The sequence below is a fragment of the Pseudomonas sp. LS2P72 genome, from assembly GCF_054897865.1.
In genome coordinates this window covers 1,707,540-1,934,981 of the sequence record NZ_CM142708.1, presented here as the reverse complement: position 1 = coordinate 1,934,981, position 227,442 = coordinate 1,707,540, and the positions used below count along the sequence as shown (strand labels likewise).

214 protein-coding genes, 3 tRNA genes and 1 pseudogene (2 of these 218 running past the window's edge) are annotated in these 227,442 nt (G+C 59.2%); 81 read left to right on the top strand and 137 right to left on the bottom strand.

Annotated features, from left to right (window positions below):
• Window positions 1-285 carry the 5' portion of an outer membrane lipoprotein gene (locus tag ACYZUA_RS08985; RefSeq protein WP_017336812.1) on the bottom strand. 180 nt of this gene lie to the left of the window's left edge, so 285 of the gene's 465 nt are visible here — the first part of the coding sequence; the start codon lies at window positions 283-285; the stop codon falls past the left edge of the window.
• 167 nt (window positions 286-452) lie between these two features.
• On the opposite strand from ACYZUA_RS08985, the gene ACYZUA_RS08980 reads away from it, so the two are divergent.
• Complete coding sequence (locus ACYZUA_RS08980) at window positions 453-689, top strand: hypothetical protein (protein ID WP_461962794.1); 237 nt, start codon at window positions 453-455, stop codon at window positions 687-689.
• Between the two features lie 5 nt (window positions 690-694).
• Here ACYZUA_RS08980 and pdxH read toward each other — a convergent pair whose 3' ends face one another.
• The 5 genes from pdxH to dinG all read right to left on the bottom strand — a co-directional run bounded on the left by pdxH (window position 695) and on the right by dinG (window position 8,651).
• Window positions 695-1,342 (bottom strand): pyridoxamine 5'-phosphate oxidase, encoded by a 648-nt coding sequence (pdxH, locus tag ACYZUA_RS08975; protein WP_461962793.1) that lies wholly within the window; start codon window positions 1,340-1,342, stop codon window positions 695-697.
• Between the two features lie 24 nt (window positions 1,343-1,366).
• A complete protein-coding gene (locus tag ACYZUA_RS08970) occupies window positions 1,367-2,479 on the bottom strand; it encodes an OmpA family protein (RefSeq protein ID WP_461962792.1) in 1,113 nt (370 codons plus the stop codon).
• Window positions 2,480-2,592: 113 nt separating this feature from the next.
• Window positions 2,593-3,738 carry a serine hydrolase domain-containing protein gene (locus tag ACYZUA_RS08965; RefSeq protein ID WP_461962791.1) on the bottom strand — a complete coding sequence of 382 codons (1,146 nt, stop codon included), beginning with the start codon at window positions 3,736-3,738 and terminating at the stop codon, window positions 2,593-2,595.
• 228 nt (window positions 3,739-3,966) lie between these two features.
• Window positions 3,967-6,411, bottom strand: coding sequence for a beta-agarase (locus ACYZUA_RS08960; protein WP_461962790.1), 2,445 nt, complete (start codon window positions 6,409-6,411; stop codon window positions 3,967-3,969).
• A 95-nt stretch (window positions 6,412-6,506) separates the two neighbouring features.
• Window positions 6,507-8,651, bottom strand: a complete 2,145-nt coding sequence (gene dinG, locus ACYZUA_RS08955) for an ATP-dependent DNA helicase DinG (protein ID WP_008153901.1) — start codon at window positions 8,649-8,651, stop codon at window positions 6,507-6,509.
• Between the two features lie 99 nt (window positions 8,652-8,750).
• On the opposite strand from dinG, the gene ACYZUA_RS08950 reads away from it, so the two are divergent.
• Window positions 8,751-9,215: a CopD family protein gene (locus ACYZUA_RS08950; protein ID WP_461962789.1), complete on the top strand. Its 465-nt coding sequence runs from the start codon at window positions 8,751-8,753 to the stop codon at window positions 9,213-9,215.
• Between the two features lie 175 nt (window positions 9,216-9,390).
• Here ACYZUA_RS08950 and ACYZUA_RS08945 read toward each other — a convergent pair whose 3' ends face one another.
• From ACYZUA_RS08945 to ACYZUA_RS08930, 4 genes are all read right to left on the bottom strand, one after another.
• Window positions 9,391-10,149, bottom strand: a complete 759-nt coding sequence (locus ACYZUA_RS08945) for a collagen-like triple helix repeat-containing protein (protein ID WP_461962788.1) — start codon at window positions 10,147-10,149, stop codon at window positions 9,391-9,393.
• Window positions 10,142-10,420, bottom strand: a complete 279-nt coding sequence (locus tag ACYZUA_RS08940; protein ID WP_461962787.1) for a DUF1145 domain-containing protein — start codon at window positions 10,418-10,420, stop codon at window positions 10,142-10,144. The genes ACYZUA_RS08945 and ACYZUA_RS08940 overlap by 8 nt, the downstream gene beginning before the upstream one ends.
• A gap of 147 nt (window positions 10,421-10,567) precedes the next feature.
• Window positions 10,568-11,281 (bottom strand): OmpA family protein, encoded by a 714-nt coding sequence (locus ACYZUA_RS08935; protein WP_461962786.1) that lies wholly within the window; start codon window positions 11,279-11,281, stop codon window positions 10,568-10,570.
• A gap of 90 nt (window positions 11,282-11,371) precedes the next feature.
• Window positions 11,372-12,067, bottom strand: coding sequence for an OmpA family protein (locus ACYZUA_RS08930; RefSeq protein WP_461962785.1), 696 nt, complete (start codon window positions 12,065-12,067; stop codon window positions 11,372-11,374).
• A gap of 190 nt (window positions 12,068-12,257) precedes the next feature.
• Here ACYZUA_RS08930 and ACYZUA_RS08925 point away from each other — a divergent pair, with 190 nt between their 5' ends.
• The 4 genes from ACYZUA_RS08925 (at window position 12,258) to ACYZUA_RS08910 (ending at window position 14,082) form a co-directional block, all read left to right on the top strand.
• Entirely contained in the window at window positions 12,258-12,755 is a 498-nt protein-coding gene (locus tag ACYZUA_RS08925; protein ID WP_461962784.1) for a DUF6231 family protein, read from the top strand.
• A 4-nt stretch (window positions 12,756-12,759) separates the two neighbouring features.
• Window positions 12,760-13,236 (top strand): YchJ family protein, encoded by a 477-nt coding sequence (locus tag ACYZUA_RS08920; protein ID WP_348127446.1) that lies wholly within the window; start codon window positions 12,760-12,762, stop codon window positions 13,234-13,236.
• A 133-nt stretch (window positions 13,237-13,369) separates the two neighbouring features.
• Window positions 13,370-13,864 carry an LEA/WHy family protein gene (locus ACYZUA_RS08915; protein ID WP_461962783.1) on the top strand — a complete coding sequence of 165 codons (495 nt, stop codon included), beginning with the start codon at window positions 13,370-13,372 and terminating at the stop codon, window positions 13,862-13,864.
• The gene (locus ACYZUA_RS08910) at window positions 13,861-14,082 is read left to right on the top strand and encodes an SEC-C metal-binding domain-containing protein (protein WP_461962782.1); all 222 of its coding nucleotides are present in this window, start codon (window positions 13,861-13,863) and stop codon (window positions 14,080-14,082) included. The genes ACYZUA_RS08915 and ACYZUA_RS08910 overlap by 4 nt, the downstream gene beginning before the upstream one ends.
• A gap of 150 nt (window positions 14,083-14,232) precedes the next feature.
• Here ACYZUA_RS08910 and ACYZUA_RS08905 read toward each other — a convergent pair whose 3' ends face one another.
• Window positions 14,233-14,781, bottom strand: coding sequence for a cysteine hydrolase family protein (locus ACYZUA_RS08905; protein WP_461963922.1), 549 nt, complete (start codon window positions 14,779-14,781; stop codon window positions 14,233-14,235).
• A gap of 146 nt (window positions 14,782-14,927) precedes the next feature.
• Here ACYZUA_RS08905 and ACYZUA_RS08900 point away from each other — a divergent pair.
• The 9 genes and pseudogenes from ACYZUA_RS08900 (at window position 14,928) to ACYZUA_RS08860 (ending at window position 25,839) form a co-directional block, all read left to right on the top strand.
• A pseudogene (locus ACYZUA_RS08900) lies at window positions 14,928-15,571 on the top strand (glutathione S-transferase N-terminal domain-containing protein).
• Window positions 15,572-15,867: 296 nt separating this feature from the next.
• Entirely contained in the window at window positions 15,868-18,318 is a 2,451-nt protein-coding gene (locus tag ACYZUA_RS08895; RefSeq protein ID WP_461962781.1) for a penicillin acylase family protein, read from the top strand.
• 295 nt (window positions 18,319-18,613) lie between these two features.
• On the top strand, window positions 18,614-19,648 hold the full coding sequence (locus ACYZUA_RS08890) for a ligase-associated DNA damage response exonuclease (protein WP_461962780.1): 1,035 nt from the start codon (window positions 18,614-18,616) through the stop codon (window positions 19,646-19,648).
• Window positions 19,645-21,333 (top strand): ATP-dependent DNA ligase, encoded by a 1,689-nt coding sequence (locus ACYZUA_RS08885; RefSeq protein ID WP_461962779.1) that lies wholly within the window; start codon window positions 19,645-19,647, stop codon window positions 21,331-21,333. Before ACYZUA_RS08890 ends, ACYZUA_RS08885 begins: the two co-directional genes overlap by 4 nt.
• Window positions 21,334-21,643: 310 nt before the next feature.
• Window positions 21,644-22,426, top strand: coding sequence for a transporter substrate-binding domain-containing protein (locus ACYZUA_RS08880; protein ID WP_095128052.1), 783 nt, complete (start codon window positions 21,644-21,646; stop codon window positions 22,424-22,426).
• 56 nt (window positions 22,427-22,482) lie between these two features.
• Entirely contained in the window at window positions 22,483-23,211 is a 729-nt protein-coding gene (locus tag ACYZUA_RS08875; RefSeq protein ID WP_461962778.1) for an ABC transporter permease, read from the top strand.
• On the top strand, window positions 23,208-23,918 hold the full coding sequence (locus ACYZUA_RS08870) for an ABC transporter permease (RefSeq protein ID WP_461962777.1): 711 nt from the start codon (window positions 23,208-23,210) through the stop codon (window positions 23,916-23,918). The genes ACYZUA_RS08875 and ACYZUA_RS08870 overlap by 4 nt, the downstream gene beginning before the upstream one ends.
• Before the next feature lie 24 nt (window positions 23,919-23,942).
• Window positions 23,943-25,061 (top strand): succinylglutamate desuccinylase/aspartoacylase family protein, encoded by a 1,119-nt coding sequence (locus ACYZUA_RS08865; RefSeq protein ID WP_461962776.1) that lies wholly within the window; start codon window positions 23,943-23,945, stop codon window positions 25,059-25,061.
• 13 nt (window positions 25,062-25,074) lie between these two features.
• Window positions 25,075-25,839 carry an ABC transporter ATP-binding protein gene (locus ACYZUA_RS08860; RefSeq protein WP_461962775.1) on the top strand — a complete coding sequence of 255 codons (765 nt, stop codon included), beginning with the start codon at window positions 25,075-25,077 and terminating at the stop codon, window positions 25,837-25,839.
• A gap of 110 nt (window positions 25,840-25,949) precedes the next feature.
• Here ACYZUA_RS08860 and ACYZUA_RS08855 read toward each other — a convergent pair whose 3' ends face one another.
• On the bottom strand, window positions 25,950-26,159 hold the full coding sequence (locus ACYZUA_RS08855; RefSeq protein WP_017336784.1) for a hypothetical protein: 210 nt from the start codon (window positions 26,157-26,159) through the stop codon (window positions 25,950-25,952).
• A gap of 105 nt (window positions 26,160-26,264) precedes the next feature.
• Window positions 26,265-26,831, bottom strand: a complete 567-nt coding sequence (gene dcd, locus ACYZUA_RS08850; RefSeq protein ID WP_007904652.1) for a dCTP deaminase — start codon at window positions 26,829-26,831, stop codon at window positions 26,265-26,267.
• A 355-nt stretch (window positions 26,832-27,186) separates the two neighbouring features.
• Between dcd and ACYZUA_RS08845 the strand changes: the two genes are divergently transcribed.
• On the top strand, window positions 27,187-27,396 hold the full coding sequence (locus tag ACYZUA_RS08845) for a cold-shock protein (protein ID WP_002554837.1): 210 nt from the start codon (window positions 27,187-27,189) through the stop codon (window positions 27,394-27,396).
• 109 nt (window positions 27,397-27,505) lie between these two features.
• Here the strand turns inward: ACYZUA_RS08845 and ACYZUA_RS08840 are convergent, their stop codons facing one another.
• Window positions 27,506-28,513: a DUF481 domain-containing protein gene (locus ACYZUA_RS08840; protein WP_461962774.1), complete on the bottom strand. Its 1,008-nt coding sequence runs from the start codon at window positions 28,511-28,513 to the stop codon at window positions 27,506-27,508.
• A gap of 163 nt (window positions 28,514-28,676) precedes the next feature.
• Between ACYZUA_RS08840 and ACYZUA_RS08835 the strand changes: the two genes are divergently transcribed.
• The 4 genes from ACYZUA_RS08835 to ACYZUA_RS08820 all read left to right on the top strand — a co-directional run bounded on the left by ACYZUA_RS08835 (window position 28,677) and on the right by ACYZUA_RS08820 (window position 33,457).
• Complete coding sequence (locus tag ACYZUA_RS08835; protein WP_461962773.1) at window positions 28,677-29,030, top strand: MGMT family protein; 354 nt, start codon at window positions 28,677-28,679, stop codon at window positions 29,028-29,030.
• Window positions 29,031-29,074: 44 nt separating this feature from the next.
• On the top strand, window positions 29,075-30,640 hold the full coding sequence (locus tag ACYZUA_RS08830) for an AmpG family muropeptide MFS transporter (protein ID WP_461962772.1): 1,566 nt from the start codon (window positions 29,075-29,077) through the stop codon (window positions 30,638-30,640).
• Between the two features lie 130 nt (window positions 30,641-30,770).
• A complete protein-coding gene (locus ACYZUA_RS08825; RefSeq protein WP_461962771.1) occupies window positions 30,771-32,486 on the top strand; it encodes a proline--tRNA ligase in 1,716 nt (571 codons plus the stop codon).
• A gap of 17 nt (window positions 32,487-32,503) precedes the next feature.
• A complete protein-coding gene (locus ACYZUA_RS08820; RefSeq protein WP_461962770.1) occupies window positions 32,504-33,457 on the top strand; it encodes a hypothetical protein in 954 nt (317 codons plus the stop codon).
• A 156-nt stretch (window positions 33,458-33,613) separates the two neighbouring features.
• On the opposite strand, the gene dinB is transcribed toward ACYZUA_RS08820, so the two are convergent.
• The gene (gene dinB / locus ACYZUA_RS08815) at window positions 33,614-34,675 is read right to left on the bottom strand and encodes a DNA polymerase IV (protein ID WP_056739239.1); all 1,062 of its coding nucleotides are present in this window, start codon (window positions 34,673-34,675) and stop codon (window positions 33,614-33,616) included.
• Window positions 34,676-34,976: 301 nt separating this feature from the next.
• Here dinB and ACYZUA_RS08810 point away from each other — a divergent pair.
• From ACYZUA_RS08810 to ACYZUA_RS08790, 5 genes are all read left to right on the top strand, one after another.
• Window positions 34,977-35,053, top strand: a tRNA-Met gene (locus ACYZUA_RS08810).
• A gap of 214 nt (window positions 35,054-35,267) precedes the next feature.
• Window positions 35,268-35,344 (top strand) — tRNA-Met (locus ACYZUA_RS08805).
• A gap of 208 nt (window positions 35,345-35,552) precedes the next feature.
• Window positions 35,553-35,629: transfer RNA gene (locus tag ACYZUA_RS08800), tRNA-Met, on the top strand.
• Window positions 35,630-35,837: 208 nt separating this feature from the next.
• Window positions 35,838-38,480 carry a bifunctional lysylphosphatidylglycerol flippase/synthetase MprF gene (gene mprF / locus ACYZUA_RS08795; protein WP_461962769.1) on the top strand — a complete coding sequence of 881 codons (2,643 nt, stop codon included), beginning with the start codon at window positions 35,838-35,840 and terminating at the stop codon, window positions 38,478-38,480.
• Complete coding sequence (locus ACYZUA_RS08790) at window positions 38,480-39,775, top strand: virulence factor family protein (RefSeq protein WP_461962768.1); 1,296 nt, start codon at window positions 38,480-38,482, stop codon at window positions 39,773-39,775. Before mprF ends, ACYZUA_RS08790 begins: the two co-directional genes overlap by 1 nt.
• A 479-nt stretch (window positions 39,776-40,254) precedes the next feature.
• On the opposite strand, the gene ACYZUA_RS08785 is transcribed toward ACYZUA_RS08790, so the two are convergent.
• Together ACYZUA_RS08785 and ACYZUA_RS08780 are read right to left on the bottom strand one after the other, a co-directional pair.
• On the bottom strand, window positions 40,255-40,542 hold the full coding sequence (locus ACYZUA_RS08785; RefSeq protein WP_461962767.1) for a type II toxin-antitoxin system RelE family toxin: 288 nt from the start codon (window positions 40,540-40,542) through the stop codon (window positions 40,255-40,257).
• Between the two features lie 11 nt (window positions 40,543-40,553).
• Window positions 40,554-40,844, bottom strand: a complete 291-nt coding sequence (locus ACYZUA_RS08780) for a Phd-YefM (RefSeq protein WP_007904631.1) — start codon at window positions 40,842-40,844, stop codon at window positions 40,554-40,556.
• Between the two features lie 484 nt (window positions 40,845-41,328).
• On the opposite strand from ACYZUA_RS08780, the gene ACYZUA_RS08775 reads away from it, so the two are divergent.
• Window positions 41,329-41,637: a DUF3077 domain-containing protein gene (locus ACYZUA_RS08775; RefSeq protein WP_461962766.1), complete on the top strand. Its 309-nt coding sequence runs from the start codon at window positions 41,329-41,331 to the stop codon at window positions 41,635-41,637.
• A gap of 201 nt (window positions 41,638-41,838) precedes the next feature.
• Here the strand turns inward: ACYZUA_RS08775 and ACYZUA_RS08770 are convergent, their stop codons facing one another.
• On the bottom strand, window positions 41,839-43,740 hold the full coding sequence (locus ACYZUA_RS08770) for a potassium transporter Kup (RefSeq protein WP_461962765.1): 1,902 nt from the start codon (window positions 43,738-43,740) through the stop codon (window positions 41,839-41,841).
• 289 nt (window positions 43,741-44,029) lie between these two features.
• Between ACYZUA_RS08770 and rimO the strand changes: the two genes are divergently transcribed.
• From rimO to tsaA, 6 genes are all read left to right on the top strand, one after another.
• Complete coding sequence (gene rimO / locus ACYZUA_RS08765) at window positions 44,030-45,367, top strand: 30S ribosomal protein S12 methylthiotransferase RimO (protein ID WP_010462684.1); 1,338 nt, start codon at window positions 44,030-44,032, stop codon at window positions 45,365-45,367.
• Between the two features lie 112 nt (window positions 45,368-45,479).
• Complete coding sequence (locus tag ACYZUA_RS08760) at window positions 45,480-45,953, top strand: GNAT family N-acetyltransferase (protein WP_461962764.1); 474 nt, start codon at window positions 45,480-45,482, stop codon at window positions 45,951-45,953.
• A 189-nt stretch (window positions 45,954-46,142) separates the two neighbouring features.
• Entirely contained in the window at window positions 46,143-46,853 is a 711-nt protein-coding gene (locus tag ACYZUA_RS08755) for an rRNA pseudouridine synthase (protein ID WP_283183246.1), read from the top strand.
• A 75-nt stretch (window positions 46,854-46,928) separates the two neighbouring features.
• Window positions 46,929-47,399, top strand: a complete 471-nt coding sequence (locus ACYZUA_RS08750) for a YehS family protein (protein ID WP_056739223.1) — start codon at window positions 46,929-46,931, stop codon at window positions 47,397-47,399.
• Between the two features lie 180 nt (window positions 47,400-47,579).
• Window positions 47,580-48,350, top strand: coding sequence for an SDR family oxidoreductase (locus ACYZUA_RS08745; RefSeq protein ID WP_461962763.1), 771 nt, complete (start codon window positions 47,580-47,582; stop codon window positions 48,348-48,350).
• 159 nt (window positions 48,351-48,509) lie between these two features.
• The gene (tsaA, locus tag ACYZUA_RS08740; RefSeq protein ID WP_461963920.1) at window positions 48,510-49,211 is read left to right on the top strand and encodes a tRNA (N6-threonylcarbamoyladenosine(37)-N6)-methyltransferase TrmO; all 702 of its coding nucleotides are present in this window, start codon (window positions 48,510-48,512) and stop codon (window positions 49,209-49,211) included.
• Between the two features lie 141 nt (window positions 49,212-49,352).
• On the opposite strand, the gene fpr is transcribed toward tsaA, so the two are convergent.
• Window positions 49,353-50,132 (bottom strand): ferredoxin-NADP reductase, encoded by a 780-nt coding sequence (fpr, locus tag ACYZUA_RS08735; RefSeq protein WP_030127957.1) that lies wholly within the window; start codon window positions 50,130-50,132, stop codon window positions 49,353-49,355.
• A 150-nt stretch (window positions 50,133-50,282) separates the two neighbouring features.
• Between fpr and ACYZUA_RS08730 the strand changes: the two genes are divergently transcribed.
• Window positions 50,283-51,209, top strand: coding sequence for a LysR family transcriptional regulator (locus tag ACYZUA_RS08730; RefSeq protein WP_461962762.1), 927 nt, complete (start codon window positions 50,283-50,285; stop codon window positions 51,207-51,209).
• Here the strand turns inward: ACYZUA_RS08730 and ACYZUA_RS08725 are convergent.
• From ACYZUA_RS08725 to ACYZUA_RS08715, 3 genes are all read right to left on the bottom strand, one after another.
• Window positions 51,206-51,568: a diacylglycerol kinase gene (locus ACYZUA_RS08725; protein ID WP_008060649.1), complete on the bottom strand. Its 363-nt coding sequence runs from the start codon at window positions 51,566-51,568 to the stop codon at window positions 51,206-51,208. The two genes, ACYZUA_RS08730 and ACYZUA_RS08725, sit on opposite strands and share 4 nt — an antisense overlap.
• Before the next feature lie 79 nt (window positions 51,569-51,647).
• A complete protein-coding gene (gene erdR / locus ACYZUA_RS08720; protein WP_046046272.1) occupies window positions 51,648-52,295 on the bottom strand; it encodes a response regulator transcription factor ErdR in 648 nt (215 codons plus the stop codon).
• Between the two features lie 262 nt (window positions 52,296-52,557).
• Window positions 52,558-53,292 (bottom strand): tRNA-uridine aminocarboxypropyltransferase, encoded by a 735-nt coding sequence (locus ACYZUA_RS08715; RefSeq protein WP_223433017.1) that lies wholly within the window; start codon window positions 53,290-53,292, stop codon window positions 52,558-52,560.
• A 189-nt stretch (window positions 53,293-53,481) separates the two neighbouring features.
• Here ACYZUA_RS08715 and ACYZUA_RS08710 point away from each other — a divergent pair, with 189 nt between their 5' ends.
• Window positions 53,482-53,907, top strand: coding sequence for a PA3611 family quorum-sensing-regulated virulence factor (locus tag ACYZUA_RS08710; protein WP_033053929.1), 426 nt, complete (start codon window positions 53,482-53,484; stop codon window positions 53,905-53,907).
• Here ACYZUA_RS08710 and ACYZUA_RS08705 read toward each other — a convergent pair whose 3' ends face one another.
• Entirely contained in the window at window positions 53,908-54,102 is a 195-nt protein-coding gene (locus ACYZUA_RS08705; RefSeq protein WP_150654845.1) for a hypothetical protein, read from the bottom strand.
• A 347-nt stretch (window positions 54,103-54,449) separates the two neighbouring features.
• Between ACYZUA_RS08705 and ACYZUA_RS08700 the strand changes: the two genes are divergently transcribed.
• Window positions 54,450-55,568, top strand: a complete 1,119-nt coding sequence (locus ACYZUA_RS08700; RefSeq protein WP_461962761.1) for an LOG family protein — start codon at window positions 54,450-54,452, stop codon at window positions 55,566-55,568.
• A 43-nt stretch (window positions 55,569-55,611) separates the two neighbouring features.
• On the opposite strand, the gene recX is transcribed toward ACYZUA_RS08700, so the two are convergent.
• From recX to ACYZUA_RS08575, 25 genes are all read right to left on the bottom strand, one after another.
• On the bottom strand, window positions 55,612-56,079 hold the full coding sequence (gene recX, locus ACYZUA_RS08695) for a recombination regulator RecX (protein ID WP_461962760.1): 468 nt from the start codon (window positions 56,077-56,079) through the stop codon (window positions 55,612-55,614).
• An 8-nt stretch (window positions 56,080-56,087) separates the two neighbouring features.
• The gene (gene recA, locus ACYZUA_RS08690) at window positions 56,088-57,140 is read right to left on the bottom strand and encodes a recombinase RecA (protein WP_282376924.1); all 1,053 of its coding nucleotides are present in this window, start codon (window positions 57,138-57,140) and stop codon (window positions 56,088-56,090) included.
• Window positions 57,141-57,223: 83 nt separating this feature from the next.
• Entirely contained in the window at window positions 57,224-57,724 is a 501-nt protein-coding gene (locus tag ACYZUA_RS08685) for a CinA family protein (protein WP_461962759.1), read from the bottom strand.
• Window positions 57,725-57,804: 80 nt separating this feature from the next.
• On the bottom strand, window positions 57,805-58,341 hold the full coding sequence (locus tag ACYZUA_RS08680; RefSeq protein ID WP_461962758.1) for a lysis protein: 537 nt from the start codon (window positions 58,339-58,341) through the stop codon (window positions 57,805-57,807).
• Window positions 58,323-58,886 (bottom strand): glycoside hydrolase family 19 protein, encoded by a 564-nt coding sequence (locus ACYZUA_RS08675; protein WP_461962757.1) that lies wholly within the window; start codon window positions 58,884-58,886, stop codon window positions 58,323-58,325. The genes ACYZUA_RS08680 and ACYZUA_RS08675 overlap by 19 nt, the downstream gene beginning before the upstream one ends.
• Before the next feature lie 3 nt (window positions 58,887-58,889).
• A complete protein-coding gene (locus ACYZUA_RS08670) occupies window positions 58,890-59,276 on the bottom strand; it encodes a phage tail assembly chaperone (RefSeq protein WP_461962756.1) in 387 nt (128 codons plus the stop codon).
• Window positions 59,277-59,289: 13 nt separating this feature from the next.
• Window positions 59,290-60,501 carry a carbohydrate binding domain-containing protein gene (locus ACYZUA_RS08665; RefSeq protein WP_461962755.1) on the bottom strand — a complete coding sequence of 404 codons (1,212 nt, stop codon included), beginning with the start codon at window positions 60,499-60,501 and terminating at the stop codon, window positions 59,290-59,292.
• A gap of 126 nt (window positions 60,502-60,627) precedes the next feature.
• Window positions 60,628-61,143: a phage tail protein gene (locus ACYZUA_RS08660; RefSeq protein ID WP_461962754.1), complete on the bottom strand. Its 516-nt coding sequence runs from the start codon at window positions 61,141-61,143 to the stop codon at window positions 60,628-60,630.
• Entirely contained in the window at window positions 61,140-62,288 is a 1,149-nt protein-coding gene (locus ACYZUA_RS08655) for a phage tail protein (RefSeq protein ID WP_461962753.1), read from the bottom strand. The genes ACYZUA_RS08660 and ACYZUA_RS08655 overlap by 4 nt, the downstream gene beginning before the upstream one ends.
• An 11-nt stretch (window positions 62,289-62,299) precedes the next feature.
• A complete protein-coding gene (locus ACYZUA_RS08650; RefSeq protein ID WP_461962752.1) occupies window positions 62,300-62,899 on the bottom strand; it encodes a YmfQ family protein in 600 nt (199 codons plus the stop codon).
• Window positions 62,890-63,930 carry a baseplate J/gp47 family protein gene (locus ACYZUA_RS08645; protein WP_461962751.1) on the bottom strand — a complete coding sequence of 347 codons (1,041 nt, stop codon included), beginning with the start codon at window positions 63,928-63,930 and terminating at the stop codon, window positions 62,890-62,892. The genes ACYZUA_RS08650 and ACYZUA_RS08645 overlap by 10 nt, the downstream gene beginning before the upstream one ends.
• Window positions 63,920-64,318 carry a phage GP46 family protein gene (locus ACYZUA_RS08640; RefSeq protein ID WP_038979177.1) on the bottom strand — a complete coding sequence of 133 codons (399 nt, stop codon included), beginning with the start codon at window positions 64,316-64,318 and terminating at the stop codon, window positions 63,920-63,922. The genes ACYZUA_RS08645 and ACYZUA_RS08640 overlap by 11 nt, the downstream gene beginning before the upstream one ends.
• Entirely contained in the window at window positions 64,318-64,827 is a 510-nt protein-coding gene (locus tag ACYZUA_RS08635) for a phage baseplate assembly protein V (protein WP_461962750.1), read from the bottom strand. The genes ACYZUA_RS08640 and ACYZUA_RS08635 overlap by 1 nt, the downstream gene beginning before the upstream one ends.
• 36 nt (window positions 64,828-64,863) lie before the next feature.
• Complete coding sequence (locus tag ACYZUA_RS08630; protein WP_461962749.1) at window positions 64,864-65,904, bottom strand: phage baseplate assembly protein; 1,041 nt, start codon at window positions 65,902-65,904, stop codon at window positions 64,864-64,866.
• A gap of 3 nt (window positions 65,905-65,907) precedes the next feature.
• A complete protein-coding gene (locus ACYZUA_RS08625) occupies window positions 65,908-67,146 on the bottom strand; it encodes a DNA circularization protein (RefSeq protein WP_461962748.1) in 1,239 nt (412 codons plus the stop codon).
• A complete protein-coding gene (locus ACYZUA_RS08620; protein ID WP_461962747.1) occupies window positions 67,133-68,695 on the bottom strand; it encodes a phage tail protein in 1,563 nt (520 codons plus the stop codon). The genes ACYZUA_RS08625 and ACYZUA_RS08620 overlap by 14 nt, the downstream gene beginning before the upstream one ends.
• A 130-nt stretch (window positions 68,696-68,825) precedes the next feature.
• The gene (locus tag ACYZUA_RS08615) at window positions 68,826-69,122 is read right to left on the bottom strand and encodes a phage tail assembly protein (protein WP_046054588.1); all 297 of its coding nucleotides are present in this window, start codon (window positions 69,120-69,122) and stop codon (window positions 68,826-68,828) included.
• Window positions 69,119-69,466, bottom strand: a complete 348-nt coding sequence (locus ACYZUA_RS08610; RefSeq protein ID WP_056739184.1) for a phage tail tube protein — start codon at window positions 69,464-69,466, stop codon at window positions 69,119-69,121. The genes ACYZUA_RS08615 and ACYZUA_RS08610 overlap by 4 nt, the downstream gene beginning before the upstream one ends.
• A gap of 67 nt (window positions 69,467-69,533) precedes the next feature.
• Window positions 69,534-71,030, bottom strand: coding sequence for a phage tail sheath subtilisin-like domain-containing protein (locus tag ACYZUA_RS08605; RefSeq protein WP_461962746.1), 1,497 nt, complete (start codon window positions 71,028-71,030; stop codon window positions 69,534-69,536).
• Window positions 71,030-71,212 (bottom strand): DUF2635 domain-containing protein, encoded by a 183-nt coding sequence (locus ACYZUA_RS08600; protein ID WP_092165893.1) that lies wholly within the window; start codon window positions 71,210-71,212, stop codon window positions 71,030-71,032. The genes ACYZUA_RS08605 and ACYZUA_RS08600 overlap by 1 nt, the downstream gene beginning before the upstream one ends.
• Window positions 71,209-71,793 (bottom strand): phage tail terminator protein, encoded by a 585-nt coding sequence (locus ACYZUA_RS08595; RefSeq protein WP_461962745.1) that lies wholly within the window; start codon window positions 71,791-71,793, stop codon window positions 71,209-71,211. The genes ACYZUA_RS08600 and ACYZUA_RS08595 overlap by 4 nt, the downstream gene beginning before the upstream one ends.
• Window positions 71,794-71,927: 134 nt before the next feature.
• Window positions 71,928-72,275, bottom strand: coding sequence for a phage holin family protein (locus tag ACYZUA_RS08590; RefSeq protein ID WP_056739181.1), 348 nt, complete (start codon window positions 72,273-72,275; stop codon window positions 71,928-71,930).
• 123 nt (window positions 72,276-72,398) lie between these two features.
• Window positions 72,399-72,959, bottom strand: a complete 561-nt coding sequence (locus ACYZUA_RS08585; protein ID WP_461962744.1) for a DUF642 domain-containing protein — start codon at window positions 72,957-72,959, stop codon at window positions 72,399-72,401.
• A 15-nt stretch (window positions 72,960-72,974) separates the two neighbouring features.
• Window positions 72,975-73,154: a Com family DNA-binding transcriptional regulator gene (locus tag ACYZUA_RS08580; protein ID WP_461963918.1), complete on the bottom strand. Its 180-nt coding sequence runs from the start codon at window positions 73,152-73,154 to the stop codon at window positions 72,975-72,977.
• Window positions 73,155-73,693: 539 nt separating this feature from the next.
• Window positions 73,694-74,428: a LexA family transcriptional regulator gene (locus ACYZUA_RS08575; protein ID WP_033053549.1), complete on the bottom strand. Its 735-nt coding sequence runs from the start codon at window positions 74,426-74,428 to the stop codon at window positions 73,694-73,696.
• A gap of 211 nt (window positions 74,429-74,639) precedes the next feature.
• On the opposite strand from ACYZUA_RS08575, the gene mutS reads away from it, so the two are divergent.
• Both mutS and fdxA read left to right on the top strand, forming a co-directional pair.
• A complete protein-coding gene (gene mutS, locus ACYZUA_RS08570) occupies window positions 74,640-77,219 on the top strand; it encodes a DNA mismatch repair protein MutS (RefSeq protein WP_461962743.1) in 2,580 nt (859 codons plus the stop codon).
• Window positions 77,220-77,361: 142 nt separating this feature from the next.
• Window positions 77,362-77,685: a ferredoxin FdxA gene (gene fdxA / locus ACYZUA_RS08565; protein WP_093412508.1), complete on the top strand. Its 324-nt coding sequence runs from the start codon at window positions 77,362-77,364 to the stop codon at window positions 77,683-77,685.
• Window positions 77,686-78,169: 484 nt separating this feature from the next.
• Here the strand turns inward: fdxA and rpoS are convergent, their stop codons facing one another.
• From rpoS to ACYZUA_RS08525, 8 genes are all read right to left on the bottom strand, one after another.
• Window positions 78,170-79,177: an RNA polymerase sigma factor RpoS gene (gene rpoS / locus ACYZUA_RS08560; protein ID WP_054047143.1), complete on the bottom strand. Its 1,008-nt coding sequence runs from the start codon at window positions 79,175-79,177 to the stop codon at window positions 78,170-78,172.
• Between the two features lie 105 nt (window positions 79,178-79,282).
• Window positions 79,283-80,140, bottom strand: a complete 858-nt coding sequence (locus tag ACYZUA_RS08555) for a peptidoglycan DD-metalloendopeptidase family protein (RefSeq protein ID WP_461962742.1) — start codon at window positions 80,138-80,140, stop codon at window positions 79,283-79,285.
• Window positions 80,141-80,351: 211 nt separating this feature from the next.
• Window positions 80,352-80,987 (bottom strand): protein-L-isoaspartate(D-aspartate) O-methyltransferase, encoded by a 636-nt coding sequence (locus ACYZUA_RS08550; protein ID WP_177327881.1) that lies wholly within the window; start codon window positions 80,985-80,987, stop codon window positions 80,352-80,354.
• 41 nt (window positions 80,988-81,028) lie between these two features.
• Entirely contained in the window at window positions 81,029-81,778 is a 750-nt protein-coding gene (surE, locus tag ACYZUA_RS08545; protein ID WP_461962741.1) for a 5'/3'-nucleotidase SurE, read from the bottom strand.
• Entirely contained in the window at window positions 81,766-82,824 is a 1,059-nt protein-coding gene (truD, locus tag ACYZUA_RS08540) for a tRNA pseudouridine(13) synthase TruD (protein WP_461962740.1), read from the bottom strand. Before truD ends, surE begins: the two co-directional genes overlap by 13 nt.
• A complete protein-coding gene (ispF, locus tag ACYZUA_RS08535) occupies window positions 82,821-83,294 on the bottom strand; it encodes a 2-C-methyl-D-erythritol 2,4-cyclodiphosphate synthase (protein WP_461962739.1) in 474 nt (157 codons plus the stop codon). The genes truD and ispF overlap by 4 nt, the downstream gene beginning before the upstream one ends.
• A 53-nt stretch (window positions 83,295-83,347) precedes the next feature.
• Window positions 83,348-84,193 carry an S-formylglutathione hydrolase gene (gene fghA, locus ACYZUA_RS08530; protein ID WP_461962738.1) on the bottom strand — a complete coding sequence of 282 codons (846 nt, stop codon included), beginning with the start codon at window positions 84,191-84,193 and terminating at the stop codon, window positions 83,348-83,350.
• A gap of 8 nt (window positions 84,194-84,201) precedes the next feature.
• Complete coding sequence (locus ACYZUA_RS08525; protein ID WP_033059912.1) at window positions 84,202-85,314, bottom strand: S-(hydroxymethyl)glutathione dehydrogenase/class III alcohol dehydrogenase; 1,113 nt, start codon at window positions 85,312-85,314, stop codon at window positions 84,202-84,204.
• A gap of 107 nt (window positions 85,315-85,421) precedes the next feature.
• Between ACYZUA_RS08525 and ACYZUA_RS08520 the strand changes: the two genes are divergently transcribed.
• Window positions 85,422-86,318, top strand: coding sequence for a LysR family transcriptional regulator (locus ACYZUA_RS08520; protein WP_309676886.1), 897 nt, complete (start codon window positions 85,422-85,424; stop codon window positions 86,316-86,318).
• Window positions 86,319-86,454: 136 nt separating this feature from the next.
• Here the strand turns inward: ACYZUA_RS08520 and ispD are convergent, their stop codons facing one another.
• The 23 genes from ispD to rpsB form a co-directional block, all read right to left on the bottom strand.
• Window positions 86,455-87,162, bottom strand: coding sequence for a 2-C-methyl-D-erythritol 4-phosphate cytidylyltransferase (gene ispD / locus ACYZUA_RS08515; protein ID WP_461962737.1), 708 nt, complete (start codon window positions 87,160-87,162; stop codon window positions 86,455-86,457).
• Window positions 87,159-87,437: a cell division protein FtsB gene (gene ftsB / locus ACYZUA_RS08510; protein WP_008028992.1), complete on the bottom strand. Its 279-nt coding sequence runs from the start codon at window positions 87,435-87,437 to the stop codon at window positions 87,159-87,161. Before ftsB ends, ispD begins: the two co-directional genes overlap by 4 nt.
• 172 nt (window positions 87,438-87,609) lie before the next feature.
• Window positions 87,610-88,899, bottom strand: a complete 1,290-nt coding sequence (gene eno, locus ACYZUA_RS08505) for a phosphopyruvate hydratase (protein ID WP_056739170.1) — start codon at window positions 88,897-88,899, stop codon at window positions 87,610-87,612.
• 163 nt (window positions 88,900-89,062) lie between these two features.
• On the bottom strand, window positions 89,063-89,908 hold the full coding sequence (gene kdsA, locus ACYZUA_RS08500; RefSeq protein ID WP_461962736.1) for a 3-deoxy-8-phosphooctulonate synthase: 846 nt from the start codon (window positions 89,906-89,908) through the stop codon (window positions 89,063-89,065).
• A 5-nt stretch (window positions 89,909-89,913) separates the two neighbouring features.
• Window positions 89,914-91,545, bottom strand: coding sequence for a CTP synthase (locus ACYZUA_RS08495; protein ID WP_461962735.1), 1,632 nt, complete (start codon window positions 91,543-91,545; stop codon window positions 89,914-89,916).
• 274 nt (window positions 91,546-91,819) lie between these two features.
• Window positions 91,820-93,133 carry a tRNA lysidine(34) synthetase TilS gene (gene tilS, locus ACYZUA_RS08490; RefSeq protein ID WP_461962734.1) on the bottom strand — a complete coding sequence of 438 codons (1,314 nt, stop codon included), beginning with the start codon at window positions 93,131-93,133 and terminating at the stop codon, window positions 91,820-91,822.
• A gap of 123 nt (window positions 93,134-93,256) precedes the next feature.
• Entirely contained in the window at window positions 93,257-94,204 is a 948-nt protein-coding gene (locus ACYZUA_RS08485; RefSeq protein ID WP_461962733.1) for an acetyl-CoA carboxylase carboxyltransferase subunit alpha, read from the bottom strand.
• Between the two features lie 139 nt (window positions 94,205-94,343).
• Window positions 94,344-97,865: a DNA polymerase III subunit alpha gene (gene dnaE / locus ACYZUA_RS08480; RefSeq protein ID WP_461962732.1), complete on the bottom strand. Its 3,522-nt coding sequence runs from the start codon at window positions 97,863-97,865 to the stop codon at window positions 94,344-94,346.
• 216 nt (window positions 97,866-98,081) lie between these two features.
• Entirely contained in the window at window positions 98,082-98,708 is a 627-nt protein-coding gene (gene rnhB / locus ACYZUA_RS08475; RefSeq protein WP_161990825.1) for a ribonuclease HII, read from the bottom strand.
• A gap of 11 nt (window positions 98,709-98,719) precedes the next feature.
• Window positions 98,720-99,850: a lipid-A-disaccharide synthase gene (gene lpxB / locus ACYZUA_RS08470; RefSeq protein ID WP_140677641.1), complete on the bottom strand. Its 1,131-nt coding sequence runs from the start codon at window positions 99,848-99,850 to the stop codon at window positions 98,720-98,722.
• 2 nt (window positions 99,851-99,852) lie between these two features.
• The gene (lpxA, locus tag ACYZUA_RS08465) at window positions 99,853-100,629 is read right to left on the bottom strand and encodes an acyl-ACP--UDP-N-acetylglucosamine O-acyltransferase (RefSeq protein ID WP_095128093.1); all 777 of its coding nucleotides are present in this window, start codon (window positions 100,627-100,629) and stop codon (window positions 99,853-99,855) included.
• Window positions 100,626-101,066, bottom strand: coding sequence for a 3-hydroxyacyl-ACP dehydratase FabZ (gene fabZ / locus ACYZUA_RS08460; protein ID WP_008154051.1), 441 nt, complete (start codon window positions 101,064-101,066; stop codon window positions 100,626-100,628). The genes lpxA and fabZ overlap by 4 nt, the downstream gene beginning before the upstream one ends.
• A 107-nt stretch (window positions 101,067-101,173) precedes the next feature.
• Window positions 101,174-102,229: a UDP-3-O-(3-hydroxymyristoyl)glucosamine N-acyltransferase gene (gene lpxD / locus ACYZUA_RS08455; RefSeq protein WP_461962731.1), complete on the bottom strand. Its 1,056-nt coding sequence runs from the start codon at window positions 102,227-102,229 to the stop codon at window positions 101,174-101,176.
• A 2-nt stretch (window positions 102,230-102,231) separates the two neighbouring features.
• Window positions 102,232-102,735, bottom strand: a complete 504-nt coding sequence (locus tag ACYZUA_RS08450; RefSeq protein WP_010462812.1) for an OmpH/Skp family outer membrane protein — start codon at window positions 102,733-102,735, stop codon at window positions 102,232-102,234.
• Between the two features lie 45 nt (window positions 102,736-102,780).
• Window positions 102,781-105,156, bottom strand: coding sequence for an outer membrane protein assembly factor BamA (gene bamA / locus ACYZUA_RS08445; RefSeq protein ID WP_461962730.1), 2,376 nt, complete (start codon window positions 105,154-105,156; stop codon window positions 102,781-102,783).
• Window positions 105,157-105,230: 74 nt separating this feature from the next.
• Window positions 105,231-106,583 (bottom strand): sigma E protease regulator RseP, encoded by a 1,353-nt coding sequence (gene rseP / locus ACYZUA_RS08440; protein WP_461962729.1) that lies wholly within the window; start codon window positions 106,581-106,583, stop codon window positions 105,231-105,233.
• 53 nt (window positions 106,584-106,636) lie between these two features.
• Window positions 106,637-107,827 (bottom strand): 1-deoxy-D-xylulose-5-phosphate reductoisomerase, encoded by a 1,191-nt coding sequence (gene ispC / locus ACYZUA_RS08435; protein ID WP_461962728.1) that lies wholly within the window; start codon window positions 107,825-107,827, stop codon window positions 106,637-106,639.
• Window positions 107,824-108,630 carry a phosphatidate cytidylyltransferase gene (locus ACYZUA_RS08430; RefSeq protein WP_461962727.1) on the bottom strand — a complete coding sequence of 269 codons (807 nt, stop codon included), beginning with the start codon at window positions 108,628-108,630 and terminating at the stop codon, window positions 107,824-107,826. Before ACYZUA_RS08430 ends, ispC begins: the two co-directional genes overlap by 4 nt.
• Window positions 108,630-109,385, bottom strand: coding sequence for a polyprenyl diphosphate synthase (gene uppS / locus ACYZUA_RS08425; protein ID WP_429511987.1), 756 nt, complete (start codon window positions 109,383-109,385; stop codon window positions 108,630-108,632). The genes ACYZUA_RS08430 and uppS overlap by 1 nt, the downstream gene beginning before the upstream one ends.
• 13 nt (window positions 109,386-109,398) lie before the next feature.
• Window positions 109,399-109,956, bottom strand: coding sequence for a ribosome recycling factor (gene frr, locus ACYZUA_RS08420; protein ID WP_007907979.1), 558 nt, complete (start codon window positions 109,954-109,956; stop codon window positions 109,399-109,401).
• Window positions 109,953-110,696: a UMP kinase gene (pyrH, locus tag ACYZUA_RS08415; protein ID WP_003172271.1), complete on the bottom strand. Its 744-nt coding sequence runs from the start codon at window positions 110,694-110,696 to the stop codon at window positions 109,953-109,955. Before pyrH ends, frr begins: the two co-directional genes overlap by 4 nt.
• 209 nt (window positions 110,697-110,905) lie before the next feature.
• Entirely contained in the window at window positions 110,906-111,769 is an 864-nt protein-coding gene (tsf, locus tag ACYZUA_RS08410; protein ID WP_033056302.1) for a translation elongation factor Ts, read from the bottom strand.
• A gap of 192 nt (window positions 111,770-111,961) precedes the next feature.
• Entirely contained in the window at window positions 111,962-112,699 is a 738-nt protein-coding gene (gene rpsB / locus ACYZUA_RS08405; RefSeq protein ID WP_003219330.1) for a 30S ribosomal protein S2, read from the bottom strand.
• A gap of 373 nt (window positions 112,700-113,072) precedes the next feature.
• Here rpsB and map point away from each other — a divergent pair, with 373 nt between their 5' ends.
• From map to ACYZUA_RS08360, 9 genes are all read left to right on the top strand, one after another.
• Entirely contained in the window at window positions 113,073-113,855 is a 783-nt protein-coding gene (gene map / locus ACYZUA_RS08400; RefSeq protein ID WP_461962726.1) for a type I methionyl aminopeptidase, read from the top strand.
• Between the two features lie 45 nt (window positions 113,856-113,900).
• The gene (locus tag ACYZUA_RS08395; protein WP_461962725.1) at window positions 113,901-116,603 is read left to right on the top strand and encodes a [protein-PII] uridylyltransferase; all 2,703 of its coding nucleotides are present in this window, start codon (window positions 113,901-113,903) and stop codon (window positions 116,601-116,603) included.
• A gap of 174 nt (window positions 116,604-116,777) precedes the next feature.
• The gene (gene dapC, locus ACYZUA_RS08390; protein WP_461962724.1) at window positions 116,778-117,977 is read left to right on the top strand and encodes a succinyldiaminopimelate transaminase; all 1,200 of its coding nucleotides are present in this window, start codon (window positions 116,778-116,780) and stop codon (window positions 117,975-117,977) included.
• A 165-nt stretch (window positions 117,978-118,142) separates the two neighbouring features.
• Entirely contained in the window at window positions 118,143-118,871 is a 729-nt protein-coding gene (locus ACYZUA_RS08385) for a M12 family metallopeptidase (protein WP_461962723.1), read from the top strand.
• Between the two features lie 194 nt (window positions 118,872-119,065).
• Window positions 119,066-119,797, top strand: coding sequence for a M12 family metallopeptidase (locus ACYZUA_RS08380; RefSeq protein WP_461962722.1), 732 nt, complete (start codon window positions 119,066-119,068; stop codon window positions 119,795-119,797).
• Between the two features lie 410 nt (window positions 119,798-120,207).
• Window positions 120,208-120,516, top strand: coding sequence for an arsenate reductase (locus ACYZUA_RS08375; protein WP_461963914.1), 309 nt, complete (start codon window positions 120,208-120,210; stop codon window positions 120,514-120,516).
• A gap of 33 nt (window positions 120,517-120,549) precedes the next feature.
• A complete protein-coding gene (gene dapD / locus ACYZUA_RS08370) occupies window positions 120,550-121,584 on the top strand; it encodes a 2,3,4,5-tetrahydropyridine-2,6-dicarboxylate N-succinyltransferase (protein WP_461962721.1) in 1,035 nt (344 codons plus the stop codon).
• A gap of 168 nt (window positions 121,585-121,752) precedes the next feature.
• Entirely contained in the window at window positions 121,753-122,958 is a 1,206-nt protein-coding gene (locus ACYZUA_RS08365) for an aminotransferase class V-fold PLP-dependent enzyme (RefSeq protein WP_461962720.1), read from the top strand.
• Window positions 122,955-123,356, top strand: a complete 402-nt coding sequence (locus tag ACYZUA_RS08360) for a SufE family protein (protein ID WP_461962719.1) — start codon at window positions 122,955-122,957, stop codon at window positions 123,354-123,356. Before ACYZUA_RS08365 ends, ACYZUA_RS08360 begins: the two co-directional genes overlap by 4 nt.
• A gap of 23 nt (window positions 123,357-123,379) precedes the next feature.
• On the opposite strand, the gene ACYZUA_RS08355 is transcribed toward ACYZUA_RS08360, so the two are convergent.
• Together ACYZUA_RS08355 and tcdA are read right to left on the bottom strand one after the other, a co-directional pair.
• On the bottom strand, window positions 123,380-124,636 hold the full coding sequence (locus ACYZUA_RS08355; RefSeq protein WP_240890573.1) for an IS256 family transposase: 1,257 nt from the start codon (window positions 124,634-124,636) through the stop codon (window positions 123,380-123,382).
• Between the two features lie 185 nt (window positions 124,637-124,821).
• Window positions 124,822-125,640: a tRNA cyclic N6-threonylcarbamoyladenosine(37) synthase TcdA gene (gene tcdA / locus ACYZUA_RS08350; protein WP_461962718.1), complete on the bottom strand. Its 819-nt coding sequence runs from the start codon at window positions 125,638-125,640 to the stop codon at window positions 124,822-124,824.
• 282 nt (window positions 125,641-125,922) lie between these two features.
• Between tcdA and ACYZUA_RS08345 the strand changes: the two genes are divergently transcribed.
• From ACYZUA_RS08345 to ACYZUA_RS08330, 4 genes are all read left to right on the top strand, one after another.
• A complete protein-coding gene (locus ACYZUA_RS08345) occupies window positions 125,923-128,514 on the top strand; it encodes a glycosyltransferase (protein ID WP_461962717.1) in 2,592 nt (863 codons plus the stop codon).
• A 197-nt stretch (window positions 128,515-128,711) separates the two neighbouring features.
• Window positions 128,712-129,863 (top strand): succinyl-diaminopimelate desuccinylase, encoded by a 1,152-nt coding sequence (gene dapE / locus ACYZUA_RS08340; protein WP_461962716.1) that lies wholly within the window; start codon window positions 128,712-128,714, stop codon window positions 129,861-129,863.
• Window positions 129,863-130,672: a putative RNA methyltransferase gene (locus tag ACYZUA_RS08335; protein ID WP_461962715.1), complete on the top strand. Its 810-nt coding sequence runs from the start codon at window positions 129,863-129,865 to the stop codon at window positions 130,670-130,672. Before dapE ends, ACYZUA_RS08335 begins: the two co-directional genes overlap by 1 nt.
• Window positions 130,673-130,756: 84 nt before the next feature.
• Entirely contained in the window at window positions 130,757-131,134 is a 378-nt protein-coding gene (locus tag ACYZUA_RS08330; RefSeq protein WP_309677113.1) for a hypothetical protein, read from the top strand.
• Between the two features lie 135 nt (window positions 131,135-131,269).
• Here the strand turns inward: ACYZUA_RS08330 and ACYZUA_RS08325 are convergent, their stop codons facing one another.
• On the bottom strand, window positions 131,270-131,479 hold the full coding sequence (locus ACYZUA_RS08325; RefSeq protein WP_008146705.1) for a cold-shock protein: 210 nt from the start codon (window positions 131,477-131,479) through the stop codon (window positions 131,270-131,272).
• 434 nt (window positions 131,480-131,913) lie between these two features.
• Between ACYZUA_RS08325 and plsB the strand changes: the two genes are divergently transcribed.
• The 3 genes from plsB (at window position 131,914) to ACYZUA_RS08310 (ending at window position 135,647) form a co-directional block, all read left to right on the top strand.
• The gene (plsB, locus tag ACYZUA_RS08320; protein WP_461962714.1) at window positions 131,914-134,415 is read left to right on the top strand and encodes a glycerol-3-phosphate 1-O-acyltransferase PlsB; all 2,502 of its coding nucleotides are present in this window, start codon (window positions 131,914-131,916) and stop codon (window positions 134,413-134,415) included.
• Window positions 134,416-134,531: 116 nt separating this feature from the next.
• Window positions 134,532-134,930, top strand: a complete 399-nt coding sequence (locus ACYZUA_RS08315; protein ID WP_461962713.1) for a YbaY family lipoprotein — start codon at window positions 134,532-134,534, stop codon at window positions 134,928-134,930.
• Between the two features lie 27 nt (window positions 134,931-134,957).
• Entirely contained in the window at window positions 134,958-135,647 is a 690-nt protein-coding gene (locus ACYZUA_RS08310) for a DUF4197 domain-containing protein (protein WP_461962712.1), read from the top strand.
• A 29-nt stretch (window positions 135,648-135,676) separates the two neighbouring features.
• Here the strand turns inward: ACYZUA_RS08310 and ACYZUA_RS08305 are convergent, their stop codons facing one another.
• The 3 genes from ACYZUA_RS08305 to ACYZUA_RS08295 all read right to left on the bottom strand — a co-directional run bounded on the left by ACYZUA_RS08305 (window position 135,677) and on the right by ACYZUA_RS08295 (window position 141,385).
• On the bottom strand, window positions 135,677-137,026 hold the full coding sequence (locus ACYZUA_RS08305; RefSeq protein WP_461962711.1) for a Fic family protein: 1,350 nt from the start codon (window positions 137,024-137,026) through the stop codon (window positions 135,677-135,679).
• Between the two features lie 180 nt (window positions 137,027-137,206).
• Entirely contained in the window at window positions 137,207-140,278 is a 3,072-nt protein-coding gene (locus tag ACYZUA_RS08300; RefSeq protein ID WP_461962710.1) for an efflux RND transporter permease subunit, read from the bottom strand.
• A 6-nt stretch (window positions 140,279-140,284) separates the two neighbouring features.
• Window positions 140,285-141,385: an efflux RND transporter periplasmic adaptor subunit gene (locus ACYZUA_RS08295; RefSeq protein WP_461962709.1), complete on the bottom strand. Its 1,101-nt coding sequence runs from the start codon at window positions 141,383-141,385 to the stop codon at window positions 140,285-140,287.
• A 94-nt stretch (window positions 141,386-141,479) separates the two neighbouring features.
• Here ACYZUA_RS08295 and ACYZUA_RS08290 point away from each other — a divergent pair, with 94 nt between their 5' ends.
• On the top strand, window positions 141,480-142,124 hold the full coding sequence (locus tag ACYZUA_RS08290; protein WP_461962708.1) for a TetR/AcrR family transcriptional regulator: 645 nt from the start codon (window positions 141,480-141,482) through the stop codon (window positions 142,122-142,124).
• Window positions 142,125-142,255: 131 nt separating this feature from the next.
• On the opposite strand, the gene ACYZUA_RS08285 is transcribed toward ACYZUA_RS08290, so the two are convergent.
• Window positions 142,256-143,038: a class I SAM-dependent methyltransferase gene (locus ACYZUA_RS08285; RefSeq protein ID WP_008146717.1), complete on the bottom strand. Its 783-nt coding sequence runs from the start codon at window positions 143,036-143,038 to the stop codon at window positions 142,256-142,258.
• 93 nt (window positions 143,039-143,131) lie between these two features.
• Here ACYZUA_RS08285 and ACYZUA_RS08280 point away from each other — a divergent pair, with 93 nt between their 5' ends.
• Window positions 143,132-143,752 (top strand): energy transducer TonB, encoded by a 621-nt coding sequence (locus ACYZUA_RS08280; RefSeq protein WP_461962707.1) that lies wholly within the window; start codon window positions 143,132-143,134, stop codon window positions 143,750-143,752.
• Between the two features lie 17 nt (window positions 143,753-143,769).
• Here ACYZUA_RS08280 and ACYZUA_RS08275 read toward each other — a convergent pair whose 3' ends face one another.
• From ACYZUA_RS08275 to ppc, 7 genes are all read right to left on the bottom strand, one after another.
• Window positions 143,770-144,465 (bottom strand): extensin-like domain-containing protein, encoded by a 696-nt coding sequence (locus tag ACYZUA_RS08275; protein WP_461962706.1) that lies wholly within the window; start codon window positions 144,463-144,465, stop codon window positions 143,770-143,772.
• A 2-nt stretch (window positions 144,466-144,467) separates the two neighbouring features.
• Entirely contained in the window at window positions 144,468-145,289 is an 822-nt protein-coding gene (locus ACYZUA_RS08270) for an isocitrate lyase/PEP mutase family protein (protein WP_134101798.1), read from the bottom strand.
• A 33-nt stretch (window positions 145,290-145,322) separates the two neighbouring features.
• Window positions 145,323-146,183, bottom strand: a complete 861-nt coding sequence (locus tag ACYZUA_RS08265) for a DUF72 domain-containing protein (RefSeq protein ID WP_461963912.1) — start codon at window positions 146,181-146,183, stop codon at window positions 145,323-145,325.
• Entirely contained in the window at window positions 146,180-146,485 is a 306-nt protein-coding gene (locus tag ACYZUA_RS08260) for a hypothetical protein (RefSeq protein WP_095128122.1), read from the bottom strand. Before ACYZUA_RS08260 ends, ACYZUA_RS08265 begins: the two co-directional genes overlap by 4 nt.
• Window positions 146,486-146,718: 233 nt before the next feature.
• Window positions 146,719-147,393 carry a tRNA (adenosine(37)-N6)-threonylcarbamoyltransferase complex dimerization subunit type 1 TsaB gene (gene tsaB / locus ACYZUA_RS08255; RefSeq protein WP_461962705.1) on the bottom strand — a complete coding sequence of 225 codons (675 nt, stop codon included), beginning with the start codon at window positions 147,391-147,393 and terminating at the stop codon, window positions 146,719-146,721.
• 86 nt (window positions 147,394-147,479) lie between these two features.
• Window positions 147,480-148,127, bottom strand: coding sequence for an adenylate kinase (adk, locus tag ACYZUA_RS08250; RefSeq protein WP_008156862.1), 648 nt, complete (start codon window positions 148,125-148,127; stop codon window positions 147,480-147,482).
• A gap of 288 nt (window positions 148,128-148,415) precedes the next feature.
• The gene (gene ppc, locus ACYZUA_RS08245; RefSeq protein WP_461962704.1) at window positions 148,416-151,046 is read right to left on the bottom strand and encodes a phosphoenolpyruvate carboxylase; all 2,631 of its coding nucleotides are present in this window, start codon (window positions 151,044-151,046) and stop codon (window positions 148,416-148,418) included.
• Window positions 151,047-152,013: 967 nt separating this feature from the next.
• On the opposite strand from ppc, the gene ACYZUA_RS08240 reads away from it, so the two are divergent.
• The 3 genes from ACYZUA_RS08240 (at window position 152,014) to ACYZUA_RS08230 (ending at window position 153,883) form a co-directional block, all read left to right on the top strand.
• Entirely contained in the window at window positions 152,014-152,358 is a 345-nt protein-coding gene (locus tag ACYZUA_RS08240; RefSeq protein ID WP_461963910.1) for a pilin assembly protein, read from the top strand.
• A 273-nt stretch (window positions 152,359-152,631) separates the two neighbouring features.
• The gene (locus ACYZUA_RS08235) at window positions 152,632-153,045 is read left to right on the top strand and encodes a DUF4398 domain-containing protein (RefSeq protein ID WP_461962703.1); all 414 of its coding nucleotides are present in this window, start codon (window positions 152,632-152,634) and stop codon (window positions 153,043-153,045) included.
• A 49-nt stretch (window positions 153,046-153,094) separates the two neighbouring features.
• Window positions 153,095-153,883 (top strand): OmpA family protein, encoded by a 789-nt coding sequence (locus ACYZUA_RS08230; RefSeq protein ID WP_461963908.1) that lies wholly within the window; start codon window positions 153,095-153,097, stop codon window positions 153,881-153,883.
• Between the two features lie 76 nt (window positions 153,884-153,959).
• Here ACYZUA_RS08230 and ACYZUA_RS08225 read toward each other — a convergent pair whose 3' ends face one another.
• The 15 genes from ACYZUA_RS08225 to ACYZUA_RS08155 form a co-directional block, all read right to left on the bottom strand.
• A complete protein-coding gene (locus tag ACYZUA_RS08225) occupies window positions 153,960-154,289 on the bottom strand; it encodes a hypothetical protein (RefSeq protein WP_461962702.1) in 330 nt (109 codons plus the stop codon).
• Window positions 154,286-155,200 carry an alpha/beta hydrolase gene (locus tag ACYZUA_RS08220; protein WP_461962701.1) on the bottom strand — a complete coding sequence of 305 codons (915 nt, stop codon included), beginning with the start codon at window positions 155,198-155,200 and terminating at the stop codon, window positions 154,286-154,288. Before ACYZUA_RS08220 ends, ACYZUA_RS08225 begins: the two co-directional genes overlap by 4 nt.
• 148 nt (window positions 155,201-155,348) lie before the next feature.
• Window positions 155,349-156,626 (bottom strand): flavohemoglobin expression-modulating QEGLA motif protein, encoded by a 1,278-nt coding sequence (locus ACYZUA_RS08215; RefSeq protein ID WP_309674589.1) that lies wholly within the window; start codon window positions 156,624-156,626, stop codon window positions 155,349-155,351.
• Window positions 156,627-156,663: 37 nt separating this feature from the next.
• Window positions 156,664-157,218, bottom strand: a complete 555-nt coding sequence (locus tag ACYZUA_RS08210; protein ID WP_461962700.1) for a hypothetical protein — start codon at window positions 157,216-157,218, stop codon at window positions 156,664-156,666.
• Between the two features lie 163 nt (window positions 157,219-157,381).
• Window positions 157,382-158,098 carry a TetR/AcrR family transcriptional regulator gene (locus tag ACYZUA_RS08205; protein WP_076029896.1) on the bottom strand — a complete coding sequence of 239 codons (717 nt, stop codon included), beginning with the start codon at window positions 158,096-158,098 and terminating at the stop codon, window positions 157,382-157,384.
• A gap of 101 nt (window positions 158,099-158,199) precedes the next feature.
• A complete protein-coding gene (lysS, locus tag ACYZUA_RS08200; protein WP_282482734.1) occupies window positions 158,200-159,702 on the bottom strand; it encodes a lysine--tRNA ligase in 1,503 nt (500 codons plus the stop codon).
• A 71-nt stretch (window positions 159,703-159,773) separates the two neighbouring features.
• Window positions 159,774-160,869, bottom strand: a protein-coding gene (gene prfB, locus ACYZUA_RS08195; protein ID WP_461962699.1) for a peptide chain release factor 2 whose coding sequence is annotated in 2 segments (ribosomal slippage) — window positions 159,774-160,796 and window positions 160,798-160,869 — 1,095 coding nt in all. Because the reading frame shifts where the segments join, the coding sequence is not laid out codon by codon here.
• 310 nt (window positions 160,870-161,179) lie between these two features.
• Window positions 161,180-162,181: a diguanylate cyclase domain-containing protein gene (locus ACYZUA_RS08190; protein ID WP_309675854.1), complete on the bottom strand. Its 1,002-nt coding sequence runs from the start codon at window positions 162,179-162,181 to the stop codon at window positions 161,180-161,182.
• Window positions 162,182-162,228: 47 nt separating this feature from the next.
• The gene (gene cheB, locus ACYZUA_RS08185; RefSeq protein WP_461962698.1) at window positions 162,229-163,239 is read right to left on the bottom strand and encodes a chemotaxis-specific protein-glutamate methyltransferase CheB; all 1,011 of its coding nucleotides are present in this window, start codon (window positions 163,237-163,239) and stop codon (window positions 162,229-162,231) included.
• On the bottom strand, window positions 163,236-165,524 hold the full coding sequence (locus tag ACYZUA_RS08180) for a response regulator (protein ID WP_461962697.1): 2,289 nt from the start codon (window positions 165,522-165,524) through the stop codon (window positions 163,236-163,238). Before ACYZUA_RS08180 ends, cheB begins: the two co-directional genes overlap by 4 nt.
• A complete protein-coding gene (locus ACYZUA_RS08175; RefSeq protein ID WP_461962696.1) occupies window positions 165,521-166,204 on the bottom strand; it encodes a chemotaxis protein CheW in 684 nt (227 codons plus the stop codon). The genes ACYZUA_RS08180 and ACYZUA_RS08175 overlap by 4 nt, the downstream gene beginning before the upstream one ends.
• The gene (locus ACYZUA_RS08170; protein WP_461962695.1) at window positions 166,201-167,475 is read right to left on the bottom strand and encodes a CheR family methyltransferase; all 1,275 of its coding nucleotides are present in this window, start codon (window positions 167,473-167,475) and stop codon (window positions 166,201-166,203) included. Before ACYZUA_RS08170 ends, ACYZUA_RS08175 begins: the two co-directional genes overlap by 4 nt.
• On the bottom strand, window positions 167,472-168,008 hold the full coding sequence (locus tag ACYZUA_RS08165; protein ID WP_461962694.1) for a chemotaxis protein CheW: 537 nt from the start codon (window positions 168,006-168,008) through the stop codon (window positions 167,472-167,474). Before ACYZUA_RS08165 ends, ACYZUA_RS08170 begins: the two co-directional genes overlap by 4 nt.
• Window positions 168,008-169,630, bottom strand: a complete 1,623-nt coding sequence (locus ACYZUA_RS08160) for a methyl-accepting chemotaxis protein (RefSeq protein WP_461962693.1) — start codon at window positions 169,628-169,630, stop codon at window positions 168,008-168,010. Before ACYZUA_RS08160 ends, ACYZUA_RS08165 begins: the two co-directional genes overlap by 1 nt.
• A gap of 234 nt (window positions 169,631-169,864) precedes the next feature.
• Entirely contained in the window at window positions 169,865-170,587 is a 723-nt protein-coding gene (locus ACYZUA_RS08155; RefSeq protein WP_283183162.1) for a tellurite resistance TerB family protein, read from the bottom strand.
• A 187-nt stretch (window positions 170,588-170,774) separates the two neighbouring features.
• Between ACYZUA_RS08155 and ACYZUA_RS08150 the strand changes: the two genes are divergently transcribed.
• The 7 genes from ACYZUA_RS08150 (at window position 170,775) to ACYZUA_RS08120 (ending at window position 179,188) form a co-directional block, all read left to right on the top strand.
• The gene (locus tag ACYZUA_RS08150; RefSeq protein ID WP_461962692.1) at window positions 170,775-171,689 is read left to right on the top strand and encodes a LysR family transcriptional regulator; all 915 of its coding nucleotides are present in this window, start codon (window positions 170,775-170,777) and stop codon (window positions 171,687-171,689) included.
• A 130-nt stretch (window positions 171,690-171,819) separates the two neighbouring features.
• Window positions 171,820-173,277, top strand: a complete 1,458-nt coding sequence (locus tag ACYZUA_RS08145) for a gamma-aminobutyraldehyde dehydrogenase (protein WP_150655387.1) — start codon at window positions 171,820-171,822, stop codon at window positions 173,275-173,277.
• A 90-nt stretch (window positions 173,278-173,367) separates the two neighbouring features.
• Entirely contained in the window at window positions 173,368-174,519 is a 1,152-nt protein-coding gene (gene ydcS, locus ACYZUA_RS08140) for a putative ABC transporter substrate-binding protein YdcS (RefSeq protein WP_461962691.1), read from the top strand.
• Between the two features lie 299 nt (window positions 174,520-174,818).
• A complete protein-coding gene (locus tag ACYZUA_RS08135) occupies window positions 174,819-175,856 on the top strand; it encodes an ABC transporter ATP-binding protein (RefSeq protein WP_461962690.1) in 1,038 nt (345 codons plus the stop codon).
• A 1-nt stretch (window position 175,857) separates the two neighbouring features.
• Window positions 175,858-176,805 carry an ABC transporter permease gene (locus ACYZUA_RS08130; protein ID WP_223429733.1) on the top strand — a complete coding sequence of 316 codons (948 nt, stop codon included), beginning with the start codon at window positions 175,858-175,860 and terminating at the stop codon, window positions 176,803-176,805.
• On the top strand, window positions 176,795-177,637 hold the full coding sequence (locus tag ACYZUA_RS08125) for an ABC transporter permease (protein WP_461962689.1): 843 nt from the start codon (window positions 176,795-176,797) through the stop codon (window positions 177,635-177,637). Before ACYZUA_RS08130 ends, ACYZUA_RS08125 begins: the two co-directional genes overlap by 11 nt.
• 126 nt (window positions 177,638-177,763) lie before the next feature.
• Window positions 177,764-179,188 carry a gamma-aminobutyraldehyde dehydrogenase gene (locus tag ACYZUA_RS08120; protein ID WP_461962688.1) on the top strand — a complete coding sequence of 475 codons (1,425 nt, stop codon included), beginning with the start codon at window positions 177,764-177,766 and terminating at the stop codon, window positions 179,186-179,188.
• 239 nt (window positions 179,189-179,427) lie between these two features.
• Here the strand turns inward: ACYZUA_RS08120 and ACYZUA_RS08115 are convergent, their stop codons facing one another.
• Together ACYZUA_RS08115 and ACYZUA_RS08110 are read right to left on the bottom strand one after the other, a co-directional pair.
• Window positions 179,428-180,054: an RloB family protein gene (locus tag ACYZUA_RS08115; protein ID WP_461962687.1), complete on the bottom strand. Its 627-nt coding sequence runs from the start codon at window positions 180,052-180,054 to the stop codon at window positions 179,428-179,430.
• Between the two features lie 2 nt (window positions 180,055-180,056).
• Window positions 180,057-181,310 carry an AAA family ATPase gene (locus tag ACYZUA_RS08110; protein WP_095132341.1) on the bottom strand — a complete coding sequence of 418 codons (1,254 nt, stop codon included), beginning with the start codon at window positions 181,308-181,310 and terminating at the stop codon, window positions 180,057-180,059.
• A 438-nt stretch (window positions 181,311-181,748) separates the two neighbouring features.
• Between ACYZUA_RS08110 and ACYZUA_RS08105 the strand changes: the two genes are divergently transcribed.
• Window positions 181,749-182,261, top strand: coding sequence for a BRO-N domain-containing protein (locus tag ACYZUA_RS08105; protein ID WP_461962686.1), 513 nt, complete (start codon window positions 181,749-181,751; stop codon window positions 182,259-182,261).
• Window positions 182,262-182,381: 120 nt separating this feature from the next.
• Here ACYZUA_RS08105 and ACYZUA_RS08100 read toward each other — a convergent pair whose 3' ends face one another.
• The 3 genes from ACYZUA_RS08100 to ACYZUA_RS08090 form a co-directional block, all read right to left on the bottom strand.
• The gene (locus tag ACYZUA_RS08100; RefSeq protein WP_140677731.1) at window positions 182,382-182,783 is read right to left on the bottom strand and encodes a type II toxin-antitoxin system VapC family toxin; all 402 of its coding nucleotides are present in this window, start codon (window positions 182,781-182,783) and stop codon (window positions 182,382-182,384) included.
• Entirely contained in the window at window positions 182,783-183,028 is a 246-nt protein-coding gene (locus ACYZUA_RS08095) for an AbrB/MazE/SpoVT family DNA-binding domain-containing protein (protein ID WP_461962685.1), read from the bottom strand. Before ACYZUA_RS08095 ends, ACYZUA_RS08100 begins: the two co-directional genes overlap by 1 nt.
• Window positions 183,029-183,170: 142 nt before the next feature.
• Window positions 183,171-183,356, bottom strand: a complete 186-nt coding sequence (locus tag ACYZUA_RS08090) for a hypothetical protein (RefSeq protein WP_309675727.1) — start codon at window positions 183,354-183,356, stop codon at window positions 183,171-183,173.
• Window positions 183,357-183,749: 393 nt separating this feature from the next.
• Here ACYZUA_RS08090 and ACYZUA_RS08085 point away from each other — a divergent pair, with 393 nt between their 5' ends.
• Window positions 183,750-185,375: a glucan biosynthesis protein D gene (locus tag ACYZUA_RS08085; protein ID WP_461962684.1), complete on the top strand. Its 1,626-nt coding sequence runs from the start codon at window positions 183,750-183,752 to the stop codon at window positions 185,373-185,375.
• 210 nt (window positions 185,376-185,585) lie between these two features.
• Here the strand turns inward: ACYZUA_RS08085 and ACYZUA_RS08080 are convergent, their stop codons facing one another.
• From ACYZUA_RS08080 to ACYZUA_RS08070, 3 genes are all read right to left on the bottom strand, one after another.
• Window positions 185,586-186,692, bottom strand: coding sequence for an NADH:flavin oxidoreductase/NADH oxidase (locus ACYZUA_RS08080; RefSeq protein WP_461962683.1), 1,107 nt, complete (start codon window positions 186,690-186,692; stop codon window positions 185,586-185,588).
• Window positions 186,693-186,959: 267 nt separating this feature from the next.
• Window positions 186,960-188,669, bottom strand: coding sequence for a single-stranded-DNA-specific exonuclease RecJ (gene recJ / locus ACYZUA_RS08075; RefSeq protein WP_461962682.1), 1,710 nt, complete (start codon window positions 188,667-188,669; stop codon window positions 186,960-186,962).
• A gap of 66 nt (window positions 188,670-188,735) precedes the next feature.
• Entirely contained in the window at window positions 188,736-189,278 is a 543-nt protein-coding gene (locus tag ACYZUA_RS08070) for a YaeQ family protein (protein WP_007897614.1), read from the bottom strand.
• A 147-nt stretch (window positions 189,279-189,425) separates the two neighbouring features.
• Here ACYZUA_RS08070 and ACYZUA_RS08065 point away from each other — a divergent pair, with 147 nt between their 5' ends.
• Window positions 189,426-190,625, top strand: coding sequence for a CaiB/BaiF CoA transferase family protein (locus ACYZUA_RS08065; RefSeq protein ID WP_461962681.1), 1,200 nt, complete (start codon window positions 189,426-189,428; stop codon window positions 190,623-190,625).
• Window positions 190,626-190,683: 58 nt separating this feature from the next.
• Window positions 190,684-191,547, top strand: coding sequence for a TIGR02285 family protein (locus ACYZUA_RS08060; protein ID WP_461962680.1), 864 nt, complete (start codon window positions 190,684-190,686; stop codon window positions 191,545-191,547).
• Between the two features lie 170 nt (window positions 191,548-191,717).
• On the opposite strand, the gene ACYZUA_RS08055 is transcribed toward ACYZUA_RS08060, so the two are convergent.
• The 11 genes from ACYZUA_RS08055 to ffh all read right to left on the bottom strand — a co-directional run bounded on the left by ACYZUA_RS08055 (window position 191,718) and on the right by ffh (window position 202,134).
• Window positions 191,718-192,005 carry a DUF3509 domain-containing protein gene (locus ACYZUA_RS08055; RefSeq protein WP_461962679.1) on the bottom strand — a complete coding sequence of 96 codons (288 nt, stop codon included), beginning with the start codon at window positions 192,003-192,005 and terminating at the stop codon, window positions 191,718-191,720.
• 162 nt (window positions 192,006-192,167) lie between these two features.
• Window positions 192,168-193,526, bottom strand: a complete 1,359-nt coding sequence (locus tag ACYZUA_RS08050; protein ID WP_461962678.1) for a transporter substrate-binding domain-containing protein — start codon at window positions 193,524-193,526, stop codon at window positions 192,168-192,170.
• Between the two features lie 120 nt (window positions 193,527-193,646).
• Window positions 193,647-195,056, bottom strand: a complete 1,410-nt coding sequence (gene thrC / locus ACYZUA_RS08045; protein ID WP_461962677.1) for a threonine synthase — start codon at window positions 195,054-195,056, stop codon at window positions 193,647-193,649.
• A gap of 66 nt (window positions 195,057-195,122) precedes the next feature.
• Window positions 195,123-196,427, bottom strand: a complete 1,305-nt coding sequence (locus ACYZUA_RS08040; RefSeq protein ID WP_046053481.1) for a homoserine dehydrogenase — start codon at window positions 196,425-196,427, stop codon at window positions 195,123-195,125.
• A 134-nt stretch (window positions 196,428-196,561) separates the two neighbouring features.
• Entirely contained in the window at window positions 196,562-197,293 is a 732-nt protein-coding gene (gene dsbC, locus ACYZUA_RS08035) for a bifunctional protein-disulfide isomerase/oxidoreductase DsbC (RefSeq protein WP_461962676.1), read from the bottom strand.
• Window positions 197,294-197,566: 273 nt separating this feature from the next.
• Window positions 197,567-198,463, bottom strand: coding sequence for a site-specific tyrosine recombinase XerD (xerD, locus tag ACYZUA_RS08030; RefSeq protein ID WP_461962675.1), 897 nt, complete (start codon window positions 198,461-198,463; stop codon window positions 197,567-197,569).
• A gap of 99 nt (window positions 198,464-198,562) precedes the next feature.
• Window positions 198,563-198,913 carry a 50S ribosomal protein L19 gene (gene rplS / locus ACYZUA_RS08025; protein WP_003175895.1) on the bottom strand — a complete coding sequence of 117 codons (351 nt, stop codon included), beginning with the start codon at window positions 198,911-198,913 and terminating at the stop codon, window positions 198,563-198,565.
• Between the two features lie 45 nt (window positions 198,914-198,958).
• Window positions 198,959-199,732 (bottom strand): tRNA (guanosine(37)-N1)-methyltransferase TrmD, encoded by a 774-nt coding sequence (trmD, locus tag ACYZUA_RS08020; protein ID WP_154503229.1) that lies wholly within the window; start codon window positions 199,730-199,732, stop codon window positions 198,959-198,961.
• On the bottom strand, window positions 199,714-200,250 hold the full coding sequence (gene rimM / locus ACYZUA_RS08015) for a ribosome maturation factor RimM (RefSeq protein WP_461962674.1): 537 nt from the start codon (window positions 200,248-200,250) through the stop codon (window positions 199,714-199,716). Before rimM ends, trmD begins: the two co-directional genes overlap by 19 nt.
• 5 nt (window positions 200,251-200,255) lie before the next feature.
• The gene (gene rpsP / locus ACYZUA_RS08010) at window positions 200,256-200,507 is read right to left on the bottom strand and encodes a 30S ribosomal protein S16 (RefSeq protein WP_007944872.1); all 252 of its coding nucleotides are present in this window, start codon (window positions 200,505-200,507) and stop codon (window positions 200,256-200,258) included.
• 250 nt (window positions 200,508-200,757) lie between these two features.
• A complete protein-coding gene (gene ffh, locus ACYZUA_RS08005; protein ID WP_033056394.1) occupies window positions 200,758-202,134 on the bottom strand; it encodes a signal recognition particle protein in 1,377 nt (458 codons plus the stop codon).
• A gap of 210 nt (window positions 202,135-202,344) precedes the next feature.
• Here ffh and ACYZUA_RS08000 point away from each other — a divergent pair, with 210 nt between their 5' ends.
• The 3 genes from ACYZUA_RS08000 (at window position 202,345) to ACYZUA_RS07990 (ending at window position 206,114) form a co-directional block, all read left to right on the top strand.
• The gene (locus ACYZUA_RS08000; RefSeq protein ID WP_461962673.1) at window positions 202,345-203,157 is read left to right on the top strand and encodes a cytochrome C assembly family protein; all 813 of its coding nucleotides are present in this window, start codon (window positions 202,345-202,347) and stop codon (window positions 203,155-203,157) included.
• A gap of 12 nt (window positions 203,158-203,169) precedes the next feature.
• Window positions 203,170-204,405: a transporter associated domain-containing protein gene (locus ACYZUA_RS07995; RefSeq protein ID WP_461962672.1), complete on the top strand. Its 1,236-nt coding sequence runs from the start codon at window positions 203,170-203,172 to the stop codon at window positions 204,403-204,405.
• A 392-nt stretch (window positions 204,406-204,797) separates the two neighbouring features.
• A complete protein-coding gene (locus ACYZUA_RS07990) occupies window positions 204,798-206,114 on the top strand; it encodes an MFS transporter (RefSeq protein WP_461962671.1) in 1,317 nt (438 codons plus the stop codon).
• Window positions 206,115-206,227: 113 nt separating this feature from the next.
• On the opposite strand, the gene purT is transcribed toward ACYZUA_RS07990, so the two are convergent.
• From purT to ACYZUA_RS07965, 5 genes are all read right to left on the bottom strand, one after another.
• The gene (purT, locus tag ACYZUA_RS07985; protein WP_461962670.1) at window positions 206,228-207,409 is read right to left on the bottom strand and encodes a formate-dependent phosphoribosylglycinamide formyltransferase; all 1,182 of its coding nucleotides are present in this window, start codon (window positions 207,407-207,409) and stop codon (window positions 206,228-206,230) included.
• Window positions 207,410-207,508: 99 nt separating this feature from the next.
• Window positions 207,509-207,976, bottom strand: a complete 468-nt coding sequence (locus tag ACYZUA_RS07980) for a preQ0 transporter (protein ID WP_461962669.1) — start codon at window positions 207,974-207,976, stop codon at window positions 207,509-207,511.
• 252 nt (window positions 207,977-208,228) lie between these two features.
• Entirely contained in the window at window positions 208,229-208,456 is a 228-nt protein-coding gene (locus ACYZUA_RS07975; RefSeq protein ID WP_461962668.1) for a DUF1289 domain-containing protein, read from the bottom strand.
• A complete protein-coding gene (locus tag ACYZUA_RS07970; protein ID WP_461962667.1) occupies window positions 208,453-208,977 on the bottom strand; it encodes a gamma carbonic anhydrase family protein in 525 nt (174 codons plus the stop codon). Before ACYZUA_RS07970 ends, ACYZUA_RS07975 begins: the two co-directional genes overlap by 4 nt.
• A 66-nt stretch (window positions 208,978-209,043) precedes the next feature.
• On the bottom strand, window positions 209,044-209,643 hold the full coding sequence (locus ACYZUA_RS07965; protein ID WP_461962666.1) for a CoA pyrophosphatase: 600 nt from the start codon (window positions 209,641-209,643) through the stop codon (window positions 209,044-209,046).
• A gap of 146 nt (window positions 209,644-209,789) precedes the next feature.
• Here ACYZUA_RS07965 and ACYZUA_RS07960 point away from each other — a divergent pair, with 146 nt between their 5' ends.
• The 7 genes from ACYZUA_RS07960 (at window position 209,790) to nagE (ending at window position 218,511) form a co-directional block, all read left to right on the top strand.
• The gene (locus ACYZUA_RS07960; RefSeq protein ID WP_461962665.1) at window positions 209,790-210,341 is read left to right on the top strand and encodes an NUDIX hydrolase; all 552 of its coding nucleotides are present in this window, start codon (window positions 209,790-209,792) and stop codon (window positions 210,339-210,341) included.
• A gap of 64 nt (window positions 210,342-210,405) precedes the next feature.
• Window positions 210,406-210,909 carry a L,D-transpeptidase family protein gene (locus tag ACYZUA_RS07955; protein ID WP_461962664.1) on the top strand — a complete coding sequence of 168 codons (504 nt, stop codon included), beginning with the start codon at window positions 210,406-210,408 and terminating at the stop codon, window positions 210,907-210,909.
• A 308-nt stretch (window positions 210,910-211,217) separates the two neighbouring features.
• Entirely contained in the window at window positions 211,218-211,949 is a 732-nt protein-coding gene (locus ACYZUA_RS07950) for a GntR family transcriptional regulator (RefSeq protein WP_008151596.1), read from the top strand.
• Between the two features lie 50 nt (window positions 211,950-211,999).
• On the top strand, window positions 212,000-213,106 hold the full coding sequence (gene nagA, locus ACYZUA_RS07945) for an N-acetylglucosamine-6-phosphate deacetylase (RefSeq protein WP_461962663.1): 1,107 nt from the start codon (window positions 212,000-212,002) through the stop codon (window positions 213,104-213,106).
• Window positions 213,087-214,109 carry an SIS domain-containing protein gene (locus ACYZUA_RS07940; protein WP_461962662.1) on the top strand — a complete coding sequence of 341 codons (1,023 nt, stop codon included), beginning with the start codon at window positions 213,087-213,089 and terminating at the stop codon, window positions 214,107-214,109. Before nagA ends, ACYZUA_RS07940 begins: the two co-directional genes overlap by 20 nt.
• 137 nt (window positions 214,110-214,246) lie before the next feature.
• Window positions 214,247-216,763 carry a phosphoenolpyruvate--protein phosphotransferase gene (gene ptsP, locus ACYZUA_RS07935; protein ID WP_461962661.1) on the top strand — a complete coding sequence of 839 codons (2,517 nt, stop codon included), beginning with the start codon at window positions 214,247-214,249 and terminating at the stop codon, window positions 216,761-216,763.
• Window positions 216,764-216,795: 32 nt separating this feature from the next.
• Window positions 216,796-218,511 (top strand): N-acetylglucosamine-specific PTS transporter subunit IIBC, encoded by a 1,716-nt coding sequence (gene nagE / locus ACYZUA_RS07930; RefSeq protein WP_461962660.1) that lies wholly within the window; start codon window positions 216,796-216,798, stop codon window positions 218,509-218,511.
• A 166-nt stretch (window positions 218,512-218,677) separates the two neighbouring features.
• Here nagE and ACYZUA_RS07925 read toward each other — a convergent pair whose 3' ends face one another.
• Window positions 218,678-218,989, bottom strand: coding sequence for an NGG1p interacting factor NIF3 (locus tag ACYZUA_RS07925; RefSeq protein ID WP_461962659.1), 312 nt, complete (start codon window positions 218,987-218,989; stop codon window positions 218,678-218,680).
• A 5-nt stretch (window positions 218,990-218,994) separates the two neighbouring features.
• Complete coding sequence (gene purL, locus ACYZUA_RS07920; RefSeq protein ID WP_461962658.1) at window positions 218,995-222,891, bottom strand: phosphoribosylformylglycinamidine synthase; 3,897 nt, start codon at window positions 222,889-222,891, stop codon at window positions 218,995-218,997.
• Window positions 222,892-223,165: 274 nt separating this feature from the next.
• On the opposite strand from purL, the gene mltF reads away from it, so the two are divergent.
• On the top strand, window positions 223,166-224,626 hold the full coding sequence (mltF, locus tag ACYZUA_RS07915; RefSeq protein WP_461962657.1) for a membrane-bound lytic murein transglycosylase MltF: 1,461 nt from the start codon (window positions 223,166-223,168) through the stop codon (window positions 224,624-224,626).
• A 128-nt stretch (window positions 224,627-224,754) separates the two neighbouring features.
• Here mltF and pdxJ read toward each other — a convergent pair whose 3' ends face one another.
• The 3 genes from pdxJ to era form a co-directional block, all read right to left on the bottom strand.
• The gene (pdxJ, locus tag ACYZUA_RS07910) at window positions 224,755-225,498 is read right to left on the bottom strand and encodes a pyridoxine 5'-phosphate synthase (protein WP_309675039.1); all 744 of its coding nucleotides are present in this window, start codon (window positions 225,496-225,498) and stop codon (window positions 224,755-224,757) included.
• Between the two features lie 210 nt (window positions 225,499-225,708).
• Window positions 225,709-226,398, bottom strand: coding sequence for a DNA repair protein RecO (gene recO, locus ACYZUA_RS07905; protein WP_461962656.1), 690 nt, complete (start codon window positions 226,396-226,398; stop codon window positions 225,709-225,711).
• A gap of 171 nt (window positions 226,399-226,569) precedes the next feature.
• Window positions 226,570-227,442, bottom strand: partial view of a GTPase Era gene (gene era / locus ACYZUA_RS07900; RefSeq protein WP_008151577.1) — the 3' portion only. Its footprint extends 30 nt past the window's final position; 873 of the gene's 903 nt are visible here — the last part of the coding sequence; the start codon falls outside the window, past its right edge; it ends in the stop codon at window positions 226,570-226,572.

The window sequence follows — 227,442 nt, the reverse complement described above, 5'->3', positions numbered from 1 at the left end:
GCCGCCAGCAACGGCGCCGATAACTGCAGCAACGATGCTGCCGCGACCGCCACCGATAGCGCTGCCGCCAACACCACCCACCGCCGCACCGGCGAGGCCGCCGATTGGGGTTTTAGTGCCTTCGATTTTGACCGGTCGCAGGGATTCGATGGTGCCCATGCGAACGGTCTGCACGCGACGCGCTTCGTCACGGGAGTAGGAGTCACCGGTCAGGCTGGACTGGCAACCAGTGAGCAACATCGCCATCGTGGAAAAGGAAGCAACCAGCAGAACAGACTTACGCATAGCATCAACTCCAAAGGACAGGTATTCATTAAACTCCGCAACTTGACGCCTGTCACGGCCTCGCCCGGATAAAATTGGTTTGATTCAGGCCCGGTACAGGCACCTCCACGAACTCACCACACAGTAGCGGCAAGTCCGGAATCTGCGTCGCTGCCCCAAGGATTGTCATGGATTACTTCATCATTGTCGTCACTACCGTTGCCGGATTGTATTTCCACTGGTGGCTATACGTGCGGATCAAACGCTGGATGGACCGCGATCTGGCGTTGGCACTGGCGGGTAAAGACGAGCAGAAAAAGGCGTTCATGCTCCAGCAACTGGCGAACGCTCAAGCGCAGAAGATCAAGCGCCGAGACCTGCCGCGCTGGCTTGAAGCCGCTGCGGCAGGCTGTCCCGATCGGTAGACGGCTTAAGGTGCGAGACGCTCAAGAATCCAGTCGGTGCCCTGAAAGCGGTAGTTGAGGCGATCGTGCAGGCGGCTCGAACGGCCCTGCCAGAACTCGATGCGCTCCGGTAACAAACGATAACCGCCCCAGTGCTCCGGGCAATGAGGTTGCGTGTCGCTGAAACGTTGCTCGGTGTTCTTGAGCAGCGCTTCCAGCTCGGCACGATCGGCGATCACGCGGCTTTGCGGTGAAGCCCAGGCACCGAGGCGGCTGCCCAGGGGACGGACCTGAAAGTAGGCGTCGGACTCTTCAGGCTTAACCTTCACCACCCGCCCTTCGATGCGCACCTGGCGCTCCAGGGCCGGCCAGAAAAAGGTCATGGCCGCGAACGGGTTCGCGGCCAGATGCTGGCCCTTGGCGCTGTCATAGTTGGTGAAGAAGGTGAAGCCCTGCTCGTCCAGTCCCTTGAGCAGCAGAATGCGGCAATGCGGCCGACCGTCCTGATCGACGGTGGCCAGGGTCATGGCATTAGCCTCCACCGGCGGTTGCTCGGTTTTCACCGCGTCGGCAAACCACTGATGGAACAGCCCGAATGGCTCGGCCGGGGCTTGCGCCTCGGTCAGGCCATCACGGGTGTAGTCGCGACGCATATCAGCCAGGCCCTGGGTCATGGCGCATTCCTTTTGGTTAACGAATCACTTTTTTACAGTATCGGCGGTGGCGGCGACTTTTTTCGTGTCGGCAGCGGCTTTGGCCGGCGCAGTCTTTTTCGCCGGGGTCGCGGTTTTAGCCGGTGCCTTCTTGGCGGCGGCTTTCTTGGCCGGGGCTTTTTTCGCAGCAGGCACAGCCGCTTTCTTCGCGGCTGGCGCCGGGGTGACCGGTTTGACCACTGGCTTGACGTCCTGGGCAGCGACCAATTTCACTGGCGCAGGGGCCGGCATGTTGTACTTGCTCAGCAACGCGACCATGGTGTTTTGCGGGGTCACCAGCAGTTCGACGCGACGGTTCAAAGCACGGCCTTCATTGCTGTCGTTGGCAGCACGCGGGGCTTCGCCGCCCATGCCGCGCAACATCAGGCGATCACGCTGCAGACCGCTGAGGCGGAAGATCGACGCCACGGCCTGGGCACGCTCCTGGCTCAGTTTCACGTTGGCCGGTGCGGCGCCCGACGTATCACTGTGGCCGAGAACCAGCACGGCAGTTTTCGGATCGACTTCAAGAATTTTCGCGACGCGAGTGAACGGGCCGAGGGTCACCGGCAGCAGCATGGCCGGACGGTCAGGGTTGAACGAGCCTTCTACCGGTGCGGTCACCACTAATACGTTTTCACGGCGCTCGAGTTGCAGGTTGCTGCCCTTGATCGCTTCGCGCAGGCGCGGTTCGTAGTCGTCGAGCCAGGCCTGGGTGACTTTAGGATCCGGCATTGGCACGGCTTTAGCGGTGCTTTGCTCTTTACCACCGAACGGCCACCACCATTTGCCACCTGCATCGGCCTCAGCCTTGGCCACCTCGACCGGTTTGGCTTCAGGCTTGGCTTCAGCTTTCACTTCAGGCTTGGCAGGCGTCTTGTCGGCGCCGTCATCGGAACCGAACGGCCAGTACCAAGGGCTGGAGCTTTCTGTCTTGGCCACCGGAGCGGTCGCGGCAGGCTTGAGGGGTGCTGGGGCCGGAGCCGGGCCTTTAGCGGCGACTTTGTCGGAAGAACCGAACGGCCACCAGCTGCTGCCATCGGAGTCATTTTGTGGAGTTTGTGCGCAACCGGTAATAGCGAAGCACAGGGCCAAAGCGAGTGTTTTATTGGATGACATTGGATATCCACAAAATGAAGTAATGAAAAATCAGGCCGGGTTGTCCCGGATAAACAGACGCTTGGAAACCATAAAGGCCTTGGGGTTCCGGCCCTGGAACCCCTGAGCGCGTTTTACAGACAAGTGGCCAGTGCGCGCACAAGCTTTTGTGCGCGCGGATCCATCAAGACGTACGGCCCCAGGGTATTTGTCACAAAACCGAAGGCCACATCGTGTTCCGGGTCCGCAAAACCGGTGGAGCCGCCGGCACCCGGATGACCGAACGCACGAGGGCCGAGGCCGTAGGTAGCGTTGGCGACGTCCGGTTGATCGAGCATGCAACCTAGACCAAAACGCGTCCGGGTCAGTAAAGTCTTGTCCTCGCCGAGGCTGTGCTCGCGCGTCAGTTCCTCGAGCATTTCGCTTTCCAGCAAGCTGCCATCGAGCAGACCGGCATAGAACCCGGCGAGACTGCGGGCATTGCCGTGGCCATTGGCGGCCGGCTGCTGCATGCGTCGCCACTCGGGTTTGTTGGTGCTGGTCATGATCGACGGCGGGTTGGTGAACGCCCTCGTGGTCATGGCTGTCGGTTCGCGCATAGTCACTTGCAGCAAGCGCTGGGCGGCGGCATCGCCGACATTGCCCTTGCCACGGGCGATGTGCGCCACACGATGGAACTCCTGGTCCGCCAGACCGACGTGAAAATCCAGGCCCAAAGGCTTCGCGACTCGCGCCACGATGGACTCACCCGGCCCACGACCATCGGCACGACGCAGCAACTCACCGACCAGCCAGCCATAGGTGATAGCCGCATAACCGTGACCAACTCCCGGCGTCCACCACGGTTCTTCGGCGGCCAGGGCGTCAACCATGGTTTGCCAGTCATAAAGGGCTTCCGGTGCCAGCAACTCGCGCAACGCAGGCAAACCCGCCTGATGGCAGAGCAATTGACGCAGGGTCACGGACTCTTTGCCGGCGGCGGCGAACTCTGGCCAGTAGCGGGCAACCGGGGCATCCAGTTGCAGTTTGCCTTCGGCCACCAGTTGCAGGGCGGTCACCGCGGTAAAGGTCTTGGTGCAGGAAAACAGGTTGGCGATGGTATCGCTGTGCCAGGCTTCGGTGCCGTCCTTGTCTGCGCTGCCGGCCCAAAGGTCGACCACGGTTTCACCGCCAATCTTGATGCACAACGCTGCGCCACGTTCCTGAGGATCATCGAACAGCGCCGCGAAAGCCTCACGCACCGCTTCGAACTTCAGCTCGTAAAAACCCTGAATCTGCACCCGTAACTCCCCGGATATAAAGCTCTACAAAGTGGCCCGCATTGTTCCAGCCCTAGAGGGTTTTGGGAACTGTGGCGGGCTGGGCGGCGTAGCCGCCCATAGATTTGTTCAGAAAACCTGTGGTGAATCCGAGGGCGCTATCGCGGGCAAGCCTTGCTCCTACAGGATCTCCACAACCCCTGTAGGAGCATGGCTTGCCCGCGATGAACGATCACTCGGTCTCAATGCTTAATCAGCTTCGTGGCCGGCTTTATCCGCCTCAGCCTTGGCCTTCTCGGCTTCTTTACCGAGCTGATCGACGGTCTGCAAATTGCTCTTGCGTACGCTGTCGACGAAACCCTGAAATGGCAGATCGGTAATGCCCACCAGACCAAAGTGCCCATTCTCGCCATCCAGCAGACGACCGGTCACCGGTTGATCAAGGTATTGAAACCAGTGCACGCCGACGATCGACGGTTCGCTCATCGCTTGTTTCAGGAAATTGGCGTAAGCCGGCCCACGGTCCTCTTCCTTCGCCAACTGCGTAACGCCGCCCCAGAACGGGCCACGATCGGCCGAGCCGAAGTTGAATTCGGTGATCAGCACCGGTTTGTCCAGGCTGCGCAGCCTGGCGAAGTCGTAACCGTCCTGCGGTTGCAGGGTGTACATGTTGAAGCTCAGCACATCGCAATACTTGGCGCAGGACTCAACTGCTTCCGGGGTGCTGATGGCAAACCGGCCGCCCAGCAACAGCTGATTCGGCGCGTGCCAATTGAGCGAATCGGAGAGGGTCTTGAAGTACGTGTCGGCGAAGACCTTCTGGAAGTATTTGAAGTCGGCTTCGATTTCCGGGAATTCGGCGCTTGGCAGCGGTGGCACGAAGCCCGGGTCTTCCATCAATTCCCAGGCCGGCAGATCAATACCCCAGGCTTTGGAAAGGCCCGCCTGATTGCGGTATTTGTCCCGCAATTGCTTGAGGAACGCGCGTTTGGCCGGCACATCGGTGGTCATTTTCAAGGTGCCGTAGGCCAACGCATAGCGGGCTTTCGGGTCGTCGCCGGGACCGGCCCAGGCCAGTTCGTTATCGGCGAAGTAACCGATCAGCCATGGATCGTCGCGATGGTCGCGCGCGGCGATGGCCACGGCACGTTCGGTGGCCATGGCGAATCGTGGGTCGAACGGATCGGGCATGCCGCCCCACCAGTCGGTGCCGGTGCTGATGCTGGCGTAATCGCCGACGATCGACAGCGGCAAGGTGTACGGCACGCGATCAGCACTGGCCAGCGCCGACGCGCTCCAGTTGCCGATGGTGTTGAAGCCCCAGGCTTGCAGGCGATCAAGGGTATGGCTGGCCCAGCGCTGTTCATCAACCACCGCTTTGCAGGGTTCGGCAGGTGTTTGCTCAGTTGCTTTCGCGGCGGTCGCTTCAACGGCGCCGGTCTTGGCGGCTTCGGCGACACCGGATTCGGCCGTCGAAGGAACGACAGGTTGCTCAGCAGCCTTCTCGGCCGTTGCCGCAACCGCGTCAGCCTTGGCCGCTTCGGCGACACCGGCCTTGGTTTCGCTGCCCGGTGCGCAAGGCTCGCCATACAAGCGCTGCAGGTTGGCACCATAGAAGTCGTACCAGCGACCGGCATTGTAGCCACGGCCCTGATCGACGCCATTGCCCCCACGGTTATCGCCTTCGCCATAATGGCTGGCCAGCGGTTCGTCGGGTTTGGGCAGGGATTCAAACATCCACTCGCGGCCGGCGACGTAGGTCTGGTCGACGTCCGGGGTGACGGTGTTGACCCCGAGCGAATAGAACGGATGGCCTTCCGGCGTCACCAGGTACCAGCGACCGTCGCGCTTCTCAGTGCGGAAAAAGCCGCTGGCCTTGAAGGCCGGGCCTTTGTTCCAGCCACCGAACTTGTCCAGAGACAACTTCTCGCGCTCGGCCAGCCAGGTTTTCAGTTGTTGCTGTTCCTTGGCGGCGGCGCTTTTCAGTTGCTCGTCGCTGCTGACTTTCTCTGGCCACTTGGCCCGGGTCGACTGGCCGTAAGCGTCTACAATGCCGCCAAAAGCCGCTTGGGTAACCGCATCGCCGTCCTGCACGCCAAAGCGTTCCAGCAGAATGCTTTGCGCGACTTTCGGTTGATCCATCGACAAGGTCACCGACACCACCTGGCTGCGCTCCAGCTCACCGGCGCTGCTGGCCAGCAATACACGCTGCCCCTCATACGTCATTGGCATCGGCGGGCCCGCTTTCAGGCCCAGGCTCAATGGCGTAAAGGGCTGCAGCGGCACCAACAAGGTTTGCGCAGGGCCGGCCGGCAAGTCGACGCGGCTGACCAGCGTCTTGCCGTCGTTGCTCTGGATTTTCACGTACAGGGTGACAGCCCAGTTCATTGCGCTCTGAATCCGCAAACTCATGAAGCCTGACTGCGACCAGTCCCAGGCCCCAGTTTGCGGGGTCAGACGCAAGGTCGGTTGTGCCACCGGGTTGAACGTCACCCGACGCAGCACCTCGCCTTCGGCCGTTTGCTCGGCATTGGATTGCGGCAGGCTGGCGTCCTGAGTCGCCACCTGAACCACATCGGCGGGGCGCACAAAGTTGAACAGCGTCTGTTGGCCGGCAGGAGCCGCCAGCAAAGGGGCTGCGAACATCAGAGCGAAAGCGGCAGGTAACGAACGGCGCAGCGAACGGCGAATCATGAGAACGAAATTCTCCCTAACGACCTTAATGGGCCAGTGGAAAAGCGATGGCAGAGAGATAGACAACACGGTGGGCAAATTTGCCCACCGGTGTATCAGGAAATTTCACGACGAAAAGGTGGCAACGCATTGAGGATCGCTTTGCCATAACGCTGGGTGACCAGGCGTCGATCGAGCAAGGTGATGGTGCCGCGGTCTTCTTCGGTGCGCAGCAAGCGACCGCAGGCCTGGACCAGCTTCAGCGAAGCATCCGGCACGGAGATTTCCATGAACGGATTGCCACCTCGAGCCTCGATCCACTCGGCCAGGGCCGCTTCGACCGGATCATCGGGCACCGAAAATGGAATCTTCGCGATCACCACGTGTTCGCAGTACGCCCCGGGCAAGTCGACCCCTTCGGCAAAACTGGCCAGGCCGAACAACACGCTGGAATCGCCGCCATCGACCCGCGCCTTGTGCTTGTTCAGGGTTTCCTGTTTCGAGAGATTGCCTTGAATAAACACCTGCTTGCGCCAGTCGCGGTCGAGGCCGTCGAAAACGTCCTGCATCTGTTTGCGCGAGGAGAACAGCACCAAGGTGCCGCGCGAACCTTCCACCAAGGCTGGCAAGTCACGGATGATCGCTGCGGTGTGGGCCGGCGCATCACGCGGATCGGCCTTCAGGTCCGGCACCCGCAGCACGCCAGCGTCAGCATGGTGAAACGGGCTCGGGACCACTGCGGTCACAGCTTTTTTCGGCAGACCGGCGCGCATGCGGAAGCGATCGAAGGTGCCGAGCGCGGTCAGGGTCGCGGAGGTCACCAGAGCGCCGTAGGCCACGTTCCACAAATTGCGACGGAGCATTTCCGCCGCGAGGATCGGGCTGGCGTTGACCTCGATGTCGAACAGCGAGCCGCTTTCGGCCAGGGTCAGCCAGCGGGCCATCGGCGGGTTGTCTTCCGGGTCTTCGGCGGTGAACGCCACCCACAATTCCCAGTTGCCCGAAGAACGCGACAACAGGCTGCCGAACAGCGGGTACCACTCTTCGGCCTGGTTGCTGGCGATGCCGATGTTGACCTCGCCGTCCATGCCTTCCTTGAGCAGTTCGGTGAGCCGGGTGAACAGGTCGGTCAGACGGGCAAAGCCCTTCTTCAACTCGACGCCCATTTCGCGCATATGCTCGGGAATCACCCCGCCGACGAAGCGATGACGTGGCCGCTCGCGGCCTTCGACGTCTTCGCCGGGTTTGAAATCGGCGACCTGCTCACAGGCGCTGAACATGAATTGTTGCTGGGTCTTGATCTCCCGCGCCAGTTCCGGCACCTGCTCGATCAACTTGCCCAGGTCGCCCGGCAGCGGATGCTGGGCCAGCAATTTGGTGAGGTTCTTGGCGGTGGTTTCCAACCAGTCGGCGGTGGAACGCAGACGCGTGTAATGGGCGAAATGGCCGATGGCCTTGTCCGGCAGGTGGTGGCCTTCGTCGAACACGTAGATGGTGTCGCGCGGGTCCGGCAGCACGGCGCCGCCGCCCAGCGCCAGGTCGGCCAGGACCATGTCGTGGTTGGTGACGATCACGTCGACCTTGCCCATGCCTTCGCGCGCCTTGTAGAAGGCGCACTGGCCGAAGTTCGGGCAATGGCGGTTGGTGCATTGGCTGTGATCGGTGGTCAGGCGTGCCCAGTCGGCGTCTTCCAGGGCGGTGGACCAACTGTCGCGGTCGCCGTCCCACTTATTGCCGGCGAGTTTCTCGATCATGCTGGTGAACAGCTTCTGACTGGCCTCGTCGACCTCGATCTTGAAGCCTTCTTCTTCAAACAGCTGCGCCGTGGCGGTTTGCGCGTGACCTTCCTGGAGCAACATATCGAGCTTGGACAGGCACATGTAGCGCCCGCGCCCCTTGGCCAGGGCGAAGCTGAAATTCAGCCCGCTGTTGCGCATCAGGTCGGGCAAATCCTTATAGACGATCTGCTCTTGCAGGGCCACGGTGGCCGTGGCAATCACCAGGCGCTTGCCGGCGGCCTTGGCCGTGGGGATGGCAGCCAGGCTGTAGGCCACGGTTTTGCCGGTACCGGTTCCGGCTTCCACCGCGACAATCGCGGGGTCGCCACTGCGCCGGCCTTCGTCGTCGGTGTCGATGTCACCGAGGACCTTGGCAATTTCGGCGATCATCAGGCGTTGGCCGTAGCGCGGCTTGAGGCTCTTGGCTTCGAGAAAACGCGAGTAGGCGCCCTGGATCGTGGTTTTGAGTTCAGTGCTGATCATGGATTGTCGGGCGCAAAAAACGCTGGATAAATTTTCAGTGGTTCGGTTCGGCGGCTATCATACCGCGCTAATTAATCCCGCGCAGAACGGAGTACCCCAATGACACCTTTTGGCATCCTTTACACCCTGCATGTCCTGTCCGCCCTGGTCTGGGTTGGCGGCATGTTTTTCGCGTGGATGGTCTTGCGGCCCGCGGCGATGAAGGCTCTGGAGGGCCCTGCCCGGTTGAAGCTGTGGGTGGAAGTGTTTCAAGGTTTTTTTCGCTGGGTCTGGATCGCGGTGGTGCTGTTGCCGGTCAGTGGTGTGGGCATGATTCATATGCAGTACAGCGGTTTTGAAGCGGCGCCGCGGTATGTGCAGGTGATGATGGGGCTGTACGTGGTGATGACGGCGCTGTTTATCCGGATTCAGGCGTTGTTGTTGCCGGAGTTACGCACGTCGGTGGCGGCGCAGGACTGGCCGACCGGGGCTGCTACGCTTGGGAAAATTCGCAAGTTGGTGGGGATCAATCTGATGGTCGGGTTGGTGTTGGTGGCGGTTGCTGCGGCCCGGCCGATGTTCTAAAGCTTTGCAGACTTTTGTGGCGAGGGAGCTTTGTGGCGAGGGGATTTATCCCCGTCGGGCTGCGAAGCGGCCCCAATCCAGACTCCGCGCAGCCTGATTTTACGACTGCTTCGCAGCCGAACGGGGATAAATCCCCTCGCCACAAAGCTTCCTCGCCACAAGGGGTCGGTCGTTCTTACAACCTTTGTACGGTCACCGCCCCCGCCGCACCCGCAGACCCCGGCTGACCATCAACACCCGGTCTGCCGTTCTTGCCGCCATCGGCCTTGTAAACGAAACAACCCTTGGCCTTGCCACCCGCGCCCGGTTTACCGCCAGGCCCCGCCACACCACCGTCGCCGCCGGCCACTTGAACCTTGATCAGTTCCACCGGGTAATCGCGCGGCACTTCCAGACGAACCTGTGCACCCGGTGCGCCCGGCTGACCGTCGCTGCCATCACTGCCATCGGCACCGCGACCGGCCTGGCCCCAGGTACAACCCGGTGCCTGACCGTTGGCCCCATCGAGACCGACGAAACCCGGTGCGCCCGCGCCGCCGCGAGCGTCCACCCACAACAGCGGCGCACTCAGTGCCTTGATCTGCAAGTTCAGGTTACGCCCGGAGCGGGCTGCTTTCAGGTAAGTCCCCGGCGCGCCGCGAGCCGTGATCTGGCTGCCTTCCGACAACTGCGCACGAATGATCTTCAGCTCAAGCGGCTGTTCGCCGGGAACGATGGCGATCCGCGCTTCACGACCCAGACGCAATTCCCCGACGGCTACCTCGGTCACATTCGAGGGAATCAATAACGTGCCGTAGTCGGCCACTTCCAGGCGTTCCAGTTGCAAAGTGCTGGCGGTGTTGGGCAAGCGCATCAAGGAGTTGGTTTCGACGCTCACCACCTGGGCGCAGGCCAACGGGCTGATGAGTGCTGCGAGCAGACAGAGTTTACGCATGGGAAGCCTTAGACGCGGTCAGAGCCGGGATGGTTTGCAGGTGGAAAACGCCGAAAAAAAGGATTTTCAGGCGATCAAGCCAAGGATGAGCGCGACCTCTGAGGCTGCGGAAACAGAACACCGCCTCAAGAAGATGAAGACATGCCAGCAGGCCGCCGGCCAGATCGACCAACAGATGCAGAGGATTGACAAACGGCATGAGCTGATTGGCAAGAACCACCAGCCAGAACAGCAGGGTCAACAACTTCCCCAGCCCCCAAAACACGTTCATACGCTCCCCCGTTGAGAATTATTCTTTCGCGCACAGTACCGGCTTCCACGCGGGATAAGCCAGAGGGCAACGGAAAATTCTTCATGAAGGCCGCCGAATGGCCGCCGGACCGACTTCAATAGTTGTCCGACGGCTCTATCTCGGGGCTCAGCGATTGATGTGCAACTCCACCCGACGGTTTTTCGCCCGTCCTTCTTCCGTTTCGTTATCGGCCACCGGCTGACTTTGGCCCTTGCCCTCGCTGGTGAGCTTGTTCGGCGCCAGGCCGTGGCTCAACAGGTAAGCCGCCACACTACTGGCGCGACGTTCCGAGAGTGTCTGGTTATAGGTGTCCAAACCTACGCTATCGGTGTGTCCGATCACCTTGATGCTCACCACATCGGCGCTTTGCAGTTTGGGCATCAGCGCATCCAGCTGACTCTGCGCGGCAGGGGTCAGGTCGGATTGGTTGAAGGCAAACAGTACATCGCCCGCGTCGCTCAGGGTGATGACCTCCGATTGCGCAGGTTCGGGCACGCTGGCCGGGTACTGCGGCAATGGACAACCATGATGTTCAACGGAAGTGTTGGCGGGCGTATCAGGGCAGCGATCACGTCGATCGAAGACTCCATCATCGTCTTCGTCGCCATCCTGGGCGTAACAGATCAAGCCACCGGTCAAAATACCAAGCGCCGCCCCACCGGCCGCCCAACCGCTACTTTGGAGAGCGCCCAGACCGCCACCGACCAGGCCGCCGATAACGCTGCAGATTGGCCAGGTTCGTTGATTGAGAGGGGCGGTGCCATCGCTGTGAGTCGCGCAACCGGTCAACAGGCTGCCAAAAAGTACAACCGGCAAGACGGTCCGTGTGAGAACACTCATGGTGAAAGCTCCTGTGTTACCGGCCAATGCCGGTCACACAGGAGTAAAGACCCGCATCCGCGACTGCACAAGCCACGGAGTACGAGGGGTTTAGCGGTTGATTTTGATTTCCGTGCGACGGTTCATCGAGCGGCCGTCAGCGGTGGAGTTATCGGCAACCGGCTGGCTTTCACCGGCACCGGTGACAGAGACGAAGCTGCTGCGTGGTACACCTTGGGAAATCAGGTATTCAACTACCGAGTGAGCACGACGATCCGACAGTTTCTGGTTATAGGTATCGCTGCCCACGCTGTCGGTGTGACCGGTTACAGTCAGTTGGGCGTTAGGCGCTTCCCCTTTCAAGCGAGTGGCGATTTTATCGAGTACCAGTTTGTCGGCAGGAGTAAGCGTGGCCTTGTCGAACTGGAAGTGAACATCGCGAATGACGATGACTTCTTCTCTAACCACCGCTGCTTCTTCGACCACTGGTGCAGGCACCGGTGGAGGGCAACCGTCGGCATCGACACGCACGCCTTTAGGTGTTCCCGGGCACTTGTCGCGGCTATCCGGCACGCCATCACCGTCTTCGTCGCCATCACCGTGAACCCAGCAATAGGCCGCAGCCGTGCCGCCGACGAGCAGCGCGCCATACCCCGCCCATGCCGAGCTCTCGGTCGCGCCGAGACCTGCACCCACGACACCACCGACCGCCGCACAGGTCGGCCAGTCGGTTTTCTGCAAACCTGCGCAACCAGTCAACACACTGGTTAGCAGAACCAAAGGTAATGCTGTGCGAACTATGCTCATCTAGTTTTCTCCTGAGGGATCGGCTTAGAACCGATTCAGGTAGTAAAGACCCGAGTTTTAATCTCCGCCAGCAATAGGCCATTGCAGTTTTAACCCGTGTTCACAGCAGATCGGCGCTTTTAGGACGAACCAGCTCTAGGCCCGGCCATTTGAGCAGGCTAGTCTTGGCAGCTCTGATTGAGGATCTTCGATGATTGCAGGTATTTCTTTGCGCACGCCCCAACAGGCGTTGGCCGCTTTGCTTGATCGTTACGCCCCCGCGCGCCTGTTGCTGATTGGCGCCAGCGAGTTCCCCGCGCTTGAGGCCTTCAAGCTGGCGCACCCGGAAACTTGTGTGGCCCACGCGGCACCCGGGGCGTTGCCAGCCGAATTGGCGGCGCGCCGGTTTGACCTGGCGCTGGTGGTCGATTGCCTCGAACATTTGCCCAAACGCGACGGCCTGAACCTGCTGGGCGGGATCCGCAACCTCAACGCCAGTCGCATCGCGGTGCTGGCGGACTTGTCGGCCAGCGGCTGGCAGGAAACCGACTTTTTCTCCCTGGCCCTGCAAGCCAGCGAACGCTTCCAGCGCGACGATCAAGTGCTGACCCTGTTCACCTATGATCTGCTTGACTATAAACAAGTCCCCGACTGGCTCAATTCACGGTTCTGGGCCAATCCGGAAAACTTCGGGAAATATTGGTGGTAACGCAATGAGTACATCCATTTGCCCCTGCGGCAGCGGCACCCTGCTGGATGCCTGCTGCGGCCATTACCATGCCGGCCATCCGGCGCCGTGTGCCGAAGCCTTGATGCGTTCGCGCTACAGCGCCTACGTACTGGGGCTGATCGATTATCTGGTGGCGACAACCCTGCCCGCGCAACAGGCAGGCCTTGATCGGCAGTCCATCAGCGACTGGAGCGCCCAAAGCACCTGGCTGGGCCTTGAAGTGGAAAGCTCCGAAGTCTTGGGCGGTCAGCCGGAACACGCCTTCGTGACCTTTACCGCGCGCTGGCACGACGGCAGCGGTGAACACAGCCATCGCGAGCGCTCGTCGTTCGTGCAGAACGCCGGCCACTGGTACTTCATCGATCCCACCGTACAGCTCAAGGCCGGGCGCAATGATGCGTGCCCTTGCGCCAGCGGGCAGAAGTTCAAGAAGTGTTGTGCGGGTTATTTCAGCAGTTGAGGTGACGTCAAAAGATCGTCCGAACGCGGCCCGAGCCTTCGGCAGCTCCACACGTCGTATGCCGATCCCGTGTGAGCTGCCGAAGGCTGCGATCTTTTAGGGCTAGACTGGTGATCAAGGGAGAAACCCGACCATGACCACCCGACGGCTCGCACTACATCTGCTCACCCTGTTCCTGTTTCTAGGGCTTGGCGGCTGCGCGTCCTGGTTCGGCGAGGATCTGCGGGAGCCGCAGGTGCACCTGGCCAAGGTCGAAGTGGTCCAGGCCAAACTGATGCAGCAAAAATTCCTGCTGCACTTTCGCGTCGACAACCCCAACGACAGTGACCTGACGGTGCGGGGCATCGAGTACCGCATCCACTTGGGCGACATGCTGCTGACTGAAGGTGAGCACGAACACTGGTTCACCGTCGGGCCCAAGCGCAGTGCCTACTTCAAAGTGCCGATCCGCACCAACCTGTGGCCCAAGGTGCGGGATCTGGTGAAACTGCTGAAAAAACCCGAGCAGCCCATTCCCTATCGTCTGGAAGGTGAACTGGAAACCGGTTTATTCATCGCGCACTACGTGCACCTGGCGCGCAATGGCGTGATAATCCCCGCCGATTTAATTCCGGAGCAAAACCGATGACCCAGCAACCCCATGTCCATGGCCCTGACTGCAACCACGATCATGACCATCACGACCACCATGATCACGACCACGACCACGACCACGGCCATGTCCACGGCCCGAACTGCGGCCACGCCCACCAGGAACCGGTGCGCAACGCCCTGAAAGACGTCGGCCGCAACGACCCTTGCCCCTGCGGCAACGGCAAGAAATTCAAGAAGTGCCACGGCGCTTGATGCTTCGGGCGAAGAACTTCTTCGCCTGTTGAATCGCTATCGCAATTTGTTGCGTAGCAGATCCCTGTAGGAGCATGGCTTGCCCGCGATTGGGTCGCCGCGGTGTATCAGATGGACCGCATCATCGTTCATCGCGGGCAAGCCTTGCTCCTACAAAATCTGTGCGGTGCTGACGACCGTGGCATATTCCCCATGCAAATTACCCAACGACATCGCATGCACTTCCTCGGCTGAATGGGCTTTACCAAAGTAGTCAGCCTTGTCGAACGTAAAGCACGCATCCTCCGCCACCCACGTGTCAAAACCCAGATTACCGGCCGTTCGCGCCGTGGACTCCACTGAGTTGTTGGTCGCTACGCCGACAATGACCAACTGATGGATACCCGCCGCTCGCAAGCTCGCTTCCAGCCCCGTCGCACAAAACGCATCCGGCACCTGTTTTTGAATAAGCTGCTCACCGGTCTGCGGCTGAAACCGTTCCTGAAATTCCACCCCCGATTGCTGCGGCCAGAATACTGAGTCAGGGGAACGGGACAGGTGCTGCACATGAATGACCGGTCGTCCGGTTCGACGCCAATGCCCTAGCAAATCGAGAATTCGCTGCTCGGCCTGAAGATTATTTCGGCGACCGAGTTTGGGATGCAGGATGCCTTTTTGTTGATCGATGATAATCAGCGCCGCGTTTGTTTTAAGCTCCATGCCGGTTTTTCTCATGCGGGGTCATTGAATTTCCCGCACTTCAGCATCACCTGTTCCTACAGGCAAGCTATCGAACGCAAACAGGACGACCTGATGCCGGCGTTTGCTGTCCGCAAGTAACGACATCTTTTGATTTGGAGCACTCCATGATCGACCTGTATTACTGGACCACCCCCAACGGCCACAAAATCTCGATATTCCTGGAAGAAGCCGGCCTGCCGTACAACGTTCACCCGATCAACATCAGCCAGAACGACCAGTTCAAACCCGAATTCCTGAAAATCTCCCCGAACAACAAAATTCCGGCCATCGTCGATCCCGAACCGGCCGATGGCGGTGAGCCATTGGCACTGTTCGAGTCCGGGGCGATTCTGTTGTACCTGGCAGAGAAAACCGGCAAGTTCCTGCCCAAAGACCCGCGCGGTCGCCAACAAGCGCTGCAATGGTTGTTCTGGCAGATGGGCGGCCTGGGGCCGATGGCCGGGCAGAATCATCACTTCAGCCGGTTTGCCCCTGAGAAAATCCCCTACGCGATCAAGCGCTACATCGACGAGACCGCCCGCCTCTCGGGGTCCTCGACAAGCAGCTGGCCGATAAAGACTTCGTCGCCGGCAGCGAATACAGCATTGCCGACATGGCAATCTACCCCTGGATCGTGTCCCACAAGTGGCAGAGCCAGAACCTGGAAGACTTCCCCAACGTGCAGCGCTGGTTCAACCACATCCAGAGCCGTCCGGCGACGGTGAAGGCGTATGCCCTGGTGGCCAAAATCAACCCGCCTAAATCCTGAAAAACGACGCAATCCCCTGTGGCGAGGGGGCTAGCCCCCTCGCCACAGGAGAAGAAATAACCCCGCTGCCGCTTGCGCGGGCACCTCCTGCTCACTAACGTAGCGCCTTTAATGTGCCCGGCCTCGGAAGTCCGTTCATCTTTTGACGAGTGGCTAATGTTGTCAGACAAGGCGCCGCGACGAGTCATAGCCCGCTATGGCGAGGAGCGGCAACGCCGTCTGGCGACATTAGACGCCGTCAAAAGTGAACAGCGACTTTCGAGGCCGGGCACCACTACCCCCGCAGGAGCTTTGCCATGGCCTCGCCAGCCCTTACACATTTTCTTCCCCGGTTCGGCGTTGCCGCAGCAGTGGCCGGTGTTTTGAGCCTGACCGGTTGTCAGACCTGGAACACTCAGGACACCCTCCCGCCAACCACCGGTGTGCAGCCGCTCAAGGGCTTGGCGCAGAACGTTTCGGTACGCCGCAATGCCATGGGCATGCCGTTGATCGAAAGCAACACCTTCCACGACGCGCTGTTCGCCCTGGGTTACGTCCACGCCACCGACCGCATCACACAAATGGTCACCCTGCGCCTGTTGGCTCAGGGCCGTTTGTCGGAGATGTCCGGTTCGGACCTGTTGGACGCTGACCGCTACATGCGCGCCGTCAATCTGAAGAAAAGCGCAGGCGAGCTGTACAAGGCGTCTTCGCCGCGCCTCAAACGCTTCTTCGAAGTCTATGCCCGCGGCGTCAACGCCTACCTGTTCCGCTATCGCGACAAGCTGCCGGCGGACCTCGCGGCTACGGGCTACAAACCTGAATACTGGAAGCCGGAAGATTCGGCGCTGATTTTCTGCCTGCTGAACTTCAGCCAATCAGCGAACCTGCCGGAAGAGATTTCGTCGCTGATGCTGGCCCAAACCGTCAGCAACGACAAACTCCCGTGGCTGACCCCATCCGCTCCCGATGAAAAACTGCCACAAGCCGAAGCTGAAAAACTTCAGGGCATCAAGCTCAACGGGCAAATCCCGGGCCTGGCCGAGATCAGCAAAGCCACAAGCCAACTGTCTGATCTGAATCTGCTGGGCGCCACCTCTTCGAACAACTGGGCGATCGGCCCGCAACGCAGCCGCAGCGGCAAAAGCCTGCTGGCCAGCGACAGCCATGGCCCATTGGGCGTGCCATCGTTGTTCAGCTACGTGCAGATTCGCGCGCCGAAGTACCAGGCTTCTGGTGTGACGATTGCCGGTTTGCCGATGGTGCTCGGCGGTTTCAACGGCAAAGTGGCGTGGAGCATGACCACCGTCATGGGCGACAACCAGGACCTGTTCCTGGAAAAAATCAAACGCCAGGGCAACGGTCTTTCCTACGAGGTGGGCGGCAAATGGCAGCCGGCGATCGTGCGAAACGAAACCTACTTCGTCAAAGGCCAGCGGCCGATTCGCGAAGTGGTGTACGAAACCCGCCATGGCCCGCTGCTCAACAGTGCCCAAGGCACGACGCTGGCCAACGGTTTTGGCCTGGCCTTGCAGACGCCGAACTTCACCGACGACAAGACCCTGGATGCGTTTTTCGACCTGTCCCGCGCCCAGACCGTCGAGAAAGCCTCGGACGCCAGCCGTGAAATCCGCGCCATCGCGCTGAACCTGGTATTCGCCGACGCCAGCAACATCGGCTGGCAAGTCACCGGTCGCTTCCCGAACCGTCGCGAAGGCGAAGGCCTGCTGCCATCGCCCGGCTGGGAAGGTCGTTATGACTGGGACGGTTACGCCGACCCAATGCTCCATCCCTATGACCAGGATCCGGCCCAAGGCTGGCTCGGCACTGCCAACCAGCGAGTCATTCCCCATGGCTACGGCATGCAGTTGTCCAATTCATGGTCGGCACCGGAGCGTGGCGAACGCCTGGCCGAACTGGCAGGCGTGGGTAAACACGACACGCGCAGCCTGATCGCCATGCAATACGACCAGACCACCACTTTCGCTGCCAAGCTGAAGAAAATGTTCGAAGCACCGGGCATGTCGCAACCGCTCAAGCAGGCCATCGAAGCGTTGCCTGTGGCGGATCGTGGCAAGGCTCGCGAGGCGTATACCCGCCTGATGGCCTTCGACGGAAAACTCAGCCCGACCTCCGCTGATGCAGCGATTTACGAGCTGTTCCTCCAGCAAAGCACCCAGCAAATCTTCCTCGACGAACTGGGTCCGGAAAGCAGCCCGGCGTGGAAAGCCTTTATCGCCAATGGCAAGTTGTCCTATGCGGCCCAGGCTGATCACCTGCTGGGGCGTGAGGACAGTCCGTTCTGGGATGACGCTCGCACTCCGCAGAAAGAAGACAAACCGTCGATTCTCGCACGCAGCCTGGCAGCCGCGATCAGCGCGGGCGACAGTCAATTGGGCGGCGATCACAAAGCCTGGCAGTGGGGCAAACCGCACCGCTACGAATGGAAAAACGCCAGTGGCCAGACGGTGCGCGGTCCCCTTGCGGCCGGCGGCGACCACACCACGCTGAATACTGCCGCGTTCGCCTGGGGTCAGGATTTCAACACCACCCTGGCGCCAGCCATGCGCTTGATCGTCGACTTCGGTCAGACCGAACCGCTGATGGGGCAGAACGGTACAGGGCAATCCGGTAATCCGGCGAGTCCGAACTACCTCGACAGCATTGATCCGTGGCTGAAGGGGCAATACATGAGTTTGCCAATGCAGCCGCAGAACTTTGACAAGGTGTATGGGAAAACGCGGTTGACGCTGACTCCTGGCAAGTAAGAGGTCGTCTTTGAGAGCCACCCCAACCCTCCCGAAACGTCGGACCGCCCCACAGGGGAGAGGGGGAAAGGGAGCCGACTTGTATCGTTTCCAAAACCTGAGTTCGACTCGATATCTCAGGTCGATGTAACTCTAAAAAACAACTCGGTCAGCCCCCTCTACCCCTTGGGGAGAGGGTTGGGGTGAGGGGCGGATTTGCGACTCATACAAACCTTCCAACTCCACGAAAAAACAATAGAACTTCTAGCCTCGCGTAAACCTCATAGCTAACAAGTCCCTCCACTTTGGTAACAACATGGATCTTGTTATCGCGCGTCCTGAAGGTTTGTACTGCCCGGCCGGGGATTTCTACATCGACCCGTGGCGGCCAGTCGAACGTTCAGTCATCACCCACGCTCACGGCGACCATGCTCGCCCCGGCAACCGGCATTACCTGGCGGCCGCTCCCGGTGAAGGAATTTTGCGTGCGCGATTAGGCCAGGACATCAACCTGCAAACCCTGCCCTACGGTCAACCCCTGACCCACCAAGGCGTCACCTTGAGCTTTCACCCCGCCGGCCATGTTCTCGGCTCGGCACAGGTGCGTCTGGAATACGGCGGCGAAGTCTGGGTCGCCTCAGGCGACTACAAGATCGAGCCCGACGGTACCTGCGCGCCGTTCGAACCGGTGCGCTGCGATACCTTCATCACTGAATCGACCTTCGGTCTGCCGATTTATCGCTGGCAGCCCCAGGCACAGGTCTTTGCCGAGATCAATCAGTGGTGGCAAGCCAACGCCGCCGCCGACAAAACCAGCGTGTTGTTCTGCTATGCGTTCGGCAAGGCGCAGCGAATTCTCCACGGCATTGATGCCAGCCTCGGCCCCATTCTGGTGCATGGCGCCGTGGAACCGCTCAATCAGGTTTATCGCGAAGGGGGTATTTATTTACCGCCAACGATCTATGCCGGTGAGGTAAAAAAGAGCGATCCCATGATGCGCAAAGCGTTGGTCCTGGCCCCACCTTCGGCTGGCGGCAGCACCTGGATGCGTCGCTACGGTGAGTACAGCGATGGTTTCGCCAGCGGCTGGATGCGTTTGCGTGGCACGCGGCGGCGACGTGGCGTGGATCGGGGTTTCGTGCTGTCTGACCACGCCGATTGGCCCGGCCTGCTCTGGGCCATCGAACAGACCGGTGCTGAGCGCGTGAAGGTGACCCACGGTTCGGTCGGAGTACTGGTGCGCCATCTGCGCGAACAGGGCCTCGATGCCATGAGTTTCAACACCGAGTACGGCGACGATGAGGAAGAAAACGCAGCCGTCGAACCCGAGAGCGCCGAGGTGCTGTCATGAAGGCGTTCGCCGAGTTGTACGCCGAACTCGATGCCACGACGTCGAGCAACGCCAAACTGACGGCGATGCAACACTACTTCGCCGAGGCCGCGCCGGAAGATGCCGCATGGGCTGTTTACTTCTTGTCCGGCGGGCGACCTCGACAACTGGTACCAGTGCGCATCCTGCGAGAGTTGGCGGTGGAAATCTCCGGCCTCTCATCTTGGCTGTTCGAAGAGAGTTATCAGGCGGTCGGCGATCTGGCGGAAACCATTTCGCTGGTGCTGCCCGAAACGCTTCACAGCTCCAACGATGGATTGGCGATCTGGATTGAAGACAAACTGTTGCCGCTGCGCGGTGAAACTCCGCAAGTCCTCGCCGAGCGACTGCCTGCCCTGTGGTCGCAACTGGACCGCCAGAGCCTGATGCTCTGCATCAAACTCATCACCGGCAGCTTCCGCGTCGGGGTCTCCAAATTGCTGGTCACCCGCGCCTTGGCGGCCATGGCCGGGCTCGACAGCAAACGCGTCGCCCAGCGTCTGGTGGGTTACACCGACCTGTCCAACCGTCCGAACGCGCCCGGTTATTTGAAGTTGATCGCCGCCGAATCGTCTGACGAACATGCTCAACGAGGCGGTCAGCCCTATCCGTTTTTCCTGGCCCACGCTCTATCACAACCTGTGGAGCAATTCGAAGCTCTGCTCGGCTCGGCCAGCGATTGGCAAGTGGAATGGAAGTGGGATGGCATTCGCGCCCAAGTGGTCAAACGCGACGGGAGACTGTGGATCTGGTCGCGAGGTGAAGAGCTGGTCACCGAGCGCTTCCCCGAACTCGACAGTCTGGTTCACTGCTTGCCCGAGGGCACGGTGATCGACGGTGAAATCGTTGCCTGGAAAACCGAACAACCCACCACCGAGGACGCCTTCAACCCTCATTCCCCGGATTCACCCGCAGTAAAACCTTTCGCGCTGCTGCAACAGCGGATCGGCCGTAAAACCCTGGACAAAAAAATCCTCGAAGAAGTGCCAGTGGTGATCCTCGCCTACGACCTGCTGGAATGGCAGGGTGAAGACTGGCGCAACCAGCCTCAATCCAGGCGTCGCACTCAACTGGAGCACGTCGTCACCCGCTGCAACAACCCGGTGTTACTCCTTTCACCCCTGCTCACCGGCGAAGACTGGCTCGACCTCGCCCGACAACGGCAAGCCTCCCGCAGGCTCGGTGTCGAAGGCATGATGCTCAAGGCCCGGGATGCGCTGTATGGCGTCGGGCGGACCAAGGACATGGGCGTCTGGTGGAAATGGAAAGTCGACCCGTTCAGCGTTGACGCGGTGCTGATTTATGCGCAACGCGGCCATGGTCGCCGCGCCAGTCTCTATAGCGATTACACCTTCGCCGTGTGGGACGGCCCGCCTGACGCGAGCGAACGCGCACTGGTGCCGTTCGCCAAGGCCTATTCAGGGCTGACAGACGAAGAAATGCGCCAGGTCGACAGCATCGTGCGCAAGACCACCGTAGAGAAATTCGGGCCGGTGAGCAGTGTGACGCCGAGCCTGGTGTTTGAACTGGGATTCGAGGGCATCGCCCTGTCCAAACGACACAAGAGCGGGATTGCGGTGCGGTTTCCGAGGATGTTGCGCTGGCGGCAGGATAAGTCGGTCGAAGAAGCTGACAATCTCGCAACTCTGCATGATTTACTGGGCTAACCAAGTTCCCTGTGGGAGCGAGCCTGCTCGCGATAGCGGTGTATCAGGAAACACTTTACTGCCTGACACTCCGCTATCGCGAGCAGGCTCACTCCCACATGGATCTGCGCCATCCCGAACCAAGTTGGTGCAGCTGTTTTCCGGCGCCCGTTTTCGTGCACAAATCCCTCCTTGCCATTTCTTGAATCACCTTTTAAAACACTTGTTCGGGACTCTGGTTCGGAAATTGCTACTTTCAGTAGGTCTTACGCTTTCCAGTAACAATAATTCTGCGCCACAAGCGCTCATATTGGTTTTTAGGGATTGAATAATGAAAAAAGCATTGCTGACCCTTTCTGCACTGGCGTTGTGCATGGCAGCCGGTTCCGCGCTGGCCAAGGAATACAAGGAATTGCGTTTTGGCGTTGATCCTTCCTACGCTCCGTTTGAGTCAAAAGCGGCTGACGGTAGCCTGGTAGGCTTCGACATCGATCTGGGTAACGCGATCTGCGCCGAGCTGAAGGTCAAGTGCAAATGGGTCGAAAGCGATTTCGACGGCATGATTCCGGGCCTGAAGGCCAATAAATTCGACGGTGTGATTTCTTCGATGACCGTCACCCCGGCCCGCGAAAAAGTTATCGACTTCTCCGACGAGCTGTTCTCCGGTCCAACCGCCTACGTATTCAAGAAAGGTTCCGGCCTGACCGAAGACGTCGCTTCGCTGAAGGGCAAAACCGTCGGCTACGAGCAAGGCACCATTCAGGAAGCCTATGCCAAAGCCGTTCTGGACAAGGCTGGCGTGAAAACCCAGGCCTATCAGAACCAGGATCAGGTGTATTCCGACCTGACTTCGGGTCGCCTCGACGCGGCAATCCAGGACATGCTGCAAGCCGAACTGGGCTTTTTGAAGTCGCCAAAAGGCGAGGGCTACGAAGTCAGCAAGCCAGTGGACAGCGAATTGCTGCCAGCCAAAACAGCTATCGGTATCTCTAAAGGTAACAAAGACCTCAAAGACCTTTTGAATAAAGGTATCAAAGCGTTACACGACGATGGCACCTACGCCACCATTCAGAAGAAACACTTTGGCGATCTGAATCTGTACAGCGGCAAATAATGCCCGGCGCCCATCTTGCGATGGGCGCTTTTTTCATCCGATCAGGTTGCTGATTTATGTTCGAAAACCTATTACAAAATCTGGGGCTCTCAGCCTTCAGCCTCCAGGGCTTCGGTCCGTTGCTGATGGAAGGCACCTGGATGACCATCAAATTGTCGGTGTTGTCGCTGTTGGTGGCCGTGTTGCTCGGCTTGCTCGGCGCCAGCGCCAAGCTGTCAAAAGTCAAACTGATACGCGTACCGGCCCAGCTCTACACCACGCTGATTCGCGGTGTGCCGGACCTGGTGCTGATGCTGTTGATCTTCTACAGCCTGCAGACCTGGCTGACGTCGTTTACCGATTTCATGGAATGGGAATACATCGAGATCAACCCGTTCAGCGCCGGGGTCATCACCCTGGGCTTCATTTATGGCGCGTACTTCACCGAGACCTTCCGTGGCGCGATTCTCGCGGTGCCACGGGGCCAGGTCGAAGCCGCGACCGCGTATGGCCTCAAACGCGGCCAGCGTTTCTGGATCGTGGTGTTCCCGCAGATGATGCGTTTTGCCCTGCCGGGCATCGGTAACAATTGGATGGTGATGCTCAAGGCCACCGCACTGGTCTCGATCATCGGCCTCGCCGACCTGGTCAAGGCTGCGCAGGATGCCGGTAAAAGCACTTATCAGCTGTTCTACTTCCTGGTGCTTGCAGCGCTGATTTACCTGCTGATCACCAGCGCCTCCAATTTCGTCCTGCGCTGGCTCGAACGCCGCTACGCCGCCGGTTCCCGGGAGGCCGTACGATGATTGAGCTCTTGCAGGAATACTGGAAACCTTTCCTTTATACCGACGGCTACAACATCACCGGCCTGGCCATGACCCTGTGGCTGCTCAGCGCGTCGATCTTCATCGGTTTCGTGGTGTCGATCCCGCTGTCCATCGCCCGGGTTTCGCCGCACTTCTACATCCGCTGGCCGGTTCAGTTCTTCACCTATCTGTTCCGGGGTACGCCGCTCTATATTCAGTTGCTGATCTGCTACACCGGGATTTACAGTCTGGCCGCCGTGCGCGCCCAACCCGTACTGGATGCGTTCTTTCGCGATGCGATGAACTGCACGATCCTGGCCTTCGCCCTGAACACCTGCGCCTACACCACGGAGATTTTCGCCGGGGCGATTCGCAGCATGGCGCATGGTGAAGTCGAAGCGGCCAAGGCTTACGGTCTGACAGGCTGGAAGCTGTATGCCTACGTGATCATGCCTTCGGCCCTGCGTCGTTCGTTGCCTTATTACAGCAACGAAGTGATTTTGATGCTGCACTCGACCACCGTGGCCTTCACCGCGACCATCCCGGACGTATTGAAAGTCGCGCGGGACGCCAACTCGGCGACCTTCCTGACCTTCCAGTCGTTCGGCATCGCCGCGCTGATCTACCTGACCATTACCTTTGCGCTGGTCGGCCTGTTCCGCCTCGCCGAACGCCGATGGCTGGCCTTCCTCGGGCCGACCCACTAGGACCCGCTTTAGGAATAAAGAGACATGCGCCACCAGATTCATGACCTGCTGGCCCCGCTGCCGGGGACCGCTCGACAGATTCACAGCTTTCACTTCGGCCCCTCATCGGCCAAAGGCAAGATTTACATCCAGTCATCCCTGCATGCCGATGAAATGCCCGGCATGCTGGTTGCCTGGCACCTCAAGCAACGTCTGGCGCAACTCGAAGCCGCCGGCCGTCTGCGCAGCGAAATCGTGCTGGTGCCTGTGGCCAACCCGGTAGGCCTCGAACAAGTGTTGATGGATGTGCCGCTGGGCCGTTACGACCTCGAAAGCGGGCAGAACTTCAATCGCTGGTTCGTCGATCTGAGCGAAGCCGTTGGCAACGAGATCGAAGGCCGGCTCGGCGACGATCCGCAGCGCAACCTCGAACTGATTCGCAGCAGCCTGCGCAATGCCCTCGCCCAACAGACGGCCAGCACGCAACTGCAATCCCAGCGCCTGGTGCTGCAACGGCTGGCCTGCGATGCCGACATGGTGCTGGACCTGCACTGCGATTTCGAAGCGGTTGCCCACCTTTACACCACGCCCGAGGCCTGGCCGCAGGTCGAGCCACTTGCGCGGTACATCGGTGCCGAAGCCAGCCTGCTGGCCACCGACTCCGGCGGTCAGTCGTTCGATGAATGCTTCACCCTGCTCTGGTGGCAGTTGAAGGAGCGCTTCGGCGAACACTTCGATATTCCGCTGGGCAGTTTCTCGGTCACCATCGAATTGCGCGGTCAGGGCGACGTCAATCATCCATTGGCCAGCCTCGATTGCCAGGCGCTGATCAATTATCTGATGCACTTCGGCGCCATTGCCGGCGAACCCGCGTCGCTGCCCGAGCTGCCCTACCCGGCCACGCCGCTGGCCGGCGTTGAACCGGTGGCAACACCGGTCGGCGGGCTGCTGGTGTTCACCGCGCTACCTGGGGAATACCTCGAAGCCGGGCAACTGATCGCTGAAATCATCGACCCGATCCTTGACCGCGTCACCCCCGTTCATTGCACCGTCGCCGGGTTGATGTACGCCCGTTCGCTACGGCGCATGGCCACTGCCGGCATGGTGATCGCCCACATTGCGGGCACCGAAGCCTATCGCAGCGGCTACCTACTTTCGCCTTGAGGATGCATGCCCCATGTACAAACTGACCATTGAAGGCCTGCATAAAAGCTATGGCGAACATCAAGTACTCAAAGGCGTTTCGCTCAAGGCCAACACCGGCGACGTTATCAGTCTGATCGGCGCCAGCGGCTCGGGCAAAAGTACCTTCCTGCGTTGTATCAACTTTCTCGAACAGCCCAACGACGGCGCCATGAGCCTGGACGGCCAGAACATCCGCATGATCAAGGATCGCCACGGCATGCACGTGGCCGACCCCGATGAACTGCAAAAAATCCGCACTCGCCTGGCCATGGTGTTCCAGCACTTCAACCTGTGGAGCCACATGACGGTGCTGGAAAACATCACCATGGCCCCGCGCCGGGTGCTGGGGTGCAGCAAGCAGGAAGCCGAAGACCGTGCCCGGCGCTATCTCGACAAGGTGGGCCTGGCGGCGCGGGTTGCCGATCAGTACCCGGCATTTCTGTCTGGCGGTCAGCAGCAACGGGTGGCGATTGCCCGCGCGCTGGCGATGGAACCGGAAGTCATGCTGTTCGACGAACCGACCTCAGCGCTCGACCCGGAACTGGTGGGCGAAGTACTGCGCGTGATTCAGGGCCTGGCTGAAGAAGGCCGCACCATGATCATGGTGACCCACGAAATGAGCTTCGCGCGCAAAGTATCGAGCCAGGTGTTGTTCCTGCACCAGGGGCTGGTAGAGGAAGAAGGTGCGCCGGAGGATGTGTTGGGGAATCCGAAGAGTGAGCGGTTGAAGCAGTTCCTGAGCGGTAACCTCAAGTAACCCCACCACCCGTAGGAGCAAAGCTTGCTCGCGATGAAGGCGACGCGGTCCATTAACGACCGAGTTATCGTTCATCGCGAGCAAGCTTTGCTCCTACACGCGTTTGGGTATCAGGCTACAGGCGCGGGAGGCGGCTCATCCGGCAGCGTCGGCTCACCGGGCTCGGTGGGTTGTTCGTTGGGGGTATCGGGATCAGGCTGACCGGGGATGCCCCCTGCCATGCTGATAGGTGGATGTGCCAACAAGGACCAGGCCAAAACGCCAACCTGATTGGGCTCAAGCCTTGCCAGTTCGGCACTTATTCTCGGATCGATCTTCATAAGGCACTCCTGAGCGATGGCCCGTCCGCGTTGCGCGAACCGGGCAGTACACCCAATAGAGTGTCTACCCGCTCAAGAATTCCCACGACTTGCCAGACGAACGGATCAGGTGCGCGGCAGGGTAACGCCGCGCTGGCCCTGATACTTGCCGCCACGGTCCTTGTAGGACACTTCGCACTCTTCGTCGGATTCAAGGAACAGCATCTGTGCCACGCCTTCGTTCGCGTAGATTTTCGCTGGCAGATTAGTGGTGTTGGAGAACTCCAGGGTCACATGACCCTCCCACTCAGGCTCAAGCGGCGTGACGTTGACGATGATACCGCAACGCGCATAGGTGCTTTTACCCAGGCAAATGGTCAATACGTTACGCGGAATGCGGAAATATTCGACGGTGCTGGCCAGGGCGAAAGAGTTCGGCGGAATGATGCACACGTCGCTGTGGATGTCGACGAAGCTGCCGGCATCGAAGTTTTTCGGGTCGACGATAGCCGAATTGATGTTGGTGAACACCTTGAAATGATTTGTGCAGCGCACATCGTAGCCGTAGCTTGACACGCCGTAGGAGATCACACGGCTATCGTCGCTGCCGCGCACCTGGCGCTCTACGAAGGGCTCGATCATGCCGTGCTCTTGCGCCATGCGGCGAATCCACTTGTCCGATTTGATGCTCATGGCGGGTGTCCTGAATAGCGAGGTGGAAAAAATCTGTCCGGCATCTTACCGGTCGCGCGCTTCGGGTTCAAAGTCCGGGGCACAAATCTTGCCGATCCCCCCGTAATTTACGGGCCTCGCGGGAAAACCGGCGGACCGTCAGTCATGAAAACAGAGAAACCTTCGTCGCAAGCATTGGCACGTTCCGGAAAAAGGGTTAAGGTGGCGCCACTGTGCTGCTTGTGTCACTGAGAATCTCTACACGATATGTTGAATTTCGATCCAACCATCTACAAGAATTTTTCCTGCTCTTTGCACTCAGTCTCGGCCAGGGTTCTTCCTGCGTCGCAGTTATCTTTGTTCAAGGAGTTACACCATGTCTAATCGCCAAACTGGTACCGTTAAGTGGTTCAACGATGAAAAAGGCTTCGGCTTCATCACTCCACAATCCGGTGACGACCTGTTCGTTCACTTCAAAGCTATCCAATCCGACGGCTTCAAAAGCCTGAAAGAAGGCCAACAGGTTTCTTTCATCGCTACCCGCGGTCAGAAAGGCATGCAAGCTGAAGAAGTTCAAGTTATCTAACTTGTACTTGCTTTAGTAAAAAGCCCCGCCCTCAAAAGCGGGGCTTTTTTGTGCCTGTCTGTTTTGCAGGCAAAAAAAATCGCAGCCCATGGCTGCGATTTTTTGCGTCTTACCAAGCCACGCCAAACCCAGCGGTGTACCGGGTCTTATCCAAATCAGCATCGTCGGTGCCGCTGATGATGTCTCTCTCGGCCTTCAGGTTAAGCGACGCCCACTCGGTCACTTTGTAGCGCAAACCCATTTCGGCATCGAGCGCGTACTCCGCAACGCCCGACAACGGCTTGCCCACTTCGCCGTTCGTGAAGAACTCCACCTTCTTACCGATCAGGTAGCGGTTGTAGTCCCACTTCATCGCCACGGAATAGAAGTTTTCTTTGCCGCCGTCTGCGAACTCATAGTCCGTGCGGTTGACCAGCGAGCCCAGGGAGAATGCGCCCAGCTCGTTGTCCCAGAACTGGTAACCGGGGCCGGTACCGACGGTGCGCTGGCGGGACAGCTCTTCGACCTTGTCGCGCTTATAGACCGCGCGCCCTTGCCAGAACCATTTTTCGGTCAGGAAGCGGTCGAGCGAGTATTCGCCCCGCCAATTGTCGGTAGTGACCACGTCATCCTGAAATTCGCGGTTGTACTCGCCTTCTGCGGTGTGTCGCCATCTGCCATGACGCGCCGTGGTCTTGAAATCGATATCGTAATCGTCGGTGTCTTTCTCGGCCCGCTGATAATCCAGCGCCGCATCGACATTACCCTTCCACACCAAATCCTCGACGACAGGCTTGGGCTTGAGGATTTGCTGAATGCTGGCCAGTTCGACGGTCTTGGGACCGTCGCCATTGGCCAGGGTAACCTTGCCGTCTTCTGCCGCATGCAGCGCCTTGGCCTTCTCGCCGGTGTAGGCATCCTGCTTGACCAGCAACTGCTGGTCGCTTTCCAGGGTTTTGACCTGTTTCCAGTCGATCGGGACCGCACCGGCGTATTCGGTCTGGATCAACAGCTTGCCGCCATCGAAAACGGTGATCTTGCCGCTCAGCTTGTCACCGTTCTTCAACCAGACGGTATCGGCGAGCAAGGGCGTGGAGGCACTGACGACAGCGAGGCACAGCAGGGCTCTGGACAACATAAGCAAATACAGGCTCAGGTTTGCGAAAAAAAGTCGGCATTATCCATACGAATAAGACCCTAGCAAGGACTGACCCGACTATTTGTATTGAGTTCATTTCTCAACAGGCGATCCAGGATTTACTCTACAGACGGTAAGGCGAACTTTTTCAGGAACTGCCGACGTGACCGACTCAAACACTGAAACCGATAGTCCGGCGCACATCCGACGCGCGGCGCTGTACCTGACACTGGCGCAAGTCCCAGAGGGCAAAGTCGTAAGTTACGGCCAACTTGCCGAGCTGGCCGGACTGGGTCGCGCCGCCCGCTTCGTCGGACGGACACTGAGCCAACTGCCGGGCGACAGCAAATTACCCTGGCACCGCGTGCTCGGTGCCGGCGGGCGTATCAGCCTGCCTGCAGGCAGCCCTTCGGGGGATGAACAACGCGCGCGTTTGCGCATGGAGGGCATCAGTATCCTGAACAATCGTGTTGATATTCAGCGCCATGGCTGGCGCCCGGTAGAGCACAGCGGTTAGAGTGCGCGCTTTGTTTCCGTATTTCTTGAGGCAGACTCCAGCCCATGCCCCGTAAAACCTGGCGCGCCGCGCTCGCCGCCTATGCCAGCCCCTCGACGCTTGTACTGTTGCTGCTTGGTTTCGCCGCCGGCCTGCCCTACATGCTGGTGTTTTCGACACTTTCGGTCTGGCTGCGCGAAGCCGGCGTAGCTCGCGAAACCATTGGCTATGCAAGCCTGATAGGCCTGGCCTACGCCTTTAAATGGGTCTGGTCACCGCTGCTCGACCAATGGCGCCTGCCATTTCTCGGCAAGCTCGGTCGCCGACGTTCCTGGCTGGTGCTTTCCCAGGCACTGGTCATCCTCGGCCTGATCGGGATGGGTTTCTGCGACCCGCAAAAGCATTTGTCCTGGCTGATCGCTATTGCTGTGGTTGTCGCCTTCGCTTCGGCGACCCAAGACATTGCAGTCGACGCCTATCGCCTGGAAATCGCCGACGACACCCGCCAGGCGGCGCTCGCCGCCAGTTACATGGCCGGTTATCGGATCGCTGCACTGCTGGCGACCGCCGGGGCCCTGTTCTTCGCTGAAGGCTTCGGCTCGACCGGCTTCAATTACCAGCATTCGGCATGGGCCGGCACTTATGTGCTGTTCGGCGTCCTGATGGTGCCGGCGCTGCTGACCTCCCTTTTCATGCGCGAACCGCCAGTGCCACTGCGCACCCAACTCCAGGCCGGGCGCTACAGCTTCGTGCATCAACTGGCATCGGTGTTTGTGCTGATCGTGTTGCTGGTGTCCGTGCCGGCGTTGTTCACCCAGCTCTACAACACCGACTTCGCCAGCGTGCTGTTCGAAGGCACGAGCCTGCTCGACCTGCTGCTCGAAGACCGCGCGTTCCTGCGGGCGATCCTCTATACCACGCTCACCGCCCTGTGCCTGTCAGCCATGGGCCGCCGCGGTCTGGCGCCGGTGCTGACGCCGGTCAACGACTTCATTCTGCGTTATCGCTGGCAAGCGCTATTGCTGCTCGGGCTGATCGCCACTTATCGGATGTCGGATACAGTCATGGGCGTAATGGCCAACGTGTTCTACATCGACCAGGGCTTCACCAAGGATCAGATCGCCAGCGTCAGCAAGATCTTTGGCCTGATCATGACCCTGGTCGGCGCCGGAATGGGCGGCCTGCTGATCGTGCGCTTCGGCATTTTGCCGATTCTGTTCATCGGCGGCGTTACATCGGCTGGCACCAACTTGCTGTTCCTGATGCTTGCCGACATGGGGGCCGACCTGAACATGCTGATTGGCACCATCTCCCTGGACAACTTCAGCTCGGGCCTGGCGACGTCGGCATTCGTTGCCTACCTGTCGAGCCTGACCAACCTCAAGTTCTCCGCCACCCAGTACGCCCTGCTCAGCTCGATCATGCTCCTGCTGCCACGCCTGATCGGCGGCTATTCGGGGGTCATGGTGGAAAAATTCGGTTATCACAACTTCTTCCTGATCACTGCCCTGCTGGGTGTGCCGACGCTGCTGTTGATCGCCTTGCACTGGTTCCAGGAAAACCGCCGCGAAGGCCCGAAACCGACACCGGAACCAGCCCCGCCCCCGGCCCAGGTCTTGGAAGAATCGTAAGACATTTCGCAGAGGACGCGACGAATCCCGCCCTCCTGCCATACCGCCGACCGCACGCCTGTACGTCAGCAGATCTCGCCCGTACAATGCTCCGTCATTTCTCGTCATCAGCAACCGACAACGGCCAACCATGCGCACCAGTCAATTTTTGCTCGCCACACAGAAAGAAACGCCTTCCGACGCGGTCGTGATCAGCCATCAGCTGATGCTGCGCGCCGGCATGATCCGCAAACTCGCCTCGGGCCTGTACACCTGGCTGCCGATGGGCTTGCGAGTGATGCGCAAGGTCGAAGCCATCGTTCGTGAAGAAATGAACGCCGCGGGCTCTCTCGAAGTGTTGATGCCGAGCACCCAACCGGCTGAGCTGTGGCAGGAATCCGGTCGCTGGGAAGAATACGGCCCTGAATTGTTGCGTTTCAAGGATCGCCACGGTCGCGATTTCTGCGCCGGCCCGACCCACGAAGAAGTCATCACTGACCTGATGCGCAACGAGTTGAGCAGCTACAAACAGCTGCCGATCAACCTGTACCAGATCCAGACCAAATTCCGTGACGAAATCCGTCCACGCTTCGGTTTGATGCGCGGTCGCGAATTCATCATGAAGGACGCCTACTCCTTCCACGCTGACCAGCCATCGCTGCAGGTCACCTACGACCGCATGCACCAGGCGTATTGCAACGTGTTCACCCGTCTGGGCCTGAAATTCCGCCCGGTTGAAGCCGACAACGGCTCGATCGGTGGTGCTGGCTCCCACGAGTTCCACGTGCTGGCCGAATCCGGCGAAGACGATATCGCCTTCAGCAACGGTTCCGACTACGCGGCGAACATCGAGAAAGCCGAAGCCGTGCCACGCGAGACCTCCCGCGCCGCACCTGCCGAAGCGCTGCGTCTGGTCGACACGCCGAACGCCAAGACCATCGCGCAACTGGTCGAAGGCTTCAACCTGCCGATTGAAAAGACCATCAAGACCCTCGTGGTTCACGCAGAAGAGAAAGGCAAGCTGATTGCCTTGATCATCCGTGGCGACCACGAGCTGAACGAAATCAAGGCCGGCAACCAGCCTGGCGTTGCCAGCCCGCTGGTCATGGCATCCGAAGCCGAACTGCGCGACGCCATTGGCGCCGGTGCCGGCTCTCTCGGCCCGTTGAACCTGCCGCTGCCAATCATCATCGACCGTTCCGTCGAGCTGATGAGCGACTTCGGCATCGGTGCCAACATCGACGACAAACACTATTTCGGCGTGAACTGGGAGCGTGATCTGCCGGTTCCGACCGTTGCCGACCTGCGTAACGTGGTCGCCGGCGACCCGAGCCCGGATGGCAAGGGCACCCTGGAAATCAAGCGCGGCATCGAAGTCGGGCACATCTTCCAGCTGGGCAACAAGTACAGCAAAGCGATGAAGTGCGAAGTGCTGGGCGAGAATGGCAAGCCAGTCACCCTGGAAATGGGTTGCTACGGCATCGGCGTTTCCCGCGTGGTGGCTGCGGCCATCGAGCAGAACAACGACGCCAACGGGATCATCTGGAGTGACACGCTGGCCCCGTTCCAGATCGCTCTGGTACCGCTGCGCTACGAAACCGAACAGGTTCGCGAAGCCACCGACAAGCTGTATGCAGAATTGACTGCCGCCGGCTTCGAAGTACTGCTGGACGACCGCGACAAGAAAACCAGCCCGGGCATCAAGTTCGCGGACATGGAGCTGATCGGTATTCCTCACCGGATCGTGGTCAGTGACCGCGGCCTCGCCGATGGCAATCTGGAATACAAGAGCCGCACCGAGCCCGAAGCGCAAGCGCTGCCGGTCGCCGACGTGCTGTCCTTCCTTCAGTCCCGTATCCGCCGCTGACACCAGATAGAGAAGTCATGTTCAAGCGAAACACCTTAGGCCTCGGTGGTGCCGCCCTGTGCGGCACCCTGCTGGTCAGCGGCTGTGCCAATCACATGTCACAACGCAGCGAGCACGAGGAACGTGTCGAGCGTAAATTGCTCGATCACAGCCTGCAGATTGATGTCGGCGAGCCCAAGGTGCTTGAGCTGCCGCAACGTCGGGTGAAGATCCACGAGCAGAAGACGTTCGAAGTCACCGAATTCGAAGTCACACGCCACTACGACCGCTACACGCCTTACCAACCCTGGCGGGAGGCTTACGAGATCCCGCTGGGTGCGGTGGCCGTGGTGGCCGGTGTCGGTGCGAACGTGGTCAATGTGTTCGCTCTCGGCAACCTGCCGGACAGCGTGACGAAAGATTGGTTGAGCTATGGTTTTGCCGGGCTCAACCCGTTCATGAACGTGCAGTCTCATGGTCGTGCGCAGCAGAACCTGGCGGGAATCGACGAGGTCCAGCTCGACAAGCGCACCGAATATTCGAGCCTGCCATGGAGCGAGCGTCCGGTTGAGGTCAAGGCTGGCAAGGAAACGTTCCAGCTGAGCACCGACAAAAACGGTGTATTGCGCGTGAATCTGCTGGACAGCCCATTCGCCGAACATGACATCAATCATTTGAGCCGGCTGCTGATCAGTGTTCAGGACGCCCGGGACGATGTGCACACCGATTCGTCCCTGGCGGTCAGTAGCTCCTTGCGCGGCAAGCTGCTCGAAGCTCACGGGCTGATTTACGACGACCTCGAAGACGACGAAGTGAGCCAGTGGGTCCACCGGGTCAAACGCTTGTCGGAACTGGGCCTGGAAGAAGAAGCCACCGAGCTGGAACAAAGCCTGATCGAACTGACGCGCAACGATCCCGAGTTGCAGACCGAATTCCTCAAGTCATTGACCAAGGATGCCGGGCGACTGGTAGCGGATCCGGGACCGAATTAAGGCCTGAAAGCATCGTCGGAACGCCGCCCGGAGCCGGCTCGCTCCCACAGGGGATATGAGGTGGTCACAATTTTTGTGTTCACTGCAAACCCAATGTGGGAGTGAGCCTGCTCGCGATGACGGGCTGACATTCACCGCCAAATCAAAACCCTGCCACTACCGCTCAAACAACTCCATCTGCTCAAACCCGCCCCGCAAATCCTCCAGCCGCACTCCAATCCCCAGCAACCGCACCGGTTTCCCGCCGCGATTGAACGCCTGGGTCAGCAACAACTGATAGCTCCCCAAATCCCGCCCTGCCCCGGCCTGCTCCAGAGTGGTCTGGGTGAAGTCATGGAATTTCACTTTGACGAATGGCTTGCCCGGTCGATAGCTGCTGTCGATTCGCGCCATGCGGCCGGCCAGGGTCTCCAGTAACTCGGGTAATTTATCGAGGCAGCTCACCAGGTCCGGCAGATCGACGTCGTAGGTGTTTTCGACACTGATCGACTGCCGACGACTATCGTTGTGCACCAACCGGTCATCGATCCCACGGGCCAGGCTCCAGAGTCGCTCGCCGAAGCTGCCGAATTCGCGCACAAGCGCCAACTTGTCCCATTCGCGCAGATGCGAACAATCGACGATGCCAAGCCTGCCTAATTTGTCCGCGGTCACTTTGCCAACGCCGTGCAACTTGCTCACCGGCAAACCGCTGACAAAATCCTCGACCTGATCCGGTGTAATGACGAACAAGCCATTGGGCTTCTTCCAGTCGCTGGCGATCTTGGCCAGAAACTTGTTCGGTGCAACGCCAGCCGAAACAGTGATGTGCAGCTGATTAGAGACGCGACGGCGAATGTCCTGGGCGATCCGTGTTGCGCTGCCGCCGAAATGCGCGCTGTCAGACACGTCGAGGTATGCCTCATCCAGCGAAAGCGGCTCGATCAAGTCGGTGTAATCGCGAAAGATCGTATGAATTTCCTTGGAGGCTTCTCTATAGGCCTCCATGCGTGGCTTGACGATGGTCAGGTCCGGGCACAGCTTCAAGGCATGTCCGGAAGACATGGCCGAGCGCACGCCATAAGCCCGCGCTTCATAATTGCAGGTGGCGATCACGCCACGACGATCCGCCGAACCACCCACTGCCAAGGGTTTACCGGCCAGACGCGGGTCGTCACGCATCTCGATGGCGGCGTAGAAGCAGTCACAATCGACGTGGATGATTTTTCGCTGCGTCATATAAATGCAGTGTTCATGGTGAAGAAATGGCGTATTGGCGAGTCAGATCGGCAGTATCTCACTGACACCTGTATATAGCACCAGTACTCCGAATCTTCTTTTCCACCTGTAGGAAAAGTGCCGGATGAATTTATTTTTTCAATCGAAAAGCCTCACACAATAGAGCCGAAAGCCTTACCACACCGTCCTTACAGCCACTCACCCAGCCCTGCTTTCAAGCTAAGCGATTGAACGGGAAGAGGTTTTCTCAGGATTGAAGGTTGACAGCCTGCCGATCCTCTGTAGAATGCCGACACACAGACGCGGGATGGAGCAGTCTGGTAGCTCGTCGGGCTCATAACCCGAAGGTCGTCGGTTCAAATCCGGCTCCCGCAACCAAACATCAAAAAAGGCTACTCGAAAGAGTGGCCTTTTTTGTGCGCGTCTCTTTTGTAAGTACTAGAGCGGGTGACATGCAGGATTAAGAAATCGTTTCAATTCAGAAACTTAAGTCTCCCCCGCTACCGTTCGCCGCTCATTTGCGCTTATTTGACCCTATTCAGGATTAACGGTAGACACTCCGGCGTTCACCTGTAGAATGCCGCCACACAGACGCGGGATGGAGCAGTCTGGTAGCTCGTCGGGCTCATAACCCGAAGGTCGTCGGTTCAAATCCGGCTCCCGCAACCAAATATCAAAAAAGGCTACTCGAAAGAGTGGCCTTTTTTGTGCGCGTCTCTTTGTAAAAATGCCTGACGACGCGGAAATGAGAAATCGTTCTGATTCCGAAACTTAAGTCTCCCCCGCGACCGTTCGCCACTCATTTACGCTTATTTGACCCTATTCAGGATTAACGATTGACACTCCGGCGTTCGCCTGTAGAATGCCGCCACACAGACGCGGGATGGAGCAGTCTGGTAGCTCGTCGGGCTCATAACCCGAAGGTCGTCGGTTCAAATCCGGCTCCCGCAACCAAACATCAAAAAAGGCTACTCGAAAGAGTGGCCTTTTTTGTATCCGCTGAAAAAGTCCTTCGTAACAATGATCTGTCACCGTGTAGCGAGCCGTTCGCATCGTCGATACCCGGTCAGAGGCGTTCATATTTGTAACTATTTTTTTCTACAGGGATTGGTAACTTGGCTGGATACCTCCATCCTGTCGCGCACAATCCAAGAGGTGATTGATGCGCGCCAATTCGTCTGATCCACAAGACACCGTCACAGCGACACAACCGATCAAGGCCGAGCGTCTGCGCTTGCTTGATCGAATCAGCAAATACCGCCAGCCCATCGGCCTGGCAGTCACTTTGCTGTTGTTCGCTATCGCGCTGATTGCCTGTCGCCACCTGCTGAGCGAACTCGATCTGTACGCTCTGCACGACTCGATTCTCGACGTTCCGAAACCGGCATTATTGGGCGCGCTGGGCGCGACCGTGGTCGGCTTCATTATCCTGCTGGGCTACGAATGGTCGGCCAGCCGCTACGCAAGCGTGACACTGGCGCCGCGAATCCTGGCCTTGGGCGGGTTCACCGCATTCGCCATCGGCAATGCCATTGGCCTTTCGATGCTGTCGGGGGGCTCGGTTCGCTACCGTTTATATGCACGTCATGGTCTGGGCGCTACTGAAGTCGCGCACATGACGCTGTTCGCCAGCCTCTCGCTCGGCTGCGCCCTGCCCCCGCTAGCCGCCCTCGCCACCCTCAGCAACCTGCCTGGCGCCTCTGCCGCCCTGGGTTTGTCCGAGACCTTGCTGGGTGTCATCGCCGCGGCCGTTTTGCTGTTGTTCACGGTACTGGCCATCGGCATCTACCGCCGTCGCCTGCCAGATCAGCCTTACCCGGATAATTTGCTGGTCAAGGTCGGACGCCGCACCTTGCGTCTGCCGGGCCGTCGCCTGACGTTTCTGCAACTGATCATCACGGCCCTGGACGTCGCCGCAGCCGCAACCGTGCTTTATCTGCTGCTGCCGGAAGCACCGCCCTTCGGCGCATTCCTGCTGGTGTACCTGCTGGCCCTGGCCGCCGGTGTGCTCAGCCATGTTCCCGGCGGGGTCGGGGTGTTTGAAGCAATTCTGCTGGCTGCCTTTTCCAACACACTCGGCGCCGCACCACTCGCTGCTGCGCTGCTGCTCTATCGCCTGATCTACGTGGTGCTGCCGTTGCTGGTGGCCTGCGTATTCCTGCTGATCAACGAAGGTCAGCGTCTGTTCCAATCGCGTCAGTCCTTAAGAGTAGCGTCCGGCCTGGCCGCGCCGATTCTGGCGGTGCTGGTCTTTCTGTCCGGCGTGGTGCTGTTGTTCTCCGGTGCCACCCCGGAAATCGACACACGCCTGGAACACATCGGCTTTCTGATCCCGCATCGACTGGTCGACGCTTCGCACTTCGGAGCCAGCCTGATCGGTGTGCTTTGCTTGCTGCTGGCTCAAGGGCTGCGTCGCCGACTGTCAGCCGCGTGGATGCTGACCACCATCTTGTTGCTGGTCGCTGCACTGCTCTCTCTGCTCAAGGGCTTTGACTGGGAAGAAGCCTGCCTGCTGACGCTGACCGCGAGCTTGCTGGGGGTTTTCCGCAGCTCGTTCTATCGCCCGAGCCGTCTGACCGAGGTGCCGTTCTCGCCGCTGTATCTGGTGGCCAGCCTGTGCGTACTCGGTGCATCGATCTGGCTGCTGCTGTTCGCCTATCAGGACGTCCCGTACAGCCATCAGCTCTGGTGGCAGTTCACCCTCGACGCCGATGCCCCGCGTGGCTTGCGCTCGCTGCTTGGCGCCGCCGTGCTGCTGGTGGTGGTGTCCTTGACCTGGCTGCTGCGCACCGCGCGCCCGGTGATCCATCTGCCAACGCCCGATGAGCTGGACCGCGCGGTAAAGATCCTGATGGCCTCCGCCCAACCGGATGGCGGCCTCGCCCTGACCGGTGACAAGGCGCTGCTGTTTCACCCCAATGACGAGGCGTTCCTGATGTATGCCCGCCGTGGTCGCAGCCTGGTGGCCTTGTATGACCCGATCGGCCCGACCCGGCAACGGGCGGAAATGATCTGGCAATTCCGCGACCTCTGCGACATTCACCACGCCCGCCCTGTGTTCTATCAAGTGCGCGCCGAGAACCTGCCGTACTACATGGACATCGGCCTGACCGCGATCAAGCTCGGCGAAGAAGCCCGGGTCAATCTGGTTCGCTTTGATCTCGAGGCCAAAGGCAAAGAGATGAAAGACCTGCGCTACACCTGGAACCGCGGCACTCGCGATGGCCTGTCGCTGGAGATCCATGAGCCGGGGCAAGCGCCAATGGATGAGCTCAAGGTGATTTCCGATGCCTGGCTGACCGGCAAGAACGTGCGCGAGAAAGGCTTCTCCCTCGGCCGCTTCAGCGATGACTACCTCAAACATTTCCGCGTCGCGGTGATTCGTTTCGAAGGACGTCCGGTGGCGTTCGCCAACTTGCTCGAGACTTATGGTCACGACCTGGCCAGCCTCGACCTGATGCGCGCGCACCCGGATGCCCCCAAGCTGACCATGGAGTTCATGATGGTCGGCCTGATTCAACATTATAAAAATCATGGATACGCGCGCTTCAGCCTGGGCATGGTGCCGTTGTCGGGGTTGCAACCCCGTCGTGGCGCACCACTGACCCAGCGTCTGGGCTCGATGGTTTTCCGCCGTGGTGAGCAGCTCTACAACTTCCAAGGCTTGCGCCGCTTCAAAGACAAATTCCAGCCTGACTGGGAACCCCGTTATATGGCCGTGCCCGCCGGACTCGATCCGCTGGTTGCGCTGGCCGACACTGCCGCCCTGATTGCAGGCGGCTTGACTGGATTGGTGAAACGCTGATGATTCAACGCTCCTTGCGGTACGTACTGGCCACACTGGTAGTGCTGACCCTGATTCTCGGTGGCGGTTACTGGTACCTGAAACGCCCGGCACCCGAACCGACCCTCGAACAGCTGACGCCGGCGGATGGCGCCGCGATGACCCGCGTCATCCCCGGCAACACGCCACGCGCCCAGGTGCTGGTAGCGGTCAATGAAGACCAGAAACTCAGCAACAAACAGTTGATGACCCTGAGCCGCAGCGGCTCGGCGCAGATTGTTCAGGTGATCCTGCCCAAAGACTGCCTGCTGCAAAGTCGCGCCCTGCAATCAGCCCTGAGAGAACTCAAAGGCCCGGCGACCCTGGTCAGCGGCATCGGTCCTGGCGCCGTGCTGGCGTGGCGCTGGTTGTCCGAGCAGAAGGACAGCAAGGCTCAAGCCATCTCGGTGGACCTGGCCCTGGAAAAACCCGGCTGCACACACCTGCTACCGAAAAGCGCCGCTCACGGCCACTGGCTGGTGGCCTGGAACGATAACCCGGACGACACCAGCGCCGGCTTCGTGCGCGACCAACCCAACGCCGAAACCAGCATCAGCGACTACGACATCAACCTGCCGCAAGTGCTGAACAACGAACTGCGCAAGATCCTCGTCGGTGGCGATAAAGCCGCTGGCGGCCTGCAGATCCCGGTAGTCGAAGTGCCCGCCGGCCAAGCCAAGGACACCGTGACCCTGTTCCTCTCCGGTGACGGCGGCTGGCGCGACCTGGACCGTGACGTCGCGGGCGAGATGGCGAAGCTCGGCTACCCGGTGGTCGGCATCGACACCCTGCGCTACTACTGGCAACACAAGAGCGCGGAGCAAAGCGCCCTGGACATCGCCGAGCTGATGCAGCACTACCGGCAGAAATGGGGCACCAAACGCTTCATCCTGACCGGTTACTCGTTCGGCGCCGACGTCCTGCCAGCCATCTACAACCGCCTGGAGCCATCGGAACAGCAGCGGGTCGACGCGATCATCCTGCTGGCCTTCGCTCGCACCGGCAGCTTCGAGATCGAAGTCGAAGGCTGGCTCGGCAACGCCGGCAAAGAAGCCGCCACCGGCCCGGAAATGGCCAAGCTGCCGCCGGAGAAAGTGGTGTGCATCTACGGGGAAGAGGAAGTCGACGAGAGTGGCTGCACCGACAAGACTGCGGTGGGCGAAGCGATGAAACTGCCGGGTGGTCACCACTTCGACGAGAACTATCCGGCGCTGGCCAAACGGTTGGTGGATGTGATCGAGAAGCGTCAAGCGAAGGAGACGGCGGCTCAGGAGTGATCTGAGTCCAGCCTACGAAAAAGCCCTCGCAGCCGTTTGGTTGCGGGGGCTTTTTTACATGTGCTGTCTCGTCCTGAATTAGGTTTTTCTTCTTGGGCATGTAGGCTGACCATCTTGAACAAAAGCAAAATGTCTTGACTCTTTATCAAGCTAGAAACTCCAAGTGTCCACATTCCATAAAACGTGGACACTTTTTTCATTGGAAATATCGGGCCGTCAAGACCGTTCGATAGGTCCTGACCTCGCGACCAGCCCGGACAAAGACCGAATCTGAAGTAGAACTGCCTGAAAGCAAGTAACACCGCCGCTCCCCTGTGGGAGCGAGCCTGCTCGCGATGGCGGACTGAGATTCGCTATTGGTGTTGCCTGACAGACCGCTATCGCGAGCAGGCTCACTCCCACAGGGATGGTCAGTGGATTCGAAATCCATCGGACACAAAAAAGCCCCCGCTACCTTCACGGCAACGGGGGCTTTTTGGTTAGAGACGACACTCTGCCGCGCCGTAGACCTCTTCGTCACGTCGAGCACCAACGGCAACGATCAATACCTGAATCGCCTTGCCATCGACTCGATAAACAATTCGCGTATCGCCTGTCCGGATCCGTCTACAGCCGGCAAGACTGGCTCTTAGGGGCTTGCCGCTCTTGTCCGGCTCACCATTGATAATCCGCTCTTCGATGACATCAAGAATGCGGTTCGCCGCTACAGCTCCCAGCAGATCCAGATCCTTCTGAACCTCCGGATGATAGATAACGCCCCAAACCATCCACAGCTCCTTTAGTCTTTCCTGGCGTACCGCGCCCGCATATCGTCGTGGCTGACAGCCTTGGCCTGATCAAAACCGATCAGTCGCTCTCGAGCCGCTGCTTCAACCCGAAGGTCCTCAAGCTCGTCGAGCATTTCCTGATACGCATCGACATTGATAATGACCGCTGCGGGTTGGTTGTCTTTGAAAATGACCAGTCGTTCGGTGGCTCGGCTGGAAATCTCCTTTAGCCTCGCACTAAACCCCCTGACCATCGCAGTCACCGAAATCGCTTGGTCAGCACGCTCCAGTAATGCCGTCATACTCACCTCTCTACACAATCATGCAAGTTTGAACACACAGTTCTACGCAGAGTATTGCGTCGAATTAGACATACAGCAAGCGGCAAAACGCGAACTGATCACCCAGCGTGTTTCACACATCTCGCAGCGTTTAGTTTCGTTTACTTAAGGTGTCGAAATATCGGATGACGCCCGCAGACCTTGTAGGCAAACTCCGAATCGTTCTTTTTGGGCACTTTGATGCCTTGTTGCGCTTTTCTTCGACGGGATACTCTCCGGACGTCGCTGACCATTCAGCGATCGGGCTTGGAAACCCGTCGAATACTAGCCGCAACTACGCCCCATCACGATTGCATGCGTTTTTTGTGATCAGAGATATGGCGGCTGTGCGTGGGACGCCTTCGGGCGTGCCGGTTCCTAGTTTCCCGGTTTCCAACCTGCGCATAGCTGTCACCCATTCGCTTGGAAACGAATGTGACAGCTCCTCAACTAGGAGTTTTTATTCATGACCAAAACAGATTCGTCCGCGATTTCAGAACTGAAAACCATCGGCCTCACCCCCTTCATCTACTGCTCAAACAAGGCACTGTTCCGTGTCAGTCGAGACGTACCCCTCGGTGATGCGCTAGCCATGGCTTCTGATTTTCTGTTCCTTGCCAAGGAGCTGACTAAAGATGCTGCCTACGCCCGAGACACCGACCGACACGCCTGGGCCGCGCATTACCTGACGGCAATGAGTAAAGCCGTAATTGATGATGCGGTGAAGGTACTGACGCCGCCACCTGCTCGGACAAAAGCCGAGTCTAAAAAATAGCGACCCGAAAGCAAATAACACCATAGCCCTTGTGGGAGCGAGCCTGCTCGCGATGGTGCTCTGCCAGTCAACATCAAGATTGAATGTCAGGTCCTCATCGCGAGCAGGCTCGCTCCTACAGGGGATAGCAAGTGACTTCAAGTCATCGGACACAAAAAAGCCCCCGCAACCACAATGGCAACGGGGGCTTTTTGTTGTGGGTTACATCTCTACCTGCGTTCCCAGTTCAATCACCCGATTCAACGGCAGATTGAAGAAGCGCAAATTGCCGTTGGCGTTCTGCAACATGAAGGCGAACAGCGTCTCACGCCATCGGGCCATGCCTTCGAGTTTGGAAGCGATGACCGTCTCGCGGCTGAGGAAGTAGGTGGTGCGCATCGGGCTGAAATCCAGGTCGTCGAGATGACACAGCTTCAACGCTTGCGGCACGTCCGGCTCGTCGACGAAGCCAAAGTGCAGGATCACCCGGAAGAAACCTTCACCGTGGGATTCAACCTCGAAACGCCGTGATGCCGGCACCCGCGGGATGTCTTCGTACACCACCGTCAGCAGCACCACTTGTTCGTGCAGCACCTGGTTATGCAGCAGGTTGTGCAACAGCGCGTGGGGCACGGCGTCCGGGCGCGCGGTCAGGAACACGGCGGTGCCCTGAACGCGGTGCGGCGGTTGCACGGCGATGCTGCTGATAAAGATCGGCAGCGGCAAGCCACCTTCGTCGAGACGATCGACCAGCAGTTGCTTGCCGCGCTTCCAGGTGGTCATCAGCACAAACAGCACGATACCGGCGATCACCGGGAACGCCCCGCCCTGAATGATTTTCGGCACGTTGGCAGCGAAGTACAAACCGTCCACCAGCAGGAAACCGAGCAACAGCGGAACCGCGAGGACCGGAGGCCATTTCCACAGCAGCAATATCACCGCCGACACCAGAATGGTGGTCATCAGCATCGTGCCTGTCACGGCCACGCCGTAAGCCGCAGCCAGCGCGCCGGAGGACTCGAAGCCCAGCACCAACAGGATGACGCCGACCATCAACGCCCAGTTCACCGCGCCGATGTAGATCTGGCCTTGTTCGGCACTGGAGGTGTGCTGAATGTGCATGCGCGGTATGTAACCGAGCTGAATCGCCTGACGAGTCAGGGAGAACGCACCGGAAATCACCGCCTGAGAAGCAATGACCGTGGCCAGGGTCGACAACCCCACCAACGGAATCAGCGCCCAGCTCGGCGCCAACAAGTAGAACGGGTTGCGCGCGGCTTCCGGATCACCCAGCAGCAAGGCACCCTGGCCGAAGTAGTTCAGCACCAGCGCCGGCAGCACGAGGATAAACCACGCACGGGCAATCGGCTTGCGACCGAAGTGGCCCATGTCGGCGTACAACGCTTCGGCACCGGTCAGTGCCAGCACCACCGCGCCGAGGATCGCCACCCCCATGCCCGGGTGCACAATGAAGAAGCGCACGCCCCAGACCGGGTTCATCGCTTGCAACACTTCCGGGTGTTGCATGATGCCGTAGACGCCCAACGCCCCCAGCACGACAAACCAGGTCACCATGATCGGCCCGAACAGAATGCCGATCCGCGCAGTGCCGTGACGTTGTATCAGGAACAGCGCCACCAGCACGATCAGCGACAGTGGCACCACCCAATGGTCGATACCCTCGAAAGCCAGCCCCAGGCCTTCAATTGCCGAGAGTACGGAAATCGCCGGCGTGATCATGCTGTCGCCATAGAACAACGCCGCGCCGATCAGCCCGCAGATCACCAGCAACGCGCGCAACTTCGGATGCCCGGCCGCAGCCCGCCGAGCCAGGGCGGTCAAGGCCATGATCCCGCCTTCGCCCTGGTTGTCGGCACGCAGCACGAACAGCACGTATTTGATTGAAACGACCCAGATCAGCGACCAGAAAATCAGCGCCAGAATCCCGAACACGCCGTCATGGTCAACCGGTACACCATAGTGACCGGAAAACACTTCTTTGAGGGTGTACAGCGGGCTCGTGCCGATATCGCCATAAACCACGCCGACCGCCGCGACCAGCATGCCGATCGGCTTTGCCGCCGAATGCTCAGAGCCCGCTGCCTGACTACTTGCCTGCCCCATCCAAAACTCCTACTACTCAGACCCGGACTTCTTATAAGAAGCACTATGCTTTGCCGTGCAGCATGCGCTGTTTTACTTGAGGTTACAGACGTTTTGTTGACTGTAAAAATTCGGTAAAGCGTAACGGCGAGAAGCATAGCGCAGCACTCGTCGTATTTCCCTGCATAAAGCTGGTCAAGTGCGCCTCTCATCGCTAGAATTGCGCACTTTTTGACCAGAGACGCAACATAGCGTCCGTCTGTCGCCTTGCCGTCTTCGGCTGGAGGCGTCACAAATACCGAGGTTAGACATGTCCACCACTCCTGCGCCGGCCAATCCAAAAGTTGGCTTCGTATCCCTGGGTTGCCCCAAAGCACTGGTCGACTCCGAGCGCATCCTTACCCAGCTGCGCATGGAAGGCTATGACGTTGTGTCCACTTACGAGGACGCCGACGTCGTGGTGGTCAACACCTGCGGCTTCATCGACTCGGCCAAGGCTGAGTCTCTGGAAGTGATCGGCGAAGCCATCAAGGAAAACGGCAAGGTCATCGTGACCGGCTGCATGGGCGTCGAAGAAGGCAACATTCGTAAAGTGCACCCAAGCGTGCTGGCCGTGACCGGTCCGCAACAATACGAGCAAGTGGTCAACGCCGTGCACGACGCCGTGCCACCGCGTCAGGATCACAACCCGTTGATCGACCTAGTGCCGCCGCAAGGCATCAAGCTGACCCCGCGCCACTACGCCTACCTGAAGATTTCCGAAGGCTGCAACCACAGCTGCAGCTTCTGCATCATCCCGTCGATGCGCGGCAAACTGGTCAGCCGCCCGGTCGGTGACGTGCTCGACGAAGCTCAGCGCCTGGTCAAGGCCGGCGTCAAAGAGCTGTTGGTGATCTCGCAAGACACCAGCGCCTACGGCGTCGACGTGAAATACCGCACCGGTTTCTGGAACGGCGCGCCGGTGAAAACCCGCATGACCGAACTCTGCGAAGCCCTGAGCACCCTCGGCGTCTGGGTTCGTCTGCACTATGTTTACCCGTATCCGCACGTCGACGAGCTGATTCCGCTGATGGCCGCCGGGAAAATCCTGCCGTACCTGGACATCCCGTTCCAGCACGCCAGCCCGAAAGTCCTGAAAGCGATGAAACGCCCGGCCTTCGAAGACAAGACCCTGGCCCGCATCAAGAACTGGCGCGAAATCTGCCCGGACCTGATCATCCGCTCGACCTTCATCGTCGGCTTCCCAGGCGAAACGGAAGAAGACTTCCAGTACCTGCTGAACTGGCTGACCGAAGCTCAACTGGACCGCGTCGGCTGCTTCCAGTATTCGCCAGTCGAAGGCGCACCGGCCAACCTGCTGGACGCGGCCATCGTGCCGGACGACGTCAAGCAAGACCGCTGGGACCGCTTCATGGCGCACCAGCAAGCCATCAGCTCGGCTCGCCTGCAAATGCGCGTCGGCCGTGAAATCGAAGTGCTGGTCGATGAAGTCGACGAGCAAGGCGCGGTTGGCCGCTGCTTCTTCGATGCCCCGGAAATCGACGGCAACGTGTTCATCGACAACGGCAGCAACCTGAAACCAGGCGATAAAGTCTGGTGCAAAGTGACCGACGCCGACGAATACGACCTGTGGGCTGAACAGATCTAAACGCAAAAAATACGAAAAGCCCTGCTCTCTTGACGAGATGCGGGGCTTTTTTAGGTCTATCGTTTTGTGAGAGAAAGAACTCGCGTCATCCACGGAAGAGAGGCCAGCGGGCATGCGTCAATACTCGGTCATTCACACACCGAAACAGAGCGACTACGAAGAACTCACTCAGGTCTGGGAAGCCTCGGTGCGCGCCACTCATGACTTTCTGCCGGACAGCTACATCGAACTGTTGAAGAATCTGGTGCTGACCCGCTACCTCGATGCGGTGATGCTGATCTGCACCAAAGACCCGCGCCAGCGCATCACCGGGTTCGCCGGGGTCGCGGCGGGCAAGATCGAAATGCTCTTCATCGACCCGGCTCACCGCGGCCAGGGCCTGGGCAAGCAGTTACTGCGCTATGCGATGGAACACCTGAATGCCAATGAACTCGACGTCAACGAACAGAACCCGCAAGCCCTGGGTTTCTACTTCAAACAGGGCTTCGAAGTGATCGGTCGTTCGGAAGTCGATGGTATGGGGCAGCCTTATCCGCTGCTGCACATGCGTTTGCGCCAAAACCAGCAACATTCGCGGCATGGCTGACACCACACGGAACAACTGTGGGAGCGAGCCTGCTCGCGAATGCGGTGTGTCATTCAACAGATAATTGACTGATCTACCGCTATCGCGAGCAGGCTCACTCCCACAAAAAGCTTTACGGCGCAAATGGAGCCGGGATTAACCGGCGCCAGGCAGGTACAATGCCCACCCCTTTTTTGTTACGGCCCTGTCATGACTGACCCGATTCGTCTCTCCAAACGCCTCATCGAACTCGTCGGCTGTTCCCGTCGGGAGGCTGAGCTGTTCATCGAGGGCGGCTGGGTCACCGTGGACGGTGAAGTCATCGACGAGCCGCAGTTCAAGGTCGAGAACCAGAAAGTCGAGCTTGATCCAGAAGCCAAGGCCACTGCGCCGGAACCGGTGACCATCCTGCTGAACGTGCCCGTGGGCATGGATGCGGAAACGGCCTTGGCAACGATCAGCGCCGAGACCTTGAGCGAAGAACACCGCTTCAGCAAACGTCCGCTCAAGGGCCACTTCCTGCGCCTGACCGCCAGCACCGACCTGCAGGCCAACGCCAGCGGTCTTTTGGTGTTCACCCAGGATTGGAAGATCCTGCGCAAACTCACTGCCGACTCCGCCAAGATCGAGCAAGAGTATGTGGTCGAAGTTGAAGGCGACATGGTGGCTCACGGCCTCAACCGCCTGAACCACGGCCTGACCTACAAGGGCAAGGAACTGCCGCCGGTCAAAGCCAGCTGGCAGAACGAAAACCGCCTGCGTTTTGCGATGAAGAACCCACAACCGGGCGTCATCGCCCTGTTCTGCCAGGCCGTAGGCCTGAAGGTTGTCGCCATCCGCCGCATCCGCATTGGCGGCGTGTCCATCGGCAAAGTGCCGTTGGGCCAATGGCGTTACCTGTCCGGCAAAGAGAAGTTCTAAGACTTTTCACGCCGCCACACATTTTGGCGCCGCTGTTTATGCGGCGCCCACTGCTGAATATCAGGACTGCACACCATGATTCATAACGACGTACTGCGCAGCGTGCGCTACATGCTCGACATCAGCGACAAGAAAGTCATCGAGATCATCAAGCTCGGCGGCATGGACGTGACCCTGGAAGACCTGGTGACGTACCTCGACAAGAAAGAGGAAGACGAAGAAGGCTTCGTACGCTGCCCGGATGAAGTCATGGCGCATTTCCTCGACGGCCTGGTGACCTTCAAGCGCGGCAAGGACGAAAGCCGTCCGCCGCAGCCGATCGAAGTGCCGGTGACCAACAACATCATCCTGAAGAAACTGCGTGTGGCTTTCGAACTGAAAGAAGACGACATGCACGCGATTCTCAAGGCCTCCGAGTTCCCGGTGTCCAAGCCTGAGCTGAGCGCACTGTTCCGCAAGTTCGGCCACACCAACTACCGCCCGTGCGGCGACCAGTTGCTGCGCAACTTCCTCAAGGGCCTGACCCTGCGCGTTCGCCCGCAGTAAATCGCCCACGAACCTGTAGGAGCACAGCTTGCTGGCGAAGGCGATCTCGAAAACGCCATCGCCAGCAAGCTGTGCTCCTACAGGGTAGCGACATAGCGCTTCATTCCTCGCAAAAATAGTGGCTCCGCTTCCGGCGGCTGACGACTAGGGTGTATTGACCCTCAGCTCTCAGGATTCGCCATGCACCCGTACTTTTCCCTGCAAGGCCGCACCGCTCTGGTGACCGGCGGCACCCGTGGTATCGGCAAAATGATCGCCAAGGATTTTGTCGAGGCTGGCGCCACCGTGTACGTCTGCGCCCGGGATGCCGAAGCCTGTCAGCAAACGGCTGATGAATTGAGCGCATTCGGTTGTTGCCACGGAGTGGCGGCCAACCTGGCCACCGAAGAAGGCGTGCTTCAACTGGCTACGCGACTGGGCGAGCAGATCACTCATCTGGATATTCTGGTGAACAACGCCGGCACCACGTGGGGCGCGCCGCTGGAGAGCTACCCGGTCAAGGGCTGGGAAAAGGTCATGCAGCTCAACGTGACCTCGGTGTTCAACTGCATTCAGCAGTTTTTGCCACTGCTGCGCAAGGCCGGTTCGGCAGCGAATCCGGCGCGAATTATCAATATCGGTTCAGTGGCGGGCATTTCGTCCTTCGGCGAACAGGCCTATGCCTACGGGCCAAGTAAGGCCGCCCTGCATCAACTGTCGCGAATTCTCGCGCGGGAGCTGGTGAGCCAGCACATCAACGTCAACGTCATCGCACCGGGGCGTTTTCCGAGCAAGATGACTCAGCACATTGGCAATGATGAGCAGGCGTTGGCCGATGACACAGCGTTGATTCCAATGAAACGCTGGGGCCGGGAGGAAGAGATGGCGGCGTTGGCGATCAGTCTGGCGAGTACGGCTGGCGCTTACATGACGGGGAATATCATCCCTTTGGACGGTGGGTTTAGTCTTTAGATCGGCAGCGCGGCCAATCGCGAGCAAGCTTTGCTCCTACGGGGATTGCGTTCAATCTGTAGGAGCAAAGCTTGCTCGCGATGGCGGACGACAGGCACCACCGATCCTGCGGCTGCTCGGGTTATCATGCCCGCCCTCACCCCGCCTCGACCCCAGACCATGACCTACAACGTTTCCCCCATCGGCTTTGTGCGCTCCTGCTTCAAGGAGAAGTTCGCCATCCCGCGCCAACCACAACTGGCTCCGGCCGCCCGCGGCGTACTGGAACTGGTGGCGCCGTTCGATCAGGGCGATGCGGTGCAAGGTCTGGAGCAGGTCAGCCACGTGTGGCTGCTGTTCCTGTTTCATCAGGCACTGGAAGAAAAGCCACGGCTGAAAGTCCGCCCTCCTCGTCTCGGCGGTAACAAATCCATGGGCGTGTTCGCCACCCGCGCGACCCATCGGCCCAATGGCATCGGCCAATCCGTGGTGAAACTGGATAAGGTTGAAGCCAATCGCCTGTGGATATCCGGCATCGACCTGCTGGACGGCACGCCGATTCTCGACATCAAACCCTACGTTCCTTACGCCGACATCATCGATACCGCCTCCAACAGCATCGCCAGCGCTGCGCCGCAGCTGATTCCCGTGCAGTGGACGGATTCAGCGCTGCAACAGGCTCACGGCCATGCTCAGCGCCTTGAAGAACCGCTGGTGGAACTGATCGAGCAATGCCTGGCACAAGACCCACGTCCGGCGTACCAGATTCCTACACCCGAACGGGAATACGGCGCACAGTTCTGGGATCTGGACGTGCGTTGGCATTATCCCGAAGCCGGGGTAATCCGTGTCCTCGAAGTCATCCCTGTACCCGATTTGTAGGAGCTGAGCTTGCTCCGGGCGGCGATCCGACGATGGCGATCTCCAGGACGCCATCGCCGGCAAGCCATGCTCCTACAGGACCATAAAAAAGCCCCCATTTGCCTGCATAGGCAATGGGGGCTTTTCAGTGATGCGGTGTACTTACTTCTCGACGAACGCTCGCTCGATCAGGTAATCACCCGGCTCGCGCATCCGCGGCGACACTTTCAGGCCGAAGCTGTTCAGCACTTCGCTGGTCTCGTCGAGCATGCTCGGGCTGCCGCACAGCATGGCGCGGTCGTCCTGCGGGTTGATCGGTGGCAGACCGATGTCGCTGAACAGCTTGCCGCTGCGCATCAGGTCGGTCAGGCGACCTTCGTTCTCGAACGGCTCGCGGGTCACGGTCGGGTAGTAGATCAACTTGTCACTCAGGGCCTCGCCGAAGAACTCGTTCTGCGGCAAGTGCTCGGTGATGAACTCGCGGTAAGCGACTTCGTTGACGTAACGTACGCCGTGGCACAGGATCACTTTTTCGAAACGCTCGTAGGTTTCCGGGTCCTGGATGACGCTCATGAACGGCGCCAGACCGGTACCGGTGCTGAGCAGGTACAAATGTTTGCCAGGCTTCAAGTCATCCAGCACCAGCGTGCCGGTAGGCTTTTTGCTGATGATGATCTCGTCGCCTTCCTTCAGATGCTGCAGCTGGGAAGTCAGCGGCCCATCAGGCACCTTGATGCTGAAGAACTCGAGATGCTCTTCCCAGTTCGGGCTGGCAATCGAGTAAGCGCGCATGAGCGGCCGGCCGTTGGGCTGTTGCAGGCCGATCATCACGAACTGACCGTTCTCGAAGCGCAGGCCCGGGTCGCGGGTGCACTTGAAGCTGAACAGAGTGTCGTTCCAGTGATGAACACTGAGGACACGCTCGTGGTTCATGTTGCTCATGTACGTGGGACTCCTGGAGATTTGGTCAGCGCATGCTCTGCGCCCGCTCTGCGAAAAATGAGCTGCTGTGCGCAATTGCATCGCATTCTAATGGCAGCCACAATATCTGTTAACTGGATTATTAAGATAAGGGTTATCGGTTATATCGATATGCGATTTACTCTCCGTCAACTTCAAGTATTCGTCGCCGTCGCCCAGCAGGAAAGCGTATCCCGTGCTGCGGGTCTGCTCAACCTCTCGCAATCGGCGGCGAGCACCTCGATCACCGAGCTAGAGCGTCAGTCCAGCTGTCAGCTGTTCGACCGCGCCGGCAAGCGGCTGAGCCTCAATGCCCTCGGCAAACAACTGCTGCCGCAAGCGGTGGCGCTGCTCGACCAGTCCAAGGAAATCGAAGACTTGCTCAATGGCAAGTCGGGATTCGGCTCTCTGGCGGTCGGCGCGACCCTGACCATCGGCAATTACCTGGCCACCTTGCTGATCGGCAGCTTCATGCAGCGCCATCCGGAAAGCCAGGTGAAGCTGCACGTGCAGAACACTGCCAACATTGTGCAGCAGGTCGCCCACTATGAAATTGATCTGGGTCTAATCGAAGGCGACTGCAGTCATCCGGACATTGAAGTGCAGAGCTGGGTCGAGGATGAACTGGTGGTGTTCTGCGCGCCCCAGCATCCACTGGCCAAGCGCGGCACGGCGACCATGGAAGAGCTGACTCATGAGGCCTGGATTCTGCGGGAACAGGGCTCCGGCACGCGACTGACCTTTGACCAGGCCATGCGTCACCATCGCAGCTCGCTGAATATCCGGCTGGAACTGGAACACACCGAAGCGATCAAGCGTGCGGTGGAATCCGGGTTGGGGATTGGCTGTATTTCGCGTCTGGCGCTACGCGACGCGTTCCGCCGCGGCAGCCTGGTGCCCGTGGAGACCCCGGATCTGGACCTGGCGCGGCAGTTCTATTTCATCTGGCACAAACAGAAATATCAGACGTCGGCGATGCGTGAATTCCTCGACCTGTGCCGCGCTTTCACCGCCGGGGTTCAGCGCAGCGACGAGATCGTTCTCCCCTCCATCGCTTAAAGCAGGATGACTGCCCAGACCAGCGCGATCATGGTTAACGCCACTAACTGAGCGGCGCTGCCCATGTCCTTGGCATTTTTGGACAATGGGTGCAACTCAAGGGAAATGCGGTCGATGGCCGCTTCCACTGCCGAATTGAGCAATTCGACAATCAACGCCAACAGGCAGACTGCAATCAGCAACGCCTGCTCGACGCGACTGACGTTCAGGAAGAACGACAGCGGGATCAGTATGACGTTGAGCAACACCAGTTGCCGAAAGGCCGCTTCGCCGGTGAAGGCTGCGCGCAGACCGTCCAGCGAATAACCGGAGGCGTTAAGGATGCGTTTTAGGCCGGTTTGGCCTTTGAAAGGTGACATAAAGTAGGCAACTGACCAAAAAGGAAGTGGGAAAGCTAGAGTAAGCAAAGTCAAAAAAGCGTGAACGCGCCGCGCCTGCTTAGCTCGAAATTGACTCAAGTTGTTGCAGAAGCAAAGCTGCCTGGGTCCGGGTCCGCACATTCAGCTTGCGAAAAATCGCTGTCACGTGAGCCTTGATCGTCGCTTCGGAAACGCTCAGCTCGTAGGCAATCTGCTTGTTCAACAAGCCTTCACAGACCATGGTCAGAACACGAAACTGCTGAGGCGTCAGGCTCGCAAGACCTTCGCTGGCGGCCTTGGCTTCGGCGGAAACGCTGACCGCCTCGAACGCCTGGGGCGGCCAGAACACATCACCATCGAGCACCGCGCGTACGGCTTTCTGGATGACGCTCAGATCACTGGACTTGGGAATGAAGCCGCTGGCGCCGAATTCACGAGACTTGACCATGATCGAGGCTTCTTCCTGGGCCGACACCATGACCACCGGAATTTGCGGATACTGACCGCGCAACAGCACCAGCCCTGAAAAACCGTAGGCCCCCGGCATGTTCAGGTCCAGCAGCACCAGATCCCAGTCGGACTTTTCGTCCAGACGGGTTTCCAGCTCGGCAATACTTGCCACTTCCACCAGTCGGACTTCCGGGCCCAGGCCCAGGGTCAACGCTTGATGCAGGGCGCTACGAAAAAGAGGGTGGTCATCGGCAATCAGGATTTCGTATGTGGCCATTTTTCTAATGATCCTGTTTTTTATGGGACACCCGATGAATTCAGGCCTCACCAACAACTCGAGGTACAGCCACGGAGCTGCACCAACAGGGCACGTTCAACGCCAATCACGTGGCTATCCACGTAAAGAATACGGCGTATCAAACTTGGCCGCGCCCTAATCGGCGCCAAGCATGCCCAGCGAAGCCGGGGTGGTCAAGGTGCATGGCCAGTACAGTCTTTTGCAGTATGGGCGACAATCAAGGCGTGACAGGGGCGCCGATTTACACAAAAGGCATCAGCTCGGCGTGTGCCGGTGTTGAAACATTCATTTCAAGCTGATGTTTGGCATCCAGGTAATGTTGGCTGAACACATCGAAATAAGCGTCCAGCGCCGACGCTGCCTCGGTATCACCCGCCAGATCGAGACACAGTGCCGCCACTTCGGCGGTGCATAAATGCTCGCTGCGGGTCGACCGGCGCAACCGGTACCGCGACAGTTTCTCGGGCAACAGGCTCAGGATCGGAAGACGATCAAAGTAGGGGCTTTTGCGGAAAATCTTCCGGGCTTCTGTCCAGGTGGCATCCAGCAGAATGAACAGCGGACGCTTCGAACGATCGGCATCAACGCTGTTTGTGACACGCTCGGGTTCGACGTACTCACCCGGAAACACCAGATAGGGTTGCCATTGCGGGTCGGCCAGCAGCGCCAGCAGTTGCTCATCAACTTCCGTACGCGACCAGATGAACGCATGGTTGTCGCGCACCACATCGGCGATCAACCAACCGGTGTTGCTCGGTTTGAACACTTCCTTGTTGGTCATGATCAGGCAGACGCCAGAGCGGGCCTCGACTTGCGGGCGCCAGGCGCACAGGCAGTGGCTCTCGATCACGCGGCAGGCTCGGCAACGCGGCGCCCTCCAGCCTCGAGCCTGAATCGGCTTGATACCCTCTTCCTCTCGCTCATCGCGCAAGCGGGCGACTGCGTTTGCAGCAAAACGTGGGGTTGCAGGGTTCATCGCAGGCAACGCCGGCAGGGGAAGAAAATCGACACGAAAAACACTCGGCAGGGCAGAAAGTGGCGGGAGTTTATCAGAGCAGCCGGCGCAAGCCTGTACCGTCCAGGCCTCGTCCCCTATAATTCGCCGCCACTGAACGCACAGTCATGTGACGGGTCGAACCACCAGTCACTGAACCAGGAGAGTTTCATGCTGCGCCTTATCGTTCCCACCGCTGCCATTTTGCTGGCGTCGTCCTTCAGCGCTCAGGCTGCTTCCTTGAGTGAGCAGAATCTCAACAGAGAGCTGCGAAACGTCGCCACACAAAGCAGTGTTGGTACTCCACGGGCGATCAACGAAGACATTCTTGATCAGGGCTACACCGTCGAAGGCAACACGCTGATCAACCATCTAAGCGTACAAAGCAGCCACGCCAACAAAATGCGTGCCGACCCGAAAGCCGTGTATTTCCAGCTTGGCGCCTCTGTATGCAACAACCCATCGTTCCGCAAACTGATGGCCAAGGGCGCCGTCATGCGTTACGACTTCACTGAGGTGAAGACCAACCGTTCAGTCGGCTCCGCCAGCTATCAGGAATCGGACTGCCCGAAAGCGGCTCCGACCAAGAAGAAGTAGTCATCGGGGATTGGCGCGCCGCTGTTCATCCTCGGCGCGCAGTTCTGCCAACAACGCCTGCAAATAACGTGAACGTCGGTCGGCGCCCTCCAGACGCCGGCAGCACTCCTCTTCGAGACTCAAATGATTGGTCTCGGCCGATGACTTCAGTAATCGATACAATTGCGTATCGATCTCCAGAATGACTCTGGCCATCGCTTCCCGCCTCCTTGCACCTCGAATCCTTGAACCGCTTGTACCGTACGCCCTGCCTTTGACGCAAAACGGTTGTGTCGTGCCTGTAATTAGTAAATCAGACTGTCGGACGCCCGCCTCGCGTTCAGACGAGCGGTGAAAGCACCTTGCAAATCACCAATAAGCGGTTGCCAGGAAAGACTTTGCGGCGCAATGATCAAGTCAGCGAAAAACGCCGCGAGGGTCTAGATTCATAGAGTTCACGTTTACTTTTCAGGGCAGGAAAGGGGCTGCCCAAAACGCGTCTTGTTGTGCGAATGTTTCCTTCATCCAAGGGAAAAACAGAGCCTGTATGGAAGGAGAAGTTGATGCCTTACCAACCGAATGACCTCCTGAGCCGTCATTTTGAAGAAAGCGGCCACGACCTCATCAGCAAGGTCGAAGAGCAACTCAACCTGGTTTCACCCAACAGCCCGAACATCCCGATCTACCGCGACATGATCCTGACCGTGCTACGCATGGCCCAGGAAGATCACAACCGCTGGAATGCCAAGATCACCCTGCAAGCCCTGCGTGAACTGGAACAAGCTTTCCGTGTTCTGGAGCAATTCAGGGGGCGCCGAAAGGTCACCGTTTTTGGCTCGGCCCGAACACCGATAGAACATCCGCTGTACGGTCTGGCCCGGGAACTTGGCGCCGCGCTGGCGCGCTCAGACCTGATGGTCATCACCGGTGCCGGTGGCGGCATCATGGCTGCAGCCCACGAAGGTGCTGGCCTGGCACACAGCTTGGGATTCAACATCACCCTGCCCTTCGAGCAACATGCCAATCCCACCGTGAATGGCACTACCAACCTGCTGCCCTTCCACTTTTTCTTTACCCGCAAGCTGTTCTTCGTCAAGGAAGCCGATGCGCTGGTCCTGTGCCCTGGCGGTTTCGGCACCCTGGATGAAGCGCTGGAAGTGCTGACATTGATCCAGACCGGCAAAAGCCCATTGGTCCCCGTGGTGCTACTGGATGCGCCGGGCGGCAAGTTCTGGCAAGGCGCGTTGGACTTCATTCACCATCAACTGGAGGAAAATCGCTACATCCTGCCAACCGATATGAAACTCGTCAGTCTGGTCTACAGCGCGGAAGAGGCCGTGGAGCAGATCAACCAGTTCTACAGCAACTTCCACTCCAGCCGCTGGCTCAAGCATCAATTCGTGATCCGCATGAATCACAAGCTCAGCGACCAGGCGCTCGAACACATGCAGGAGGCATTTGCCGACCTGTGTCTGAGCGATCATTTCCATCAACACGCCTACAGCGGAGAGGAACACGACGAACCGCGGTTCAGCCACCTGGCGCGACTCGCTTTCACCTTTAACGCCCGTGATCATGGACGCCTGCGGGAACTGGTGGACTACATCAACCTGCCGGAAAACTGGGCGCAGTCCAAACCCCAGGCGCAACAACACACGCGGGAATCGTCCAAGGTTACGTAAGCAAAAAAAAACGGCCCGCTATCGAAATAGCGAGCCGTTTCAGTTAATCGTCCATCCCTCGGCCACTGAACAAGCGGCTGATCATTTCCATGGAATATCCCCGATAACTCAGGAACCTGCCCTGTTTGGCACGTTCCCGGGCGTCTATCGGTAAATGCCCGGAAAACTTTCGCCGCCAGGTGTCTTCCAGTTGTTCCTGCCAGTTGATACCGCTTTCGCGTAAAGCGAGTTCAATGTCGGTACGTTGCAGGCCGCGCAGGCTCAACTCTTCACGAATACGCAAAGGGCCATAACCGGAACGGGAACGGTAGGAAACAAAGCTTTCGAGATAACGGGATTCGGACAGCAGGCCTTCTTCCGTCAAACGGTCGAGCGCCGTGTCGATCATTTCAGGGAGGGCGCCGCGTTGACGCAGTTTACGCGTCAACTCGACTCGACCGTGCTCGCGTCGCGCGAGCAGGTCCATTGCGGTTCGCCGCACCGCGACGAGTGTATCGAGTACGGCGGTCATCGGATCAATCAGATATCAGCGTCAGCCAGATCATCAGCAGTCTCTTTGACTGGCGATGCTTTGACGTCCGGCGCTGGAGTCAACAGCTTGTCGCGCAGTTGCTTCTCAAGTTTCGTGGCGATCTCCGGGTTGTCCGCCAGGAACTTGGCCGAGTTGGCCTTGCCCTGACCGATCTTGGTGCCTTCGTAGGCATACCATGCACCGGATTTCTCGACGAAACCGTGCAGAACACCCAGGTCGATCATCTCACCGTTGAGGTAGATGCCCTTGCCGTAAAGAATCTGGAACTCGGCCTGACGGAACGGCGAAGCTACCTTGTTCTTCACAACCTTGACGCGGGTTTCGCTACCAACAACCTCGTCACCTTCTTTCACCGCGCCGGTACGGCGGATGTCCAGACGAACCGAAGCGTAGAACTTCAGCGCGTTACCACCGGTGGTGGTTTCCGGGCTGCCGAACATCACGCCGATTTTCATACGGATCTGGTTGATGAAGATAACCAGGCAGTTGGCGTTCTTGATGTTACCGGTGATTTTACGCAGCGCCTGGGACATCAGACGGGCTTGCAGGCCCACGTGCATGTCACCCATTTCGCCTTCGATTTCAGCCTTTGGCACCAGCGCCGCCACGGAGTCGACGATGATCACGTCAACCGCGTTGGAACGCACCAGCATGTCGGTGATTTCCAGGGCTTGCTCGCCGGTGTCCGGCTGAGAAACCAGCAGGTCGTCGACGTTGACGCCCAGTTTGCCGGCGTATTCAGGGTCGAGGGCGTGTTCAGCATCGACGAATGCGCAGGTCGCGCCGGCTTTTTGAGCCTGGGCGATCACCGACAGTGTCAGCGTGGTTTTACCGGAGGATTCAGGACCGTAGATCTCAACGATACGGCCTTTTGGCAGACCGCCAATGCCGAGCGCGATGTCCAGACCCAGAGAGCCAGTGGAGATAGCCGGGATCGCCTGACGGTCCTGATCGCCCATACGCATTACGGCACCCTTGCCGAATTGACGTTCGATCTGACCCAGGGCCGCAGCCAAGGCTTTCTTCTTGTTGTCGTCCATTAAAGTCCTCACGTAATCAATAAGGCCTGACGGCCAACACCTGTATAAGTAGCCAGTATTATTCCACAGCGTTTCAGGATCGCCTACCCCTGATTTGAGATTTCTCCAGCAGCATGGCGCAGCAGCCCCTCTAGCGCGGCCTTCACCGTTTGTCGGCGGACCTCGTCACGGTTGCCGGGAAAGTATTGCACCTCGCTGAACACCTGCTCACCTACGCCCCAGGCCAGCCACACGGTGCCCACCGGCTTGCTCGGCGAACCACCATCCGGTCCCGCCACACCGCTGACCGCCACGGCAAATTGCGCCCGGCTTTTCTCCTGCGCGCCTCGGGCCATGGCCTCGACTACCTCGCGACTGACCGCCCCCACCGTCGCAAACAACTCGACCGGGACATTCAATTGCTCGGTTTTCTGGCGATTGGAGTAGGTGACATAACCAGCCTCAAACCATGCCGAGCTCCCCGGAATCCGGGTGATCGCCTCGGCAATCCCGCCACCGGTACAGGATTCGGCGGTAGTGACGTGGGCATTAAGCACCTGCAAGCGTCTGCCAAGTTCAGCAGCCAGCTGAGTGATATCTTTCACGGCTCTCTCCTGATCGAGCGGAATGAGAACTACCGTACACGAGCGCAACGCGCTTGCAAGGCGCAGGATCGATCAAAATGTTAACGAGCGAGGGCTCTGATATAGGCCTGACAAGCCTGCAAGGCAATCAGTCCGCGGTCGCCGGCGTCGGTGATGGCGATAATTCGCTGAGCATGCGCCGGGTCAAGTCGGGCGCGTGCGACTCCATGATCCATGCTGCCGGCTCCGGAGGTGGTTGGCATTGCACAGACAGAGGCGGTGTCATGGGCATCGAGGAGGACTGACAAGCGCACATCAGCAGTGGCAAGACGATCGCGCAGGCGAACTTGATCACGTTGGGCATCGCTAAGCGCTCGGTAATGGGTTTGTTCACTGGCCGACAGCCGCTGCTCCAGCGCCAGGCGCTTGTCCTGCTCGGTCTGTTGCTGCGTCGCGGCTGCCAGGGTCAGTTGATTCAGCGCCTCGGCTTGCACGCTGGCCAGTTCCGCCAGTTGCCGGCCATAGCGCCAATCCTGAAAGCGCCAGGTCAGCGCCGCCGAGCCACCGGCCAACACAGCCAGAAACACAACAACGCCAATGACGCGGTAAGACATCGGCATCAAACCGAAGGCTGGCATAACACCGCCCTCGCACGCGCCCAGAGTTGCAAGCGATCCTGCAAACCGTTCAGGCCGCCGTTGATGCGGCGGGTGATGCTGTTGAACTGGTCGCGGTCAGCCAGTTCGTTGAAGCCATTTTGCTCCCAGAACCACGCGGCTGATTCGGCAGCCCATTGCGGTTGTTCCAGTAGTTCTGGCAGCGCCAACAGACGTTCATCACCGAAGAGTCCGAGACTGCACTGACGGTAATTGTCGCGACCAGTGATCTGAATCAGGCCTCGGCCACGGTACTTTTGACCGTCGCCATCGGGCTCTGGCGTATTGCCAAGGCGTACAGCCAGTGCCCCAGTGTCGTACTTGCTCAAGTATTGAGCGCTGCCCAACTCACGCACGTATTGCAACTGCCCCGACTCGTGACCGACTTGCGCAAGGAAAGCGGCGATGCGTTTGGGGGTGTTGATATTGTGGTGGGTCAGGGCGATGTTGAGTGCAGAAATGAAAACGCCCGCTTGGGAGCGGGCGTTGGGGAATATGAGTTGCAACTGCGCTGAAGTGAGAGGCACGAGTCATGTTCCATTGGCCGTTGTTTTTAACCAGACCGGTGCCAAGGGTTTGCTGGCGTCTTTTGGAAAGTCGGCAAGCGAGGGCCAGTCGCGCAGGTCCTGCCGGTAATCGAGCAAGTCATGATACTGGTCGCTGCTCAAGGTCATCGGAGTACCGGCCGCGTGCTCGTCGCGATCACGGTCAACCAGCCATTGGCTGGCGGCCAGTTCCTGATCCCGCCAGGCTCGAGCAACGGCCTGCGGAGCGCTTGCCTGGATGGCAGGCAGAGGCACGCCACCGCTCGCCAGCCATTGCTGGTATTCATCCCAGAAGCGGTGATGTAGAGGAACGGTTGCCCCGTCGGGCAGACGGATGACCGTGGCCGGGTCTTCAGTGAGTTGATAGTTCATGAAAATAACCTCCTTAAAGTTCGGCATCGGCAGTGGCGTGGATGTAGTAAGACTGTGTAATTACGCCGATATCGGAGTTATCAACCCAGACACCGCGAGTCGAAGCGCCAAGAATTCGAGCATTGCCCGATGAGACTTCATCGCTCCCGGAACGCCACTGCCCAGCGGCCCCTTTCGGCGTCGTGGTAAACAGACTGAAACTTGGAACAGCTCTCTTCTCAACCTTGAAGGTCCACTGAGCCATGGGCTGAGAGGCAAACCCCGTTTGGCCCTGTTTCACTGTGGATATCAATGCACCGTAGGGACCTATCAAGCTTCCGGGTGATACATCCTGGCTGTAGGTTTTCTCGTAATAACGCTGGCACAACATCAACTCTTCGCCAGGGCTTCGGAGTTCGAACGGCGTCGACACCCGCCCCTCTTCCAACTGGATCTGTGCCAGGTCTATAACCTGCAAAACATTCAAGGGCAGGTCGAAGGAGAGCCGCAGAAAGTCATTGCCACTACTTCCCAACGTTTTGCCCGCCAGGGACGGTACTTGAATCGTTGCGCTGTATCGGGTCCAGGACGTTTTGAGTTGAAAGCTGCCAGCCGGCGTCACGGTATCCACACTACCGCCCGCTCCGAAATACTGCGCGACAGTCACATTAAGTTGACGCGCCGTGTCGGCCTTGGCCCAGAACGTCAGCGTCGCGGTTTTCCCCGCCAAGGTCCTGACCGACTCGATAGCCTGGGAAATTTTATGCACGCTGGCGCCGACTCCCGCAGTGATTTGCTGCCAACGCATAAAGTAACGGGGCTCATTGGGTACCTCGACCTGTCCCAGTGCAAAGTTCTGTCGAGAAATGTTCACCCCGGCGTTCCCGTTCCAGTCGCAACGAAAACGGTCAGCGATATAAGCACCGGTGTAAGGCCCCAAGTTGACCGTACCGCGCTGCCAGAAATCGAAGTTGCCGTTAATCACCAGGTTCTTGCGATAAACCTGCACCGGAAAATTCTGTTGCGGGTCGAGTTTGGCCAATTCTTTAATGGCCAGGCTCAGCTGATCAGTTTGATTCTCGGAAGGCATCAGCCCCGCGGCGGTGATGGCGTTGAGAATTTCCTGGGTGACGCTATTGCCCCAACTGGCTGGAATAAGGGAGCCGGGAGTTCCGGCTATCGGGTTTTCATCGGCAAATCTACCGTTGACCAGTCCTGCACTGGGGACGCTTTTTGGATAATCCATTGTTAGTTTTCCCTGTAATAAAGCTTGCATGGCTATTGGCACAACAGCGCAGCAGGTCGTGTTTGACTAAAAACAAAAACGCCCACGGGTAAGTGGGCGTTGGGTACAGCGGATATTTCGAATGAACTAGCCAGCCAGGTCGCTCACCACATTACGGATAGCGGCTATCGCCTCATCACTGACTTGATTGGCGAGATCGGTTTGGCCTTTGGCGATTTGCGCTTTGATTTGTTCTTTAGCCTTCAACCGAAGGGTTCGAAGTGTCAGCAGGCTCTCATTGAATTGAGCGGCCTTGGCAATGATCTGATCGGCCGCCTGTCTGGCGGTTCGACCCTTGATGACCCAGGCGGACACCGACAGCGGCACCGCTTTTTTCGGATAGCCTTCAGCAATGAAGGCCTGGGCGTCGGCGGCGGCTTGTGCGTATTCAATGGCGCGTAGCGGGTCGCCAGCCATGGCCTTTCGTGCGTTATCTGCGGCCACATCAATCCTCGCACACAGACGCTCGGCTTCCTGTTGCTCCAGCATCGCCACTACCGAAACATCCACTATCCATTTGTCACCGTCCCAGCCATGGGCTGGAGAGGGTTGGGCAGGACGAAGTCCGTCCTCAAATTGATGAAGCTCTTGAATGACATTCATCGAATCAACTCCCAGGAAAAACTGATATTGATCGCCGCACTGAAATTGACCGCGATGCCCGACGCATACTCAGCTACGGGATGATTCTTGATCCCCATGCTGAACAGCAATTCATCGCTCACGGCACTGGTCGAACCGAGCATGTGTTCGGCCTGATATGACTGCCACAACGAGCGCAACTGCGAATGATCAAAACTGGCGGTGAGGGTCGTTACCGTTACATCGTTGACATAGTTATTGGTAAAGATTGTGCACGGTATCGGAGACGTCCAACCGGCGTCGTGGTTGGAACTGGTGGTGAGCGCGGGCGAGAGAAAACAGTAGTTCCCCCCAACCCAGCCTGCTGATGCGAACGACACACCAGAAATGTCTGTCGGCGAGGGCGAGGGGTTCCCGACGATCAGCCGCGCCGAACGCGCATGGGGATCAAGTGGCAAATAAACGACGCCTGTCCCGTTCACCGTCTGGGTCCATGAGAGCCGTGATCGGTTATAGATCCCAAACACAGACGGCACGGTTCCCGGGGCGCCGGTAATGATCCAGGCGACGCACATATCCAACGGGGTCGACTGAAAGCCACCTCCTGCTACAGCATCCGGTGTGCCCTTCAAGGAAGCAGGCGCGACATCATAAAGACTCCCGCGCTGGGCGTAGAACTTCAAAACGCCGGCCACCACGTGTGCCCTCAGGAAATACCATGTGCTGGGCGATAGATCCGTACTCCAGGCCTGGGTCGTGAACGTACGCGTCCTGCCCAGTTGCCCCGCCACCACTTCCTGGCCGATGCTGATCAACACCCCCGCCGGAACCGACACCTTTCCTCCCATAGTCGCCACAGCGCTCGACGTCACCGGCAAACGCCCATCGGCTGTGGCCACCGTCGGCGGCGGCAATGACCCAATTGGCAATGCCGAATCCAGATTCCAGCCCTTGGCCGAAATGCTCTGAATGGCTTGCAGCAATTGTTTGTAATTCGTCTCATCCGGGGTCAAATCCCCAGCCCTGATGACGTTCACAATCTCCTCCGTCACCCCATTCCCCCAGTCCGCAGGAATCAACGACCCCGGCGTCCCCATCAACGGGTTCTCATCCACAAACTTCCCATTCACCAACCCGGCGCTGGGCACACTGTTCGGATAATCCATCTCTCTACTCCCTAGTCATAATTGATGTGCACCTTGGTATGCGCCGGCGCACTTCGATGGATCAGGCATTCCAGTGCAGACCCTGGATTCACGCCGAAGCGCTCTCCCCAGTAACTCGCACCAAAACGCCGACCCAGCAGCAGCCGGCCACCGGTGTTGAGCGTCCACATGAAATGCGCTTGCCATGTTCCGAAATGCGCCTGGCCAAACCGGGCCCGTCCCATTCGCGGGACTTCAAGCTCGGTGATGGTGGCGTTCGGGTAGCCCTGACTCTTGGCGATCTCGACGTAGTAGCTGATGGCCTGGCTGCCAACCGCCAGCAGTCGACGGCGTACGGCGAGGCGGCGGTCGTCGAACAGTGGCGTTGCGCCCAGGCACGGGTCGGGCAGGTTCATCACGCGCTCCCAGTCCGGCACCAGTTCACTGACGCCAGCCGGGTCCATTTCGTTGAGCAGGTCAGCGGCGCGAGCGTCGAGGCGGGCCAGTTCCTGGGCGACGCCTTCAAGGACTTCTTCGAGTTCCGGGACCCGCTCGGGGTCCCACGCAGGGCCGCTGGGTAGCAGGCTGCGCAGTTGGGCCTGGTATTGCGCGGTGGTTCTGATCACTGCCATACGCAACCTCCGAAGGTCAGCAACTGGTTGCTCTCGGCTTCGACGTCGGCGGTAGGTGATTTGAGATCGTGATCACTTTCGCCGGTTGCGCTGCTGATCGCTTCACGGATGTGACTTACCAGCAAGGTGTCGCCCAGGCCGCCTTCGCGGTTATGCAGATCGCGCAGTTGCGCCTCAACGGCGGCGCGTACGGCCGTGGTGTCGGGCTTCAGGCTCAACCGGTAGGTTACCGGCACTTGTACCGGCGGCAGCACACGCAATTCGGCGGTGACCGGGCGCAGAGGTTCGATGTAGGCCTGGACCTCAGCCAGTTGTTCTGGATTGGGCACGGGTTGCGCATCGTCGTCCCGCATGATGTACAGACTGACAATACCGGGGCCGGGATAGCTGCCGCGACACCAGGCACGGGTCACCCCCGGACATTCAAGCGCCCAGGTTTCGTAGTCTTGCGCCGAACCACCGTGAGGAATGATCCGGTAAGAACGAATCACCCGGGACCGCAGGGACTCCAGACTTTCCCGAGCGATTCCGCCGGTCAACCCCGGCGCCAGCACCGTGAAGCTGTTGCCGATAATGCCCAGAATCGGCTGCACCGGAATCAGCGTCATGCCGGCGTCGGCATTCCCGAGGCTGCCGGCGTCGAGGGCGGCGATGGTGGTGCTGTTCAAGCCACTGCTGGTGGTGCGGGCAGAAGTGACTTTGTAAATGCGACCGTCGTTCGATTGCAGCAGAGTATCGACGTCCAGCACAGCGCCAGCGCTGGCGGTAAAGCTGACGCTGCCACTGGCCGATTGTGCGGCTTTGCGCGGCTGGTTAAGACGCAATGCGGCGATCCGTTCCAGGGTCGACTCATCGGCCTTGTCCGGGAGGATCTGCTCGGCGATCCAGTTCAGATAGCCATACAGGCCATAGGCGGCGCCACCGAGGGTGCGGGCCAGCACTTGCGCATCGGACTGGCGCAGCGAATCGCTGGCCAGGTCGCTTTGGGTGCGCTTGATCAGCACCGGCAGCGAAGGGGTTTCAAACGGCATAGATCACCTGCCAACTGTTATCAGGGTTGATGTCCAGGCGCTCGCCGTCGGCCAGGGTCAGGACCGTGCGCAGGTTCAGGCGCTGAGCGTCGAGGCGTTCGCTGATGATGTCGATGGCGCTGCAGTGGCCGTCGTCGATCAGCCATTGCAAGGCTTCGCGTGCGTAGAACTCGGCGTCCATCTGGGTCTGTCGGGTCAGCTTGACCCGACGCAGCAGCCACAGGCGTGAGCCGATACGATCGTCCGCGACCGTAGGAAAAGTGTCGCCCCACCAACCGAAACGTTCTTCGTCATCGAGGGCATCGTCATCGGCGGCGCGGCGCCAGGTGAACAGGCTGATCAGCACCGAACGGGTCAGTGCGGCGTGGAGGTTTTGGCTGATAAACATCACTGGCCTCCTGCCGGCACGCCGGTCTGGCCGTTGCCCGCCTGCACGCCGACGTGTACGTGCTTGATCTGGCTGATGCCTCCGGCAATCTGATCGCCCTGAGAGACGATTTTGCCGGTCTGGGTCAGGCTCGGTGTGTCGATGTTTACCGCGGTGCTGGCGCGGATGTTCAGGGTGGCGGTTTCGATGTCGATGATCCGCCCACGCTTGAAGTGGATCTTGTCGCCTTCGTCGGTGTAGATCGCGACTTCGCCCTGGGCCAGTGCCTTGAGGCGATAGCGGCGGTCGGCGACCACCAGCACGATGGCGTGAGAACGATCACCGCCCAGAAACGTCGCGATGCCTTCAGCCCCGGCCAGCGGATTGCTGGTGAAACCGTAAGGTTCGAAGTGCTCCATGTCGTCGTTCACTTCGCCGGCGGTGAGGCGCATTTGCAGGGATTGAAGCTTGGTGGCCGAGTTGGCGAGCACGACAGTGCCGCGCGCCAGGAGGCGTGTCAGTAGGCTCATGTTGATTACCTTGTAGGAGCGAGGCTTGGCGGGGTGTCAGGTTTTGGGAGGCACCGGATTCGCATCGAAGGTGTAAGGCGGAGCCACTTGCAGCGTGGTGACCGAGCCCTGTTCGGACAGCGAGTAAGTCACCTTGGAGATCAGCATGTCATGGTCGAAACCCAACACCTTGTCGATCACCCGCACCAAGGTGTTGTGCTTCCACAAATCACCGTTGGACTGCCGCCAGCCTTGTACCCGATAGGTCGTGGTGCCGGCCTTGCCGACGCGAATAGCGCTTTCCCAGTCGGCACGTTGCTGCGCCAGTTCCCGGGTCAATTGCGCGCTTTCGCTGATCACGGTGATCCGCTTGCGCCCGATAATCGGGTCGGTGGAAACCCCGGACACTTCGCTCACGGCCGCACCGCTCTTCTCCTCGCCGCCCTTGTGCTGGCCAATCACCCGGTACTCGGAGAACACCTGACTGAAGTCCATCGGCGCGTTGGCCGACAGAATGTTCTTGCCCAGCTCAAGCACATCACTGGCTCGCCCACCGCTGCCCGGCCGGGCCAGTACCACCCGGCCTTCGGCGTCATCGGTGGAAAACACCCGAAACAGCGTGAGCAAACGGTCGATCGACTGAAAGACCGTTTCCCCCGGCACGATGGTGTGGCTGCCGAGTCGCGCGGTGTCGGGGATTTCACTGACCACTTTCCCGGCATAAGGCGAGGCCAGCGCCTGAACGATGCTGAGCAACGATTGCTGATGCCATTGGTTGGGTGTGTTGATCGCCGCGCAGTCCACCAGGTCCTGAGTCTTCGAACTGCCTTCGATACTCAGGCTGATCTGCCGCCCGTCATAGCTGATCGGCGCCTTGAACACATACCCACTGAGCACCAGATCGCAGCCGATTCGTACTTGGCAGGGCGCACCCGGGCGGATCGGCCGGTCGACCGTCTGCCCCGGCCATTGCCAGGTGATGTCGAGTTTGAAAGTGCGGAACTGACGCTCCAGGTCTGCGGTGATTTCAACGCTTTTCCAGCCGCCGTACTCCAAACCATCAACGGTCAGCAACACACTGTTGTCGAGTTCATTCATGGTCTATTCCCCCAGGACTTTTACGTCGTCCAGCGGCAGAAACCCCGGATGAATAATGCCGTTGCGCTGTAGTACTTCAGCGATTCGCGTGGCGTCTCCACTTTGCTGATAGATCACGACCAGCCCCGGAAGGCTTTGCTTGAAGGATTTGCTGACCAGTCGAACGCCCGACGACGCGACCGCCTTCAAATGCGCGCGAAGGGCCTGACGCAGATTGCTCATCGCCAGATAGTGCGCGGGATCCGCCTTGGCCTCGGGCAGCTTGAACACTTCCTCAAGTGCCGCACGCAAGGCCTCTAAATCGTCGACTACCGGAACGTCCTGGTGCGTGGTCGGTAGCACAGCCTGATGCCCGACCGGCAGGTTGGTGACCCGCTTGACTGCCTGCGAAGCCACCGGCATCGACGCGACCCACTGGGCCACTTGCACAATCAAGGTGTCCTGCACCAGATTGGTCAGCGCCTGGGCCGCAGCAGTGGTGTCTTTGCCGGTGGTCAGCTTCGGCGCGTCGGCCTTCTTGATGGCTTCGACCTGTTGGGAGACGTTGGCAATCACGCCACGATAGCCTTCACGGGCGAAGTCCTTCAGTTCGTTGATGTCGCCGATCAATCCCTTGAATTCCGCCGCCACATCCTTGGGCAGCTCCTTGACGGCTTTGACCAGATCGCTGATCTGCTGGTACTCATTGATCAATGGCTGGAGGTGCTGCTGAATCACCTCGTAAGCCTCCTTGATGCTGTTGCGCAGGTTGGCAATGCCGATCCGCGCAGCCTTGATCAAGGTCATCGCGTCTTCGAAACGTTTCACTGCGGAGCCCAGCAGGCTGTCGGCCGACACCAGCAATAACTTCTGCGTGCTGACCGCTGCCGTCGGAAACGGCACCGGTTGATCGGGGTAAAACTTCAAGGTAAAGGTCACCAACCCGCCGTCCTGGCGGGTGTGGGTCATGTCGCATTCGCCGACCTTGACCTGCAGGCGCCCCAGCCACGGGTGAACCAGCTCACCACTGCCCTGCTCCAGCGCCTTGAGCAGTTTGTCGCGCTGCTCCAGGCAATCGGGGCCAACGACAAATGCCGTCAAATCGTGAATCTTCGCCTGCAGGCCAAGGCCCTCGAAATATGGCAGATCGCGTTGTGGGTATTCGTGCAACTGGCCCTTTTGGCCGACCGGGTTTTTCGCCTGATCGACCCAGAACCGGACGCCGCGAAACGACGCCGGCATCAAACGATCACGCCAGCTCATTGGAACCTCCAAGGGACAGTGTGCGGTAGCCGATGCGCGAGTTGAGCGCCAGCGCCGGTTGATTGGTTTGCGGCTGATCGGTGCGCATACCGGCCGGCGCATTTTCGAAGCGCACGGTCAGGCCGCCTTCGAGTTGTGTGCGGCTGTTGGCGGCGCTTTGCTGAATCAGGGCGCTGGAGTTTTGTGTCAGGGAGCCAGGCGGCATCGAGGGTTTTTGCGGCAGGTTGCCAGGCAGCACTGACAGGCTTTGTGGTTGCTCGGTGTCGGTGCCAAAAAACGCCGGCGCAAACTTACCGCTACCTTCGGCATTGGTTTTCTCTTGAGCCTCGGTCAGGCCTTCGACCTTGCCGGTCACGCTGGTGACAAGCTCACCGAAACCACCGGCAAAGAATTCCTTGATCGGCGCGACGACGCTTTGCAGCTTGTCCCACCATTGGCTGAACCATTCGGTGATCGGCTCCCAACGCTTTTTGATCTCCTCCAGTGGAAACCAGTCAAACAGGCTGCGCAGCGTGTCGTACATCCCCAGCGCCGGGACCTTGATGCCGTCCCAGATCCCGGAAAACAGTTCAGTGATCGCGCCCCAGCCGGCGATGATCATCTCCCGCGGCGACCAGTCGAACAGGCCGTGCAGAAAGTCCATGGCCGGCACCGACAGCGCTCTGAGCAAGTCCCAGATGGCCGAGAACAGGCCTGTCAACGGTGTCCAGTTGCTGATGATCAAACCCAGTGGTGACCAGGAAAAAAGCGTCTGAAAAAAACCGATTACCGGCGTGGCCGCCGCTTTGATGACGTCCCAGATCGCCGCGAACACGGCGGTGATCGGTCCCCAATGGCTGATGATTTGCCCAAGCGGCGTGAACGCAAACATCGTCTTGAAGAACTCGACCATGGGCATCACGACCGGAGAAATCTTTTGCCAGAGCCCGGCGAAAAACGCCGATATGGGCTTCCAGTTGGCCACAATCAAACCAGCTGCCAGGGCGATGCCCGTGGCAATCAGCACAATGGGGTTGGTCTTGAGCACCATGCTCATCAGATCGAACACTTGGGTCGCGCCGGTCACGGCGGTTTGCATCGCCGAGAACGCGATGGCACCTGCCGCCAGCCCTTCGACCAGCTTCGGGTTGTCATCGAGCAGAGTGCCAAAACCAACCAGCAAAGGTTGAAGACCTGCCGTTACCGTAGCGACGGCAGGCTGCAAGGCGGTGTTTGCGGCAACCGACACCTGCTCCATCGACCGACTGAACACATTCATGGTTTGCGCGGTGCGGGTCGGCACGCTCGGTACATCGACACCTTTGGCGGCCTCATTGACCTCGGTCAATTGGCCCGTGAACGCAGCGGACGCCTTGATCCCGTCCACGAAGGGCGTGATCACGCTGCCACCCTTGAACAGACCGCTGATATCCAGCTTGCCGAGGCCGGTCTGCTCCAGGTTTTTCTTGAAGCTTTCGACTTTTGCCCGGAGGGCGCCAAGTTTGGGTGACAGTTCATCGATGCCCGTCAGCAGCACCGACTTTTTTTCTTTCTCTTCTATGTCCGCCATCACTGCACCTGCTGCATCGCATTGATCCGTTGCGCGTGCTCCAGCGATTCGCGGAGCACATCCAATGGCCTGGCCATCATCTGTTCGGGGTCAACCTTCCAGAACCAGGCCAGGTCATAGGCGACTGAAATCAGGTCGGTGATGGCTCCGACGCCGCACTCATGAAAAAACTCGCGACAGCCCAGCTCAGCGCGTTGAGGTCAGCCAGGTCCAACTGGTTGACCGACGACGGCGGGATGCCGGCGCACACCGCGATGTATTTGGCCGCGACGTCCATGTCGAGGCTGACTTCTTCGCTCTTGTCGATCTTGTACGGCAGCGCCTTGATCGCTCGAACTTCCTGCACCGTCGGGCGGCGCAGGTTGAGTTCGGTCAAGGGTTCGCCGTGCGCTTCGATCGCAACTTGAAGCTTCACGGCGCCCGTCATTGCCAGGTCCCCTTGATGCCTTCGAATTTCAGTTCGATGGTGGCGTCGTCACCTTTAGAGACAGGCTCTTCAACCAGGTAGGCGCCGGCCAGTACGTAGACTTTGCCGTTGCTGAATTCGCAGGTGACGGTCATGTCGGTGCCTGCGATCAGTTGCTTGAGCGGGAAGTCCGCGGTGTGCAGCGCCGTCACTTTGAACGACGGGGCGATGTCGGTTTCCTTGTAGAAACCCGGTACGACGGTTTCCCGTTTCACAGCCAACAAGGGCGCTTCGCAGCCGCCGTTGATGGTCAGTTGAGCGCCGTCCACTTTGACGTAGCAGGTGCCCGCAATCAGTTGACCCATGGTGTTTCTCCCTTCAAATAAAAAGCCCACGCGAGGTGGGCTGAAATCACACGTTCAAACGCGGTTTTTAAGCGGCGTCGTCGTACTGCAGACGGAACTGGTTGAGCAATGCGAACACGCGCAGACCGTTGATGTAATCCGGCGGGAACAGCACGTTGACCCGGCTCGGGTCCTGCACGTCGCGCTCGACGATCAAGTGCTCAGCGAACAGCTCGGCGTTTTCGACGTGGCCTTCCAGTTCGAGCTTGGCGTACTGGGCAATCAGCTCGCCGCGAATCGTGCTCGGGGTCACGATCGGCTGGCCGGCGCCGAAACGGGTGCCGTCAGAGGCCAGTTTGTGGCGACCGTATTTGCTGGTGATCACGCTTTGCAGACGACGCACGATGAAGGCCGACTGGTGCATGGTTTCGCTGTCCAGGTAGGAATTGTCTGCCTGGCCGTAGGCATTCTTCTGATAGGTGGTAATCGAACGCTGAATGCGCACGTAGCCGCCTTCGTAGTACGCGGTGGCGATCCCGTAGTTGAGCAGCGACTGACGCTCGGTCAGGGTGAAACGCTCGCTGGCGGGTGCCGGGTCGAGACCTGGCAGGCTGCCGCTTTGAGTCGGACGGCTGGCATCGGCGGAGATGAACACCGAGGTGCGCGCAGCCAGTGCGGCGGCCTGAACCCAGAACGGTTGTGGTACGCCCGGTTCCAGCGCCTGAAGGGTCATGTGCTGATCGTTACGCGCCTGGCCGGCAGCGACCAACGTGCCGATGGTGCCGCGCTTGGCGCTGTAGACGTGACCGAACAATTGCTTGGCCCAGGACCAACGACCAGTGCTGTCATCCATGACGGCTTGCCAGGTGTTGAGGGTGCTCAGATCCGACCATGGCATGCAGATAAATTCGAACGGCTCATCGCCCAGCGCCGCCACGGCAGCGACCTGATCCGGCACACCGGCACCGCCGGTCATGGCGGTAATCGCCGATGTCAGACCGGCCGGGGTTTCTTCGCCGTTGCTCTTGCCCAGGCGATTGAATTGCAGGCTGATGTCGTTGCCGCTGTCGCCAGTCCATTTGGCGCTCAGGGTCACGATGCCTTCAACGGCTGCAGCGCTGACCGGCAGATCGGCCGAGGCGTTGATTTTCAGCGCCAGTGCGGTGGCCGCTTGAGCCGCGGAGGCACCATTGACGATGGCCGCTTGAACACGAACGCCGCCAACGTACAGGTTAAGCACTCCGCTTTGAGTGGCCGCGCCGGTCAGGGTCAACACGCCTTTGGCGATGCTGCCTTCGGTGTTGTGCAGCGGCAGGCACCAGATCTCGCCAATCGGGTCGGTCTTGCGCCAGGTTTCGTACATCGAGGCCAGCATCGAGCCTTGACCGCCAATGCTTTTGGCCAGCGCGACGCTGGACACCAACACCAGTTTGCCAACCTCGGCCGGCGCAATGTTGTCGTTGATCTGAGCAACGATCAAACGACGCATGGCCGACGACGCGCTATTGGCGGCCGAATTGTCCATCTCGGCGTAAAACAACGGAACACGAATGTCCGCGGGGATGTTGCTGAATCCGATCGCCATTATTTGGCTCCCTGTGGTTTCGCCGCTTTCACGGCTTTGGTAGTGATATCGCCATCGGCCAGACGTCGACGCCACCAGGCGTTGTCCAGCACTTCACGGCCCTCAAGGGGCAACAGATCGCCCGCTTCCGGGTCGGGCACGGCGCGGCCTGGGGCCGGCAGCACGGTGATGCGTTTGCTCATGGGGTTACGTCTCCAGAGAAAGTCAGTTCCAGGCGTCCGTCGGGGCCTGGGCGTTTCAGATTGGGGTCCGCCGGATCGATCGCATCGACCCGCACGGTGACCCCGGTAAAGGACGACAAGCCGTCCAGTTCACGTTCATGCCAGCTCTCCGCAGGCTGACCAGGCAGATTGCGGCCGAGCTGGAACTCGGCAAAAAAGCGCAGGCGATACAGCACGCGGTTGTTGTTGATGGAAACCCGCTCGCCGCCGTCATAGGCGATGGCGTCGTAATCACTGCCGGGCTTGAAACCCACCAGCGCCCGCCACAGTTCGGCCCGCAGGTCGTGCAACAGATCCAGCGCTTTTGTAGCGTCGGTGGTGTCCAGCACGAGGGTCACTTCGAAGCGGTCGCGAATGGTCTGCCACGTAGCGTTTTGCGCCGCGTTTGCGCCCGCCAGATCGACAATCGGCACCACGTAGGCGCAAGGAGTTGAAAGCGGGGTACTGGCTTGCAACGTTTCGAGGTCGATGCCCGCAGCCACGCGACCGGCGAGGGTGGGGCAGTGATCACGCAGTTGGGCAATCAGTGGAGTGATCTTCATGGTGTTTTCACCGCGCAATAAAAAACCCGCTGGTTGGCGGGTTTGAGTGAAAGGTACTGGCCTTGGGAAACCCGCATCCTTGCGGGTCGGATGCCGGTCGGCACCGCTGCTCGCCATTCCATTGGGCTTGGTGTTCAGTGATCCTGGCGGGTATCTCGCGGCGGCACTTCGCAAACGCCAATCCGTTTGGCCGCCCAGCGTTCATAAAGGCCAATGGCAACATCTGCCCCGGCCATCGCCGTAAGGCAACCGAACGCGCAAGCCGTCCAGATCGACACGCCGGCGGCATACAGCAGCATGATGGCCGAAACCCCGCAGACCATGCAGGCCCCGGACCGCAAGGCCAGACGCCGCAGCAGTGACCAGCCGCGGGCGCCCTCCTTGTCGGCGCGCCACATTTCGCCGGACACCCCGCCCACCAGGGCGAGGACGATGACGAGCCAGATCGGCATGTCCAGCAACGCTTGTTGCTCGTTTGTCATGTCACGCCTCCTGGGGGTGATTGATGAGTGATTGGGTGGTGTGTTTCGGACACAGCCCTGGTGATTAACAATCGCCTCTCAAGCCCAGGGAAACGACTGCCAGTTCTGTTGATGTCAGGGGTTTTAAATAGGCTCAACGATTACGTTGTCGATGAAGGCAAAGTTGGTGTTCGGGTTCTGCTCGTTGGAAAAGGCCAGGGTCGTTCGAGTCGTGGTAGCAGTGAAGTCGTAAGTGATGGTGCTCCACTCGACTGTTACACCGTTAGCGGACGGGGTGTTGAAGGTGACGGTTTGCCCAGCCACTTTCACCTGGATGACACCGTCGCCGGAGCGACCGGCGTAGCGCGAATTACCCGCACTGAAGGTCAATCGGTACTTGGCGCCGACCGTGGTGGCAAAGTTCTGTTGAATGCCGCCGCCGTTGTCATAAACGTAGTTGGCCAGGTCGACAATCGCAACGCCATCCGCGGCGGTCGTGCTGAAGTACTCGGCACCGGACAGAAACGTCGTCCAACCCGTGATGAAGTTGGCTTGCTCCGGGGTATCCAAAATGCAACTACCACTGCAACCTGGCTGTTCAAAGCTGCCGTTGAGCAAAAGGTTGGCGGCAACAGCATTGCCCCCAGCGCCGAGCAGAGCAGCGGACAGCAACAGCGGGGCAACATATTTATTGAAAACGTTCATGGTTCACCTATTGAGTTAATGAGTTATTTGCACTGCTGATGCAGCGCTCATGTCGCTCACAGGCGATCGCTCGAGGCTCGCGGCCTTCACATGATTCAACGTCCCGCATCGGGAACATTTGATCTGGAGTTCGGTGTACTCACCCATTCGGGCGAGAAGTCTTTTGCAATATCCACATCTGCAATCTTTCAACATCTGCAATGCCCTTTGATTTCTGCCGGATCCTTCCTGTTGCTCTTGCGAAGCCGAGACAAGGCTTGATGTGCCTGACGGTAGGTAGGCATTCCAAAAAGCCCGGTCGCCCAGGCTTTTCAGTAATGCGGTCCTTCGCCTTCCTTTAATCCTGTGCACAAAAAAGGAAGCGGACCTTTCGGCGCTACTGGCGCGGTACGAGTCCATTCATATTGTTTTTCCGACCGCGGTCCCTGCCCGCCGGATAACTGCTTGTGGTGCTTTACGCTGCACACCCGGGTCAGTTGCCAACCCTCTGAACCGTTGAGGCCGGTTCATCGCTGCCTTTGTGGTGGAACTAAAGAGCTTCGTTTCGAGCTGCTTTTGAGCTGCTTGAGACAAAGAATATGCATGGATGCATATACAGTCAATGCATAAATGCATTTATTTATGCGCTGAAAATGCACAGGCGCATGAAAGTCCCACAGGCAAAGGCACTGAAGGCTTTTCGGCAGGCGAAAAAAAACCCGCTCGGTAGCGGGTTTTATCTGACTGCGGTGAGGTTAACGGGCGTACATGCCCCACCAGAAGACGTGACCGAGGATGACAATCTGCTCTTCCTGGATTTCCTGGAAGGTGTAGTCCTCGTCCGGATGTTCATCGCGATTGAAGCTGCGCAGGCGTATTCCGGTAGGCAGGCGATAAAGCTGTTTCACCCGCAACTGGCCGTTATGGTTGATGGCATAAAGGTCGCCATCCACGATATCGCCGATCCCGCACTTGCCGGCATTAACGCCGACGGTGGCGCCGTCGCGCAGTACCGGCAACATACTGTTGCCGCGCACCGTCACGCATTTGGCCTGGTCGAACTGAACGCCATTGTGGCGCAGACTTCGCTTGCCGAAGCGCAGACTAGAGCGTTCGCTCTCTTCGATGACGAACCTTCCTGATCCTGCAGCCAATTCAACCTCGCGAAGAAAGGGGACCGATACCTCGTCATCATCGACGGGCGTATCGTCGTCCCACAGACTTATGTCCTTGAGTTCCGAATGCAATTGATCGCGCCCGGTGCTGGCTGCCGGCGCGACATCCGCACGGCCCCGCAACTGGTCGGTGCTGACGGCGAAGTACTCGGCGATCTTCGAGATGTGTTTATCCGAGGGATCGACGATCTTCCCGCTGAGGATCCGCGAGAGAGTGGATTGAGGCACGCCGGTGCGACGGTGAAGCTCCGTGGGGGAGATCCCGTGCTGATCGAGCAGTGCTCTGAGTACGGTAGAAACATTGCGTTTTTGCATAAAGTGCATAGTGCTTGTTCTTTTCGCGGAAGACAAATGCCAAATTGCATAAATTGCGCATATGCCGTGCATAGACAGAAGAAATGTGTCGCAGGGCTTTCATGCCTGCGTCGGGTGGACCGCCCATGTTAACCTTGCGCCCATCGCGGAAAAGCCGGGCCGATGCCCCTCCTTTGCCCTACACCTTTCAACGAATTTGCCTGATTATCCGATGAATAAAGCGCTCTCCGATCTGTCCTCCCACACGCCAATGATGCAGCAGTACTGGCGCCTGAAAAACCAGCACCCTGACCAGCTGATGTTTTACCGCATGGGCGACTTCTACGAGATCTTCTACGAAGACGCGAAGAAAGCCGCCAAATTGCTGGACATCACCCTGACCGCTCGTGGGCAGTCCGCGGGTCAAGCGATTCCGATGTGTGGGATTCCTTACCACGCAGCGGAAGGTTACCTGGCGAAACTGGTCAAGCTCGGCGAGTCGGTGGTGATCTGTGAGCAGGTCGGCGACCCGGCGACCAGCAAGGGGCCGGTGGATCGTCAGGTGGTGCGGATCATCACACCGGGTACGGTCAGTGACGAAGCGCTGCTGGATGAGCGTCGGGACAACCTGATCGCGGCGGTGTTGGGTGACGAGCGTCTGTTTGGCCTGGCCGTGCTGGACATCACCAGCGGCAACTTCACCGTACTGGAGATCAAGGGCTGGGAAAACCTGCTGGCGGAACTGGAGCGGGTCAATCCGGTAGAACTGATGATCCCGGACGACTGGCCGAAGGATCTGCCGGCGGAGAAACGTCGTGGGGTTCGTCGCCGCGCGCCGTGGGATTTCGAACGTGATTCGGCACTGAAAAGTCTTTGCCAACAATTCTCGACCCAAGACCTGAAAGGCTTCGGTTGCGAGAACCTGACCCTGGCCATCGGTGCCGCGGGTTGCCTGCTCAGCTACGCCAAAGAAACCCAGCGCACCGCCCTGCCCCACTTGCGCAGCCTGCGTCATGAACGCCTGGACGACACCGTGGTGCTGGACGGCGCGAGCCGTCGCAATCTGGAACTGGACACCAACCTGGCCGGCGGTCGCGACAACACGTTGCAATCAGTGGTCGACCGCTGCCAGACCGCCATGGGCAGCCGTCTGCTGACCCGCTGGCTGAACCGTCCGCTGCGGGATCTGACCGTATTGCTGGCGCGCCAGACCTCGATTACCTGCTTGCTCGACGGTTACCGCTTCGAGAAACTGCAACCGCAGCTCAAGGAAATCGGCGACATCGAGCGGATCCTGGCGCGGATCGGTCTGCGTAATGCCCGCCCTCGTGACCTGGCTCGCCTGCGCGATGCGCTCGGTGCATTGCCTGAGTTGCAAGTGGCGATGACTGAGCTGGAAGCACCGCACATCATTCAACTGGCGAAGACCACCAGCACCTACCCGGAACTGGCGGCGCTGCTGGCAAAAGCCATCATCGACAACCCGCCCGCGGTCATCCGTGACGGTGGCGTGTTGAAAACCGGTTACGACGCCGAGTTGGACGATCTGCAATCGCTCAGCGAAAACGCCGGGCAGTTCCTGATCGACCTCGAAGCCCGCGAGAAGGCCCGCACCGGCCTGTCTCATCTGAAAGTCGGTTACAACCGCATTCATGGCTACTTCATCGAGTTGCCGAGCAAGCAGGCTGAATCGGCACCGGCAGACTATATCCGTCGCCAGACGTTGAAAGGTGCCGAGCGCTTCATTACGCCGGAACTGAAGGCGTTCGAAGACAAGGCGCTGTCAGCGAAGAGCCGCGCACTGGCGCGCGAGAAAATGCTCTATGAAGCACTGCTCGAAGATTTGATCGCCCAGTTGCCACCGTTGCAGGACACCGCCGCGGCACTGGCCGAGCTGGACGTGCTGAGCAACCTTGCCGAACGTGCGCTGAACCTCGATCTGAACTGCCCGCGCTTCGTCAGTGAGCCGTGCATGCGCATCAGCCAGGGTCGTCACCCGGTGGTCGAGCAAGTGCTGACCACGCCGTTCGTGGCCAACGACCTGAGCCTCGACGACAACACCCGCATGCTGGTGATCACCGGTCCGAACATGGGCGGTAAATCCACCTATATGCGCCAGACCGCGCTGATCGTGCTGCTGGCACACATCGGCAGCTTCGTGCCGGCGGCCAGTTGCGAGTTGTCTCTGGTGGACCGGATCTTTACCCGGATCGGTTCCAGCGATGACCTGGCTGGCGGGCGTTCGACCTTCATGGTCGAAATGAGCGAAACCGCGAACATCCTGCACAACGCCACCGAGCGCAGCCTGGTGCTGATGGACGAAGTCGGTCGCGGCACCAGCACTTTCGACGGTCTGTCCCTGGCGTGGGCTGCGGCCGAACGCCTGGCGCATCTGCGGGCATATACGCTGTTCGCCACCCACTACTTCGAACTGACGGTGCTACCGGAAGCCCAACCGCTGGTGGCCAACGTTCACCTAAATGCCACCGAGCACAACGAACGCATCGTGTTCCTGCACCACGTGCTGCCAGGGCCTGCCAGCCAGAGCTACGGCCTTGCGGTTGCGCAGTTGGCCGGCGTGCCGAGCGAAGTGATCGTGCGCGCTCGCGAACACCTGGGCCGACTGGAAGCGACCGCCCTGCCTCATGAAGTTCCCAAGACAGCCAAAGGCAAACCGGCCGCGCCGCAGCAGAGCGACATGTTCGCCAGCCTGCCGCATCCGGTGCTGGATGATCTGGCCAAACTTGATCTGGACGACATGACCCCGCGTCGTGCGCTCGAAATGCTCTATACACTGAAGAACCGGATCTAACGCACTTGCCTGCAAGCTGTTAGAATCTCGCGCGGTTTGGGATGCTGCTGGCTTATAGCCTGACCAGCAGACTATCGCTCCCAAACCTGGCGACCCCAACGTGAAGGGGCTCCGCTGCCGCCGCCTGAGGAGAAAATTAGAAATGACCTTCGTCGTCACCGACAACTGCATCAAGTGCAAGTACACCGACTGCGTAGAAGTCTGTCCGGTGGACTGCTTTTACGAAGGCCCGAACTTCCTGGTGATTCACCCGGATGAGTGCATCGACTGCGCACTGTGCGAACCAGAATGCCCTGCCGTGGCCATCTTCTCCGAAGATGAAGTCCCGGAAGACATGCAGGAGTTTATTCAGTTGAACGTTGAGCTGGCGGAAATCTGGCCCAACATCACCGAGAAGAAAGAATCGATGCCCGATGCCGAAGAGTGGGATGGCGTCAAAGGCAAGATCAAAGACCTCGAACGCTGATTACCCCGTGTTCTCGAAAAGGCCCTTGTGGGCCTTTTTGCTTTTGCGCAGGCAAAAAAAAAGGGGCGGTTTGACCCGCCCACATTTTTCCCTATTCCCTGTGTTCCTATTCATCATCCTGATGAATCGCTTCCTGCGATGTCCTTTCCCCTCATCCTTGAAGGGTGTGTCTGTCCGTCGACACAATTCAGATACTAGAGAGTTCCCTGGCAAGAGCAATCACCCTCGTTAGCTGAAACTGGCTGTCACAAGTTATTAATATTAAAAAATAAGCAAATAAATCAATTAGTTAAACATCTCGCACGTAGGAATATGTACGACTGCTACTCATTGAATTAGCGAACACTTACGAAAGAGTAAGCAAACACTTACAGCGAGAGACTACAAACCAGAGATGATGATGGAGGGACCTTCCGGCCTGTTTCCCAGGTAATAAAAAACCCCGAACCAGTCGGGGCTTCCTAATGCCAGCCAGCAAAATTACTTATTGAAACAGCGACTCGCTCGACAGGCCATTCTTCTCGAGAATCTCCCGAAGACGCTTCAGGCCTTCAACCTGAATCTGTCTGACCCGTTCCCGGGTCAGTCCAATCTCCAGGCCTACATCTTCAAGCGTGCTGCTCTCGTGACCGCGCAGGCCAAAGCGGCGTATCACCACTTCACGCTGCTTGTCGGTCAGTTCCGAGAGCCATTGATCGATGCTCTGGGACAGGTCGTCATCCTGCAACAGTTCACATGGATCGGTTGGACGGTCATCGGTAAGGGTGTCCAGCAGGGTTTTATCCGAATCCGGACCCAGTGAGACGTCGACCGAAGAAACCCGCTCGTTCAGGCCAAGCATGCGCTTGACCTCTCCCACCGGTTTTTCCAGCAGGTTGGCAATTTCTTCGGGTGAGGGTTCGTGATCGAGTTTTTGCGTCAGCTCCCGTGCAGCCCGCAGGTACACGTTGAGCTCTTTGACCACATGAATCGGCAACCGGATGGTCCGGGTCTGATTCATGATCGCGCGCTCGATGGTCTGACGAATCCACCAGGTCGCGTAGGTCGAAAAGCGGAAGCCGCGTTCGGGGTCGAACTTCTCTACCGCCCGGATAAGCCCGAGGTTGCCCTCTTCGATCAGGTCCAGCAGCGACAGGCCACGATTGACGTAACGCCGGGCGATTTTCACCACCAGCCGCAGGTTACTTTCAATCATGCGCTTGCGCCCAGCCGGATCTCCACTTTGCGACAAGCGCGCAAAATGAACTTCTTCTTCGGGGGACAGCAGAGGGGAAAAGCCAATCTCATTGAGGTACAGCTGCGTCGCATCGAGCGCACGCGTGTAGTCAATGTACTTGTGTTGCTTTAACGAAGCGGAGTGTTTGGATTTGGCACGAACGGAAGGTGGAGCAGCCCCTTCATCATTCGACATCGAATCCGTAGCGATGCCGGTCTCCATCAGGAGAACCTCATCGTCGATGTCAAACTCCGGCACTTCTTTACTGAGAGCCATTGTTATAGTCCTTTGGTGAGTTCGACCTCAGGCTCAAGCGGCGCCTATATCCTTGGCAACGCTGGAGCCTGTTCCCTCTACGCGACGGAACAGGCTGGAAAGCGATCAACGACGTGGCAGGAATTGCAGCGGATCTACAGGTTTACCTTGTCGGCGAATCTCAAAATGCAGCTTCACCCGGTCTGTACCCGTTGACCCCATTTCGGCAATTGTCTGTCCGACCTTGACCTGCTGCCCCTCCCGAACCAACAGCCTGCGATTATGTCCGTAGGCACTGACGTAGGTATCGCTGTGTTTGATGATGACTAATTCGCCGTAGCCCCTTAAGCCACTCCCGGCGTATACCACCGTCCCATCAGACGCAGCTAAAACAGGCTGTCCCAAATCCCCGGCGATATCAATTCCTTTATTCAAACTGCCGTTTGAAGAGAATTTTCCAATAAGAATGCCATTAGATGGCCACCCCCAGCCGGTCGGGGCCGGACCGGCAGGAGGCATCGGAGCAGGGGTCGACTTGCTGGCGACGGACGGTGCAACCACTGCTGTGCTCGTAGTTGCGCCATTCGCCTGGCGCCGGATAACCGTGGTTTTCAGCGACGAAGAAGGTGTTGAATCAATGGAGCTGACCATCGGCGTCGGCGTTGAACCAGTGCGACCGTCAAAGCGAATCGTCTGACCCGGATGGATCGTATAAGGCGTAGGAATGTTGTTGCGTGCCGCGAGGGCTTTGTAGTCCCAGCCGTAGCGAAAGGCGATGGAGAACAAGGTGTCTTTAGGTCGGACGACGTATTGACCCGTGGTCACTGCCGGACGCTGGGCGACGGCTTTGTTGCGATCGACGACGCGTACTTCACTCGACTTGTTGCTGGAGCAACCGACCAGCAAGGTGCTCAAGACAAGGCCAGTCACCAGGCGCTGATAGCTCGTTTTACCCATTCGCTGCGCAATGACTGTGAGACTCACCCGCCGCTCCCTTTGTGGTGGCTGAAAATGTGGATTGCCGTGGTCCGGCATGAAATGTCGCAAGTATAACGGGCCGTGCAGGCTTTACCTTTAATGAAGCGAATTGGCTTCGCGCACACGTTTGCTGCCTGACGATGAATCCCGTTTAACTGATCGATGCCGCTGTAAGACAGGAGCAATCGAAGAGAATTCAGCGCCCTGAAACAAATGCTCAGGCAAGTGGCCCATTGAGTAACGGGACGAAGCGAACAGCCCCCAGAACACGCCTGGAAAAGCCCTGTTCCTCCCGGATGATCAGCATCAATTGTTGAACCTCACCCGATCCGACCGGGATCACCAGTCGCCCTCCCGGCGCCAATTGATCAAGCAGCGCCTGAGGCACATCGGTCGCCACCGCGGTCACGATAATGCCGTTGTAAGGTGCCAGCGCTGGCCAGCCTTCCCAACCATCGCCCCAGCGGAACACCACGTTGCGCAGGTTCAGCTCCACCAGGCGCTCCTTGGCCCGATCCTGCAGAACCTTGATGCGCTCGACGGAAAATACCCGCTCGACCAGTTGTGACAACACCGCCGTCTGATAACCCGAGCCGGTGCCGATTTCCATCACCTTGTCGAGAGGACCAGCCTCCAGCAGCAACTCACTCATGCGAGCCACCATATAAGGCTGCGAGATGGTCTGGTTATTGCCGATCGGCAGCGCCGTGTCTTCGTAGGCACGGTGAGCCAGCGCCTCGTCGACGAACAGGTGACGCGGGGTACGGCGAATGACTTCCAGCACCTTGGCGTTACAAATCCCCTCTTCATACAGGCGCTGAATAAGGCGTTCGCGGGTCCGCTGAGAGGTCATCCCGATGCCGCGACGCAGAATATCGTCTTGTTCACGAGCCATTAGTTCAGCCCCTCCAGCCAGCCATCGAGACTTCTGAAGGCATCATTAAAGGTGCGATCCAGTTGCAGTGGGGTGATTGAAACATAGCCTTGCATCACCGCATGAAAATCGGTGCCCGGGCCGCCGTCTTCGGCATCCCCTGCCGCCGCAATCCAGTAACCGGATTTACCGCGCGGATCGACCACTTTCATCGGCGCTGCAGCACGTGCGCGATGTCCGAGGCGGGTCAGCTGAATACCGCGGATGTGATCCAGCGGCAAATTGGGAATGTTCACGTTCAGTACCGTACGCGGTGGCAGTACAAGGTCCGCGTGAGCCTCCACCAGTTTGCGCGCAAAGTACGCGGCTGTGGGAAGGTTCTCCACTTGCCGTGAGACCAACGAAAAGGCAAACGAAGGACGCGCCAGGAAACGTCCCTCGAGGGCCGCCGCCACAGTGCCGGAATACAACACGTCATCCCCCAGGTTGGCGCCCAGGTTGATGCCCGAAACCACCATGTCCGCCTCGCGTTCCAGCAAGCCATTGAGGCCCAGGTGCACGCAATCGGTCGGTGTGCCATTGAGGCTGATAAAGCCGTTGGCCAGGGTTTGCGGATGTAACGGACGGTCGAGCGTCAGCGAGCTGCTGGCGCCGCTTTTGTCTTGGTCCGGGGCGATAACCACACATTCGGTGTAATCCGCCAGCGCAGCATAAAGCGCGGCGAGACCGGGTGCGGTTACCCCATCGTCGTTAGAAATCAGAATACGCATGGGCTGTCCGTCTGCCCCACCGGCACCAGATCAACAAGCTCGCGCACCAATACGGTGGCGAAGCATCCGGCCGGGAGGACGAATTCCAGTTGCAGAATGTCAGGCTCGGGATAATGCCACGTCAACCCACCAATGGGCAGCCGCAGGATGCGACGTTCGTGGCTCATACCGGCGTTAATCAACCAATCACGCAAATCCGCCTCGCGAGTGGCGATTGCCTGCTCCAGTTCATGGACAGCGCCCGTCGTCGGCGAGTCACCTTCGCCCCACTGCGGACCGGTCGGGTGCAGATCGAGAATTGCCAGACGCGGGTCGCTGCACTCGGCAACACCTGCCGGAAAGAAGCTGCGGCTGTCGGTGAAGGCCAGCAGATCGCCAACCTGGGCACGCTGCCAGCTGCCATCGGCGACGCGGGCCGCCAACACCTGATTAAACAGAAAACTGCGCGCCGTAGAGAGCAGACGCGAACGCACGTTGCGCTGCTCCGGCAACGCTTTACGCGCCGCCCAGGCACGGGCATCGACCACGTTACCGCCGTCAAACCCGAAACGCTGGGCGCCGAAATAATTGGGAATACCTTGCTTGGCGATCAGTTGCAGACGCTCCTCGATCGCCGCTTTGTCGCCAGCGAATTGCGTCAGTCGCAACGTGAAGCCATTGGCCGAGTGAGCACCGCGTTGCAGCTTGCGTTTGTGCCGGCCGGTCTTGAGGATTTTCAGCGTATCGTTTTCCGCCGCCGACAGATCAGGATCGGCCTTGCCCGGCAATTGCACGCTGAACCACTGGCGAGTCAACGCCTGACGATCCTTGAGGCCCGCGTAACTGACGGTGCGCAATGGCACGCCCCCTGCCTTGGCGATCCGCCGTGCCGCTTCTTCGGTATTCAGACCGCGCTTTTCCACCCAGATCCACAAGTGTTCGCCGTCGCCACTGAGGGGGATATCGAGGACTTCATCGACCTGAAAATCTTCCGCCGTGGCTTTCAATACTGCGGTGCCGAGGGCTTCGCCATAGGCCCGAGGGCCGAGCAATTGCAGTTCGTTCATGCGCGCAGCAACAAGGCAACGGAGTGCACGGCAATGCCTTCTTCGCGACCGACAAAGCCGAGCTTTTCGGTGGTGGTAGCTTTCACGTTCACTTGATCCAACTCAACTTGAAGATCCGCGGCAATCAGCGCGCGCATCGATTCGATATGCGGGGCCATTTTCGGCGCCTGGGCGACGATGGTGTTATCGACGTTGCCGACTTTCCAGCCCTTGGCGTGGATCAGTGCGACGACATGACGCAACAGCACACGGCTGTCGACGCCCTTGAATGTCGGGTCGGTGTCCGGGAAATGCTTGCCGATATCACCCAGCGCAGCGGCGCCGAGCAAGGCATCGCTCAAGGCGTGCAGCAGGACGTCACCGTCGGAATGAGCGAGCAGCCCGAAGCCGTGTGCAATCCGCACGCCGCCCAGAGTAATGAAATCGCCTTCAGCGAAACGGTGCACATCATAGCCGTGGCCAATACGCATAAAAAAACGCCCCGATTTTTGTCAGGGCGTGATTCTACCTGCTTTGTCGAACATTAGGCGCTTAGAGCGCGCCCATGATGTTGCAAGTGGTCGTCGATGAAACTGGCGATGAAGAAATAGCTGTGGTCGTAGCCGGGTTGCAGGCGCAACGTCAGCGGGTGACCGGCCAGCTTGGCGGCCTGTTGCAAGGCTTCAGGCTTGAGTTGAGTGGCCAGGAAATCGTCGCGATCACCTTGGTCGACCAGCAGCGGCAACTTCTCGCTCGCTTCGGCAATCAGGACGCAGGCATCCCACTCGCGCCACTTCGATCGATCTTCCCCCAGGTAGCGGGAAAAGGCCTTCTGACCCCAAGGGCAGTCCATCGGATTGTTGATCGGCGAGAACGCCGACACAGACTGATAACGCCCCGGATTACGCAGCGCGCAGACCAAAGCACCGTGGCCACCCATGGAGTGACCGCTGATGCCGCGCTTGTCCGACGCCGGGAAATGGGCTTCGACCAATGCGGGCAATTCCTGCACAACATAGTCATGCATCCGATAGTGACGGGACCAGGGTTCCTGCGTGGCATTCAGATAAAACCCGGCACCGAGACCGAAGTCCCAGGCGCCATCCGGATCACCCGGCACATCGGGACCGCGAGGGCTGGTGTCCGGTGCAACGATGATCAGCCCAAGCTCGGCGGCCATGCGCATGGCGCCGGCCTTCTGCATGAAGTTTTCGTCGGTGCAGGTCAGGCCGGATAACCAATACAGCACCGGCAGTTTGCCGCCCTGCTCCGCTTGCGGCGGCAGGTACACGGCGAACACCATGTCGCAGCCGAGTACATCGGAGCGGTGCCGATAGCGTTTGTGCCAGCCGCCGAAGCTTTTCTGGCAGGAGATATTTTCCAGGCTCATGACCGACCTCAGAAATGGATGACGGAACGGATGCTCTTGCCTTCATGCATCAGGTCGAACGCCTTGTTGATATCTTCCAGGCCCATCGTATGGGTGATGAAAGTATCGAGCGGGATTTCGCCGGTTTCAGCCATCTCGACATAGCTTGGCAACTCGGTACGGCCACGCACGCCACCGAACGCCGAACCGCGCCAGACGCGACCGGTCACCAACTGGAATGGACGCGTGGAGATTTCCTGGCCAGCACCGGCGACGCCGATGATTACCGACTCGCCCCAACCCTTGTGGCAGCACTCAAGTGCAGCGCGCATCAATTGCACGTTGCCGATGCATTCGAAGGAAAAGTCGACGCCGCCATCAGTCATGTCGACGATGACTTCCTGGATCGGACGATCGAAATCTTTCGGGTTCACACAATCGGTTGCACCCAACTGCTTGGCGATCTCGAATTTGGCCGGGTTGATGTCGATGGCGATGATCCGCGCAGCCTTGGCTTTGACGGCGCCGATCACCGCCGACAGACCGATGCCGCCGAGGCCGAAAATGGCGACGGTATCACCAGGTTTTACCTTGGCGGTATTGAGGACTGCACCGATGCCGGTGGTGACACCGCAACCCAGCAGGCAGACTTTTTCCAGTGGCGCTTCTTTTGGAATTTTGGCGACGGAGATTTCCGGCAGCACGGTGTACTCGGAGAACGTCGACGTCCCCATGTAGTGGAAAATGGGTTGGCCTTTGTAGGAAAAGCGCGAAGTGCCATCCGGCATCAGGCCTTTGCCCTGAGTCGCGCGAATTGCCTGACACAGGTTGGTTTTGCCCGACAGACAGAATTTGCACTGGCGGCATTCCGGGGTGTACAGCGGGATCACGTGATCGCCGACTGCGACGGAGGTCACGCCCTCGCCGATCGCCTCAACCACCGCGCCACCTTCATGACCGAGGATCGACGGGAAGATACCTTCCGGGTCCGCGCCCGACAACGTGTAAGCATCGGTATGGCAGACACCGGAGGCAACCACACGCAGCAGGACTTCACCGGCCTTGGGCATGGCGACATCGACTTCAACGATCTCGAGGGGTTTCTTCGCCTCGAAGGCAACGGCAGCGCGCGACTTGATCATGTGGATTCTCCAGTGAATAAAAACGAGACAAGGAGTGTAATACACCGCCGGACGGTGAATAATCCGGACAAAAGCAAAACATTATTGCCATACAGGGATAATCCTTGATGTCCGAAAACCGCTGGGAAGGTATCGACGAGTTCGTCGCCGTGGCCGAGTGCAGCCAGTTCACGGCTGCCGCGGAACGCCTCGGGGTTTCTTCCTCCCACATCAGTCGACAAATAGTACGCCTCGAAGAGCGCCTTCAGACGCGACTGCTTTATCGCAGCACTCGCCGGGTCACGCTGACCGAGGCAGGCCAAACATTTCTGCAACATTGCCAGCGTTTACAGGATGGTCGCGAAGAAGCACTGCGAGCGGTGGGTGACCTGACCAGCGAACCCAAAGGCATGCTGCGCATGACCTGCGCCGTGGCGTACGGCGAACGCTTCATCGTGCCGCTGGTAACCCGTTTCATGGGGCTCTATCCGCAACTGCGAATCGACATCGAACTGAGCAACCGCCAACTCGACCTGGTGCATGAAGGCCTGGACCTGGCGATCCGTCTCGGTCGCCTACAGGACTCGCGGCTGGTAGCTACACGTCTGGCGCCACGACGCATGTACCTGTGCGCATCGCCGTCCTACCTGGAACGGTATGGTCGCCCACACAGTCTGTCGGAACTCAGCCGTCACAACTGCCTCATCGGCAGCTCGGACATCTGGCAACTGGAACAGAACGGGCGGGAATTTTCCCAGCGAGTGCAGGGAAACTGGCGCTGCAACAGTGGGCAAGCGGTGCTGGATGCGGCGTTGCAGGGCGTGGGGTTGTGTCAGTTGCCGGATTATTACGTGCTGGAACGCCTGAAAAGCGGTGAGCTGATTTCACTGCTGGACGCGCATCAACCACCGAACACCGCCGTGTGGGCGCTTTATCCGCAGCAACGGCATCTGTCGCCCAAGGTGCGCAAGTTGGTGGATTACTTGAAGGAAGGGTTGGCTGAAAGGCCGGAGTATCGAACTTAGCTCGGCTTGCAGCTTTCAGTGACAGTTTTGTTGACTGATAGACCGCCATCGCGAGCAGGCTCGCTCCTACAGGGAAATGCATTCCATTGTGGGAGTGAGCCTGCTCGCGATAGCGGTTGAATGTTCAACGAGTAATTCAGCGGCGATTAGCCCAGCGCTGACGAAGCCATTCGAGATCTTCGGGGCGCGTGACCTTGAGATTGTCGGATCGACCTTCGATCAAACGCGGCGCCAGACCTGCCCACTCCATCGCCGAAGCTTCGTCAGTGATGACCGCATCGGCCACCAGACTGTCGGCCAATGCCCGATGCAATGCGCCAAGGCGAAACATCTGCGGCGTATAGGCTTGCCAGATCACACTGCGATCTACGGTTTCGACCACACGACCGTGTTTGTCGACCCGTTTGAGGGTATCGCGTGCCGGAACCGCCAGCAGTCCACCGACCGGATCCTCTGCGAGTTCACCCAGCAACTTGTCCAGATCATCACGGCTCAGATTTGGCCGCGCGGCATCATGAACCAGCACCCAATCCCCATCGTCAGCGCCTTGCGCATGCAAATGCAGCAACGCATTGAGTACCGATCCGGAACGCTCGGTACCGCCTTCAACCCGCTGAATTCGCGGATCGCTAGCACACGCCAGGTTCGGCCAATAAGGATCATCAACAGCAAGACTGACCACCAACCCTTTCAGGGAAGGATGATCAAGGAAACAGCCGAGGCTGTGTTCGAGAATTGTGCGCCCGCCCAGTTGCAAGTATTGCTTGGGACGGTCCGCGGCCATACGGGCACCGACGCCCGCGGCAGGAATCACGGCCCAGAAGGCCGGTAACGAAGGGTTCATTGGGCCAACTGGTAAAGGGTTTCACCGTCCTTGACCATGCCCAACTCATGACGAGCCCGCTCTTCAACGGTCTCCATGCCCTTTTTCAATTCACTGACTTCAGCGTCCATCACCCGATTGCGCTCAAGCAGCCCCTCGTTCTCAGCGTGTTGATCTGCGATCTGCTGAGTCAGTTCGGCCACTTGCGCCAGACTGCCATTACCCACCCACAGGCGGTATTGCAGGCCAGCCAGCAGCAGGAGCAAGACGAGGAACAACCAATTGGGACTGCGCATCGAATATCAGGTATCCAGTGAAAAAAGACAGCCATGCCAAAACTTTGAAGCTTCTGATAGCACGAAGCCTGGAAGATCCAGGCTTGTGCTCTTAAGGCATCAGATTAGTGGCAAATCCATCGCTGCTGCGATTTTTCCGACACAATCCGGTGTCTTTTTTACCGTGTAGCAATCAGCCGCGGAATTCGCTGCGACCGTTGTACTTGGCTTTGCCATTCAACTGCTCTTCGATACGCAACAGTTGGTTGTACTTGGAAACGCGGTCGGAACGGCACAGAGAGCCGGTCTTGATCTGGCCAGCCGCGGTGCCCACCGCCAGGTCGGCAATGGTCGAATCTTCGGTTTCGCCGGAGCGGTGCGAGATCACGGCGGTGTAACCAGCGGCCTTGGCCATCTGGATGGCTTCCAGGGTTTCGGTCAGGGTGCCGATCTGGTTGAACTTGATCAGGATCGAGTTGGCGATCTTTTTATCGATGCCTTCTTTCAGGATCTTGGTGTTGGTCACGAACAGGTCGTCGCCTACCAGTTGGATTTTCTCGCCGATCTTGTCGGTGAGGATTTTCCAGCCAGCCCAGTCGGACTCGTCCAGACCGTCTTCGATCGAGATGATCGGATAACGCTCGGTCAGGCCTTTCAGGTAGTCAGCGAAACCTTCAGCGGTGAACACCTGGCCTTCGCCGGACAGGTTGTATTTACCGTCTTCGTAGAATTCGCTGGCCGCGCAGTCCAGTGCCAGGGTCACGTCGGTGCCCAGCTTGTAACCGGCGTTAGCCACGGCTTCGGAGATCACTTTCAAAGCGTCTTCGTTGGAGGCCAGGTTCGGTGCGAAACCACCCTCGTCACCAACAGCAGTGCTCAGGCCACGGGCCTTCAGAACAGCTTTGAGGTGATGGAAAATCTCGGTGCCCATGCGCAGGCCTTCCGAGAAAGACTTGGCGCCTACTGGCTGAACCATGAATTCCTGGATGTCGACGTTGTTATCGGCGTGCTCGCCACCGTTGATGATGTTCATCATCGGAACCGGCATCGAGTAAACACCCGGAGTGCCGTTCAGGTTGGCGATGTGAGCGTACAGCGGCAGGTCCTGGTCCTGCGCGGCTGCCTTGGCGGCTGCCAGGGAAACGGCGAGGATCGCGTTGGCGCCCAGGGAACCTTTGTTTTCGGTACCGTCGAGCTTGATCATCGCGTGATCCAGCGCTTTCTGGTCGCTTGGGTCTGCACCTTTCAACAGGTCGCGGATCGGACCGTTGATGTTGGCGACGGCTTTCAGCACGCCCTTGCCCAGGTAACGGCTCTTGTCGCCATCACGCAGCTCGAGCGCTTCACGCGAGCCAGTGGAAGCACCGGACGGCGCGCAAGCACTGCCGATGATGCCGTTATCGAGAAGCACGTCCGCTTCCACGGTGGGGTTGCCACGGGAGTCGAGAACTTCACGACCTTTGATGTCGACGATTTTTGCCATTGTTGTAAACACTCCAAAGTTGACGAAAACGCTGTAGGAGCACGGCTTGCCGGCGATGGGGCCCTCAAGGACGCCATCGCTGGCAAGCCATGCTCCTACAAGAGCAGTGCGGCCAGCGGGCCTGAGCATTAATTCGTGCGGTACTTTACCGGAGAAATGAGGATTACGCGGTTTCTACCGTCGGAAAACTCTTAACCAGTTCGTCCAAAGCTTTGAGCTGGGCCAGGAATGGCTCCAGTTTGTCCAGACGCAAGGCGCAAGGGCCGTCGCATTTGGCGTTGTCCGGATCCGGATGCGCTTCGAGGAACAGACCGGCCAGCGATTGGCTGATCCCGGCTTTCGCCAGATCGAGCACCTGGGCGCGACGACCGCCGGCAGAATCGGCACGACCGCCGGGCATTTGCAGCGCGTGGGTCACGTCGAAGAACACCGGGTATTCGAACTGCTTCATGATGCCGAAGCCGAGCATGTCGACGACCAGGTTGTTGTAGCCGAAGCTCGATCCGCGTTCGCAGAGGATCAACTGATCGTTACCCGCTTCCACGCATTTGCTCAGGATGTGTTTCATTTCCTGAGGGGCGAGGAACTGGGCTTTCTTGATGTTGATCACCGCGCCGGTCTTGGCCATCGCGACCACAAGGTCAGTCTGGCGCGACAAGAAGGCCGGCAGCTGGATGATGTCGCAGACTTCAGCGACGACCGCGGCCTGATCAGGCTCGTGGACGTCGGTGATGATCGGCACGCCAAACGCTTGCTTGATGTCCTGGAAAATCCGCATGCCTTCTTCCAGGCCGGGGCCACGGTAAGAGGTCACGGAGGACCGGTTGGCCTTGTCGAAGCTGGCCTTGAACACGTAAGGGATACCGAGTTTCTCGGTGACCGTTACGTATTCTTCGCAGACCTGCATCGCCATGTCGCGGCTTTCCAGCACGTTCATGCCACCGAAAAGCACCATTGGCTTGTCGTTGGCAATCTCGATATCGCCTACGCGGATGATCTTCTGGGCCATCGGATTTACGCCTTCTTCTGGTGTTGAACCAAAGCTGCTTTAACGAAACCGCTGAACAACGGGTGACCGTCGCGTGGTGTCGAGGTGAACTCAGGGTGGAACTGGCAAGCGACGAACCATGGATGATCCGGGGCTTCAACCACTTCTACCAGGGCGCCATCACCGGAACGACCGGAGATTTTCAGACCGGCCTCCATGATTTGCGGCAGAAGGTTGTTGTTCACTTCATAGCGGTGACGGTGACGCTCGACGATCACGTCCTTGGCGTAGCAATCGTGCACCAGGGAACCCGGCTCCAGCAGGCAATCCTGAGCGCCAAGGCGCATGGTGCCGCCCAGATCGGAGGTTTCGGTACGGGTTTCGACGGCGCCGGTGGCATCTTCCCACTCGGTGATCAGACCCACGACCGGATGACCGCTTGCACGATCGAACTCGGTGGAGTTGGCGTCTTTCCAGCCCAGCACGTTACGAGCGAACTCGATCACGGCCACTTGCATGCCCAGGCAGATGCCCAGGTACGGAACCTTGTTTTCGCGAGCATATTTAACGGCAGTGATCTTGCCTTCCACGCCACGCAGACCGAAGCCGCCAGGTACCAGGATCGCGTCGACACCTTCCAGCAGCGCAGTGCCCTGGTTTTCGATGTCTTCGGAGTCGATGTAGCGCAGGTTGACCTTGGTGCGGTTGCTGATGCCGGCGTGACTCATCGCTTCGATCAGCGACTTGTAGGCGTCCAGCAATTCCATGTACTTGCCGACCATGGCGATGGTGACTTCATGCTCAGGGTTGAGCTTGGCGTCGACCACGGCTTCCCACTCGGACAGATCGGCGCCGCCACATTGCAGGCCAAAACGCTCGACAACGAAATCATCCAGGCCCTGGGCGTGCAGAATGCCCGGGATCTTGTAGATGGTGTCGGCGTCTTCCAGCGCAATCACCGCACGCTCTTCAACGTTGGTGAACTGAGCGATCTTGCGACGCGAGGAGATATCGATCGGGTGATCGGAACGGCAAACCAGCACGTCAGGCTGCAGGCCGATGGAACGCAGTTCCTTGACCGAGTGCTGGGTTGGCTTGGTTTTGGTTTCGCCGGCAGTGGCGATGTACGGCACCAGTGTCAGGTGCATCAGCATCGCGCGCTTGGCGCCGACTTCGAAACGCAATTGACGGATGGCTTCGAGGAACGGCTGGGATTCGATGTCACCCACGGTGCCACCGATCTCGACCATGGCCACGTCGGCATCGCCGGCACCCTTGATGATCCGGCGCTTGATTTCGTCGGTGATGTGCGGGATCACCTGAATGGTGGCGCCCAGGTAATCACCACGACGCTCTTTGCGCAGGACGTGTTCGTAGACACGGCCGGTGGTGAAGTTGTTGTTCTGGGTCATGGTCGTGCGGATGAACCGCTCGTAGTGGCCCAGGTCCAGGTCGGTCTCGGCGCCGTCGTGGGTGACGAACACTTCACCGTGCTGGAACGGGCTCATGGTGCCCGGGTCAACGTTGATGTACGGGTCCAGCTTCAGCATGGTGACCTTAAGTCCCCGCGCCTCCAGGATGGCCGCCAATGAAGCCGATGCGATGCCTTTCCCCAATGAAGAAACAACACCGCCCGTGACGAATATGTAGCGCGTCATGAAAAACCCTAGAAGTCTGCGTTAAAGCGGTCCGAGCCGCCGGGGAAAGCGAAGGAAGGCCGAAGCCCCCGATCACCTGCATTAATCACAGTGCAACCTTCGAAAAAACCGCCGCGTTGGGACAGACCGGAAGATGAAACACCGGTACGTTGCTCGCTACACATTTTTTGGAATCGCCCAGCAAAGACTGCTTGGTAATCGGCAACTCCTGCAATTCAGGCGAATCCACAGAAGTTGTATCAAGAAGGGAGCGTAGTCTACCGGAAAGCCCCTTTCAGCTCAAACCTAGATCTTCGTGCGGCGGCTGCCAAAGCAAATTCCAACGATCCTTTGCATTGCCGTCCAAGCCCGGCAGGTTGGCCACCGCCAGCAATTGCTCGCCTCGGTAGAGCAGCGGCAATCTGCCACGGGCAAAACCCGGCACGCCGCTTTCGTTGAGCAATCGCTTCAGATCGCGATGGCCGCGACCGGGCAAATTCATCACCTCACCTCCCTCACGATAGCGGATATGCAGCAGGCCATCGGGGATTTGGCCGGTGAGTGTGAGCACGCCGTTGTCCGGCAACACCAGCGATAGCGAGGGATCGGGCCAGTTTCCGACGGCGGGCGGCGGGCGCAACCAACTGCCGGACAACCACCAGATACGCCCGCCCGCCCGATGCAGTTCGCCATCCGCCAGCCGCCAGATCGGACGGGCATCGCCGGTGGCATCACGTAAATTCTCCCAACCCGACCAATGGTCACTGTCCGGCAGTCGCGTCAGCGTTTCGAGCCAATGACTTAACGCATTACGCTGACGAGCAGCAGACAGCCGTTCCAATGCCGCCAGTTCCAGGGACGGCAATCCCAGCCAATTAAAATCATTGGCAGTGCTGGCGTCAGCCAGGTCGATTTGCGCAAGCTCATCAAGCAACCCCTGCGCTTCGCTTAGATGCGCAGCACTGCGAGCCATGGTCGTAACCGCTTGCGGCCAGCGCTCGGTCAATACCGGAAACACCTGATGGCGCAGGTAATTTCGCGAGAGTTGCCGATCCTGGTTCGATGGGTCTTCGATCCAGCTCAGCCGATGCTCCGCCGCATAAGCTTCAAGTTCAGCCCGCGTGACATCGAGCAATGGCCGAAGCAAATGCCCTTTACCGAGCGGGCGCTGGCGTGGCATCCCCGATAATCCCCTCACCCCTGCCCCACGCAACAGCCGAAACAACAACGTTTCTGCCTGATCGTCACGGTGCTGGGCGGTCATCAACACTTCATTGGCCCGAGTCGCCTCGATGAACGCGGCATATCGCGCATCCCGAGCTGCACGCTCAATGCTGGCGCCGGGTTGAACCTGCACGCGAACAATCTGCAGCGGCACACCCAGCGCATCACAGACCGACTGACAATGATCCGGCCACGCATCAGCCACAGCCTGAAGGCCGTGATGAACATGGATGGCGCTTAGCGCCGGCAGGGATTCGGTTTTCGCGAGGTGTACGAGAAGGTGCAACAGAACGGTGGAGTCGAGACCGCCGGAGAATGCGATGCGCCAGGTTGCAGCGTTGCGCCATGGAGCAAGTTGCTTGAGAAGCGTTGAGTAAAGAGTCATGAACGCACCAAAACCTGTAGGAGCCGAGCTTGCTCGCGATGAACGATAACGCGGTCGGCCTGTTAAACCGAGGCGTCCCTATCGCGGGCAAGCCTTGCTCCTACATGATTCAGGAGCGATCGATCAGAGACCGTAGCTCATCAGACGCTCGTAACGGCGAGCCAGCAGTGCGTCATTGTCGAACTTCTTCAACATCGCCAGCTGCGAGCTCAGCTCGGCACGGATCGATGCAGCCGCAGCGGCCGGATTACGGTGCGCGCCGCCCAAAGGCTCGCTGATCACTTTATCCACAATCCCCAGGCCTTTGAGGCGCTCGGCAGTGATGCCCATGGCTTCGGCAGCGTCCGGCGCTTTCTCGGCGGTCTTCCACAGAATCGAAGCGCAACCTTCCGGCGAAATCACCGCGTAAGTCGAGTACTGCAACATGTTCAGTTGATCGCAAACGCCGATCGCCAGCGCACCACCGGAACCACCTTCACCGATCACGGTGGCGATGATTGGGGTTTTCAGGCGCGCCATGACACGCAGGTTCCAGGCAATCGCTTCGCTCTGGTTGCGCTCTTCAGCGTCGATACCAGGGTAAGCGCCTGGGGTGTCGATGAAGGTCAGGATCGGCATTTTGAAACGTTCGGCCATTTCCATCAGGCGGCACGCCTTGCGGTAGCCTTCCGGACGCGGCATGCCGAAGTTGCGGCGAACTTTCTCGCGCACTTCACGACCTTTCTGGTGACCGATGATCATCACCGGCTGGTCGTCCAGACGGGCGATGCCGCCGACGATCGCAGCGTCGTCGGAGAAGTGACGGTCGCCGTGCAGTTCGTCGAACTCGGTGAAGATGTGTTCGATGTAGTCCAGGGTATATGGACGTTTCGGGTGACGCGCCAGACGCGCGATCTGCCAGCTGGTCAGCTTGCCGAAGATGTCTTCGGTCAATGTGCTGCTTTTGTCCTGCAGGCGGGAGATCTCATCGCCGATATTCAGCGAATTGTCATTACCGACCAAGCGCAACTCTTCGATCTTGGCTTGCAGGTCGGCGATCGGCTGTTCGAAATCTAGAAAATTCGGGTTCATAGGCGTCCGTCTTGGGTCGACATCCAAGAGAGCTTGGGCCGGCCGGTTGTCTATTCGCGCCCTACCTTAAGGGAGAGGCGCGTTCAGGTCGAGATTAAAAATTCAGGTCGAGATCAGATGAATCAATACCACCTGACCGTCAACGGTATTGGAGGAAGACGTTGTCTCGCCCGAACTGGTCACGCAAGGCTTGAATCAAGGCATCCGCCGGGTCGATCCGCCAGGTCTCGCCGAACTGCAGCAAGGCCTTCGCATCGGGACTGGTGTATTCCATGGTGATCGGGCACGCGCCACGGTGACGCTTGAACAACTCACCGAGCCAGCGTAGCTGATCGCCTTTCAAATCCTGGGTCTGCAGCTTCAAACGCAGGCTTTCGGCCAGGTTGGTGCGCGCATCTTCCATGCTCATCACCCGCTTGACCCGCAGCCGCAAGCCACCGGAGAAATCGTCGTTGCTGACTTCGCCTTCGACCACCACCATCGCGTCGGTCTGCAACAACGATTGCGCCGAATGGAACGCCTCGGCAAACAGCGACGCTTCGATCCGTCCAGAGCGGTCGTCGAGGGTGATGAAACCCATCTTGTCGCCCTTTTTGTTCTTCATGACTCGCAGGGCGATGATCATGCCCGCGACGGTCTGAGTATCACGGGCCGGTTTCAGATCGATGATGCGCTGACGGGCGAAACGGCGGATTTCGCCTTCATATTCGTCGATCGGGTGACCGGTCAGGTACAGGCCCAGGGTATCTTTCTCCCCTTTCAGCCGTTCCTTGAGGGTCAGCTCCTTGGCCTTGCGGTGATTGGCGTAGACATCGGCGTCTTCTTCAACGAACAGACCACCAAACAGGTCGACATGACCGCTGTCGTGGGTGCGCGCGGTTTGTTCGGCCGCCTTGATCGCCCCTTCCATGGCGTTCAGCAAGACCGCCCGGTTGCGGTCGATATTGGCCTGGTAGGCTTTCTGCTCGTCATGGAAGTAAGGACCCAGACGATCCAGCGCACCGCTGCGGATCAAACCGTCCAGGGTGCGCTTGTTGATACGTTTGAGATCGACACGGGCGCAGAAATCGAACAGATCCTTGAACGGTCCTTCCTGACGCGCCTCGGTGATGGCTTCCACCGGACCTTCGCCCACACCTTTGATCGCGCCGAGGCCGTAAATAATCCGGCCTTCGTCATTCACCGTGAACTTGAACTCCGAAGTATTCACATCCGGCGCGTCGAGACGCAGCTTCATGGTGCGAATTTCTTCGATCAAGGTCACGACCTTGTCGGTGTTGTGCATATCCGCCGACAGTACCGCGGCCATGAACGGCGCCGGGTAGTGCGTTTTCAGCCAGGCGGTCTGGTATGACACCAGGCCATAAGCGGCGGAGTGGGATTTGTTGAAGCCGTAACCGGCAAATTTCTCTACCAGGTCGAAAATGTTACCGGCGAGGTCGGCGTCGATATTGTTGGTCTTGCAACCGTCAATGAAACCGCCGCGCTGCTTGGCCATTTCTTCGGGTTTTTTCTTACCCATGGCTCGACGCAGCATGTCAGCGCCGCCAAGGGTGTAACCGGCCATGACCTGAGCAATCTGCATCACCTGTTCCTGATACAGGATGATGCCGTAAGTCGGTGCCAGAACCGGTTTGAGGCCTTCGTACTGATAGTCCGAGTGCGGGTACGCGAGTTCGGCGCGACCGTGCTTACGGTTGATAAAGTCGTCCACCATGCCCGATTGCAATGGGCCCGGACGGAACAGGGCCACCAGTGCGATCAAGTCTTCCAGGCAGTCGGGCTTGAGCTTTTTGATCAGCTCTTTCATGCCGCGCGACTCAAGCTGGAACACCGCAGTCGTTTCAGCTTTTTGCAGCAACTGGTAAGTCGGCTTGTCATCCAGCGGGATGAACGCGATGTCCAGCGGCGGCTCATCGACCTTGGCGCGATCGCGGTTGATGGTTTTCAGCGCCCAGTCGATGACTGTCAGGGTCCGCAGACCGAGGAAGTCGAACTTCACCAGACCGGCAGCCTCAACATCATCCTTGTCGAACTGGGTGACCAGACCATCACCGGCCTCATCGCAATAAATCGGCGAGAAGTCAGTCAGTTTGGTCGGGGCAATAACCACACCACCGGCGTGCTTGCCGACGTTACGCACAACGCCTTCAAGCTTGCGGGCCATTTCCCAGATTTCGGCGGCCTCTTCATCAACCTTGATGAAGTCACGCAGGATTTCTTCCTGCTCGTAGGCCTTTTCCAGGGTCATGCCGACTTCGAACGGGATCATCTTCGACAGACGATCCGCCAAACCGTAGGACTTGCCCTGCACCCGCGCCACGTCGCGAACCACAGCCTTGGCCGCCATGGAACCGAACGTGATGATCTGGCTTACCGCGTTGCGGCCGTATTTCTCGGCCACGTAGTCGATCACGCGGTCGCGACCGTCCATGCAGAAGTCGACGTCGAAGTCGGGCATGGATACCCGTTCCGGGTTAAGGAAACGTTCGAACAGCAGGTCATATTCCAACGGGTCAAGGTCGGTGATCTTCTGCACGTAGGCCACCAGCGACCCGGCACCCGATCCACGGCCTGGACCTACCGGCACGCCGTTGCTCTTGGCCCACTGGATAAAGTCCATAACGATCAGGAAGTAACCGGGGAAGCCCATCTGGATGATGATATCCAGCTCGAAATTCAGCCGGTCGACGTAGACCTGACGCTTGGCTTCGTAGTCTTCTGTGGTGTCCTTTGGCAGCAGAACGCTGAGCCGATCTTCCAGACCATCGAAGGAAACCTTGCGGAAGTACTCGTCGATGGTCATGCCATCGGGGATCGGGAAGTTGGGCAGGAAGTGAGTGCCCAGCTTCACTTCGATGTTGCAGCGCTTGGCAATCTCGACGGTGTTTTCCAGCGCTTCAGGAATGTCGCTGAACAGCTCGGCCATTTCCTCGGCGCTTTTGAGGTATTGCTGATCGCTGTAATTCTTCGAACGCCGCGGATCGTCGAGGGCACGGCCCTCACCGATGCAAACGCGGGTTTCGTGGGCGGCGAAGTCTTCCTGCTTGATGAAGCGCACGTCGTTGGTCGCGACCAGCGGCGCACCGATTTTTTCAGCGAGGGCCACGGCACCGTGCAACTGTTCTTCGTCGTTGGGGCGGCTGGTGCGCTGGATTTCCAGGTAGAAGCGATCCGGGAACACGGCCATCCATTCGCGTGCCAGGTTTTCCGCTTCGGCCGGGTTGCCACTGAGCATCGCCAGGCCGATCTCGCCTTCCTTCGCAGCCGACAGCATGATCAAGCCTTCGCTGGCTTCAGCCACCCACTCACGCTCGATGATGACCGAGCCATTGCGCTGGCCGTCGATGAAGCCGCGGGAGATCAGTTCGGTGAGGTTGCGATAACCCACGGCGTTCATCGCCAGCAGGCTAATCCGGCTCAGAGCGTTATCCGGATCCTTGTTCGACAGCCACAGGTCGGCGCCGCAGATCGGCTTGATCCCGGCGCCCATGGCGGCTTTATAGAATTTGACCAGGGAACACATGTTGTTCTGGTCGGTGACCGCTACGGCAGGCATGTTCATGCCGACCAGGGTCTTGACCAGCGGTTTGATCCGCACCAGACCGTCGACCAGGGAATACTCAGTGTGCAGGCGTAGATGAACGAATGAAGCCGGCATAGTGATCCTGTCTGTAAACGTGAAGACAACAAGGCCCGGAAATCCGGCATTCAAAGCTACTACGCTTGGTAATCCAGCGTTGAACGGCAACTCGAAATGCTCATTGACTGACGTCAACTCCGCTTTCTCGCTGCCGTTCGCCTTGTCTTACCTGCGCTCGTGACGCTTTAAATCGCCGGATTGTACCGGGCCTTGGCAAAAACATCAGCCTTGCGACTAACTCTCGATCAGGTTTTCCCGCGCCTCGTAAGCCAGGCGTACCGGGGCGAACGAGCGGCGGTGAATCGGCGTTGGCCCCAAGCGGGCCAGCGCCTCCAGGTGAACGGGCGTCGGGTAGCCTTTGTGGCCACCGATGCCGTACCCCGGGTAGATCAATTCGAATGCAGCCATCTCACGGTCGCGGCTGACCTTGGCCAGAATCGACGCTGCCGCGATGGCGGGTACCTTGCCGTCGCCCTGCACCACCGCTTCGGCACGCATCGACAGTTTCGGACAACGATTACCGTCGATCATCGCCAGTTTCGGCGTGATGTGCAGGCCTTCGACCGCGCGCTGCATGGCCAGCATGGTGGCGTGGAGAATGTTCAGCTCGTCGATTTCTTCGACTTCGGCCCGAGCGATGCACCAACTCAGGGCTTTTTCGCAGATCTCGTCGTAGAGCTTTTCGCGGCGTGCTTCGGTGAGCTTCTTCGAATCATTCAGGCCCAGAATCGGACGGTTCGGATCGAGGATCACAGCGGCTGTCACCACTGCACCACAAAGCGGACCGCGACCGACTTCGTCAACGCCGGCGACCAGATCTTCAACTTCGGCGACCAGGGTGAAGTCCAGGCCCATCTGAATGCTTGCTTTGCTCATTGTGTTTTGCCGATCAGGTTCAGTACCGCGTCCGCCGCCTGATTGGAGGCGTCCAGACGTAAGGTACGGTGAATTTCATCGAAGCCGCGGGTCTGTTCTTCACCGCCTTCGATCAGTGGCGACAGCGTCTGGGCCAAGGCTTCAACCGTCGCATCGTCCTGCAACAACTCGGGCACCAACAGGCGCTGGGCCAGCAGGTTCGGCAAGGAGATGTAGGGACTTTTCACCATGCGCTTGAGAATCCAGAACGTAAGCGGTGCCAAGCGGTACGCGACCACCATCGGCCGTTTGTACAACAACGCTTCCAGCGTCGCCGTTCCGGAGGCGATCAGTACCGCGTCGCAGGCCGCCAGAGCCAGATGGGATTTGCCATCGAGCAATGTCAGCGGCAGATCTCGGCCCGCCAGCAGCTCTTCAAGTTGCTTGCGGCGCTCGGGGCCGGCGCAAGGCATGACGAACCGCACACCAGGGCGCAGGGCTCGCAGACGCTGGGCGGTATCGAGGAACAACGCACCGAGCCGGCCAACTTCGCCACCGCGACTACCGGGCATCAGAGCAACCAGCGGCCCGTCGGGCAAGCCGAGTTCAGCCCGCGCGGCGGCGCGATCCGCTTCAAGCGGGATGGCGTCAGCCAGGGAATGCCCGACAAACCGCACCGGCACGCCCTTCTCTTCATAAAATTTCGCTTCGAACGGGAACAGCGTCAGCATCAGATCGCAGCCTTCGCGAATCTTCAGCACCCGTTTCTGTCGCCAGGCCCAAACCGACGGGCTCACGTAATGCACGGTCTTGATCCCGGCCTGACGCAGCTTGAGTTCGATATTGAGGTTGAAGTCCGGGGCATCGATACCGATGAACACGTCCGGCTTCTCGGCGATCAGGTCGGCAACCAGCTTCTTGCGGCGTGCCAGCAACTCGCGCAAGCGACCCAGCACTTCCACCAGGCCCATGACCGAAAGACGTTCCATCGGGAAATAGGAAGTCAGGCCTTCAGCCTGCATCAGCGGGCCACCGACACCGATGAACTCGACTGCCGGGTGCTGAGCCTTGAGGGCGCGCATGAGACCCGCGCCAAGAATGTCGCCGGAAGCCTCACCCGCTACCAGCGCAATACGCAGATTAGCCATGATTAACGAGTGATGCCGCGAGTCGAAGACTGGATGGAATCACGGAACACCGCGACTTCCGGGAACTGATCCGAAGGCTCGGCCAGTTCGGCGAGCGCCTGCTCGACCGTCAGGCCCTGGCGGTAAACCACCTTGTAGGCACGACGCAGGGCGTGGATCGCATCTTCGCTGAAACCGCGACGACGCATGCCTTCGAAGTTCATGCTGCGAGCTTCGGCCGGGTTGCCGAACACCGTAACGTACGCTGGGACATCCTTGCCGATGGCGGTGCCCATACCGGAAAAGCTGTGGGCGCCGATATGGCAATACTGGTGAACCAGGGTGAAACCGGACAGGATCGCCCAGTCTTCAACGTGCACATGGCCCGCCAACGCAGTGTTGTTGACCAGAATGCAGTGGTTGCCGATGACGCTGTCGTGGCCGATGTGGGCATAGGCCATGATCAGATTGTGGTCGCCCAGGGTTGTTTCAGAACGGTCCTGAACGGTCCCACGGTGAATCGTCACGCCTTCACGGATGACGTTGTGGTCACCAATGACCAGACGGGTTTCTTCACCCTTGTATTTCAGATCGGGCGTGTCCTCGCCTACCGAAGAAAACTGGTAGATGCGGTTGTGCTTTCCGATTCGGGTCGGGCCTTTGAGAATCACATGCGGCCCGATCACTGTCCCCTCGCCGATTTCCACACCTGCACCGATGATCGACCAAGGGCCGACCTCGACGCCGTCGGCCAGGATAGCCGCCGGATCGATGATTGCGCGAGGGTCAATCAAACTCATAGTTTGCGTTCCGCGCAGATGATTTCAGCAGAACAGACTGGCTTGCCATCGACCGAAGCCTGGCACTCGAACTTCCAGATCTGACGCTTGCAGCTGATGAAACGGGCTTCAAGGATCAATTGATCGCCTGGGGTGACGGGCTGGCGAAAACGCAGCTTGTCGGAGCCGACGAAGTAGTAGAGCGTGCCGTCGGCAGGCTTCACGTCGAGCATTTTGAAGCCAAGGATACCGGCAGCCTGAGCCATCGCTTCAATGATCAATACGCCCGGCATGATTGGATGCGCAGGGAAGTGACCATTGAAGAAAGGTTCGTTGATGCTGACATTCTTGTAGGCGCGAATGCGCTTGCCTTCCACATCCAGATCCACGACCCGGTCCACCAGCAGGAACGGGTAACGGTGAGGCAGGTATTCGCGAATCTCGTTGATGTCCATCATTTCGGGGGGAAGCCTATGTAAAGATTGGGAGGCGCGACTGACGCGCACCCCTCTAGCAAATCAAGGAGGCAGTCTAGCGGCTGTGCACACTTGATATGGAAATGGTATCAGCCATCTGATGAAGCATTACCGTCAGGGGTCACTTCCCCTACACGCTTTTCCAGCTGTCGCAGACGCCGCGCGATGTCATCGAGCTGACGGATGCGGGCCGCGCTTTTGCGCCATTCGGCTGCCGGCTGCATGGCTGTACCGGAAGAATAGGAACCCTTTTCGGTAATCGAATGGGTCACCATGGTCATCCCGGTGATGAAAACGTTGTCGCAAATTTCGATATGCCCCACCAGCCCTACGCCACCGGCGAGCATGCAATGCTTGCCGATTTTGGTGCTGCCGGAGATCCCCACGCACGCCGCCATGGCGGTGTGATCACCAACCTGCACGTTGTGGGCGATCTGAATCTGGTTGTCGAGCTTCACACCGTTACCCAGAACGGTATCGGCCAGTGCACCGCGATCAATAGCGGTATTCACGCCAATCTCCACGTCGTCACCGACCAGCACACCACCGATCTGGGCGATTTTCTGCCAGACACCTTTCTCGTTGGCAAAACCGAAACCTTCGCCACCGAGCACGGCACCCGATTGAATCACCACCCGTTTACCGATGCGAACATCGTGGTACAGCGTGACTCGCGGGGCCAGCCAGCCGCCCTCGCCAATCTCGCAGCGAGCACCAATGAAGCAGTGCGCGCCAACGGTCACATCCGCAGCAATACGTGCGCAGCTTTCGATCACCGCAAAAGCACCAATGCTCGCCGCTGGATCGACCACTGCATCCGCTGCCACAACGGCTGTCGGATGAATCCCGGCAGCCGCCTTTGGCTTGGGATCGAACAGATGGGAAATCCGCGCGTAGGCCAGATACGGATCAGGCACGACCAGCGCATTACCTGCAAAACCTTCAGCATCAGCGGCCTTCAGCAACAACGCTGCGGCCCGGCTGTCCGCCAGGTATTTACGGTATTGGGGGTTTGCGAGAAAGCTCAACTGAGCTGGGCCAGCCTCTTGCAAAGTGGCTAGCCCAGTAATTTCTTTCTCCGGGTCGCCACGCAGTGTGGCGCCGAGGAACTCGGCCAATTGGCCGAGCTTTATAGTCGCTGTCATGGTTACTTCAGCTGATTCATGCGCTCGATAACCTGGCGAGTGATGTCGTACTGAGGTTTGACATCAATCACTGCGCCACGCTCGAAGACCAGGTCAAAAGCACCTTTCTTGATGACTTCTTCCACAGCGCTGTCCAGTTTCGGCTTGAGCTGTTTCAGCATTTCACGGTCGGCAACGGCTTTGGCTTCGTTCAGTTCCTTGGACTGGAACTGGAAGTCACGGGCCTTCTGCTTGAACTCGAGTTCCAGGCGTTCACGTTCGCCTTGCTGCATCTTGTCGCCGCCAGCCATCAGACGGTCCTGGATACCTTTGGCACTGCTTTCCAAAGTCTTGAGCTTGGACAGCTGTGGACCGAACTTCTTCTCGGCATCAACGGCGTACTTCTTGGCCGCATCCGATTCCAGCAGTGCCATCTGATAGTTCAGAACGGCGATTTTCATGTCGGCAAAAGCCGGACCTGCAACCAGTACGGTCGCCAGGAGAACCAATTGAGTCAACTTACGCACGATGCACTCCTACAAAATCCATTGTCGTTATCTTGGGTCAGACGCTTAGAACGTCTGGCCGAGGGAGAATTGGAACACTTGAGTCTCAGCTTCATCCGGTTTCTTGATCGGCATGGCCAACGCGAAACTCAGAGGACCCAGCGCGGTAACCCAGGTCACGCCAACACCGACGGAGCTGGCCAGGTTGCTCAAGCTGATGTCGTTACACTGCGTGTTGGACTTCGAACCGTCAGCGTTCCTGGTCTCTTTGCACGTCGAGTCGAACACGTTACCCACGTCCCAGAAAACCGAGGTGCGAAGGGAACGCTGATCCTTGACGAACGGCAGAGGGAACAGAACCTCAACACCGCCCTGGATCAGGACATTACCACCGAATGGCAGTGGATCCTGGTCCGGGTCGACCGACGTCCCCGGGTTTTTACCGGTACTTGGTGTACTGCGAGGCCCCAGAGTACTGTCCTTGAAACCACGAACCGAGTTGAAACCACCAGCATAGTAGTTTTCATAGAACGGCAAGCCATCGGTCGAACCGTAGCCATCGCCGTAGCCCAGCTCGGTGTGCAGACGCATGGTGTAGTTTTCGGACAATGGCTGGAACACCTGGCCACGGTAATCGAGCTTGAAGAACGACAAGTCGCTGCCAGGCGTGGTGGTTTCCAGAGTCAGGCTCTGGGAACGACCGCGAGTCGCCAGTACGCCTTTGTTCAGAGTGGACTCGGACCAACCGGCCGAAGCCTTGAAGTTCAGGTAGTTGTCGCCCTCGCGGTTAACGAAGTCGAAGATCTCGTCAACGGTGTATTGGCCAGTCTTGATCTTGTCTTGTTGCGCAGTCAGGCCGAAGGTCAGACGCGAAGTCTCGCTGATTGGATAACCGACGCTCACGCCTGCACCCAGGCTGTCTACGGCATAGCTGGCTACGTCGACGTCGAGATCGTCGTAGTCGGTGGTGCGATAGAACGCGTTGTAACCCAGGCTCACGCCATCAGCAGTCCAGTACGGGTCGACATAACCGAAGTTATACCGGCTCTGGTATTCACTGCGAGTCAAACCGATGCTGACCTTGTTACCCGTACCCAGGAAGTTGTTCTGGGTGATCGAACCACCGAGGATCAGACCGGCGCTCTGGGCGAAACCGACGCTGGCGGTAATCGAACCGGAAGCCTGTTCTTCAACGCTGTAGTTCACGTCTACCTGGTCGTCGACGCCCGGCACGGCCGGTGTTTCGACGTTGACTTCCTTGAAGAAGCCCAGACGCTCAAGACGAGTCTTGGATTGGTCGATCAGGTAAGTCGAAGCCCAGCCGCCTTCCATCTGACGCATTTCACGGCGCAGCACTTCGTCTTCGGACTTGGTGTTGCCACGAAAGTTGATGCGGTTCACGTAAGCACGCTTGCCCGGATCGACAGCGAACGTGATGTCGACCGTGTGATCTTCATCGTGAGGCTGAGGCACGCCATTGACGTTGGCGAAGGTGTAACCCTCGTTACCCAGACGGCGGGTGATCAGTTCGGACGTGGTGGTCATCAACTTGCGCGAGAACACCTGGCCTTTCTGGACCAGCAGCAGAGACTTGACCTGGTCTTCAGGGACTTTCAGGTCGCCGCTCAGCTTGACGTCACGAACGGTGTACTTCTCGCCTTCATTGACGTTGACGGTGATATAGACGTGCTTCTTGTCCGGGGTGATGGAGACCTGGGTCGAAGCGATATCCATGTTGATATAGCCACGGTCCAGGTAGTAGGAGCGCAGACGCTCCAGGTCACCGGAAAGTTTTTCACGTGCATACTTGTCATCGTTCTTGAAGAACGACAGCCAGTTGGTGGTCTTGAGTTCAAACAGGTCGATCAGGTCTTCATCGGGGAAGACGGTGTTACCCACCACGTTGATGTGCTGGATAGCAGCAACGGTGCCTTCGTTGATATTGACCTTCAACGCAACGCGGTTACGCGGCTGCGGCACCACTTCAGTGTCGACGGTAGCCGAGTAGCGACCCTGAGCGACGTATTGGCGCTGCAGCTCGTTACGCACACCTTCGAGGGTCGCGCGCTGGAAGATCTCGCCTTCGGCCAGACCGGATTGCTTGAGGCCTTTCATCAGGTCTTCAGTGGAGATCGCCTTGTTACCCTCGATCTCGATGCTGGCGACTGACGGGCGCTCGACTACCGTAATGACCAGGACGTTGCCATCTCTGCCCAGCTGGATATCTTGAAAGAAACCGGTTTTGAACAACGCACGAGTGGATTCCACCAGGCGACGATCATCCGCCTGTTCACCGACGTTCAACGGCAAAGCACCAAAGACGCTACCCGCGGAGACCCGCTGGAGGCCATTGACGCGAATATCAGAGATAGTGAAGGACTCGGCGTGAACTTCGGCGATCATCAATACGGTGAGAACCGCAGTTAGCAGCAGACGTTTCATGAAGTCCTTTCTTATTCCAACTGGCAATAAACAAACTGCCGCAAAATGCGGCAGATTCGCAATTCAGCGAAGCGTTACAGTCGACCCAGATCATTGACAAGAGCAAGCAACATCACCCCGATCACCAAACTGATACCGATCTGTATCCCCCAACCCTGCACCCGATCCGACAAGGGGCGACCACGCGCCCACTCGATCAGATAAAACAACAAATGCCCCCCATCCAGTACAGGAATGGGCAACAAATTCAGAACCCCCAAGCTAATACTCAGATAAGCAAGGAAATTCAGGAAATCAGCGACACCCGACTGGGCAGAAGCGCCCGCCACTTTAGCAATGGTTATCGGTCCACTCAAGTTTTTTACCGAGAGCTCACCGAACAACATTTTCTTGAGCGAATCGAGGGTCAGTACGCTCATGGTCCAGGTGCGTCGAGCACCCTCCCCAATCGCCGCCACAGGACCATAACTCACTTCGCGAATCATCTCTGGCGGCCAATCAACTGCCTTCACCCCAGCCCCCAGATAACCACTGGGCGCCTTCTTCTCGCCGCGAGCGGCCAACGTCACAGGGACGTCGATTTGAGCACCTTCACGTTCAACGCGCAGCATGATTTTGGTATCAGGGTGCATACGGACCGTGTCCACCACCTGCTGCCAGTCATCAAGCGACTTGCCGTCCAGAGCCAACAGTCGGTCACCGGTCTTCAGGCCAGCAGCCTGTGCTGGGCCTTTCGGGTCAAGTTCGGCCAGGACCGGTGGCAGCGCCGGACGCCAAGGACGCAAACCCAGCGAACGAATCGGATCAGGCTCATCGGCACCCTTGAGCCATTTATCCAGCATCAGCTCACGGGGCGAATCTGCTGTGGAACCCTGATCACGAACCAGCAACTGCAGGGAGCCGCTCTCCCCAAGACGACGGACCAACTGCAGGTTCACCGCGGCCCAGCCGGAAGTTGGCTCGCCATCGATGGCAATGATTTCCTGGCCTGCGCTCAAACCTGCCTTGGCGGCGATACTGCCGGATTCGACTGCACCAATGACCGGGCGCACTTGCTCGCTGCCGAGCATGGCGAGCACCCAGAAAAAAAACATTGCCAGTAAAAAGTTGGCAATCGGGCCCGCCGAGACGATAGCGATACGCTGGCGGACGGATTTGCGATTGAAGGATTGATCAAGCTGATCGGCAGGCACTTCACCTTCGCGCTCGTCGAGCATTTTCACGTAACCGCCCAGGGGGATCGCGGCGACGACGAACTCAGTGCCTTTCTTGTCGTGCCAGCGCAGCAACGGCATACCGAAGCCCACGGAGAAACGCAGCACTTTGACCCCACAGCGACGTGCGACCCAAAAATGGCCGAATTCGTGGAAGGTGACCAGCACACCCAAAGCTACCAGGGTGCCGACAATCATATAGAGCGCGCTCATCTACTTTCTCCGCAATCCTGTCCAGTGCCGCATGGGTCAACGTATTGCAGCACTTATCGCCCGTGACGACTCAACCATTGTTCGGCCAGAACTCGCGCTTTTGCGTCGGCCGTAAACACTGCCTCGAGATCGCCAACCGCAACCACGGGCTCGAGATTCAATACTTCTTCGATGATACTCGCGATTTCCGGGTAGCGAACCCGCCCGTCGAGAAAGGCCGCGACCGCCACTTCATTCGCCGCATTCAGCATGGCCGGCGCGCTATTGCCGGATTCAGCTGCCTGACGCGCAAGGCGCAGGCACGGGAATCGCTCTTCATCAGGCGCCTGGAAGTCCAGCCGCGCAATTGCAAACAGGTCCAGCGGCGCAACACCCGAGTCGATTCGCTCCGGCCAGGCCAGCGCGTTGGCGATCGGCGTGCGCATGTCAGGGTTACCTAACTGGGCCAATACCGAACCGTCGATGTAATCGACCAGCGAATGAATCACGCTTTGAGGATGAATCACCACTTCGACCTGGGACGGCTTGGCATCAAACAGCCAACAGGCTTCGATCAGCTCCAACCCCTTGTTCATCATGCTGGCCGAATCCACCGAAATCTTGCGCCCCATGGACCAGTTCGGGTGGGCACACGCTTGCTCAGGGGAAACATGCATCAGTTCAGCCATAGGTGTCTGTCGGAACGGACCGCCAGAGGCTGTGAGTAAAATCCGACGCACCCCGACGGCACCCAGCCCACGAGCGAAATCCTGTGGCATGCACTGGAAAATCGCGTTGTGCTCGCTGTCGATCGGCAGCAACACCGAACCGCTCTTGCGCACCGCCTGCATGAACAGCGCACCGGACATCACCAGTGCTTCTTTGTTGGCCAGGAGAATTTTTTTGCCGGCCTCGACTGCCGCCAGAGTCGGTCGCAAGCCCGCAGCACCAACGATGGCTGCCATGACCGCATCGACCTCAGGATCGGAAGCAACCTGACACAGGCCCTCTTCCCCCACCAGCACGCGGGTCGACAGGCCTGCGGCGCGCAAGTCGTCCTGCAAACCCCGGGCGGCACCCACCTCAGGCACCACGGCGAACCGCGGTGCATGACGAACACACAGCGCCAATAGCTCGCTCAAACGGGTGAAACCGCTCAAGGCGAAAACCTGATAACGCTCCGGATGGCGAGCGATGACGTCAAGCGTGCTCAGACCGATCGAACCGGTCGCCCCCAGGACGGTAATCTGCTGTGGGCGGCTCACGGTGCCGCCATCCACAGCAGCACGGCAAACACTGGGATCGCTGCAGTCAGGCTGTCGATACGGTCCAGCACGCCGCCGTGACCCGGCAGCAGATTACTGCTGTCCTTGATCCCGGACTGACGCTTGAACATGCTTTCAGTCAGATCACCTACCACCGAGATAAACACGACGATAGCAGCACCCATCAGACCTTTGAACAACTGCGCCACCGTCCAGTCTCGAACCAGACCGACAATGACAGTAATGAACAGACTCACCGCGAGGCCGCCGTAGACGCCCTCCCAGCTTTTGCCGGGGCTGACCAGTGGCGCCAGCTTGCGCTTGCCAAAGGCCCGACCGGAGAAGTAAGCACCGATATCAGCGCCCCAGACCAGCACCATCACCGCCATGATCAGCCAGTTGCCCAAAGGCTCCTGCTTGATCTGAACCAGACCTTGCCAGGCGGGCAGCAGGATCAGCAGACCGATCACCAGCTTGCAGGCAGCGCTGGACCAAAGTTCGCTGGAGCGCGGATACGTCAACACCAGATAGGTTGCAACGCCCCACCAAAGTACCGACGCGCCCAATACCCAAGGTGCGAGCCCAGGCAGGACATGCATGACAAACAGCATCAACGCGACGACAGCCGCATAGGCAACGCGGATCGGCTGCTCAGTGAAGCCGGCCAGGCGAGCCCACTCCCATGCACCGAGGGTCACGACCAGCCCGATGAACAGTGCAAAACCGGTGCCTTCGAGCAGGAAAAACCCGCACAGGGCAATCGGCAGCAGGATCAGTGCGGTGATGATTCGTTGTTTAAGCATTAAACCCGGGCTCCAGCCTCGACCTGCTCGCTCGTTTTACCGAAGCGGCGCTGCCGAGAAGCAAAATCGGCCAGCGCGGTACGCATGGCATCGTGTTTGAAGTCCGGCCAGAACAGGTCGGAGAAGTACAACTCGGCGTAAGCCAGTTGCCACAGCAGGAAGTTACTGATGCGGTGCTCGCCACCGGTACGGATGCACAAGTCCGGCAACGGCAAATCGCCGGTAGCCAGACAGGTTTGCAACAGTTCCGGAGTAATGTCTTCCGGACGCAGGTGCCCAGCCTGAACTTCCCGAGCCAGACGCTGTGCGGCCTGCGCGATATCCCACTGTCCGCCATAGTTGGCAGCGATCTGCAGAACGAAGCGATTGGCGCCCGCCGTCATTGCCTCAGCTTCACGCATGGCAGCCTGAAGCTCAGGATGAAAGCGCGAACGGTCGCCAATGATGCGCAAACTGATGTTGTTTTCGTTCAGGCGCTTGGCCTCGCGACGCAATGCCTTGAAGAACAGATCCATCAAGGCGCTGACCTCGTCGGCCGGGCGCTGCCAGTTCTCACTGGAGAAGGCGAACAGGGTCAATACTTCGACCCCGGCCTCGGCACACACCTCGATAACCGCACGAACCGCATCCACGCCCGCTTTATGACCGGCGACACCCGGCATAAAGCGCTTTTTCGCCCAGCGATTATTACCATCCATGATGATCGCGACATGGCGCGGCACCGCGGACGGCGCAGTCTGCTTGGTCTTTTCCATGAAAACGTGACCCTTATACGGCCATCAGGTCTTTTTCTTTCTGCGCCAGATTCGCGTCGATTTCAGCCACGTATTTTTTGGTCAGATCATCGATCTCGCCAGTGGCGCGGCGCTCTTCGTCTTCGCTGATTTCTTTTTCCTTGACCAGATCCTTGAGCTGGCTGTTCGCGTCACGACGGATGTTGCGCACAGCAACACGGGCATCTTCAGCGACATCGCGAGCCTGCTTGGTGAAGCCCTTGCGGGTTTCTTCGGTCAGGGCCGGCATGGAGATCAGCAGCAACTCACCCAGGTTGGTCGGGTTGAGGTTCAGACCCGCGCTACCGATGGCTTTGTCGACGGCACCCAGCATGTTGCGCTCGAAGGCAACGACTTGCAGGGTACGGGCGTCTTTGACGGTGATGTTCGCCACTTGCTTGATCGGGGTGTCGGAGCCGTAGTACGGAACCATCACGCCTTCCAGAATGCTTGGGTGCGCCTGGCCCGTACGAATACGGCCGAAGTTGTGCGCCAGCGATTCGACGGATTTTTTCATGCGCTCTTGAGCGTCTTTCTTGATTTCGTTGATCATTGTTGGCCTTCCTCGATCAGGGTCCCTTCAGCGCCACCATGCACGATATTCAGCAGGGCGCCGGGCTTGTTCATGTTAAATACGCGCAACGGCATCTTGTGGTCGCGGCACAGGCAAATGGCTGTCAGATCCATCACGCCCAGCTTGCGATCCAGCACTTCATCGTAAGTCAGATGATCGAACTTCTCGGCATGCGGGTCTTTGAATGGGTCAGCGGTGTAGACGCCATCGACCTTGGTCGCCTTGAGCACGACATCGGCATCGATTTCGATTGCACGCAAGCACGCTGCCGAATCCGTGGTGAAGAACGGATTGCCGGTACCGGCCGCGAAAATCACGACTTCCTTGGCATTCAAGTGGCGCATGGCTTTGCGGCGATCATAGTGATCGGTTACGCCAACCATGGAAATGGCCGACATCACGATGGCCGAGATATTGGCACGTTCCAGCGCATCGCGCATGGCCAGGGCGTTCATCACAGTGGCCAGCATGCCCATGTGGTCACCGGTGACCCGGTCCATGCCGGCCGCGCTCAGCGCTGCACCACGGAACAGGTTGCCGCCGCCGATCACCAGACCGACCTGAACACCGATGCCGACCAGTTGGCCGACTTCCAGCGCCATGCGATCCAGAACTTTCGGATCGATCCCGAACTCTTCCGAGCCCATCAGGGCCTCGCCGCTAAGCTTGAGTAGAATGCGTTTATAGCGAGCCTGATAACCACTGCCCTGCTGAGCCATTGCGAATCTCTCCTGCGGCGTATTTTAAAAATTCTTTGCGAGCTGTTTACAGCTGGCGTTCACTCTAACTTGGCACTGCTTCAGCGCCATCGGAACATGGCTTTGTAAGCCAGTTCCAAAAGGAAACCAATTAAAAATTGGTGCCCCATCTGAAAAGAGGCTGCGCGCGTGAGCGGGCAGCCTCTTCAGGGCGACAGTTAAAAACCGTCTTATTGCTTGGCGGCAGCCAGCTGGGCAGCAACTTCTTCAGCGAAGTTGTCGACCGGCTTCTCGATGCCGTCGCCTACTTTGAAGTAGGTGAAGGAAACGATTTCGGCACCGGCTTTCTTGGCCAGTTCGCCAACCTTGATTTCAGGGTTCTTGACGAACGCCTGCTCAACCAGGCTCGCTTCAGCCAGGAACTTGCTGATACGGCCTTTGACCATGTTTTCAACAATGTTTTCTGGCTTGCCGGCGATCTTGTCAGCGTTGAGGGTCAGGAACACGCCCTTCTCACGCTCGACCGCTTCAGCGGAAACTTCCGATGGCAGCAGGAATTCAGGGTTGGTCGCCGCTACGTGCATGGCGATGTCTTTGGCCAGCTCAACGCTGCCGCCTTTAAGGGCAACCACAACACCGATCTTGTTGCCGTGCAGGTAACCACCAACAACGTCACCTTCAACGCGAGCCAGGCGACGGATGTTGACGTTTTCGCCAACCTTGCCGACCAGAACCAGGCGATCGGCTTCTTGAGCGGCGATCAGCGGAGCAACGTCAGTCAGTTTGTCAGCGAACGCTTTTTCAACGCTGGAAGCGACAAATGCCTTGAAGTCATCCTGCAAAGCCAGGAAGTCGGTCTGCGAGTTCACTTCCAGCAGAACGGCGGATTTACCGTCTTCCTTCAGAGCGATTGCGCCTTCAGCAGCCACGTTGCCTGCTTTCTTGGCAGCCTTGATGGCGCCCGAAGCACGCATGTCATCAATGGCTTTTTCGATGTCGCCGCCGGCCTTGGTCAAGGCCTTTTTGCAGTCCATCATGCCTTCGCCAGTACGCTCGCGCAGTTCTTTGACCAACGCTGCAGTAATCTCTGCCATTTCAAAATTCCTCTTGGATAGGTTTTCAACCATTCCACCCGATCGAACGGGCGATCAATTCTTCCCGAACCACCCTTGCTGGCTGCTGCAGGTTACAAAGGCTGTAACTGCGCTGCCGACAAACGGTTTTCGAGGTGGCAAAAAGGGGGCCAAGCCCCCTTTTTGCTTACTGAGTCAACGCCAAGGCGTCAATTACTCAGCTGCTGCTACCGGAGCTTCTTCAACGAACTGCTCGGTGCCGCCAGCAACGTGGTTGCGACCGCGGATTACAGCGTCAGCCATCGAACCCATGTACAGCTGGATAGCGCGGATTGCGTCATCGTTGCCTGGGATGATGTAGTCAACGCCTTCCGGGCTGCTGTTGGTATCGACTACGCCGATAACCGGGATGCCCAGCTTGTTGGCTTCGGTGATCGCGATGCGCTCGTGATCAACGTCGATAACGAACAGAGCGTCTGGCAGACCGCCCATGTCCTTGATACCACCCAGGGAACGATCGAGCTTCTCAAGATCGCGAGTGCGCATCAGCGCTTCTTTCTTGGTCAGCTTGGCGAAAGTACCGTCTTCGGCTTGCACTTCAAGGTCACGCAGACGCTTGATGGAAGCACGGATGGTTTTGAAGTTGGTCAGCATGCCGCCCAACCAGCGGTGATCGACGTACGGCGAACCGCAACGTGCTGCTTCTTCAGCAACGATCTTGCCAGCGGAACGCTTGGTGCCGACGAACAGGATCTTGTTTTTGCCCTGGGCCAGACGCTCTACGAAAGTCAGAGCTTCGTTGAACATTGGCAGGGTTTTTTCAAGGTTGATAATGTGGATCTTGTTACGCGCGCCGAAAATGTACTTACCCATTTTCGGGTTCCAGTAACGGGTCTGGTGACCGAAGTGCACACCGGCCTTCAGCATATCGCGCATGTTGACTTGGGACATGATAGTTCCTTAATAAGTCGGGTTTGGCCTCCACGTATCCCAATGACCAACCAGCAGCATCAGCTGAAGGCACCCAGGTCATCGTGTCGACACGTGTGTGGATTTAGGCTTTTCAGGGGATCCCCGGAAAGCGGCGCATTTTATATCACAAGGCTGAAAAAAACGGAACCCGGATTGTTAAATCCTGGCGCTCGCCTTGGTTTCGCCCCTTGGATTCCTCCAAGAATGCGCCATTCTATAAGGAGAAGCGATGCACAGAGGCTCAGATTTGCGCTGCTCGTCTGTTAGAATCGCGTTTTTCAGGGCCGCGAAGATCGACCGCGCAATGCCCATTCCGTTTTAGAAGGCGCCATCGAGCGCAGAGAGAGCCTGTATGACCGTCACCCTCAAAACCCCGGAGGACATCGCAAAAATGCGCATCGCCGGCAAACTGGCCGCCGATGTGCTGGAAATGATTGCCGAACATGTCAAGCCGGGCATTACCACAGAAGAACTGGACCGCATCTGCCACGACTACATCGTCAATGAGCAGAAAGCTATCCCTGCCCCGCTCAACTACAAGGGTTTCCCGAAGTCGATCTGCACCTCGATCAACCACGTGGTCTGCCACGGCATACCGAACGAGAAGGTCTTGAAGGATGGCGATACGCTGAACATCGACGTCACCGTCATCAAGGACGGCTACCACGGCGACACCAGCCGCATGTTCCACGTCGGCACCGTGCCGGTCTGGGCCGAGCGCCTGTCGCAAGTGACCCAGGAATGCATGTACAAGGCCATCGAACTGGTCAAGCCCGGCTGCCGCCTGGGCGACATCGGTGAAGTGATCCAGAAGCACGCTGAAAAGAACGGTTTTTCCGTGGTTCGCGAATTCTGCGGTCACGGCATTGGCAAGGTATTCCATGAAGAGCCGCAGATCCTGCACTACGGCCGCGCCGGCACCGGCATGGAACTGAAGGCCGGCATGACGTTCACCATCGAGCCGATGATCAACCAGGGCAAGGCCGACACCAAGGTATTGGGCGATGGCTGGACCGCGATCACCAAGGACCGCAAGCTGTCGGCACAGTGGGAACACACCCTGCTGGTAACCGAAACCGGTTACGAGATCTTCACCCTGCGCGCCGACGACACCATCCCGCGCGTTTCGGCCTGATCCGGGCGCGCAGCTCCTCAGCTTTATAGACAGGAAAGCCAATCGATGCCGCAGGTGGATCCCGAACTCTTCGACCGTGGCCAGTTCCAGGCTGAACTGGCCCTGAAGGCAAGCCCGATCGCGGCCTTCAAAAAAGCGATTCGCCAGGCCCGCGAGGTGCTCGACGAGCGCTTTCGCAGCGGCCGCGACATTCGCCGGTTGATCGAGGATCGCGCCTGGTTCGTCGATAACATCCTGCAAAAGGCCTGGGAGCAATTCAGCTTGAGTTCCGAAGCCGACATCGCGCTGGTCGCGGTCGGCGGCTACGGTCGCGGTGAGTTGCACCCTTACTCCGACATCGATTTGCTGATCCTGCTGGACAGCGCCGATCACGAAGTTTTCCGAGACTCCATCGAGCGTTTTCTGACGCTGTTGTGGGACATCGGCCTTGAAGTGGGTCAGAGCGTTCGCTCGGTGGACGAATGCGTCCAGGAGGCCCGCGCCGACCTGACGGTCGTCACCAACCTGATGGAAAGCCGCACCATTTGCGGCCCCGAGCGCTTGCGCCAGCGCATGCTGGACGTTACCAGCACCGCGCACATGTGGCCGAGCAAGGACTTCTTCCTGGCCAAACGCGCCGAGCAGAAGGCCCGTCACCACAAGTACAACGACACTGAATACAACCTGGAACCCAACGTCAAAGGCTCTCCCGGCGGCCTACGGGATATTCAGACGATTCTGTGGGTGGCTCGTCGCGAGTACGGCACCCTGAACCTGCGAGCCCTGGCCGGCGAAGGTTTCCTGGTTGAGAGCGAGAATGCCCTGCTGGCCTCCTCCCAGGAATTCCTGTGGAAAGTTCGTTACGCCTTGCACATGCTCGCCGGCCGTTCCGAAGACCGCTTGCTGTTTGATCACCAGCGCACCATCGCCGGGCTCCTGGGCTTCAAAGGCGATGATGCCAAGCAAGCCATTGAAAACTTCATGCAACAGTATTACCGAGTGGTCATGAGCATTGCCCAGCTCAGCGACCTGATCATCCAGCACTTCGAGGAAGTCATCCTCGCGCCGGAAGACCAAGCGCCGCCGCAGCCGATCAACTCGCGATTCCAGCTGCACGACGGTTACATCGAGGCGCGCAACGACAACGTGTTCCGCCGAACTCCGTTCGCCATGCTGGAAATCTTCGTACTGATGGCCCAGCAGCCGGAAATCAAAGGCGTGCGCGCCGACACCATTCGCCTGCTGCGAGAACACCGCCACCTGATCGACGACGATTTCCGCAACGACATTCGCAATACCAGCCTGTTTATCGAACTGTTCAAGTGCAAGATCGGTATCCATCGCAATCTGCGACGGATGAACCGCTACGGCATCCTCGGGCGCTATTTGCCGGAGTTCGGCTTCATCGTCGGGCAGATGCAGCACGATCTGTTTCACATCTATACGGTCGACGCTCACACCCTGAACCTGATCAAGCATCTGCGTAAGTTGCAGTACACCCAGGTGTCGGAAAAATTCCCGCTGGCCAGCAAGCTCATGGGCAAACTGCCCAAACCCGAGCTGATCTACCTGGCCGGTCTGTACCACGACATCGGCAAGGGCCGGCATGGCGACCATTCGGAAATTGGCGCGGTGGATGCCGAAGCCTTTTGCCAGCGCCACCAATTGCCGGTGTGGGACAGCCGCCTGATCGTCTGGCTGGTGCAGAACCATTTGGTGATGTCGACCACCGCCCAGCGCAAGGACTTGTCCGACCCACACGTCATCCACGATTTCGCGCAGATCGTCGGCGACGAAACCCACCTCGATTATCTGTACGTGCTGACCGTCGCCGACATCAACGCGACCAATCCGACGCTGTGGAATTCCTGGCGCGCCAGCCTGTTGCGCCAGCTCTACACCGAGACCAAGCGGGCCTTGCGTCGCGGCCTGGAAAACCCGGTCGATCGCGAAGAGCAGATTCGCCAGACCCAGAGCGCAGCACTGGACATTCTGGTACGCGGCGGCACCGACCCGGATGACGTCGAGCAGCTGTGGGCGCAATTGGGCGATGACTACTTCCTGCGCCACACTGCTGGCGACGTGGCCTGGCACAGTGACGCGATCCTCCAGCAACCGGCCGACGGCGGGCCACTGGTGCTGATCAAGGAAACCACCCAGCGCGAGTTCGAAGGCGGCACGCAGATCTTTATCTATGCGCCGGATCAACACGACTTCTTCGCCGTGACCGTGGCCGCGATGGACCAGCTCAACCTGAACATTCACGACGCCCGGGTCATCACCTCCAGCAGCCAGTTCACCCTCGACACCTACATCGTGCTCGACACTGACGGCGACTCGATCGGCGATAACCCGGCGCGGGTCAAACAGATTCGCGAAGGCCTGACCGAGGCCCTGCGCAACCCGGACGACTACCCGACCATCATTCAGCGTCGGGTACCGCGCCAGCTCAAGCATTTCGCGTTTGCGCCACAGGTGACGATCCACAACGACGCCCAGCGTCCGGTGACCGTACTGGAACTCAGCGCCCCCGACCGCCCAGGCCTGCTGGCACGCATCGGCACGATCTTCCTCGAGTTCGATCTGTCGTTGCAGAACGCCAAGATTGCGACCCTCGGCGAGCGTGTGGAGGACGTGTTCTTCATCACCGACGCAAACAACCAGCCGTTGTCCGACCCATTGCTGTGCAGCCGCTTGCAGGATGCAATCGTCGAACAGCTGACCGTCAGCAACGAACCCGATATCAAACTGTCACGCTTGAGTATTTGAACTAACCAACTTTCCCTGTGGGTGCGGGCCATGTGGCGAGGGGATTTATCCCCGTTGGGCTGCGAAGCGGCCCCAGCATTTCAAAGTTGAAGCGAGTTCACGACTGCTTCGCAGCCGAACGGGGATAAATCCCCTCGCCACACAGGCTCGCCCCCACATTAGATGAGGCCCCCGATGAACAACGCTCTGAACCAGTTGCAGCCCTACCCGTTCGAGAAGCTCCGCGCCCTGCTCGGCAGCGTCACGCCAAACCCGGACAAGCGTGCAATTGCGCTGTCCATTGGCGAGCCGAAACACCGTTCGCCAAGCTTCGTCGCCGAAGCCCTGGCAAGCAATCTCGATAAGATGGCCGTGTACCCGACCACCCTCGGCATCCCGGCCCTGCGTGAAGCCATCGCCGCGTGGTGCGAACGTCGTTTCAGCGTTCCGAACGGCTGGCTCGACCCGGCGCGCAATGTGCTGCCGGTCAACGGCACTCGTGAAGCGCTGTTCGCCTTCACCCAGACCGTGGTCAACCGTGGCGAAGATGCACTGGTGGTCAGCCCGAACCCGTTCTATCAGATCTACGAAGGTGCAGCGTTCCTTGCCGGAGCCAAGCCGCATTACCTGCCGTGCCTGGACGAAAACGGCTTCAACCCGGATTTCGACGCCGTTTCCCCAGACATCTGGAAACGCTGCCAGATCCTGTTCCTGTGCTCGCCAGGCAACCCGACCGGTGCACTGATCCCGGTCGAAACCCTGAAGAAGCTGATCGCCCTGGCCGACGAATACGACTTCGTGATCGCCGCCGACGAGTGCTACAGCGAACTGTATTTCGACGAACAAACCCCGCCGGCTGGCCTGCTCAGCGCCTGTGTGGAACTGGGCCGCAAAGACTTCAAGCGTTGCGTGGTGTTCCACAGCCTGTCCAAGCGTTCCAACCTGCCAGGTCTGCGTTCAGGCTTCGTGGCCGGTGATGCGGACATTCTCAAAGGCTTCCTGCTCTATCGCACCTACCACGGCTGCGCGATGCCGGTTCAGACCCAACTGGCCAGTGTTGCCGCGTGGAATGACGAAGTGCACGTGCGCGCCAACCGTGCGCTGTATCGCGAGAAATACGATGCGGTGCTGGAGATCCTCAGCCCGGTGATGGATGTGCAGCGTCCGGACGGCGGTTTCTATTTGTGGCCGAATGTTGAAGGCGACGACGAGGCGTTCTGCCGTGATCTGTTCGTTGAAGAACATGTAACCGTGGTGCCGGGTTCTTATCTGTCTCGCGAAGTGAACGGCTCAAATCCCGGCGCAGGCCGAGTGCGCATGGCGCTGGTTGCACCGCTGGCGGAATGTGTCGAAGCAGCTAAGCGGATTCGCAATTTCATAACTAATCGCAAGTAACAACCTGAGCCTGTACTGCGCAACGCAGCACAGGCCTCCTTCATAATAAAGTAACAAGCACTTAAACATTACAACTTCCCCCACCCACTTATCACTGATTAAATCCGAATCAAATGCGCCAGCATTCGAACCCATTCGAAAGTTAAATCTGATAAGGACATAACAATGCATTCTCTAGCACCCTGCCAAGTTATTGGCAACTTTGATCCACACGCCTCTTATGAGGCTGCTCTACGAGAAAACCCTGACAACATCCAGAATGCTTCAACCGGTGGACGCCAGAAACGTGGAGTCGCCACGCACTCAAAATTCTGGGCCAGCCACAGAACTCTGAAAATTGCATTTATAAACCCGCCCTCCCCCGCACACCGCAACGCAGTTATCAACGCCATAAAACAATGGCAAAACTCAATCAACCTCACACTTGAGTTTGTGGACGATGCCACGGGAGATATCCGGATCACCATGGAGGCGCCTGCAAATTACTCGGCCATTGGCACTGATGCGACACTGCGCCAGCCTCATGAGAACACCCTGAATATTGGCACCGACCTGATGCACCCACGGTTCGATGCAACGGTCATGCACGAGTTCGGACATGCACTCGGAATGGAGCATGAACACCAACACCCGCACGCCGATATCCCATGGGACAAACCCAAGGTCTATGACTTCTACCTGCGCAACTTCAACTGGCCGAAAGAGCAAGTCGATCACAACTTCTTTAGAACACTGGACGCGATCAACACACGAACGACTCCTTATGACAAACTTTCAATCATGCATTACAAGATTCCGAACGAATTTACCACCGGTGACTGGTCGGTAGAGAACAACAACACTATCAGCCAAAAAGATCGGCGACTGATGCGAAAGGTTTACCCCCAGCAATAACAAAGACAAGCTACTTCACCTCCCCCACAGACGCACTGACAGGCAGCCCGGTGCAACGCAGTGCGGGCACACTTTTATAACCGGTAACACTTAAGCAGAAATCAAGGTTCGCCGAACTGCAGAGTTCCCCTTACTCTCATGCAGCGCATTAGCGTGCGCATTCACACGACCTTACTTCAAGGAAGAAGTAGCCAATGAACAGTATTGAAGACTGCACCCTTATCCAATGGCCCGACGATCAACAATCCTTTGAAGCCGCCATCAACGAGAACCCTGAGAATGCCGGCACCGGCGGCGGCACTCGCAGCAAGCGCTCGCTGATCAATTACTCAAAGCTGTGGGCAAACGGACGCACACTCAAGATCGCGTTTATCGACGGCCCCGACGATGAACACAAACAGAAGATCATCAAAGCAGCGCGCCAATGGCTGCCCTATATCAATCTGAGCTTCGATTTCGTTGAGGGGCTCGAAGGTGACATCAGAATCGCAACTAAAAACAACGTCAACAGCTCAATGCTGGGCACCGATGCGCTGTTGATTCATCCGGACTGGCAGACCATGGATCTGGGTGTCAAACCTGAAGATGCAGACTTCGACGTGATCGTGACTCATGAGTTTGGACATGCCTTAGGCGCGATGCATGAACACCAACACCCTGAGGCCAATATTCCCTGGGATAAACCGAAAGTGTATGCGTTCTACCAGAATCGAGAAATGAATCCACTGACCCAAGAAAAAGTCGAAAGGAACCTGTTTCAGCCCTTCGATACAATCGAAGCGATTTATACGCCTTACGACAGAAAATCCATCATGCACCACCCGGTGGCTAACACGCTGACCCTGGGCGATTGGGAAATCCCTGTTAACCGAAAGATCAGTAAAAAAGATAAAAAACTTATGAAGTTGCTTTATCCCAAACGTTAGCAGTCATCCCCAATCTGGTGATGACGACTGAGCTTGTACAACTCCAGGCGTTGCGCTCGCAGCGCCTTCAACCGCAGACGCCGCTCCAGCAAGTCAATCTGAAACACCAGCGCAGCGCAGCAACAACGGCAAGGCGATGCAGGCGGTTTGCATCAAGCGCGTTTTCCAAGACAATCGACAGCATTGAAGTGCCATATTTGCCGCTTAGACTGTGGGCAAGCCGTTACACCTATGCCGCATGCAATCGCTGATCGCCACGACAAACGGACAAACCCGACCACGACCGACGCGAAACCGCCCGGTCATGGCATAATCCGTCACCATTAATTTCCAGCACCTGCAAAGGGGGCAATTCCTTGACCGTTTCAAGCAAAACGTTGCACCTTTTCGGCATCAAAGCCTGCGACACCATGAAAAAGGCGCGCACCTGGCTCGATGAACACGCTGTCAGCTATGACTTTCATGATTACAAAGCGGCCGGAATCGACCGTGAACACCTGACCCAATGGTGCGACGAGCACGGCTGGCAAGTGGTGTTGAACCGTGCAGGCACGACCTTTCGCAAGCTCGACGACGAACGCAAAGCCGATCTCGACCAGCCGAAAGCCATCGAACTGATGCTCGCACAACCCTCGATGATCAAGCGCCCGGTGCTTGATCTCGGTGACCGAACCCTGATTGGCTTCAAGCCAGATATCTACGCGGCAGCGCTCAAGTAAGGCAGCCCGTTCCATTTTGTTAGAGGTATCAACATGTCCACTACCCTGTTCAGCCTGGCCTTTGGTGTCGGCACTCAAAACCGTCAAGGCGCATGGCTGGAAGTGTTTTACGCGCAGCCACTGCTCAACCCGTCGGCCGAACTGGTCGCTGCCATCGCGCCAATTCTGGGCTACACCGAAGGCAATCAGGCGATCGCGTTCACTACCGCTCAGGCCTCGCAACTGGCTGAAGCCCTGAAAAGTGTCGACGTTGCCCAAGCTGCCTTGCTGACCCGTCTGGCCGAGAGTCACAAGCCGCTGGTCGCAACCCTTCTGGCCGAAGACGCTCAACTGACGTCCACGCCTGAGGCTTACCTCAAGCTGCACCTGCTGTCCCATCGTCTGGTCAAGCCGCACGGCCTGAACCTGGCCGGCGTGTTCCCACTGCTGCCGAACGTGGCGTGGACCAGCCAGGGCGCAATCGACCTGGCCGAACTGGCCGAACATCAACTGGAAGCCCGTCTGCGCGGCGAGCTGCTGGAAGTGTTCTCGGTGGACAAGTTCCCGAAAATGACCGACTACGTGGTTCCGACCGGCGTGCGCATCGCTGACGCGGCACGTATTCGTCTGGGCGCTTACGTCGGCGAAGGCACCACCGTGATGCACGAAGGTTTTGTCAACTTCAACGCCGGCACCGAAGGCCCGGGCATGATCGAAGGTCGCGTTTCCGCGGGTGTATTCGTCGGCAAGGGTTCGGACCTGGGCGGCGGTTGCTCGACCATGGGCACCCTGTCGGGTGGCGGCAACATCGTGATCAAGGTCGGCGAAGGCTGCCTGATCGGCGCGAACGCCGGTATCGGCATTCCGTTGGGCGACCGCAACACGGTTGAATCGGGCCTGTACGTGACCGCTGGTACGAAAGTGGCGCTGCTGGACGAAAACAACGCACTGGTCAAAGTCGTGAAGGCCCGTGAACTGGCCGGTCAACCCGACCTGCTGTTCCGTCGCAATTCGGAGACCGGTGCCGTGGAATGCAAAACCCACAAATCGGCCATCGAACTGAACGAAGCACTGCACGCTCACAACTAAGCCGAGCGTCAAACGATCACCTGACCTGTAGGAGCGAAGCTTGCTCGCGAAGCTTTTGGCGCCAGTGATGACGCCTTCGCGAGCAAGCTTCGCTCCTACACAGGTCTGGCGTAGACCCGACCATCAGGTCAGGCGTACATCCGCCCATGTTTACCAGGGCCGAACAATATGATGATTCCCTCTCCCTGGCGTGCCGATTTTCCGGCCATCGCCGCATTGCAACGGCAAGACCAGACGTATCTGGACAACGCCGCCACCACGCAAAAACCTCAAGCCCTGCTGGATGCCCTGGCGCATTACTACGCCAACGGCGCGGCCAACGTGCATCGGGCGCAACACCTGCCCGGCGCCCACGCCACCCAGGCGTTCGAGGCCAGCCGCAGCAAAGTCGCCCACTGGCTCAATGCCGGCGATTGCGGGCAGATCATCTTTACCCACGGCGCAACGTCTGCGCTGAACCTCCTGGCTTACGGCCTGGAACATCTTTTCAATCCGGGCGATGAAGTTGTCATCAGCGCGCTGGAGCATCACGCCAATCTGTTGCCGTGGCAGCAACTGGCCCACCGTTGCGACCTGAAGCTGGTGATCCTGCCACTGGACGCTGACGGTTTGATCGACCTTGATGCTGCCGCGCAGCTCATTGGTCCGCGAACCCGCTTGTTGGCGGTCAGTCAGTTGTCCAATGTGCTCGGTGCCTGGCAGCCGTTGCCCGCCCTCTTGACGATGGCTAAAGCGCATAACGCGCTGACCGTGGTCGATGGCGCCCAAGGCGTGGTTCATGGCCGGCATGACGTGCAGGCGCTGGGTTGCGACTTCTATGTGTTTTCCAGCCACAAGCTCTATGGCCCCGATGGTCTGGGCGTGCTGTTCGGGCGCAATGAAGCGCTTGAGCAACTGCGCCACTGGCAATTCGGCGGCGAAATGGTGCTGGATGCGGATTACCACGGCGCACGGTTCCGCCCGGCGCCACTGGGTTTTGAGGCGGGTACGCCGCCGATTGCCGGGGTGATTGGTTTGGGTGCGACGCTGGATTATCTGGCGGGGCTCGATCAGGACGCGGTTAGCGCCCATGAAGCAGCGCTGCATGACTATTTGCTCAAAGGCCTTGAAGCACGCAACGGCATTCGGTTGCTGGGCAAGCCGCAACTGGCGCTGGCCAGTTTTGTCGTCGAGGGTGTGCATAACTCTGATCTGGCGCATTTGCTGACCGAACAGGGGATCGCGGTGCGCGCAGGTCATCACTGTGCCATGCCGCTGCTCAAGCGTTTTGAACTGGCCGGGGCGATTCGGGTGTCGTTGGCGCTGTACAACGATTCCGAAGATTTGGAACGGTTCTTTGAAGCGTTGGATCAGGCGCTGGAGCTGTTGCGATGAACTTGCCTGCCGATGCGGCTACGGCGCTGGAGACTTTTCAGAAGGCTGCCGGTTGGGAACAAAGGGCGCGGTTGCTGATGCAATGGGGCGACCGTCTGCCTGGGTTGAGCGATGTGGATAAAGTCGACGCCAACCGCGTGCATGGCTGTGAAAGCCAGGTGTGGTTGGTGGGTTCGTTGAATGACGGTCACTGGCAATTTGCCGCGAGCAGCGATGCGCGGTTGATCCGTGGGTTGGTGGCGTTGCTGCTGGCGCGGGTTAACGGGTTGTCGGCAGATGAGTTGCGGCAGGTGGATTTGCCGGATTGGTTTGAACAATTGGGGCTTGGCCGACAGCTGTCGCCGTCGCGCAGTAATGGCCTCAATGCCGTGCTGAAGCGAATGCAGAGGGTGTCCTAGATTTTGTGTAAACGGGATTTTTATTAAACCGTTAACAGCCGATCTTCGAACTGGATACTGAAGCGATTCAAGGCCGCTTTCCAGTCCCGGATCGGCATCGTCCACTTCTTGCTGATGTTGTTCAGCGCCAGATAAAACAGTTTCATCACCGCGTCATCGGTCGGAAATGAGGCGCGCGTTTTGATCACTTTGCGCAGGCTCATGTTGATCGATTCGATGGCATTGGTGGTGTAAATCACCTTGCGAATTTCGGCTGGATAGTCAAAAAACGGGATCACCCGAGCCCAGTTTCGCCGCCATGACAGGCTGATCGACTGGTACTCGGCATCCCATTTGGCTTCAAATTCGCAGAGTCGTTGTTCGGCCAATTCGGCGGTTGCCGAGGTGTAAATCAGTTTGAGATCAGCCGCCACCTCTCGCTGCTTTTTCCACGACACGAAGTTCAAGCTGTTGCGCACCATGTGCACGATGCACAGCTGAACGACGGCTTTTGGGTAGACGGCTTCAATGGCTTCAGGGAAACCTTTGAGACCGTCCACGCAGGCGATGAAGATGTCCTGCACGCCCCGATTCTTGAGTTCGGTCACCACTTGCAGCCAGAACTTCGCGCCTTCGGTTTGAGCGATCCACAGACCCAGCACTTCCTTGTGACCGGCCATATTGACGCCGATAGCCAGGTAAACCGCCTTGTTGCGCACGGCGCCAGCGTCACGCACTTTGACGTGAATGCAGTCCAGATAGAGGATCGGGTACAGCGCGTCCAGTGGTCTGGCTTGCCACAGCTTGACCTCGTCACTCACCGCGTCGGTAATCGCCGAGATCAGGCTGGGAGAGACCTCTGTGCCGTACATTTCCTGTAAGTGAGCCTGGATTTCTCTGACACTCAAACCGCGAGCGTAGAGAGAGATGACTTTGTCATCGAAGCCCGTCCAGCGGGTTTGATGCTTGGCCACCAACTGCGGCTCGAAGGACGCCTGCCGGTCGCGAGGGATGTCGAGCGGCAGTTCGCCGAAGTCGCCCTTCAGGGTTTTACCGCTGTGACCGTTGCGCGCATTGGCGGCGGTGTTGGTGATCGCTGCGCTTTTGTCGTGCCCCAAGTGTTCGGTCATCTCGGTTTCAAGGGCCCGCTCCACCAGCATCTTGGTGAGCTGTTTGAGCAGGCCGTTTTCGCCGATCAGATCTTCGGGCTTTTTGTAGTTGGCCAGCAGACTGTCGGCCAGTTTAACCAGTTCAGGATCAGGCTTGACTCGTTTGGCGCGCTTGGGTTTTGGCTCGGTCATTGGATTTCCTTGGGGTAGGCAGTCTCCTGCCAAATGACCGTTTACACAAAACTAATTACACCCTCCGAATGCAAGAAATCGCTGCTCCCCTGTAGGAGCAAAGCTTGCTCGCGATGACATCGGCACGATCCAACTGAAGACCGCGTCGCCTGCATCGCGAGCAAGCTTTGCTCCTACGGGTTTTGTTACGCCGTAGGCTTAACCCGATCCGCCGGGCGCCGCACTCCGGCCACAATCTTATCCACAGCCTTGGTCGCCGCGACCATCCCAAAAGTCGCCGTCACCATCATCACCGCACCAAATCCTCCGGCGCAGTCGAGCTTCACACCGTCACCGACAAAACTCTTCTGCAAGCAAATGCTGCCATCCGGTTTCGGGTAGCGCAGTTGTTCGGTGGAAAACACGCATGGCACGCTGTAATGGCGGGTCACGGTGCGTGAGAAGTTGTAATCCCGGCGCAACGTGGAGCGCACTTTCGAAGCCAACGGATCATTGAAGGTCCGGTTCAAGTCGCAGACCTGAATCAACGTCGGATCAATCTGCCCGCCCGCACCGCCGGTGGTGATGATCTGAATCTTGCGGCGCTTGCACCAGGCAATCAGCGCCGCCTTGGCATTCACGCTGTCGATGCAATCAATGACGCAGTCGATGTTCGGCGTGATGTATTCGGCCATGGTCTCGCGGGTGACGAAGTCCGCCACCGCGTGCACGGTGCAGTCCGGGTTGATCCCGCGCAGGCGCTCGGCCATCACGTCAACCTTGGGTTTGCCGACGGTGCTGTCCAGCGCGTGCAACTGACGGTTGGCGTTGCTGACGCAGACGTCGTCGAGGTCAAACAGCGAAATCTCGCCCACGCCACAACGGGCGACGGCTTCCGCCGCCCAGGAACCGACGCCACCGACGCCGACGATCGCCACGTGGGCTGCGCGCAAGCGCTCCAGGCCGTCGATGCCATACAAACGGGCGATGCCTGCAAACCGCGGATCTTCTGTACTCATGACCATTACCCCAAAAACCGGCGCGCATTATAGGGCCGTCAGCGGCCAAGAGCATCTTTGGGCTATGAACGGGCGTCTTGACCTATTTAATCAGCCTACACAGAACCAAGATTTAACCTACAAGGTCCAACGAAAGAACTTAAACCGAGTTGGATTGCCCAACGTCCGGCATTTCCCTGTCCGCTGTACGGTCAGTGAACGCCCGGTGTAGGATGCGCGCCCCCAGCCTCTTGGCAATCGGCCGCCGACCGTTCCTTCGTTCAGCAGCCCCTGGAACCTGAAATAGCTATGTCATCGCGTAAATTTGGACTCAACCTGGTCGTGGTGCTCGCCATCGCAGCCTTGTTTACCGGCTTCTGGGCGCTGATCAATCGCCCGGTCACCGCCCCCAACTGGCCTGAACAGATCTCCGGCTTTTCGTACTCGCCGTTCCAGCAAGGGCAGTACCCACAAAAAGAGCAATACCCGACCGACGATGAAATGCGTCGCGATCTGGAGATCATGAGCAAGTTGACGGACAACATCCGTACTTACTCGGTCGATGGCAGCCTGGGTGATATTCCCAAGCTCGCCGAAGAATTCGGTTTGCGCGTGACGCTGGGTATCTGGATCAGCCCGGATCTTGAGCGCAACGAGCGTGAAATCCTGCGCGCCATCGACCTGGCCAATACCTCCCGCAGCGTGGTTCGCGTGGTGGTCGGTAACGAGGCGATCTTCCGTAAGGAAATTAACGCCGCCGAACTGAGCGTGATCCTTGATCGCGTCCGCGCGGCAGTGAAAGTACCGGTGACGACCTCCGAGCAATGGCACGTCTGGGAAGAAAACCCGAGCCTAGCCAAGCACGTTGACCTGATCGCCGCCCACGTCCTGCCGTACTGGGAACATGTTCCGATGGAGCAGTCCGGGCAGTTCGTACTCGACCGCGCCCGGGACCTGAAAAAGATGTTCCCGAAAAAACCGCTGCTGCTGTCGGAAGTCGGCTGGCCGAGCAACGGCCGTATGCGTGGTGGCGCCGACGCGTCGCCGGCAGACCAGGCGATTTATCTGCGGACGTTGGTCAACAAGCTCAATCGCCAGGGCTTCAACTACTTCGTGATCGAAGCCTTCGACCAACCGTGGAAGGCCAGTGACGAAGGTTCCGTGGGCGCTTATTGGGGCGTTTTCAACGCCGCGCGCCAGCAGAAATTCAACTTTGAAGGCCCGGTCGTCGCTATCCCGCAATGGCGCGTGCTGGCCATCGGTTCCGTGGTATTGGCTCTGCTGTCCCTGACCCTGCTGATGATCGACGGCTCGGCCCTGCGTCAACGTGGCCGCACCTTCCTGACCTTCATCGCATTCCTCTGTGGTTCGGTGCTGGTGTGGATCGGTTACGACTACAGCCAGCAATACAGCACCTGGTTCAGCCTGACGGTGGGCTTCTTGCTTGCCCTCGGCGCACTCGGGGTGTTTATCGTGCTGCTGACCGAGGCGCATGAACTGGCCGAAGCGGTCTGGACCCACAAGCGTCGGCGTGAATTCCTGCCGGTGGTGGGCGATTCGGACTACCGACCGAAAGTCTCGATTCACGTACCTTGCTACAACGAGCCGCCGGAGATGGTCAAACAGACCCTCAACGCCCTGGCCAACCTCGACTATCCGGACTTCGAAGTCCTGATCATCGACAACAACACCAAGGACCCGGCGGTCTGGGAACCGGTGCGCGATTATTGCGAAACCCTCGGCCCGCGCTTCAAGTTCTTCCACGTCGCGCCATTGGCCGGTTTCAAGGGTGGCGCGCTGAATTACCTGATTCCGCACACCGCCAAGGATGCCGAAGTGATTGCGGTGATCGACTCGGACTACTGCGTCGACCCGAACTGGCTCAAGCACATGGTGCCGCACTTCGCCGATCCGAAAATCGCCGTGGTGCAGTCGCCGCAGGATTACCGCGACCAGAACGAAAGCACCTTCAAGAAGCTCTGTTACGCGGAATACAAAGGTTTCTTCCACATCGGCATGGTCACCCGTAATGACCGTGACGCGATCATCCAGCACGGCACCATGACCATGACCCGGCGCTCGGTGCTCGAGGAACTGGGCTGGGCTGACTGGTGCATCTGTGAAGACGCCGAGTTGGGTCTGCGTGTATTCGAAAAAGGTTTGTCAGCGGCGTATTACCACACCAGCTACGGCAAAGGGCTGATGCCCGATACCTTTATCGACTTCAAGAAACAGCGTTTCCGCTGGGCTTACGGAGCGATTCAGATCATCAAGCGTCATACCGCCAGTTTGCTGCGCGGCAAGGACACCGAGCTGACCCGTGGCCAGCGTTACCACTTCCTCGCGGGCTGGTTGCCGTGGGTGGCGGATGGCATGAACATCTTCTTCACCGTGGGCGCCCTGTTGTGGTCGGCGGCGATGATCATCGTGCCGCAGCGGGTCGATCCGCCGTTGTTGATTTTCGCAATCCCGCCATTGGCGTTGTTCGTGTTCAAGGTTGGCAAGATCATCTTCCTGTACCGCCGTGCGGTCGGGGTCAACCTGAAGGACGCGTTCTGCGCGGCATTGGCCGGTCTGGCGTTGTCGCACACCATCGCCAAAGCGGTGCTGTACGGCTTCTTCACCAGCAGCATTCCGTTCTTCCGCACCCCGAAAAACGCCGATAACCACGGCTTCTGGGTGGCGATTTCGGAAGCTCGCGAAGAAATGTTCATCATGCTGCTGTTGTGGAGCGCGGCACTGGGGATTTACCTGGTGAACGGCCTGCCAAGCAACGACATGCGCTTCTGGGTGACGATGTTGCTCGTGCAGTCGCTGCCATACCTGGCGGCGCTGATCATGGCGTTCTTGTCTTCGCTGCCGAAACCTTCGGTCGAGGCCGAACCGGCACCGGCGGTCTAAATCGTTCCAGATGCACTAAACGGCGGCCAATGGCCGCCGTTTTGCTTTAAGATAACCGCCATTTTGCGCGCCTTGCCTCAATTCCTGTAGGAGCAAAGCTTGCTCGCGATTGACGCGATTCGGTGTAACAGAATGACCGCATCATCGTTCATCGCGAGCAAGCTTTGCTCCTACACAATAAGCTTCCGGAGTTCCCCATGACGGCCCACGCCGACCTTTCGCCGACCCTTCAACTCGCCATCGACCTGATTCGCCGTCCGTCCGTGACGCCGGTCGACGCCGATTGCCAGAAGCAGATGATGCAGCGCCTGGGCGATGCCGGTTTTGCGCTTGAGCCAATGCGCATCGAAGATGTGGATAACTTCTGGGCGACTCACGGCAAACACGACGGTCCGGTACTGTGCTTCGCCGGCCACACCGACGTGGTGCCGACCGGCCCGGTGACTGCCTGGCAGATCGACCCGTTCAACGCAGTAATCGACGAACACGGCATGCTCTGCGGCCGTGGCGCGGCGGACATGAAAGGTAGCCTCGCGTCCATGACCGTCGCGGCCGAGCGTTTCGTCACCGACTACCCGGATCACAAGGGCAAGGTCGCTTTCCTGATCACCAGCGACGAAGAAGGCCCGGCGCACCATGGCACCAAAGCCGTGATCGAACGCCTTGCAGCCCGTAAGGAGCGTCTGGACTGGTGCATCGTCGGCGAGCCGTCGAGCACTACCCTGGTGGGTGACGTGGTCAAGAACGGCCGTCGCGGTTCCCTCGGTGCCAAGCTGACCGTGCGCGGCGTGCAAGGTCACGTGGCCTATCCGCACCTGGCGAAGAACCCGATCCACCTCGCCGCGCCGGCACTGGCCGAACTGGCCGCCGAGCACTGGGACCACGGCAACGATTTCTTCCCGCCGACCAGTTTCCAGATCTCCAACGTGAACTCCGGCACCGGCGCGACCAACGTGATCCCGGGCGACCTGGTGGCGGTGTTCAACTTCCGCTTCTCCACCGAATCCACCGTCGAAGGCCTGCAAAAGCGCGTCGCTGACATCCTCGACAAGCATGGCCTGGACTGGCACATCGACTGGGCGCTGTCCGGCCTGCCGTTCCTCACCGAACCGGGCGCGTTGCTGGATGCTGTCGCGTCGAGCATCAAGGACATCACCGGTCGTGACACCAAGGCGTCCACCAGTGGCGGCACCTCCGACGGGCGTTTCATCGCGACCATGGGTACTCAGGTGGTTGAACTGGGCCCGGTCAACGCGACGATTCACCAGGTCAACGAGCGTGTGCTGGCGGCCGACCTTGATGTGCTGACCGAAATTTACTACCAGACCCTGATCAAGTTGCTCGCCTGATGCTCGCCTGCCCGATCTGCAGCGAACCGCTGAACGCGGTGGACAACGGCGTGGCCTGCCCCGCCGGGCATCGTTTCGACCGTGCGCGTCAGGGTTACTTGAATCTGTTGCCGGTGCAGCACAAGAACAGCCGCGACCCTGGGGATAACCTGGCGATGGTCGAAGCCCGACGCGACTTTTTGAACGCCGGCCATTACGCACCGGTGGCCAAGCGTCTGGCGGAACTGGCGGCGCAATACGCGCCCCAGCGCTGGCTGGACATCGGTTGTGGCGAGGGTTACTACACCGCGCAAATAGCCGAGGCCTTGCCGAGCGCCGACGGTTACGCATTGGACATCTCCCGGGAAGCGGTCAAACGCGCCTGCAAACGTAACCCTGCGCTGACCTGGTTGATCGCCAGCATGGCGCGGGTTCCACTGGCCTCTGGCAGCTGCCAGTTTCTCGCCAGCGTCTTCAGCCCGCTGGATTGGGAGGAAGCCAAACGCCTGCTCAGCCCCGGCGGCGGTTTGATGAAAGTCGGGCCAACCAGCGGCCATCTGATGGAATTGCGCGAGCGTCTGTACGACGAAGTGCGTGAATACACCGATGACAAGCATCTGGCTTTGGTGCCGGAAGGCATGGCGCTGCAGCACAGTGAAACCCTGGAATTCAAACTGCTGCTTGCAAGTGGTCAGGACCGGGCGAACCTGTTGGCCATGACGCCCCACGGCTGGCGCGCCAGTGCTGAGCGCCGGGCGGCGGTCATCGAACAGGTTGAGCCGTTCGAGGTCACTGTTTCGATGCGCTACGATTACTTCGTACTTCAATAACACCTTAATTTTTTGGTCTTCGGCATTTGTCGTAGGCCGGCTAAATCCGCGAATGGATTTTTCAGACCCGCAGTGAGGACATCCATGCGCCAACCCGATATCGAAATTTACCTGAAAGACGCCGACGTCGACTACAAGGCTGTCGCGGCCTGGCTCGGCGCGGCTTTGGGCCCATGCACCGACTGGGTCCAGAAAGGCCAGACCTACAAGTGCAAGGCCGGCAACGTGTCGGTCACCTGGCTGCCGAAAGCCGTGGGCAAATGGAACAGCCTGTTCCTGGACAGCGACCAGACCCCGTGGGAAGACGACATCGCCTGCGCCCGCGCCGCGTTTGCCGCGTTGAACGTCGAAGTGCGTTGCGCACCGGGTAGCTGGGTCGAGGAAGAAGGTGAAGAGACAGCGGATCGCTGGATGCGCATCAGCGCGGAGGGTGAAGAAGAGATCACCTGGAAAACCGTGTAAAACTTGAACACCGAACCTGTGGAAGCGAGCCTGCTCGCGATGAGGCCCTTTCAGTCAACATTGATGTTGAATGTCAGCCAGCTATCGCGAGCAGGCTCGCTCCCACAGTAGTTTTTGGTGATCTGAGGAGTGGGTTTACAGGCCCACAACATCCTCAGCCTGTAAGCCCTTCTCGCCAGTCACCACGCCGTATTCCACCTGCTGACCTTCAGCCAGCGAGCGATGCCCTTCGCCGCGAATCGCGCGGTAATGCACGAACACGTCCACTCCGTCCTCGCGCTGAATAAAGCCGTAGCCCTTGGCGTCGTTGAACCACTTCACATTGCCGGTTTCGCGCGTTGCCATGTCAGTACCCCTCTTGTTTTTATTTTGAACGGCCGAGTATATGACAGCCGCCAAAACTCTCAACTCACTTTACTTAGCCGCTTTTTTGCCGATTTTCGGCGAATACGGCACACTAGGGGGCGTTCTCAATGAGTTTCCGCACCGCGCCGGGTCTGCTGTTGTGCAGGGCAAGGCGCGAGAAGCGTGGTTTAGTCATTCCAAATAAGCTTCGAGCAACGCAGCCCTGCACAACAGCAGGCCCGGCCCTTCGGGTTGTGCCTTAAAGCGGGCCAGGCTGCGTTGCAGGCCTTGGAAAGGGAACAAAACCATTCCCAAGCGGCCTGCGCCTTGCCTGGCCCGCTTTAAGGCGACAACGCGGCGTGGAAACTCATTGAGAACGCCCCCTACGACCGCCCGAGCAAACGCTCGGTTTTTTTCACTCACGCAGAAGCCGTATGACCCGTTCCCCGTTCCGCCGTCTTGTGTTTGGCACCCTGCGCCGACTGCTCTACCTCTGGGTTCGCTCGGAGACGATCAATCAGTCGTCGTTCACCCTCAACCTCGACCGCAGCCGTCCGGTGTTCTACGTCCTGCAAAATCCTTCGTTGACCGACCTGGCCGTAGTCGATACCGAGTGCAGCAAGGCAGGTTTGCCGCGCCCGGTGTTGCCGGTCTCGGTAGGTACGCTGGAAGAACCCGCGGCGTTCTTTTACCTGACGCCAGAGCCCGATTGGCTCGGCCGTCAGGACAAGCGCGGTGCACCGCCAACCTTGACTCGCCTGGTCAGCGCCCTGAGCCAGAACGCCGCCGAAGACGCGCAGATCATTCCGGTCAGCGTGTTCTGGGGTCAGTCGCCGGACAGCGAATCGAGCCCGTGGAAACTGCTCTTCGCCGACAGCTGGGCGGTCACCGGGCGTCTGCGCCGGTTGCTGAGCATCATTGTGCTGGGGCGCAAAACGCGGGTGCAGTTCTCCGCGCCGATCCATTTGCGCGAGCTGATTGACCACAACAAGGGCCACGAGCGCACCGTGCGCATGGCCCAACGAATTCTGCGGGTGCACTTCCGCAACCTGAAAGCGGCGGTAATCGGCCCGGACATTTCCCACCGTCGCAACCTGGTCAAAGGCCTGCTCAATCAGCCGCTGGTCAAGCAAGCGATCCTCGACGAAGCCGAGCGCGAGAACATCTCCCCGGAGAAAGCCAAGGCCCAGGCCCTGCGCTATGGCAACGAGATCGCCTCCGACTACACCTACACCGCGATCCGTTTTCTGGAAGTGGTGCTGAGCTGGTTCTGGAACAAGATCTACGACGGGATCAAGGTCAACCACATCGAAGGCGTGCAGAAGGTCGCTCAGGGTCACGAAGTGATCTACGTGCCGTGCCATCGCAGCCATATCGACTATCTGCTGCTGTCCTATTTGCTGTTCCGCAACGGCCTGACCCCGCCGCACATCGCCGCCGGGATCAACCTCAACATGCCGGTGATCGGCAGCCTGCTGCGGCGTGGCGGTGCGTTCTTCATGCGCCGCACCTTCAAGGGCAACCCGCTCTACACCTCGGTGTTCAACGAATACCTGCACACCCTGTTCACCAAAGGCTTCCCGGTGGAGTACTTCGTCGAGGGTGGCCGTTCGCGCACCGGGCGCATGCTGCAGCCGAAAACCGGGATGCTGGCGATTACCTTGCGCAGCTTCCTGCGCTCGTCGCGGATGCCGATCGTGTTCATCCCGGTCTACATCGGCTACGAGCGTGTGCTGGAAGGCCGGACCTACCTCGGCGAACTGCGTGGCGCGAGCAAGAAGAAAGAATCGATCTTCGACATCTTCAAAGTCATCGGCGCGCTCAAGCAGCGTTTCGGCCAAGTGGCGGTGAACTTCGGCGAGCCGATCAAACTGGCGGAATTCCTCGACAGCGAGCAGCCGGACTGGCGTAAACAGGAACTCGGACCGCAATTCAAACCGGCCTGGCTCAACGAAACCACTAATCGCCTCGGCGAGAAAGTCGCGCAGCACCTGAACGAAGCGGCGGCGATCAACCCGGTCAACCTGGTGGCCCTGGCGCTGCTGTCCACCAGCCGTCTGGCGCTGGATGATCGCGCTATGGCGCGCGTGCTCGATCTGTACCTGGCGCTGTTACGCAAAGTCCCGTACTCGCCGCACACCACGCTGCCGGAAGGTGACGGCCGCGCGCTGATCGAGCATGTGAAGGACATGGATCTGCTGTCCGAGCAGAGCGATGCCTTGGGCAAGATTCTGTATCTGGACGAGCAGAACGCCGTCCTGATGACCTACTACCGTAACAACGTTTTGCACATCTTCGCCTTGCCGGCGTTGCTGGCGAGTTTCTTCCAGAGCGCCTCGCGCATGAGCCGCGAACAGATCCTGCGTTACACCCGCGCGCTCTATCCGTACTTGCAATCGGAGTTGTTCATTCGCTGGTCGCTGGACGAACTCGATGCGGTGATCGATCAATGGCTCGAAGCCTTCGTCGAACAAGGTCTCCTGCGTTTTGAGAATGATGTCTACCTGCGGCCGGCGCCGAGTTCGCGGCATTTTGTGCTGCTGACCTTGCTGTCGAAAAGCATCGCCCAGACCTTGCAGCGCTTTTACATGACAGTCTCGCTGCTGCTCAACAGCGGTCAGAACAGCATCAGCGCCGAAGAACTGGAAGACCTCTGCACGGTCATGGCTCAGCGCCTGTCGATCCTTCATGGTCTGAACGCCCCGGAATTCTTCGACAAGAGTCTGTTCCGCCACTTCATCCAGACCATGCTCGACCTCGACGTGCTGAAGCGCGACGAAGCCGGCAAGCTGAGCTATCACGAACTGCTCGGCGAACTGGCCGAAGGCGCGGCCAAGCGGGTGTTGCCGGCGGAGATTCGCTTGTCGATCCGTCAGGTGGCGTTACATCGCAGTGAAGATGCGGCGGATCAGGTCGCCACACAGCCCGAGGCCTGATGAAATCCCTGTGGGAGCGAGCCTGCTCGCGAATGCGGTTTAACGTTCAACATCTCAGTTGTCTGGCACACCGCTTTCGCGAGCAGGCTCACTCCCACATTAATTGGAGATCTCCGATGAAAAAACTTTCTTTGTTGGCCATGACCACCCTGCTGGGCGCCTGTCAGTCGATGCAGCCCGCCGCTAAAACCTCTCTGGATGGCGAAGTGTTCTACCTGCAACGCATTGCCCTGCCGCCGAGCGCCACGTTAAGCGTCAGCTTGCAGGACGTTTCCCTGGCCGATGCGCCCGCCGCGGTCCTCGACGAACAGAAAGGCCCGGTCAAAGGCCAGGTGCCGCTGCCGTTTCATCTGAGTTACGATCCAGCGCAGGTCAAACCGGGCCATCGTTATTCGGTCAGCGCACGGATCGAAGTGAATGGCGAACTGATGTTCATCACCACGGAGCATCACGCCGTGCAGCTTGATGGCAGCGACCCGCAGCCACTGAAAATCCGCGTCGACGCCGCCCGCTAATTCTCTATTTTGAACAAGGAAGCTGCCATGTTCCGCCCTACCCTTCGCTTCGCCGGCCTGTGCGCTGGCTTGATGATTTCCGCCAGCGCCCTTGCGCTGTCACTTAACGACCTGTCGCAGACAGACGCCACCGGCGGCCTTAAAGATGCCCTGACCCAAGGCGCACAACTGGCCGTGAAGCAACTCGGCACGCCGGGCGGCTTCAGCAACAACCCGGACGTGAAAATCGAACTGCCGGGCAAACTGGGCAAAGTCGCCAGCAAGATGAAACAGTTCGGCATGGGCGACCAGGTTGATCAGCTGGAAACCAGCATGAACAAAGCGGCTGAAACCGCCGTGACGCAAGCCCAACCGATCCTGGTGGATGCGGTGAAGAAGATGAGCGTGGAAGACGCCAAGGGCATTCTCAGCGGCGGCAAGGACTCGGCCACGCAGTACCTGAGCAAAACCAGCCGCGAACAGATCCGCGTGAAATTCCTGCCAATCGTTAAACAAGCCACCGACCAGGTTGGCCTCGCCAAGCAGTACAACTCGTTCGCCGGGCAAGCCGCGACGATGGGTGTGGTGGATGCGAAGAGCGCCAACATCGAAAGCTACGTGACCGAGCAGGCGTTGAACGGCTTGTTCGAAATGATTGGTAAACAGGAAGAAACCATTCGCCAGAATCCTGCAGCAGCAGCGACGAGTTTGGCGAAGAAGGTGTTCGGCACCCTTTGACATTCTTCCCGTAGGAGCAAAGCTTGCTCCTACGGGATTGTGTTTTGAGCCCGCAGAAAGAACACCCACTCGCGCCCCATCTTCCGCTTCTCAAACACCTCCAATTCGACCAGCCCATTCAACGTGGCCGACGCGGTGTTGTAAGAACAATCCAGATTCTCCTTCACATTGACCGCCGTAAACTCCTTGGCCATCCCGCTCTTGGCCACCTGGAATACGGCTCGCTGCTTCTCGGTCAATCGGTCAAAAAAACCGGACTCCAACAACCAGCGATCAAAGCTTTCGGCATACGCCAGACTTTTCCGATAAGCATCAGTAAAACCGCTGACAGCCCGCAGGATCACCGAGCATTGAAAGTCGATGAAATAAGTCAGATCGAGGTCATCAGCCTCAGTGTTCAGATAAGACCGTCCGTATTTCACCGGAGCAATACGCAGCAAAATGCTGATCGCAATGTAGCGAAAGGCAGAGAAATCATTCTTGAACATGAACCAATAAAACAGCGCTCGCGCCACCCGACCATTGCCGTCGCGGAAAGGATGCTCATAGCCCAGAGCAAAATGCAGTGCGATGCCTTTGATCAGTGGATGAAGGTAATCCACTTGATCGGGATCGTTGTGGGGCTGATTGATCCACGTCGACAGCACCCGCAATCGTGACACCAGCCCTGCTGCGGGCGGCGGTGTATGCACGGTATTGCCCTCGCCGTCCTGCACCACTACATCATCGTTGCCCCTGAACGCCCCCGGCGAATATTGCGTGTCATCAATGCCCTCGACACCCACCCGGTGCATGGCTGAAATCAGTTCGACACTCAGGGCGTCATGACGCTTTTCCCAGGCGAAATTCATCATCTTGAAGTTGCCGATCACCATTCGCTCATCCGGCGTGCGCGGCAGGCGATTGCGCTTGAGCATGTCCTTGGCCACGCGCGTGGTGGTCGCCGCGCCTTCGAGCTGGCTGCTGCTGATGGCTTCGTCTTCGATCAAATCGTTGAGCAGATAGCTGAAGTGCGCGTGCTCACCAATCTGACTGGTCATGTACTCCAACGCGGCCGTTGTGGCTTGCCGATCGACGGCGGAAATAGCTTTCTGCGCCAACGGCGTGAGCATGAATTTGCCCCATTGAAGCGGCTCGCCCAGCGGCAAAAGACTTGAGTACTGCGCAGTCCGGGCTTTCTTCACCAGCGCCCAGCACAGATTCGAATCCAGCCCCGGCGCCCAGCGGTAGCGCAACTCATCGAAAGGCAAATAACGCCCCTGATCGTCCAGCGGCTTGAGCAAGGCAAGGTAGTCCGAGAGGCGTTCCTTGTGGGGCGACTTCCCCAACAGGTCGAATACCGGGTCGGTCCTTCCCCTCAAAATGGGTGGCTTTTTCATTATTGCTGTCTCAAAAACTCGTAAAACTGAGTCTTGAGTACAGCATTCCGATCCCTCTGACTCAATATCAGAAGGTTCTGAAATAACTGTAGGAGCAAAGCTTGCTCGCGATGCAGGCGCCTCGGTTCAAATGTTTGACCGAGGTGCAGCCATCGCGAGCAAGCTTTGCTCCTACAGAGGTCAGGCTGGGTCTTTCTTGATCCGGAACCACGCCGCATACAGCGCCGGCAGAAACAGCAATGTCAGCGCCGTCGCCACAATCAACCCGCCCATGATCGCCACCGCCATCGGCCCGAAGAACACACTACGCGACAGCGGAATCATCGCCAGCACCGCTGCGAGTGCAGTCAATACAATCGGCCGGAAACGCCGCACCGTGGCTTCAATAATCGCCTGCCAAGGCTTGAGCCCGGCGGCGATGTCCTGCTCGATCTGGTCCACCAGAATCACCGAGTTACGCATGATCATCCCGGACAGCGCGATCGTCCCGAGCATGGCGACGAAACCGAACGGCTGACGGAACACCATCAGGAACAAGGTCACACCGATCAAACCCAAAGGCGCCGTCAGAAACACCATTATCGTGCGTGAGAGACTGCGCAGTTGCAGCATCAGCAATGTCAGCACCACCACGATGAAAAGCGGCACACCGGCCTTCACCGAATTCTGCCCGCGAGCCGAGTCTTCCACCGTGCCACCGACCTCCAGCAAATACCCGTCCGGCAGTTCGGCGCGAATCGGATCGAGGGTCGGCATGATCTGCTTCACCAGCGTCGCCGGTTGCTCCTTACCATAGATGTCTGCACGCACCGTCACGTTCGGCAAGCGGTTACGGTGCCAGATGACGCCTTCTTCGAAGCCGTATTCCAGGGTCGCGATTTGCGACAGCGCCACGCTGCGACCGTTGTCAGTCGGTACCGCCAGGCTTGGCAGCAATGACAGTTCGGTGCGTTCGTGCAACGTGCCGCGCAACAGAATCTCGATCAACTCGTTGTCTTCACGGTACTGGCTGACGCTGGAACCGGTCAGAGAGCTTTGCAGGAACTTCGACAGGTTCGCAGTGCTCACGCCAAGCGCCCGGGCGCGGTCCTGATCGATGTTCAGATACACGACTTTGCTCGGCTCTTCCCAATCCAGATGGACGTTGACCACGTGCGGGTTCTCGCGAACCTTGGCCGCGACTTTACGGGCCAGCGCGCGGACTTCCTCGATGTGCTCACCGGTGACCCGGAACTGCATCGGATAACCAACCGGTGGCCCGTTCTCCAGACGTGTCACCCTCGCGCGCAGGGCCGGGAATTGTTCCTTGAGGGCTTCGATCAGCCAGGTGCGCAGGACTTCGCGCTCCTCAATGGTTTTGGCCAGGACTACAAACTGCGCGAAGCTTGGTGCAGGAAGTTGTTGATCCAGCGGCAGGTAAAAACGTGGCGAACCGGTGCCGACATAAGCGACATAGTTGTCGATACCGGCGTGATCCTTGAGCAGTGTTTCGAGGCGTTTGACCTCATCGCGGGTGTTGCTCAACGAGGCGCCTTCGGCCAGTTTCAGATCGACCATCAATTCCAGACGACCCGATGCTGGGAAGAACTGTTGCGGCACAAAGCGAAACAGGATGACAGAACCGATAAACAACACGGCCGTCAGGACAATGACCGTCTTGCGCCGCCGGACGCACCACTCCACCAGGCGTCTGACGCGCTGATAGAACGGCGTGCCGTAAGGGTCGGGCTGGCCGTCGCCGGTGCCATGTTTGGCGGCATGAATCTTCGCCAGATCCGGCAGGAGTTTTTCCCCCAGATAAGGCACAAACACAACGGCGGCCACCCACGAGGCCAGCAACGCGATGGTCACCACCTGGAAGATCGAACGGGTGTATTCACCCGTGCCCGATTGCGCAGTGGCAATCGGCAGGAAGCCGGCCGCGGTGATCAGCGTGCCGGTAAGCATCGGGAATGCGGTGCTGGTCCAGGCGTAACTGGCCGCCTTGATCCGGTCGAAGCCCTGCTCCATTTTGATCGCCATCATTTCCACGGCGATGATCGCGTCGTCCACCAACAAACCCAGCGCCAAAACCAACGCCCCGAGGGAAATCTTGTGCAGGCCGATGCCCAGGTAATACATGCAGGCGAACGTCATCGCCAATACCAAGGGAATCGCCAGCGCGACCACCATGCCAGTGCGCACACCGAGGGAGAAGAAGCTCACTAGCAGGACAATTGCCAGTGCTTCCACCAGCACCTGAACAAACTCGCCGACACTGCTTTTCACGGCGGCGGGTTGGTCAGAGACCTTGCGCAGCTGCATACCGGCAGGGAGATTTTTCTGGATCCGGTCGAACTCGATTTCCAACGCCTTGCCCAGCACCAGAATGTCGCCACCGTCCTTCATGGCCACGGCCAGACCGATGGCGTTTTCCGCCATGAAGCGCATGCTTGGCGCTGGCGGATCGTTGAATCCCCGACGCACATCGGCCACATCAGCGATGCGGAACGTACGGTCACCGACGCGGATCGGAAAGCTCTGGATCTCTTCGACCGTCTGAAAATTCCCCGAGACGCGTAGTTGCAATCGCTCGCTGGAAGTCTCGAAGAACCCGGCGGTGGACACCGCGTTCTGCTCTTCAAGGGCCTTCTGCACCGCCGATAAAGGCAGGCCGAGGGTGGCGAGTTTGACGTTGGAAAGTTCGATCCAGATCTTCTCGTCCTGTAACCCGAGCAGATCGACCTTGCCCACATCCTTGACCCGTTGCAGCTGAATCTGCACGCGGTCGGCGTAGTCCTTGAGCACCGCGTAATCAAAACCTTCGCCGGTCAGCGCGTAGATGTTGCCAAACGTTGTGCCGAACTCATCATTGAAAAATGGTCCCTGGATGCCCGGTGGCAGGGTCTGACGAATGTCGCCGATCTTCTTGCGAACCTGGTACCAGAGGTCCGGGATTTCCACCGAGTGCATGGAATCACGGGCGACGAACGTCACTTGTGATTCGCCCGGACGGGAGAACGAAACGATGCGTTCGTACTCGCCGGTTTCCATCAGCTTCTTTTCAATGCGCTCGGTGACCTGGCGCGATACCTCCTGCGCCGTGGCCCCCGGCCAGTTGGTCCGAATCACCATGGCCTTGAAGGTGAACGGCGGGTCTTCACTTTGGCCGAGTTTGGTGTAGGACAGTGCGCCGACAACGGCCAGCAAGAGCATCAGGAACAGTACGATCTGGCGATTACGCAGCGCCCATTCGGAAAGATTGAAACCCATCGGGGATTACTCCTTGTCCGCCAGATTGACCACGCGGTTGGAGCGATCCACCGGGCGCACTTGTTGCCCTTCAAGCAGCACATGAACGCCAGCGGCCACCACCCAGTCGCTGGCGTTCAGGCCTTCGAGCACCGGTACGGTTTTCTCGCCGAAGGCACCGACCCGGACCGGGGTTTTCTTCAGGGTGTTGTTGGCACTGACGACCCAGACGTAGGTCGCGCCGTTTTCTGCGGTCAGTGCGGAAAGCGGCACCGACAGCGGCACCACATCGGAGGTCTGAACGAATACCCGGGCACTCTGGCCGAGTTCAGCAGGAACCTTGCCGGCGGTGAAAGCGATTCGGGCGGCAAACGTGCGCGATTTTGGATCGGCAGCGGGCGACAGCTCACGGATGCGCCCGGCGAAACGTTGGTCGGGTTGGGTCCAGAGTTCCACCGACACTGGCTGACCGACCTTGAAGCGGCCAAAGCTCTGCTCCGGCAAGCTGATCAACACTTCACGTTCGCCATCGGTGGCGAGGGTAAATACGGTTTGCCCCGCCGCCACCACTTGCCCGACTTCAACCGCGCGTTTAGCCACCACGCCATCCTGAGGCGCACGCAGTACCGCGTAACTGGCCTGATTGGTCGAAACGTTGAATTCAGCTTTGATTTGCTTGAGGCGTGCTTCACCGGATCGGTAAAGGTTTTCGGAATTGTCGTACTGCGAACGGCTGACCATCTGACGTTCCATCAGGGTCTTGTAGCGATCACGTTCGGCGCGCACCAGGCTCAGGTTGGCCTCGGCAGCGGCGACCTGCGCACGGGTGGCTTCCAATTGCAGGCGCACGTCCTGAGGATCGAGCTCCGCAAGAGGTTGGTCAGCCTTGACTCGCTGCCCTTCCTCGACCAGTCGCCGACTGACTTTACCGCCAATGCGAAACGCCAGGTCCGGCTCATAGCGAGCGCGGACTTCACCGGGAAAACTTTCCATCGCCTGGGCCGACGGCTCTGGCTGCACGACCATGGCCGGGCGAACGGTGACCTGGGGCGCCTCTTCGTGACCGCACGCAGACAATAAAAACGCCAGACTGACTGGCAACGCGAGGGGCAAGGCATAGCGGAACATGGTGAAGGACCTTTCGCTAATGGTGCTTGGAATAATTATACTGGGCGGTATGTTATTAATAGCAAACTCACCAGTCCAGTATTAAAAGCGAAGAATGTCGAACAATCTCTCAGCACCCAACGGTCCGGGCCGTCCCAAGGATCTGGCCAAGCGCCAGGCGATCCTCGATGCGGCGAAAATTCTGTTTCTGAGCAAGGGTTATGCAAACACCAGCATGGACGCCGTCGCGGCCGAGGCCGGTGTGTCGAAGTTGACGGTCTACAGCCATTTCAACGACAAGGAGACGCTGTTCTCCGCCGCCGTGATGGCCAAGTGTGAAGAGCAATTGCCGACGCTGTTTTTCGAATTGCCGGACGGCACTGCCGTAGAAACGGTGCTGTTGAACATCGCGCGTGGCTTTCATCAACTGATCAACAGCGACGAATCGGTCAACCTGCATCGGTTGATGATGACGCTGGGCAGCCAGGACCCAAAACTCTCGCTGATCTTCTTCGAGGCCGGGCCTGAACGCATGCTGCAGGGCATGGAGCGGTTGCTGACCAAGGTTGATCAGAGCGGCGCGTTGAGCATCGACAAGCCGCGCAATGCAGCCGAGCATTTCTTCTGTCTGCTCAAGGGTGCGGGGAATTTCAGGCTGCTTTATGGCTGTGGCGAGCCGTTGATCGGGGATGCGGCCGAGAGCCATGTGCAGGAAGTGGTGGGGTTGTTTATGCGGGCGTATCGGCCAGAGACAGCCTGATGGATTTGTAGCGCCAGGACCGACGCCATCGCGGGCAAGCATTGCTCCTACAGGTTTGAAGCGATCACAAAATGTGTAAACGACATCAATCCGTAGGAGCAAAGCTTGCTCGCGATAGGGGCGACGCGGTCTTAAGGCTTCAGCGCTTTCTTCGGATAAATGTCATACCGGCTGGATTTACCGTCCAGCGCATGACTCGGCTTCGGCCCTTCGATACACGGCGCCTTGCGCGGGCGCTTGACCACCACTCGATGGCTGGCCAACGCCAACGCCGCTTCGAGCAGTGCCGGCGCATCCGGATCATCACCTACCAGCGGCCGGAACAGACGCATTTCCTTCTTCACCAGGGCCGTTTTCTCACGATGGGGAAACATCGGGTCGAGGTAGATCACCTGCGGCGGCTCGCCTTCCCAGTTGCGCATCACCTCGATCGAATTGCCCTTGAGCAAACGCATCCGCGCCACGATCGGCGCCACCTCAAAGTCTTCCGCGCCGCGTGCCAGGCCATCTTCAAGCAACGCACCAATCAGCGGCTGACGCTCGATCAGGCTCATCTCGCAGCCCAGGCTCGCCAGCACGAACGCATCTTTGCCCAGCCCCGCCGTGGCATCCAGCACGCGCGGACGCACGCCTTGGGCAACCCCGACAGCCTTGGCGATCATCTGACCGCTACCGCCGCCGTACAAGCGGCGATGGGCCGCACCGCCCTCGACAAAGTCCACCCGCACCGGCCCCGGCGCGTCCGGGCCCAGTTGCTGCAGCTGCAAACCCTGGTCGCCGACCTGCAAGGCAAACTCACCGTCATCCACCTGCATCGGCAAACCCAGGCGCTCGGCCCATTGTTCGGCCTGTGGCTGAAAAGTCGCGGCCAGGGCCTCGACGTGGATGCGGCAGGCCGCAGGTTGCTCAATCATGAGAAAACACGCTCAAAAAATTAATGATCGGCAAAAACGGCCGATAACAAAACTATCGAGCATTTTGCCAGAGCTGAGCGTCGACCGAGAGAAATGTCAGACATTCAACGCACATCGATAGGCTACATCTCGCCCCACGGCGATTTTGGTCTACGAAACTCCCAAGCACTGAGCGGCGTCAGTCACCTGTGGCAGGATTTCTTTGCCCAGGCCCTGGCCGATCAGTCGGGCGATGTCGTACCGGCTTCTCTCAACTTTCCACCGGTCGATCTCGACAGCCCGGTAGAACCCACCGTTGGCAGCGAACTGCTGGCTCACATCATTTCCCAGCGCGAATGCGATGTGAAAGAAACCGAGGTCCGCCCGCCCGAGCCACTGTTCCTGCCGATTGCCGAGTTTGAAATGGACCTGGCCGACAAACCTTTCCCACCGTTCCCGGCACTAGAAATCGTCGCTCAACAGAAGCAACAGGACTTCGAAAGCCGCTGGGTCCGCCCGATCGTGCTCACCGCAGGTCAGCCTGCGCCGGAAGCAGGCCCGGCGCCGCAACCGCGCCCGCTGCACCTGCCGATCGCCGAGTTCGAACTCGATCTGCTGGACAAGCCATTCCCGCCGTTCTCGCCCGAAGAGCTGGTGGAGCAACAGAAACAACTCGATTTCGATAACGGCTGGGCTCGCCCGATCGTCCTGCAAAACTTGCGCATCGCCGCCTGACCTTCAATAACAGGCTCTCAGCGGCATATCCACCACGGCCCGACATCCACATGAAAGTGATTGCGATGGGCGGCGTTGTAATCCGGACTCAAGACCACACTGAACATGTCGCAGGCGCCATCGCGGACCTGACGTAAAAACCGTGCGTCCTGATTATCCTTCGACCAATCCTTGAGCACGTTGATGGAGCGGCCATCGGCCAAGTGAAAACCGGCGATATCCAGCGCATTGGCGCTGGCATGCTGGCTGCGTCTGCCGTTTTCGCGGCTGTAGACGTTGCGACAGGCAAAGCTGCCGAGATGGTCGACACGCGTGACCGCTTGGCCGTAGACCGCTTGCGCCGCGGGTTGCAGGGCGTGGTGTTCGAACAGGGCAAACGACACCGCCAGGCGGCAACTGGAGAGGAAACTGCTGCTCAGCGCCACCTCGCCGCCTTGTACACGCAAGGTGTTGATCAGCGGGCACGTCGCGTCGGTGCTGTCGGCCTGATGGGTTACGCGCAATCCAGAGTTGCTCAGGGCTTGATCGCACAACTGCGGATCATCGCTCAAGCGCATCAGTTTGTAGCGGGTCAGAAAATTGGGCGCGGCCTTAACGTCCAGCGGTGCCCACGGATTCCACTGCGGCGGCAGTGAGATCCAGCCGCGCCAGACGCTCACCGCCGCCGTGCCGACGATCAACAGCATCAACAGCAGCCACCACCGAAACCTCATCGTCAGCCTTTGAACAATTGATTGGCCTGGGCGTACGGCATGGATCGCGACGTGAACCCGAACGTGCCCGACGTCTTGATCTCTTCGGCAGCGCGGAAGAACTCGCCATACGCTGCCAGGGCCAGCGCCGAACCGACACTGATGCGTTTGACGCCCATTTCGCTCAACTGCTCGACCGTCAATTTCAATCCGCCAGACATCAGCACATTGACCGGTTTCGGCGCCACGGCGCGGACCACTGCCAACACGTCTTCAGCGCTGCGCAGACCCGGCGCGTACAACACGTCGGCACCCGCCTCGGCAAACGCCTGCAAGCGGCGAATGGTGTCGGCGAGATCAGGGTTGCCGTGCAGAAAGTTCTCCGCTCGCGCGGTCAACATAAAGGGAAATGGCAAGCTGCGAGCGGCTGCCACGGCAGCCTCGATGCGCGCCACAGCATGTTCGAAGCAGTAGATCGGCGCTTCTTCACGGCCCGTGGCATCTTCGATCGAGCCGCCGACAGCGCCGGCCTCTGCCGCACGCAAAATACTCTGTGCGCATTCGGCTGGATCGTCAGCGAAGCCGTTTTCCAGATCGACGGCTACGGGCAGATCCGTTGCCGCAACAATCGCCCGGACGTTTGCCAGAGTGTCGTCCAGCGTCAGCGCGCCATCGGGGCGAGCGTTGGAAAAAGCGTAACCGGCACTGGTGGTCGCCAGCGCTTCGAAACCAAGGCTGGCGAGCATTTTCGCCGAGCCGGCGTCCCACGGGTTGGGAATGACAAAAGCCCCCGCGCGTTCGTGCAGTGCTTTGAACGCTTGGGCTCGAAGGGTTTGCGCATCCATTGGCAGGCTCCTGAAAAAGGCAGGGAATCCGCTTCAGAGCAGACCAAGTTGCTCGGCAGCGGGCTCTCTGTATAGCTCAGGCAGCGGCGGCAGGCCAGGCAAACGCAGCATCAGTTTTGCGTGAAAACGTTGCGCCAGTTTGGCGGCCAGCAAATTGTCGGCGGTGTGCAGGAAGATATAGGGCGTGCGGCCCTCTTCGATCCACACGGCGATTTTCTCGACCCACGGCACCAGAAACGGGTCGTTGGCCTCAAGTTGCGGATGGCCGATGAAGCGTACCTGCGGACATTGCGTGAAGGCGGCCGGACGCGGCGGCACCCTGGGCTTTTTCGATTGGGCGTGAAGTACCGAGGGATCGGTCGATGTGCAATTGAACAACGCGCGGGGATCGAGGCAGATACGCTCGACACCGCGATCCAGTAGCAGGCGATTAAGCATTTTCTCGGCATCGCCCTTGGCGAAGAATTCGTCATGCCGCACTTCAATCGCCAGAGGCCGGTCCACAGCATCAATAAAACCGGCAAGCTCAGACAGTCGCTGCGGCGTAAAGCTTTTGGACAGTTGCAGCCACAGCGGTGAAACCCGTTCACCCAGGGGGCTGAGCAATTGCAGGAAGGTTTCGGCAGCGGTCAATTGTTCGCGCAGGTCGCCGCTGTGGCTGATGTCACCGGGGAACTTGGCTGTGAAGCGAAAGTGTTCGGGCATGGTCTCGGCCCAACGCTGCACGGTGGTCGCAGCCGGGCTCGCGTAGAAGGTCGTATTGCCTTCCACGGCGTTGAATACTTGGGAATAGAGATTCAGAAATTCGGCGGGTTTGGCGTCAGGCGGATAAAGATAATCGCGCCAGGCGTTTTCACTCCAGGATGGACAGCCCAGGTAGTAAGGCAGCATCAGATGTACAGGTCGAGGCCCAGCACATCCGAATCCCAATCGACAAAACCGGCGGTGCTCAGGTAGCTGGCCAGGGCCTTCGCGACACTGTTGCTCATGGCACGGTGATAAAGCATGTCTTGTTGACGGGCGGGGAGATTGCTCAAGCGTTGCGCAGAGGCTTTGGCAGCGCGGGCGGCCATTTGCTCTTCGGACGGAATTTCCAGCTCGCCGTCGATATCGACGTAGTCGTCATCCGCCACAGGCCCTTTGCGAGGCTTGCGTTTGATGGGGTAGGACTGAGAGGGAACGCCGTCTATACGCATGAGTACATGTCCGGTATCAATGATGGCAGTTTAGTGGCGCATAGCCCACTTCGCAAACCGCCGAGTGATAACTAGAACACAGAAAATGGAAAAGGTTTAAAAGCTGGGGGATATAAAACGACGATTGGCTACATTCGTTAGATCGCCTTCGCGAGCAGGCTCGCTCCCACAGGTTTTGCGCTAACCCGTGTGGGAGCGAGCCTGCTCGCGAAAGAACCCACTCGGCCTTGGAATCAACGTGCTTTCGGCGTCGCCACTTTATCGCGCAGGTAAACCGGCTGAGCCTTATCAGCCACGATCGCCTCGCCACGCGCCCAGGCAAAACGCGCCAGGGTCAGCAGGTCTTCCGCATGAGGCAGCATGCCCGCGTCCTGCCCGGTCAGGCTGACGGCGATTCGCTCGGCATAACCCCAGCCAGTGCCGGCGCCAAACCACTCACCGCTGGCGTCAGCCGGCAACGCCGCCACTTCTGGCGCAAGCACGGCTTCATTGCCGACCAGCCGCATCTCCCCCGCCGTTTCGCGGTAGCAACCCCAATACACTTCGTCCATGCGCGCATCAATGGCGGCCGCGACCTGGCTCACGCCATGTTCGCGATAGGCCCGCTGCGCCAGCACGGCGAGATTCGACACCGGCAACACCGGGCGATCCAGCGCAAACGCCAGCCCCTGCACCACGCCGATGGCGATCCGCACGCCGGTGAAGGCACCCGGGCCACGGCCGAACGCGATTGCATCGACCGCTTGCAGGGTTGTCCCGGCATCGGCCAGCAACTGCTGAATCATCGGCAGCAGCTTTTGCGCATGCAGGCGCGGGATCACCTCGTAATGGCTCGTGACTTTACCGTCATGCAGCAAGGCAACGGAGCAAGCTTCAGTCGCGGTGTCCAGGGCCAGCAAGGTGCTCATCGATGTTTCCGTAAGAGAGGTCAGAAAAAGTGCGCCAGTATAAACAACTACGGCCCGCAAGCGGGCCGTAGAAGATGAAGCGTTTTTTAGCTCAGTGCTTCAAGCACTTTGCCGGTGATAACTTCAACCGAGCCAACACCTTCGACGTGGCTGTACTTCGGTTTGCCTTGAGCGGCGGACAGCTCCTGGTAAAACTTCACCAGAGGCTCGGTCTGGGCGTGGTAGACCGACAGGCGATGACGCACGGTTTCTTCAGTGTCGTCTTTGCGCTGCACCAGCTCGTCGCCGGTGATGTCGTCTTTACCGGCAATTTTTGGCGGGTTGTAGACGATGTGGTACACGCGGCCGCTGGCCTCGTGAACACGACGGCCAGCGATACGCTGAACGATGTCTTCGTCTTTAACGTCGATTTCCAACACGTGGTCCAGCTCGACGCCGGCTTTCACCAGGGCTTCAGCCTGAGGAATGGTGCGCGGGAAACCGTCGAACAGGAAACCGTTGGCGCAATCGGCCTGGCTGATGCGTTCCTTGACCAGATTGATGATCAGGTCATCGGAAACCAGACCCCCGCTGTCCATGACGCTCTTGGCGATCAGGCCCAGCTCGGTGCCAGCCTTGACCGCGGCACGCAGCATGTCGCCGGTGGAGATTTGCGGAATGCCGAATTTCTCGGTGATGAACTTAGCCTGAGTACCTTTACCGGCCCCGGGAGCTCCCAGCAGAATGACGCGCATCGATGTGCTCCTCAATTTTTTATATAGATAACGTCAGATTCGCCTCGTGGGGCCAATCTCAAAATAAGGGTCGTGACCGCCCAAACGGCCAAAGGCTGATCAAGATACACAGCAGCTCCCACGCACACAAGCCGCCGAAAGTCGGAGAAACCCACGCCTGATGTGGCCTTTCGTCGGGGTAACCCTAGTCGCAACCCCATCACTAACTGTCGCCTGGCAGCACTTTTCAAGCCCTCGTCCACAGGCACCCGACGCTCGCGCCGAGTGCCTTGCCCCACGACGAAAACCTTAGCCGGTATTACGCAAACCGGCGGCAATCCCCGCCACAGACACCAGCAGCGCCTGTTCTACCGGGCTGCCCTGTGCCACTTCCTGTTGTCGCGAACGCGCCAACAACTCAGCCTGCAATAGATGAAGAGGGTCGAGGTATGTGTTGCGCAAGCGGATGAATTCAAGCGTGGCTGGGCTATGTGCCAGTAGCTGCGACTGACCGGTCAACCCCAGGACCACCGAGCAGGCCTGCGACAATAGGTCGCGTAAATGCGCCCCCAAAGGGAGCAGATCCGGCTCGACCAGACGCTCATCGTAAGACTGGGCGATATCGGCATCGGCCTTGGCCAACACCATTTCCAGCATATCGATGCGCGTGCGGAAGAACGGCCACTGCTCGCGCATCTGCCCCAGCAGTTCACCTTCGCCACGCTCCAGCGCCTTGCTCAACGCCGCTTCCCAGCCGAGCCACGCCGGCAACATCAGACGTGTCTGGGTCCAGCCGAAGATCCACGGGATCGCTCGCAGGCTTTCAATCCCGCCCGCGCGGCGCTTGGCCGGACGACTGCCCAGCGGCAAGCGTCCCAGTTCCTGTTCCGGCGTGGACTGGCGGAAATACTCTACGAACTGCGGATTTTCCCGCACTACGGCGCGGTAAGCGCTGACACCGTCAGCCGCCAATTCGTCCATCAGATTGCGCCAGGCTGGCTCCGGTGGTGGCGGCGGCAGCAAGGTCGCTTCCAGCACCGCCGCCAGGTACAGATTGAGGTTTTGTTCGGCGATGTCCGGCAGGCCAAATTTGAAACGAATCATTTCCCCCTGTTCGGTGGTACGGAAACGCCCCGCCACCGAACCCGGCGGCTGCGACAGAATCGCTGCGTGTGCCGGGCCACCGCCGCGCCCCACGGTGCCTCCGCGACCGTGGAACAACAGCAGTTCCACGTCGCGTGAGCGGCAGATGTCGACCAAGCGCTCCTGCGCCCGATACTGCGCCCAGGCCGCGGCCGTCGTGCCGGCGTCCTTGGCCGAGTCGGAATAACCGATCATCACTTCCTGCGGCCCTTGCAGGCGCGAGCGATAACCGGGTAGCAGCAACAGCTTTTCAATTACCGGGCCGGCGTTGTCGAGGTCGGCAAGGGTTTCGAACAGCGGCACCACGCGCATCGGCCGCAACACCCCAGACTCTTTGAGAAGCAGTTGCACAGCCAACACGTCGGAAGCGGCGCCGGCCATGGAGATCACATAAGAACCGAGCGATGCGCCCGGTGCGGCAGCGATTTCCCGGCAGGTCGCCAACACTTCTGCGGTGTCCGCCGATGGCTTGAAGTACGCCGGCAACAACGGCCGACGGTTGTTCAGTTCGCGCATCAGGAAGGCGATTCGCTCTTCCTCGCTCCAGTCCTCGTACCGCCCCAGGCCCAGGTAATCGGTGATCTCGGTCATGGCCGCGGTATGTCGCGTCGAGTCCTGACGCACATCGAGCCGCACCAGGAACAACCCGAACGTCACCGCCCGGCGCAGGCAATCGAGCAGCGGACCATCAGCGATCACGCCCATGCCGCACTCATGCAGCGAGTGGTAGCACAGCTCCAGCGGATCGAGCAGCTCGCGGTTTTTTTGCAACACATCGGCAGGTGCCGGCGTGGTCTTCGTCAAGGAGGCGTGAGCCCAGTTACGCGTCGCGCGCAGGCGTTCACGCAGCTGTTTAAGCACCGCACGGTAAGGTTCGGCGCTGTCCCCGGCCTTGGCCCTCAAGTCGTCGCTGGCTTGCTGCATCGACAACTCGGCCGCCAGGCGATCGACATCGCGCAGGTACAAGTCCGCGGCCATCCACCGCGCCAGCAGCAAGACTTCACGGGTCACGGCGGCGGTCACGTTGGGGTTGCCATCGCGGTCACCGCCCATCCACGAGGCAAAGCGAATCGGCGCTGCCTCCAGTGGGAGGTGCAGGCCAGTGGCGTCATGCAGGGCTTTATCGGCCTTGCGCAAATAATTGGGGATCGCCTGCCACAGCGAATGCTCGATCACCGCAAAGCCCCATTTGGCTTCATCCACGGGGGTTGGGCGGGTGCGGCGGATTTCTTCGGTGTGCCAGGCTTCGGCGATCAGGCGCTGCAACTTCGTGTGGATCTGCTCGCGTTCGGCAGTGGTCAGGTCACGATGATCCTGGGCGGCCAGTTGCGCGGCAATCGCGTCGTATTTCTGGATCAGTGTGCGGCGCGCCACTTCGGTCGGGTGCGCGGTGAGGACCAGTTCGATCTCCAGCCGTCCCAGTTGCCGGGCCAGGGATTCGGCGCCATGACCTTCAGCACTCAGGCGTGCGAGCAGTTCCGGCAGCACCCGCGCTTCGAACGGCGCAGGCTGTGACTCTTCGCGACGGTGGATCAGCTGATATTGCTCGGCGATATTGGCCAGGTTGAGAAACTGGTTGAACGCCCGCGCCACCGGCAGCAACTCTTCTTCGCTCAATTGGTTGAGGCTGGCGCTCAGTTCAGCGTCCATTGAACCGCGACGGTCGGCCTTGGCGCCTTTGCGGATCTGCTCGATCTTGTCGAGAAAACCGTCCCCGTACTGTTCACGAATGGTGTTGCCCAGCAGCTCACCCAACAGGTGAACGTCCTCGCGCAAGCGTGCATCAATATCGGTCATCAGCAGTTCTCCAGCGAAAATCCGGGTGACTTGGTGTCCATGCTCTTGAGTTAGAGAGTGCCGCTGTAAAGCGGTTCTTACAAGCGGACGACGACGGGAATGCTGTTCGCCCGAGAAGTTATTGGGATTGGGATTGGGGTGGTGGGTACATATCCGTTTCTGCGGTGATGGCTGATTACGGTTTCGCTTTTACAGCGACTCACTTTTCCAAACGCCGAAAAGTAAGCAAAAGGCTTTGCCCCTCCATTCGGTGCCTCGCCCAGGCTCGGCATGCCCTCACTCCGGCATTGCTCCGGGGGCCCGCCGCCATCGGCCATCCATGGCCGGGGGCGGCTACCGCGGCATCCTTGCCGCGGTGCCCCCTGCGCAACGCCTGCGTTCGGCCTCTGGGAAAGGGGCAACAGATCAAAAGCAAAAGCAACGGCAACGGCAACGGCAACGGCAAGATCAACAGCTTCGCGAGCAGGCTCGCTCCCACAATGGATCGGCGTACAACTTCGCTCCTCACCACTCAACAGGCCGAGCGTTAGCTCGCCTGCAGCTTTTGATCTTGATGCACCGCCCCCTCGAGAGGCCGAGTGGAGGTTCTGCGCAGTGGGCAACCCGGCATGGATGCCGGGTTAGCCGCCCCCGGCCATGGATGGCCGATGGCGGCGGGCCCACGGAGCAGGACCGGAGCGAGGGCATGCCGAGCCTAAGCGAGGCACCGAACGAAAGGGGCAAGAGCCCTTGGTTACTTGGGGCTTTTCCAAGTGACTCGCTGTAAAAGCGAAACCGATAGCCGCCGCTACCGCAAAAACGGATATACACCCAATCCCCCAATGAACCCCCGTTCCATAAGACGACGAAGGGACTTTAAACCTTGAGCGTTAAAGCTAGTCTGAAGAGTAAGCCGTACAACGGCCCCCGCCGGCGTTTGCCGGACACTGACACTGCCTGCCACGAGCAGGTGCGCATTGAGGTCACTATGAAAATCCGCGAACTTGCCCATCACTGGGAAGAAAACGCCAAGGGTCGCCTGACCGACACCGGATACTCGATTCATCTGGATGTGGAGGCCGCCGCACGGCTGGCGGCCATTATCGATATGTACCCCAAACGGCAGCCCGAAGAACTGCTCGGCGAGCTGATCGGCGCCGCCCTGGAAGAGCTCGAAAAGAGCTTTCCGTATGTGAAGGGCTCGACCGTCGTGGCCACCGACGAAGAAGGTGATCCGCTGTACGAAGACGTCGGTCCGACTCCGCGTTTTCTCGCATTGTCCCGTCGTCATTTGCACGATTTGTCGACCGTCGACGACAAACAGAAACACTGATTACCGCACTTCTTTCCCCCTCCAAAAATGCGTATTCCTGGCCCCTACAGGGCCTGGAATACTCCTGCATGTGATGGTAATCCCCGATTTAGAGCCTTGTCCGCTCGGTCAAAGTTTTTTCGGGCGATTGGCCATATTCTCTGAACTTTCGAAAAACGCCTTGGGTCACAGCCATTAACCACGCCTGGGACGGCCGTTTCAAAACACCCCGGAAATTGAAGGTTGCGGCTCCTTGCCCAGGATGGATTTTTAAGTTTTTCAGGAGTTATTCCAATGGAGTTGAAGACCATGAAGACCCGAACTGCCAAATCCTCGCTCACCCACCTGCGTGGCCTGAAACTGGCTGCCCTGGCAATCGGCAGCAGCTTCGTTCTGGCCGGTTGTGCCGGCAACCCGCCAAGCGAGCAATTCGCCGTGACGGAATCGGCGGTCAACAGCGCCGTCAGTGCCGGCGGTACCGAGTTTGCTGCGGTGGAAATGAAATCCGCGCAGGACAAGCTCAAACAAGCCGAAATCGCCATGCACGACAAAAAGTATGACGAAGCCAAAATCCTCGCCGAACAGGCCGAGTGGGACGCTCGCGTGGCTGAACGCAAAGCCCAGGCGATCAAAGCTGAACAGGCTGTGAAGGACTCTCAGAAAGGGGTTCAGGAACTGCGTCAGGAAAGCCAGCGCACCGTGCAATAAGCGGCGCGACACGACGCACTTCTTACTCGACTAAAAGGACGAAACCATGATGCGTAAACAATTGATGATCCCTGCCCTGCTGGCCGCAAGCGTTGCACTGGCCGCCTGCTCCACGCCGCCGAACGCGAACCTGGAACAGGCCCGCAGCAACTACACCGGCCTGCAAACCAACCCGCAAGCCAGCAAAGTCGCGGCACTGGAAACCAAAGAAGCCAGCGATTACCTGGACAAGGCCGACAAGGCTTATCAGGACAAAGAAGACCAGGCCAAGGTCGATCAACTGGCTTACCTGACCAATCAACGTGTTGAAGTGGCGAAGCAGACCATCGCCCTGCGCAACGCCGAAGCCAATCTGAAAAATGCTTCTGCGCAGCGCGCCCAGGCTCGTCTGGATGCCCGCGACGCGCAGATCAAGCAATTGCAAGACAGCCTGAACGCCAAGCAGACCGATCGCGGAACCCTAGTGACATTCGGTGATGTGCTGTTTGCCACCGACAGGGCTGATCTGAAATCCAGCGGTCTGGTGAATATCAACAAACTGGCGCAGTTCCTCTCGGAAAACCCTGATCGCAAAGTGATCGTCGAGGGCTACACCGACAGCACGGGCACCGCGAACCACAACCAGTCGCTGTCCGAGCGTCGTGCCGGCTCCGTACGCACCGCGCTAGTGAAAATGGGCGTTGATCCCGCGCGGATCGTGGCGCAGGGTTACGGCAAGGAATATCCGGTGGCCGAGAACAGCAGCGTCTCCGGTCGTGCGATGAACCGTCGGGTGGAAGTGACCATTTCCAACGACAACCAGCCGGTGATCCCGCGTTCGGCGGTCAGTTCGAACTAAGCTTCGTCTGCTGAAAAACAAAAGCCCCGCCTGATCAGATCAGGCGGGGCTTTTGTTTTTGAGATTTCGGGGCGCGCTACGGCTGCAGTTTCTGCGGGGTTTCCTCGCCCACGCAGCGCACGGCTTTTTTCTTGTTGTTGACCAGTACGCCGCTCAGGCCTTTCTGTTCAGTGTCGAACATTACCAGCACGCCATCGATGCACTGCGCGACTTGCGCGGCCGGTTCCAGGGAGACTTTGTAATTTTCGCCCGGCACAGTCTTGAGCATCGTGAAGTCGCTGAGCATCAGCGCATCTTCGGGTTTGGCGAAGTGCAGGTAGCCGTAGAACCACAAGGCTCCGACGGTGCCGAGGATGGTGCAGATACCGGTGATGATCAGCGGGATGGCGTTACGTTCTTCACTCATTGCGGACTCTCTGGTGGTTCATCTTCAGAATTTTTCGGCGCCGGGTAATTCGGGACTTCGCCCAGGCGGCGCAGGCCGTTGAAATGCTGCGGGTCGTCGAGAAAACGCAGCATGACTTTGCGCCAGACCGGGTCGGCGAACGTCTGCACATGACCGCCACGGGTCAGTTGCAGTACCCGCGGCGGCGACGCAGCTTGATACAGACGGATGCCGTTGGAAAGGGGCACGATCGGATCGTCGATGCTGTGGTAGATCAGTTTCGGCACGCCATTGAGCTGCGCCATGGAATGGATCGCGCTGTCGCCGTCCGGCACCAGCCAGGACAGCGGCACCTGAACCAGCCAGGTCAGCCAGGAATGGCTCAGGGCAAATTGACCGATACTGCGGTAACTGGCGGGCACGCCATCGAGGACGAAGGCCTTGAGTTGTTTCTGGCGTTCAGGGTGTTGAACCAGATAGTGCACGGCCATCGAACCGCCGAGGCTTTGCCCCAGGAGGATCAGCGGCTTGCCCTGGACCTCCGGCGCCTGATCGAGCCATTTGAACGCGGCGTCGATGTCCTGATAGATCTCTGGCAGCGTCGGTTCACCCTCGGACAGACCGTAGCCGCGATAGTCCAGCAGCAGCACTTGATACCCTTCTTTTGGCAACCACCAACTCCCCCCGAGATGCATGGGCAGATTGCCGCCGTTGCCGTGCAAATGCAGCACCGTGCCTTTGACCTCGACACCTTGTTTGGCCGGCAACCACCAGCCGTGCAGCTTGAGGCCGTCGGCGGTGGTCAGGGTGACGTCGCGATATTCGAGTTCGGCTTTTGCCGGGGTAAACAGCTGGCCGGGCTCGGGGTAGAACAACAGCGAGCTGCAACCGCTCAAGGTCAGGAGAAGGCAGAAGAAGCCGAGGATTCTCATCCGATGAAACCTCGCAAAATCGTGATTGGAATACATTCCCAATGTAGGAGTGAGCCTGCTCGCGATGGCGGTGTATCAGCTAACACATCTATTGAATGTTAGTCCGCTATCGCGAGCAGGCTCGCTCCCACAAGGAGTCTCACTGGACCTAAAGGATATTGGAGTAATCCGCTTCGATCCGGTCCAGGCTCAGGTGATTGAGGAAGTTGGAGAAGCACATCCATGCCGACAGCGCGTTCAGGTCACGGAACTGATCCGGCAAATACTTCGGTGGCACCACCAGTCCTTCATCCACCAACTGGCGCAAGGTGCGCATGTCTTCCAGCGTGGTCTTGCCGCAAAAAAGCAGCGGTATCTGCTCAAGCTTGCCTTTCCGCACGGCCAACTGAATGTAGTTATAAACCATGATAAAGCCCTTGAGGTAGGACAAGTCTTTGGTAAATGGCAGACCTGTCGGCACCGAGCCACGGAAAACCCGACTGGCGTTGCCGTAGCTTTCCGCCATTTCAAAACCTTGCTCGCGGAAGAACTCGAAGATCTGCAGGAAGTCCGCGCCCTCTTCCACCATGTGAATGGCGCGGGTGCGGTTGGTCAGTTTGCGCAGGCGACTCGGGTAGGAGGCAAAGGTGATGATTTCCATCAGGATCGCCAGGCCTTCCTGGGTCACCGTCGACGACGGCGGACCTTTGGAGAGGAAGGTGCAGATCGGCTGGTTCAGACCATTGAGCGTGGTCCCCACATGCACCAGCCCTTCGTGGACTTCCAGGGCGCGCACGTCACGGTCGTTGAACATCGCGTCGGTGCGGATCTTGATGTAGTCGGCGCCAGCCGCCGCATCGGCAACGATCCCGTCGGACTCGAACACCCGAATGGTTTCCTCGGCCTCGCCGAATACCTTGTTCAAGCGGGTTTGCAGCAGGTGGACGGCTTCCTTGGCGGTGAGGATTTTCGGTTCGTCCTTCAGGTCGCCACGGCCATCGATATTGTTCAGGTAATCCGAGAGCATCAGGCCCAGGTCGGAAAGTGTCGGATCGCCGGCGTGGAACGCGTCGGAAGCGGCACCGTAAAGCTCCTGTGAAATCAGCCCGAAATCCTCGGTGCCGCGCGCTTCGAGCATGCGCACCACCATCCGGTATTCCTTGCACATGCGGCGCATGATCTGGCCGACCGGGTTGAACTGACCAAGCTGACGGGTGATGTCGCGTTCGATGTTCTGGAATTCCAGTTTCACCTTGCTGGAGTCGAACGCCAGCGGCCGATTCAGGTAGTAATCGCGGTCCACCGCCGGCATTTCCTTGCCCTTGGCCTTGAGGAAACCCTTGCGGATGCTGTCGTCCCACTTGACTGCATCGAGGACGCGAATCGGCGTCTGCGCCAGCACAATGCGATCGGACAAAATGCGTATCGACTGCTGGTAATCGTCCACCCGAAACTCCTGTAGAAAAACCGTTTACGTGCTGGGTTTATTTGGCTTTGGCCAGGCGCTGATAGCGCACCGCCTCGACGAACACATCGGAATTGGCCGGGTCGTCAAGGTAGGCGAAGACCTGGTCCAGATTGTTGTTAATCAACACGCCTTCGCCGTCGTCGGTCTGGAAGCCTTCACCGCTGAGGACTTTTTGCCTCAAGGCCTGGTTGATTTGCTCGAGGTCGAGGTTATAGACCACCAGTTCATGCTTATCGGTGAGTTCAAAACCGAAGAGAGTGAAATGCCCACCGAATTGCGCCGGCACCTTCGCCGACAGGTACCAGCGACTGCCATGGCGGGTCACCGTGAAGGGATAGGCTTCGCGCTCCTTGGGTTTAGCCTTGAAGTAGCTGACGGCCTGATAGTGATTGTCGCCGAGGCGCGTCAGCTCCAGATTCAACGGCTCGCCCCAGGCGTTGGTACTGGTCCATTTGCCGAGCAACCCTTTAGGCGCGGGCTCGCTCGAGGGCAGCGGCTCCTTGAAGGTCACCAGACAGCCACTGAGCAACAGGAACGACAAGGCGATCACAACGACACGCCAGGCTTTCATTCAACACTCCCTATGAACACACGCAATCCTCAAGTGAACACCGATTCCCCTTGTGGGAGCGAGCCTGCTCGCGATAGCGGAGTGTCAGCCAACATCAATGTTGAATGTCAAACCGCTATCGCGAGCAGGCTCACTCCCACAGGAGGTGTGGCGCCCACTGGGGTTACACCGACGCCAATACCAAATGCATGTAGCGGGTCAGGATGCCGAGCATTTCGGCTTCGGCGACAGGCTCGGCGTCGTTGAGCAGGCCTTGATATTCCATCCGTCCGATAATCGCCGTCAACACTTTGGCATCCTGTTGTGGCTCGCGGGAACCCAAGACCTCGAAAAAATGGCAGGTGCCTTGCAGAAGAATTTGCTGATGCGAGCGCACCAACTCCGCCAGACGCGGGTTCAACAGGGCCTCCTGACGGAACGCCTGCTCGGCCATCAAGTGTTCGCGACGGTTGTGCAATTGGCGCTGCACATAATCGGCGGTCAGGCGTGCGATATCGTCAGCCAGCTGTGAACGGGACTCAGGGCTGCCATCGCCATAAGCAACCATCTCGCGCAGCAGGCCTTCGTTGCTGGTCCACAACTTGGCCATGAACGCCGCGCTGCGTTCCACGTATTGGGCAAAGGTATCGGTGAGCAGGTCATCGATATCCTTGAAATAGTAAGTGGTGGCCGACAGCGGCACACCGGCCTCGGCGGCCACCGCGCGGTGACGCACGGCCCGCACGCCATCGCGCACGACAATGCGCATCGCCGCATCGAGAATGTCCTGTCGACGCTGTTCACTGCCCTGTCGGCTGGCCTTGCGGCCCTGGTACTGCACACTTTCAGCGACCGCAGTGGCGACGTCCGCTGCACCCTCTTGAGCAATTGCACGGTTCACGACAGGTATTCCTCTCTACTTCAAAAGTAACCAATTGATACGTTTGTACCAGACAGGCAATAAAAAGCCGCCTGTTTTAGGCGGCTTTTTTATTGAAACACTTACGCTTGCGGCCGCATGTGCGGGAACAGGATCACATCGCGGATCGACGGGGAGTTGGTCAGCAGCATCACCAGACGGTCGATGCCGATACCTTCACCGGCCGTTGGCGGCATGCCGTACTCAAGCGCACGAACGAAGTCGGCGTCGTAGTGCATGGCTTCGTCGTCGCCGGCGTCCTTGTCGGCTACCTGCGCCATGAAGCGCTCGGCCTGGTCTTCCGCGTCGTTCAACTCGGAATAGGCGTTGGCGATTTCGCGGCCACCGATGAACAGTTCGAAACGATCAGTGACGTTCGGGTTGTCGTCGTTACGACGGGCCAGCGGCGACACTTCGAACGGATACTGAGTGATGAAGTGCGGCTGCTCCAGCTTATGCTCGACCAGCTCTTCGAAAATCATCACCTGCAATTTGCCCAGACCTTCGAAGCCCAGCACCTTGGCGCCGGCCTTCTTGGCGATGGCGCGGGCCTTGTCGATGTCGGTCAGGTCGTCAGCGGTCAGCTCAGGGTTGTACTTGAGGATCGAGTCGAACACCGACAGACGCACGAACGGTTCGCCGAAGTGGAACACCTTGTCGCCGTAAGGCACGTCGGTGCTGCCCAGAACCAGCTGCGCCAGCTCGCGGAACAGTTCTTCGGTCAGGTCCATGTTGTCTTCGTAGTCGGCGTAAGCCTGGTAGAACTCCAACATGGTGAATTCAGGGTTGTGACGAGTCGAAACGCCTTCGTTACGGAAGTTGCGGTTGATCTCGAAGACTTTTTCAAAACCACCGACCACCAGACGCTTGAGGTACAGCTCAGGCGCGATACGCAGGAACATTTCCATGTCCAGCGCGTTGTGGTGAGTCTCGAACGGCTTGGCTGCCGCACCGCCCGGAATGGTTTGCAGCATCGGCGTTTCCACTTCCAGGAAGTCACGCTGCATCAGGAAACTGCGGATGTGCGCAATCACTTGCGAACGTACGCGGAAGGTCTGGCGCACGTCTTCGTTGACGATCAGGTCAACGTAACGCTGGCGATAGCGCTGTTCGGTGTCGGTCAGGCCGTGGTGTTTGTCTGGCAGCGGACGCAAGGACTTGGTCAGCAGGCGCACTTCAGTCATTTCGACGTACAGGTCGCCCTTGCCGGAACGCGCCAGGGTGCCAACGGCTGCGATGATGTCGCCCATGTCCCAGGTTTTCACCGAGGCCAGGGTTTCTTCGGACAGGGTTTTACGGTTGACGTAGACCTGAATGCGACCGGTCATGTCCTGGATCACCATGAACGAGCCACGGTTGAGCATGATGCGACCGGCAACCTTGACCGGAATCGCAGCCTCTGCCAGCTCTTCCTTGGTCTTGTCCGCGTACTGTTTCTGCAAGTCTTCGCAGTAGTTGTCACGGCGGAAGTCGTTCGGGAAGGCATTGCCCTTGGCGCGCTCGGCAGCCAGCTTTTCCTTGCGCAGGGCGATCAGGGAGTTTTCTTCCTGTTGCAGGGCTTGCGGGTCGAGTTCTAGGTCGCTCATGTCTTTAAAAATTCCATCACAGGTTCGTTGCCCCCGCGGGTGGCAGGGGACTTAAGGTCTTGACTGGCGGTTTACAGGCCTTGTTTCAGGCTGGCCACCAGGTATTCGTCGATGTCGCCGTCGAGCACCTTGTCGCAGTCACTGCGTTCGACGTTAGTACGCAAATCCTTGATTCGCGACTGATCGAGCACGTAAGAGCGGATCTGGTGACCCCAGCCGATGTCCGACTTGGTGTCTTCCAGGGCCTGGGAGGCGGCGTTGCGTTTCTGCACTTCCTGCTCGTACAAGCGCGCCCGCAACATTTTCATCGCGGTGTCTTTGTTGGCGTGCTGGGAGCGTTCGTTCTGGCAACTGACCACGGTGTTGGACGGTACGTGCGTAATACGCACGGCCGAGTCGGTGGTGTTTACGTGCTGACCACCGGCACCGGAGGAGCGGTAGGTATCGATGCGCAGGTCCGACGGGTTGATGTCGATTTCGATGTTGTCATCGATTTCCGGCGACACGAACACGGCCGAGAACGAGGTGTGGCGACGGTTACCGGAGTCGTACGGGCTCTTGCGCACCAGACGGTGCACGCCGATTTCGGTACGCAACCAGCCAAAGGCGTATTCACCCTTGATATGGAGTGTGGCGCCTTTGATACCGGCGACTTCACCGGCCGACAGTTCCATGATGGTCGCGTCGAAACCGCGTTTGTCGGCCCAGCGCAGGTACATGCGCAGCAGGATGTTGGCCCAGTCCTGAGCCTCGGTGCCGCCGGAGCCGGACTGGATGTCCAGGTAGGCGTTGTTGGCGTCCATCTCACCGCTGAACATGCGACGGAATTCGAGTTTTTCCAGGGATTCGCGCAGACGCTCGACTTCGGCAGCGACGTCATCGACAGCGGCCTGGTCTTCTTCTTCGGCGGACATCAGCAGCAGGTCTTTGGCGTCGGCCAGGCCTGTGTGCATTTCGTCGAGGGTTTCGACGATCTGAGCCAGCAGGGACCGCTCGCGGCCCAGCTCCTGAGCGTACGTCGGGTTGTTCCAGACAGACGGATCTTCAAGCTCGCGATTGACTTCAGTCAGACGCTCATGCTTTTGATCGTAGTCAAAGATACCCCCGAATAGTTTCGGAGCGCTCGGACAGGTCCTTGATACTGTTAAGGATCGGGTTGATTTCCATGGCGGGCAGCACTCGTTGGCGAACTTTTGAAAGCCGGCGAGTATAACGTAATCAGGCTGTCACGGCAGCCCGCCTGGCGGCTTTAGCGGGTTCTTTATCGGGCTTGAGATCGCTCCCCCTCACCCTAACCCTCTCCCCGAGGGGCGAGGGGACTGACCTAAGTGTCTTTCGAAATACTGCGACCTGAAAATTCCGAGTCGAACTCAGGTTCTGAAAAGCCCCCGATCGGCTCCCTTTCCCCTCTCCCCTTTGGGGAGAGGGCTGGGGTGAGGGGTGGATTCAAGCCTCAGCACAAAATCCCAACCAATCCTCACTCAATCCCCACCTGATTACGCCCATTGTTCTTCGCCAGATACAGCCCCTTGTCCGCCGCCGAGATCAATTGACGGCAATCGCCACCCGGTTGCGGGGTCATGGTCGACAGACCGATGCTGATGGTCAGGCTCGAACCTTCGACCGGGGAAACGTGCGGGATCTTCAGCGCAGCCACGGTCTGGCGGAGCTTTTCCGCGACCAATCGCGCGCCACCCAGCGAAGTATTGGGCAGCACCAGGGCGAATTCTTCGCCGCCATAACGAGCCGGCAGGTCCGAAGGTCGCGCGCCGGCATCACGAATCGCCGTGGCCACTTTGCGCAGGGCTTCATCGCCTTCAAGGTGGCCGAAGCTGTCGTTGTAGGACTTGAAGTAGTCGACATCGATCATCAGCAGCGACAGTTGACTGTGGTCACGCTGCGAACGGCGCCACTCAAGCTCCAGGTATTCGTCGAAATGCCGGCGGTTCGACAGCCCGGTCAGGCCGTCGGAGTTCATCAAGCGTTGCAGCACCAGATTGGTGTCGAGCAACTGCTGCTGGCTGACCCGCAACGCGCGATACGCTGCGTCACGCTGCAGCAACGTCATGTAGGAGCGCGAGTGATAGCGGATGCGCGCCACCAGTTCGATGTTGTCCGGCAACTTCACCAGGTAATCATTGGCCCCGGCCGCAAACGCTGCGCTTTTGATCAGCGGGTCTTCCTTGGTCGACAGGACAATGATCGGGATGTCCTTGGTCGCCGGATGGTTGCGGTACTCGCGCACCAGGCTCAAGCCGTCAAGACCGGGCATCACCAGGTCCTGGAGGATCACCGTCGGTTTGATGCGGATCGCCTGGGCGATGGCCTGGTGCGGGTCGGCGCAGAAGTGGAAGTCGATATTGGCTTCGTTCGACAACCCGCGGCGCACCGCCTCGCCGATCATCGCCTGATCGTCCACCAACAACACCATGGCGGCGTTTACGTCGGTTTTGAAGTCGTCGAGCTGTAAATCATTCATGGGCAGTCACCTGAGTACTACTTGGGCCAGATTGCTGTTAAAAGTCTTCATTTGGGGAAAATCTCCAGCAATCGTGGCGCTATCTTTTCCAGTGGGCGAATCTCCACAGCGGCGTCGATGGCCGCAGCCGCCTTCGGCATTCCGTACACTGCACTGCTGTTTTGATCCTGAGCGATGGTCAGGTAGCCCTGTTGGCGCATGAGTTTAAGCCCCTGCGCGCCATCGCGTCCCATGCCGGTGAGCAAAACACCCACGGCATCGCCGTTCCAGTAATTGGCCACGCTCTCGAAGAACACATCGATCGAGGGCCGGTAGATCTCGTTGACCGGTTCGGCGGTGTAGGCCAGCGTGCCGTTTTTCAACAAGCGAATATGGTGGTTGGTGCCCGCCAGCAACACCGAGCCGGCCTGCGGAGGCTCACCTTCCTGGGCCAGGCGCACATTCAGGCCGCTGGCGCTGCTGAGCCATTCGGCCATACCGGCGGCGAACACCTGGTCAACATGCTGCACCAGCACGATGGCGGCCGAAAAATCTTGCGGCAACCCCTTGAGCAATACTTCCAGCGCGGCCGGCCCACCGGCGGATGAGCCAATGGCGATCAGGCGCTGGCGCGAAGCCGAACTGCGCAGCGGGCTCGGGGCGGCTCGCTCCCGATTGCCCCGGTCACCGATCAGCCAACCGATGTTCATGATCTTGCGCAGTAACGGGGCCGCTGCCTCTTTGGCATTGCCGGCACCGATGGCCGGCGTATCGACCACATCCAGCGCTCCGTGGCCCATGGCCTCAAACACCCGATGCACGTTCTGCTCGCGGTCGACCGTAACGATGACAATCGCGCACGGCGTCTCGGCCATGATCCGCCGGGTCGCTTCCACGCCATCCATCACCGGCATGATCAGGTCCATCAGAATCAGGTCCGGGGTATTTTCAGCGCAACGCTGCACCGCCTCGGCCCCATTACTGGCGACCCAGACCACCTCGTGCGCCGGTTCGAATGCCAGGGCGCGGCGCAGGGCCTCCACCGCCATGGGCATGTCGTTGACGATTGCGATTTTCATGCACGCGCTCCTCCAATGAGCTCAACCACTGCATCAAGCAGAGCGTCGTCATGAAAACTGGCTTTGGCTAGATAATAGTCGGCTCCAGCGTCCAGTCCACGGCGACGGTCCTCTTCACGATCCTTGTAAGACACCACCATCACCGGAAGGGATTGCAGGCGATTGTCCCGACGCAATAAAGACACCAGTTCGATGCCATCCATGCGCGGCATATCGATGTCGGTGATCAGCAGATCGAAGTCCTCCGAACGCAAGGCGTTCCAGCCATCCATCCCGTCCACCGCCACCGCCACGTCGTAGCCGCGATTGAGTAACAACTTGCGTTGCAGCTCACGTACCGTCAGCGAATCGTCGACCACCAGAATCCGCTTGCGGGCGGCTTCAACCGCCTGGCTGCCTTGACGGGCAATGCGCTCAAGACGCCCGGTATTGAGCAGTTTGTCCACCGAACGCAGCATGTCTTCGACGTCGACGATCAGCACTACCGAACCATCGTCGAGCAAGGCCCCGGCGGAAATGTCCTGCACCTTGCCCAGACGCTCGTCCAGCGGCAAAACGACCAACGTCCTCTCGCCGATAAAACGCTCGACCGCCACGCCGTAAATCGCCTCGCGTTCGCGAATCACCACCACTTTGAGGGTTTGCTGACTGTTCTGGCTCGCCGGACGCTGCAACAGCTGACTGGCCGCGACCAACCCGACATGCCGGCCTTCGTGCCAGAAATGCTGACGGCCTTCGACCTGGACAATGTCCGCGCGCTCCAGATCGCACATCCGTTCGATGTGAACCAGCGGAAAGGCATACGCCTCCTCACCGACCTCCACCACCAGACTGCGCACCACCGACAGGGTCAGCGGCACTTCGAGATGGAAGTGACTGCCTTCGCCCGCCACCTGCTCCAGCACGACCGCGCCGCGCAGCTGGCGGACCATATGCTGGACCGCATCCAGTCCGACGCCGCGCCCGGAGACTTCAGTGACCGTGTCGCGCAGGCTGAAACCCGGTAGAAACAGGAAGGTCAGCAGCTCTTCCTCACTCAATTGCGCGGCGGTTTCGGCCGGGGACAATTGGCGCTCGATGATGCTGCGGCGGACCTTTTCCAGATCGACGCCATTGCCGTCATCGCTCAGCTCCAGCACCAACAGACCGGCCTGATGGGAGGCGCGCAAACGGATCAGACCTTCGGCGGGTTTGCCCGCCAATAGCCGCTGCTCCGGGGATTCGATGCCGTGATCCACGGCATTGCGCAACAGGTGAGTCAGCGGTGCTTCAAGCTTCTCCAGCACGTCGCGGTCGACCTGGGTTTTATCGCCCTCGATCTCCAGTCGTACCTGTTTGCCGAGGCTGCGACCGAGGTCGCGGACCATGCGCACTTGCCCGGTCAACACATCGGCAAACGGCCGCATGCGGCAGGCCAGCGCGGTGTCGTACAACACTTGCGCCCGTTGACTGGCCTGCCAGGCGAATTCATCCAGTTCGGCGTTCTTTTCCACCAGCAATTGCTGAGACTCGGCCAGTAGCCGACGCGCGTCATTGAGGGCTTCCTGTGCTTCCAGACTCAAGGCATGTTCCTTGAGGTGGACGTTGAGGTTTTCCAGTGCTCGCAGGCCGTTGTTCTGCATACGTTTGAGGCGTTGCATGGTGGCCAGGTGCGGTTTGAGCCGCAGGGTTTCCACCAGGGATTTGCTCGACAGGTCGAGCAGGCTGTTCAAGCGCTCGGCCGTGACGCGCAATACGCGTTCGCCATTTTCGGTGGTGCGTTTAGCTTTGGGCGTTGGCTCGGCGGGCGCTGCCGGGGGGGCTTCGGTGGCGGCCGGCATGGGCGGATCAACCCTGGGCGTCGGCGGTTCCAGCTGAAGTTCTGCCATCGGCGGCGTGATGGGGGCAACCGTCGCCATGTGATCGAGCAGCCGTCCCATCAAGACGACATAAGCTTCAATATCCGCAGGCGCAGGAGCGTTGCCCGGCGTCGCAATCCGCATCAGCAGATCGGTGCCTTGCAACAGTGCATCAATGTGTTCGGGCCGCAGGTACAGGCGCCCTTCCTGGGCGCTGACCAGGTAATCTTCCATCACATGGGCAACGCTGACCCCGGCATCGACCCCGACAATCCGCGCCGCGCCCTTGAGCGAGTGGGCCGCGCGCATGCACGACTCGAGGTAATCGGCCTGGGTCGGATCGCGCTCCAGCGCTAGAAGACCTGCGCTCAGCACCAGCGTCTGGGCCTCGGCTTCCAGACTGAACAGTTCCAGCAAAGAGGCGTCGCGCATTTGCTCGGGGGTCATGTAAGGCTCCGGGTCACGGCGGACAGCAGCTGTTCTTCATCCAGCCACCGCAGGCTGCGACCTTTGAATTGCAACACACCACGGGTGTATTTGGCGCTGGCCTGCGTGCCGGAGCGGGACGCTGCTTCGAGGACGCGTTCGTCGATGGCGTGAATCCCGTCCACTTCATCCACCGGCACCACCACCGGCCCGCCGTGGGCGGCGATGATCAGCATGCGCGGCATGACCCGCGCGCCGGACGCCACGCTGCTGGCGCCGTCGAGCCCGAGCAATTCCACCAGCGACAGGCACGCCACCAACGCGCCGCGTACATTCGCCACGCCGAGCAAGGCCCGGGAGCGTTGGTGCGGCAAGGAATGAATGGCTTGCAGCGGCGCGACTTCCACCAGACTGCGAGTGGCCAGGGCCAGCCACTCTTCACCCAGACGGAACATCAGTAGCGAACGGGTTTTCACCTCGCGCTCGACCGCCGTGGAGACTTGCCCGCGGTCTTCCTGCTGCAACGCGTAGCGGTCGAGCAAGCGCGTCGCCGCGGCCGAATACACCGCGCAATTACGGCAGTGAATGTGATCGCTCAGCAGCGGGCAGGACTTGTCGCCGTGGATACCGATGCGGTTCCAGCAGTCGTCGATGGCCTGGGCATTTTCATGGGTGAGGCTAAAAGTGTCGGCGGCGTTCATCGGTTACGCTCACTGTCAGTGGCGCGCTCACTGCGGGCGGCGCGGTCCTGCAATCGTCTGGCTCCTGCCGTGTCGCCCAAGGATTGCAGCAACGCCGCCAGGTGCATCAACGCGTCGGGATGTTGCGGGTCGAGGTACAACGCTTTGCGATAAAAACCCTGAGCCTCAAGGACTCTGCCGGCGACATCGCTGAGCAAGCCTAGCCAGTAAAAGACCTGAGCCACGGGTTCATGACTGCGCAAATAGCTATCGCACGCGGCGCGGGCCTCGGCACTTTTGCCTTCGTTGGCCAGCGCCGCGATATTCGCCAGCAGCGCGGCAGTGTCCGGGTTGGCGACTTTCGTCACGACAGGCAGCGGCGCCACCGTTGCGAAGGGCCGACTGCGAACGGGCGGCGGTGCCACGCTGCGCACCGGTTGGAGCACGGGCAGAGGCGTCGGAACGAAAGTCGGGAAGGGTTCTGGCTCTGGTGCGCTCTGACGACTGAACGCAAAGGACTGCGGGACGCCGATCGAACGCATGCCGAAACGGCCGAGCAAACTGCCCTCGGCCGGGCCGATAAACAGCACGCCATCCACATGGGTCAGACACTTGAGCACTTCAAACACTTGCTGCTGGGTCGGCTGATCGAAATAGATCAGCAGGTTGCGGCAAAACACGAAGTCATAGGGTGGTTCATTGGCCAGCAACGTCGGATCCAGCAGGTTACCGACCTGCAAACGCACTTGTTCGAACACTCGCCCACTGAGGCGATAGCCCTCTTCGCCTTCGGCGGTGAAATGCCGTTCGCGAAAGGCGATGTCCTGGCCACGGAACGAATTCTTGCCGTACAGCGCGCGCCGGGCTTTTTCCACAGACAACGGGCTGACGTCCATGCCTTCGACCTTGAACTGATGCGGCTGCAACCCGGCATCGAGCAATGCCATGGCGATGGAATACGGTTCTTCACCGGTGGAACATGGCAGGCTGAGAATCCGCAGCGCGCGCATATTGTTGATGTCGCTCAGGCGCTTGGTGGCCAGTTTCGCCAACGTGGCGAAGGATTCCGGGTAACGGAAAAACCAGGTCTCAGGGACAATCACCGCTTCGATCAGCGCCTGCTGCTCGTCTTGCGAACCCTGCAAGGTGTACCAGTACTCATCGACCGTCAGCGCTTTGGACGCCGAGCTGCGCTGACGCACCGCACGCTCGATGATCGCCGGGCCCACCGAGGTCACGTCGAGACCGATGCGCTCTTTGAGGAAATCGAAAAACCGTTGATCGCTGCTCATGGCCACTCCTCAAGCAGCGCAAGGTTCATAGGCTGCGACGGAAACAGCAGCGCGCGAACCTGATCGTCGAGCAAGTCGGCGACCCGCACCCATTGCAGCAAACCCTGGGCATCTTCGCGTACCGGCCCGAGGTACGGCGCCTGGCGATTGTCCAGGCCATAGGGCTGAAAATCCTCCGGGTTGCAGCGCAAGGTATCGGTGGCCTGCTCCAGAATCAGCCCGAGCAATTGCGCCTCAGCGGTTTCATCCGGACGGTAATTGACCAGCACCAGACGCGTGCTGGTGCGGGCCTGGGCCGGTTGGCCGAACGTCAGTGCATTAAGGTCGATCACCGGCACCACCGCGCCGCGATAGGCGAACACCCCGGCGACCCAATCCGGCGCGCGGGGAATCGGTTTCAATGGCAGACACGGCAGCACTTCCGCCACCTCGATGGCCTGCAAGGCATAGCGCTCGTTGCCGATGCGGAACACCAGAAACAATGATTGCAGCGCCGGCTTCACGGCGATGCGTTTGGCCGTGGGTTCGATCATCAGACTTTGAATCGCGAAACGCCACTGCGCAGCCCTACGGCCACCTGGCTCAGTTCGTCGATGGCGAAACTGGCCTGGCGCAGGGACTCGACGGTCTGGCTGCTGGCATCGCCCAACTGCACCAGCGCGTGATTGATCTGCTCCGCGCCCGTGGCCTGGGCCTGCATGCCTTCGTTGACCATCAACACCCGCGGCGCCAGCGCCTGAACCTGGTGGATGATCTGCGACAGCTGCTCGCCGATTTGCTGCACTTCGGACATACCACGACGCACTTCTTCAGAGAACTTGTCCATGCCCATGACCCCGGCCGACACCGCCGACTGGATCTCGCGCACCATCTGCTCGATGTCGTACGTGGCGACGGCGGTCTGGTCCGCCAGACGCCGCACTTCGGTGGCGACCACGGCAAACCCGCGGCCGTATTCACCGGCCTTTTCGGCCTCGATCGCCGCGTTGAGCGACAGCAGATTGGTCTGATCGGCGACCTTGACGATGGTCACCACCACCTGATTGATGTTGCCGGCCTTCTCATTGAGGATCGCCAGTTTGGCGTTGACCAGATCGGCCGCGCCCATCACCGAGTGCATGGTCTCTTCCATCCGCGCCAGCCCTTGCTGCCCGGAACCGGCAAGTACCGAGGCCTGATCGGCGGCGGTGGAGACTTCGATCATCGTGCGCACCAGATCCCGCGAAGTGGCCGCAATCTCACGGGACGTCGCGCCGATCTCGGTGGTGGTGGCGGCGGTTTCGGTGGCGGTCGCTTGCTGTTGCTTGGAGGTGGCGGCGATCTCGGTCACCGAGGTGGTGACCTGCACCGAGGAACGCTGGGCCTGGGACACCAGAGACGTCAGCTCGGTCATCATGTCGTTGAAGCCGGTTTCCACGGCGCCGAATTCGTCCTTGCGCGCCAGGTTCAAGCGGCCGCTCAAATCACCCGTGCGCATGATTTCGAGGATCTGCACGATACGGTTCATGGGCGCCATGATCGCGCGCATCAGCAACAGGCCGCAGAGACCAGCGGCCAAAACCGCCACCAGCAGGGAAATGCCCATGCTGACTTCAGCGGTGAGCACGGCGTCATGGATGTCCACCATGGCCTGATCTGCCCTGGCTTTGTTGTGCTCAAGAATGTCATTTAGTTTCAGACGCCCCGCGGCCCACGTCGGGGTCAGCTGTTCGTTGAACAACTTGATGGCGTCGGCTCGCTGGTTGCGCTGATGCAAGTCGAACACCGCGGCCAGCATCTTGCCGTAATCCTGATGGATTTTTTGGAAAACCGCGAACTCAGCTCTGTCTTCTTCGGTAGTCACAGTGCCGCGATAGTTGTTGATCGCTTCCTGCACTTGCGCTTCATAGTTCTTGAGGTCGGCGACATCTTCGGCACTGATACCCTGCTCTTCCTTCAAACCCAGCATCTCCTCGATGTGGAGGAAGCTGTCGACCCAAGCGCCACGAATCATCGAACTGTAATAGACCCCGGGAAGCGCGTCGTCACGTACGCTGTCTTCGCTGACCTCGATCTTCAACAGCCGGGAATACGAGACGACGACCATCAGCAACATGATGGCGATAATCACCGCAAAGCTCGCCAAAATGCGTTGGCGCAACGTCCAATTCTTCACAGTCAGTCCTCGGGGTGCAGTTGAAATGTTGCGGAGTATAGCTGAGGGCGGTGTTTCATTTGTAAGACGGGTGCGCACCACGTCTCATCCCTGTGAAAATCGCTGAAATACCTGTGCGGCGAGGGGCTGAGTCGTTTCGGAGCGCACTGTTGTGATGCAAAAAAATCGCAGGCTCCGCCAGTGCCTACGGTCGATGTGGGCATTGGCGAAACCTGCGATTTTTTAAGACAACGCTTAAATAGAAGCCTGACGCACCTGCTTCTCCAACTCAGCCTTCAACCCCGGCTCAAGCTTCAGCTGCCGCGCCAGTTCATCGAGGTAGGACTTCTCCATGAAGCTCTCCTCATCCACCAGCATCACACTGGCGATGTACATCTCAGCGGCCATTTCCGGTGTGCTCGCAGCGCGGGCGACGTCGGCCGGGTCCAGCGGTTTGTTCAGTTCGGCGTGCAACCAGTGCTGCAACTCTTGATCGTTATCGAGCTTGGTGAACTCGCCTTCAATCAGCGCACGCTCACGCTCATCGACATGGCCATCAGCTTTAGCGGCGGCCACTAGCGCTTTGAGAATCGCCTGGCTGTGCAGCTCGACTTGCTCTGCCGGCAAACGATCAAGGGTTTGCGGTTCGGTTTTGGGTGCGATGCCTTGCTGAGCCTGCCAGTTGCCATACGCCTTGTAGGCAATCACGCCCAACGCAGCCAGGCCGCCATAAGTCAGGACTTTGCCGCCAACACTGCGCCCTTTCTTGCTGCCCAGCAGCAAGCCCATGGCACCCGCCGCCAACGCCCCGCCGCCTGCGCCCGAAAGCAAACTGCCGAGGCCGCCCGAACCGCCGCTGCCGCCGAGCAATCCGCCCAGGCCACCGCCAGAGGACTTGTTTTGTGAGCCGCCGGCCTTGTTCTGCAACATGTCCTGACCGGACTTGAGTAGCTGATCGAGCAATCCACGCGTGTTCATTTGCCGCCTCCAAAAAGGGGTTAACCGGATCAATAAGGCCACCAGCCTAGATCGAAAGTGCCCGGCATTCGGGGGCGAGAGTGCTTCGAGATGTTGCACAGCGCCGTTCAGCTGACCACGGCCCTTCAGAAAAATGGATATACACTCAAGCAAATCTATAAAAACCGCCCACCGGGGTACTTTCTCCATGATGACCTTGCGTCAAATTCGTCACTTCATCGCCGTGGCCGAGACCGGCTCCATCTCCGCCGCGGCACAAACCGCATTTATTTCCCAATCGACACTGACCCTGGCGATCCAGCAACTGGAGCAGGAAATCGGCGTCGGCCTGTTCAACCGTCACGCCAAGGGCATGACGCTGACTCACCAGGGCCACCAATTCCTGCGCCAGGCGCACCTGATTCTGGCAACGGTGGACAACGCCAAACGCAGCCTGCAACAGAGCACCGATCAGGTCGCCGGTCAGTTGATCATCGGTGTGACCAGCCTGGTGGCCGGTTACTACCTCGCCGATCTACTCACCCGTTTCCAGCGCGCCTACCCCAACGTCGAGATCCGGGTGATGGAGGACGAGCGCCCTTACATCGAGCATTTGCTGGTCAGCGGCGAGATTGATGTTGGCGTGTTGATCCTCTCCAACCTCGAAGACCGCCACGCCTTGCAGACCGAAGTGCTTACCCACTCGCCCCATCGATTATGGCTGCCGGCCCAGCATCCGTTGCTGGAACACGACAGCATCAATCTCGCCGACGTGGCCCGCGAACCGCTGATCCAGCTGAACGTCGATGAAATGGACCGCAATGCACAACGCATGTGGGCGGCGGCTTCGCTGCAACCGCGCATCACCTTGAGAACGGCCTCGACCGAAGCGGTCCGAAGCCTGGTAGCAGCGGGGTTGGGCGTGTCGATCCAGCCAGACATGACTTACCGCCCATGGTCACTGGAAGGCGACATCATCGAAGCGCGCCCGATAGCGGACTTGAGCCAGACGTTGGATGTCGGCCTGGCCTGGCGTCGCGGAACCGCGCGCCCAGCGCTGGTGGACCCGTTCCTGACCGTCGCCCGCGAACAACCCCAGGGCGGGCGCAAGCCATCTATTTAATCGAACGCCACCTTCAGTATTTAGTATTTGTCGACCTCGGGTGCGGCGCCTAGTCTTGGTACATCTATAAGACGGCCGCGCCCCAGTCACAGGGAGCAGCATGGCCACACAAGAAAAGAGAACCCGAAAAATGGCTGGCGCGCAGACCCCGTTGTTCACCGCGTTATTGATCGATGGCGAATTGGTCGCGGGCCAGGGGTTTGTCGAACCGATCCTCAACCCGGCCACCGGGGAAGTGCTGACGCACATTGCCGAAGCCAGCACCGAGCAGGTCGAAGCCGCGATCCTCGCCGCTCACCGCGCCTTTGCCGGTTGGTCGCGGACCACGCCGCAACAACGCTCGAACCTGCTGTTGGACATCGCCAACGCCATCGAAAAACAAGCCGACCTTCTCGCCCGCCTCGAATCGCTGAACTGTGGCAAGCCGTTGCACCTGGCCCGCCAGGATGACTTGAGTGCCACGGTCGATGTGTTCCGCTTTTTCGCCGGTGCCGTGCGTTGCCAGACCGGTCAGCTCAGCGGCGAATACCTGCCGGGTTACACCAGCATGGTCCGCCGCGATCCGATTGGCGTGGTGGCATCGATTGCGCCGTGGAACTATCCGATCATGATGGCCGCGTGGAAAATCGCCCCGGCCCTGGCCGCCGGTAATACGCTGGTGTTCAAGCCGTCCGAACACACCCCGCTGTCGATTCTGGCCCTGGCGCCCGCGCTGGCCGAGATCCTGCCGCGCGGCGTGATCAACATCATTTGCGGTGGCGGTGAAGGCGTCGGCAGTCACTTGGTCAGTCATCCTAAAGTGCGCATGGTGTCGCTGACCGGCGATATCGTCACCGGGCAAAAAATCCTTCAGGCCGCTGCAAAAACCCTGAAGCGCACTCACCTCGAACTCGGCGGCAAGGCCCCGGTGATCGTCTGCAACGATGCCGACATTCAAGCCGTGGTCGAAGGCGTGCGCACTTACGGCTATTACAACGCCGGCCAGGATTGCACCGCGGCCTGCCGCATTTATGCACAGGCCGGGATTCATGATCGCTTGGTGGCCGAACTCGGCGCAGCGGTCAGCAGTTTGCGCTTCGCCGGCAAGCGCGATGCCGACAACGAGATCGGCCCGCTGATCAGCACCCGTCAGCGTGATCGCGTGGCCAGTTTCGTCGAGCGCGCCCTCGGCCAGCCGCACATCGAGCGGGTGACCGGCGCGGCGGTGCACTCCGGTGCCGGCTTCTATTACCAGCCGACGTTGCTGGCCGGTTGCAAGCAGAGCGATGAGATCGTCCAGCGCGAAGTGTTCGGGCCGGTGGTCACCGTGACCCGTTTCGATCAGCTCGAACAAGCCGTGGACTGGGCCAACGACTCGGAATACGGCCTCGCCTCCTCGGTCTGGACCCAGAACCTGGACAAGGCGATGCAGGTCGCGGCGCGCTTGCAGTACGGCTGCACCTGGATCAACAGCCATTTCATGCTGGTCAGCGAAATGCCCCACGGCGGCCTGAAACGTTCGGGCTACGGCAAGGACTTATCCAGCGATTCGCTTCAGGACTACAGCGTGGTGCGGCACATCATGGCCCGCCACGGACAGCATTTGTAAAAGCGCACTACGCTAACAATTAGCCGTAAAGGCATCGGCTTCACCACGTTCAAAACTGCCCCGACCATAATTAAAGAAGAGGGAAACCCCATGTTCGTGCACAAGACCGCACTGCTCAGTGCAATCACCACCGCGCTGCTGGCCAGTGCCAGTATCCAGGCCGCCGAACCGCTGAAAGCCGTCGGTGCCGGCGAAGGTCAGCTGGATATTGTGGCCTGGCCTGGCTACATCGAACGTGGCGAAAGCGACAAGGCCTACGACTGGGTCACCGGCTTCGAAAAGGAAACCGGCTGCAAGGTCAACGTCAAGACTGCCGCCACTTCCGATGAAATGGTCAGCCTGATGTCCAAGGGTGGTTATGACCTGGTGACTGCATCCGGCGATGCGTCCCTGCGGTTGATCGCCGGCAAGCGTGTGCAGCCGATCAACACAGCGTTGATCCCGAACTGGAAGAGCATTGACCCTCGCCTCAACGATGGCCCGTGGTACGTCGTCAACAAGCAAACCTACGGCACCCCGTACCAATGGGGCCCGAACGTGTTGATGTACAACACCAATATCTTCAAGACAGCGCCGGACAGCTGGAGTGTGGTGTTCGAAGAGCAAACCCTGCCGGACGGCAAGTCCAATAAGGGTCGGGTCCAGGCCTACGACGGCCCGATCTACATCGCCGATGCGGCGCTTTATCTCAAGTCGAAACAGCCGGAACTGGGCATCAAAGACCCGTACCAGCTCAACGAAGTGCAATACAAAGCGGCGCTGGACCTGCTGCGCAAACAGCAGCCCTTGATCCACCGCTACTGGCATGACGCAACGGTGCAGATGAGTGACGTCAAAAACGAAGGCGTGGCGGCGTCCAGTTCTTGGGGTTACATGGTCAACGGCCTGATGGCGGACAAGCAGCCGGTTGCCTCGGTGATTCCAAAAGAAGGTGCAACGGGTTGGGCTGACACCACCATGTTGCACGCCGAAGCCAAGCACCCGAACTGCGCCTACAAGTGGATGGACTGGTCGCTGCAACCGAAAGTCCAGGGTGACCTGGCGGCATGGTTCGGTTCGTTGCCGGCGGTTCCGGCGGGGTGCAAGGAGAGCGAATTGCTAGGCGCCGAGGGCTGCAAAACCAACGGCTTCGACCAGTTCGAGAAAATCGCCTTCTGGAAAACTCCGCAAGCTGAAGGCGGCAAGTTCGTGCCGTACAGCCGCTGGACCCAGGACTACATCGCGATCATGGGTGGTCGCTGAGTTCTCAAGAACGACACGGTCGGCTCCCTTTCCCCCCTCTCCTCTGTGGGGCGGTCCGACGTTTCGGGAGGGCTGGGGTGAGGGGTGGTTTTTGACTCCGCCTCGATTCTTGGCAATGGCCGACACCGCGGCCCTCACCCCCCGCCCTCTCCCGGAGGGAGAGGGCGCTAAAGGCGAATCGCGCTCGTTCCAAATGGCGAGGGCGTTAGAAGTCGACCGCGTCGCCGCAACGATTCAGATTTTTCAGAAGTCCAGGCAGGGACCGCTGTGAGGCCCTGGCCTTTTTGGAGCACCGCACCATGACGCTTGCAGTCCAGTTCACCAACGTTTCCCGTCAGTTCGGCGAAGTGAAGGCCGTTGACCGGGTTTCCATCGATATCCAGGACGGCGAGTTCTTTTCCATGCTGGGCCCTTCCGGCTCGGGCAAAACCACCTGTCTGCGCCTGATCGCCGGTTTCGAACAGCCGAGTGCAGGCTCTATCCATATTCACGGCGAAGAAGCCACCGGGCTGCCGCCCTATCAGCGTGACGTGAACACCGTGTTCCAGGATTACGCGCTATTCCCGCACATGAACGTACTCGACAACGTCGCCTACGGTTTGAAAGTCAAAGGCGTCGGCAAAACCGAACGCCAGAAACGCGCCGAAGAAGCCCTCGACATGGTCGCCCTTGGCGGTTACGGCGAGCGTAAACCGGTGCAACTGTCCGGCGGCCAGCGCCAGCGTGTGGCCCTGGCCCGCGCCCTGGTCAATCGTCCGCGCGTGCTGCTCCTCGATGAGCCATTGGGCGCGCTCGATTTAAAACTGCGCGAGCAAATGCAGAGTGAGTTGAAGAAGCTGCAACGCCAGCTCGGCATCACCTTCATCTTCGTCACCCACGACCAGACCGAAGCGCTGTCGATGTCGGATCGCGTGGCGGTGTTCAACAAGGGGCGCATCGAGCAGGTCGACACGCCACGCAATCTCTACATGAAACCGGCTACTACTTTTGTGGCGGAATTCGTCGGCACCTCCAACGTGATTCGCGGCGACCTGGCGAAACAATTGAGCGGCAATCCACAGCCGTTTTCGATTCGCCCGGAACACGTGCGTTTCGCCGAGGGGCCGTTGGCCAGTCATGAAATCGAAGTCAGCGGTTTGCTCCATGACATTCAGTACCAGGGCAGCGCCACGCGTTATGAACTGAAACTGGAGAACGGCCAGACCCTGAACATCAGCCAGGCCAACGTCCAGTGGCTGGACGTCAGCGCGCAACATCAGACCGGGCAACGCATCAGCGCGCGCTGGGCACGGGAAGCGATGATCCCGCTGCACGACAACGCTGTCGGCGGGGTGTGAGATGAACAGCGTGGCGCTCCCTCAAACCCCGGCCGGCGGCTCGCCGTTGCGCAGGTTTTCCAACCTGCTGTATCGCCGGCCGAACTTTTACCTGTCACTGCTGCTGGTGCCGCCGCTGCTGTGGTTCGGCGCGATCTATCTCGGTTCGCTGCTGGTTCTGCTGTGGCAAGGCTTCTACACCTTCGATGACTTTACCATGGCGGTCACGCCCGACCTGACCCTGGCGAACTTCGCTGCGCTGTTCCAGCCGTCGAACTTCGACATCATCCTGCGCACCTTGAGCATGGCCGTCGTCGTCTCGATCGCCAGCGCCATCGTCGCGTTCCCGATCGCCTACTACATGGCGCGCTACACCACCGGCAAAACCAAGGCGTTTTTCTACATCGCGGTGATGATGCCGATGTGGGCCAGTTACATCGTCAAGGCGTATGCCTGGACCTTGCTGCTGGCCAAGGGCGGCGTGGCGCAGTGGTTCGTTCAACACCTGGGGCTTGAGCCGGTTTTGCAGTTCATCCTGGGCATTCCGGGCGTCGGCGGCAGCACCTTGTCGACCTCGCACCTGGGCCGGTTCATGGTGTTCGTCTACATCTGGCTGCCGTTCATGATCCTGCCGATCCAGGCCTCGCTGGAACGTCTGCCGCCGTCCTTGCTGCAAGCCTCGGCCGACCTCGGCGCCAAGCCACGCCAGACCTTCATGCAAGTGACGCTGCCGCTGTCGATTCCGGGCATCGCGGCCGGTTCGATCTTCACCTTTTCGCTGACCCTGGGCGACTTCATCGTGCCGCAACTGGTGGGCCCGCCGGGCTACTTCGTCGGCAGCATGGTGTACGCCCAGCAAGGCGCGATCGGCAACATGCCGATGGCCGCGGCCTTCACGCTGGTGCCGATTGTGTTGATCGCCATTTACCTGACTGTCGTGAAACGACTGGGGGCCTTCGATGCGCTCTGATGCGAAAAAACAAACGCCAGAAACCCACGGCGAGAAAGCCTCGCTCGGGCTGCGCATCGCCGCCTGGGGCGGGTTGGTGTTTCTGCACTTCCCGATCCTGATCATCTTCCTGTACGCCTTCAACACCGAAGACTCGGCGTTCAGCTTTCCGCCAAAGGGCTTCACCTTGAAGTGGATCGGCGTGGCGTTCTCGCGGCCGGATGTGCTGGAAGCGATCAAGCTGTCGCTGCAAATCGCCTCCGTCGCAACGTTGATTGCGCTGGTCCTCGGCACGCTGGCATCGGCGGCGTTGTATCGCCGGGATTTCTTCGGCAAGCAAGGCATCTCGCTGATGCTGATCCTGCCGATTGCCTTGCCGGGGATCATCACCGGTATCGCGTTGCTGGCGACTTTCAAGACGCTGGGGATCGAGCCGGGGATGTTCACCATCATCGTCGGTCACGCGACCTTCTGTGTGGTGATCGTCTACAACAACGTCATCGCCCGCTTGCGTCGCACTTCTCACAGTTTGATCGAGGCTTCGATGGACCTCGGCGCCGACGGCTGGCAGACCTTCCGCTACATCGTCCTGCCGAACCTCGGCTCGGCGTTGCTGGCCGGCGGCATGTTGGCGTTTGCCCTGTCGTTCGACGAAATCATCGTCACCACCTTCACCGCCGGCCATGAACGCACCCTGCCGCTGTGGCTGCTCAACCAGCTCAGCCGCCCACGGGACGTGCCGGTGACCAACGTCGTCGCGATGCTGGTGATGATGGTGACCATGCTGCCGATTCTCGGCGCTTATTACCTGACCCGTGGCGGCGAAAGCGTTGCGGGCAGTGGTGGGAAATAGAGAGTCAAGAACAACGAGATCCGTAGGAGCAAGGCTTGCCCGCGATAGGGCCATTAACCGCGCCGATGCCATCGCGGGCAAGCCTTGCTCCTACGAGAGCCACTATCGCTTGAAGAGGACAAAGCCATGCAAACCAAACTCTTGATCAATGGCCAACTGATCAACGGCGAAGGCCCTGCCCAACCCGTGTTCAACCCGGCCCTCGGTCGTGTGTTGGTGGAAATCAACGAAGCCAGCGAAGCCCAGGTCGATGCCGCCGTGCGTGCCGCCGACAGCGCCTTCGAAGGCTGGTCGCAAACCACGCCGAAAGAACGTTCACTGCTGCTGCTCAAACTCGCCGACGCCATCGAAGCCCACGGCGAAGAACTGGCCAAACTGGAATCAGACAACTGCGGTAAACCTTACAGCGCCGCGCTGAACGACGAGATCCCGGCGATTGCCGACGTGTACCGTTTCTTCGCCGGCGCCAGCCGTTGCATGAGCGGTTCGGCGGGCGGTGAATACCTGCAAGGCCACACCTCGATGATCCGCCGCGACCCGGTCGGCGTGATCGCCTCCATCGCACCGTGGAACTACCCACTGATGATGGTCGCCTGGAAAATCGCTCCGGCCCTCGCGGCGGGTAATACCGTGGTGCTCAAGCCGTCGGAACAAACCCCGTTGACCGCGCTGCGTCTGGCGGAACTGGCGTCGGAGATTTTCCCGGCCGGTGTACTTAACCTAGTGGTCGGTCGTGGTCCTACGGTCGGCAATCCACTGGTCACACACCCGAAAGTGCGCATGGTCTCGTTGACCGGTTCGATTGCCACCGGTTCGAACATCATTTCCAGCACCGCCGACAGCGTCAAACGCATGCACATGGAACTGGGCGGCAAAGCCCCGGTGATCATCTTCGACGACGCCGACATCGATGCGGCCGTGGAAGGCATCCGTACCTTCGGTTTCTACAACGCCGGCCAGGACTGCACCGCCGCCTGCCGCATCTACGCGCAGGAAGGCATCTACGACAAATTTGTCGAGAAGCTCGGCGAAGCGGTCAGCAGCATCAAGTACGGTTTGCAGGATGATCCGTCGACCGAACTGGGCCCGTTGATCACCGCCCAACATCGCGACCGCGTGACCGGTTTTGTCGAGCGTGCCGTGGCGCAGCCGCATATTCGATTGATCACCGGCGGCAAAGCGGTGGAAGGCAATGGATTCTTCTTCGAACCAACGGTGTTGGCCGACGCGCAACAGGACGACGAAATCGTCCGCCGTGAAGTGTTCGGGCCTGTGGTGTCGGTGACCAAATTCGCCGATGAAGCACAGGTGCTGGGCTGGGCCAACGATTCGAACTACGGCCTGGCGTCGTCGGTCTGGACCTCGGACGTCGGGCGTGCGCATCGCTTGTCCGCACGCTTGCAGTACGGCTGCACCTGGGTGAATACGCACTTCATGCTGGTCAGCGAAATGCCTCACGGCGGTCAGAAACTGTCCGGTTATGGCAAGGACATGTCCATGTACGGGCTGGAGGACTACACCGTTGTTCGGCATGTGATGTTCAAGCACTAAAAGCATCGCGAGCAAGCTTTGCTCCTACAGGATTGATGTCGTTCGCATGATTGGTGCACGCCGGATGCGGCGTGGTACATCAACTACGCGATGGTTGCAATCGTGATTGGGTTGGGGCTGGTTTACATGTGGCTTGCCAAGCCGTATGACCATGGGACTGCGCCTGCGGGGGATGCTTGGAAGGTTAGTCGATAAGGGTAATTACCCTGCCCGCAGTGATGCGGGCAGGGTTTGAAGTGTTAGATCGGCAGGGGTTTGGAGAGAATTTCGAATTCGTCCATCAGCAAATGGATTTCGGTGCTGGGGTTGGGGTCGCCGCTGATAGCAACGTCCTCGATAATCTTGGGTGCCAAATCTCTCGCCCTTTGGAAGGGTTCACCTAAAAGTTGTGCGAAATAGTTGGTGTCTTCGCCTTTGTCGTATTTATCCATGCTGGGTTTTTCTCTGAGGCTCTTGGCCACCAAGTCGCCTGGAGAGTGCTTCCCAACCGCTCGAAATGGCTTTCGATTGAAACCGAAGTGCAGAAGCAGCCAAAACTCAAAACAGGGGTACGAAGCGATGACTTTGATTTTCGGATGAGGCCTCGCCAGATTTATCGCTCGTTCAAAACACAGATGTGTATCGCGATCCAATGCACAAAACACCTTGTCGAAGCCTTTCTGGCGGGCTATTGCTGTTTCTACAATGCCGCTTGGGTGTGTGACGCCACAGTGGGCAATTTCCACTTGAGCTTTGGCGCGAAAATGAAATGCAGCCTCCTCCAGATATCGCTTTCCTGACTTGCTGTCTTCACAGAGGATCAACACTTTTGGTTGAGGCTTGAACCGCGGTGCCTTTCGATCAAATAGCCGTATCGAACGCGCCATGATCAACCCCGCCTTATCAGTGGCAACCCGCGATAACGGCCTTCAAAATAACGCTTCTCGACATCCTCCCCTTCCCGTCCTTCAAAGTCGTAAACAGAAAAAAGGCAGGTTGCACCGTTAGCGTCTCTTTCGGTGATCCAGAACTGATCGCGCCGAAGCGCTTTGGCGTTCATTAGATGAGTGTCGTGAGTGGTAAAGATCAGTTGAGTATCCAGCCCACTGTCCAGGTGTTTCTCAATCAAGTCCGCGACTATTGAGGGATGAAGGCTGCTGTCCAACTCATCGACAGAAAGTATCCCGCTACCATCGGCGTGATTGATCATGAACCAGGGCAGCCAGAACCCAATCAGGTTTTTCGTACCGTCGGACTCCTCGGAAAAATCAAACTCCGCACTGCCTAAAAGACTCGTATGCGTCAGGGTTACTTTGTCTTTTTGGGCTGCTGCGAAAAACTCTTTCAGTGTGAGCTTTTTGGTGCGTTGAACAGACTCTGCGTCTTCGGTGTTGAGCCGGATCGCTGACACCGGGATATCCACTTCCTTTAGAAAGTCTCGTAAATCATGTGTGTAATCCGATGCCATCCGAAGAAATCTGATGGACGCTGCTGACAGCCCCATCATGTTGTTCTGCTCAATAACGAGTAGGCCTGTTTGAAACCAGCTAAACGGCCTCCGCAACTGAGTCAACTCTTCGCTACTGTTCGCAACCGCCTGTGAAATAAACAACATCTTGGGGCTCGTCAGACGCCGCCAAGCGTTGTGCACCTCTTTACCGCCCTCAAGGCTTGAGCCAAAAACATAATGCTCTCCCTCATCAACAAAACGACGCGAATACAACAGCGTTTCCTTACCTTTTGGATAGGAAACCAATTGTTCCTCGATAACCCGCTGCGCCGTCATACGCAGAACAAACCGATATCGGACCCCGCGTTGAATGAAGTTGTACTCAAAAGAACTGGGTTCGTTTTGAAGTTGCGGGTCAAAACGAAATGGCGAGACCGGTAGCGGTTCATCATTTGATGTAGGTATCGAAGCGAGCAAACTCCCCATGACCCCCATTGCCCGGATAAGCGAAGATTTACCGGATGCGTTCGGTCCGTAAATCGCCGCCACCTTCAATAAATCAGGCAGTTTTTCTCCATTTACGATGGGTGTGAACACGTTGCGCTTTTTGCTCAAGCGCGGTGTCGCAGCCATGGACAGGGTTTGTTTGTCACGGAAGGAGCGATAATTGGAAACTGAAAATTCGATCAACATGTAGCAAACCTGCAGTTCGTTCCTGAATACGGGAAAAACTATAGGAAAAACCACGGCTGTGACGCTGCTTGACTGCACCTCATGCAAAAACAGGCAATTCCTACAGATCGAACCTTCCAGAAAAGACACTGATTCCTACAACACGCGGCGCCAGAGTAGACTTGGCGCCGCGAGCGCCTTGCAGATAGGCTTCAACCCGTCGCTGCAAAATCAGCGACCCGGGGTCGAAGCCGGTAAATCATCAACATGGCGCATCCGCGCCCCCATAGAAACTGGGGCAACTTTTGCCTTTCAGCTTCGCTTTATGGTGGGCCGTGTGGCGCGGGCCTCTTGGCTTACATGTTGATCGAGAGTCCCGACTTCGAACGCCGCACGGTCCGCCACCCAAATCTGTCGAAGGATTAGTGGCGGCTCCTTTTTCAACATGGAGTCGAAAAAATGCTTACGCACACACCAAATCCGTCTGAAATCCATCCGCATTTCACCCCTACCGTCTTCACCCGCCACAACCGTTTCCTCCACGCTTTCATGCAGGACAATCAAGCCTGGTTCTGCGTTCAGGACCTGGGACGCCTGATGGGCCGTCCGATGGACCAACGCCTCACCCTGAAACTTGATCCGGACCAGCGTCGATACGTCTGGCTGCTCAAGAATGGGAAAGCAGTCGAATCACTGATGGTCAGCGAATCAGGGATGTATGCCCTTCTGGTGCACCATTTCGTCCCGGAAAACCGAAACCTGCGCCAATGGCTGAGCAACGAAGTCATACCTACGCTGCGTGACTCGAAAGCGACATCTGTGGATAACATTCCAAGCCTGAGTTCGTTGCAGTGGGCCGGGATCTCGGTGCCGCTGCTGCATTGGCAGCATCAGGCGTGGATCAAGTGGCGGGATATGCCTGATCTGATGCAGGCACAACGGCCGTTCACGATCGTGGGCACTTGCAGTTGAAGATAGAGTGAAAAAATAAAAAAGGGGCAGACTTCACAGTCCGCCCCTTTTGTTAGCCGTCTCTTCAGAGACTCCACGAATCGCTTTCTCGGCAAATCTATCCGTGACAACACGAAGGGCTCACGCCGGCACTATCAATTCAACCGACGGAAAATAGCTGCGATAGCGCTTGGCATCACGAGTCAGCAACGGCAGCTTTTTCACAGCGGCATGCGCGCCGATGAAAAAATCCGCCAACACGTTACTTTTTCCGCCTCCTACTTTCCGGTAACGAACAAAAGCCTTTCCGGCCAAAAACAAGGCGGGACGCGGGACTTCCCGCATCGCCAAACCGAGCTGTGTAACCGCATCATCCAGCGCTTCAAACGTGGTGAATGTATGGGACAGTTCGGCGTAAATAATTGGATTGATGGCCAATTCATGAATCTGGGATTGAGCACGTAGCTGTTGTATGGACCAGTCAGCCCAGACGGGGTCGTCTTCCAGAACATCAATCAACACATTCGTGTCGACCAATATCATCAGTCCTCACCTCGCAGCAATGCCATCAAATCGTCGGTTCGCCATTTGATATCCGCTTTACCACGCGCCGCCTCAAATCGGTCGAGTGTGGCTGTCTTGTCGGCTTTTGCCTTATGGCTGTGCAGCACCACCTCGCCTTGCGCGTTGACACTAAACTCTATCGCCGAACCTGGTGTCAGGTGCAGTGCGTCGCGAATAGGCTTGGGAATAGTGACCTGCCCTTTGCTGGTCATGGTTGTCGTCATGATGCTCTCCTGGAGTATTACTCTGCCGAGAAACGTAATACTTAGCGTGCAAGTCTGCAACCGCCGCTCATCGTAGTCAGGTTCCTACCGCTCTGTAGGATCTGACCGCGACACTTGTGTCACGGCCAAAGCCTTCTCCTTTTCAAAACCGCGAAACACTCCTCATCGCATCCACCAGGTACCGCATCGCAATCTGGTCGCTTTCCGACAGCTCCCGATAGCGCTCCAACAACTTCATCTCGTCCGAACTGACCCGACGCCTTCGGCGCCCAGTGGTCAGGCAAGGAAGGATTCCCAGCAACTGGGTGATGCCTTGTACTTTCGTCATGGACGATGTCCTTCTATAAGCCCGAGAAAACTTCAAAAACCGCATCGCCCTCTCCTTTTTTTCAGTCGCCGGCCTGAAGGGCAGAAACCGGTCATGACCACAGAATAGAAACTATCCGGGCGCTGAAAAGCGGTTTTTAGAGTAATTAGTCAAAAAAAGCAGAAATGCCCTATAAATCAGAAAGTACTGTCGGAAAACTTAACCGACATTTCTTGTTTCATTGCCGCGAAGCCAAAGTGCTACCAATCATTTTTTCTACACAACCGAACGGTTTAAGCTATTTGTTATCTGTTTAATGTCCGTTGCGTTTGGCCGAAGGCATGTCCGAACCTTTATTTTTTGATCCAGCACGTGCCAGGAACGGCGCGGGATTGTTCACGACAGGTTGAACTTATGCACCGCAGGAATTTGCTCAAAGCATCCATGGCCATCGCGGCCTACACCGGATTATCAGCCACCGGCCTGCTGGCTTCGCGGGCCTGGGCCGGTACCGGCGCGGCGGATGGCGAAGCTCAGGCGTTCGACTTCGAAGCGCTGAAGATCCAGGCCAAGCAGCTCGCCGGCAATCGCTATCAAGACACCAAGCAGGTGTTGCCGCCGACCCTGGCGACCATGACACCGCAGAACTTCAACGCGATCCGCTACGACGGCAACCATTCGCTGTGGAATGACCTCAACGGTCAGTTGGATGTGCAATTTTTCCACGTCGGCATGGGTTTCAAACAACCGGTGCGCATGTACAGCGTCGACCCCAAGACGCGTCAGGCGCGGGAGGTGCATTTCCGCCCGTCCCTGTTCAACTATGAAAAAACTACGGTCGACACCAAGCAGCTCACGGGCGATCTGGGGTTTTCCGGGTTCAAGCTGTTCAAGGCCCCGGAGCTGGACCGGCACGATGTGTTGTCTTTCCTCGGCGCCAGCTATTTCCGTGCGGTCGATGCCTCAGGCCAGTACGGTCTGTCGGCACGCGGCCTGGCGATCGATACCTATGCCAAGAAGCGTGAAGAATTCCCGGATTTCACCAAGTTCTGGTTCGAGACGCCGGACAAGGACAGCACCCGCTTCGTGGTCTACGCCCTGCTGGATTCACCGAGCGCCACCGGTGCTTACCGTTTCGACATCGACTGTCAGGCCAGCCAGGTCGTCATGGGCGTCGATGCCCACATCAATGCGCGCACTGCCATCGAACAACTGGGCATCGCGCCGATGACCAGCATGTTCAGCTGCGGCACCCATGAACGGCGCATGTGCGACACGATTCACCCGCAAATCCACGACTCGGATCGCCTGGCCATGTGGCGCGGCAACGGCGAGTGGATCTGCCGCCCGCTGAACAACCCAGCCACCCTGCAATTCAATGCCTTCGCCGACACCGATCCGAAAGGTTTCGGCCTGGTGCAGACCGATCACGAGTTCGACAGCTATCAAGACACCGTCGACTGGTACAGCAAGCGCCCGAGCCTGTGGGTAGAACCTACGACCGCGTGGGGCGAAGGCTCTATCGATCTGTTGGAAATTCCTACAACCGGCGAAACCCTGGATAACATCGTCGCGTTCTGGACTCCGAAAAAACCGGTCGCGGCCGGCGACTCACTGAACTACGGCTACAAGCTGTACTGGAGCGCACTGCCACCGGTAAGCACGCCGTTGGCGCGAGTCAACGCGACTCGTTCGGGCATGGGCGGCTTCATCGAAGGCTGGGCGCCTGGCGAGCATTACCCGGACGTCTGGGCGCGACGGTTTGCCGTGGACTTCACCGGTGGTGGTCTGGACCGCTTGCCGGAAGGCGCGGGGATTGAGCCGGTAGTCACGTGTTCGAATGGGCAAGTGAAGGATTTCAACGTGCTGGTACTGGATGACATCAAGGGTTACCGCATTACCTTTGACTGGTACCCGACCAATGACAGTGTGGCGCCGGTGGAGCTGCGGTTGTTCATTCGCACCAATGACCGGACGTTGAGTGAAACCTGGTTGTACCAGTACTTCCCGCCTGCACCGGACAAGCGTAAGTACACCTGAGAGTAATTGGGTGTCTGGGCTGGCCCCTTCGCGAGCAAGCTCAGCTCCTACAAGGGTATCGTGTCGAACGAAAATGATGTGTTCGACACGATACCCTTGTAGGAGCTGAGCTTGCTCGCGAAGACGGCCGAACAGGCAACCAACATTCCGGCACAAAAACGCAAAAGCCCCGGTCAATTCGATCGGGGCTTTGGGGTTTTATAGCATCACTCAGTCGCGCAAATCCGACTCATGAATCGGCTGTTCACGATGGGTGGCCCGCTGATACTGCGCCGGCCAGATGGCCTTGCGTCCACCCAGGTCATCGTCGGCATGCAGCGGCCAATACGGATCACGCAGCAGCTCACGGGCGAGAAAGATGATGTCGGCCTGACAGGTGCGCAGAATGTGCTCGGCCTGTGCCGGCTCGGTAATCATTCCTACCGTGCCGGTGGCAATACCTGACTCTTTGCGCACACGTTCGGCGAAACGGGTCTGATACCCGGGACCGGTAGGAATCTCGGCATTCGCCGCCGTACCGCCCGACGAGACGTCAATCAGGTCTACGCCCAACGCGTGGAGGCGTCGCGCCAGCTCCACGGTTTCATCCGGGTTCCAGCCGTCTTCCACCCAATCGGTGGCCGACACCCGCACGAACAGCGGTAGCTCTTCCGGCCACACCGCACGCACCGCTTCGGTGACTTGCAGCACCAGCCGGATGCGGTTCTCGAACGAACCACCATATTGATCACGCCGCTGATTGCTCAGGGGCGAAAGAAACTGATGCAACAGGTAACCGTGGGCGGCGTGTATTTCCACCACTTTGAAACCGGCGGTCAGTGCTCGCTGGGCTGAAGCGACAAACGCCTGAATGACCTCAGCGATCTCGCTTTCATCAAGCTGCTTGGGATGGGTGTGCTGCGGGTCGAAAGCAATCGTCGATGGGCCCACCGGGATCCAGCCACCGTCTTCGGGTTTGACGCTGCCATGTTTGCCGATCCACGGCCGATGAGTGCTGGCCTTGCGCCCGGCGTGAGCCAACTGAATGCCGGCCACAGCGCCTTGAGCTGCAATGAAGCGCGTGATGCGTTGCAACGGTTCGATCTGTTCATCGTTCCACAGACCGAGGTCCTCGGCCGTGATGCGCCCGTCGGCCGTGACCGCCGTGGCTTCGGTAAATACCAGGCCGGCGCCGCCGACAGCGCGGCTGCCGAGGTGGACCAGGTGCCAGTCATTGGCCAGTCCATCAACGCTGGAGTACTGGCACATCGGCGACACCGCAATGCGGTTGAGCAGGGTCAATTGGCGAAGGGTATAGGGTTCAAGCAGCAGACTCATGGGGCACCTCTCGAATCAGTGGGCAGGCTCCAGGGTTCTGTTTGAAAGTCGACGAGTGACAGGAAAAAGGTGCAGCACCCGCCCCCGCGGGCAAAAAATTCGACAAGACGTCACAAGGATAATCAAGCAGTGCTTAGAGACTAGTCGACATCGGGGGATGAGGGAGGGTTCCGGGGATATTTGGCGGCAGGGAGATCGCTATCGCGGGCAAGCCTTGCTCCTACAGACTGCGCACAACCTGTGGGAGCGAGCCTGCTCGCGAAGGGCTTAACGCGGTTCGATGTGGGCAATCATCAACTGCACCGTCTCGTTGCCCCGAAACTCGTTGAGGTCGAGTTTGTAGGCCAATTCCACCCACTTGATGGTCGGATTCGGCCAGATGTCGCGGTCGATTCCGAAGGCAATGCCATCCAGTTTTACCGAACCACATTCACTCTTCAGCACCACTTTGAGGTGGCGCTCGCCGACCACTCGCTGCTCGACCAACTGGAACACGCCGTGGAACAGCGGCTCAGGGAAGTGCTGTCCCCAAGGCCCGGCATGGCGCAGGGCGCGGGCCAGTTCCAGGTGGAATTCCTCGACCGCCAACGTGCCGTCCGACAGCAATCGCCCGGTCAGGTCTTCTTCGCGCAATTGCCTTCGCACTTCAGCGTCAAAGGCTTCGGCGAACAACGGAAAATTCGCTTCCGGCAGCGTCAGGCCGGCGGCCATCGCATGGCCACCGTATTTGCTGATCAGGTTCGGATGCTGCGCCGCCACCACGCTCAACGCGTCGCGAATATGAAACCCCTGAACCGAACGCCCCGAGCCCTTGAGCAAGCCATCGCCAGCATCGGCAAAGGCAATGGTCGGACGGAAATAGCGCTCTTTCATACGCGATGCGAGGATTCCGATGACACCCTGATGCCACTCGGGATCGAACAGGCACAAGCCGAACGGCATCGACTCGACCGGCAAATCCTTCAGTTGAGCCAGCGCTTCACGCTGCATGCCTTGCTCGATGGATTTGCGGTCCTGGTTCATACCGTCGAGTTGAACGGCCATTTCACGCGCCAGACCGGCGTCTTCGGTGAGCAGGCATTCGATGCCCAGGCTCATGTCATCCAGACGCCCCGCCGCGTTCAGACGTGGGCCGACAATGAAACCCAGGTCGGTAGAGGTGATGCGCGCGTGGTCACGCTTGGCGACTTCGAGGATCGCCTTGATCCCCGGCCGCGCGCGCCCGGCGCGAATCCGCTCGAGGCCTTGGTGCACCAGAATCCGGTTGTTGGCATCCAGCGGTACCACGTCGGCGACGCTGCCCAGGGCCACAAGGTCCAGCAACTCGCCGATGTTCGGCTGCGGCTTGCTCTCGTACCAGCCGAGGCTGCGCAAACGCGCACGCAGGGCCATCAGCACATAGAAAATCACCCCGACGCCGGCCAGCGCCTTGCTCGGAAACTCGCAACCTGGCTGGTTGGGATTGACGATGGCATCGGCCAACGGCAACTCGTCACCGGGCAAGTGGTGGTCGGTGACCAGCACCTGGAGCCCGGCCTTTTTCGCCGCCGCCACGCCTTCGACGCTGGAGATACCGTTGTCCACAGTGATCAACAACTGTGGTGTACGGGTCAGCGCCACTTCGACGATTTCCGGCGTCAGGCCGTAGCCGTACTCGAATCGATTCGGCACCAAATAGTCGACGTGCGCCGCGCCCAGCAGGCGCAAGCCCAACATGCCCACCGTACTGGCCGTCGCGCCATCGGCGTCGAAGTCACCGACGATTAGAATCCGCTGACGCTGCTCGAGCGCCGTCACCAGCAAATCCACCGCCGCATCGATGCCTTTGAGTTGCTGGTACGGAATCAACCGCGCCAGGCTCTTGTCCAGTTCAGCCTCGGACAGCACGCCCCGCGCCGCGTACAGACGGGTCAGCAGCGGCGGCAGATCACCGAGGAATGGCAGGGTGTCGGGCAACAGGCGAGGTTCGATGCGCATGGGGTGACAGGTGCTTCTCTTGAATACGTAGGATAAAAACGGGTAACGCGGACCAGCAGCGAATAATCAGCCGCGCTCGCCGCTCAGCCACTGCAACTGGACTTCATGCTGACCACGGTCGTCGGTGACGAAAATCGTCCCTTCGCTGATCATCACGTCCCACTTGATAACCCGGGGCATGTCTTTGGCCAGGGTTTCCAGCACTTCCTGCGGAACAGCCGCGATGTGCACGTTTTTCAGGTTTTTGATCGCCGGGATCACTTTGGTCTCCCAGACGCGCAGGCTGCCGTAAGCCAGCAGGCTGGTGCGTTCGGTGCGACGCGAGCACCACGTCAGGCGGTCGGCGTCAGGCTGGCCGACTTCGATCCAGTGCAGAACACGGTCGTCCAGGCTCTTTTCCCACAGGGCAGGTTCGTCCACGTCTGACAGACCGCGACCAAACGACAACTGCTCGTTGTACCAGAAGGCGTAGGCCAGCAGCCGCACGGTCATGCGCTCTTCGGTCTCCGAAGGGTGACGGGCGATGGTCTGCTTCACGCTCTCGTACACGCTGCGATCGAGGTCGGTAAGGTTCAGTTCAAACTTGTAGGTCGTGGACGGCTGGGCCATGAACGGGCTTCTTGATACGGGGAAAGGCGGCAAGTCTAACCGATGCGGTAGGCAATCCACGAATTGAAGGCGATCAACCTTGGTCGTCTGACGTTCGGCTATGTTAAAACCCTGTATTCGCTCAACCTTTGTCCTACAGGATCCAGCATGCCGCTCACCGGAAAACCGCTCTCAGGTCTGAAAGTCATTGAATTGGGTACGCTGATCGCCGGGCCGTTTGCCTCGCGCATTTGCGGCGAGTTCGGTGCCGAGGTGATCAAAATCGAGTCCCCCGATGGCGGCGATCCGTTGCGCAAATGGCGAAAACTGTATGAAGGCACCTCGCTGTGGTGGTTCGTCCAGGCGCGCAACAAGAAGTCCCTGACCCTGAACCTCAAACACCCCGAGGGCCTGGCGATCCTGAAAAAACTGCTCACCGAAGCCGACATTCTGATCGAGAATTTTCGCCCGGGCGTGTTGGAAAAACTCGGTTTGGGCTGGGATGTCTTGCACGCTCTGAACCCGAAACTGGTGATGGTGCGCCTCTCGGGTTTCGGTCAGACCGGGCCGATGAAAGATCAACCAGGCTTTGGCGCCGTCGGTGAATCCATGGGCGGCCTGCGTTACATCACCGGGTTCGAAGATCGGCCACCGGTGCGCACCGGTATTTCCATCGGCGACTCGATTGCGGCGTTGTGGGGTGTGATCGGTGCGCTGATGGCGTTGCGTCATCGCGAGGTCAACGGTGGCCTCGGCCAAGTGGTGGATGTGGCGCTGTATGAAGCGATCTTCGCCATGATGGAAAGCATGGTCCCCGAGTTCGACGTGTTCGGCTTCATCCGCGAGCGCACCGGCAACATCATGCCGGGCATCACGCCCTCCTCGATCCACACCAGTGCCGACGGCAAACATGTGCAGATCGGCGCCAATGGCGACGCGATCTTCAAACGCTTCATGCTGATCATTGGCCGCGAGGACTTGGCCAACGACCCTGTATTGGCGAGCAACGACGGACGCGATAGCCGTCGCGACGAGATTTATGGGGTGATTGATCGCTGGGTCAACTCGCTGCCGCTGGACACCATCATCGAGCGGTTGAATCAGGCCGACGTACCGGCCAGCCGGATCTTCAGCGCTGAAGACATGTTCAGTGATCCACAGTACCTGGCCCGGGAAATGTTTCTGAAGGCCAAGTTGCCGGACGGCAAAGATTTCAAGATGCCGGGAATCGTGCCGAAACTCTCTGATACACCTGGCACTTCGGAATGGGTCGGGCCGCAGTTGGGCGAACACAATGTGCAGGTACTCAACGATCTTGGTTACGACAAGGAACAGATCGAAAAGCTGCGTGAAGACGGGGCCATTTAAGCTGAGGCACCTGCTTGCGCGGCCCATCAACCACTGCCTGACGCGTGGCGGACGAGCAGTGTGCGCGTTCGCGTTTTTCCTGTTGCTCGCCGGCCAGGCTCAGCCAACGTTGGCGCAACCGAAGGAAACCCTGGTCTGGCTGTTGCGCGATCTTCCACCGCTGATGATTTTCGAAGGATCGAAAAAGGGCCAGGGCGTCATCGATCAACTGCTGCCGCTACTGATCGCCCGCATGCCGCAATACGAACACACCCTGATGCGAGTCAATCGCGCTCGCGGCTTGCAAATGCTCCACGAGCCATCCCTCACGTGCGATGCAGCGCTGAACTGGAGCAAGGAGCGCGATGGCTGGATCGCGTTTTCCATTCCGGTCTTTCGGGCCATGAGTAATGGCCTGGCCGTGCGCCGCGTTGATCGGAAGGTGCTGGCGCCCTTTATCAAGGACGGCGAAGTGGACCTCGCGGCCCTGCTGGCCAGCGGCCGGGAGAAACTGGGCATTATTGCCGAGCGCAACTACGGCGAATATCTCGACGCGCTGCTCAAACAAGCGCCAGCCAACTCACTGACCCTCCATTACGGTAACGATGCTTTGGGCAGCCTGTTGCAAATGCAACGCCTGGGGCGCTTGCGGATGCTGTTGGGGTACCGCTCGGAGATCCGCTACCAGGCCCAGCAGCAAGGGTTCGCGGAGGATGAATTGCAGTTCTACCCGATTCGCGGCACGGGCAAATACCTGTCCGGTTACATTGGCTGTACCGACACCCCCCAGGGTCGGCAGGCGATCATCGAGATCAACCAACTGCTGCGCACCCTGCCCCACGATCAATTGAGCGAGGCATACGCCGCCTGGCTGGACCCCGAAAGTCGCAGCGACTACCTGGAAGCCAGCCGGGCATTTTTCATACAGCAGGCCGAGCAATGACAAATCGCAGGCAAAAAGAAACCCCGAGAAGTGGGGAGACGACTCGGGGTTAAACGTGGCCTACATAAAGACCAGTAACAGCAAGCTACAAGCACCGGAGCACAATGCTTGATCCTGCTGTTACATGGTCTGACTGGCCTAAGCGCAGGAAGGTTCCCACAAAAAAAAATTCAATTTCGGTTGGCCAGGATTTTGTCCTGAGCAGCATTACGTAACGCCGCGATGACGCAGGGCTCCAGCCGACCTTCGGCGATCATCACGTCGCGATGCAAACCGTCGACGACATCCGTCAGTAGACGTTTGCTGGTCAACTGGGCCTGATTGAACGCCCGCTCGACCACGATCGCGCCGGTCGCATTTTTCAGTGTCACCAGGCATTCGCCATGGGTCCCCGACGGGGTCAACGTTACCTGATACGGGCTCAGAGCTTCACCGAGCAATAGACTGATACTTTCCATCTCGATCACCACTCAATAGTCCGAAAACAAAGTGCCTGGGGCGTGCCTACAGTAAATGACCACTGGCTCGAGAAGAAAGTTCTGGATACCGACTGCTGGTGAACCTGCGCCGCGGGTCAATAGAGCATGCACGGCCAAGATGACAGAGAAAAAACAGCCGCCTCACGCCTGCTGCTTGCGCTTGCCGATATCGGTCCATCCACCCAGCAGGCCCCGCAATTGTCCGTCGGCACCGTAAAAAGGCACCGTCCACTGATAGACATGCCTGACGCCGTTGTTGAACATCAATTGACGCTCACTGAAGCGCGTCTTGCGCGTACCGAGCTGGGCCATGAACTCTGCATGCAGCAGTTCGGCAGTCTCCATGGGCAAGACGTCCAATTCAATCAGCTGTCGCCCCTGAACCTGGTCGAACCGGGTCGACAAGCCCTCCTCATAACTTTTGTTGCACATGATCAAACGGCCTTCCAGATCACGAACAAACATCGGATCGGGCATGGCGTCCATCAACGCATGCTGGAAGGCGAGCTGATCACTCAGACTTCTCTCGGCATCCATGCGTTGCTGGATCAATACCGTGAGCCGTCGGTTCCAGAGCAAGGACAACAAGCCGAACAGACTGACGATAAACATTCCCCAGCAGCCCCACTCGGCGAGCCGGTGCCAGACGGTGGGCACCTTGACCGGGGTAATCCCATTGAGCCATTTCAGGCGAATGGCGCGCAATTCGGCAGGATCAAGCGCCTCAAGTGCCTTGTTGAGGATGCTCGACAGCTGAGGTTGACCTTTGCGTACGGCCAGGTGGTCCGCCTCCCATTTGCCCTCCACCGTATACCCGACCTTGAGCTGCCCGGACGGATAGAGTTGTGCTCCGGTTTCGTTTTCGATGGTGGCATAGGCCTCACCGCTCTCGACCAGCGCCCGGGCCTCCGCATAGGTTTTAACCGAGCGCAGCTCGATGTCCGGATGGTCGCGGCGAATCGTGGCCTCCAGCGCATGCCGGGTCGGCAACACCAGAACCCTTCCCGACAGCTGCTCCAGGGATTGCACCTCTGGCGCCCCGGCCCGCCCGACGAACACCCAGCCTGCGCCACCGAACGCATGACTGAAATCAAGAAACGTCTTGCGTTCGTCATTCATCGCCAGCGTCGTGCTCATGTCCGCCGCGCCACTTTCCAGTCGCCCGAGCAACTGATCGGTGGAAAACGATTCTTCGTGAACAAACTGCAACCCCGTCATTGCGCTGATGCGCTTGAGCAGATCATTGTTCAAACCGCTCCATTGGCCGTGCTCATCCTTGAACAGGTACAGCGGATATTGCACCGAGGCGACGATGACTTTTGAATGCTCGGCAATCCATTTCAACTCCTGAGCGTCCAGCTCGATCATTGGGCCAGCAACCGATCCTTTGGAATCGGTCGCCGCCAATTGCGACGCGCTCCCCCATTGAGCAAAGCCCAGGGTACCGACTAAAAAAAACATCCAGCATGCAGCTGGTTTTAACCCTCTGAAAAACAGCATTGCCACTTCCTTCGTAATCAACTCGCCCGTCCTTCGTAGGCGAAAACCAGCCAAGTGTGGCACGCAGAAATGAGAAAGCCCGTCAGGAGACGGGCTTCAAAATGTGACAGTTTTAATCGGTTACAAAGGCTTGCCGCGGTTGCCATGCTTGCTGACAAAGGCCTGCACGGCTTTCAGGTCATTTGGCAACACGGTGCAGCGCTCATCTCTTTCAAACAAATCAGAAAGATGTGCAGGTAGTTCGAGCGCTTTTCCTACGCCAGCTTTTTCCACTGCGTCCGGGAATTTGACCGGATGCGCCGTACCGAGGATCACCATCGGGATATCCAGGCTGCGACGACATTCGCGCGCAGCCTTAACGCCGATGGCGGTGTGCGGATCCAGCAGTTCGCCGGTTTGCTCAAAAACGTCGGCAATGGTTTCGCAGGTTTGAGCGTCATCCACAGCCAGCGAATCGAACAGCTTGCGTGCCTCGGTCCAGCGCTCCTGCTCGACGCTGAAACCGCCACCTCGCTTGAAGGTGTCCATCAGCCCGGCGATCGCTGCGCCGTTGCGACCGTGCAGGTCGAACAGCAGACGTTCGAAGTTCGACGACACCATGATGTCCATCGACGGCGACAGCGTGGCGTGCAGGGTGTCCTTGACGTACTGATTGCCGCTCATGAAGCGGTGCAGGATGTCGTTGCGGTTGGTGGCGACGATCAGCTGGTTGATCGGCAGGCCCATGTTGCGCGCCAGGTAACCGGCGAAAATGTCGCCGAAGTTGCCGGTCGGTACCGAGAACGATACCGAACGTGCCGGGCCGCCCAACTGCAGGGCTGCATGAAAGTAGTAAACGATCTGGGCCATGATTCGCGCCCAGTTGATCGAGTTCACGGCCACCAGACGCGTGCCTTTGAGGAAGCTCTGGTCGGCGAAGCTGGCCTTGACCATTTCCTGGCAGTCATCGAAGTTGCCTTCGATGGCGATGTTATGGATGTTCTCGCCGAAGATGGTGGTCATCTGGCGACGCTGCACTTCGGACACGCGGTTGTGCGGGTGCAGGATGAAGATGTCGACGTTTTCGCAGTGCTTGCAGCCTTCGATGGCGGCCGAACCGGTGTCGCCGGAGGTGGCGCCGACAATCACTACGCGCTCACCGCGTTTTTCCAGCACGTAGTCGAGCAGACGACCCAGCAGCTGCAAGGCAAAGTCTTTGAACGCGAGGGTCGGGCCGTGGAACAGCTCCAGCACCCATTCGTTGCCGTTCAGCTGACGCAACGGTGCCACGGCGTTGTGGGAAAACACGCCATACGTTTCTTCAAGAATCTTTTTGAAATCGGCATCGGGGATGCTGCCGGTCACGAACGGGCGCATCACCCGGAAGGCCAGCTCGTGATATGGCAGGCCGGCCCAGGAAGCGATTTCTTCCTGGGTGAAACGTGGCAGGTTTTCCGGGACGTACAGACCGCCGTCCGTGGCCAGACCGGCCAGCAGGACGTCTTCGAAATTCAGGGCCGGTGCCTGGCCGCGGGTACTGATATAACGCATGACTGGCTCCAATAGACAGTGTTCGCAAACCCGGGCCCGCAGGCGAGCCCGGTGTACGATAACGGCTTAGTTCAGGTGCTCGACGCGGATCCGCACGACCGGACCGACCACGCCCGCCAAGGCTTCCAGGGCGGCGATCGCGTCGTTCATGTGCTGTTCCAGCACGCGATGGGTCAGCAGGATCATCGGCACCAGGCCGTCGTGTTCTTCGACTTCCTTCTGCATGATCGATTCGATGTTGATGCCGCGCTCCGACAGGATGCTCGCCACCTGCGCCAACACGCCCGGATGGTCCTTGGCCTGGATGCGCAGGTAGTAGGAGCTTTCGCAGGCCTCGATCGGCAGGATCGGGTGCGCCGACAGCGAATCCGGCTGGAAGGCCAGGTGCGGTACGCGGTTTTCCGGATCGGAAGTCATAGCGCGAACCACGTCCACCAGGTCGGCGATCACCGACGAAGCGGTCGGCTCCATGCCAGCACCAGCGCCGTAGAACAGCGTCGAACCGGCTGCATCGCCGTTGACCATCACCGCGTTCATCACGCCGTTGACGTTGGCGATCAGGCGATCGGCCGGAATCAGCGTTGGGTGCACGCGCAATTCGATACCGGCCGCGGTGCTGCGCGCCACGCCCAGGTGCTTGATGCGATAGCCCAGCGCTTCGGCGTAGTTCACGTCGGCGGTGGTCAGCTTGGTGATGCCTTCGGTGTAGGCCTTGTCGAACTGCAGCGGAATGCCGAACGCGATCGACGCCAGGATCGTCAGCTTGTGGGCCGCGTCGATGCCTTCAACGTCGAAGGTCGGATCGGCTTCGGCGTAACCCAGGGCTTGCGCCTCGGCGAGTACGTCTTCGAAGGTGCGACCCTTCTCACGCATTTCGGTGAGGATGAAGTTGCCGGTGCCGTTGATGATGCCGGCGACCCAGTTGATGCGGTTGGCAGACAGGCCTTCACGGATCGCCTTGATCACCGGAATGCCACCGGCCACGGCGGCTTCGAACGCCACAATCACGCCCTTCTCCCGCGCCTTGGCGAAAATTTCATTACCGTGAACGGCGATCAACGCCTTGTTCGCGGTCACAACATGTTTTCCGTTCTCGATCGCTTTGAGTACCAGCTCGCGGGCAACGGTGTAGCCGCCCACCAGCTCTATGACGATGTCGATCTCAGGGTTCGTGGCCACTTCGAACACATCGTTGGTAATCGCAATACCGGTCGTCTGGAACTGAGGCTTTGGCGTGCGCATGGCAATTTGTGCCACTTCGATTCCACGCCCGGCACGACGAGCAATTTCCTCGGCGTTACGCTGAAGTACGTTGAAGGTACCGCCACCGACGGTCCCTAACCCACAGATGCCTACTTTGACCGGTTTCACTGTGAACTCCCCATAAAACGGCCGACTCAAGGCCGGCCGTGAAAACAACCGCATACTCGCGGTTCTCTATTAATGGCCCGGCGAATGCTGCCGCCGAACCATGATCGTCAATGGCTGACCGTGACGATGCGAATTTACTTCGCGCCCAGCGCCAGTTTGGCGACTTGTGGCGCAGGCTGGTAGCCCGGAATGACCTGGCCGTCGGCCAAAACGATGGCCGGTGTACCGTTCACGCCGATCGACTGACCGAGGGCGAACTGCTTGGAAACCGGGTTCTCGCACTTGGCGGCCTTGATTTCCTTGCCGTCGACCATCTTGTCCATGGCGGCTTTCTTGTCTTTCGAGCACCAGACCGCTTGCAGCTGCTCATCACCCGGCGAACCAAGGCCCTGGCGTGGGAACGCGACGTAACGCACTTCGATGCCACGCTTGTTCAGCTCAGGCACTTCGGCGTGCAGCTTGTGGCAATACGGACAGGTGGTGTCGGTGAACACGGTGATGTGCGATTTGGTTTCGCCGATCGCCGGGTAGACCACGGTTTCAGCCGCTGGAATTTCGTTGACCAGTTTGGAAATGCCCAGGCGTTCGGTCTTCTCGGTCAGGTTGACCGGCTTGCCGTCCTTGAGCTGGAACATGTAACCCTGAACGACGTACTGGCCGTCGGCGCTGGCGTAGAGTACGCGGCTGCCCTTGAGCTTGACTTCGTACAGACCTGGCAGCGGGCTGGCGGTGATGGTTTCTACCGGCACCTCGAGCTGGAGGTTTTCCAGACTTTTACGAATGGCTTTGTCGGCCGCGTCATCGGCGACGGCAAAGGTGCTGACCAACGCAATGGCTGCGGCGGCGAAAATCTGGGTCAGACGCATGAGAACTCCTGAAGGCGGACAAATGGGACGATCAGAACGCCCGTGCCGAAACACCGGGTCATAAACGCCCATCGTGCAAACCGGCAAAGCCTACCACATAAGGCCCGTGTGGCCGAATGCGGGTGATACAACCATGTCTAACTGACACCCACTATTGTGGCGAGGGGATTTATCCCCGTTGGGTTGCGCAGCAGCCCCAAAAATGGGACTGCTGCGCAGTCCAACGGGGATAAATCCCCTCGCCACAGGTTGCATTCCACTTCAGGAACTGCGCTAACCGCGTGGATGGTGTTTGGCGTGCAGGTCCTGCAAGCGGGCGCGGGCGACGTGGGTGTAGATCTGCGTAGTCGACAGATCACTGTGGCCGAGCAACATTTGCACCACCCGCAAGTCCGCGCCATGGTTGAGCAAGTGCGTGGCGAAGGCATGGCGCAAGGTGTGCGGCGATAGCGACTTACCGATCCCGGCCACCTTGGCCTGGTGCTTGATGCGATGCCAGAAGGTCTGCCGAGTCATCTGCTCGCCGCGCTGGCTGGGGAACATGACATCGCTGGGACGCCCGCCAAGCAGCTCCTGGCGGCCATCGCGCAGGTAACGCTCGACCCAGACAATCGCCTCCTCGCCCATCGGTACCAGCCGCTCCTTGCTGCCCTTGCCCATCACTCGCAGCACGCCTTGGCGCAGATTGACCTGCTCCAGCGTCAGGCTGATCAGTTCCGTCACACGCAAGCCGCAGGCATAAAGCACTTCGAGCATTGCGCGGTCACGCTGACCGATGGCTTCGCTCAGGTCAGGTGCTTTTAACAAGGCCTCCACATCTGCTTCCGACAAGGACTTAGGCAATGGCCTACCCAGCTGCGGCATGTCGACACGCAAGGTCGGATCGACGGCAATCAGCTTTTCCCGCAGCAAATAGCGATAGAAGCCACGCACGCCGGAGAGAAATCGCGCCGTCGAGCGGGGTTTGTAGTTTTGCTCCAGACGCCAGGCCAAGTGATCGAGGATCAATTCGCGGCCGGCATTGATCAGCTTCAGTCCTTTTTCCTGCAGCCAGCCGTTGAACAGGGCCAGGTCGCTGCGATAGGCATCGCGGGTGTTCTCGGAAAGACCTTTCTCCAGCCACAGAGCGTCGAGGAATTGGTCTATCAGTGGATGATCGATGGCAGGCATAAAGGCTCAGGCAAGACCGACAGTACGGTCAGGGAAGATAAATCGCAGGCAACAAAAAAGCAGCCCGTAGGCTGCTTTTTTCTGCATCGGAAGCTGGACTTAAGCCAGTTTTTCCTTGATGCGAGCTGCTTTACCGGACAGGTCACGCAGGTAGTACAGCTTGGCTTTACGTACGTCACCGCGACGTTTAACGGCCATGCTGTCGATTTGCGGGCTGTAGGTCTGGAAAGTACGCTCTACGCCAACACCGTTGGAGATTTTACGAACGGTGAAAGCACTGTTTACGCCGCGGTTACGCTTGGCGATAACAACACCTTCGAACGCTTGCAGACGCGAACGGTCGCCTTCCTTCACTTTCACCTGAACGACAATAGTGTCGCCTGGGGCAAAGGTAGGGATCTCTTTGGTCATCTGCTCTGCTTCGAGTGCAAGGATGATTTTGTTAGTCATGCTGTGCTCCTAAGGTAAATCGTCGGATCTACCATCGATACGTTGTTAACTATCGTCCCGCTCGCGGATGTATTCCTCGAGCAGCTTCTTCTCTTCTCCAGAAAGCGAGCGGCTTTCCAGAAGATCGGCGCGTCGTTCAAAGGTCCTACCAAGGGACTGCTGTAAACGCCAACGCCGGATATGCGCGTGATTGCCACTTAGCAACACGTCGGGAACACGCTGATCCGCATACACCTCCGGTCGGGTGTAGTGCGGGCAATCCAGCAAACCATCCGTAAAGGAATCTTCCTCGGCGGAGTCCGCATGCCCTAAAGCTCCAGGCAGCAGTCGTGTAACCGCATCGATCAGGACCATCGCCGGCAGCTCGCCGCCAGACAGTACATAGTCGCCAATCGACCACTCTTCATCGACATGAGCTTCTATAAAACGCTCGTCAATGCCTTCATAGCGGCCGGCAATCAGGATCAATGCATCCAGATTCGCCAACTCGCGTACCGCCGACTGAGTCAGTTGACGGCCTTGGGGGGACAGGTAAATTACCTTCGCCGCCTCCCCGGCTGCTGCCTTGGCCTGAACCAACGCATCTTCCAGGGGCTTGATCTTCATCACCATGCCCGGGCCACCGCCAAATGGGCGATCGTCCACAGTGTGATGTCGATCCGTCGTGTAGTCTCGCGGATTCCAACAGGTGAGCTGCAAGAGCCCCTGTTTCACCGCACGACTGGTGATGCCGTACTCGCTGATGGCGGAGAACATCTCGGGAAACAAACTGATCACTTCTACGCGCAAGTTAGCCACGCTTAGAAGTCCGCATCCCATTCCACCTTCATCTCGCCTGCGGCAAGGTCGACGGCCAACACGCATTGCTCCGTATAGGGCAACAGGCGTTCGCGATCATCCAGGCTGCCAGCGCAAGGCTTGACCACCATTACATCATTGGCGCCGGTTTCCAGAAGATGATCGATTTTCCCGAGCAATTGCCCGAGTTGATCAATGACCTTCAGACCTTCCAGCTGGTACCAGTAGTACTCGCCGTCGGTCAATTCAGGGAACAGGTTGCGCGGCACGCAGATCTCATAACCGGCCAGAAGACGCGCTTCTTCACGATCATCAAGATCCTTGAGCTTTGCGACCAGGAACTTGTCGTTCCCACGTCCGCTGACCAGCTCGACCTGTTTCACACTACCTTCGCGCTTGAGCGTCCAGGTTTTGTACTGCAACAGGTTTTCAGTCGGATCAGTAAAGGAATACACCTTCACTTCGCCGCGAACGCCATGAACCGAATAAATTTTGCCGATAACGATCAAATCATCAGCAGCAGCTGGCGTCGCGTTCATATTGCTCAGGCCGCAGCCTTAGCCGCGTCCTTCAACAACTGAGCAACGCGCTCAGAAGGTTGTGCACCAACGCTCAGCCAGTAGGCTACGCGCTCTTGGTTCACGGACAGACGGACTTCTTGACCACGAGCAACAGGGTTGAAGAAACCAACCTGTTCCTTGTGCGAACCGTCGCGCGGGTTGCGGCTGTCGGTTACGGTCAAGTGGTAAAACGGGCGCTTTTTGGAGCCGCCAAGGGCAAGACGGATTGTTAGCATGTGAACATCGTTCCTGTAGTCGGTGCTGCAAATCTAAAGGCACAGCGGGCATAGGTGCCCGAAAGGCCGCATATTCTAAGGAATATCCGGACTTTTGCAAATGACTTTTTCCGGCGGCCTTTCAGTCGCCATCAAGATTTGCTATAGAGCCGTCGTTGAAAACGGCCAGTCAGCTCCCGCCAAGTGCGGGTTTGCTGGAGATCCCACGTCCATGTGGGGCTGCGTCGACATCGCTGCCGACGCGGATTCTTTACATTCTCGGCATGCCGCCGCCGGGCAACATACCGCCCATGCCGCGCATCATTTTGGCCATCCCGCCTTTCGCGGAGAACTTCTTCATCATCTTCTGCATCTGCTTGTGCTGCTTGATCAAGCGACCGATATCCTGCACCTGAGTGCCGGAACCCATGGCGATCCGGCGTTTGCGCGAACCGCTGATCATCTCAGGGTCGCGGCGCTCGGCCGGGGTCATGGAATTGATGATGGCTTCCATCTGCTTGAATTGTTTCTCTGCCGCGCCTTGGGCGTTGCCCATCTGCGCCAGGTTCATACCGGGCATGTTTGGCAGTTTGTCCATGAGGCCGCCGAGGCCGCCCATGTTTTTCATCTGTTGCAGCTGATCGCGGAAGTCTTCGAGGTCGAAGCCCTTGCCCTTCTTCAGCTTCTTGGCCAGTTTGTCGGCCTTGTCTTTGTCGAGGGTCTGCTCGGCCTGCTCGATCAGGCTGAGTACGTCGCCCATACCGAGGATGCGCGAAGCAATACGCTCCGGGTGGAACGGCTCGAGCGCGTCGCTCTTCTCGCCCATACCGATGAACTTGATCGGCTTGCCGGTGATAGCACGCACCGACAGCGCGGCACCGCCACGGGCATCGCCGTCGACCTTGGTCAGGATCACACCGGTCAGCGGCAGCGCGTCGCCAAAGGCCTTGGCCGTGTTGGCGGCGTCCTGACCGGTCATGGCGTCGACCACGAACAGGGTTTCGACCGGGTTGATCGCGGCATGCAGCGCCTTGATCTCGCCCATCATCTCTTCATCGATGTGCAGGCGACCGGCGGTATCGACGATTACCACGTCGATGAATTTCAGTTTTGCTTCTTTAATAGCCGCTTGCGCGATGTCGACCGGCTTCTGGCTCAGGTCGGACGGGAAGAAGGTAACGCCGACTTCACCCGCGAGCATTTCCAGCTGCTTGATCGCTGCCGGACGGTAAACGTCCGCAGATACGACCATGACCGACTTCTTCTTGCGCTCTTTAAGGAAGCGCGCGAGTTTGCCGGCGGTGGTGGTTTTACCGGCACCCTGCAAACCGGCCATCAGCACGACGGCAGGAGGAACGGCGCTCAGGTTCAAGTCTTCGTTGGCCGCGCCCATCAGGCTTTCGAGTTCGGCCTGGACGATCTTCACGAAGGCCTGGCCCGGCGTCAGGCTGCGCGACACCTCAGTGCCGACGGCGCGTTCCTTGACCGAATTGACGAAGTCCTTGACGACCGGCAAGGCGACGTCAGCTTCGAGCAACGCCATGCGCACTTCGCGCAGGGTGTCTTTGATGTTGTCTTCGGTCAGCTTGGCCTTGCCGGTGACATGGCGCAGCGTCTGCGAGAGACGGTCGGTTAAGTTTTCAAACATTGCGCGATCCTTTCAGGCCCTGTGTAGACCGGGATAATGGCGGCCCAGACCGGAATAAACATGTGCTCGGCGAGCCTGCGGCGTGGGCAGGTCGCGGATTATAGCGAAGACTGCGTCTGGCGGACACCTCGTCGTCAGCTTGCATGGTCTTTCGTGCTGCGGGGGTTCTATGCCAAACTCAGCGCCTTTCGGGCTTGCCTAACAGGATTTATGCTCCCCTTGTCACCCAGTTTGCTAGCTACCCTCGCCGCCGCCTGCTTATATGCCGCTGCGACCCTCTATCAGGGCACTCGCCTGGCCACCGGTGCCAAGGCGAACAAACGCCTGCTGGTCACGCTCGGCGTGCTCGCCGTGCTGGCTCATAGCGCCAGTCTGTTCACTCACCTGCTGACACCGATTGGCCTGGGCCTGGATTTTTTCAGCGCCGCCAGCCTGATTGCCGCGGCGGTGATTGCCCTGACCCTGCTGGCCTGCTCGCGGATCCCGGTGGAAAACCTGCTTGTATTGCTGTTCCCGCTCGGCGCCGCCACCGTGCTGCTCGCGCAGTTCACCCCCGCCGGCACAGTGCAGATCATCGACGAAGAACCGGGCATCCTCGCCCATATCCTGCTGTCGATCCTCGCCTACGGCATGTTCACCATCGCGGTATTCCAGGCGTTGCTGCTGCTGGTTCAAGACCATCAGCTCAAGCACAAACACCCGTCGGGCCTGATCAAGAACTTCCCGCCGCTGCAAACCATGGAAAGCCTGCTGTTCGGTTTCCTCTGGGCCGGCTGGACCCTGCTGTCGCTGTCGCTGATCTCCGGCTGGCTGTTCGTCGACAACCTGTTCGCCCAGCACCTGGTGCACAAAACCTTGCTGGCCTGCATCGCCTGGATCGTCTTCAGCGTGCTGCTCTGGGGCCGTAACCGCCTCGGCTGGCGCGGACACAAGGCCATTCGCTGGACCCTCGCCGGTTTCTGCCTGCTGATGCTGGCCTATTTCGGCAGTAAGCTGGTTCGTGAATACATCCTGCATATCTGACGGGCGGCATTAATGGACGACTTGCCCATAGGGCCGATGCTCGCGGTAGTGGCCCTGCTGATTTTATGGTCGGGGCTATTTACCGCCATCGAAGCTGCGCAACAGTACTTGCTCGCCCAGCGGACAGCTTCGCGCTCGAGCGACAAGCCGGTGGCAAAGCTGAGCTTTTCACTCAATAGCCTGATCCTCTGCAACACCCTGTGCCGCGCACTGGTCGTGGTCATCAGCACCTTGCTGGCGATTTTTATCTGGGCGGAAAACGGTCCATGGGTGGCCTGCCTGGGGGCTGGCGCCGTGCTTCTGGTGTTCGCCGACTACCTGCCGCGCACTCTCGCCGTCCGTTATCCGGACGCCGTCCTGGCCCTGGGTAACACCTTGCTTGGCGCGCCACTGAAAATCATCTATCCCGCCGCCTGGTTGCTCAATGGCATAAGCCAGCTGCTGATGCGACCGTTCGCCCGCAAAGTCAAAGTGGTGCAGCAGAGCGAAGACGAGGCCCCGAACGATCGGCATGACGATCACGAACATGCCGTCTGCCGCCCACACCCGCTGTCAGGCATCCATGCGCTGGACAACATCACGGTCAATGACATTCTGGTGCCGCGCAGTGACGTCGACGGGGTCAATCTGGACGACTCCCTCGAAGAAATCATTGAGCAGCTTCGCGCCAATAAACGCACGCGTTTGCCGGTTTTCCACAGCGACATCAATCAGGTCGAGGCGGTGCTCAATACCCGGCAGATCCGCCATCTGCTGTCCGACGCCAGTCTGACCCGAGAAGTACTGCTGGCAGCCTGTCACGACCCCTACTTCGTGCCGGAAAGCACCCCGCTGCAACTGCAGCTGTTGAATTTCCACAAACAACAGCGACGCCTGGGCATCGTGGTCGACGAGTACGGCGAAGTGCTCGGTGTCGTGACGCTGGAAGACATTCTCGAAGAAATCGTCGGCGAGTTCGAAAGCCAGCACAGCCTGGATAACCCGCACATCCATCCACAGGCCGATGGCCGCCTGGTGATCGAAGGGGCGGCGTCGATTCGCGAATTGAACAAAAGCCTGGGCTGGCACTTGCCAAGCGACGGCCCGAAAACCCTCAACGGGTTGGTGACCGAGGCGCTGGAGACGATTCCGGAAAGTGCGGTATGCCTGAAGATCGGGCGTTATCGGCTGGAGATTCTGGAGACCGAGGATAATCGCGTCAGCCGGGTGTTGATCTGGCATACCAGCTTGGTTCCGGCAGCAATCTAAACCGTGGCACCTCCCCTGTGGTGCGGGGATTTATCTGTGACGAGGGGTTTATCTGTGGCGAGGGGATTTATCCCCGTTGGGCTGCGAAGCGGCCCCAAGACTTCAAGTGAGGTTTGTCAGATAAAATCCAGTTGCAGATATTTTGGCGCTGCTTCGCAACGCAACGGGGATAAATCCCCTCGCCACAACTGCATTGCCAGCCTTATCCACTTGTTGTCATCGCCAGCGCTTGGCCTCTTGTTTGATCGTTAGCCTCCTTCCTATAATCGAGCCGCTTACCCAAGCCCCGCCATACCCCCGTGCTACCCGCACCCCGCATCAAACCCACATCCCTGGGTGTTCGACCATAATAATTCGCTCCACTGGGGCACATGACTGTCAGGGATAACCGCATGACGACCAGCACGACTTATAACGACACCACGCCTGCGCAACCGACGAACTCCGCCACCCGCGTGGCGACCGCGAGTTTCATCGGCACCGCCATCGAGTTCTACGACTTCTACGTCTATGCCACTGCCGCTGCGCTGGTGATCGGTCCGGTATTTTTTCCGCAAACGTCCGGCACGGCCCAGATGCTGTCGGCGTTTCTCACCTTCGGCATCGCCTTCCTGGCTCGACCGCTGGGATCGGCGCTTTTCGGCCACTTCGGTGACCGTATCGGGCGCAAATCGACGTTGGTTGCCTCGCTGCTGCTGATGGGCGTATGTACCACGCTGATTGGCGTGCTACCGGGTTACGACAGCATCGGGGCTTGGGCGCCGATCCTGCTTTGCGTGCTGCGCTTCGGCCAGGGGCTGGGTCTCGGCGGTGAATGGGGCGGCGCAGCGTTGCTGGCGACGGAAAATGCGCCGAAGGGCAAACGTGCCTGGTTCGGCATGTTCCCGCAGCTTGGCCCGTCGATCGGCTTCCTCGCGGCCAACGGCCTGTTTCTGACATTGGCAATGACCCTGAACGACGAACAGTTCCGCTCGTGGGGCTGGCGGATTCCGTTCCTGCTCAGTGCCGCGCTGGTGATGGTCGGCCTGTATGTGCGCCTCAAGCTTCACGAAACCCCGGTGTTTGCCAACGCAATGGCTCGCCAGGAGCGGGTGAAGATTCCGCTGGTCGAACTGTTCAGCCAATACTGGGCGCCGATGTTGCTGGGTGCCGGGGCGATGGTGGTGTGCTACGCGCTGTTCTATATCTCGACGGTGTTTTCGCTGAGTTATGGTGTATCGACGCTCGGCTACACCCGCGAAACCTTCCTCGCGCTGCTGTGCTTCGCCGTGCTGTTCATGGCCGCCGCTACACCGCTGTCGGCCTGGGCCAGCGATCGTTACGGGCGCAAACCGGTGCTGATCATCGGTGGTGTGCTGGCGATTCTGTCCGGCTTCCTGATGGAGCCGCTGTTGACCCAAGGTTCGACCTGGGGCGTGGCGCTGTTCCTGTGCATCGAGCTGTTTCTGATGGGCGTGACGTTTGCGCCGATGGGCGCGCTGCTGCCAGAGCTGTTTCCGACTCACGTGCGTTATACCGGTGCGTCGGCGGCCTACAACCTGGGCGGCATTGTCGGGGCCTCGGCGGCGCCGTTCTTCGCACAGAAGCTGGTGGCGATGGGCGGTTGGAGTTATGTCGGCGGGTATGTGTCGGGGGCGGCGGTGCTGAGCTTGATAGCTGTGCTGTGCCTGAAGGAGACGCGCAATAACGATCTGAATCAGGTTGCCTGAATCAGAAGCATCGCCAGCAGGCTGGCTCCCACATGGAAACTGGGTGTACACAAAATCTGTGACCAACCAAAAACCCCGTGGGAGCTAGCCTGCTAGCGATAGGCGCGCCTCGGTTACAGCTCTACAACAACAGCCTGAGAGGCGCGGATCGCTTTAGCGCGAGCCGCGTCAATAGACTCATCACGCGCCAACGCCACACCCATCCGACGCTGCCCATTGACCTCAGGCTTGCCGAACAGACGCAACGCCGTGTCCGGTTCGCTCAACGCAGCACCGAGATTGGCGAAAGCCGTCTGGGTCGACTGCCCTTCCACCAGAATCACCGCCGAAGCCGATGGACCGAACTGACGGATCAACGGAATCGGCAGGCCCAGAATGGCCCGTGCGTGCAGCGCGAACTGCGACAGGTCCTGGGAAATCAACGTCACCAGACCGGTGTCATGTGGACGCGGCGAGACTTCGCTGAACCAGACTTGATCGCCTTTGATGAACAGCTCAACACCAAACAGACCACGGCCACCCAAGGCTTCAGTGACGGCTTTGGCAACGCGCTCGGATTCGGCCAGGGCAATCGGGCTCATGGCTTGTGGCTGCCAGGATTCCTGATAGTCGCCCTTCTCCTGACGGTGACCGACTGGCGCGCAGAACGTAGTGCCGCCGACGTGACGCACGGTCAACAGGGTGATTTCGTAGTCGAAGTCGATAAAGCCTTCGATGATCACGCGGCCTTTACCGGCACGGCCGCCTTCTTGAGCGTAATCCCAAGCCGTTTTCACATCATCGACGCTACGCAGCAGGCTCTGGCCTTTACCCGAGGAACTCATGACGGGCTTGACCACGCACGGGAAGCCCAGGTCCTGAACGGCCTTGCTGTAATCCTCGAAGGTGTCGGCGAAGTGGTACGGCGAGGTCGGCAGGTCCAGCTCTTCAGCGGCCAGGCGACGGATGCCTTCACGGTTCATGGTCAGCTGCGCGGCGCGAGCGGTCGGGATCACGGTGAAGCCTTCGGCTTCCAGTTCCACGAGGGTCGCGGTGGCAATGGCTTCGATTTCCGGCACGATGAAATGCGGCTTTTCGGCTTCGATCACCGCACGCAGGGCGGCGCCGTCGAGCATGTTGATCACATGGCTGCGATGGGCTACTTGCATGGCCGGGGCATTGGCGTAGCGATCCACGGCAATCACTTCAACGCCCAGGCGTTGCAGCTCGATCACCACTTCCTTGCCCAACTCGCCACAGCCACACAGCAATACGCGGGTCGCGGTTGGCGACAATGGAGTTCCGATACGGGTCATCTCAGGTCCTCAAGAAGCGGATCATCGAGGGTCGCTGCGTCTGGCGCGCTTCCCATGGGGAGAAAGCGCGGCATTTTACATGAACCGAGGGGTTTGGCTTCAGCTGACGACGGCCTGCTTGCGCAAGCGCCAGGCCATGATCAGCCACACGGCGGTCACGCCCGCGAACTTCGAGCCCATGGCGGTGAGAACTACGCCCGGGGTGAACGCATCGATCATGCCGAAGAAAATGAAGGTATCGAGAGGAATGCTCAGGGCCGAACTTATCCACAGGCGGTCATGCAAGGGACGCTTGGTGATGCTGAACACCAGCCAATCGATGCATTCGGACACCGCGAACGCCGTGGCGCTGGCCAGCGCGATGGACGGATCGGACGTCACATAGGACAACACCAGCGCTGCCAGCATCGCCGCGATCGCGCCATGGCCGAAACGGATTTGCACCATGTCGCGCAAAACGAACACCAAACCACCCCAGGCTGACCAGATGATGTCCAGGTGCGGAGCGGTGGAAAAGGCGTAGTTGATCAGCACGACGCTGCTGATATAAGCGATCAGGAAGAACATGAGGCGGCGGGACCTGTCAATTTGGCGCACAGGTTACTTCAGGGGGTGGGGGTGGGCCAAGGAAGGGGTGGTGGTCGTTCGAGTTTTTTGCTGGATTCAGGAGCCACCCCTCACCCCAGCCCTCTCCCCACGGGGGAGAGGGGAAAGGGAGCCGATCGGGGACGTTTCAAAACCTGAGTCCGACTCGATATTTCAGGTCGATGTAGCTCAAAAGAACGATCTGGTCAGTCCCCTCGCTCCTCGGGGAGAGGGTTAGGGTGAGGGTGAGGGGGTGGATTTCGAAGGCAACATCCAGAGCAGACCACTCGATTTGGCCCGCTCATGACACAACCCCAACACCTTGCGGCGCTCTTCGTTGTCCATCCGGCTCCAGCGCGTGATCTCTTCCACCGTGCGCTGACACCCGGTGCAAATGTCATCGTCGTCCAACGCGCAAATGTTCACGCAGGGCGATAGTACCGGCCGTTCAGGGGCGCTCATTCTTCCTGCTCAAACAGATCGCGGGCATAGCGCTGCGAGTTATGCACATAGTGACGGGCGCTGGCCTCCAGCATTTTTTTCTGCGGCTCGGTCAGTTCGCGCACCACTTTGCCGGGGGAGCCCATGACCAGCGAACCGTCCGGAATCTCCTTGCCCTCACCGATCAGCGAATTGGCACCGATGATGCAGTTCTTGCCGATTTTCGCGCCATTGAGGATCACCGCGTTAATCCCGATCAAGCTGTAATCGCCCACCGTGCAGCCATGAAGCATGGCGTTATGGCCGATGGTCACGCCGGTGCCGATCGTCAGCGGGTAGCCCATGTCGGTGTGCATCACCGTGCCGTCCTGGACGTTGCTGTTCTTGCCGATCAGGATCAGCTCGTTGTCGCCACGCAGCACAGCGTTGAACCAGACGTTGGCGCCCTCTTCCAGTTTGACCTTCCCCACCAGCACGGCATTGGGTGCGACCCAGCTCTGCGGGTGGGTTTCGACGCGGGCGTCGCCCAGGCGATATTTCATCTTATTGTCCTCAAGGCCAGGCACTCACGTGCAAAAACCGGGGTTCACGCCATACGGGCGATGGCTTCAGGTATTGATAAACGTCCTGGGTGGCTGGTGCAGGCTGATTTTGGCGTCATAGAGCAGGTTGATCAACTCGACGATCATAATCGCCGTCAGACCCCAAATTTTGTACTCGCCATAACGATAGCTCGGCACGTACCAACTGCGACCCTGGTAATCGATGCGATGGGTGTGTTCACGCGGGTCCTTGCGGAAGAACTCCAGCGGTACGCTAAACACCGCGGCAATCTCGGCATCGTTGGCCCGATACTCGACAAAGTCTGGAATCACACCGACGTAGGGTGTGACCTTGATGCCGTGCAGGGAGATCAACGGGCTCAGCGGGCCGATCACTTCGACCAGCCCCGGCGGCAGGCCGATTTCTTCTTCGGCTTCGCGCAGGGCGGTGAAAATCAGGTCGGGGTCTTCGGGGTCGCGCCGCCCGCCGGGAAAGGCAACTTCGCCGCCATGGGTCGAGAGCCCACTGGCGCGCAGGGTCAGAACCAGTTCCGGTTCGTCACTGCGAGTGATGGGCACCAGTACCGCGGCTTCAGGGAAACGCTTGTCGGTTTCCAGTGTGCCAGGGGTGTGGTTGCTTACTCGATGCAGTAGCTCGTCCAGCATGAGTCTTCTCGATTTGTTCTCTATCTCGCATCATGCACCAATCGAACCGACCGCCCAACCCCATAACCACTGCATGTCGCTAAACGACAACTTGCCGACAGACACCGCCGCACGCCAAGATAGGCGCAGCATTCAGGAACCCAAGCATGAAATTTTGCAGTCAGTGCGGCAACCCGGTGACCCAGCGCATTCCAGAGGGCGATTCGCGCCTGCGTTTTGTCTGTGACAGCTGTCAGGCGATTCACTACCAGAACCCCAATATCGTCGCCGGTTGCGTCGCGACCTGGGGCTCCAAGGTCTTGTTGTGCCGACGCGCCATCGAGCCTCGGCTCGGTTATTGGACCCTGCCCGCCGGTTTCATGGAAAACGGTGAAACCATCGAGCAGGCGGCCATTCGCGAGACGGCCGAAGAAGCCTGCGCGCGGGTGCGTAACCTGACCATCTATACGTTGATCGACGTACCGCACATCAGCCAGGTGCATGTGTTCTTCCGCGCCGAGCTGGTGGACCTGGACTTTTGCGCCGGTCCCGAGAGCCTGGAAGTAGCGCTTTTCGAAGAAGCCGACATCCCTTGGTCCGACCTGGCTTTCCGCACGGTGGGCCGTACCTTAGAATGCTTCTTCGCTGACCGGCGGACCGAGGTCTTCCCCGTACGGTCCGAATCGATCCCGCCGCTTGCTCAGCCTGCCAACACATAAAGCTCCTGGCTCTAAAATCACCTATAACTTAATAGTCGCGACACCTTTTAGGGATATCGTTTCAATGCGCTGGTTGCTTGCCCTGTTTTGCTTGGCGTTCGTCGCTATCTCCCAGGCTTCCGTTGCGGAAACGCTGGACGGCAAAGTCATCGAAAAAGTTCTGGTGCTCAAGTCCGCCCACCAATTGCAATTGATCAATGATGGCAAGCCAATCAAGACCTATCGCATTTCCTTGGGCAAACGCCCCAAGGGGCCGAAGCTGATGGAAGGCGACAAACGCACGCCTGAAGGTTTCTATTGGCTGGACTGGCGCAAGGTCAGCGATAAATTCAATCTGGCGATGCACATCTCCTACCCGAACATCAGTGACTCCGCGCGCTCCCGGCGAGAAGGCGTCGAACCCGGCAGCATGATCATGATCCACGGCACCCCGGATACCGAAGAAAACCCCGAAGACCTGTTCCACACACTGGACTGGACCGACGGCTGCATCGCCATGCGCAACATGGACATGCGCGAGGTTTGGGGTTTGGTGCCGGACGGCACGATGATCGAAATCCGCCCGTAACCCCCCCCGCAAATTAGCTACCGCTGGTCGCTCCTCGAAAAATAAAATCAAAAGATCGCAGCCTTCGACAGCTCCTACCGGGTAGATACCAATTTCACCCGTATGAGCTGCCGAAGGCTGCGATCTTTGCTGTTGAAACCCCCACCTCTAATACCAGTTAAAACCTACAACCCTTCAGCCTACCCAATTGGGCAGGCCTTCTCGCGCCCAGAGCAAAGTACTGGCATTGACATGGTATTTAAGTGGTATTAGGTTTCGTCCCACTACCGGGCGACATCAATCCTATATCCGCATCGGACCGAACCTACATGAATGACCTCCAGGCCCTACGCCCTGACGACACCCAGCCCACGCCGTTGTACCTGCAACTGGCGCGCAATCTGGAAGCGGCGATCCATGCCGGCCAATGGAAAGCCGAACAGGCGATGCCGTCGGAGCGCAACCTCAGCGAAATGCTGGGCATCTCCCGCGTCACCGCCCGCAAGGCGCTGGAAGTTCTGTTCGAGCAAGGTCTGATCCGCCGCAACCAGGGTTCCGGCACCTTTATCACCCCGCGCCTGGAACAACCGCTGTCGCGTCTCTCCGGTTTCAGCGAGATGCTGCGGTTGAAGGGCTTCGTCCCCGGCTCGCAATGGCTGGAGCGTGAAATCACGCCGCCGACCCACGAAGAACTGATCCGCCTGGGCCTCTCGCCGAACGACAAGGTCGCGCGGCTCAAACGCCTGCGTAAAGCAGACGACACGGTGATGGCGATCGAGATGAGCACCCTGCCCGCCTCGATCATTCCCAAGCCACAAGCCGTGGGCGACTCCCTGTACGAATACCTCGACGGCATCGGCAAGCCGATCGTCCGCGCCCTGCAGCACATTCAGGCGATCAACGCCTCGGACGAATTCGCCGCCCTGGTGGGCATCGCCCCCGGCACCGCCATGCTGCTGATGACCCGGGTCGGTTACCTGGAAGACAACACACCAATCGAAGTCACCGACACCTACTGCCGCAACGACTACTACGACTTTGTTGCAGAGCTTCGTAGATAAAAAGCTTCGTCGATAAACCCGCTTCACCGCCAAAGAACCGAGAACCGATCATGTCCGAAGACAACATCCTCACCGCCCGCGGCTGGGTTCGCGGCCGACTGACTCACGAACACGGTAAGGTCGTGTCGATCGAAGGCCTACCGTGCGATCCCGCCGACAACGACCTGCCTTACCTGCTGCCAGGCTTCATCGACCTGCACGTTCACGGCGGCGGCGGCAAAGACATCATGGAAGGTGCGCCAGCCTTCGAGACCATCACCAAAACCCACGTGCGTTTCGGCACCACGTCGCTGCTGGCAACCACCATGACCGCGCCGCCGGAAGAAATTTCCAGCGTGCTCAAAGCCGTCGGCGAATATTGCGAACAGCGCCCGAAAGGCAGCGCCCGAGTCCTCGGCGTGCACCTCGAAGGCCCGTACATCAACCCCGGCAAACTCGGCGCCCAACCGAATTTCGCCCACACCGCGTTGATGGCCGAAGTCGAAGAATACCTGGCACTGGCACCGATCCGGGTGATCACCATCGCCCCGGAAATCGCCGGCCACGATGCGTTGATCCGTGACCTCAGCGCTCGGGGCGTGCGCATGCAAATCGGCCACACCCTCGGCAGTTACGAGGAAGGCGTTGCCGCGCTGAACGCCGGCGCCAGCAGTTTCACCCACCTCTACAACGCCATGAGCCCGCTGCATCACCGCGAGCCGGGCATCGTCGGCGCGGCGCTCGCTCACGCCAAATACGCGGAGCTGATTCCTGATTTGCTGCATGTACACCCCGGCGCCATCCATGTGGCCCTGCGCTCGATCCCTTGCCTGTATTGCGTCACCGACTCCACCGCCGCCGCCGGCATGCCCGACGGTGAATACAAGCTCGGCAGCCACACGGTGACCAAATGCCTGGGCGGTGTGCGCTTACCCGACGGCACGCTGGCCGGCAGCACGCTGACCATGGATCAGGCCCTGCGCAATCTGGTGAAGATCGGTTTGCCGATCGCCGAGGCCTCGCAACGCCTTTCGCAATTCCCCGCCGACTACCTCGGCCTCAACGAACGCGGGCGCCTGCAACCCGGCAGCTGGGCCGACTGCGTGCGGCTCGATCGCTCACTCACACTGACCGCCGTCATGGTCGAAGGAGAAGACATTGACTTCAAAAATGCTTGAAGAGGCGCTGTCCTCATTCGAGGCCGTGCAAACCCAATTGCAGCAACTCGACCCGCAGATGATCGAGATCGCCGGGCGCCTGCGCCGTCAGCCGCCGCAAGTGGCGATGACCGTCGCTCGCGGCAGCTCCGATCATGCCGCCAGTTATTTTGCCTACCTGACCATGCAGCAGTTGGGCTTCCCGGTGGCGTCGCTGCCGATGTCGGTGGTGACCATGCTGCAAGCGCCGTTGAAGGTCAGCGGCCAAGTGGCGTTCGCCTTTTCGCAGTCCGGGCAAAGTCCTGATCTGGTGAACAGCATGCGTCTGCTGCGCAAGCGCGGCGCCTTGAGCATCTCGATGGTCAACGCCGAGAGTTCGCCGCTGGAAGCCGCGTGTGAGTTCAGCCTGCCGCTGTGTGCCGGCACCGAAAACAGCGTCGCCGCGACCAAGAGTTTTATCGCCACCCTCAGCGCCAGCGCCCGTCTGATCGCCCATTGGAAAGAGGACGTGGAATTACTGGAGGCCGGCCTCGCGCTGCCGGACGGTTTGCGCGAGGCGGCAAAACAGGACTGGAGCCTGGCCATCGATGCCTTGCGTGATTGCCAGCGCCTGATGGTGATTGGCCGTGGCGCGGGTTTCGCCATCGCCCAGGAAGCTGCGTTGAAATTCAAGGAAACCTCGGCGATCCAGGCCGAAGCCTTCAGCAGCGCCGAGGTCCGTCACGGCCCGATGGCGTTGATCGACGAGAATTATCCACTGCTGATCTTCGCCCCACGCGGTGCCGAGCAGGCCGGTTTGCTGAGCCTTGCCGCCGACATGCGCCAGCGCGGTGCCCGCGTATTGCTGGCCGCGCCGGATGACATTGCCGAACGCGACCTCACCCTGACCCGCGCCGAGCACCCGGCCCTCGACCCGATTCTGGCGATCCAGAGCTTCTACGTCATGGCCGCAGGCCTGGCTGTCGCCCGAGGCATGGACCCGGACCAGCCGCGGCACTTGAGCAAAGTGACGCGCACCTTGTAGGAGCTGAGCTTGCTCGCGATGGCGGCGATTCGATCGCAGATGATGCATCGGATGTACCGACGTCATCGCGAGCAAGCTCGGCTCCTACACGGGGTGAGGTGATCCGAACCGTAGTTTTTTACTGATGAGACCGAGCCATGCACAACAATAATAAAGAGCTGACCCTCAGCGCCCCGCTCAGCGGCCCGGTGCTCACGCTCGCCAAAGTCCCGGACCCGGTGTTCGCCAGCGGCGCCATGGGCGACGGGATCGCCATCGACCCGCTGAACGACACCCTCCACGCCCCGTGCGCCGGCATCGTGGTACACGTCGCGCGCACCGGCCACGCCGTCACCTTGCGTGCCGACAATGGCGCCGAATTGCTCCTGCATCTGGGCCTCGACACCGTCGAGCTGCAGGGCGAAGGCTTCTCGATGCTGGTCAAGGAAGGGGCGCGGGTCAGCAACGGCCAACCGTTGTTGCGCTATGACCTGGACAAGGTCGCGCAGCAGTGCAAAAGCCTGGTCAGCCTGATGATCCTGACCAACAGCCAGGACTTTCAGGCGCGGCCGATCACGCTGAAGTCGGTGAAAGTTGGCGAGCCATTGCTGCACATCATTCGTCGCCACGCAGCTGGAGCGCAGGCTGAAGCGGAGCTGTCCGGGGAAGAAATTGTCGGCCACATTCGCATCGCCCATCGCGGCGGGCTGCATGCTCGTCCGGCAGCGCTGATTCGTCAGACCGCGCAAGGCTTCAAGAGCAAATCGCAGCTGCATTTCGCTGGCAAATCGGCGACCTGCGACAGCTTGATCGGGCTGATGGGTTTGGCCGTTGGCGAACAGGACGAGGTTCAGGTCAGCTGCCAGGGCCCGGACGCCGAAGCGGCGTTGCAAGCGTTGCTGATCGCGTTATCCACAGCGCTGGCCGAAGACAGCCACGCCGCCGCGCCGACATCGATTGCCCGACGCACTCGAGCTGCCGAAGCAGGCGTGCTGCACGGCGTCTGCGCCGCTCCAGGTTTGGTTGGCGGGCCGTTGTTCCGCTTGAACGCAATCAGCCTGCCGGTGGACGCCGGCAACCATGATCCCGAGCAACAACTGCAAACCCTCGACACCGCGCTGACCGTCGTACGCAGTGAAATCGACCACACGCTGGCACAAGCCAGGAAACATAAAAACACCGACGAAGAAGCGATCTTCGCCGCGCACCTCGCGCTGCTCGAAGACCCGGCGTTGCTGAACGCTGCGAACACTTCCATCGACCAGGGCATGGCCGCGACCCACGCCTGGAGCCAATCGATCGAGGTGCAGTGCGAGGTGCTCCAGCAACTCGGCAGCCCGTTGTTGGCCGAACGCGCCAACGATCTGCGCGACCTCAAACAACGCGTGCTGCGCGCCCTGCTCGGCGAAACCTGGCACTACGACGTGCCGGCCGGCGCGATCGTCGCCGCGCATGAATTGACGCCGTCCGATCTGCTGCAACTCAGTCAGCAAGGTGTCGCCGGGTTGTGCATGGCCGAGGGCGGCGCAACGTCTCACGTCGCCATTCTCGCTCGCGGCAAAGGCTTGCCGTGCATGGTTGCGCTGGGTTCTACGCTGTTGGATCAGCAGCAAGGCCAAGCGGTCGTGCTGGATGCCGATGGCGGTCGCCTCGAACTGATGCCAAATGCAGAACGTTTGGCCGAAGTGCATCAGGCGCAACTCGATCATCAACAGCGCCGCGCCAAGCAACAGGCTCAGGCACACACTCCGGCGCTGACGCTCGACGGTTTACAGATTGAGGTCGCCGCCAATGTGGCCTCCAGCGCTGAAGCAGCCGAGGCGTTGGCCAATGGCGCCGACGGCGTCGGCTTGCTGCGTACCGAGTTTCTCTTCGTCGACCGCAACACCGCGCCGGACGAAGAGGAACAGCGCGCTGCTTATCAAGCCGTGCTCGACGCCATGGGCGACAAGTCAGTGATCATCCGCACCATCGACGTTGGCGGCGACAAACAACTCGACTACTTGCCGCTGCCGGCTGAGGCCAATCCGGTGCTCGGCCTGCGCGGTATTCGCCTCGCTCAGGTCCGTCCGGAAATCCTCGATCAGCAATTACGCGCGCTGCTGCATGTCAGCCCATTGTCGCGCTGTCGGATCCTGTTGCCGATGGTCACCGAGGTCGATGAGTTGCTGCACATCCGCCAGCGTCTTGACGCGTTGTGCACTGAACTCGGTGTGCTTGAGCGCCCGGAGCTGGGCGTGATGATCGAAGTCCCCGCCGCCGCGCTGCTGGCCGAGCAGCTTGCAGAGCATGCGGACTTCCTGTCCATCGGCACCAATGACTTGTCGCAATACACCCTGGCCATGGACCGCGACCACGCTGGCCTCGCTTCGCGGGTCGACGCCATGCACCCGGCGCTGCTGAGGTTGATCGCTCAGACCTGCGTCGGTGCTGCGGTGCATAACCGTTGGGTCGGGGTCTGCGGCGCGCTCGCCTCCGATCCGCTGGCGACGCCGGTTTTGATTGGCCTGGGCGTCAGCGAGTTGTCGGTCAGCCCGGTGCAGATCGGTGAAATCAAGGACCGCGTCCGCCACCTGGACGCCGCCGAATGCCGACGCCTCAGCCAGGACTTGCTCAAGTTGAGCAGCGCCAGCGCGGTGCGTCACGCCTGTCACCAGCAATGGCCTCTGAGCTGAACAACTACAAAAAGAATCCAGGGAGATCCGCCATGTACCACTACTTTATCGAAGGCTTGCAGCGCCTCGGCCGCGCACTGATGCTGCCGATCGCGATCCTGCCGATCGCCGGCCTGCTGCTGCGCCTGGGCGACACCGACCTGCTGAACATCGCGATCATCCACGACGCCGGCCAGGTCATCTTCGCCAACCTGGCGATGATCTTCGCCATCGGCATCGCGGTCGGTTTCGCCAAGGACAACAACGGCACCGCAGGCCTCGCCGGAGTCATTGGCTACCTGGTGATGATCTCCACGCTCAAGGTGCTCGACGCGAGCATCAACATGGGCATGCTCGCCGGGATCGTCAGCGGCTTGATGGCCGGCGCGCTGTACAACCGTTTCAAGGACATCAAACTGCCGGAGTACCTGGCGTTCTTTGGCGGCCGGCGCTTCGTGCCGATTGTCACCGGGTTTGCCGCCGTCGGCCTGGGCGTGATCTTCGGCTTGATCTGGCCGCCGATCCAACACGGGATCAACAGCTTCGGCACGTTGATGATGGAAAGCGGCAGCTTCGGCGCGTTCGTCTTTGGCGTTTTCAACCGCCTGCTGATCGTCACCGGGCTGCACCACATCCTCAACAACATGGCGTGGTTCGTCTTCGGCAACTTCACTGACCCGACCACCGGCGCCTTGGTAACTGGCGACCTGTCGCGCTACTTCGCCGGAGACCCAAAGGGTGGCCAGTTCATGACCGGCATGTTCCCGATGATGATCTTCGGCCTGCCCGCCGCTTGCCTGGCGATGTACCGCAACGCTCTGCCGGAACGGCGCAAAGTCATGGGCGGGATCTTCCTGTCGATGGCGTTGACTTCATTTTTGACAGGTGTAACCGAGCCGATCGAGTTCGCCTTCATGTTCCTCGCGCCGCTGCTTTATCTAGTGCATGCGTTGCTGACCGGGCTGTCGATGGCGATCACCAACCTGCTGAATATCCATCTCGGCTTTACGTTTTCCGGTGGTTTGATCGACATGATCCTCGGCTGGGGAAAATCCACCAACGGCTGGCTGATGGTGCCGGTCGGCCTGGCGTATGCGGTGATCTACTACGTGGTGTTTGATTTCTGCATCCGTCGGTTCAACTTGAAGACGCCGGGGCGTGAAGATGCTCTGAATGGCGACAAAGTAGTCATCGCCGAGAATGAACGGGCCGGCGCTTACATCAAGGCGCTGGGCGGTGCGCAGAATTTGATCACCGTGGGTGCGTGCACCACTCGGTTGCGGCTGGACATGGTGGATCGCAACAAGGCAAACGATGCGGAGTTGAAAGCACTGGGTGCGATGGCGGTTGTGCGTCCGGGTAAAGGCGGGAGTTTGCAGGTGGTGGTCGGGCCGATGGCGGACAGCATTGCCGATGAGATTCGCTTGGCGATGCCTGCGTTGGGGCGCGCACTTGTTTCCTCCCCTCCTGCGGTTATCGATGCGCCGAAACCTGCGGCGGTGGCGAATTCAGAAGCACAGCAATGGCTGAACGCTTTGGGTGGCGGCGAGAACGTGTTGCAGATGGATTGCATCGCCATGACCCGGATCCGGTTGCAACTGGCGGATGGCAAGGCGTTGTCGGAATGTGATCTGAAGGCCCTGGGATGTCAGGGTGTCAGCCAGCTGGACGGTGGGGTTTGGCATCTGTTGGTTGGCGACAAGGCATCGAGTTTGAGTGATGCACTGGACGCGCTGGTGAATCGCAGTGAGGTGAGTGCCAAGGTTTAGATTGTTGGTGCCCGACAGGCCGCCTTCGCGAGCAGGCTCGCTCCCACATTGGAACTGTGTACACCAAACCATTGTGGAAGCGAGCCTGCTCGCGAAGGGGCCCTCCCGGGCCATAAAAAACCCGCTGATCTTCATCAGCGGGTTTCTCATTTCAGCGGCAGGCAGATCAGAAATCTTCCAACCGCCACACCTCATAAGCCGGCGTCTCATAGGGATGACTCTGCTTCAGAGCCACCACCACAGCGCGAATCAACTCATCCGCCACGACAAGCTCAACCTTCCATTCCTCAACCTGCTCGACCTGCCCCGCTTCCCCAATGAACGGCTGACTGCCATCCAACGGGCGAAACTGGCCAAGGCCGAGCACTTGCCAGGCGCAATGGTCATAAGCGCCGATCCGTCCGCCACCGGCGGCGAATACGGCACTCTTGACCTGTTCCACATGACTGGCTGGAACAAAAAAGGAAAGCTTGTACACGGCGCTTAGTTAACCCAGACGCGCGCATTACGGAACATACGCATCCAAGGTGCGTCTTCGTTCCAGTCTTCCGAACGCCACGAGTTCTGCACCGCGCGGAACACACGTTCCGGGTGCGGCATCATGATCGTTACGCGACCGTCGCGGCTGGTCAAACCGGTGATCCCGCGCGGCGAGCCGTTCGGGTTGGCCGGGTAGTTTTCGGTGACCTTGCCGTGGTTGTCGACAAAACGCATCGCCACACAACCCGACAGATCAGCTTCCAGCAACGCTTCTTCGCTGGCGAACTCGGCATGACCTTCACCGTGAGCAATGGCGATCGGCATACGCGAACCGGCCATGCCTTGCAGGAAGATCGAGTTCGATTCCTGAACCTGAACCATCGCTACACGGGCTTCGAACTGCTCGGAACGGTTGCGCACAAAGTGCGGCCAGAACTCGCTGCCCGGGATCAGCTCGTGCAGGTTGGACATCATCTGGCAACCGTTGCACACGCCGAGGGTGAAGCTGTCGGTACGTTCGAAGAAGCCCTGGAACGCATCGCGAGCACGGCTGTTGAACAGCGCGGACTTGGCCCAGCCTTCGCCGGCACCCAGTACGTCGCCGTAGGAGAAACCGCCGCAGGCCACCAGACCTTTGAACTCGTTCAGGTCGACACGGCCGGCCAGAATGTCGCTCATGTGCACGTCGATCGCGTTGAAACCGGCGCGGTCGAACGCGGCCGCCATTTCCACCTGACCGTTGACGCCCTGCTCACGCAGTACGGCAACCTGTGGGCGGATGCCTTTCTTGATGTAAGGCGCGGCGACGTCCTGGTTGACGTCGTAGCTGAGCTTGACGCTCAAGCCCGGATTGTCTTCTTCCAGCAGCACGTCGAATTCTTGCTCGGCGCAGTCGGCGTTATCACGCAGACGCTGGATCTGGTAGCTGGTTTCAGCCCACTGACGTTGCAGCAGACGACGCTGGCCTTCGAACACGGTTTCGCCGTTGAAGGTGATGCTGATCTGGCCATTGTTCATCGGCTGACCGACCACCGAAACGCAGTCACCCAAACCGGCAGCGCTGAACTGCGCGAGGATGTCTGGAGTAGCGTCCTGGCGAACCTGGATCACGGCGCCCAGTTCTTCGTTGAACAGGATTGCAGCGATGTCAGCAGAAGTTTCTGCCAGACCGTCGAGGTTCAGGCTCAGACCGCAATGGCCGGCGAAAGCCATTTCCACGGTGCTGGTCAACAGACCACCGTCGGAACGGTCGTGGTAAGCCAGCAGGTGACCGTCGGCGTTGAGGCCCTGGATCACGGCGAAGAAGGCTTTCAGGTCTTCAGCGTCGTCGACATCCGGCGCTTGCGAGCCGAGCTTGCCGTGAACCTGGGCCAGGATCGAGGCGCCCATGCGGTTCTGGCCACGGCCCAGATCGATCAGGATCAGGTCAGTGGTGCCCTTGTCCATGCGCAGTTCCGGCGTCAGGGTCTGACGGATGTCAGCCACAGGCGCGAAACCGGTCACGATCAGGGACATCGGCGAGGTCACGGTCTTGTCGACGCCTTCGTCGTTCCAGCGCGTGGCCATGGACATGGAGTCCTTGCCCACCGGAATGGTAATGCCCAGCTCTGGACACAGTTCCATACCGACCGCTTTCACGGTGTCGTACAGACGCGCGTCTTCGCCCGGGTGACCGGCAGCGGACATCCAGTTGGCCGACAGTTTGATGTCGGAGATCTTGTTGATGCGAGAAGCCGCGATGTTGGTCAGGGTTTCGCCGATGGCCATGCGGCCCGACGCCGGAGCGTCCAGCAGTGCCAGCGGAGTGCGCTCGCCCATGGCCATGGCTTCACCGGTGTAAACGTCGAAGCTGGTGGCGGTGACGGCAACGTCGGCTACCGGAACCTGCCACGGGCCGACCATCTGATCACGGGCCACGAGGCCGGTGATGGTGCGGTCGCCGATGGTGATCAGGAAGCTTTTGCTCGCCACAGCCGGGTGATGCAGGACGCGTTCGACGCAGTCTGCGATCTCCAGGGTCGACGGATCGAAATCGTCGCCCATTTCGTTTTCACGAACGGCCGAACGGTGCATGCGCGGGGCTTTGCCCAGCAGCACTTCCAGTGGCATGTCCACCGGGCTGTTGCCGAAGTGACTGTCGGTGACCGTCAGTTGCGGCTCGGCAGTGGCTTCGCCGACCACGGCAAACGGGCAACGCTCGCGCTCGCAGATCGCCTGGAAGCGTTCGAAGTCAGCCGGGCCGACCGCCAGAACGTAGCGTTCCTGGGATTCGTTACTCCAGATTTCGTGCGGGGCCATGCCCGGCTCGTCGTTTGGAATGTTGCGCAGTTCGAAGCGACCGCCACGGTTGCCATCGTTGACCAATTCCGGGAAGGCGTTGGACAGACCGCCCGCGCCGACGTCGTGGATGAAGCTGATCGGGTTGTGTTCACCCAACTGCCAGCAACGGTCGATGACTTCCTGACAGCGACGTTCCATCTCAGGGTTTTCGCGCTGTACGGAAGCGAAGTCCAGGTCTGCCGAGCTGGTGCCGGTGGCCATCGAGGAAGCGGCGCCGCCGCCCAGACCGATCAACATCGCCGGGCCGCCGAGCACGATCAGCTTGGAGCCAACGGTGATCTCGCCTTTCTGCACGTGTTCGGCACGGATGTTACCCATACCGCCGGCCAGCATGATCGGCTTGTGGTAACCGCGAACTTCGTCGCCACGCGGAGTGGTGATCGACTGTTCGAAAGTACGGAAATAACCGGTCAGGGCCGGACGACCGAATTCGTTGTTGAACGCGGCGCCACCCAGTGGGCCTTCGATCATGATGTCCAGCGCCGTAACGATGCGCTCAGGTTTGCCGTACGGCACTTCCCATGGCTGTTCGAAGCCCGGGATTTGCAGGTTGGACACGGTGAAACCGGTCAGGCCAGCCTTTGGCTTGGCACCGCGACCGGTTGCGCCTTCGTCGCGAATCTCGCCGCCGCTACCGGTGGACGCGCCCGGGAACGGGGCAATCGCGGTCGGGTGGTTGTGCGTTTCGACTTTCATCAGGATGTGCACCGGTTCCTGCACCGCGCCGTACTGGCGGGTTTCAGGGTCCGGGAAGAAACGACCGGCGACGTTGCCGACGATTACCGAAGCGTTGTCCTTATAAGCCGACAGCACGCCTTCGCTGTGCATCACGTAGGTGTTCTTGATCATGCCGAACAGGCTTTTTTCCTGGCTCTGACCGTCGATGTCCCAACTGGCGTTGAAGATCTTGTGACGGCAGTGCTCGGAGTTCGCCTGGGCGAACATCATCAACTCGATGTCGTGCGGGTTGCGCTTCAGACCGACGAAGGCGTTGACCAGATAGTCGATTTCGTCTTCGGCCAGGGCCAGGCCCAGCTCGGTGTTGGCTTTTTCCAGCGCGGCGCGGCCGCCACCCAACACGTCGATCGCGGTGAGCGGTTTCGGCTCGGCATGGCTGAACAGGCCGGCGGCTTGTTCAAGGTTGCCGAGGACGATCTGGGTCATGCGGTCATGCAGCGCATCGGAGATCAGTTGCGCTTCAGCGTCGCTGAACTGGCCGGCGACGTAGAAGGCGATGCCGCGTTCAAGACGCTGGATTTTCGTCAGGCCGCAGTTGCGAGCGATGTCGCTGGCTTTACTGGACCATGGCGAGATGGTGCCGAACCGCGGCAACACCAGGAACAGACGACCGGTCGGCTCTTTTACCGGAACACTTGGGCCGTACTTCAGAAGGCGCGCGAGCACCTGCTGTTCGTCGCCGGTCAGGACGCCGGTAACTTCGGCGAAGTGAGCGAATTCAGCATACAAGCCGCTGACAGCCGGGACCTTCTGGCTCAGTTGCTCAAGGAGTTTGCTGTGGCGAAAGGCAGAAAGGGCAGGAGCGCCGCGCAGGATCAACATCTTCGGGACAGCCTCGGGAAGGGGTGTGCTTTGAGGCCGTGCATTCTAGCCTAAACAGGCCGCGACATCACCCGAAACGGTACGGGCGGCTGCACCCGGGCGTCGGGCCGGGTGTTCGGACCTCAAACAGGCACGCGCCGAGCGTTATTTTTTCTGCCACAAAATGCTGCTCGGGCCCATTCCTGCGGGCTCCGGGGCGGTTTTCAGTTGCCTAGCAGACAAGCCCTTCGCTGTCGAGATATGGCGCTCGTGGTCCTTTGCGTATACTGCGCAGATGTTTTCCCCAACGGCTTTGCGTCCGCGGTTCGCCAAATGGCTGATCGCAACCGGACTCTTCCTGGTGCTCAGTGGCTGTGTTGATAAACCCAACACGCTGGAGCGCGTAAAGGAGGATGGCGTGCTGCGGGTGGTTACCCGTAACAGCCCCGCCACCTACTTTCAGGATCGCAACGGTGAAACCGGCTTCGAATACGAGCTGGTGAAGCGCTTCGCCGACGATCTGGGGGTGGAACTCAAAATCGAAACCGCCGACAACCTCGACGACCTGTTCAATCAGGTGGGCAAGCCCAACGGCCCGGTGATCGCTGCTGCCGGCCTGGTCAGCAGCGAAGTACGCAAAAAGCAGGTGCGGTTTTCCCACTCCTATCTCGAAGTCACCCCGCAGGTCATCTATCGCAACGGCCAATCGCGGCCGACCGACGCGAAGGATCTGGTGGGCAAGAAGATCATGGTGCTCAAGGGCAGCACCCACGCCGAGCAATTGGCGGAGCTGAAAAAGAAATATCCCGGCATTGAATACGAAGAGTCCGACGCCGTTGAAGTCGTCGACTTGCTGCGGATGGTCGATGAAGATCAGATTGATCTGACCCTGGTCGATTCAAACGAAGTCGCGATGAACCAGGTGTACTTCCCCAAAGTGCGGGTAGCCTTCGACCTTGGTGACGCCAGCAACCAGAGCTGGGCGGTGGCCGCCGGCGACGACAACAGCTTGCTCAACGAGATCAACGACTACCTCGACAAGGTGAAGAAAAACGGCACCCTGCAACGCCTGAAAGACCGCTATTACGGGCACGTCGATGTACTGGGTTACATGGGCGCCACCACCTTCGCCCAACACTTGCAGCAACGTCTGCCCAAATACGAACAGCACTTCAAGGCGTACGCCAAGAAAGAGAAAGTCGATTGGCGCCTGCTGGCCGCTGTCGGCTATCAGGAATCGCTATGGCAAGCGGCCGTCACGTCGAAGACCGGCGTGCGCGGCCTGATGATGCTGACCCAGAACACCGCGCAGGCCATGGGTGTGTCCAACCGACTGGACCCCAAACAAAGCATCATGGGCGGCGCCAAGTACCTGGCTTACGTGAAGGAACAGCTGGATGAGTCGATCCAGGAACCGGATCGCACATGGTTTGCACTGGCGGCCTACAACGTTGGCAGCGGTCACCTGGATGACGCGCGCAAACTGGCGGTGAAGGAAGGTCTGAACCCGGACAAGTGGCTGGACGTGAAGAAGATCCTGCCGCGTTTGTCAGAGAAGAAGTGGTACAGCAAAACCCGTTACGGCTATGCCCGTGGCGGCGAACCCGTTCACTTCGTGGCGAACATCCGCCGCTACTACGACATCCTGACGTGGGTGACGCAGCCACAGCTTGAAGGCAATCAGGTCGCCGAGGGCAACCTGCATGTGCCGGGGGTCGACAAGACCAAGCCGAATCAGGAAACCCCTCAGCTTTAGTCGGGACCACCTGAATCAATTGTGGGAGCGAGTCTGCTCGCGATAGCGGTCTTACAGTCAACACCTTCGTTGATTGTTAAGACGCTATCGCGAGCAGGCTCGCTCCCACATTGGCTTTGTGTTTGGCTTTAGGCTTTTGCGGCTGCCAGAATCAGCGCCTTCATTTCAGACACCGCTGACTTGAACCCGACGAACAGCGCATGAGCCACCAGTGCATGGCCGATGTTCAGCTCGTTGATGCCCTTGATCGCGGCCACTGCTTCAACGTTGTGATAGTGCAGGCCGTGACCGGCATTGACGATCAAGCCTTGAGCCAGACCAAACGCCACGCCATCCGCCACACGCTGGAGCTCTTCAGCCACATCAGTCGGCGTCTCGGCATCGGCATAACGACCGGTATGCAGTTCGATGGCGGGCGCGCCGACACGACGGGACGCTTCGATCTGCCGCTCGTCAGCATCAATGAACAGCGACACTTCACAGCCGATTTTCGCCAGGCGATCCACCGCCGCCTTGATCCGCGCTTCCTGCCCCGCCACGTCCAGACCACCTTCGGTCGTCAGTTCCTGACGGGTTTCCGGTACCAGGCAAATGTGCGCCGGACGAATGCGCTCGGCGAACGCCATCATCTCTTCAGTGACGCCCATTTCGAAGTTCATGCGGGTTTGCAGCACATCCTTGAGCAGCAACACGTCGCGCTCCTGAATGTGCCGACGGTCTTCGCGCAGGTGCACGGTGATGCCGTCAGCGCCCGCCTCTTCCGCGTCCAGTGCTGCCTTGACCGGATCCGGATAGCGCGTGCCCCGGGCCTGACGCAGGGTGGCAACGTGGTCGATGTTCACGCCAAGAAGAATGCGATTGCTGGTGGTCACGGAAGCGCTCCTGAAAATGGGAAAGTTCGGCGCACAGCATACACGGGGAGATAGGGTCTGTTGACGCTTGGTGATGGCCGTGACGGGATGACCACTTGGTGCAGGGGAAGGCGCGAGGAATGTAGTTTGGTTGTTCCAAATAAGTTCCGAGCAACGCAACCCTGCGCCAAGTGGGCGCCCGGCGCGGCCGCTGCCAAGCATCAACAGACCCTATGGCTTGCGAAACAACTCGCGACTCACCAAGGGACGACCGCCCAGATGAACGGCCAATGCCTGGCGCATCAAGCGCTTGGCTGCCGATAGCGCGCCAGGGGCAGACCAGTCTGCATCGGCCATGGCCAACAGTTCGGTGCCGTTGAACAGACCGGGTTGCAGCAGGTAGACCCGTTCGAGCCCCGCATCCACTTGCAGACGGTAGAGACCGTCCGGCGCGATGGGATCGCCATGGATGTCGGTGGTCAGGGCGAAGCCGTAACCGAGATCATCGAGCAGCCGCCACTCGAAGGAACGCAACAAAGGCTCCAGCGGACGACCTTCGGCAAGTGCGAGCAAGGTCGCGGCGTAGTGATCGAAGACCGCGGGATGGGGATCTTCGGACGGCAACAGCCGAATCAACAGCTCATTGAGGTAGAGACCACTGAACAGCGCTTCACCGTTGAGCCAGGTTGAAACACCGGCGCTTTCCATGCGACCGACGTTCTTCAATTCACCACGCCCACGGAACTCGACTTCTAGCGGTACGAATGGCCGTGCCAGCGTTCCGGCCTTGCCCCGAGCACTGCGCAACACTGCCCGCAGCCGACCTTGCGGCGTGAGGAAATCCACCAGCGCACTGTTTTCGCGGTAGGCGCGACTGTGAAGCACGAAGGCGGGTTGGCCGATGGGTTGGGTTGGGGACATGGAAATTGCAGTTCTCAATGAGTAAGCGCAGTTTTACTGACAACCCCAAACCACTGTGGGAGCGGGCCTGCTCGCGATGAGGCCTGATATTCAACAAGGATGTTGACTGACAGACCGCTATCGCGAGCAGGCTCGCTCCCACAATGGAATTTTTGCATCCAGGACTAAGTGTTACAGGTCGCCGTAACCCAGCGAACGCAAGGCGCGCTCGTCATCGGACCAGCCGCCTTTCACTTTCACCCAGAGGTTGAGCATGATCTTGGAGTCGAACAGCAACTCCATATCCTTGCGCGCCTCGGTGCCGATGCGTTTGATCCGCTCGCCCTTGTCGCCAATGATGATTTTCTTCTGGCCGTCGCGCTCGACGAGGATCAAGGCATGGATGTGCAGGGTTTTGCCCTGTTGCTTGAACTCTTCGATTTCGACGGTGATCTGGTACGGCAGCTCGGCGCCCATCTGGCGCATGATTTTCTCGCGTACCAGTTCAGCGGCGAGGAAGCGGCTGCTGCGGTCGGTGATCTGGTCTTCCGGGAAGAAGTGATCGTTTTCCGGCAGGTAACCGGCAATCACGCGCTCCAGCGTTTCGAGGTTATGCCCGTGCTGGGCCGAGATCGGCATGATCTGCGCGTTCGGCAACTGTTCCTGCAACCAGGTCAGGTGCGGCATCAGTTCGGCTTTATCTTCGATGCGGTCGGTCTTGTTCAGCGCCACGATCAGCGGGCCGGTCACGTATTGAACGCGCTCGAGGACCATCTGGTCTTCGTCGGTCCACTTGGTGCGGTCAACCACGAAAATCACCACGTCGACGTCTTTCAACGCCGCCGAAGCGGTCTTGTTCATGTAGCGGTTCAGGGCTTTCTCGCCACCTTTGTGCATGCCGGGGGTATCAACGTAGATCGCCTGCACGGCGCCTTCGGTCTTGATACCGAGCATGTTGTGGCGAGTGGTCTGAGGCTTGCGCGAGGTGATCGCCAGCTTCTGACCGAGGATGTGGTTCAGCAGCGTGGACTTGCCCACGTTGGGACGGCCGACGATGGCGACATA

What these genes read in the sequence shown, in the direction of transcription:
- ACYZUA_RS08980 (WP_461962794.1), top strand. Translation starts at nt 453, where the DNA reads ATGGATTACTTCATCATTGTCGTCACTACCGTTGCCGGATTGTATTTC.
- pdxH (WP_461962793.1), bottom strand. Translation starts at nt 1,342, where the DNA reads ATGACCCAGGGCCTGGCTGATATGCGTCGCGACTACACCCGTGATGGC.
- ACYZUA_RS08970 (WP_461962792.1), bottom strand. Translation starts at nt 2,479, where the DNA reads ATGTCATCCAATAAAACACTCGCTTTGGCCCTGTGCTTCGCTATTACC.
- ACYZUA_RS08960 (WP_461962790.1), bottom strand. Translation starts at nt 6,411, where the DNA reads ATGATTCGCCGTTCGCTGCGCCGTTCGTTACCTGCCGCTTTCGCTCTG.
- dinG (WP_008153901.1), bottom strand. Translation starts at nt 8,651, where the DNA reads ATGATCAGCACTGAACTCAAAACCACGATCCAGGGCGCCTACTCGCGT.
- ACYZUA_RS08950 (WP_461962789.1), top strand. Translation starts at nt 8,751, where the DNA reads ATGACACCTTTTGGCATCCTTTACACCCTGCATGTCCTGTCCGCCCTG.
- ACYZUA_RS08945 (WP_461962788.1), bottom strand. Translation starts at nt 10,149, where the DNA reads ATGCGTAAACTCTGTCTGCTCGCAGCACTCATCAGCCCGTTGGCCTGC.
- ACYZUA_RS08940 (WP_461962787.1), bottom strand. Translation starts at nt 10,420, where the DNA reads ATGAACGTGTTTTGGGGGCTGGGGAAGTTGTTGACCCTGCTGTTCTGG.
- ACYZUA_RS08935 (WP_461962786.1), bottom strand. Translation starts at nt 11,281, where the DNA reads ATGAGTGTTCTCACACGGACCGTCTTGCCGGTTGTACTTTTTGGCAGC.
- ACYZUA_RS08930 (WP_461962785.1), bottom strand. Translation starts at nt 12,067, where the DNA reads ATGAGCATAGTTCGCACAGCATTACCTTTGGTTCTGCTAACCAGTGTG.
- ACYZUA_RS08925 (WP_461962784.1), top strand. Translation starts at nt 12,258, where the DNA reads ATGATTGCAGGTATTTCTTTGCGCACGCCCCAACAGGCGTTGGCCGCT.
- ACYZUA_RS08920 (WP_348127446.1), top strand. Translation starts at nt 12,760, where the DNA reads ATGAGTACATCCATTTGCCCCTGCGGCAGCGGCACCCTGCTGGATGCC.
- ACYZUA_RS08915 (WP_461962783.1), top strand. Translation starts at nt 13,370, where the DNA reads ATGACCACCCGACGGCTCGCACTACATCTGCTCACCCTGTTCCTGTTT.
- ACYZUA_RS08910 (WP_461962782.1), top strand. Translation starts at nt 13,861, where the DNA reads ATGACCCAGCAACCCCATGTCCATGGCCCTGACTGCAACCACGATCAT.
- ACYZUA_RS08905 (WP_461963922.1), bottom strand. Translation starts at nt 14,781, where the DNA reads ATGGAGCTTAAAACAAACGCGGCGCTGATTATCATCGATCAACAAAAA.
- ACYZUA_RS08895 (WP_461962781.1), top strand. Translation starts at nt 15,868, where the DNA reads ATGGCCTCGCCAGCCCTTACACATTTTCTTCCCCGGTTCGGCGTTGCC.
- ACYZUA_RS08890 (WP_461962780.1), top strand. Translation starts at nt 18,614, where the DNA reads ATGGATCTTGTTATCGCGCGTCCTGAAGGTTTGTACTGCCCGGCCGGG.
- ACYZUA_RS08885 (WP_461962779.1), top strand. Translation starts at nt 19,645, where the DNA reads ATGAAGGCGTTCGCCGAGTTGTACGCCGAACTCGATGCCACGACGTCG.
- ACYZUA_RS08880 (WP_095128052.1), top strand. Translation starts at nt 21,644, where the DNA reads ATGAAAAAAGCATTGCTGACCCTTTCTGCACTGGCGTTGTGCATGGCA.
- ACYZUA_RS08875 (WP_461962778.1), top strand. Translation starts at nt 22,483, where the DNA reads ATGTTCGAAAACCTATTACAAAATCTGGGGCTCTCAGCCTTCAGCCTC.
- ACYZUA_RS08870 (WP_461962777.1), top strand. Translation starts at nt 23,208, where the DNA reads ATGATTGAGCTCTTGCAGGAATACTGGAAACCTTTCCTTTATACCGAC.
- ACYZUA_RS08865 (WP_461962776.1), top strand. Translation starts at nt 23,943, where the DNA reads ATGCGCCACCAGATTCATGACCTGCTGGCCCCGCTGCCGGGGACCGCT.
- ACYZUA_RS08860 (WP_461962775.1), top strand. Translation starts at nt 25,075, where the DNA reads ATGTACAAACTGACCATTGAAGGCCTGCATAAAAGCTATGGCGAACAT.
- ACYZUA_RS08855 (WP_017336784.1), bottom strand. Translation starts at nt 26,159, where the DNA reads ATGAAGATCGATCCGAGAATAAGTGCCGAACTGGCAAGGCTTGAGCCC.
- dcd (WP_007904652.1), bottom strand. Translation starts at nt 26,831, where the DNA reads ATGAGCATCAAATCGGACAAGTGGATTCGCCGCATGGCGCAAGAGCAC.
- ACYZUA_RS08845 (WP_002554837.1), top strand. Translation starts at nt 27,187, where the DNA reads ATGTCTAATCGCCAAACTGGTACCGTTAAGTGGTTCAACGATGAAAAA.
- ACYZUA_RS08840 (WP_461962774.1), bottom strand. Translation starts at nt 28,513, where the DNA reads ATGTTGTCCAGAGCCCTGCTGTGCCTCGCTGTCGTCAGTGCCTCCACG.
- ACYZUA_RS08830 (WP_461962772.1), top strand. Translation starts at nt 29,075, where the DNA reads ATGCCCCGTAAAACCTGGCGCGCCGCGCTCGCCGCCTATGCCAGCCCC.
- ACYZUA_RS08825 (WP_461962771.1), top strand. Translation starts at nt 30,771, where the DNA reads ATGCGCACCAGTCAATTTTTGCTCGCCACACAGAAAGAAACGCCTTCC.
- ACYZUA_RS08820 (WP_461962770.1), top strand. Translation starts at nt 32,504, where the DNA reads ATGTTCAAGCGAAACACCTTAGGCCTCGGTGGTGCCGCCCTGTGCGGC.
- dinB (WP_056739239.1), bottom strand. Translation starts at nt 34,675, where the DNA reads ATGACGCAGCGAAAAATCATCCACGTCGATTGTGACTGCTTCTACGCC.
- mprF (WP_461962769.1), top strand. Translation starts at nt 35,838, where the DNA reads ATGCGCGCCAATTCGTCTGATCCACAAGACACCGTCACAGCGACACAA.
- ACYZUA_RS08790 (WP_461962768.1), top strand. Translation starts at nt 38,480, where the DNA reads ATGATTCAACGCTCCTTGCGGTACGTACTGGCCACACTGGTAGTGCTG.
- ACYZUA_RS08785 (WP_461962767.1), bottom strand. Translation starts at nt 40,542, where the DNA reads ATGGTTTGGGGCGTTATCTATCATCCGGAGGTTCAGAAGGATCTGGAT.
- ACYZUA_RS08780 (WP_007904631.1), bottom strand. Translation starts at nt 40,844, where the DNA reads ATGACGGCATTACTGGAGCGTGCTGACCAAGCGATTTCGGTGACTGCG.
- ACYZUA_RS08775 (WP_461962766.1), top strand. Translation starts at nt 41,329, where the DNA reads ATGACCAAAACAGATTCGTCCGCGATTTCAGAACTGAAAACCATCGGC.
- ACYZUA_RS08770 (WP_461962765.1), bottom strand. Translation starts at nt 43,740, where the DNA reads ATGGGGCAGGCAAGTAGTCAGGCAGCGGGCTCTGAGCATTCGGCGGCA.
- rimO (WP_010462684.1), top strand. Translation starts at nt 44,030, where the DNA reads ATGTCCACCACTCCTGCGCCGGCCAATCCAAAAGTTGGCTTCGTATCC.
- ACYZUA_RS08760 (WP_461962764.1), top strand. Translation starts at nt 45,480, where the DNA reads ATGCGTCAATACTCGGTCATTCACACACCGAAACAGAGCGACTACGAA.
- ACYZUA_RS08755 (WP_283183246.1), top strand. Translation starts at nt 46,143, where the DNA reads ATGACTGACCCGATTCGTCTCTCCAAACGCCTCATCGAACTCGTCGGC.
- ACYZUA_RS08750 (WP_056739223.1), top strand. Translation starts at nt 46,929, where the DNA reads ATGATTCATAACGACGTACTGCGCAGCGTGCGCTACATGCTCGACATC.
- ACYZUA_RS08745 (WP_461962763.1), top strand. Translation starts at nt 47,580, where the DNA reads ATGCACCCGTACTTTTCCCTGCAAGGCCGCACCGCTCTGGTGACCGGC.
- tsaA (WP_461963920.1), top strand. Translation starts at nt 48,510, where the DNA reads ATGACCTACAACGTTTCCCCCATCGGCTTTGTGCGCTCCTGCTTCAAG.
- fpr (WP_030127957.1), bottom strand. Translation starts at nt 50,132, where the DNA reads ATGAGCAACATGAACCACGAGCGTGTCCTCAGTGTTCATCACTGGAAC.
- ACYZUA_RS08730 (WP_461962762.1), top strand. Translation starts at nt 50,283, where the DNA reads ATGCGATTTACTCTCCGTCAACTTCAAGTATTCGTCGCCGTCGCCCAG.
- ACYZUA_RS08725 (WP_008060649.1), bottom strand. Translation starts at nt 51,568, where the DNA reads ATGTCACCTTTCAAAGGCCAAACCGGCCTAAAACGCATCCTTAACGCC.
- erdR (WP_046046272.1), bottom strand. Translation starts at nt 52,295, where the DNA reads ATGGCCACATACGAAATCCTGATTGCCGATGACCACCCTCTTTTTCGT.
- ACYZUA_RS08715 (WP_223433017.1), bottom strand. Translation starts at nt 53,292, where the DNA reads ATGAACCCTGCAACCCCACGTTTTGCTGCAAACGCAGTCGCCCGCTTG.
- ACYZUA_RS08710 (WP_033053929.1), top strand. Translation starts at nt 53,482, where the DNA reads ATGCTGCGCCTTATCGTTCCCACCGCTGCCATTTTGCTGGCGTCGTCC.
- ACYZUA_RS08705 (WP_150654845.1), bottom strand. Translation starts at nt 54,102, where the DNA reads ATGGCCAGAGTCATTCTGGAGATCGATACGCAATTGTATCGATTACTG.
- ACYZUA_RS08700 (WP_461962761.1), top strand. Translation starts at nt 54,450, where the DNA reads ATGCCTTACCAACCGAATGACCTCCTGAGCCGTCATTTTGAAGAAAGC.
- recX (WP_461962760.1), bottom strand. Translation starts at nt 56,079, where the DNA reads ATGACCGCCGTACTCGATACACTCGTCGCGGTGCGGCGAACCGCAATG.
- recA (WP_282376924.1), bottom strand. Translation starts at nt 57,140, where the DNA reads ATGGACGACAACAAGAAGAAAGCCTTGGCTGCGGCCCTGGGTCAGATC.
- ACYZUA_RS08680 (WP_461962758.1), bottom strand. Translation starts at nt 58,341, where the DNA reads ATGCCAGCCTTCGGTTTGATGCCGATGTCTTACCGCGTCATTGGCGTT.
- ACYZUA_RS08670 (WP_461962756.1), bottom strand. Translation starts at nt 59,276, where the DNA reads ATGAACTATCAACTCACTGAAGACCCGGCCACGGTCATCCGTCTGCCC.
- ACYZUA_RS08665 (WP_461962755.1), bottom strand. Translation starts at nt 60,501, where the DNA reads ATGGATTATCCAAAAAGCGTCCCCAGTGCAGGACTGGTCAACGGTAGA.
- ACYZUA_RS08660 (WP_461962754.1), bottom strand. Translation starts at nt 61,143, where the DNA reads ATGAATGTCATTCAAGAGCTTCATCAATTTGAGGACGGACTTCGTCCT.
- ACYZUA_RS08655 (WP_461962753.1), bottom strand. Translation starts at nt 62,288, where the DNA reads ATGGATTATCCGAACAGTGTGCCCAGCGCCGGGTTGGTGAATGGGAAG.
- ACYZUA_RS08650 (WP_461962752.1), bottom strand. Translation starts at nt 62,899, where the DNA reads ATGGCAGTGATCAGAACCACCGCGCAATACCAGGCCCAACTGCGCAGC.
- ACYZUA_RS08645 (WP_461962751.1), bottom strand. Translation starts at nt 63,930, where the DNA reads ATGCCGTTTGAAACCCCTTCGCTGCCGGTGCTGATCAAGCGCACCCAA.
- ACYZUA_RS08640 (WP_038979177.1), bottom strand. Translation starts at nt 64,318, where the DNA reads ATGTTTATCAGCCAAAACCTCCACGCCGCACTGACCCGTTCGGTGCTG.
- ACYZUA_RS08635 (WP_461962750.1), bottom strand. Translation starts at nt 64,827, where the DNA reads ATGAGCCTACTGACACGCCTCCTGGCGCGCGGCACTGTCGTGCTCGCC.
- ACYZUA_RS08630 (WP_461962749.1), bottom strand. Translation starts at nt 65,904, where the DNA reads ATGAATGAACTCGACAACAGTGTGTTGCTGACCGTTGATGGTTTGGAG.
- ACYZUA_RS08625 (WP_461962748.1), bottom strand. Translation starts at nt 67,146, where the DNA reads ATGAGCTGGCGTGATCGTTTGATGCCGGCGTCGTTTCGCGGCGTCCGG.
- ACYZUA_RS08620 (WP_461962747.1), bottom strand. Translation starts at nt 68,695, where the DNA reads ATGGCGGACATAGAAGAGAAAGAAAAAAAGTCGGTGCTGCTGACGGGC.
- ACYZUA_RS08615 (WP_046054588.1), bottom strand. Translation starts at nt 69,122, where the DNA reads ATGACGGGCGCCGTGAAGCTTCAAGTTGCGATCGAAGCGCACGGCGAA.
- ACYZUA_RS08610 (WP_056739184.1), bottom strand. Translation starts at nt 69,466, where the DNA reads ATGGGTCAACTGATTGCGGGCACCTGCTACGTCAAAGTGGACGGCGCT.
- ACYZUA_RS08605 (WP_461962746.1), bottom strand. Translation starts at nt 71,030, where the DNA reads ATGGCGATCGGATTCAGCAACATCCCCGCGGACATTCGTGTTCCGTTG.
- ACYZUA_RS08600 (WP_092165893.1), bottom strand. Translation starts at nt 71,212, where the DNA reads ATGAGCAAACGCATCACCGTGCTGCCGGCCCCAGGCCGCGCCGTGCCC.
- ACYZUA_RS08595 (WP_461962745.1), bottom strand. Translation starts at nt 71,793, where the DNA reads ATGAAGATCACTCCACTGATTGCCCAACTGCGTGATCACTGCCCCACC.
- ACYZUA_RS08590 (WP_056739181.1), bottom strand. Translation starts at nt 72,275, where the DNA reads ATGACAAACGAGCAACAAGCGTTGCTGGACATGCCGATCTGGCTCGTC.
- ACYZUA_RS08585 (WP_461962744.1), bottom strand. Translation starts at nt 72,959, where the DNA reads ATGAACGTTTTCAATAAATATGTTGCCCCGCTGTTGCTGTCCGCTGCT.
- ACYZUA_RS08580 (WP_461963918.1), bottom strand. Translation starts at nt 73,154, where the DNA reads ATGTTGAAAGATTGCAGATGTGGATATTGCAAAAGACTTCTCGCCCGA.
- ACYZUA_RS08575 (WP_033053549.1), bottom strand. Translation starts at nt 74,428, where the DNA reads ATGCAAAAACGCAATGTTTCTACCGTACTCAGAGCACTGCTCGATCAG.
- mutS (WP_461962743.1), top strand. Translation starts at nt 74,640, where the DNA reads ATGAATAAAGCGCTCTCCGATCTGTCCTCCCACACGCCAATGATGCAG.
- fdxA (WP_093412508.1), top strand. Translation starts at nt 77,362, where the DNA reads ATGACCTTCGTCGTCACCGACAACTGCATCAAGTGCAAGTACACCGAC.
- rpoS (WP_054047143.1), bottom strand. Translation starts at nt 79,177, where the DNA reads ATGGCTCTCAGTAAAGAAGTGCCGGAGTTTGACATCGACGATGAGGTT.
- ACYZUA_RS08550 (WP_177327881.1), bottom strand. Translation starts at nt 80,987, where the DNA reads ATGACCTCTCAGCGGACCCGCGAACGCCTTATTCAGCGCCTGTATGAA.
- surE (WP_461962741.1), bottom strand. Translation starts at nt 81,778, where the DNA reads ATGCGTATTCTGATTTCTAACGACGATGGGGTAACCGCACCCGGTCTC.
- truD (WP_461962740.1), bottom strand. Translation starts at nt 82,824, where the DNA reads ATGAACGAACTGCAATTGCTCGGCCCTCGGGCCTATGGCGAAGCCCTC.
- ispF (WP_461962739.1), bottom strand. Translation starts at nt 83,294, where the DNA reads ATGCGTATTGGCCACGGCTATGATGTGCACCGTTTCGCTGAAGGCGAT.
- fghA (WP_461962738.1), bottom strand. Translation starts at nt 84,193, where the DNA reads ATGAGCCTGGAAAATATCTCCTGCCAGAAAAGCTTCGGCGGCTGGCAC.
- ACYZUA_RS08525 (WP_033059912.1), bottom strand. Translation starts at nt 85,314, where the DNA reads ATGATCAAGTCGCGCGCTGCCGTTGCCTTCGAGGCGAAGAAACCCCTC.
- ACYZUA_RS08520 (WP_309676886.1), top strand. Translation starts at nt 85,422, where the DNA reads ATGTCCGAAAACCGCTGGGAAGGTATCGACGAGTTCGTCGCCGTGGCC.
- ispD (WP_461962737.1), bottom strand. Translation starts at nt 87,162, where the DNA reads ATGAACCCTTCGTTACCGGCCTTCTGGGCCGTGATTCCTGCCGCGGGC.
- ftsB (WP_008028992.1), bottom strand. Translation starts at nt 87,437, where the DNA reads ATGCGCAGTCCCAATTGGTTGTTCCTCGTCTTGCTCCTGCTGCTGGCT.
- eno (WP_056739170.1), bottom strand. Translation starts at nt 88,899, where the DNA reads ATGGCAAAAATCGTCGACATCAAAGGTCGTGAAGTTCTCGACTCCCGT.
- kdsA (WP_461962736.1), bottom strand. Translation starts at nt 89,908, where the DNA reads ATGGCCCAGAAGATCATCCGCGTAGGCGATATCGAGATTGCCAACGAC.
- ACYZUA_RS08495 (WP_461962735.1), bottom strand. Translation starts at nt 91,545, where the DNA reads ATGACGCGCTACATATTCGTCACGGGCGGTGTTGTTTCTTCATTGGGG.
- tilS (WP_461962734.1), bottom strand. Translation starts at nt 93,133, where the DNA reads ATGACTCTTTACTCAACGCTTCTCAAGCAACTTGCTCCATGGCGCAAC.
- ACYZUA_RS08485 (WP_461962733.1), bottom strand. Translation starts at nt 94,204, where the DNA reads ATGAACCCGAATTTTCTAGATTTCGAACAGCCGATCGCCGACCTGCAA.
- dnaE (WP_461962732.1), bottom strand. Translation starts at nt 97,865, where the DNA reads ATGCCGGCTTCATTCGTTCATCTACGCCTGCACACTGAGTATTCCCTG.
- lpxB (WP_140677641.1), bottom strand. Translation starts at nt 99,850, where the DNA reads ATGGCTAATCTGCGTATTGCGCTGGTAGCGGGTGAGGCTTCCGGCGAC.
- lpxA (WP_095128093.1), bottom strand. Translation starts at nt 100,629, where the DNA reads ATGAGTTTGATTGACCCTCGCGCAATCATCGATCCGGCGGCTATCCTG.
- fabZ (WP_008154051.1), bottom strand. Translation starts at nt 101,066, where the DNA reads ATGATGGACATCAACGAGATTCGCGAATACCTGCCTCACCGTTACCCG.
- lpxD (WP_461962731.1), bottom strand. Translation starts at nt 102,229, where the DNA reads ATGACAGCGACTATAAAGCTCGGCCAATTGGCCGAGTTCCTCGGCGCC.
- bamA (WP_461962730.1), bottom strand. Translation starts at nt 105,156, where the DNA reads ATGAAACGTCTGCTGCTAACTGCGGTTCTCACCGTATTGATGATCGCC.
- rseP (WP_461962729.1), bottom strand. Translation starts at nt 106,583, where the DNA reads ATGAGCGCGCTCTATATGATTGTCGGCACCCTGGTAGCTTTGGGTGTG.
- ACYZUA_RS08430 (WP_461962727.1), bottom strand. Translation starts at nt 108,630, where the DNA reads ATGCTTAAACAACGAATCATCACCGCACTGATCCTGCTGCCGATTGCC.
- uppS (WP_429511987.1), bottom strand. Translation starts at nt 109,385, where the DNA reads ATGGAAAAGACCAAGCAGACTGCGCCGTCCGCGGTGCCGCGCCATGTC.
- frr (WP_007907979.1), bottom strand. Translation starts at nt 109,956, where the DNA reads ATGATCAACGAAATCAAGAAAGACGCTCAAGAGCGCATGAAAAAATCC.
- pyrH (WP_003172271.1), bottom strand. Translation starts at nt 110,696, where the DNA reads ATGGCTCAGCAGGGCAGTGGTTATCAGGCTCGCTATAAACGCATTCTA.
- tsf (WP_033056302.1), bottom strand. Translation starts at nt 111,769, where the DNA reads ATGGCAGAGATTACTGCAGCGTTGGTCAAAGAACTGCGCGAGCGTACT.
- rpsB (WP_003219330.1), bottom strand. Translation starts at nt 112,699, where the DNA reads ATGTCCCAAGTCAACATGCGCGATATGCTGAAGGCCGGTGTGCACTTC.
- map (WP_461962726.1), top strand. Translation starts at nt 113,073, where the DNA reads ATGACCGTCACCCTCAAAACCCCGGAGGACATCGCAAAAATGCGCATC.
- ACYZUA_RS08395 (WP_461962725.1), top strand. Translation starts at nt 113,901, where the DNA reads ATGCCGCAGGTGGATCCCGAACTCTTCGACCGTGGCCAGTTCCAGGCT.
- dapC (WP_461962724.1), top strand. Translation starts at nt 116,778, where the DNA reads ATGAACAACGCTCTGAACCAGTTGCAGCCCTACCCGTTCGAGAAGCTC.
- ACYZUA_RS08385 (WP_461962723.1), top strand. Translation starts at nt 118,143, where the DNA reads ATGCATTCTCTAGCACCCTGCCAAGTTATTGGCAACTTTGATCCACAC.
- ACYZUA_RS08380 (WP_461962722.1), top strand. Translation starts at nt 119,066, where the DNA reads ATGAACAGTATTGAAGACTGCACCCTTATCCAATGGCCCGACGATCAA.
- ACYZUA_RS08375 (WP_461963914.1), top strand. Translation starts at nt 120,208, where the DNA reads ATGAAAAAGGCGCGCACCTGGCTCGATGAACACGCTGTCAGCTATGAC.
- dapD (WP_461962721.1), top strand. Translation starts at nt 120,550, where the DNA reads ATGTCCACTACCCTGTTCAGCCTGGCCTTTGGTGTCGGCACTCAAAAC.
- ACYZUA_RS08365 (WP_461962720.1), top strand. Translation starts at nt 121,753, where the DNA reads ATGATGATTCCCTCTCCCTGGCGTGCCGATTTTCCGGCCATCGCCGCA.
- ACYZUA_RS08360 (WP_461962719.1), top strand. Translation starts at nt 122,955, where the DNA reads ATGAACTTGCCTGCCGATGCGGCTACGGCGCTGGAGACTTTTCAGAAG.
- ACYZUA_RS08355 (WP_240890573.1), bottom strand. Translation starts at nt 124,636, where the DNA reads ATGACCGAGCCAAAACCCAAGCGCGCCAAACGAGTCAAGCCTGATCCT.
- tcdA (WP_461962718.1), bottom strand. Translation starts at nt 125,640, where the DNA reads ATGGTCATGAGTACAGAAGATCCGCGGTTTGCAGGCATCGCCCGTTTG.
- ACYZUA_RS08345 (WP_461962717.1), top strand. Translation starts at nt 125,923, where the DNA reads ATGTCATCGCGTAAATTTGGACTCAACCTGGTCGTGGTGCTCGCCATC.
- dapE (WP_461962716.1), top strand. Translation starts at nt 128,712, where the DNA reads ATGACGGCCCACGCCGACCTTTCGCCGACCCTTCAACTCGCCATCGAC.
- ACYZUA_RS08335 (WP_461962715.1), top strand. Translation starts at nt 129,863, where the DNA reads ATGCTCGCCTGCCCGATCTGCAGCGAACCGCTGAACGCGGTGGACAAC.
- ACYZUA_RS08330 (WP_309677113.1), top strand. Translation starts at nt 130,757, where the DNA reads ATGCGCCAACCCGATATCGAAATTTACCTGAAAGACGCCGACGTCGAC.
- ACYZUA_RS08325 (WP_008146705.1), bottom strand. Translation starts at nt 131,479, where the DNA reads ATGGCAACGCGCGAAACCGGCAATGTGAAGTGGTTCAACGACGCCAAG.
- plsB (WP_461962714.1), top strand. Translation starts at nt 131,914, where the DNA reads ATGACCCGTTCCCCGTTCCGCCGTCTTGTGTTTGGCACCCTGCGCCGA.
- ACYZUA_RS08315 (WP_461962713.1), top strand. Translation starts at nt 134,532, where the DNA reads ATGAAAAAACTTTCTTTGTTGGCCATGACCACCCTGCTGGGCGCCTGT.
- ACYZUA_RS08310 (WP_461962712.1), top strand. Translation starts at nt 134,958, where the DNA reads ATGTTCCGCCCTACCCTTCGCTTCGCCGGCCTGTGCGCTGGCTTGATG.
- ACYZUA_RS08305 (WP_461962711.1), bottom strand. Translation starts at nt 137,026, where the DNA reads ATGAAAAAGCCACCCATTTTGAGGGGAAGGACCGACCCGGTATTCGAC.
- ACYZUA_RS08300 (WP_461962710.1), bottom strand. Translation starts at nt 140,278, where the DNA reads ATGGGTTTCAATCTTTCCGAATGGGCGCTGCGTAATCGCCAGATCGTA.
- ACYZUA_RS08295 (WP_461962709.1), bottom strand. Translation starts at nt 141,385, where the DNA reads ATGTTCCGCTATGCCTTGCCCCTCGCGTTGCCAGTCAGTCTGGCGTTT.
- ACYZUA_RS08290 (WP_461962708.1), top strand. Translation starts at nt 141,480, where the DNA reads ATGTCGAACAATCTCTCAGCACCCAACGGTCCGGGCCGTCCCAAGGAT.
- ACYZUA_RS08285 (WP_008146717.1), bottom strand. Translation starts at nt 143,038, where the DNA reads ATGATTGAGCAACCTGCGGCCTGCCGCATCCACGTCGAGGCCCTGGCC.
- ACYZUA_RS08280 (WP_461962707.1), top strand. Translation starts at nt 143,132, where the DNA reads ATGTCAGACATTCAACGCACATCGATAGGCTACATCTCGCCCCACGGC.
- ACYZUA_RS08275 (WP_461962706.1), bottom strand. Translation starts at nt 144,465, where the DNA reads ATGAGGTTTCGGTGGTGGCTGCTGTTGATGCTGTTGATCGTCGGCACG.
- ACYZUA_RS08270 (WP_134101798.1), bottom strand. Translation starts at nt 145,289, where the DNA reads ATGGATGCGCAAACCCTTCGAGCCCAAGCGTTCAAAGCACTGCACGAA.
- ACYZUA_RS08260 (WP_095128122.1), bottom strand. Translation starts at nt 146,485, where the DNA reads ATGCGTATAGACGGCGTTCCCTCTCAGTCCTACCCCATCAAACGCAAG.
- tsaB (WP_461962705.1), bottom strand. Translation starts at nt 147,393, where the DNA reads ATGAGCACCTTGCTGGCCCTGGACACCGCGACTGAAGCTTGCTCCGTT.
- adk (WP_008156862.1), bottom strand. Translation starts at nt 148,127, where the DNA reads ATGCGCGTCATTCTGCTGGGAGCTCCCGGGGCCGGTAAAGGTACTCAG.
- ppc (WP_461962704.1), bottom strand. Translation starts at nt 151,046, where the DNA reads ATGACCGATATTGATGCACGCTTGCGCGAGGACGTTCACCTGTTGGGT.
- ACYZUA_RS08240 (WP_461963910.1), top strand. Translation starts at nt 152,014, where the DNA reads ATGAAAATCCGCGAACTTGCCCATCACTGGGAAGAAAACGCCAAGGGT.
- ACYZUA_RS08235 (WP_461962703.1), top strand. Translation starts at nt 152,632, where the DNA reads ATGGAGTTGAAGACCATGAAGACCCGAACTGCCAAATCCTCGCTCACC.
- ACYZUA_RS08230 (WP_461963908.1), top strand. Translation starts at nt 153,095, where the DNA reads ATGCGTAAACAATTGATGATCCCTGCCCTGCTGGCCGCAAGCGTTGCA.
- ACYZUA_RS08225 (WP_461962702.1), bottom strand. Translation starts at nt 154,289, where the DNA reads ATGAGTGAAGAACGTAACGCCATCCCGCTGATCATCACCGGTATCTGC.
- ACYZUA_RS08220 (WP_461962701.1), bottom strand. Translation starts at nt 155,200, where the DNA reads ATGAGAATCCTCGGCTTCTTCTGCCTTCTCCTGACCTTGAGCGGTTGC.
- ACYZUA_RS08210 (WP_461962700.1), bottom strand. Translation starts at nt 157,218, where the DNA reads ATGAAAGCCTGGCGTGTCGTTGTGATCGCCTTGTCGTTCCTGTTGCTC.
- lysS (WP_282482734.1), bottom strand. Translation starts at nt 159,702, where the DNA reads ATGAGCGACCTAGAACTCGACCCGCAAGCCCTGCAACAGGAAGAAAAC.
- ACYZUA_RS08190 (WP_309675854.1), bottom strand. Translation starts at nt 162,181, where the DNA reads ATGAATGATTTACAGCTCGACGACTTCAAAACCGACGTAAACGCCGCC.
- cheB (WP_461962698.1), bottom strand. Translation starts at nt 163,239, where the DNA reads ATGAAAATCGCAATCGTCAACGACATGCCCATGGCGGTGGAGGCCCTG.
- ACYZUA_RS08180 (WP_461962697.1), bottom strand. Translation starts at nt 165,524, where the DNA reads ATGACCCCCGAGCAAATGCGCGACGCCTCTTTGCTGGAACTGTTCAGT.
- ACYZUA_RS08175 (WP_461962696.1), bottom strand. Translation starts at nt 166,204, where the DNA reads ATGAACGCCGCCGACACTTTTAGCCTCACCCATGAAAATGCCCAGGCC.
- ACYZUA_RS08170 (WP_461962695.1), bottom strand. Translation starts at nt 167,475, where the DNA reads ATGAGCAGCGATCAACGGTTTTTCGATTTCCTCAAAGAGCGCATCGGT.
- ACYZUA_RS08165 (WP_461962694.1), bottom strand. Translation starts at nt 168,008, where the DNA reads ATGATCGAACCCACGGCCAAACGCATCGCCGTGAAGCCGGCGCTGCAA.
- ACYZUA_RS08155 (WP_283183162.1), bottom strand. Translation starts at nt 170,587, where the DNA reads ATGAACACGCGTGGATTGCTCGATCAGCTACTCAAGTCCGGTCAGGAC.
- ACYZUA_RS08150 (WP_461962692.1), top strand. Translation starts at nt 170,775, where the DNA reads ATGATGACCTTGCGTCAAATTCGTCACTTCATCGCCGTGGCCGAGACC.
- ACYZUA_RS08145 (WP_150655387.1), top strand. Translation starts at nt 171,820, where the DNA reads ATGGCTGGCGCGCAGACCCCGTTGTTCACCGCGTTATTGATCGATGGC.
- ydcS (WP_461962691.1), top strand. Translation starts at nt 173,368, where the DNA reads ATGTTCGTGCACAAGACCGCACTGCTCAGTGCAATCACCACCGCGCTG.
- ACYZUA_RS08135 (WP_461962690.1), top strand. Translation starts at nt 174,819, where the DNA reads ATGACGCTTGCAGTCCAGTTCACCAACGTTTCCCGTCAGTTCGGCGAA.
- ACYZUA_RS08130 (WP_223429733.1), top strand. Translation starts at nt 175,858, where the DNA reads ATGAACAGCGTGGCGCTCCCTCAAACCCCGGCCGGCGGCTCGCCGTTG.
- ACYZUA_RS08125 (WP_461962689.1), top strand. Translation starts at nt 176,795, where the DNA reads ATGCGCTCTGATGCGAAAAAACAAACGCCAGAAACCCACGGCGAGAAA.
- ACYZUA_RS08120 (WP_461962688.1), top strand. Translation starts at nt 177,764, where the DNA reads ATGCAAACCAAACTCTTGATCAATGGCCAACTGATCAACGGCGAAGGC.
- ACYZUA_RS08115 (WP_461962687.1), bottom strand. Translation starts at nt 180,054, where the DNA reads ATGGCGCGTTCGATACGGCTATTTGATCGAAAGGCACCGCGGTTCAAG.
- ACYZUA_RS08110 (WP_095132341.1), bottom strand. Translation starts at nt 181,310, where the DNA reads ATGTTGATCGAATTTTCAGTTTCCAATTATCGCTCCTTCCGTGACAAA.
- ACYZUA_RS08105 (WP_461962686.1), top strand. Translation starts at nt 181,749, where the DNA reads ATGCTTACGCACACACCAAATCCGTCTGAAATCCATCCGCATTTCACC.
- ACYZUA_RS08100 (WP_140677731.1), bottom strand. Translation starts at nt 182,783, where the DNA reads ATGATATTGGTCGACACGAATGTGTTGATTGATGTTCTGGAAGACGAC.
- ACYZUA_RS08095 (WP_461962685.1), bottom strand. Translation starts at nt 183,028, where the DNA reads ATGACGACAACCATGACCAGCAAAGGGCAGGTCACTATTCCCAAGCCT.
- ACYZUA_RS08090 (WP_309675727.1), bottom strand. Translation starts at nt 183,356, where the DNA reads ATGACGAAAGTACAAGGCATCACCCAGTTGCTGGGAATCCTTCCTTGC.
- ACYZUA_RS08085 (WP_461962684.1), top strand. Translation starts at nt 183,750, where the DNA reads ATGCACCGCAGGAATTTGCTCAAAGCATCCATGGCCATCGCGGCCTAC.
- ACYZUA_RS08080 (WP_461962683.1), bottom strand. Translation starts at nt 186,692, where the DNA reads ATGAGTCTGCTGCTTGAACCCTATACCCTTCGCCAATTGACCCTGCTC.
- recJ (WP_461962682.1), bottom strand. Translation starts at nt 188,669, where the DNA reads ATGCGCATCGAACCTCGCCTGTTGCCCGACACCCTGCCATTCCTCGGT.
- ACYZUA_RS08070 (WP_007897614.1), bottom strand. Translation starts at nt 189,278, where the DNA reads ATGGCCCAGCCGTCCACGACCTACAAGTTTGAACTGAACCTTACCGAC.
- ACYZUA_RS08065 (WP_461962681.1), top strand. Translation starts at nt 189,426, where the DNA reads ATGCCGCTCACCGGAAAACCGCTCTCAGGTCTGAAAGTCATTGAATTG.
- ACYZUA_RS08055 (WP_461962679.1), bottom strand. Translation starts at nt 192,005, where the DNA reads ATGGAAAGTATCAGTCTATTGCTCGGTGAAGCTCTGAGCCCGTATCAG.
- ACYZUA_RS08050 (WP_461962678.1), bottom strand. Translation starts at nt 193,526, where the DNA reads ATGCTGTTTTTCAGAGGGTTAAAACCAGCTGCATGCTGGATGTTTTTT.
- thrC (WP_461962677.1), bottom strand. Translation starts at nt 195,056, where the DNA reads ATGCGTTATATCAGTACCCGCGGCCAGGCACCGGCCCTGAATTTCGAA.
- dsbC (WP_461962676.1), bottom strand. Translation starts at nt 197,293, where the DNA reads ATGCGTCTGACCCAGATTTTCGCCGCCGCAGCCATTGCGTTGGTCAGC.
- xerD (WP_461962675.1), bottom strand. Translation starts at nt 198,463, where the DNA reads ATGCCTGCCATCGATCATCCACTGATAGACCAATTCCTCGACGCTCTG.
- rplS (WP_003175895.1), bottom strand. Translation starts at nt 198,913, where the DNA reads ATGACTAACAAAATCATCCTTGCACTCGAAGCAGAGCAGATGACCAAA.
- trmD (WP_154503229.1), bottom strand. Translation starts at nt 199,732, where the DNA reads ATGGGATGCGGACTTCTAAGCGTGGCTAACTTGCGCGTAGAAGTGATC.
- rimM (WP_461962674.1), bottom strand. Translation starts at nt 200,250, where the DNA reads ATGAACGCGACGCCAGCTGCTGCTGATGATTTGATCGTTATCGGCAAA.
- rpsP (WP_007944872.1), bottom strand. Translation starts at nt 200,507, where the DNA reads ATGCTAACAATCCGTCTTGCCCTTGGCGGCTCCAAAAAGCGCCCGTTT.
- ffh (WP_033056394.1), bottom strand. Translation starts at nt 202,134, where the DNA reads ATGTTTGAAAACTTAACCGACCGTCTCTCGCAGACGCTGCGCCATGTC.
- ACYZUA_RS08000 (WP_461962673.1), top strand. Translation starts at nt 202,345, where the DNA reads ATGCTCCCCTTGTCACCCAGTTTGCTAGCTACCCTCGCCGCCGCCTGC.
- ACYZUA_RS07995 (WP_461962672.1), top strand. Translation starts at nt 203,170, where the DNA reads ATGGACGACTTGCCCATAGGGCCGATGCTCGCGGTAGTGGCCCTGCTG.
- ACYZUA_RS07990 (WP_461962671.1), top strand. Translation starts at nt 204,798, where the DNA reads ATGACGACCAGCACGACTTATAACGACACCACGCCTGCGCAACCGACG.
- purT (WP_461962670.1), bottom strand. Translation starts at nt 207,409, where the DNA reads ATGACCCGTATCGGAACTCCATTGTCGCCAACCGCGACCCGCGTATTG.
- ACYZUA_RS07980 (WP_461962669.1), bottom strand. Translation starts at nt 207,976, where the DNA reads ATGTTCTTCCTGATCGCTTATATCAGCAGCGTCGTGCTGATCAACTAC.
- ACYZUA_RS07975 (WP_461962668.1), bottom strand. Translation starts at nt 208,456, where the DNA reads ATGAGCGCCCCTGAACGGCCGGTACTATCGCCCTGCGTGAACATTTGC.
- ACYZUA_RS07970 (WP_461962667.1), bottom strand. Translation starts at nt 208,977, where the DNA reads ATGAAATATCGCCTGGGCGACGCCCGCGTCGAAACCCACCCGCAGAGC.
- ACYZUA_RS07965 (WP_461962666.1), bottom strand. Translation starts at nt 209,643, where the DNA reads ATGCTGGACGAGCTACTGCATCGAGTAAGCAACCACACCCCTGGCACA.
- ACYZUA_RS07960 (WP_461962665.1), top strand. Translation starts at nt 209,790, where the DNA reads ATGAAATTTTGCAGTCAGTGCGGCAACCCGGTGACCCAGCGCATTCCA.
- ACYZUA_RS07955 (WP_461962664.1), top strand. Translation starts at nt 210,406, where the DNA reads ATGCGCTGGTTGCTTGCCCTGTTTTGCTTGGCGTTCGTCGCTATCTCC.
- ACYZUA_RS07950 (WP_008151596.1), top strand. Translation starts at nt 211,218, where the DNA reads ATGAATGACCTCCAGGCCCTACGCCCTGACGACACCCAGCCCACGCCG.
- nagA (WP_461962663.1), top strand. Translation starts at nt 212,000, where the DNA reads ATGTCCGAAGACAACATCCTCACCGCCCGCGGCTGGGTTCGCGGCCGA.
- ptsP (WP_461962661.1), top strand. Translation starts at nt 214,247, where the DNA reads ATGCACAACAATAATAAAGAGCTGACCCTCAGCGCCCCGCTCAGCGGC.
- nagE (WP_461962660.1), top strand. Translation starts at nt 216,796, where the DNA reads ATGTACCACTACTTTATCGAAGGCTTGCAGCGCCTCGGCCGCGCACTG.
- purL (WP_461962658.1), bottom strand. Translation starts at nt 222,891, where the DNA reads ATGTTGATCCTGCGCGGCGCTCCTGCCCTTTCTGCCTTTCGCCACAGC.
- mltF (WP_461962657.1), top strand. Translation starts at nt 223,166, where the DNA reads ATGTTTTCCCCAACGGCTTTGCGTCCGCGGTTCGCCAAATGGCTGATC.
- recO (WP_461962656.1), bottom strand. Translation starts at nt 226,398, where the DNA reads ATGTCCCCAACCCAACCCATCGGCCAACCCGCCTTCGTGCTTCACAGT.